This window comes from uncultured Pseudomonas sp. (assembly GCF_943846705.1).
Taxonomy (GTDB): domain Bacteria; phylum Pseudomonadota; class Gammaproteobacteria; order Pseudomonadales; family Pseudomonadaceae; genus Aquipseudomonas.
The window spans coordinates 2552036-2782721 of record NZ_OX044366.1 but is presented as its reverse complement, the minus strand read 5'-3'; the positions used below and the strand labels follow the sequence as shown (position 1 = coordinate 2782721).

Annotated in this window: 211 protein-coding genes and 1 pseudogene (1 of these 212 only partly in view); 59 read left to right on the top strand and 153 right to left on the bottom strand. The window is 58.3% G+C overall.

Going from position 1 to position 230686, the window contains the following annotated elements:
- Positions 1-192 carry the final stretch of an electron transfer flavoprotein-ubiquinone oxidoreductase gene (locus tag Q0V31_RS13080; protein WP_298188213.1) on the top strand. 1473 nt of this gene lie to the left of the window's left edge, so the window shows 192 of its 1665 coding nt (coding positions 1474-1665); its start codon lies off the left edge, out of view; the stop codon is at positions 190-192.
- Between the two features lie 58 nt (positions 193-250).
- On the opposite strand, the gene Q0V31_RS13075 is transcribed toward Q0V31_RS13080, so the two are convergent.
- From Q0V31_RS13075 to Q0V31_RS13055, 5 genes are all read right to left on the bottom strand, one after another.
- Positions 251-820, bottom strand: a complete 570-nt coding sequence (locus Q0V31_RS13075; RefSeq protein ID WP_298188212.1) for a DUF1285 domain-containing protein — start codon at positions 818-820, stop codon at positions 251-253.
- 9 nt (positions 821-829) lie between these two features.
- Positions 830-1432: a DUF4823 domain-containing protein gene (locus tag Q0V31_RS13070; RefSeq protein ID WP_298188211.1), complete on the bottom strand. Its 603-nt coding sequence runs from the start codon at positions 1430-1432 to the stop codon at positions 830-832.
- A 75-nt stretch (positions 1433-1507) separates the two neighbouring features.
- Positions 1508-2398: a radical SAM protein gene (locus Q0V31_RS13065; RefSeq protein ID WP_298188210.1), complete on the bottom strand. Its 891-nt coding sequence runs from the start codon at positions 2396-2398 to the stop codon at positions 1508-1510.
- Positions 2399-2425: 27 nt separating this feature from the next.
- On the bottom strand, positions 2426-3394 hold the full coding sequence (locus Q0V31_RS13060; protein ID WP_298188209.1) for a radical SAM protein: 969 nt from the start codon (positions 3392-3394) through the stop codon (positions 2426-2428).
- A 79-nt stretch (positions 3395-3473) separates the two neighbouring features.
- A complete protein-coding gene (locus Q0V31_RS13055) occupies positions 3474-4112 on the bottom strand; it encodes a TetR/AcrR family transcriptional regulator (protein WP_298188208.1) in 639 nt (212 codons plus the stop codon).
- Positions 4113-4188: 76 nt separating this feature from the next.
- Here Q0V31_RS13055 and Q0V31_RS13050 point away from each other — a divergent pair, with 76 nt between their 5' ends.
- On the top strand, positions 4189-5322 hold the full coding sequence (locus tag Q0V31_RS13050; protein ID WP_298188207.1) for an aminotransferase class V-fold PLP-dependent enzyme: 1134 nt from the start codon (positions 4189-4191) through the stop codon (positions 5320-5322).
- A 285-nt stretch (positions 5323-5607) separates the two neighbouring features.
- Here Q0V31_RS13050 and Q0V31_RS13045 read toward each other — a convergent pair whose 3' ends face one another.
- The 13 genes from Q0V31_RS13045 to Q0V31_RS12985 all read right to left on the bottom strand — a co-directional run bounded on the left by Q0V31_RS13045 (position 5608) and on the right by Q0V31_RS12985 (position 15658).
- Positions 5608-6390, bottom strand: coding sequence for a TatD family hydrolase (locus tag Q0V31_RS13045; protein ID WP_298188206.1), 783 nt, complete (start codon positions 6388-6390; stop codon positions 5608-5610).
- A gap of 62 nt (positions 6391-6452) precedes the next feature.
- A complete protein-coding gene (locus tag Q0V31_RS13040; RefSeq protein ID WP_090238100.1) occupies positions 6453-6809 on the bottom strand; it encodes a PilZ domain-containing protein in 357 nt (118 codons plus the stop codon).
- 36 nt (positions 6810-6845) lie between these two features.
- Positions 6846-7832 carry a DNA polymerase III subunit delta' gene (locus Q0V31_RS13035; protein WP_298188205.1) on the bottom strand — a complete coding sequence of 329 codons (987 nt, stop codon included), beginning with the start codon at positions 7830-7832 and terminating at the stop codon, positions 6846-6848.
- The gene (tmk, locus tag Q0V31_RS13030; RefSeq protein WP_298188204.1) at positions 7825-8457 is read right to left on the bottom strand and encodes a dTMP kinase; all 633 of its coding nucleotides are present in this window, start codon (positions 8455-8457) and stop codon (positions 7825-7827) included. The genes Q0V31_RS13035 and tmk overlap by 8 nt, the downstream gene beginning before the upstream one ends.
- Entirely contained in the window at positions 8454-9518 is a 1065-nt protein-coding gene (gene mltG / locus Q0V31_RS13025) for an endolytic transglycosylase MltG (protein ID WP_298188203.1), read from the bottom strand. Before mltG ends, tmk begins: the two co-directional genes overlap by 4 nt.
- A 3-nt stretch (positions 9519-9521) precedes the next feature.
- Positions 9522-10337 carry an aminodeoxychorismate lyase gene (pabC, locus tag Q0V31_RS13020; protein ID WP_298188202.1) on the bottom strand — a complete coding sequence of 272 codons (816 nt, stop codon included), beginning with the start codon at positions 10335-10337 and terminating at the stop codon, positions 9522-9524.
- Complete coding sequence (gene fabF / locus Q0V31_RS13015; RefSeq protein WP_298188201.1) at positions 10337-11581, bottom strand: beta-ketoacyl-ACP synthase II; 1245 nt, start codon at positions 11579-11581, stop codon at positions 10337-10339. The genes pabC and fabF overlap by 1 nt, the downstream gene beginning before the upstream one ends.
- Before the next feature lie 107 nt (positions 11582-11688).
- Entirely contained in the window at positions 11689-11922 is a 234-nt protein-coding gene (gene acpP / locus Q0V31_RS13010; RefSeq protein WP_058066290.1) for an acyl carrier protein, read from the bottom strand.
- Between the two features lie 196 nt (positions 11923-12118).
- On the bottom strand, positions 12119-12862 hold the full coding sequence (gene fabG / locus Q0V31_RS13005; RefSeq protein WP_298188200.1) for a 3-oxoacyl-ACP reductase FabG: 744 nt from the start codon (positions 12860-12862) through the stop codon (positions 12119-12121).
- A 15-nt stretch (positions 12863-12877) separates the two neighbouring features.
- Positions 12878-13816, bottom strand: coding sequence for an ACP S-malonyltransferase (gene fabD / locus Q0V31_RS13000; RefSeq protein ID WP_298188199.1), 939 nt, complete (start codon positions 13814-13816; stop codon positions 12878-12880).
- Between the two features lie 104 nt (positions 13817-13920).
- Complete coding sequence (gene plsX, locus Q0V31_RS12995) at positions 13921-14931, bottom strand: phosphate acyltransferase PlsX (RefSeq protein WP_298188198.1); 1011 nt, start codon at positions 14929-14931, stop codon at positions 13921-13923.
- A 3-nt stretch (positions 14932-14934) separates the two neighbouring features.
- Positions 14935-15117, bottom strand: a complete 183-nt coding sequence (gene rpmF, locus Q0V31_RS12990; protein WP_090238127.1) for a 50S ribosomal protein L32 — start codon at positions 15115-15117, stop codon at positions 14935-14937.
- A gap of 13 nt (positions 15118-15130) precedes the next feature.
- On the bottom strand, positions 15131-15658 hold the full coding sequence (locus Q0V31_RS12985) for a YceD family protein (protein ID WP_298188197.1): 528 nt from the start codon (positions 15656-15658) through the stop codon (positions 15131-15133).
- 117 nt (positions 15659-15775) lie between these two features.
- Here Q0V31_RS12985 and Q0V31_RS12980 point away from each other — a divergent pair, with 117 nt between their 5' ends.
- Positions 15776-16354, top strand: coding sequence for a nucleoside triphosphate pyrophosphatase (locus Q0V31_RS12980; protein ID WP_298188196.1), 579 nt, complete (start codon positions 15776-15778; stop codon positions 16352-16354).
- A 48-nt stretch (positions 16355-16402) separates the two neighbouring features.
- Here Q0V31_RS12980 and Q0V31_RS12975 read toward each other — a convergent pair whose 3' ends face one another.
- From Q0V31_RS12975 to rluC, 3 genes are read right to left on the bottom strand one after another with little or no spacing between them, the layout of a single operon-like run.
- Complete coding sequence (locus Q0V31_RS12975; protein ID WP_298188195.1) at positions 16403-17380, bottom strand: S49 family peptidase; 978 nt, start codon at positions 17378-17380, stop codon at positions 16403-16405.
- Positions 17370-18065 (bottom strand): HAD-IA family hydrolase, encoded by a 696-nt coding sequence (locus Q0V31_RS12970; RefSeq protein ID WP_298188194.1) that lies wholly within the window; start codon positions 18063-18065, stop codon positions 17370-17372. The genes Q0V31_RS12975 and Q0V31_RS12970 overlap by 11 nt, the downstream gene beginning before the upstream one ends.
- Positions 18058-19014, bottom strand: coding sequence for a 23S rRNA pseudouridine(955/2504/2580) synthase RluC (gene rluC / locus Q0V31_RS12965; protein ID WP_298188193.1), 957 nt, complete (start codon positions 19012-19014; stop codon positions 18058-18060). The genes Q0V31_RS12970 and rluC overlap by 8 nt, the downstream gene beginning before the upstream one ends.
- A gap of 580 nt (positions 19015-19594) precedes the next feature.
- On the opposite strand from rluC, the gene rne reads away from it, so the two are divergent.
- Positions 19595-22591 carry a ribonuclease E gene (rne, locus tag Q0V31_RS12960; RefSeq protein WP_298188192.1) on the top strand — a complete coding sequence of 999 codons (2997 nt, stop codon included), beginning with the start codon at positions 19595-19597 and terminating at the stop codon, positions 22589-22591.
- Between the two features lie 93 nt (positions 22592-22684).
- On the opposite strand, the gene murB is transcribed toward rne, so the two are convergent.
- The 8 genes from murB to Q0V31_RS12920 form a co-directional block, all read right to left on the bottom strand.
- Positions 22685-23704 carry a UDP-N-acetylmuramate dehydrogenase gene (gene murB, locus Q0V31_RS12955; protein WP_298188191.1) on the bottom strand — a complete coding sequence of 340 codons (1020 nt, stop codon included), beginning with the start codon at positions 23702-23704 and terminating at the stop codon, positions 22685-22687.
- Positions 23701-24165 (bottom strand): low molecular weight protein-tyrosine-phosphatase, encoded by a 465-nt coding sequence (locus tag Q0V31_RS12950; RefSeq protein ID WP_298188190.1) that lies wholly within the window; start codon positions 24163-24165, stop codon positions 23701-23703. The genes murB and Q0V31_RS12950 overlap by 4 nt, the downstream gene beginning before the upstream one ends.
- On the bottom strand, positions 24165-24929 hold the full coding sequence (gene kdsB, locus Q0V31_RS12945; protein WP_298188189.1) for a 3-deoxy-manno-octulosonate cytidylyltransferase: 765 nt from the start codon (positions 24927-24929) through the stop codon (positions 24165-24167). The genes Q0V31_RS12950 and kdsB overlap by 1 nt, the downstream gene beginning before the upstream one ends.
- On the bottom strand, positions 24930-25115 hold the full coding sequence (locus Q0V31_RS12940; protein ID WP_090238153.1) for a Trm112 family protein: 186 nt from the start codon (positions 25113-25115) through the stop codon (positions 24930-24932).
- Between the two features lie 61 nt (positions 25116-25176).
- The gene (gene lpxK / locus Q0V31_RS12935; protein ID WP_298188188.1) at positions 25177-26178 is read right to left on the bottom strand and encodes a tetraacyldisaccharide 4'-kinase; all 1002 of its coding nucleotides are present in this window, start codon (positions 26176-26178) and stop codon (positions 25177-25179) included.
- Between the two features lie 13 nt (positions 26179-26191).
- Complete coding sequence (locus Q0V31_RS12930) at positions 26192-26620, bottom strand: biopolymer transporter ExbD (protein WP_298188187.1); 429 nt, start codon at positions 26618-26620, stop codon at positions 26192-26194.
- Positions 26617-27249: a MotA/TolQ/ExbB proton channel family protein gene (locus Q0V31_RS12925; RefSeq protein WP_298188186.1), complete on the bottom strand. Its 633-nt coding sequence runs from the start codon at positions 27247-27249 to the stop codon at positions 26617-26619. The genes Q0V31_RS12930 and Q0V31_RS12925 overlap by 4 nt, the downstream gene beginning before the upstream one ends.
- A gap of 78 nt (positions 27250-27327) precedes the next feature.
- On the bottom strand, positions 27328-29544 hold the full coding sequence (locus tag Q0V31_RS12920) for a DNA internalization-related competence protein ComEC/Rec2 (RefSeq protein ID WP_298188185.1): 2217 nt from the start codon (positions 29542-29544) through the stop codon (positions 27328-27330).
- A 134-nt stretch (positions 29545-29678) separates the two neighbouring features.
- Here Q0V31_RS12920 and Q0V31_RS12915 point away from each other — a divergent pair, with 134 nt between their 5' ends.
- Positions 29679-30212, top strand: coding sequence for a DUF2062 domain-containing protein (locus tag Q0V31_RS12915; protein WP_298188184.1), 534 nt, complete (start codon positions 29679-29681; stop codon positions 30210-30212).
- A gap of 55 nt (positions 30213-30267) precedes the next feature.
- On the opposite strand, the gene Q0V31_RS12910 is transcribed toward Q0V31_RS12915, so the two are convergent.
- The 3 genes from Q0V31_RS12910 to Q0V31_RS12900 are packed head-to-tail and all read right to left on the bottom strand — an operon-like array spanning position 30268 to position 33453.
- Positions 30268-31512, bottom strand: coding sequence for a lipoprotein-releasing ABC transporter permease subunit (locus tag Q0V31_RS12910; RefSeq protein WP_298188183.1), 1245 nt, complete (start codon positions 31510-31512; stop codon positions 30268-30270).
- Positions 31512-32195, bottom strand: a complete 684-nt coding sequence (gene lolD / locus Q0V31_RS12905) for a lipoprotein-releasing ABC transporter ATP-binding protein LolD (RefSeq protein WP_298188182.1) — start codon at positions 32193-32195, stop codon at positions 31512-31514. Before lolD ends, Q0V31_RS12910 begins: the two co-directional genes overlap by 1 nt.
- Positions 32196-32202: 7 nt before the next feature.
- Positions 32203-33453, bottom strand: coding sequence for a lipoprotein-releasing ABC transporter permease subunit (locus tag Q0V31_RS12900; protein WP_298188181.1), 1251 nt, complete (start codon positions 33451-33453; stop codon positions 32203-32205).
- Positions 33454-33547: 94 nt separating this feature from the next.
- On the opposite strand from Q0V31_RS12900, the gene Q0V31_RS12895 reads away from it, so the two are divergent.
- The 3 genes from Q0V31_RS12895 to Q0V31_RS12885 are packed head-to-tail and all read left to right on the top strand — an operon-like array spanning position 33548 to position 35156.
- Positions 33548-34129: a PilZ domain-containing protein gene (locus Q0V31_RS12895; RefSeq protein WP_298188180.1), complete on the top strand. Its 582-nt coding sequence runs from the start codon at positions 33548-33550 to the stop codon at positions 34127-34129.
- 11 nt (positions 34130-34140) lie between these two features.
- Entirely contained in the window at positions 34141-34443 is a 303-nt protein-coding gene (locus tag Q0V31_RS12890) for a phosphodiesterase (RefSeq protein ID WP_298188179.1), read from the top strand.
- Positions 34440-35156 (top strand): glycerophosphodiester phosphodiesterase family protein, encoded by a 717-nt coding sequence (locus Q0V31_RS12885; protein WP_298188178.1) that lies wholly within the window; start codon positions 34440-34442, stop codon positions 35154-35156. The genes Q0V31_RS12890 and Q0V31_RS12885 overlap by 4 nt, the downstream gene beginning before the upstream one ends.
- Positions 35157-35300: 144 nt before the next feature.
- Here Q0V31_RS12885 and sthA read toward each other — a convergent pair whose 3' ends face one another.
- From sthA to Q0V31_RS12840, 9 genes are all read right to left on the bottom strand, one after another.
- Complete coding sequence (sthA, locus tag Q0V31_RS12880) at positions 35301-36695, bottom strand: Si-specific NAD(P)(+) transhydrogenase (protein ID WP_298188177.1); 1395 nt, start codon at positions 36693-36695, stop codon at positions 35301-35303.
- A 125-nt stretch (positions 36696-36820) separates the two neighbouring features.
- Positions 36821-37048, bottom strand: coding sequence for a (Na+)-NQR maturation NqrM (gene nqrM / locus Q0V31_RS12875; RefSeq protein WP_298188176.1), 228 nt, complete (start codon positions 37046-37048; stop codon positions 36821-36823).
- On the bottom strand, positions 37045-37968 hold the full coding sequence (locus Q0V31_RS12870; RefSeq protein ID WP_298188175.1) for an FAD:protein FMN transferase: 924 nt from the start codon (positions 37966-37968) through the stop codon (positions 37045-37047). Before Q0V31_RS12870 ends, nqrM begins: the two co-directional genes overlap by 4 nt.
- Before the next feature lie 104 nt (positions 37969-38072).
- Positions 38073-39299, bottom strand: a complete 1227-nt coding sequence (nqrF, locus tag Q0V31_RS12865) for an NADH:ubiquinone reductase (Na(+)-transporting) subunit F (protein ID WP_298188174.1) — start codon at positions 39297-39299, stop codon at positions 38073-38075.
- A gap of 15 nt (positions 39300-39314) precedes the next feature.
- Positions 39315-39923 (bottom strand): NADH:ubiquinone reductase (Na(+)-transporting) subunit E, encoded by a 609-nt coding sequence (nqrE, locus tag Q0V31_RS12860; RefSeq protein ID WP_298188173.1) that lies wholly within the window; start codon positions 39921-39923, stop codon positions 39315-39317.
- Positions 39923-40597: an NADH:ubiquinone reductase (Na(+)-transporting) subunit D gene (locus Q0V31_RS12855; protein WP_298188172.1), complete on the bottom strand. Its 675-nt coding sequence runs from the start codon at positions 40595-40597 to the stop codon at positions 39923-39925. Before Q0V31_RS12855 ends, nqrE begins: the two co-directional genes overlap by 1 nt.
- Complete coding sequence (locus tag Q0V31_RS12850; RefSeq protein WP_298188171.1) at positions 40594-41382, bottom strand: Na(+)-translocating NADH-quinone reductase subunit C; 789 nt, start codon at positions 41380-41382, stop codon at positions 40594-40596. The genes Q0V31_RS12855 and Q0V31_RS12850 overlap by 4 nt, the downstream gene beginning before the upstream one ends.
- A complete protein-coding gene (locus Q0V31_RS12845; RefSeq protein WP_298188170.1) occupies positions 41375-42586 on the bottom strand; it encodes an NADH:ubiquinone reductase (Na(+)-transporting) subunit B in 1212 nt (403 codons plus the stop codon). The genes Q0V31_RS12850 and Q0V31_RS12845 overlap by 8 nt, the downstream gene beginning before the upstream one ends.
- A gap of 3 nt (positions 42587-42589) precedes the next feature.
- Entirely contained in the window at positions 42590-43927 is a 1338-nt protein-coding gene (locus Q0V31_RS12840; RefSeq protein ID WP_298188169.1) for a Na(+)-translocating NADH-quinone reductase subunit A, read from the bottom strand.
- Between the two features lie 275 nt (positions 43928-44202).
- Here Q0V31_RS12840 and Q0V31_RS12835 point away from each other — a divergent pair, with 275 nt between their 5' ends.
- The gene (locus Q0V31_RS12835; protein ID WP_298191064.1) at positions 44203-44757 is read left to right on the top strand and encodes a chalcone isomerase family protein; all 555 of its coding nucleotides are present in this window, start codon (positions 44203-44205) and stop codon (positions 44755-44757) included.
- Positions 44758-44818: 61 nt separating this feature from the next.
- On the opposite strand, the gene Q0V31_RS12830 is transcribed toward Q0V31_RS12835, so the two are convergent.
- Positions 44819-46285, bottom strand: coding sequence for a glyceraldehyde-3-phosphate dehydrogenase (locus Q0V31_RS12830; RefSeq protein ID WP_298188168.1), 1467 nt, complete (start codon positions 46283-46285; stop codon positions 44819-44821).
- Between the two features lie 131 nt (positions 46286-46416).
- Between Q0V31_RS12830 and mfd the strand changes: the two genes are divergently transcribed.
- Positions 46417-49854 (top strand): transcription-repair coupling factor, encoded by a 3438-nt coding sequence (gene mfd / locus Q0V31_RS12825; RefSeq protein ID WP_298188167.1) that lies wholly within the window; start codon positions 46417-46419, stop codon positions 49852-49854.
- A 10-nt stretch (positions 49855-49864) separates the two neighbouring features.
- A complete protein-coding gene (locus tag Q0V31_RS12820; RefSeq protein WP_298188166.1) occupies positions 49865-50404 on the top strand; it encodes a CsiV family protein in 540 nt (179 codons plus the stop codon).
- Between the two features lie 61 nt (positions 50405-50465).
- Here the strand turns inward: Q0V31_RS12820 and Q0V31_RS12815 are convergent, their stop codons facing one another.
- The 4 genes from Q0V31_RS12815 to Q0V31_RS12800 are packed head-to-tail and all read right to left on the bottom strand — an operon-like array spanning position 50466 to position 53513.
- Complete coding sequence (locus Q0V31_RS12815) at positions 50466-51203, bottom strand: S-methyl-5'-thioinosine phosphorylase (protein ID WP_298188165.1); 738 nt, start codon at positions 51201-51203, stop codon at positions 50466-50468.
- A gap of 10 nt (positions 51204-51213) precedes the next feature.
- Positions 51214-52212: a beta-N-acetylhexosaminidase gene (gene nagZ / locus Q0V31_RS12810; protein WP_298188164.1), complete on the bottom strand. Its 999-nt coding sequence runs from the start codon at positions 52210-52212 to the stop codon at positions 51214-51216.
- A 21-nt stretch (positions 52213-52233) separates the two neighbouring features.
- Entirely contained in the window at positions 52234-52758 is a 525-nt protein-coding gene (locus tag Q0V31_RS12805) for a L,D-transpeptidase (RefSeq protein WP_298188163.1), read from the bottom strand.
- A gap of 47 nt (positions 52759-52805) precedes the next feature.
- Positions 52806-53513, bottom strand: coding sequence for a TetR/AcrR family transcriptional regulator (locus Q0V31_RS12800; protein WP_298191062.1), 708 nt, complete (start codon positions 53511-53513; stop codon positions 52806-52808).
- Positions 53514-53785: 272 nt separating this feature from the next.
- Here Q0V31_RS12800 and lexA point away from each other — a divergent pair, with 272 nt between their 5' ends.
- Positions 53786-54397, top strand: a complete 612-nt coding sequence (gene lexA, locus Q0V31_RS12795; protein ID WP_298188162.1) for a transcriptional repressor LexA — start codon at positions 53786-53788, stop codon at positions 54395-54397.
- Positions 54398-54407: 10 nt separating this feature from the next.
- Positions 54408-54881 (top strand): SOS-induced cell division inhibitor SulA, encoded by a 474-nt coding sequence (gene sulA, locus Q0V31_RS12790; RefSeq protein WP_298188161.1) that lies wholly within the window; start codon positions 54408-54410, stop codon positions 54879-54881.
- Between the two features lie 109 nt (positions 54882-54990).
- Here the strand turns inward: sulA and Q0V31_RS12785 are convergent, their stop codons facing one another.
- The 6 genes from Q0V31_RS12785 to fadB form a co-directional block, all read right to left on the bottom strand.
- Positions 54991-55224, bottom strand: coding sequence for a hypothetical protein (locus tag Q0V31_RS12785; RefSeq protein ID WP_298188160.1), 234 nt, complete (start codon positions 55222-55224; stop codon positions 54991-54993).
- Positions 55225-55301: 77 nt separating this feature from the next.
- A complete protein-coding gene (locus Q0V31_RS12780) occupies positions 55302-55820 on the bottom strand; it encodes a DUF6586 family protein (protein WP_298191060.1) in 519 nt (172 codons plus the stop codon).
- Between the two features lie 68 nt (positions 55821-55888).
- Entirely contained in the window at positions 55889-58504 is a 2616-nt protein-coding gene (topA, locus tag Q0V31_RS12775; RefSeq protein WP_298188159.1) for a type I DNA topoisomerase, read from the bottom strand.
- Between the two features lie 124 nt (positions 58505-58628).
- Complete coding sequence (locus Q0V31_RS12770) at positions 58629-58865, bottom strand: DUF1653 domain-containing protein (protein WP_298188158.1); 237 nt, start codon at positions 58863-58865, stop codon at positions 58629-58631.
- An 85-nt stretch (positions 58866-58950) separates the two neighbouring features.
- Positions 58951-60126: an acetyl-CoA C-acyltransferase FadA gene (fadA, locus tag Q0V31_RS12765; RefSeq protein ID WP_298188157.1), complete on the bottom strand. Its 1176-nt coding sequence runs from the start codon at positions 60124-60126 to the stop codon at positions 58951-58953.
- Positions 60127-60156: 30 nt separating this feature from the next.
- Positions 60157-62304 carry a fatty acid oxidation complex subunit alpha FadB gene (gene fadB, locus Q0V31_RS12760; protein ID WP_298188156.1) on the bottom strand — a complete coding sequence of 716 codons (2148 nt, stop codon included), beginning with the start codon at positions 62302-62304 and terminating at the stop codon, positions 60157-60159.
- A gap of 481 nt (positions 62305-62785) precedes the next feature.
- Here fadB and Q0V31_RS12755 point away from each other — a divergent pair, with 481 nt between their 5' ends.
- Positions 62786-63604, top strand: coding sequence for a hypothetical protein (locus Q0V31_RS12755; protein ID WP_298188155.1), 819 nt, complete (start codon positions 62786-62788; stop codon positions 63602-63604).
- An 83-nt stretch (positions 63605-63687) separates the two neighbouring features.
- Here Q0V31_RS12755 and Q0V31_RS12750 read toward each other — a convergent pair whose 3' ends face one another.
- Entirely contained in the window at positions 63688-64125 is a 438-nt protein-coding gene (locus Q0V31_RS12750; protein WP_298188154.1) for a hypothetical protein, read from the bottom strand.
- 84 nt (positions 64126-64209) lie between these two features.
- Here Q0V31_RS12750 and Q0V31_RS12745 point away from each other — a divergent pair, with 84 nt between their 5' ends.
- Positions 64210-64650 carry a universal stress protein gene (locus Q0V31_RS12745; protein ID WP_298188153.1) on the top strand — a complete coding sequence of 147 codons (441 nt, stop codon included), beginning with the start codon at positions 64210-64212 and terminating at the stop codon, positions 64648-64650.
- A gap of 39 nt (positions 64651-64689) precedes the next feature.
- Here the strand turns inward: Q0V31_RS12745 and Q0V31_RS12740 are convergent, their stop codons facing one another.
- Entirely contained in the window at positions 64690-65376 is a 687-nt protein-coding gene (locus Q0V31_RS12740) for a hypothetical protein (protein ID WP_298188152.1), read from the bottom strand.
- A gap of 64 nt (positions 65377-65440) precedes the next feature.
- The gene (locus Q0V31_RS12735; RefSeq protein WP_298188151.1) at positions 65441-67354 is read right to left on the bottom strand and encodes an ATP-binding cassette domain-containing protein; all 1914 of its coding nucleotides are present in this window, start codon (positions 67352-67354) and stop codon (positions 65441-65443) included.
- Between the two features lie 368 nt (positions 67355-67722).
- Here Q0V31_RS12735 and Q0V31_RS12730 point away from each other — a divergent pair, with 368 nt between their 5' ends.
- Positions 67723-69648, top strand: a complete 1926-nt coding sequence (locus tag Q0V31_RS12730; protein ID WP_298188150.1) for a transglycosylase SLT domain-containing protein — start codon at positions 67723-67725, stop codon at positions 69646-69648.
- A gap of 50 nt (positions 69649-69698) precedes the next feature.
- Here Q0V31_RS12730 and Q0V31_RS12725 read toward each other — a convergent pair whose 3' ends face one another.
- Positions 69699-70505: an MOSC domain-containing protein gene (locus tag Q0V31_RS12725; RefSeq protein ID WP_298188149.1), complete on the bottom strand. Its 807-nt coding sequence runs from the start codon at positions 70503-70505 to the stop codon at positions 69699-69701.
- Here Q0V31_RS12725 and Q0V31_RS12720 point away from each other — a divergent pair.
- Positions 70504-70983, top strand: coding sequence for a DUF1499 domain-containing protein (locus Q0V31_RS12720; protein WP_298188148.1), 480 nt, complete (start codon positions 70504-70506; stop codon positions 70981-70983). The genes Q0V31_RS12725 and Q0V31_RS12720 overlap by 2 nt on opposite strands.
- A gap of 37 nt (positions 70984-71020) precedes the next feature.
- On the opposite strand, the gene Q0V31_RS12715 is transcribed toward Q0V31_RS12720, so the two are convergent.
- Both Q0V31_RS12715 and yegS read right to left on the bottom strand, forming a co-directional pair.
- On the bottom strand, positions 71021-71956 hold the full coding sequence (locus Q0V31_RS12715) for a chemotaxis protein CheV (protein ID WP_298188147.1): 936 nt from the start codon (positions 71954-71956) through the stop codon (positions 71021-71023).
- Between the two features lie 141 nt (positions 71957-72097).
- Entirely contained in the window at positions 72098-73003 is a 906-nt protein-coding gene (gene yegS / locus Q0V31_RS12710) for a lipid kinase YegS (RefSeq protein WP_298188146.1), read from the bottom strand.
- A 221-nt stretch (positions 73004-73224) separates the two neighbouring features.
- Here yegS and Q0V31_RS12705 point away from each other — a divergent pair, with 221 nt between their 5' ends.
- Positions 73225-73923, top strand: coding sequence for a pirin family protein (locus Q0V31_RS12705; protein ID WP_298188145.1), 699 nt, complete (start codon positions 73225-73227; stop codon positions 73921-73923).
- 103 nt (positions 73924-74026) lie between these two features.
- Here the strand turns inward: Q0V31_RS12705 and Q0V31_RS12700 are convergent, their stop codons facing one another.
- The 3 genes from Q0V31_RS12700 to Q0V31_RS12690 form a co-directional block, all read right to left on the bottom strand.
- On the bottom strand, positions 74027-75586 hold the full coding sequence (locus tag Q0V31_RS12700; protein ID WP_298188144.1) for an FGGY-family carbohydrate kinase: 1560 nt from the start codon (positions 75584-75586) through the stop codon (positions 74027-74029).
- 101 nt (positions 75587-75687) lie between these two features.
- A complete protein-coding gene (locus Q0V31_RS12695) occupies positions 75688-77271 on the bottom strand; it encodes a glycerol-3-phosphate dehydrogenase/oxidase (RefSeq protein WP_298188143.1) in 1584 nt (527 codons plus the stop codon).
- Between the two features lie 2 nt (positions 77272-77273).
- Positions 77274-78869, bottom strand: coding sequence for an FAD-binding oxidoreductase (locus tag Q0V31_RS12690; protein WP_298188142.1), 1596 nt, complete (start codon positions 78867-78869; stop codon positions 77274-77276).
- Positions 78870-78989: 120 nt separating this feature from the next.
- Here Q0V31_RS12690 and Q0V31_RS12685 point away from each other — a divergent pair, with 120 nt between their 5' ends.
- A complete protein-coding gene (locus Q0V31_RS12685; RefSeq protein WP_298188141.1) occupies positions 78990-80015 on the top strand; it encodes an AraC family transcriptional regulator in 1026 nt (341 codons plus the stop codon).
- Between the two features lie 89 nt (positions 80016-80104).
- On the opposite strand, the gene glp is transcribed toward Q0V31_RS12685, so the two are convergent.
- Positions 80105-81319, bottom strand: a complete 1215-nt coding sequence (gene glp / locus Q0V31_RS12680) for a gephyrin-like molybdotransferase Glp (RefSeq protein WP_298188140.1) — start codon at positions 81317-81319, stop codon at positions 80105-80107.
- The gene (gene moaB / locus Q0V31_RS12675; RefSeq protein ID WP_298188139.1) at positions 81316-81855 is read right to left on the bottom strand and encodes a molybdenum cofactor biosynthesis protein B; all 540 of its coding nucleotides are present in this window, start codon (positions 81853-81855) and stop codon (positions 81316-81318) included. The genes glp and moaB overlap by 4 nt, the downstream gene beginning before the upstream one ends.
- Positions 81856-82102: 247 nt before the next feature.
- On the opposite strand from moaB, the gene Q0V31_RS12670 reads away from it, so the two are divergent.
- Entirely contained in the window at positions 82103-82324 is a 222-nt protein-coding gene (locus Q0V31_RS12670; protein WP_298188138.1) for a YgdI/YgdR family lipoprotein, read from the top strand.
- Positions 82325-82512: 188 nt separating this feature from the next.
- Here the strand turns inward: Q0V31_RS12670 and purU are convergent, their stop codons facing one another.
- From purU to glyA, 6 genes are all read right to left on the bottom strand, one after another.
- On the bottom strand, positions 82513-83370 hold the full coding sequence (purU, locus tag Q0V31_RS12665) for a formyltetrahydrofolate deformylase (RefSeq protein ID WP_298188137.1): 858 nt from the start codon (positions 83368-83370) through the stop codon (positions 82513-82515).
- 114 nt (positions 83371-83484) lie between these two features.
- Positions 83485-84126 (bottom strand): sarcosine oxidase subunit gamma family protein, encoded by a 642-nt coding sequence (gene soxG, locus Q0V31_RS12660; protein WP_298188136.1) that lies wholly within the window; start codon positions 84124-84126, stop codon positions 83485-83487.
- 75 nt (positions 84127-84201) lie between these two features.
- The gene (locus Q0V31_RS12655) at positions 84202-87219 is read right to left on the bottom strand and encodes a sarcosine oxidase subunit alpha (protein WP_298188135.1); all 3018 of its coding nucleotides are present in this window, start codon (positions 87217-87219) and stop codon (positions 84202-84204) included.
- Positions 87216-87545: a sarcosine oxidase subunit delta gene (locus tag Q0V31_RS12650; protein ID WP_298188134.1), complete on the bottom strand. Its 330-nt coding sequence runs from the start codon at positions 87543-87545 to the stop codon at positions 87216-87218. The genes Q0V31_RS12655 and Q0V31_RS12650 overlap by 4 nt, the downstream gene beginning before the upstream one ends.
- Positions 87546-87560: 15 nt before the next feature.
- Positions 87561-88811 carry a sarcosine oxidase subunit beta family protein gene (locus Q0V31_RS12645; RefSeq protein WP_298188133.1) on the bottom strand — a complete coding sequence of 417 codons (1251 nt, stop codon included), beginning with the start codon at positions 88809-88811 and terminating at the stop codon, positions 87561-87563.
- A gap of 121 nt (positions 88812-88932) precedes the next feature.
- Complete coding sequence (gene glyA / locus Q0V31_RS12640) at positions 88933-90186, bottom strand: serine hydroxymethyltransferase (protein WP_298188132.1); 1254 nt, start codon at positions 90184-90186, stop codon at positions 88933-88935.
- A 465-nt stretch (positions 90187-90651) separates the two neighbouring features.
- Here glyA and Q0V31_RS12635 point away from each other — a divergent pair, with 465 nt between their 5' ends.
- A complete protein-coding gene (locus tag Q0V31_RS12635; RefSeq protein ID WP_298188131.1) occupies positions 90652-91668 on the top strand; it encodes a GlxA family transcriptional regulator in 1017 nt (338 codons plus the stop codon).
- 158 nt (positions 91669-91826) lie between these two features.
- Here the strand turns inward: Q0V31_RS12635 and Q0V31_RS12630 are convergent, their stop codons facing one another.
- The 9 genes from Q0V31_RS12630 to Q0V31_RS12590 all read right to left on the bottom strand — a co-directional run bounded on the left by Q0V31_RS12630 (position 91827) and on the right by Q0V31_RS12590 (position 103125).
- Positions 91827-93284 carry a sodium:solute symporter gene (locus Q0V31_RS12630; RefSeq protein ID WP_298188130.1) on the bottom strand — a complete coding sequence of 486 codons (1458 nt, stop codon included), beginning with the start codon at positions 93282-93284 and terminating at the stop codon, positions 91827-91829.
- A gap of 206 nt (positions 93285-93490) precedes the next feature.
- The gene (locus tag Q0V31_RS12625; protein ID WP_298188129.1) at positions 93491-95083 is read right to left on the bottom strand and encodes a BCCT family transporter; all 1593 of its coding nucleotides are present in this window, start codon (positions 95081-95083) and stop codon (positions 93491-93493) included.
- 139 nt (positions 95084-95222) lie between these two features.
- Positions 95223-96008, bottom strand: a complete 786-nt coding sequence (locus Q0V31_RS12620) for a creatininase (protein WP_298188128.1) — start codon at positions 96006-96008, stop codon at positions 95223-95225.
- 328 nt (positions 96009-96336) lie between these two features.
- On the bottom strand, positions 96337-97548 hold the full coding sequence (locus Q0V31_RS12615) for a M24 family metallopeptidase (RefSeq protein WP_298188127.1): 1212 nt from the start codon (positions 97546-97548) through the stop codon (positions 96337-96339).
- Between the two features lie 363 nt (positions 97549-97911).
- Positions 97912-98919 (bottom strand): GlxA family transcriptional regulator, encoded by a 1008-nt coding sequence (locus Q0V31_RS12610; RefSeq protein WP_298188126.1) that lies wholly within the window; start codon positions 98917-98919, stop codon positions 97912-97914.
- A gap of 122 nt (positions 98920-99041) precedes the next feature.
- Positions 99042-100421, bottom strand: a complete 1380-nt coding sequence (locus Q0V31_RS12605) for an L-serine ammonia-lyase (protein WP_298188125.1) — start codon at positions 100419-100421, stop codon at positions 99042-99044.
- 324 nt (positions 100422-100745) lie between these two features.
- Complete coding sequence (locus Q0V31_RS12600; protein WP_298188124.1) at positions 100746-101630, bottom strand: chemotaxis protein; 885 nt, start codon at positions 101628-101630, stop codon at positions 100746-100748.
- Positions 101631-101677: 47 nt separating this feature from the next.
- Entirely contained in the window at positions 101678-101920 is a 243-nt protein-coding gene (locus Q0V31_RS12595) for a glutaredoxin family protein (RefSeq protein ID WP_298188123.1), read from the bottom strand.
- A 50-nt stretch (positions 101921-101970) separates the two neighbouring features.
- Positions 101971-103125 (bottom strand): DUF5610 domain-containing protein, encoded by a 1155-nt coding sequence (locus Q0V31_RS12590; protein ID WP_298188122.1) that lies wholly within the window; start codon positions 103123-103125, stop codon positions 101971-101973.
- A gap of 257 nt (positions 103126-103382) precedes the next feature.
- Between Q0V31_RS12590 and Q0V31_RS12585 the strand changes: the two genes are divergently transcribed.
- Positions 103383-104669 (top strand): OprD family porin, encoded by a 1287-nt coding sequence (locus Q0V31_RS12585; RefSeq protein WP_298188121.1) that lies wholly within the window; start codon positions 103383-103385, stop codon positions 104667-104669.
- A 72-nt stretch (positions 104670-104741) separates the two neighbouring features.
- Here Q0V31_RS12585 and Q0V31_RS12580 read toward each other — a convergent pair whose 3' ends face one another.
- Complete coding sequence (locus tag Q0V31_RS12580) at positions 104742-105950, bottom strand: ammonium transporter (RefSeq protein ID WP_298188120.1); 1209 nt, start codon at positions 105948-105950, stop codon at positions 104742-104744.
- 379 nt (positions 105951-106329) lie between these two features.
- Between Q0V31_RS12580 and Q0V31_RS12575 the strand changes: the two genes are divergently transcribed.
- The 4 genes from Q0V31_RS12575 (at position 106330) to Q0V31_RS12560 (ending at position 108446) form a co-directional block, all read left to right on the top strand.
- Positions 106330-106647, top strand: coding sequence for a DUF883 family protein (locus tag Q0V31_RS12575; protein ID WP_298188119.1), 318 nt, complete (start codon positions 106330-106332; stop codon positions 106645-106647).
- 11 nt (positions 106648-106658) lie between these two features.
- Entirely contained in the window at positions 106659-107042 is a 384-nt protein-coding gene (locus Q0V31_RS12570) for a phage holin family protein (protein ID WP_298188118.1), read from the top strand.
- Positions 107039-107383: a hypothetical protein gene (locus Q0V31_RS12565; protein ID WP_298188117.1), complete on the top strand. Its 345-nt coding sequence runs from the start codon at positions 107039-107041 to the stop codon at positions 107381-107383. The genes Q0V31_RS12570 and Q0V31_RS12565 overlap by 4 nt, the downstream gene beginning before the upstream one ends.
- 151 nt (positions 107384-107534) lie before the next feature.
- Positions 107535-108446, top strand: a complete 912-nt coding sequence (locus tag Q0V31_RS12560) for a c-type cytochrome domain-containing protein (RefSeq protein WP_298188116.1) — start codon at positions 107535-107537, stop codon at positions 108444-108446.
- 65 nt (positions 108447-108511) lie between these two features.
- Here the strand turns inward: Q0V31_RS12560 and Q0V31_RS12555 are convergent, their stop codons facing one another.
- Both Q0V31_RS12555 and Q0V31_RS12550 read right to left on the bottom strand, forming a co-directional pair.
- Positions 108512-109156, bottom strand: a complete 645-nt coding sequence (locus tag Q0V31_RS12555; protein WP_298188115.1) for an SCO family protein — start codon at positions 109154-109156, stop codon at positions 108512-108514.
- 43 nt (positions 109157-109199) lie between these two features.
- A complete protein-coding gene (locus Q0V31_RS12550) occupies positions 109200-110993 on the bottom strand; it encodes a multicopper oxidase domain-containing protein (protein WP_298188114.1) in 1794 nt (597 codons plus the stop codon).
- Between the two features lie 612 nt (positions 110994-111605).
- On the opposite strand from Q0V31_RS12550, the gene Q0V31_RS12545 reads away from it, so the two are divergent.
- Positions 111606-112937, top strand: a complete 1332-nt coding sequence (locus Q0V31_RS12545; RefSeq protein ID WP_298188113.1) for a deoxyguanosinetriphosphate triphosphohydrolase — start codon at positions 111606-111608, stop codon at positions 112935-112937.
- Positions 112938-112940: 3 nt separating this feature from the next.
- Positions 112941-113999 (top strand): FUSC family protein, encoded by a 1059-nt coding sequence (locus tag Q0V31_RS12540; RefSeq protein ID WP_298188112.1) that lies wholly within the window; start codon positions 112941-112943, stop codon positions 113997-113999.
- 193 nt (positions 114000-114192) lie between these two features.
- Here Q0V31_RS12540 and Q0V31_RS12535 read toward each other — a convergent pair whose 3' ends face one another.
- On the bottom strand, positions 114193-114534 hold the full coding sequence (locus Q0V31_RS12535) for a YggL family protein (RefSeq protein WP_298188111.1): 342 nt from the start codon (positions 114532-114534) through the stop codon (positions 114193-114195).
- 235 nt (positions 114535-114769) lie between these two features.
- Between Q0V31_RS12535 and dacB the strand changes: the two genes are divergently transcribed.
- Entirely contained in the window at positions 114770-116218 is a 1449-nt protein-coding gene (dacB, locus tag Q0V31_RS12530; RefSeq protein WP_298188110.1) for a D-alanyl-D-alanine carboxypeptidase/D-alanyl-D-alanine-endopeptidase, read from the top strand.
- A gap of 45 nt (positions 116219-116263) precedes the next feature.
- Here the strand turns inward: dacB and Q0V31_RS12525 are convergent, their stop codons facing one another.
- Complete coding sequence (locus Q0V31_RS12525) at positions 116264-116737, bottom strand: MarR family winged helix-turn-helix transcriptional regulator (RefSeq protein WP_298188109.1); 474 nt, start codon at positions 116735-116737, stop codon at positions 116264-116266.
- Positions 116738-116850: 113 nt separating this feature from the next.
- On the opposite strand from Q0V31_RS12525, the gene Q0V31_RS12520 reads away from it, so the two are divergent.
- The 5 genes from Q0V31_RS12520 to Q0V31_RS12500 all read left to right on the top strand — a co-directional run bounded on the left by Q0V31_RS12520 (position 116851) and on the right by Q0V31_RS12500 (position 124907).
- The gene (locus tag Q0V31_RS12520) at positions 116851-118620 is read left to right on the top strand and encodes an N-acetylglutaminylglutamine amidotransferase (protein WP_298188108.1); all 1770 of its coding nucleotides are present in this window, start codon (positions 116851-116853) and stop codon (positions 118618-118620) included.
- 72 nt (positions 118621-118692) lie between these two features.
- Positions 118693-120429, top strand: coding sequence for an N-acetylglutaminylglutamine synthetase (ngg, locus tag Q0V31_RS12515; protein ID WP_298188107.1), 1737 nt, complete (start codon positions 118693-118695; stop codon positions 120427-120429).
- Between the two features lie 156 nt (positions 120430-120585).
- On the top strand, positions 120586-121776 hold the full coding sequence (locus Q0V31_RS12510; RefSeq protein WP_298188106.1) for an osmoprotectant NAGGN system M42 family peptidase: 1191 nt from the start codon (positions 120586-120588) through the stop codon (positions 121774-121776).
- An 80-nt stretch (positions 121777-121856) separates the two neighbouring features.
- Positions 121857-124598, top strand: a complete 2742-nt coding sequence (locus Q0V31_RS12505; RefSeq protein ID WP_298188105.1) for a hybrid sensor histidine kinase/response regulator — start codon at positions 121857-121859, stop codon at positions 124596-124598.
- A 69-nt stretch (positions 124599-124667) separates the two neighbouring features.
- A complete protein-coding gene (locus Q0V31_RS12500; RefSeq protein WP_298188104.1) occupies positions 124668-124907 on the top strand; it encodes a YheU family protein in 240 nt (79 codons plus the stop codon).
- Positions 124908-124935: 28 nt separating this feature from the next.
- Here the strand turns inward: Q0V31_RS12500 and Q0V31_RS12495 are convergent, their stop codons facing one another.
- The 11 genes from Q0V31_RS12495 to Q0V31_RS12445 all read right to left on the bottom strand — a co-directional run bounded on the left by Q0V31_RS12495 (position 124936) and on the right by Q0V31_RS12445 (position 137055).
- Positions 124936-125364 (bottom strand): hypothetical protein, encoded by a 429-nt coding sequence (locus Q0V31_RS12495; protein ID WP_298188103.1) that lies wholly within the window; start codon positions 125362-125364, stop codon positions 124936-124938.
- A 108-nt stretch (positions 125365-125472) separates the two neighbouring features.
- Positions 125473-126636, bottom strand: a complete 1164-nt coding sequence (locus tag Q0V31_RS12490) for an MFS transporter (RefSeq protein WP_298188102.1) — start codon at positions 126634-126636, stop codon at positions 125473-125475.
- 115 nt (positions 126637-126751) lie between these two features.
- Complete coding sequence (locus Q0V31_RS12485) at positions 126752-127558, bottom strand: SDR family oxidoreductase (RefSeq protein WP_298188101.1); 807 nt, start codon at positions 127556-127558, stop codon at positions 126752-126754.
- A gap of 202 nt (positions 127559-127760) precedes the next feature.
- Complete coding sequence (locus Q0V31_RS12480; RefSeq protein ID WP_298188100.1) at positions 127761-128084, bottom strand: helix-hairpin-helix domain-containing protein; 324 nt, start codon at positions 128082-128084, stop codon at positions 127761-127763.
- Positions 128085-128372: 288 nt separating this feature from the next.
- Positions 128373-130379, bottom strand: coding sequence for a nucleoside-diphosphate sugar epimerase/dehydratase (locus Q0V31_RS12475; RefSeq protein WP_298188099.1), 2007 nt, complete (start codon positions 130377-130379; stop codon positions 128373-128375).
- A gap of 119 nt (positions 130380-130498) precedes the next feature.
- Positions 130499-131518, bottom strand: coding sequence for a glycosyltransferase family 4 protein (locus Q0V31_RS12470; protein WP_298188098.1), 1020 nt, complete (start codon positions 131516-131518; stop codon positions 130499-130501).
- Positions 131515-132480, bottom strand: coding sequence for an SDR family oxidoreductase (locus tag Q0V31_RS12465; protein ID WP_298188097.1), 966 nt, complete (start codon positions 132478-132480; stop codon positions 131515-131517). The genes Q0V31_RS12470 and Q0V31_RS12465 overlap by 4 nt, the downstream gene beginning before the upstream one ends.
- Positions 132474-133730 (bottom strand): glycosyltransferase family 4 protein, encoded by a 1257-nt coding sequence (locus Q0V31_RS12460; RefSeq protein WP_298188096.1) that lies wholly within the window; start codon positions 133728-133730, stop codon positions 132474-132476. Before Q0V31_RS12460 ends, Q0V31_RS12465 begins: the two co-directional genes overlap by 7 nt.
- An 8-nt stretch (positions 133731-133738) precedes the next feature.
- Complete coding sequence (wecB, locus tag Q0V31_RS12455; RefSeq protein ID WP_298188095.1) at positions 133739-134872, bottom strand: non-hydrolyzing UDP-N-acetylglucosamine 2-epimerase; 1134 nt, start codon at positions 134870-134872, stop codon at positions 133739-133741.
- 23 nt (positions 134873-134895) lie between these two features.
- Positions 134896-136014 carry a capsular polysaccharide biosynthesis protein CapF gene (locus Q0V31_RS12450; RefSeq protein WP_298188094.1) on the bottom strand — a complete coding sequence of 373 codons (1119 nt, stop codon included), beginning with the start codon at positions 136012-136014 and terminating at the stop codon, positions 134896-134898.
- A gap of 3 nt (positions 136015-136017) precedes the next feature.
- Positions 136018-137055: a polysaccharide biosynthesis protein gene (locus Q0V31_RS12445; protein ID WP_298188093.1), complete on the bottom strand. Its 1038-nt coding sequence runs from the start codon at positions 137053-137055 to the stop codon at positions 136018-136020.
- 140 nt (positions 137056-137195) lie between these two features.
- Here Q0V31_RS12445 and Q0V31_RS12440 point away from each other — a divergent pair, with 140 nt between their 5' ends.
- Positions 137196-137546 (top strand): hypothetical protein, encoded by a 351-nt coding sequence (locus tag Q0V31_RS12440; protein ID WP_298188092.1) that lies wholly within the window; start codon positions 137196-137198, stop codon positions 137544-137546.
- Positions 137547-137715: 169 nt separating this feature from the next.
- On the opposite strand, the gene Q0V31_RS12435 is transcribed toward Q0V31_RS12440, so the two are convergent.
- From Q0V31_RS12435 to mtnA, 20 genes are all read right to left on the bottom strand, one after another.
- Positions 137716-138897 (bottom strand): glycosyltransferase family 4 protein, encoded by a 1182-nt coding sequence (locus Q0V31_RS12435; RefSeq protein WP_298188091.1) that lies wholly within the window; start codon positions 138895-138897, stop codon positions 137716-137718.
- Between the two features lie 8 nt (positions 138898-138905).
- The gene (locus tag Q0V31_RS12430) at positions 138906-140378 is read right to left on the bottom strand and encodes a hypothetical protein (protein ID WP_298188090.1); all 1473 of its coding nucleotides are present in this window, start codon (positions 140376-140378) and stop codon (positions 138906-138908) included.
- A 78-nt stretch (positions 140379-140456) separates the two neighbouring features.
- On the bottom strand, positions 140457-141518 hold the full coding sequence (locus tag Q0V31_RS12425; RefSeq protein ID WP_298188089.1) for a glycosyltransferase: 1062 nt from the start codon (positions 141516-141518) through the stop codon (positions 140457-140459).
- Entirely contained in the window at positions 141508-142464 is a 957-nt protein-coding gene (locus tag Q0V31_RS12420; protein ID WP_298188088.1) for an NAD-dependent epimerase/dehydratase family protein, read from the bottom strand. The genes Q0V31_RS12425 and Q0V31_RS12420 overlap by 11 nt, the downstream gene beginning before the upstream one ends.
- The gene (locus Q0V31_RS12415; RefSeq protein ID WP_298188087.1) at positions 142461-143327 is read right to left on the bottom strand and encodes an alpha-1,2-fucosyltransferase; all 867 of its coding nucleotides are present in this window, start codon (positions 143325-143327) and stop codon (positions 142461-142463) included. The genes Q0V31_RS12420 and Q0V31_RS12415 overlap by 4 nt, the downstream gene beginning before the upstream one ends.
- A 1-nt stretch (position 143328) precedes the next feature.
- Positions 143329-144780 carry a hypothetical protein gene (locus Q0V31_RS12410; protein ID WP_298188086.1) on the bottom strand — a complete coding sequence of 484 codons (1452 nt, stop codon included), beginning with the start codon at positions 144778-144780 and terminating at the stop codon, positions 143329-143331.
- A 655-nt stretch (positions 144781-145435) separates the two neighbouring features.
- Positions 145436-146215: a glycosyltransferase gene (locus tag Q0V31_RS12405; RefSeq protein ID WP_298188085.1), complete on the bottom strand. Its 780-nt coding sequence runs from the start codon at positions 146213-146215 to the stop codon at positions 145436-145438.
- The gene (locus Q0V31_RS12400; RefSeq protein ID WP_298188084.1) at positions 146212-147378 is read right to left on the bottom strand and encodes a DegT/DnrJ/EryC1/StrS family aminotransferase; all 1167 of its coding nucleotides are present in this window, start codon (positions 147376-147378) and stop codon (positions 146212-146214) included. The genes Q0V31_RS12405 and Q0V31_RS12400 overlap by 4 nt, the downstream gene beginning before the upstream one ends.
- Positions 147375-148295, bottom strand: coding sequence for a GDP-L-fucose synthase (locus tag Q0V31_RS12395; protein ID WP_298188083.1), 921 nt, complete (start codon positions 148293-148295; stop codon positions 147375-147377). Before Q0V31_RS12395 ends, Q0V31_RS12400 begins: the two co-directional genes overlap by 4 nt.
- A 30-nt stretch (positions 148296-148325) precedes the next feature.
- A complete protein-coding gene (gene gmd, locus Q0V31_RS12390) occupies positions 148326-149411 on the bottom strand; it encodes a GDP-mannose 4,6-dehydratase (RefSeq protein ID WP_298188082.1) in 1086 nt (361 codons plus the stop codon).
- Positions 149404-150834: a mannose-1-phosphate guanylyltransferase/mannose-6-phosphate isomerase gene (locus Q0V31_RS12385; protein WP_298188081.1), complete on the bottom strand. Its 1431-nt coding sequence runs from the start codon at positions 150832-150834 to the stop codon at positions 149404-149406. The genes gmd and Q0V31_RS12385 overlap by 8 nt, the downstream gene beginning before the upstream one ends.
- A gap of 931 nt (positions 150835-151765) precedes the next feature.
- A complete protein-coding gene (gene ihfB, locus Q0V31_RS12380) occupies positions 151766-152050 on the bottom strand; it encodes an integration host factor subunit beta (RefSeq protein WP_090387490.1) in 285 nt (94 codons plus the stop codon).
- A gap of 153 nt (positions 152051-152203) precedes the next feature.
- Positions 152204-153898, bottom strand: a complete 1695-nt coding sequence (gene rpsA, locus Q0V31_RS12375; RefSeq protein WP_298188080.1) for a 30S ribosomal protein S1 — start codon at positions 153896-153898, stop codon at positions 152204-152206.
- Positions 153899-154050: 152 nt separating this feature from the next.
- Positions 154051-154737 carry a (d)CMP kinase gene (gene cmk, locus Q0V31_RS12370; RefSeq protein ID WP_298188079.1) on the bottom strand — a complete coding sequence of 229 codons (687 nt, stop codon included), beginning with the start codon at positions 154735-154737 and terminating at the stop codon, positions 154051-154053.
- The gene (locus Q0V31_RS12365; protein ID WP_298188078.1) at positions 154734-156989 is read right to left on the bottom strand and encodes a bifunctional prephenate dehydrogenase/3-phosphoshikimate 1-carboxyvinyltransferase; all 2256 of its coding nucleotides are present in this window, start codon (positions 156987-156989) and stop codon (positions 154734-154736) included. The genes cmk and Q0V31_RS12365 overlap by 4 nt, the downstream gene beginning before the upstream one ends.
- The gene (hisC, locus tag Q0V31_RS12360) at positions 156986-158092 is read right to left on the bottom strand and encodes a histidinol-phosphate transaminase (RefSeq protein WP_298188077.1); all 1107 of its coding nucleotides are present in this window, start codon (positions 158090-158092) and stop codon (positions 156986-156988) included. The genes Q0V31_RS12365 and hisC overlap by 4 nt, the downstream gene beginning before the upstream one ends.
- A 91-nt stretch (positions 158093-158183) precedes the next feature.
- On the bottom strand, positions 158184-159290 hold the full coding sequence (gene pheA / locus Q0V31_RS12355; protein ID WP_298188076.1) for a prephenate dehydratase: 1107 nt from the start codon (positions 159288-159290) through the stop codon (positions 158184-158186).
- Positions 159290-160375: a 3-phosphoserine/phosphohydroxythreonine transaminase gene (gene serC, locus Q0V31_RS12350; protein ID WP_298188075.1), complete on the bottom strand. Its 1086-nt coding sequence runs from the start codon at positions 160373-160375 to the stop codon at positions 159290-159292. Before serC ends, pheA begins: the two co-directional genes overlap by 1 nt.
- Positions 160376-160578: 203 nt before the next feature.
- Positions 160579-163347 (bottom strand): DNA gyrase subunit A, encoded by a 2769-nt coding sequence (gene gyrA / locus Q0V31_RS12345; RefSeq protein ID WP_298188074.1) that lies wholly within the window; start codon positions 163345-163347, stop codon positions 160579-160581.
- 246 nt (positions 163348-163593) lie between these two features.
- Positions 163594-164670 (bottom strand): S-methyl-5-thioribose-1-phosphate isomerase, encoded by a 1077-nt coding sequence (gene mtnA / locus Q0V31_RS12340; RefSeq protein ID WP_298188073.1) that lies wholly within the window; start codon positions 164668-164670, stop codon positions 163594-163596.
- 136 nt (positions 164671-164806) lie between these two features.
- Between mtnA and Q0V31_RS12335 the strand changes: the two genes are divergently transcribed.
- From Q0V31_RS12335 to Q0V31_RS12315, 5 genes are all read left to right on the top strand, one after another.
- Positions 164807-166126 carry a TRZ/ATZ family hydrolase gene (locus Q0V31_RS12335; RefSeq protein WP_298188072.1) on the top strand — a complete coding sequence of 440 codons (1320 nt, stop codon included), beginning with the start codon at positions 164807-164809 and terminating at the stop codon, positions 166124-166126.
- A gap of 135 nt (positions 166127-166261) precedes the next feature.
- Complete coding sequence (gene ubiG, locus Q0V31_RS12330; protein ID WP_298188071.1) at positions 166262-166960, top strand: bifunctional 2-polyprenyl-6-hydroxyphenol methylase/3-demethylubiquinol 3-O-methyltransferase UbiG; 699 nt, start codon at positions 166262-166264, stop codon at positions 166958-166960.
- A gap of 5 nt (positions 166961-166965) precedes the next feature.
- Positions 166966-167637: an N-acetylmuramic acid 6-phosphate phosphatase MupP gene (gene mupP / locus Q0V31_RS12325; RefSeq protein WP_298188070.1), complete on the top strand. Its 672-nt coding sequence runs from the start codon at positions 166966-166968 to the stop codon at positions 167635-167637.
- Between the two features lie 58 nt (positions 167638-167695).
- Positions 167696-168436, top strand: coding sequence for a YciK family oxidoreductase (locus tag Q0V31_RS12320; protein ID WP_298188069.1), 741 nt, complete (start codon positions 167696-167698; stop codon positions 168434-168436).
- 215 nt (positions 168437-168651) lie between these two features.
- Positions 168652-169578, top strand: coding sequence for a GGDEF domain-containing protein (locus Q0V31_RS12315; protein ID WP_298188068.1), 927 nt, complete (start codon positions 168652-168654; stop codon positions 169576-169578).
- Between the two features lie 132 nt (positions 169579-169710).
- Here Q0V31_RS12315 and rluB read toward each other — a convergent pair whose 3' ends face one another.
- The 6 genes and pseudogenes from rluB to Q0V31_RS12285 form a co-directional block, all read right to left on the bottom strand.
- Positions 169711-170907 (bottom strand): 23S rRNA pseudouridine(2605) synthase RluB, encoded by a 1197-nt coding sequence (rluB, locus tag Q0V31_RS12310; RefSeq protein WP_298188067.1) that lies wholly within the window; start codon positions 170905-170907, stop codon positions 169711-169713.
- A gap of 223 nt (positions 170908-171130) precedes the next feature.
- Positions 171131-171847: pseudogene (gene scpB / locus Q0V31_RS12305) on the bottom strand (SMC-Scp complex subunit ScpB); the annotation flags it as partial.
- Between the two features lie 2 nt (positions 171848-171849).
- Positions 171850-172548, bottom strand: coding sequence for a ScpA family protein (locus Q0V31_RS12300; RefSeq protein WP_298191058.1), 699 nt, complete (start codon positions 172546-172548; stop codon positions 171850-171852).
- Positions 172549-172697: 149 nt separating this feature from the next.
- Positions 172698-173912, bottom strand: coding sequence for a tryptophan--tRNA ligase (locus tag Q0V31_RS12295; protein ID WP_298188065.1), 1215 nt, complete (start codon positions 173910-173912; stop codon positions 172698-172700).
- Positions 173913-173960: 48 nt separating this feature from the next.
- Entirely contained in the window at positions 173961-174590 is a 630-nt protein-coding gene (locus Q0V31_RS12290) for an L-threonylcarbamoyladenylate synthase (protein WP_298188064.1), read from the bottom strand.
- A 13-nt stretch (positions 174591-174603) separates the two neighbouring features.
- Complete coding sequence (locus tag Q0V31_RS12285) at positions 174604-175467, bottom strand: PHP domain-containing protein (protein ID WP_298188063.1); 864 nt, start codon at positions 175465-175467, stop codon at positions 174604-174606.
- A gap of 152 nt (positions 175468-175619) precedes the next feature.
- Between Q0V31_RS12285 and Q0V31_RS12280 the strand changes: the two genes are divergently transcribed.
- The 5 genes from Q0V31_RS12280 to Q0V31_RS12260 all read left to right on the top strand — a co-directional run bounded on the left by Q0V31_RS12280 (position 175620) and on the right by Q0V31_RS12260 (position 179205).
- On the top strand, positions 175620-175919 hold the full coding sequence (locus tag Q0V31_RS12280) for a YciI family protein (RefSeq protein WP_298188062.1): 300 nt from the start codon (positions 175620-175622) through the stop codon (positions 175917-175919).
- 48 nt (positions 175920-175967) lie between these two features.
- Positions 175968-176366, top strand: a complete 399-nt coding sequence (locus tag Q0V31_RS12275) for a translation initiation factor 2 (RefSeq protein ID WP_298188061.1) — start codon at positions 175968-175970, stop codon at positions 176364-176366.
- A gap of 3 nt (positions 176367-176369) precedes the next feature.
- The gene (locus tag Q0V31_RS12270; RefSeq protein WP_298188060.1) at positions 176370-177047 is read left to right on the top strand and encodes a response regulator transcription factor; all 678 of its coding nucleotides are present in this window, start codon (positions 176370-176372) and stop codon (positions 177045-177047) included.
- 331 nt (positions 177048-177378) lie between these two features.
- Positions 177379-177786 (top strand): LTXXQ domain protein, encoded by a 408-nt coding sequence (locus tag Q0V31_RS12265; RefSeq protein ID WP_298188059.1) that lies wholly within the window; start codon positions 177379-177381, stop codon positions 177784-177786.
- A 75-nt stretch (positions 177787-177861) separates the two neighbouring features.
- Positions 177862-179205: a HAMP domain-containing sensor histidine kinase gene (locus Q0V31_RS12260; RefSeq protein ID WP_298188058.1), complete on the top strand. Its 1344-nt coding sequence runs from the start codon at positions 177862-177864 to the stop codon at positions 179203-179205.
- On the opposite strand, the gene Q0V31_RS12255 is transcribed toward Q0V31_RS12260, so the two are convergent.
- Positions 179171-179737, bottom strand: a complete 567-nt coding sequence (locus tag Q0V31_RS12255) for a nitroreductase family protein (protein WP_298188057.1) — start codon at positions 179735-179737, stop codon at positions 179171-179173. The genes Q0V31_RS12260 and Q0V31_RS12255 overlap by 35 nt on opposite strands.
- A gap of 76 nt (positions 179738-179813) precedes the next feature.
- Positions 179814-180185 (bottom strand): YkgJ family cysteine cluster protein, encoded by a 372-nt coding sequence (locus tag Q0V31_RS12250; protein ID WP_298188056.1) that lies wholly within the window; start codon positions 180183-180185, stop codon positions 179814-179816.
- 152 nt (positions 180186-180337) lie between these two features.
- Here Q0V31_RS12250 and Q0V31_RS12245 point away from each other — a divergent pair, with 152 nt between their 5' ends.
- Both Q0V31_RS12245 and Q0V31_RS12240 read left to right on the top strand, forming a co-directional pair.
- On the top strand, positions 180338-181792 hold the full coding sequence (locus Q0V31_RS12245) for a TrkH family potassium uptake protein (protein WP_298188055.1): 1455 nt from the start codon (positions 180338-180340) through the stop codon (positions 181790-181792).
- 82 nt (positions 181793-181874) lie between these two features.
- Positions 181875-183329, top strand: coding sequence for a TrkH family potassium uptake protein (locus Q0V31_RS12240; RefSeq protein WP_298188054.1), 1455 nt, complete (start codon positions 181875-181877; stop codon positions 183327-183329).
- A 16-nt stretch (positions 183330-183345) separates the two neighbouring features.
- Here the strand turns inward: Q0V31_RS12240 and Q0V31_RS12235 are convergent, their stop codons facing one another.
- Complete coding sequence (locus Q0V31_RS12235; RefSeq protein WP_298188053.1) at positions 183346-184347, bottom strand: AraC family transcriptional regulator; 1002 nt, start codon at positions 184345-184347, stop codon at positions 183346-183348.
- A 142-nt stretch (positions 184348-184489) separates the two neighbouring features.
- Here Q0V31_RS12235 and Q0V31_RS12230 point away from each other — a divergent pair, with 142 nt between their 5' ends.
- The 4 genes from Q0V31_RS12230 (at position 184490) to Q0V31_RS12215 (ending at position 187796) form a co-directional block, all read left to right on the top strand.
- Positions 184490-184807: an Mpo1-like protein gene (locus Q0V31_RS12230; protein ID WP_298188052.1), complete on the top strand. Its 318-nt coding sequence runs from the start codon at positions 184490-184492 to the stop codon at positions 184805-184807.
- Between the two features lie 246 nt (positions 184808-185053).
- On the top strand, positions 185054-186442 hold the full coding sequence (locus Q0V31_RS12225) for an adenylate/guanylate cyclase domain-containing protein (protein ID WP_298188051.1): 1389 nt from the start codon (positions 185054-185056) through the stop codon (positions 186440-186442).
- Between the two features lie 170 nt (positions 186443-186612).
- Positions 186613-186948 carry a tRNA-binding protein gene (locus tag Q0V31_RS12220; RefSeq protein ID WP_298188050.1) on the top strand — a complete coding sequence of 112 codons (336 nt, stop codon included), beginning with the start codon at positions 186613-186615 and terminating at the stop codon, positions 186946-186948.
- Entirely contained in the window at positions 186945-187796 is an 852-nt protein-coding gene (locus Q0V31_RS12215) for a DMT family transporter (RefSeq protein WP_298188049.1), read from the top strand. Before Q0V31_RS12220 ends, Q0V31_RS12215 begins: the two co-directional genes overlap by 4 nt.
- 22 nt (positions 187797-187818) lie before the next feature.
- Here the strand turns inward: Q0V31_RS12215 and Q0V31_RS12210 are convergent, their stop codons facing one another.
- From Q0V31_RS12210 to recQ, 6 genes are all read right to left on the bottom strand, one after another.
- Positions 187819-188100, bottom strand: coding sequence for a SelT/SelW/SelH family protein (locus tag Q0V31_RS12210; RefSeq protein ID WP_298188048.1), 282 nt, complete (start codon positions 188098-188100; stop codon positions 187819-187821).
- Positions 188101-188360: 260 nt separating this feature from the next.
- Complete coding sequence (locus Q0V31_RS12205) at positions 188361-190373, bottom strand: FimV/HubP family polar landmark protein (RefSeq protein WP_298188047.1); 2013 nt, start codon at positions 190371-190373, stop codon at positions 188361-188363.
- Positions 190374-190620: 247 nt separating this feature from the next.
- Complete coding sequence (locus Q0V31_RS12200) at positions 190621-192024, bottom strand: DHA2 family efflux MFS transporter permease subunit (RefSeq protein WP_298188046.1); 1404 nt, start codon at positions 192022-192024, stop codon at positions 190621-190623.
- The gene (locus Q0V31_RS12195; protein ID WP_298188045.1) at positions 192024-192458 is read right to left on the bottom strand and encodes a MarR family transcriptional regulator; all 435 of its coding nucleotides are present in this window, start codon (positions 192456-192458) and stop codon (positions 192024-192026) included. Before Q0V31_RS12195 ends, Q0V31_RS12200 begins: the two co-directional genes overlap by 1 nt.
- Positions 192459-192540: 82 nt before the next feature.
- Positions 192541-193557 (bottom strand): DUF2804 domain-containing protein, encoded by a 1017-nt coding sequence (locus Q0V31_RS12190; RefSeq protein ID WP_298188044.1) that lies wholly within the window; start codon positions 193555-193557, stop codon positions 192541-192543.
- A 133-nt stretch (positions 193558-193690) separates the two neighbouring features.
- Positions 193691-195817: a DNA helicase RecQ gene (gene recQ / locus Q0V31_RS12185; RefSeq protein WP_298188043.1), complete on the bottom strand. Its 2127-nt coding sequence runs from the start codon at positions 195815-195817 to the stop codon at positions 193691-193693.
- 166 nt (positions 195818-195983) lie between these two features.
- On the opposite strand from recQ, the gene Q0V31_RS12180 reads away from it, so the two are divergent.
- From Q0V31_RS12180 to lapD, 4 genes are all read left to right on the top strand, one after another.
- Positions 195984-196571, top strand: a complete 588-nt coding sequence (locus Q0V31_RS12180; protein ID WP_298188042.1) for a YecA family protein — start codon at positions 195984-195986, stop codon at positions 196569-196571.
- Positions 196572-196580: 9 nt separating this feature from the next.
- Entirely contained in the window at positions 196581-196979 is a 399-nt protein-coding gene (locus tag Q0V31_RS12175) for a YbaN family protein (RefSeq protein WP_298188041.1), read from the top strand.
- A gap of 95 nt (positions 196980-197074) precedes the next feature.
- Entirely contained in the window at positions 197075-197767 is a 693-nt protein-coding gene (gene lapG, locus Q0V31_RS12170; protein WP_298188040.1) for a cysteine protease LapG, read from the top strand.
- Positions 197768-197776: 9 nt separating this feature from the next.
- Complete coding sequence (gene lapD / locus Q0V31_RS12165) at positions 197777-199726, top strand: cyclic di-GMP receptor LapD (protein WP_298188039.1); 1950 nt, start codon at positions 197777-197779, stop codon at positions 199724-199726.
- Positions 199727-199901: 175 nt separating this feature from the next.
- Here the strand turns inward: lapD and Q0V31_RS12160 are convergent, their stop codons facing one another.
- From Q0V31_RS12160 to flgB, 19 genes are all read right to left on the bottom strand, one after another.
- A complete protein-coding gene (locus Q0V31_RS12160) occupies positions 199902-201308 on the bottom strand; it encodes a sigma-54 dependent transcriptional regulator (protein ID WP_298188038.1) in 1407 nt (468 codons plus the stop codon).
- A gap of 6 nt (positions 201309-201314) precedes the next feature.
- Positions 201315-202526 (bottom strand): ATP-binding protein, encoded by a 1212-nt coding sequence (locus Q0V31_RS12155; protein WP_298188037.1) that lies wholly within the window; start codon positions 202524-202526, stop codon positions 201315-201317.
- A 183-nt stretch (positions 202527-202709) separates the two neighbouring features.
- The gene (locus tag Q0V31_RS12150) at positions 202710-204182 is read right to left on the bottom strand and encodes a sigma-54 dependent transcriptional regulator (protein ID WP_298188036.1); all 1473 of its coding nucleotides are present in this window, start codon (positions 204180-204182) and stop codon (positions 202710-202712) included.
- Positions 204183-204415: 233 nt separating this feature from the next.
- A complete protein-coding gene (locus tag Q0V31_RS12145) occupies positions 204416-204712 on the bottom strand; it encodes a flagellar protein FliT (RefSeq protein WP_298188035.1) in 297 nt (98 codons plus the stop codon).
- Positions 204713-204744: 32 nt separating this feature from the next.
- On the bottom strand, positions 204745-205122 hold the full coding sequence (gene fliS / locus Q0V31_RS12140) for a flagellar export chaperone FliS (RefSeq protein ID WP_298188034.1): 378 nt from the start codon (positions 205120-205122) through the stop codon (positions 204745-204747).
- Between the two features lie 90 nt (positions 205123-205212).
- The gene (gene fliD, locus Q0V31_RS12135; protein WP_298188033.1) at positions 205213-206685 is read right to left on the bottom strand and encodes a flagellar filament capping protein FliD; all 1473 of its coding nucleotides are present in this window, start codon (positions 206683-206685) and stop codon (positions 205213-205215) included.
- A gap of 76 nt (positions 206686-206761) precedes the next feature.
- A complete protein-coding gene (locus Q0V31_RS12130) occupies positions 206762-207127 on the bottom strand; it encodes a flagellar protein FlaG (RefSeq protein ID WP_298188032.1) in 366 nt (121 codons plus the stop codon).
- Between the two features lie 69 nt (positions 207128-207196).
- Entirely contained in the window at positions 207197-209071 is a 1875-nt protein-coding gene (locus tag Q0V31_RS12125; protein ID WP_298188031.1) for a flagellin, read from the bottom strand.
- Positions 209072-209428: 357 nt separating this feature from the next.
- Positions 209429-210961: a flagellar hook-associated protein 3 gene (locus Q0V31_RS12120; RefSeq protein WP_298188028.1), complete on the bottom strand. Its 1533-nt coding sequence runs from the start codon at positions 210959-210961 to the stop codon at positions 209429-209431.
- Positions 210962-211067: 106 nt separating this feature from the next.
- Complete coding sequence (flgK, locus tag Q0V31_RS12115; RefSeq protein ID WP_298188026.1) at positions 211068-213164, bottom strand: flagellar hook-associated protein FlgK; 2097 nt, start codon at positions 213162-213164, stop codon at positions 211068-211070.
- Positions 213165-213170: 6 nt separating this feature from the next.
- A complete protein-coding gene (gene flgJ / locus Q0V31_RS12110) occupies positions 213171-214343 on the bottom strand; it encodes a flagellar assembly peptidoglycan hydrolase FlgJ (protein ID WP_298188024.1) in 1173 nt (390 codons plus the stop codon).
- A gap of 11 nt (positions 214344-214354) precedes the next feature.
- Positions 214355-215458, bottom strand: a complete 1104-nt coding sequence (locus Q0V31_RS12105; RefSeq protein ID WP_298188022.1) for a flagellar basal body P-ring protein FlgI — start codon at positions 215456-215458, stop codon at positions 214355-214357.
- 11 nt (positions 215459-215469) lie between these two features.
- Positions 215470-216189 carry a flagellar basal body L-ring protein FlgH gene (gene flgH, locus Q0V31_RS12100; RefSeq protein WP_298188020.1) on the bottom strand — a complete coding sequence of 240 codons (720 nt, stop codon included), beginning with the start codon at positions 216187-216189 and terminating at the stop codon, positions 215470-215472.
- Between the two features lie 82 nt (positions 216190-216271).
- Complete coding sequence (gene flgG / locus Q0V31_RS12095; protein ID WP_298188018.1) at positions 216272-217057, bottom strand: flagellar basal-body rod protein FlgG; 786 nt, start codon at positions 217055-217057, stop codon at positions 216272-216274.
- A 46-nt stretch (positions 217058-217103) separates the two neighbouring features.
- The gene (locus Q0V31_RS12090) at positions 217104-217844 is read right to left on the bottom strand and encodes a flagellar basal body rod protein FlgF (protein WP_298188017.1); all 741 of its coding nucleotides are present in this window, start codon (positions 217842-217844) and stop codon (positions 217104-217106) included.
- A gap of 203 nt (positions 217845-218047) precedes the next feature.
- Positions 218048-219568 carry a flagellar hook protein FlgE gene (locus Q0V31_RS12085; RefSeq protein WP_298188013.1) on the bottom strand — a complete coding sequence of 507 codons (1521 nt, stop codon included), beginning with the start codon at positions 219566-219568 and terminating at the stop codon, positions 218048-218050.
- A 42-nt stretch (positions 219569-219610) separates the two neighbouring features.
- A complete protein-coding gene (gene flgD, locus Q0V31_RS12080; protein ID WP_298188011.1) occupies positions 219611-220279 on the bottom strand; it encodes a flagellar hook assembly protein FlgD in 669 nt (222 codons plus the stop codon).
- Between the two features lie 25 nt (positions 220280-220304).
- Positions 220305-220748 (bottom strand): flagellar basal body rod protein FlgC, encoded by a 444-nt coding sequence (gene flgC, locus Q0V31_RS12075; protein WP_298188010.1) that lies wholly within the window; start codon positions 220746-220748, stop codon positions 220305-220307.
- Positions 220749-220763: 15 nt separating this feature from the next.
- Complete coding sequence (gene flgB, locus Q0V31_RS12070; protein WP_298188008.1) at positions 220764-221171, bottom strand: flagellar basal body rod protein FlgB; 408 nt, start codon at positions 221169-221171, stop codon at positions 220764-220766.
- A 442-nt stretch (positions 221172-221613) separates the two neighbouring features.
- Here flgB and Q0V31_RS12065 point away from each other — a divergent pair, with 442 nt between their 5' ends.
- On the top strand, positions 221614-221832 hold the full coding sequence (locus Q0V31_RS12065) for a bacterioferritin-associated ferredoxin (protein WP_298188006.1): 219 nt from the start codon (positions 221614-221616) through the stop codon (positions 221830-221832).
- A 196-nt stretch (positions 221833-222028) separates the two neighbouring features.
- Positions 222029-222499, top strand: coding sequence for a bacterioferritin (gene bfr / locus Q0V31_RS12060; protein ID WP_298188004.1), 471 nt, complete (start codon positions 222029-222031; stop codon positions 222497-222499).
- A gap of 63 nt (positions 222500-222562) precedes the next feature.
- Here bfr and grxD read toward each other — a convergent pair whose 3' ends face one another.
- Together grxD and Q0V31_RS12050 are read right to left on the bottom strand one after the other, a co-directional pair.
- Positions 222563-222889: a Grx4 family monothiol glutaredoxin gene (gene grxD / locus Q0V31_RS12055; protein ID WP_298188002.1), complete on the bottom strand. Its 327-nt coding sequence runs from the start codon at positions 222887-222889 to the stop codon at positions 222563-222565.
- 117 nt (positions 222890-223006) lie between these two features.
- On the bottom strand, positions 223007-225115 hold the full coding sequence (locus Q0V31_RS12050; protein ID WP_298188000.1) for a molybdopterin oxidoreductase family protein: 2109 nt from the start codon (positions 225113-225115) through the stop codon (positions 223007-223009).
- A 298-nt stretch (positions 225116-225413) separates the two neighbouring features.
- Here Q0V31_RS12050 and argF point away from each other — a divergent pair, with 298 nt between their 5' ends.
- Both argF and Q0V31_RS12040 read left to right on the top strand, forming a co-directional pair.
- Positions 225414-226334, top strand: a complete 921-nt coding sequence (gene argF / locus Q0V31_RS12045) for an ornithine carbamoyltransferase (RefSeq protein WP_298187998.1) — start codon at positions 225414-225416, stop codon at positions 226332-226334.
- Positions 226331-227437, top strand: a complete 1107-nt coding sequence (locus Q0V31_RS12040; protein ID WP_298187996.1) for an ABC transporter ATP-binding protein — start codon at positions 226331-226333, stop codon at positions 227435-227437. Before argF ends, Q0V31_RS12040 begins: the two co-directional genes overlap by 4 nt.
- Positions 227438-227442: 5 nt before the next feature.
- Here the strand turns inward: Q0V31_RS12040 and Q0V31_RS12035 are convergent, their stop codons facing one another.
- The 3 genes from Q0V31_RS12035 to glpK all read right to left on the bottom strand — a co-directional run bounded on the left by Q0V31_RS12035 (position 227443) and on the right by glpK (position 230667).
- Positions 227443-228243 carry a PhzF family phenazine biosynthesis protein gene (locus Q0V31_RS12035; RefSeq protein ID WP_298187994.1) on the bottom strand — a complete coding sequence of 267 codons (801 nt, stop codon included), beginning with the start codon at positions 228241-228243 and terminating at the stop codon, positions 227443-227445.
- A 113-nt stretch (positions 228244-228356) separates the two neighbouring features.
- Positions 228357-229133, bottom strand: coding sequence for a transporter substrate-binding domain-containing protein (locus tag Q0V31_RS12030; protein ID WP_298187992.1), 777 nt, complete (start codon positions 229131-229133; stop codon positions 228357-228359).
- A 46-nt stretch (positions 229134-229179) separates the two neighbouring features.
- Positions 229180-230667, bottom strand: a complete 1488-nt coding sequence (glpK, locus tag Q0V31_RS12025) for a glycerol kinase GlpK (protein ID WP_298187990.1) — start codon at positions 230665-230667, stop codon at positions 229180-229182.
- Positions 230668-230686: the final 19 nt, after the last annotated feature.

Sequence of the window (230686 nt, the reverse complement as noted above, 5' to 3'; positions counted from 1 at the left end):
GACGAACCGGCGCAGCGCTACTGCCCCGCCGGGGTTTATGAAATCGTCACCCAGGAAGACGGCGAGAAGAAATTCCAGATCAACGCGCAGAACTGCGTGCACTGCAAAACCTGTGACATCAAGGACCCTGCCCAGAACATCAACTGGGTGGCCCCTGAAGGCACAGGCGGGCCTAACTACCCCAATATGTAAGACACTAAAAAGGCTCCCTCGGGAGCCTTTTTTATTTGGGTCTAAATCACAGTAATGGTCAGTCTGGCTGTGGACCAATCGGGAAAAACTCACCGCTACTCCACACCCCCAGCCACGCTTTACCATCAATCTGTCGCACAACCGCCAGCTCGATCAACTGATAGAACACATTACGGTGGATCAGCGCCTCAAGGTTAGTCCGCACCAGCAAGTAGGGCGCAGGCTCTTCGGTCAGCGCATCCAGCTCAACCCGCAGCGGATGCTCGCTACCTGCCACCACCTCATCCTCGACATTGGTGACAAAGCGCAGCACCTGCGCCTCGCCCACGCCTTCCACGTGCAGACTGACTGCGACAAAAGGCGCGTCATCCACCTGAATGCCAACCATCTCGACCGGCGTCACCAACACATATTTATCGCCGTCGCGGCGAATAATGGTGGAGAACAATTTAACCATCGGCTTGCGGCCAATCGGCGTGCCCATGTAATACCAGGTGCCATCACGGGCGATACGCATGTCGATATCGCCGCAGAAATCCGGGTTCCACAGATGCACTGGCGGCAAACCTTTGCCCTCAGCTTTGGGTATCTGTGCCAGCAAATTGCCGGCCTTGTCTGTGTCAGTCATCAGCCTTCCTCAATGCCCCAAACCTAACAAGCGCCGCGCATAGTCCTGCAGCGCCGGCCCGATCATGTCCTCTGGCTTGGCATCATAAAGCGTCATGAAGCCACCGCGGCTGCGAATACGTGCAGTATCGACCATATAACGCGTATTGGTTTCAATCAGCATCAACTGGATCACCCCGCGATCGATGCCCAAACGGTCCAGCGCCTCCTGATCTTCCCACTCCTCAACAGTGCCGATGCGGTCATCGGCAAAGGCGAAGCGGCTATACAGCAGATAGTGGGCTCCAGCTGCACGCGCCTCAGCCAGCGACTCCTCAAGACCTAACGGCGACTTGGCACGACGGACCATGGGAAAATATTCAACGAACCCCTTATAGGCTTCTTCCGCCACCACATTGGGCCGTGGATAGGCGCCGCCTGGCGGTACGAAATGCCCTTGAGCGATATAAATGAAGGAGTCCGCCTGTAAGCGCCAGGGGCTGGCACGGCGGGTCTGGCTGTGGTCGAGCACACCGACATCGCGCAGTTGATAAATCGCGCTGTCGGCCATATCGCTGACTTTCATACAGCCGCCCAGCAGCAACACACCCACTAACAACAACAGGCTACGCATCACACTTCTCCTGCAGCCGGCGACGGAAAACCGGCAGATAGGGCCTAGATGCAGGTTTCACGCCAGCCACATCGTTTAAAGGCCGCGCTGCCACTCCTGACGCAAATGCGCTTGCTGCGGTTGCTCAATGGCCTGACGCACCTGCGCCAGCAAGCGCTGTTTATCGGCACCGAGCGTACCCTTGAGCACCAGGTAGTTGGACGCATGATCGCTACGAAACACCGTATCGCGCAGCTCTAACCCTTGCAGCAGACGCTCCACCTCAACAAATAATTGCTGCTGATTCAACGCCTGGAAATCGGCAAAGTTTTGCCGAAAGCGCACCTCGCCCTGGGGAAAGCTCACCACTAGGGTCGAAAGAAATTCAGGCTGAGACTCGTTCATCAGGCGCGCCGAATTATCCGCATGCTGCTCACTCAACACGGTGCCACCCAAACCATTAAGGATCATCACCGAACGGGTGATACCGGCCTGGCCGAGCTTGTCCAAGGCGCTCAGGCTGGATTCGAAGGTCTCCCCCTTGTTGACCCGCGCCAGCACTTCATCATCACCCGACTCACAGCCAACGTAAGCCATTCCCAGTCCGGCATCAGCCAGCTCCTTGAGCTCAGCCACAGATTTTTTGCGTAGGTTGCGCGGCAAGCAGTAGCTAGAGACGCGCGTGACTTCAGGCATGTGTTCACGAATTGCGGTAAGGATGGTCAGCAAACGTCGCGTGGGCATGACCAACGCATCACCGTCAGCCAGAAATACCCGCTGCACGATCATCCGCTCGCCCGTGCGGCGAATCTCTTCAAGCACCTGCGCCTCGTCACGGGCACGGAACTTCTTCTGCTCTTGGGTATACATTTCGCAGAAGGTGCAATTGTTCCAGGAGCAACCGTTGGTCACCGGCAGGATCAGCGAATGGGCTTCGCTAGGTGGACGGAATACCGGCTCGATGTAGCTGATGGGGAAATCTTGCATGCTCTTCACTCAAGGCAAACGGCGGATTTAGCCGCCAATAATCTTCATCACAGTCGCGCCGCCGGAGAACGCCACAGCCTGTTTGTCACCCAACGCCTTGACCAACAGACCCTGCAAGGCCGGCAATGCCTGATGGCGGGGCTTATCGAGCAGATCAGCGACATAGTGGCGATTGCTCGAGGACAGGCAGCCATGCAGCCAGCCGGTCGACGACAAGCGCAGACGCGAGCAGGTGCGGCAGAACGGCACGCTCTCATTGGCGATCACGCCAAAAAAACCCAACCCGGGAATCTCATAGCGCAGCGCCGTCGCATCCACGGGGGCTGCCGCCTGAATAAAGGCATAGCGCTCGGCAATCATTGCCAGCAACTCGGGCATCCCCACGAACTGACGCTGGAAGCCATTGCCGTCGCGCGCCAGATGGCCCATGCGCATCAACTCGATAAAGCGCAGCTCGAAGCCATTGGCCAGGCAATAATCGAGCAACGGCAGCACCTGATCGAGGTTCTGCCCACGCAACGGCACCATGTTGACCTTAATCTGCAGCCCCGCCGCTTTAGCCTGCTGCAGACCGTCGAGCACTGTCGCCAGGTCGCCGCCACGGGCAATCGTGCGAAATGCCGCAGCATCTAGGGTATCGAGGGAGACATTCAAACGGCGGATACCGCACTCCAGCAACAAGGGCAGCTTACGTGTCAGCAGTTGAGCATTGGTAGTCAGGCTGATATCGGCCAAACCGAGATGGCTGACGCCGCGCAAAAAGGCGTCCAGCTTCGGGCTGAGCAGTGGTTCGCCACCGGTGATGCGCAGCCGCTCGATACCGGCAGCTTCGATCAGATAAGCCACGCCACGCAGCATGGCATCGGCCGATAGCTCATCCTGCGCGGCCACCAGACGCTTGCCGTCGGGGACACAGTAAGTGCAGGCATAGTTACAGGCGGCGGTCAGGCTGACACGTAAATTGCGAAAGCGTCTGCCCTGGCGGTCAACGATCATGCACGACTCCAGCAAAGGTAGGCGTCGAGTATAGGGTCGCCGCCAGCGCAGCAGATCGGTTATCCACTCGCTGAATACCTCAGCTAGCCGGAGTGTCGCCCTCACGCTTGCGCTTGTTGCCCATGCGCACGCCGATGTCCATGAGGAACTGGAAAAAGCCTTCCTGATCTTCCAGCACATTACTCCAGAACGGCGAGTGATACAGCGCCACAGCGCCGTGCACCAGCGCCCAGGCCGCGCAGTAATGGAAATACGGCGGTACGTCTTCCAGCTTGCCTTCGGCGATACGGCCCTTGATCAACAGGGTCAGTCGCTCGAAGTTGGAGGCGCGAATTTTGTGCAGCTGCTCGACCATCTCCGGCACTTGATTGCCCTTGACCACCTTCTCTTCCAGGCGATCAAACAGGCGATAGCGCTGCGGGTCACGCATGCGGAACTCAAAGTAGGCACGCGACAAGGCTTCCTTATCGCGATCGACGTCAGCCGAGTGAAACAACTCGTTAAGGTCACGCTCGTAGTCGAGCATCAGGCGTAGATAGATCTCCGCCTTGGATTTGAAATGTTTGTAGATAGTGCCTTTGCCAATACCAACCGTGTCGGCAATCATCTCCACAGTGACGCTGTCTTCGCCCTGTTCGAGGAAAAGCTTCAGTGCTGTGTCGAGAATTTCCTGTTCGCGGCGGCGAAACTCACGGACCTTGCGGGGTTCTTTATGCATAAAAGGACTAGAGGGTCAAAAAAACGAAGGCGCGTATTATGCCTAACTAACGACAAATTGCACGGATCATCCGACCATGTACGCAGTTCATGACGAGTTCCCACAACTTCCCGGCCTGCGCTATCTGAACCACGCTGCCGTCTCCCCCTGGCCACAACGGGCCGTCGATGCGGTCAGCCGGTTCGCCAGCGAGAACGCTCGCACCGGTGCCCGCGACTATCCATCCTGGCTGCAGGTCGAACGCCGCCTGCGCGAGCGTTTGCAGCGCTTACTCAACGCACCGACCTGCGCCGATATCGCCCTAGTCAAGAACACCTCCGAGGCGCTGTCCTTTGTCGCTTTCGGCCTGGACTGGCGGGCGGGCGACCAGGTGGTAATCAGTGACGAGGAGTTCCCCTCTAATCGGATAGTCTGGGAGGCACTTGCGCCCCTTGGCGTCGAGGTGGTGCAAGTCAACCTGCACAACGGTGATGCAGAAGCCGCCTTATTGGCCGCCTGTGGCCCGCGCACCCGATTGCTGGCAATCAGCGCGGTGCAATACGCCAGCGGCTTGCGCCTGGATCTGCCGCGCCTGGGTCACGGCTGCCGAGCGCGTGGCGTACTGCTGTGTATCGATGCGATCCAGCAACTTGGCGCCCTGCCCCTCGATGTACAGGCCAGTCAGTGTGACTTTGCCATGGCCGACGGCCACAAGTGGCTGCTCGGCCCAGAAGGCCTCGGGGTGTTCTACTGCCGCAGCGACCTGCGCGCGCAACTAAAATTGCATGAATACGGCTGGCACATGCTCGAACATGCTGGCGACTACCAGCGCCGCGATTGGCAGCCAGCACGCAGCGCTCGACGCTTTGAATGCGGCAGCCCGAATATGCTCGGTGCCATGGCACTTGAGGCCAGCCTGTCGCTGCTCGAGGAAGTGGGTATGCCCCAAGTCGAGCAGGCGCTACAGGCGCGCATGCAATGGTTGATCGACGGTCTGCAAAAATGCGCGGGCATCCACTTTCACAGCCCACTGGCACAGCCGCTACGCGCTGGCATTCTGAACTTCAGTCTGGATGGCTGGGCACAGCCGGCTTTATTCGAGCGTTTGAAACAGCAACAGGTGATCTGCGCGCAGCGCGGCGCCGGCATCCGCCTGTCGCCGCATTTCTACACTACACCGCAAGTAATTGAGGACACGCTGCAGCTGTTACAGCAGCTGGCCACTAGTTGAGGACTCAGCAGCACGGTCTGTATTCCAAATCCGTTTAAGAATCAGCGCAATTGGCCTGGACGATCGCCAATCTTCACCAATACTCATGAGTACTGGTGTGCGGCGTACCCCCCAAGCGTCCCACCAGGCAAGGTACCGTGGACCGCGTATCTTGATTTACTCCTAATGGTCTTAGCCCGGTCTCCCCCCCAGAGCCCGGGTTTTTTTATGGCAACCATCCTTCGCGCAGTCGCTGGGCGACGTTAACAGCTTCCCTAGGCAATTTTTGTCCTGAACCTGCGGGGGCTAGCTCACACGCGCCAGAGGGAACAGGCGCTTGAAGTTAGCCGTGGTCTGCTCAGCCAGCTGCTCGAAGCTGACGCCGCGTAGCACCGCCAGGTATTCGGCCACATCACGCACATACTCGGGCAGGTTCGGCTTGCCGCGGTGCGGGATTGGTGCCAGGTAAGGTGCATCGGTTTCCACCAGCAAACGATCGGCAGGCACTTGTCGCGCCACCTCACGCAACGCCTCAGCATTGCGGAAGGTGACAATCCCCGACAACGAGATGTAGAAGCCGAGATCCAATGCCGCCTTGGCCATTTCCCAGTCTTCAGTAAAACAATGCAGCACACCGGCTTGCGCCAGTGCCGCCTCACGCAGCAGCGTCAGCGTGTCCGCTCGCGCCTCACGGGTATGCACAATTACCGGCTTACCGGTAATGCGCGCCGCATCCAGGTGCAGACGGAAGGAGGTTTGCTGCAGCGCAGCGGACTCCGGCTCATAGTGGTAATCCAGTCCGGTCTCACCAATGGCCACCACCTGGGGATGATTCAACTCAGCAAGCAGCCAGTCCAGCGCCGGCGTAACACCGGGCTCTAGATCCAGCGGATGCACACCGACCGAGCAATCAACATCGGCATAGCGCTCAGCCAGGCCTTTGACCGCGGCAGCATTGTCGGCACTGACGCCGATACACAGAAAATGACCAACGCCACGCGCGCGCGCAGCATCCAGCGCCGCATCGAGCGAACCGCCGTGGGCGGCCAAGTCGAGGCGATCAAGGTGACAGTGGGAATCAACGAGCATGGGAAGCAATCACTTGAGAGTCGGTGGCATAAAACAGTCACCGTTGTACGGAGGGAAAACGCTTACATGGTGTGGGTCGGACGATCCGAGGTCAGGGCACCCGCCAGGTAGGTTTCGATCTTGTTGCGCGCGGTGTTGTCGCCATCATTGAACTGCACACCCACACCAGCGGCGCGGTTACCTTGCGCACCTTTTGGGGTAATCCAGACCACCTTGCCGGCAACCGGAATTTTTTCCGGCTCATCCATCAAGTTGAGCAACATGAACACTTCGTCGCCGAGCTTGTAGCTCTTGTTCGTCGGAATAAACAGGCCGCCGTTCTTGATAAAGGGCATATAAGCGGCATAAAGCACGGATTTGTCTTTGATTGTCAGCGACAAAATTCCGTTACGCGGGCCCAAGTTAGGAGGCAGACTCATGCGGCATTCCTGATTTTATTCACTTAATGGCCGATTCTAGCCCGGCCCGGGCAAGCTTGCCCACTGCACCAGCAAGGCTTCGAGAAGCAAGACACGGTTAAGGTTAGCCTTGCCGATAACTTTCTGACGCTGCGCCAGCAGCCAGTCTTGCATGTTCAACACCTTCGGCTGCGGGGTTTTCTCTGCCAGGTACTGCACCACCTTGCGCATATCAGCTTGCCCCAGCCCGCTTTCATCCCGCGTCAGCTGGTAGCGCAGCATCAACTGTGACCACTGGCAGAACCAATCGAACAGCAATTGCAGGGATACCGTATTCCAACTCTCGGCAAGCTGGCTAGGCGAAATCTGCTGTTTGAGTAGCTTCTTGACGCCATCCACCACCTGAGCACGCTGCGCGATTACCCCTTGCTCATGCATCTTGGCCGCCACCAGCGGTGAGCCTGCCGCGAGGAACAGCAACTCCTGATGCTCTTCGGCAGTACAGTCGGGCAATGCCTGCTGCAACCACGCCAAACTCATCGCCTCACTCGGCAGCGGGCACGCCTGCTGCACGCAGCGGCTTTTCACCGTAGGTAAAAGACGACTGGGTTGATGGCTGATCAGCAGCAGCACTGTCTGGCCGGATGGCTCTTCCAGGCTTTTTAGCAGCGCGTTGGCCGCATTGATATTCATCGACTCGGTCGGCTCGACCAGCACCACTTTGCGCCCTGCCAGTTGCGCGGTCTGCACCACAAAACTGACCAGATCACGCACTTGGTCGACCTTGATCGCCTTGTCCGCTTCTTCCGGCTCGAGGATGTAGTTATCCGGATGAGTACCCGCCGCCAATAAATAACAGGACTTGCACTGACCGCAGGCATCCAGACCGGCGGGCTGCTGACAGAGCAAGCGCGCCATCAAGCGCTCAGCCAGGGCGCGCTTGCCAATACCCGCCGGGCCGTGCAGCAGATAAGCATGGGCGTGCTGCGTACGCCCAGCTAACTGCTGCCAGAGCGCATCCTGCCAAGGGTAGGCATCAGCCACGCTGCAGCTCCAGCAGCTGCGGCAACAGCTTATCCAACGCCAGCTGTACGTCACTCAAGGATTGCGCGGCATCGATAATGCGGTAGCGCTCTGGCTGCTCTGCGGCGCGGCGCAGGTAGGTATGGCGCACCGCATCAAAGAACTGCCGGCCTTCCTGCTCAAAGCGATCCAACCTGCCACGCGCGGCCGCGCGGGCCAGGCCGACCTCAATTGGCAAATCAAAAACCAGGGTCAAGTCCGGGCGTAACGTCCCTTGCACAAACTCTTCCAGCAAGGCGATACGCGCTTCAGACAGGCCGCGACCGCCGCCCTGGTATGCGTAGGTGGCATCGGTAAAGCGATCACAGAGCACCACACAGCCACGCGCCAACGCCGGACGAATCACCTGCGCCAGGTGCTGAGCACGCGCCGCAAACACCAATAGCAGCTCGGTATCAGCCGCCATCGACTCATCACTGGGCGCCAGCAACAGCTCGCGCACCCTCTCAGCGAGGGGCGTGCCACCCGGCTCACGGGTCAGCAACACATCAACACCCTGCTCACGCAAGTGCTCGGCCAGGTAGTCACGATTGGTGCTTTTACCGGCACCCTCTGGGCCTTCCAGGGTGATAAACAAACCGCTCACAGGCTGTCCTTACTGATATTGGGTGTGACTGGCGCAGGGCTCGAACGATAGTCCGCACGGCGTTTGAGCTGATACTCACGTACGGCTCGATTGTGCTGTTCAAGGCTGTTGGAAAACACATGGCTGCCGTCGCCCCGCGCCACAAAATACAAACTGCTTCCCGCCACCGGGTTCAGCGCGGCATGGATCGCCTCACGACCGACCAGTGCGATGGGCGTCGGCGGCATGCCGTCGATGGTGTAGGTGTTATAGGCCGTGGGCTGGCGCAGGTCATTGCGGGTAATTCGGCCGTTGTAACGCTCCCCCATGCCATAGATCACGGTCGGATCCGTCTGCAGGCGCATACCGATACGCAAACGACGGACAAATACGCCAGCAATCTCACCGCGCTCTTGCGGCACACCGGTTTCTTTTTCGATCATCGAGGCCATGATCAAGGCGTCATAAGGCTCTTTGTAAGGCAGGTCCTTGGCACGCTGCGCCCACTCTTCAGCCAACACCTGCTCTAGCCGCACATGCGCCTGCTTGAGCAATTCAAGGTCGCTCATGCCGCGAACAAAGCTGTAAGTATCCGGAAAGAAGCGCCCTTCCGGGTTCAAACCGGGTAAGCCAAGTGCCGTCATCAACTCGGCATCGCTCAGCTCACTCAAGGTCAGATCAAGCCGCGTTTCACGCGCCAATGCGGCGCGCACCTGGCGGAAATTCCACCCTTCAACCAGTGTCAGGCTGTATTGCAGCACTTCACCGCGTCGCCACATGCCGAGCAGGTCGACCGCCTTAGAGCCAGGCGTCAGACGGTATTCGCCGCTATGCAGCGGTTGATTACGCAAGTTGAAGCGCCAGTAAAGGCGCAGCCAGAAGGCCTGTTCGAGGACACCATCAGCCTCTAGACGATTGAGCACGCCACCTGGCGTCGCTCCAGCGGGCACGTCAACCAGGTATTCATCGGTAAGTTTCAAGGTCTGGTGCAACGCGGCATGTTGCTGCCAGGCAGCAAACGCAACCAGCAAGCCAGCCAGCACCACGCCGCCTTCCAGCAGCAGCAATAATTTGCGTATCACGAATCAGCAGTCCAGTAGATCGCGGGCAATGGCCTGCAGTTTACGGGTGAGCGGGCCGACCGGCCAGTCGTGCGTAAGCAAAGCGCGCACAGGCCAGACACCATAGACACTGTTGCACAGCATCACCTCGTCGGCAGCGAGCAACTCGGCCTGGCTGATATCACGCACCTGACATGTGATGCCCAGCGCCGCCGCCCGCGCTAACAACTCCGCACGCATCACACCGGCAACGCCACAACGCGTTAGATCGGCAGTAATCAGTACGCCCGCGCGGACCAGTAACAGGTTGCTGTAAACCCCTTCGATCACCCGACCACTGGTGTCGAGCATCAACCCTTCCGCATGCTCAGCGTCATGCCACTCGCTACGCGCCAGCACCTGTTCAAGTCGATTGAGGTGTTTCAAGCCCGCCAGCAAAGGCTGCTCGGCCAGGCGCGTGACACAGGGGAACAGTCGCACGCCCTGCTCGGCATAGGCGGACGGGTAAACGGGTTTAGCGCTGGCTTGTAAAATCAACCGCGGCTGAGCCGGTTGCGGCGCTGCGTAGCCCCGCAACCCCTCACCGCGGGTGATGATTAACTTGGCCACACCCTCGCCCAACTGCTGACTGAACGCCGCCAGCTGAGTACGCACTACGGGCAGATCAATCGGGATGTGTAGCCGCGCACAGCCTTCGCTCAAGCGCGCCAGATGACGCTCAAGCAAAGACGGCTCTCCGCCACTGATGGCGATGGTCTCAAACAGCCCATCGCCGTAAGCCAAGCCACGGTCCTTGACGGACAGCAGCTCGGCCGGCAGGCCATCCACCCAGCTCAGCATTAATCAACGAACCGGCGGAACACCAGCGAACCATTAGTGCCACCAAAGCCAAAGGAGTTGGACAGCACCACATCCAAGGCCATGGCCTTGGCCTGGTGAGGAACGAAGTCGAGGTCGCAAGCATCGTCCGGGTTATCCAGATTGATGGTCGGCGGCGCCACCTGATCACGCAGCGCGAGGATGCTGAAGATCGCTTCCACCGCACCGGCAGCGCCAAGCAAATGACCAGTCATGGATTTGGTCGAGCTGACTGCCAGCTTGTAAGCATGCTCGCCAAATACCGACTTCACTGCCGCCACTTCAGCCTTGTCACCCGCCGAGGTCGAGGTGCCGTGGGCATTGATGTACTGCACCTGCTCAGGGTTCAGGCCCGCATCGCGCAGCGCATTGGCCATGCAGCGCGCCGCACCGGCACCATCTTCCGGTGGCGAGGTCATGTGGTAAGCATCACCGCTCATACCAAAACCGATCAGCTCGGCATGGATGGTCGCCCCACGCGCCTTGGCATGTTCCAACTCCTCCAGCACCAAGGCACCGGCACCATCGGACAACACAAACCCGTCGCGGTCCTTATCCCACGGACGACTGGCCTTGGTCGGCTCGTCATTGCGGGTAGACAACGCACGCGCGGCACCAAAGCCGCCCATACCCAGGCCACAGGCAGCCATCTCAGCGCCGCCGGCAACCATTACATCAGCTTCACCATAGACAATATTGCGCGCTGCCATGCCGATACAGTGCGTGCCCGTGGTACAGGCCGTGGCAATGGCGTAGTTCGGCCCCTGTAAGCCCCAGTGGATCGACAGGAAGCCGGAAATCATATTGATGATCGAGCCCGGCACGAAGAACGGCGAAATGCGCCGCGGCCCCTGCTCGTGCAACGATTTACAGTTGTTCTCGATATTGGTCAGGCCGCCGATACCGGAACCCATGGCCACACCAATACGCTCACGGTTGGCATCGGTGACTTCCAGACCGCTGTTACGCATCGCCTGGAAACTGGCACCGAGACCGTACTGGATAAACAAATCGAGCTTGCGCGCCTCTTTGGCGGACAAGTACTCCTCGACATTAAAATTCTTTACCGCCCCACCAAAACGTGTGGAGTAAGCGGAAAGGTCCATATGCTCAAGCAGACCGATGCCACTGCGCCCGGCCAAAATGCCCTGCCAGCTACTCGGCACATCGTTACCCAATGGCGACAGCATGCCCATACCGGTAACCACGACGCGTCTACGCGACACAGCAATCTCCTTTTCTAGTTTTCAACGCTTGGAATGCGCTTAAAGAAAAGCCGCACACCTGATGAAGGGAGTGCGGCTTTTCCGAGTCGGGAACCGACGATTACGTTTTACGCGTGAGCGGTAACGTAGTCGATCGCTTCCTGAACGGTGGTGATCTTCTCGGCTTGCTCGTCCGGGATTTCGGTCTCGAATTCTTCTTCGAGAGCCATCACCAGCTCAACGGTGTCAAGAGAGTCGGCACCCAGGTCTTCAACAAAAGAAGCGCTGTTGGTTACTTCTTCTTCTTTAACGCCCAGCTGCTCGGCAACGATTTTCTTGACGCGCTCTTCGATGGTGCTCATACCTTGTTCTCACTCCTAATGGGACAAATCTTGGCCACTGTATCTGCGGCCAAGTGTATAGAAAGGGTTTTTAGCATTTCAAGCTGAATGCCGGGTGCTCCACGAACACTTCAACGATCTGTCTATAAACCTGTTGCAGCTTTATAACGGATTTTAGACAGCACCTATGACAGTTTTCTGAAGCTATCCGTCACATTCAGCTCATGTACATTCCGCCATTCACAGGGATAGTAGCGCCTGTGACGTAAGCTGCGCCATCAGAAGCGAGGAAAGCGACCACTTTTGCGATCTCTTCAGCCTGCCCCAAACGGCCCAACGGAATTTGAGTCAGCAGTGCATCACGCTGCGCATCAGGCAATTCACGGGTCATATCGGTGTCGATAAACCCAGGCGCCACCGCATTCACGGTAATCGCCCGCGAGCCCACTTCACGTGCCAATGCACGCCCAAAACCTTCAAGACCTGCCTTGGAAGCCGCATAGTTGACCTGCCCGCCATTGCCCATGGCACCCACCACCGAACCAATATTAATGATCCGCCCGTAGCGCGCCTTGGTCATCCCGCGCAACACAGCTTTGGTCAACCGATACAGGCTGCTCAAGTTGGTATTGATGACATCGAACCATTCGTCATCTTTCATCCGCAGCATCAGATTATCGCGGGTGATACCGGCGTTATTGACCAAGATCAACGGCTGACCAAGGTGTTGCTGAATATGTTCGAGGGTGCTGGCTACCGACTCGCTGTCACTGACATCCAGCACCAGACCTGCACCCTCAATACCGTTCGTCTTGAGAGTTTCAGCAATGCGCTCAGCACCTGAAGTCGACGTCGCAGTGCCAATCACTACCGCTCCCTGACGACCCAGCTCCAGGGCAATTGCCTGACCAATACCACGGCTCGCGCCAGTGACCAATGCAACCTTACCTTGCAGGCTCATAACGTTTCTCCTTAATCAGACCAGAGCCGCATTCGCCGCAGCGAAGGCGTCTGGGGTGTCCAAGTTGTGGGTATTGATGCCCTTGACGCAGCGCTTGTTCAAACCAGACAACACTTTGCCCGGCCCACATTCAACCAAATCAGTCACACCTTGCGACGACAGGCAAACGATTGACTCAACCCAACGCACCGGACTGTACAGCTGAGCCAGCAAATCACGCTTGAGCCCCTCCAGATCAGTCACCGCAGCAGCGCTGACGTTCTGCACCAAGGCGATTTTCGGCGTCTGCCAGTCAACCGCCGCCACTGCCTCGGCAAAGCGCTCAGCCGCTGGACGCATGAGCGCGCAGTGCGATGGTACGCTCACCGGCAATGACATCGCACGCTTGGCGCCGCGGACCTTACACGCCTCAATGGCGCGCTCAACGGCAGCTGCACCGCCGGCAATCACTACTTGACCCGGCGCATTGAAATTCACTGCACTGACCACTTCACCCTGCGCCGCTTCGGCGCAGGCGGCCAGTACATCAGCATCTTCCAGACCGAGAATAGCCGCCATACCGCCCTGCCCGGCCGGCACCGCTTGTTGCATCAATTGACCACGGTGCTCGACCAACTTGACTGCGGCGGCCAGCGACAAGCTACCGGCGGCAACCAGAGCCGAATACTCACCCAGGCTATGACCTGCAACGAAAGCCGGGCGCACTGCGCTCTCGGCTAGCCAGGCACGCCACAGCGCCACAGAGGCGGTAAGAATTGCCGGCTGGGTTTTGTCGGTTTGATTGAGTTGCTCTTCAGGACCTTGCTGGGTCAACGCCCAGAGGTCATAACCAAGGGCTTCGGAAGCCTCGGCGAACGCATCAAGGATCAGCGGCCGCTGCGCACCATGCTCGGCGAGCATGGTCAACGACTGGGAACCCTGACCCGGAAAGACGAATGCGAGAGATGCAGACATGGGAACCTGTTCCTAATGATCGTGATCGTCGGTAATACGCGCTCAACCTAGCCAAGCGCAAGAAACTGACAGTTGGATGACAGGCTGGCCGCTGCAGTCACATTCTAAGGCAGGTGCTCGCCTAAGCGCCCCTGCAATCGTTGCGGCAGATTTTCTTCGATCTCCCGCAACGCTCGGCGAATAGCACTTTTAAAGCCCTCATGACCGGCTGCGCCATGGCTCTTCACCACAATGCCTTGCAGCCCTACCAGACTGGCGCCATTGTGCTTAGCAGGGGCCAACTCACCCCGCAAGCGCCGCAACAGCGGCAACGCCAACACCCCAACCACTCGCGCCGCCAGGCTGGATTTGAACAGCGCCTCTAACCGTGCACCAATCATCAACGCCAGACCTTCGCTGGACTTGAGCAGCACATTACCGACAAAACCATCACACACCACCACATCGGCCTCGCCCCGATAAAGCCCATCACCCTCAACAAAGCCGATGTAATTCAAGCCATCCGCCTGCTGCAGTAAGCCAGCAGCCAACTTGACCTGCTGATTACCTTTAATCTCCTCTGTGCCGACATTCAGCAACGCCACACGCGGGCGAGCAGTACCCAGCACTTCAGCCGTTACCGAGCCCATCACCGCAAATTGATAGAGATGCTCGGCACTGCAGTCGACATTCGCCCCCAGATCGAGCAAATGACAGAAACCTGCCTGCGTCGGGACAGCCGCAACCATCGCCGGACGATCAATACCGGGCAGGGTTTTCAGCACATAACGCGACAACGCCATCAATGCCCCGGTATTGCCGGCACTGACGCAGGCTTGCGCCACACCATCGCGAACCAACTCAAGACTGATACGCATCGATGAGCCAGGCTTACCGCGCAGCGCCTGGGCAGGCTGCTCAGCCATACCAATGACTTCATCGGCGTGCTCAACACGCAGACGTGCACGATCGACACCGGAATGGCGGGCAATCAAGGATTCAATAAGGCTGGATTGGCCAACTAGGACCAGGTGTAACGAAGGGTTTTCAGCCAGACAAGAGATGCTAGCTGGAACAATGCAGTGGGGACCGAAGTCCCCACCCATTGCATCAATCGCGATGATCGGAGCGGACAAGATTTACTCGTCAGCGCCCTTGTCGATCACTTTACGACCACGGTAAACGCCTTCTGGCGATACGTGGTGACGCAGGTGCATTTCACCGGTGGTTTTCTCAACCGACAAGGTGCTTGCAGTGAGAGCATCGTGCGAACGACGCATGTCACGGGCGGAACGGGATTTTTTGTTCTGCTGAACAGCCATAACTAATTAACTCCTAAACGTTTGGGTCACGCTTTAACTGCGCCAATACACTGAACGGGTTGGACCGCGTTACCTCGTCCTCGCTCGACTCGGGCTCTTCGAGGCCGGCCGGCTGCTGGCAATCTTTAGGGTCATGAGCCGGGACAATGGGCAAGGCAAGCAGAAGCTCCTCCTCAACCAGCGCCAGCAGATCCAATGGGTCTTCATCCAACTCAATCACGTCATAGCCCTGCGGCACTGACTGGGTATTCCCACCTACTTTCACCACAGCGTAATCACACTCGCTGTAGATCGGTAAAGTGACCAGCTCTAAACAACGCTGGCAAACCATCTTGACTTCAACCTCGAGCTCGCTGTGAAAAACTACAGCGTTGCGCTCGTCGCGCTCGAAAGAGAACTTCGTACGCACCATGCCTTGGTTATCGGCAAGCGGGCCGCAGAGACGCTGCAAATCTGCAAGTTGCAGCTTACCTTCAAGGGTAGCGCTGCGATCGGCTAATTTGCGCGGATCAACGTGAGGTGGAATCGGGTCATTTGACATAGGCGGCGCATTCTAGGGATGCAACCCAGCCCTGTCAAAGGAAATTCGGCCTGTCCAGCATTTGAGGTGACGGATAGAATCACTACCCTCCAGACAACCCCTACAAAGGAAATCACCGTGCTGCCTTTGGTGCTTGCCTCAAGCTCGCCTTACCGCCGCGAACTCCTCACTCGCCTGCGCTTACCGTTCACTTGGAGCGCCCCGAGCATCGACGAAGCAAGACACACCGATGAGGACGCAGAAACCTTAGTACGCCGACTATCCCAGGAAAAAGCCCAAGCACTGAGCGCAACTCACCCACAACACCTGATCATCGGCTCGGACCAGGTCGCCGTGCTTGACACACGGATCCTCGGCAAGCCCCACACCCTGGAGCGCGCTCGCGAGCAGTTACTGGCCGCCAGCGGCAACAGCGTGACCTTCCTGACCGGACTCACACTCCTCAATAGCGCCAGCAGGCAACAGCAAACCGACTGCGTACCCTTCACCGTACATTTTCGCCCACTCAGTGAGGCGCAAATCATGCGCTACCTGACAACCGAACAACCCTTCGACTGCGCCGGCAGCTTCAAAGCAGAAGGCTTGGGCATCAGCCTGTTTCGCAGCACAGAAGGCAGCGACAGCAACAGCCTGATCGGCCTCCCCCTGATTCGTCTGGTGGACATGCTGCACGCCAGCGGCATCGAGATCCCGTAACGCAAAAGCCCGATCAAGTGACCGGGCTTTTTGCAACCACATCACACGCTAGCGCAGCGCTGGCCCCTGGAAACCCATCCACAGGGCAATACGCTCAGCAATGCTGGCCCCCAGGGTTTTCGTGAAGCGATCCAGAGGCGATTCCTGCACCGTGAAGTCGACGATCTCTTTCTCACCGATCACTTCACGCGCCACATAACTGGTATTACCCAGCGCATCAACCAAACCCAACTGCAGCGCCTGCTCGCCCGACCACACCAGGCCAGAGAACAATTCTGGATGCTCATCATCCTTCAAACGCTCGCCACGCCCCTGCTTAACACTGGCAATAAACTGACGATGGGTGGTTTCCAGCACACCCTGCCAAAACTTGGTTTCTTCAGCTTTCTGCGGCTGGAACGGGTCAAGAAAAGCCTTGTGCTCACCAGAGGTATACACCCGACGATCAACCCCCAGCTTCTCCATCACCCCAACAAAACCAAAGGTGGCCGCAGTCACACCGATAGAGCCCACCAAGCTGGCCTTATCGGCATAAATCTCATCGGCTGCACTGGCGATGTAATAAGCACCCGAAGCGCCGAGATCAGTGATTACTGCATACAACTTGATCGCCGGATACTCAGCCCGCAGACGGCGAATCTCGTCATAGATATAACCTGACTGCACCGGACTACCGCCCGGACTATTGATGCGCAGCACCACACCCCTGGTGTTGGCATCTTCAAACGCTGCACGCAGACTGCTGACAATATTGTCAGCACTGGCCGACTCCTGATCCGCAATCATCCCGCGCACCTCAACCATCGCGGTATGACTACCGGCAGCCGCACCCTTCTTCATCGCCAACATTGGCGAGAACAGCGCCAGCGCCGCAAAGATATAAATAAATGTCAGTAATTTGAAGAAAATCCCCCAACGCCGAGACCGGCGCTGCTCCTGCACGCCAGCCAGCAGGGTTTTCTCCAGAAGCTTCCAGCTTTTCCCGTCATCATCAGCCGCGGCCGACGCCTTCCATTCATCTGCCATGCAACACCACCTCAACTGACTGATTAGACGCACGCCGACCCAGCCAGGCGCGCAACTCGGTAAAACATTCTATTGCCAGGGTTGGCTGACACTCACGCAGCGCCAGCAAGGGCTGCGCACCATAGCCGACCGCCACACAATCCATGCCAGCATGCTGCGCCATCAACAGATCAAAAGACGAGTCCCCCACCATCAACGCTTGCCTGGCAGCCACACCGCTTTGCGCAAGGATTTCATGCAGCATCAATGGATCAGGCTTGCTCGCCGTCTCATCGGCGCAGCGGCTGTAGTCGAAATAATCCAACCAGCCACGATCAGCCAGCACTCGCTGCAAACCATGCCGACCTTTGCCGGTGGCCACCGCCAAGCGATAGCCTTGTGCACGAAACGCCTCCAACCCCTCCGCCACACCATGAAACAAGGGCGACGGCTCAGACTCCAAGGCCAGATAATTCTCGCTGTAGCTCTTGCGCAAGAGTTGCCCCAAGGCCGCACTTTGCATTTCAGGGTAGAGACAACGAATGGCCTCAGGCAACCCCAGCCCGATAATGCCCCGCACCTGATCATCCGTGCAGCGCGGCAACTCACACGCATCCGCCGCCAGGTGCATAGCCAAAACAATTCGACTGATGGAGTCAACCAACGTGCCATCCCAATCGAAGATTAGCAGCTGATAATCACTCACTCAGCAGCCGCTCCACAGTCCGCTCCCACATATCATCGACCGGAGCCTCCAACTTGAGCTTGCCACCCTCAGGCAAAGGCACAATTAGCTCATACGCATGCAAAAACAGACGCTTGCCACCCAAAGCACGAATTTCCTTGGTGAAATCATCATCGCCGTACTTGCCATCACCGGCAATGCAATGCCCGCCATGCTGCGCATGCACGCGAATCTGATGAGTACGCCCAGTGATCGGCCGCGCCTCGACCAGCGTGGCAAACTCACCAAAGCGGCGCAGCACACGGAACATAGTCAGCGCCTCCTTGCCCTCAGGATTCACTTCAACCATGCGCTCACCGGAGCGCAGGTTGCTTTTAAGTAGCGGCGCATTGACTTGCTTCTTCGCGGTCGCCCAATGGCCGCGCACCAACGCCATATAGCGCTTATCCACGCCATCGCCACGCAGGGCCTCATGCAAATGGCGCAACATGCTGCGCTTTTTGGCAATCATCAACAGGCCCGAAGTGTCGCGATCCAGGCGGTGAACCAACTCAATATCCTTGGCATCCGGGCGCAGCTGACGAAAAGCTTCGATCACACCGTAATTCAGCCCACTGCCGCCGTGCACAGCGATACCCGCCGGCTTGTTGAGTACGATAAGCGCCTTGTCTTCATAAACAATCGCCGCTTCAAGGCGCTGCAACAGCCCCTGCGCCAGCGGCTCAGGCTCATCACGCTCAGCCAAACGCAGTGGCGGCACGCGAATGATGTCGCCAGCCTGCAGCTTGTACTCGGGCTTGATCCGACCTTTATTCACGCGCACTTCGCCCTTACGCAAAATCCGGTAAATCAAAGTCTTGGGCACACCTTTCAACTGCGTGCGGAGGAAGTTATCAATGCGTTGGCCGGCAAGTTCCGGCGCAACCTCGAGCAGCTGGACGCCGGAGGTTGGAGGGGAAGGATTTGTCATCGCGCAATCATAACAATTTTTATGGAATTGAAGCACTTAATCATTGCTGCTATAGTCGGGGACGCCGCCAAAAGTGGCCTGGTTTGCGGATGCTCGTCAAAATTGCCATCCCCAACCAATGCAGCTCATTTGGGACGCAAGGCCGTCCAACGGGTTATTCGATTGAAAGACAGCCACTTAGGCTTTGAATAACTCGGAAACAAAGCCTTTAAGCCATGATGCGCAACCTGCCCCTTTGGACGGTTGCAATAATAGTTAACCCGCTGCGGATTTTCGCGAGCGGCACCCGAGTTTCAGCGATACGTGTAGGGTGGAGATGTACAACTGTTGGTCCGCGTAGCAGCTCGCTTTACCAAGACGCTTTATCTCGTCCGCTACCAACAGCTGATTCCTCCTCCTGACTTAGTGCTTTCTGTTAGTTACAGCGAGCAGGAGACGTCCGTCGCGGCCCAGCACAACAGGCTGATAGCCGCTAGACACTGGAACGTTTTACGACCGTTCCTGACGCACCTAACACCGACCCCTGAAGTCGTGTGTGCCGAACGCCGCTTCCGCCAGCACCGGAAACCGACGGTATTACATGAAAAGAATGCTGATTAACGCAACTCAACCTGAAGAGCTGCGTGTCGCCCTAGTAGATGGGCAAAAACTCTACGACCTGGACATCGAGTCCGGTGCCCGCGAGCAGAAAAAATCCAACATCTACAAAGGCAAAATCACCCGCGTAGAACCCAGCCTCGAAGCCGCTTTCGTTGACTTCGGCTCTGAGCGTCACGGCTTTCTCCCCCTCAAAGAAATCTCCCGCGAATACTTCAGCAAGGCCCCAGAAGGCCGCGTCAATATCAAAGACGTGCTCAAGGAAGGTCAGGAAGTCATCGTTCAGGTCGAGAAAGAAGAGCGTGGCAACAAGGGCGCAGCCCTGACCACCTTTATCAGCCTCGCCGGCCGTTACTTGGTACTGATGCCAAATAACCCGCGCGCCGGTGGTATCTCGCGCCGCATTGAAGGCGAAGAGCGTAACGAACTGCGTGAAGCGCTCAACGGCCTGGTTGCCCCAAGCGACATGGGCCTGATCGTGCGCACTGCCGGCCTGGGCCGTAGCAGTGAAGAAATGCAGTGGGACCTCGACTACCTGCTGCAACTCTGGACCGCCATCAAAGAAGCCTCACTGGATCGCGCTGCGCCTTTCCTGATTTATCAGGAAAGCAACGTGATCATCCGCGCCATCCGCGACTACTTGCGCCAGGACATCGGCGAAGTGCTGATCGACAGCATCGAAGCGCAGCAGGAAGCCCTGAGCTTCATCAATCAGGTGATGCCGCAGTACGCCAGCAAGATCAAGCTGTACGAAGACAGCGTGCCGCTGTTCAACCGCTTCCAGATCGAAAGCCAGATCGAAACCGCCTTCCAGCGCGAAGTGAAGCTGCCATCCGGCGGCTCCCTCGTCATCGACCCAACCGAAGCCCTGGTGTCCATTGACATCAACTCGGCGCGTGCGACCAAAGGCAGCGACATCGAAGAAACCGCCCTGCAGACCAACCTGGAAGCGGCCGAAGAAATCGCCCGCCAACTGCGTCTGCGTGACATCGGTGGCCTGATCGTTATCGACTTTATCGACATGACCCCGGCGAAGAACCAACGCGCCGTGGAAGAAAAAGTTCGTGAAAGCCTCGAAGCTGACCGCGCCCGCGTACAAGTCGGGCGCATCTCGCGCTTCGGCCTGCTGGAAATGTCGCGTCAGCGCCTGCGTCCATCGCTCGGCGAAAGCAGCGGCATCGTCTGCCCACGCTGCAACGGTCAAGGCATCATCCGCGACGTCGAATCGCTGTCGCTGGCGATTCTGCGCCTGATCGAAGAAGAAGCCCTGAAAGACCGCACCGCCGAAGTTCGTGCACAAGTGCCGATTACCGTCGCGGCCTTCCTGCTCAACGAGAAACGCAACTCGATCACCAAGACCGAACTGCGCACCCGTGCACGCATCGTGATCATCCCGAACGATCACCTGGAAACCCCACACTTCGAAGTCACGCGCATCCGCGACGACAGCCCAGAAGCTCAATCCACTCAATCCAGCTATGAAATGGCGACCATTGAAGTGGAAGAAGAGAAGCAGGCCGCTGCCACTCGCACCCTGGTTCGCCAGGAAGCAGCCATCAAGACCGCGCCACAGCGCACCGCGCCAACCCCGGTTGAAGCTGTTGCCGCCCAGCCTGTTGCAACCGCTGAGCCGAGCCTGTTCAAGGGCCTAGTCAAGTCGCTGGTCAGCCTGTTCGCCGGCAAGGAAGAAGAAAAGCCAGCTGTAGTTGAGAAAAAAACCAGCGAACGCCCACAGCGTAGCGATGAGCGTCGCAATGGTCGCCAGCAGAACCGCAACCGTGGCGGTCGTAACAACGAAGATCGCAAGCCACGCGAAGAGCGCGGCCCACGTGAGGAGCGCGCACCCCGCGAAGAACGCCAGCCACGTGCAGCCCGTGAAGAACGTGCCCCGCGCGAAGAGCGCGCCCCTCGCGAGGAGCGCAGCCCACGTGACGCCGTAGAAGTCCGCGAGCCACAGGAAGTCCGTCAGTCGCGTCCACCGCGCGAGGAGCGTCAAACACGTGAGCGCAAGCCACGTGAAGAGCGCCAGACGCGCGAACTGCGTGAACCACTGGATGCCGTACAAGGCGACAGTGCTGTCGCGAGCGAAGAAGTCCAGGCTGAGCGCCCACAACGTGAACCGCGCCAGCCGCGTCCACCACGTGAAGAACGTAAGCCGCGCGCCGAACAGGCTCCCGCTGCAGCTGTGGCCGATGAAGAAGTGCTGAATGCTGAAGAAGCACAGCAGGATGATGAGCAGGACGGTAGCGAAGGCGGTGATCGCCCACGTCGCCGCTCCCGTGGTCAGCGTCGCCGCAGCAATCGTCGCGAACGCCAGAGCGATGCCAACGGCAACCCGATCGAAGGCAGTGAAGAAACCACCGAAGCTGCAACCGATGCCGACAAAGCAGTGGTTGCAGCAGTCACCGCCGCCGTTATCACTGACGCGAACGAGGTAGCCCCAGTAGCAGCCGAAGCCGAGGCCGCACCGGTTGTTGCCGAGCCAGAACAGCCGCGCGAAGTCGTTGCCGATGAAGCGCCGCAAGCTGTTGTTGAAACAACTACTGTAGAAACAGCGGTTGTAGAAACGCCAAGCAGCCCGATTGCCGAAGCCAGCGAAGCACCGACACCAGCCGCCGAGGAAAGCGCAGCGACACCGACACCGACACCTGCTGAGGTTGAGGTTGAGGCGCCAGTTGAGGTTGTTGTTGAAGAGCCTGCCGCCGTCGCTGCACCAGAGCCGGCGGCCGAGGTTGTGACTCCTGAAGCCGAACCTGCGGTAGTCGTCAGCAGCGGCGGTCGCGCGCCTAACGATCCGCGTGAAGTGCGTCGTCGTAAGCGTGAAGCCGAGCGTCTGGCACGTGAAGCGGCCGAAGCTTCCGCCAGTACTCCAGTAGAACCTGCTGCTGAAGCCACTGCTGAAGCAGCGAGCGAAACGCCGGCAGAAACTGAAGTAGACGCTGATAAGCAGGATAAAGAAGCGGCCAAACCGCAGATCTAATCCGCTTAGGCAATAAAAAAGGGGATGCTTCGGCATCCCCTTTTGCGTTATTACGCGATCAAATCATCAGCCCTGACACCACTCAGCCATGCGTTACAGTACGTTTGGTTCGATCTCTAGCTCAACCGCAAAACGCAGGGCAATGTCTGCCTGAATACGCTGCGCCAGACTCAACAACTGCACACCCGTGGCGGCCCCGTAGTTAACCAGTACCAGCGCCTGCAAGCGATGCACACCGGCATCACCCTCGCGAAAACCCTTCCAGCCCGCACGCTCAATCAGCCAGCCAGCCGCTAGCTTGACCTGCCCGTCTGCCTGCGGATAAGCCACCAAATCGGCATGCTCAGCGCGCAAGCGCTGCGCCAACTCGGCAGAAATCAGAGGGTTCTTGAAGAAACTTCCGGCATTGCCCAGCTCAGCTGGGTCCGGCAGTTTTTCACTACGAATGGCACAGATTGCACGACTCACATCCTGTGCATTCGGCGCGGCAATCCCCTGCTCCACCAGGCGCTGACTCACCGGCCCGTAGCCCAAGTGCAGCGTCGCCGAGCGACTCAAGGCAAAGCGCACACGCAAAATCACCCAGCGCCCGCTTTCACGCTTAAATAGACTGTCGCGATAGGCAAAGCCGCACGCCTGCAGAGAAAACTCGCGCAGCTCGCCACTATGACGATCGAGCGCCGTTAGGCCGACAAACAAATCTTTCAGCTCGACGCCGTAAGCGCCAATGTTCTGCACGGGAGCCGCACCCACGGTGCCAGGAATCAGGCTGAGGTTTTCCAGCCCAGCAAAGCCCTGGGTCAGCGTCCACTGCACAAACGGATGCCAGGGCTCGCCTGCCTCCGCTTCAATCAATACGTGTTCGCCATCATCCTCAAGCACACGAATACCACGACTGGCCATGCGCAGCACCAATGCTTCGACATCCGCCGTGAGCAGCAGGTTGCTGCCGCCACCCAACAACAGCAGCGGCAACTGCTGTGCTTGCGCATAGCTCAGCGCCTCACGCACCTGCTGATCATTTTCAGCCTCGGCGAAATGGCTGGCGCAGGCCTCGACAGCAAAACTGTTATACGGCTTGAGCGATACCTGAGTACGCACCTGCAGGCTCATAAGCGCCCCTTGAGCTCAAGCACCAAGGCATCACAGGCCTGCTCGATCAAATCCAGCACCTGGGTAAACCCGGCTTCGCCGCCGTAATAAGGATCAGGCACCTCATCCAGTTCAAGCTGATAACGCCGAAGAAACAAATCCAGCTCGGCCGGCGCATTGCCCGGACGCAATTGCTGCAGGTTGCGCAGGTTGCTGTTGTCCATCGCCAGAATCAGGTCAAACGCGTGAAAATCTTCAGCCGTGGCCTGCCGCCCGCGTAGCGCCGACAAGTCATAGCCGCGCTGTTGCGCGGCCTGACGCGTGCGCATATCCGCAGCCTTGCCCACATGCCAGTCACTGGTACCGGCAGAATCAACCTCGATACGCCCTTCCAGCCCCGCCGCACGCAGCTTATGGCGCAACACGCCCTCAGCCGTGGGCGAGCGGCAGATATTCCCCAGGCAGACGAACAGAACGCGCATCAGGCCTCCAATAGGCGGCGAACCCGCTGCAGATCTTCTGCGGTATCAACGCCTGCTGGCGGCGCCTCCAGGGCATCGGCAACATGAATGCGTACGCCATGCCAGAGTGCGCGCAACTGCTCCAGGCACTCGGTGTCTTCAAGCCAGCACGGCCCCCAGCTGACGAAGTCATGCAGAAACTGCGCGCGGTAAGCGTAGATACCGATATGCCGGCGATACGGCACACCCGCTGGCAATTGGTCACGGCTCTTGGCAAACGCATCGCGAGCCCAGGCCAGCGGCGCACGACTGAAGGTCAAGGCCAAGCCCGACTTGTCGCTGACCACCTTGACTACATTGGGATTAAATAACGCCTGCACATCGTCAATCGGCTCAGCCAGGGTGGCAATCGCCGCTTGTGGGTTAGCTGCGAGATTGGCCGCTACCTGATCGATAATGGCCGGCGGAATCAGCGGCTCGTCGCCCTGCACATTAACCACGATGGCATCCGCGGCCAGGCCTAGGGCCGTCGCCACTTCAGCCAGGCGGTCGGTGCCGGAATTGTGGTCGACGCGGGTCAACAGCACCTGCGCACCAAAGCCACGGCACACCTCAACAATCCGTGCGTCATCAGTGGCCACCACCACTTGCTGAGCACTGCTGCGGCAGGCCTGCTCCCAGACATGCTGAATCATCGGTTTGCCGGCAATCTCCTGCAGCGGCTTGCCCGGCAGGCGACTGGAAGCGAAACGCGCCGGAATCACAACGGTAAAGGCAGTGCTCATTTACTTGTCCAAACGCTCGTCGACGTTGAGGGTGCGGGCTTCGGTCTCCAGCATCACTGGAATGCCGTCGCGGACCGGAAAGGCCAGCGCATCGGCCTTGCAGATCAGCTCGCTCTTGTCAGCCACCAGCTTCAACGGGCCCTTGCACAGCGGGCAGGCGAGAATATCGAGTAGTTTCGGGTCCATGGGAGATCCTTGATGTAGAGCAGCTGCGGGGGCGAGATCGCTCGCCAAATGATCGGGGCACTCAGGTGCGCGGCACAAGGCGCTGCAATTGCTGATCAAACCAGGCGACAAACGCAGCCGAGGGTTCGGCATCCACCGCCAGGTACCACCAATCGTCAGCCGCAAAGGCACGGCACTTAACCGCATCCTTTTCCGTCATCACCAGTGGCAGTGTCGGGCTGAAATTCAGCAACTCGGCGCTGTACGGTGCATGGTCGGCAAAGGCATGCGCGACAGGTCGCCAGTGTAGCCCTTCGAGGGTAGTGAAGAAACGCTGCGGGTTGCCAATACCGGCCACTGCATGCAAGGCCTGGCCAGGTGAGAAATGACTTAACGGGCGCTGCTCGCCACTGCGCAGGTTGACCAAGCTGCGCGGTCGCAAGGTAAAGCCGTAGCCGGCTGGCGGGTCACTGGCCGCGCCGTTATAGAGCAATGCATCGACGCTCTGCAAGCGCTCGACCGGCTCGCGCAATGGCCCAGCAGGCAGGCAATGCTGGTTGCCCAGGCCGCGAGCCGCATCGATCAACACCAATTCCAGATCACGGGCCAGTCGATAGTGCTGCAAACCATCATCACTGAGGATCAAGTCCAGCGGTTCCGCAGCCAGCAAGGCGGCCACGGCGCGACTGCGATCAGGGTCGATCATCAACGCTACACCACTGCGCTGCACAATCAGCAAGGGTTCATCGCCCGCGACACTGGCGTCCTGATCGGCTTGCACCCGCCAGGGCAACTGCGGCGGCTGCGCGCCGTAACCGCGACTGACCACACCGACGCGCAGGCCTTGGCGGCGGCAATGCTCGATCAACCAGAGAATCATCGGGGTCTTGCCGGTGCCACCCACGGTGATATTGCCCACCACCACAACCGGTACAGGTGCGCGGTAGATCGCCCCCTCACCGGCGAGAAAACGCGCACGCTTGCGCTGCACCACACTGCGATACAACCATTCCAGCGGGCGCAGCAGGCCTAGCGCCGGATGACCGGCATACCAGGCAGCCGTGAGGCGATCAGACAGGCTCATTGGCAGGCAGCCCTCAAGGCGCGGCTTGCGCCTCGACGGTGGTCATGCGCAGATGGGCAAAGCCAAGCTTGCCGGCGGCATCCATGGCGGTGATAACTGCCTGATGCTGCGCCTTGGCATCAGCACTGATGATCAGCGGCAGGCTGTTATCACCATCGGACTCTTTCTGCAATGCCGCCATCAGGCTTGGCAGGTCGCTTTTCAGCAGCTGCTTGGCATTCAGCGAATAGCTGCCGTCGGCGGCAATCAGGATTTCCAGCTGCTTCAATTCGGTCTGTTCCGGCGGCGTACCGCTGGCCGCTTCTGGCAGATCAACCTTGAGCTGGGTTTCCCGAGTGAAGGTCGTGGTGACCACAAAGAACAGCAGCAGGATAAATACCACGTCGATCAACGAGGCCAGGTTGATCTCGACGTTTTCCCGCGGTTTACGCCGGAATTTCACGCCTTGTCCTCGCCCAGATCGACATCACGGTCACCCTGCACCACTTCCACCAGGCGAATCGCTTCCTGCTCCATGCCGACCACCAACTCATCGACGCGGCGCTGCAGATAACGATGGAAGAACAGTGCCGGAATGGCCACCATCAGGCCAGCAGCCGTGGTGATCAGCGCCTTGGAAATACCGCCAGCGAGCAACGCCGCATTGGCCATACCCGAGCCCATAAAAGAGCTGAAGATTTCGATCATACCCAGCACCGTGCCAAGCAAACCCAGCAGCGGCGCGATGCCGGCGATGGTGCCTAGGGCATTGAGGTAGCGCTCCAGGTCATGAATCACCCGCGCGGCCGCCTCTTGAATGCACTCTTTCATGATCTCGCGACCATGCTTGGAGTTGGCCAAACCCGCCGCGAGAATCTGCCCCAACGGTGAGTTGGCGCGCAGCTCCTTGAGCTTCTGGTTATTGAGCTTTTTCTCTTTGATCCACTTCCACACCTGGCCGAGCAGGTTGGGTGGGGTGATGCGACTAGGCCGCAGCGTCCACAGGCGCTCGGCAACAATGCCGGCCGCAGCGATAGAACACAGAATGATCGGCAGCATCATCCAGCCGCCAGCTTTTACCAGTTCCCACACGGTGGCAGATCCCCTTCTCAAAAGTGGCGCCACTCTAGCATAGGGTCGCGGCCTCGCCGACCGTCGCCGTTCTCATTTTTACCGCCAAAACCGTGCATGTTCACGCAAACCCTGTGCAGGCTCGAATGCACCCAGGCGAATCCGTACCGCGCCGTGCAAAACGCTGTCATACAGCCGCATATCCTGCGCACGGTAGCGAGCCAGCACTGCAGCATGCGGGTGGCCAAAAGCGTTGTGCGCACCACGGGAGATCAGCACAGCCGCCGGCGCGACCTGTGCCAGCAGCGCAGCGGAAGACGAGCTGCGACTGCCATGGTGGGGGGCCAGCAACCACTGCGCTGGCATGTCCAGACCGCTGTTAAGCAAGGCGCGCTCGGCCTGGCTATCGATATCACCGGTCAGCCACAGGCGCTCGCCGTTAGCCTCGATGCGCAACACACAGGACGCCTGATTGCCATTGGCCGCCCCCGGCCATTGCCAGGTAGTGAAGTGCACGCCATCCCACTGCCAATGCTCACGCCCGCAAGCGTCAGCCCGCAACGAGCGTGGCAACTTGTCAGGCTCCCCACTGAGCACACGCCTAACCGGCAAACCACGCGCTATCGCCACGGCACCGCCGGCATGATCATTATCGGCATGGCTGAGCAACAGTAGATCTAGCCCGCGCACATCCAACGCGCGCAACGATGGCAGTACCACCCGCTCCCCCGTGTCGAACTCGCCAAAGCGTGGGCCGGCGTCATACAGCAGGTCGTGCCCCTGGGTACGCACCAGCACCGCAAGGCCCTGACCGACATCCAGCATCAACACCTCGGCCCGGCCATACTCAGGCCGCTGCTGCGGGCTGAACAACAAGGGCAGCAACAATACAGCACCCAGACTGCGCATCGGCAATGCAGCGGGTAATAGCAAGACCAACGCACCCAGCGCCACCAACAGCCAGGCCCAGAATGGCAACGCACTGGGCAACCAAGCAGGCAGCCACATGGCAAGCCGTGCAAGCAACTCGAATAGCAGGTCCAACACCCAGCCTGCGATCTCGAGCAGCGCAGGCCCCAAACCAGGCAAAGCCAGCAAGAGTGTGCCGAGCAGCGCCAACGGTACGACCAACAAGCCGACGACAGGCACGGCGATCACATTGGCCAACGGCCCGCTGGCGCTCACCGGCAAACCCAGCGCCAGCAATAACGGCAGCAAACCAATGGCCATCCCCCACTGCGCACGCAGCAGGGTGCGCCACCAAGACCAGGCACCTAAGCGGCCACTGAAGATCAGCACTAACAGCAACACCGCGCCAAAAGACAACCAGAACCCTGGCTGCAAACTGGCCAGCGGCTCCACTAGCAACACCACAAGCAATGCCAGCAAGACGGGCAACCGGACGCCCAGATGGCGGAAACGCCAACGCCATAACAACACCAGGCCGACCATCACGCAGGCACGCTGCACCGGCACCTCGAAACCTGCCAGTAAGCCGTACGCCAATGCACCGGTAAAAGCCAACGCACTGGCGCAGGGCAGCCAGGGCCAGCGCCGCGGCCACCATCCCAAGCGCGCCAACCCCGCAACCAGCCCATACAGCAGCGTTGCTAAAAGACCGATATGCTGGCCCGAGATGACCATCAGGTGCACCGTGCCGGTGTCCTGCAGCACCCGCCAGTCTGCCGTCGACAGCCCCGAGCCATCCCCCAGCACCAAGGCGGCCAGTGCACCCGCGCGGCCATGTGCCGGGGTTGCCAGCAGGTGCTGACGCAAGCGGTCACGCCAGGCACCGGTGCCACTGGCGGGATAAATCAGCTCACCGGCCTTCACCGTGCCGCTGGCTCCGACGCGTTGCGCCAGCAACCAGGCTTCATAATCAAATGCCTGTGGATTGACCAAGCCATGCGGGCGCTTGAGGCGAACGGCTAAGCGCCAGGTCTGCCCCGCCTGCAACACAGGCCCGCCGTACCAAGACAGACGCAACCGTTCGGGCAATGCCGCGCGGCGTGAAACCGGCCGCTGCAACTGAAAACGCACCACCCCCTCACTGACCTCTGGCAGGCCAACCACTTGCCCCTGCAGCCACAGGGTGCGCGCGTCCAATGCATGCGCCAGACGCTGATCCAGCGCCCACTGTGCACTCACGCAGGACCAGGTAAAACCAAATAGAAATAAGGCGATGGGATAACTGCGATACGGCAGCAGCATCAAGCCCACAACCGGCAGCAGCGCCAGCAGCCAGAACGGCGGCAAGGCTGGAAGAAAGCGCAGCGTCAACAGCCCGGCCACCAACGTTAATATCCCTAGGCGCATAGACTCGCTCCATGAGTCGGGTAGAGCAATTAACCTGCTGATCAGCTTTTGCATATTTGCTGTCACAAAGTGTGAAAGCAGGCGCTGATCAATGGGTGCATAATGTCGGCGCTTTTACCTGCCAGAGAGCCTTCATGCCGCGTCGTTTATTCAAGCGCTACATGCCCCACCCAGACCGCATCAGGGACAATAAGTCGCTGCGCTTTCTGGGGAGCCTCATTCATGACCCGAACCTCTGGCACCTGAACCGCCATTCTGTTTCACGCGCCATGGCCATCGGCCTGTTCTGGGCGATGATCCCCATGCCCATGCAGATGCTGGCCGCAGCGGCCGTGGCTATTCCTGCCCGGGGCAACCTGCCGATTTCGATTGGCCTGGTCTGGCTGACCAACCCGATCACCATGCCGCCGGTGTTCTACTGCAGCTATAAGTTCGGCGCCTGGCTGATGAATACGCCGACCCTGCAAATGCCTGATCACATCACCATTGGTTGGGTCGGCCATGTCCTGCAAACCCACTGGCAGCCACTTTATCTCGGCTCCCTGGCAATTGGCCTGATACTCGGCCTGATCGGCTATTTCGGCACCAACGCTTACTGGCGCTGGTGGGTGCAACATAACTGGCGCAAACGTCAGGAAAAACGTCAGCAGCACAACGCGCAACACTGAAACAAAAAAGCCGTTACTGACTCAGTAACGGCTTTTTTGTTTCTGCCAGCGTAGCTTATTCGTAACGCAGTGCATCGGCTGGCTGAATCTGCGCAGCCCGCCAGGATGGATAGACGGTGGCCAGAAAGCTCAGGGTGAACGCCGCCCCGCAAATCAGCAGAACATCCGACAGCAACAGTTCAGATGGCAGATTGCTGATGAAGTAGACATCCGAACTCATCACCTGCTGCCCGCTCAAGCGCTCGATCCAGCCCACCAGCTGGCTGACATTAAGCGCCGCTAGCACCCCCAGCACCGCGCCGATCACCGTACCAATCACGCCAATCACCGTACCCTGGACCATAAAGATGCCCATGATTTGTCCCGGCGTTGCACCCAGGGTGCGCAGGATGGCGATGTCTGCACCTTTGTCCGCCACCACCATAATCAGTGTGGCGATGATATTAAAAGCGGCCACCGCGACGATCAGCAGCAGCAACAGGCCGATCATGGTTTTTTCCATTTTCATCGCGCTGAACAGGCTGCCCTGGGTCAGGGTCCAGTCGCTGGCGATGTACCCGGCACCCAGACCGCTGACAATCTGCGCAGCCACCTGCGGGGCCTGATAAAGGTCCTGCAGTTTTAGCCGCACGCTTTGCACCTGCCCCGGTTGCATGCGCTGGATGTGCGCGGCATCAGCAACATGTATCAGCGCCAACGAGCTGTCCAACTCGGCGCCAACCTTGAAAATACCCACCACATTGAGGCGCTGCATGCGTGGGCTGATGCCGCCCGGCACGCTACTCAGTTCCGGCACAATCAACGCCAGCTTGTCGCCAACACCCAACTGGAAACGCCGCGCAGTGATCTCACCGAGCACCACACCAAACTCGCCTTCACGCAAGTCGCTCAGGCGGCCTTGCTGCATGTGTTGGTCGATGATCGACACCTGTGGCTCAAGCGCCGGATCAATACCGTGCAACTGCACCGGCTGCATCACCCCGCGGGCCGAGAGCATGCCCTCCAATTCGGCAAACGGCACCGCCGCCTGCACCTGCGGGTTCTGCCGGGCTACAGCGGCCACCGCCTGCCAATCATCCAGCGGCTTAACCCCGGCAATACTGGCGTGCGGCACCATGCCGAGGATGCGTGTGCTCATTTCCTTCTGAAAACCATTCATCACCGACAGCACCACAATCATCGCCAGCACGCCGAGAGCCAGGCCGATCATCGAGGTCATCGAGATAAAGGAAATAAAATGATTGCGCCGCTTGGCCCCGGTATAGCGGATACCGATAAAGATACTCAGCGGACGAAACATCAGGCGGCCACCAGCTTGCCATCTTCCAGGCGCAAGATACGGTCCATCTGCTGGGCCAGCGCCATGTCGTGAGTCACCACCAAGAAGGCCGTTTGCGAGGACGTGCTCAGTTCCTTCATCAGGTCCTGAATACCTTGCGCGGTGTGGTGATCGAGGTTGCCAGTAGGCTCATCAAGCAGCACCAGCCCAGGCTGGTTGACCAGCGCGCGGGCAATCGCCACCCGCTGCCGCTCACCGCCGGACAACTCCGACGGCTTGTGCGCCAATCGATGACCGAGACCCACCCGCTCCAGCAGCGCGGTGGCGCGCTGACGGGCTTCGCTGATCGACGTACGACCAATCAGCAAGGGCATGCAGACGTTTTCCAACGCGGTGAATTCCGGCAACAGGTGGTGGAACTGATAAACGAAGCCCAAGGCGCGGTTGCGCAGCAGGCCGCGCTGCTTTTCATTCAGCGCCGACAACTCTTCGCCTGCCAGCCAGACACTGCCGGTGCTCGGCGTATCCAGGCCGCCGAGCATATTCAGCAAGGTGCTCTTGCCCGAGCCAGAACTGCCGACAATCGCCACCCGCTCGCCGGGGTGCAGCTCCAGCTGCAAACCCTCCAGCACCACCACTGATTGCGGGCCCTCGTCGTAGCTTTTACCGAGGTTGCGACAACTCAACACTGCACGATCTTGCATAACCTGATCACTCATAACGCAGAGCCTCCGCGGGCTGGGTACGTGCCGCGCGCCAGGCCGGATAAAGGGTGGCGAAGAAACTTAGAACCAGCGCCGCGCCGCACACCAGCAGCACGTCTGCCAGCATGAGCTGCGAAGGCAGGTAGTCGATGAAGTACACATCGGCATTGAGAAACTTGATCCCCAGCAGCCCTTCCAACGCGGCAATCGCAGCGCTGATATTCAGCGCGGCCAGGCAACCCAGCACAGCGCCAATGACCGTGCCGAATACGCCAATCACCGTACCTTGAACCATAAAGATCGCCATGATCTGCCGCGGCGTCGCACCCAGGGTACGCAAAATGGCGATATCACCTTTCTTGTCGGTAACCACCATGACCAAGGTAGAAATGATGTTGAAGGCGGCGACCGCCACAATCAGCAACAGCAGCAAGCCAATCATCGCCTTCTCCATGCGAATTGCCTGATACAGGTTGCCGTGGGTGCGGGTCCAGTCGCGGGCATAGTAATCACCCTCACCGAGGGTTTGCGCCAGCGCCCAGGCAGTGCGCGGGGCTGCGAACAAGTCGGCGAACTTGAGGCGAATGCCCTGCACCTGATCAGGCTGCCAACGCTGCAAGCGCGCCAGATCCTGGACATGGGTCAGGGCCAAATGGCCATCGATCTCGCCCGCGCCGACATGGAAGATACCGACCACGGTAAAGCGCTTGAGCCGGGGGAACATGCCGGCCGGGGTGACCGTGACTTCCGGCGCGACGAAAGTGATTTTGTCACCCATAGCGACGCCGAGCTTAGCCGCGGCTTTATCGCCCAGCACCATGCCGAACTCACCCGGCTGCAAGGCATCTAGACGCCCCTGCTGAAAGAAATTGTCGATGATCGAGACCTTGCTTTCCTCAAGCGGGTCGACCGCATTGATCAAGACTTTCTGCACCTTGCCATCGTTGCTCAACAGGCCCTGCATCTGACTAAACGGGGCAACTGCCAAGACCTGCGGATTGCTTTGGGTTTTCTCGGCCAGGCTGCGCCAATCACTGATCGGCGTGGCACTTTCGACGGTAGCGTGCGGGACCATACCGAGCACGCGGGTGCGCATTTCATGGTCGAACCCATTCATCACCGACAACACCAGAATCATCACCAGCACGCCAAGCGCCAGCCCGATCATCGAGGTCAGGGAGATAAAGGAGACGAAGTGATTGCGACGCTTGGCCCGCGTGTAGCGCGTGCCGATAAATACGAACAAAGGTCTGAACATGTCGGGGCTGATTCGAGGGGAAAAGAAACGTCCTTGTGGCGGGGCTTGGCAAGCAGCCTTACACTCTGACCACTACTGCTGCCATGGGTTCGCTATGCCGACTCAAGATGAAGATGATCGCCGCGAATACTATCGTATCGACGATACGATCGCACTGGAATTCACCCTGCTCTCAGGCCCAGAAGCCCTGGCCAGTGATGAACTTCACGACAATTCACCGCTGTTCAACCTGCTCAGCGATCTGCATTTGATGGACTTCGAGTCGCAGCATTTGCTGCGGCATATTAGTGAGCGCGACCGCACGCTGGCCAATTACCTCAAGGTGATGAATAAGCGCATTGATCTGCTCGGCCAGGCGGTGGCGCAAAGCCTGCTGCGTGACATTGGCTCACCGCGCCGGGTTAGCCTGTCTGAGGGCGGTGTCAGCTTCAACAATCACCAAGCCGTTGCCGTCGACTCGCACTTGGCACTGAAAATGGTGCTGATGCCTCAGGCCCTTGGCCTGCTGTTAAGGGCTAAGGTGGTGCATTGCCAGGCATTGCCGTCGCAACAGTTCGAAATCGGCGCCGAGTTCGAAGCCCTCAGCGACGCCCAGCGCCAGTTACTCGCCCGGCATATCCTGCAACGCCAGGCCCTGGAGCGCCGCCAGGCCCGTGATCAGCCCCTGCAACCGTGATAGGAGCCACCATGCCACGCCTGCTTGCCCTTCTCGCCCTACTAATGTCTTTCAGTGTATTCGCCGAGACCCTGCACATTCCCGTCGGCCAACAAGGTTATGGGAATGTTGCACTGCCTCAGTTCGGCGAATCACAGCGCGCCGTACTGGAGCGCTTTGGTCTGGCCGATACAGAGCACCCCAGCGTCGGCAACCCGCCAATCACCCGCTGGGACTACCGTGAATTCAGCGTCTATTTCGAACACAGCCATGTCATTAACAGCGTGCGCCACCATCAACCCGGCGCAGCCAGGCCCAGTAAGGAGCAACAGTGACAGTCATCTACGGACATCGCGGTGCCAAAGGCGAGCTGCCAGAAAACACTCTGGTCAGCTTCCAGCAATGCCTGAAGCATGGTGTGAACCGCTGCGAGCTGGATTTGCATTTATCGCGCGATGGCGAGTTGATGGTGATTCATGACCCTACGCTCAAGCGCACCACCGGCCGCCGTGGCAAAGTGGTTGAGCATGACGCCGCCGAGCTGGTGACCTACGACGCACGCCTAGGCGGCCCTGGCGCGGTGATGCCCTGCCCGATTCCACGCCTGGAAGAATTGTTCCAACAGTGCGGCTTCGAGCACTGGCAACTGGAAGTTAAAAGCGCCTCAAAGGTTCGCTCAGCACGCATGGTCAAGGCGATTGCCGAACTGGCCGAACGCTACAAGCTGACTGACAAAGTCACCGTCACCTCTAGTTCACGCGAGGTGCTCAGGGCCTTACAGCGCCAGAGTCCGCACTTACAGCGCGGCCTGGTCGCCGAATACGCCTGGCTTGACCCGCTGAAAGTCGCCAAGCATTACGGTTGCCACCTACTCGCCCTGAACTGGACGCTGTGCACCCCGGAACGCCTGCTAAAAGCGCAGAAAGCCGGCTTGCACGTCTCCGTATGGACGGTCAACGAACCTGCCCTGATGCGGCGTCTGGCCGACTTCGGGGTGGACAGCATCATCACCGACTTCCCTGGCTTGGCCGTGGCCGCGCTGCAATAGCGCCCACTGCAAAAACGAAAAACCGGCCTAATGGGCCGGTTTTTCGTTAAGCCTGTCAGAAACTCTCGCGATTCGGCCAGCGCCAGTCGCAGGAGTCACTGAACGGGTCCTCCCCAGCCGGCTCAGGCCACCGGCCGGAGCCGCTCAAAAAAGCCGGTTGAGACCGTCAAACGCCGCCACGCGATAGGCTTCCGCCATGGTCGGGTAATTGAAGGTGGTGTTGACGAAGTACTTGATGCTGTTGGCTTCGCCCTTCTGGTTCATGATCGCCTGGCCGATATGCACGATCTCCGAGGCTTGGTAGCCGAAGCAATGCACGCCGAGTACTTCCAGGGTCTCGCGGTGGAACAGCAGCTTGAGCATGCCCACTGGCTCGTGGGAAATCTGCGCCCGCGCCATGCCCTTGAAGAACGCCTTGCCGACTTCGTAAGGAATCTTGGCCTGGGTCAGTTCGCGCTCGGTTTTACCAATCGAGCTGATCTCCGGAATGGTGTAGATACCGGTCGGCACGTCATCAACAAAGCGCCAGCTGCCATTATCGACAATGCTACCGGCAGCCGAACGGCCTTGGTCGGCGGCCGCACTGGCCAGGCTCGGCCAGCCAATGACATCACCCGCCGCGAAGACGCCCGGCACTTCTGTGCGGTACGCCTGGTCGACTTCGACTTGGCCACGGCTGTTGACCTTGATGCCGATATTCTCCAGACCCAGCTGGTCGGTGTTACCGGTACGACCGTTGCACCAGAGAAAGGCATCGGCCTTGATCTTCTTGCCAGACTTGAGGTGCAGAATCACCCCGTTCTCCACCCCTTCAACGTGCTCATACTCTTCGTTGTGACGAATAAGTACGTTGTTGTTGCGCAGGTGATAGCTCAACGCATCGGAGATTTCCGCATCGAGGAAGCTCAGCAACTGGTCACGGTTGTCGATCAGGTCGACCACCACCCCCAGACCACTGAAGATCGAGGCGTACTCGGAGCCGATTACCCCAGCGCCGTAAATGATGATCCGCCGTGGCGTATGTCCCAGGCTGAGAATCGTATCGCTGTCGTAGATCCGCGGATGATGAAAGTTTACGTCCAACGGGCGATAAGGCCGCGAGCCGGTCGCGATGACAATCTGCTTGGCTACCAGCTTCTCTACCACGCCGTTCGAGCAGACCACTTCGATGGTGTGCTCATCAGCGAAGCTGCCGGTGCCGAAAAACAAGTCGATGCGGTTGCGCGCGTAATAACCGGTGCGCGAAGTCACCTGCTTGGCGATCACCCGCTCGGCACTTTTCAGCACATCGGGAAAGGAGAACCAGCGCGGCTCGCCGATCTGGCGGAACATCGGGTTGGTGTTGAACTGCATGATCTGCCGCACCGAGTGGCGCAGCGCCTTGGACGGGATAGTGCCCAGATGGGTGCAGTTGCCGCCGACTTCACGGCGGCTGTCGACCACGGCCACCTTGCGCCCGGCCTTGGCCGCGTTCATTGCCGCGCCCTCACCCGCAGGGCCAGAACCCAGCACCACTACGTCGTAGTTGTAGACCGCCATGTTTACTCCTTTGGATCATACCGGAGCACTTATTCCGCGCTCTCGGCAGGGTCAGCACCGTGTTGCACACAGCCTGACAATCAATACATCAGCTGCGAACCGAGCGTTGGCCGGCCGCAGAACGATTAGCGTTTTGTCGCGTCGTAGGCCAGCGCTTGAGTATCGGCTGGCGCGTCACTGTTGATTTCTTCGCACTTCTCGCGGCTACCCCCACAGATCGAGCACTCCTTCTCGATACCCAGGTTGGCGATCCCCCCGCAAGAGCCGGCGATCGGCTTACGGCCCATAATCACGCCGACAGCCATCATGCCTACCACCAGCACCATAGCCAGAAACACCACTAAAAAAGTCATTGCTCGTCTCCTGCAGCAAATAGCTGCTCAAAAGCCTGAGTACCCTGTGTGACGAAGGCGTCACCTTCGCGGGTCACGAAAAACGCGGCGATAGCCATACGCTCAGCAAACTCCATACCACGCTCAGTGCCCATGACCATCAGTACGGTAGACAAGCCATCGGCGCGTAAGGTCGATTTATCGACCACCGTGACGGCCGCCAAGGAGTGGGTAATGGGTGCAGCGGTCAATGGGTCGAGGGTGTGCGAGTAACGCCGGCCATTCTCCTCGAAGTAATTTCGGTAATCACCTGAAGTAGAAACCCCGTAACCATCGAGTGCGAGTATGCGCTGGGCAACACGCTCACCCTCTTGCGGCGCTTCAAGGCCAATACGCCACGGCTGGCCATCGGGCTTTTTACCGGCAGCCTTCAGCTCACCGGTTATTTCCACCAGGTAGCTGCTGACGCCTAACTGCGTCAGGCGCTGCACCACACGGTCTACGGCATAACCGGCGGCAATGCTGTTGAAATCCACCTGAACATCAACGTCCTTGCACAACTGCTCACCGACACGCCGCAGATGCTGCATACCGATACGCGCACGCGCAGCTGAGAGCTGCTCAGGCGTTGGGACTTTCTCCACGCGCGCCTTGGGGCCAAAGCCCCAGAGGTTGAGCAAAGGTTCAAGGGTCAGATCGAAAGCACCCTGACTCTGCTCATTGAGCACACGCCCCGCTTCGACCAACTCCAACACTGGCCCCGGCATGCTCTGACAGCTGCCGGCCGGGGCCTGATTGAATTGCTCGATAACGGAATCGTCACGGTAGGTCGACATCTGCTGGTCGACCTCAGCCAGGATGGCGTCAGTCTCTCGCTTGAGAAGCTCCGCGCTCGGCGAGTCCTGGGTGCGCACGTACTTGATCGTGTACGTGCTGCCCATGGTCGGGCCAGTGAACTCTTCTACCCGATCTGAAACCAAGCAGCCCGTTAAGGCTGCCAGCAAGCTGACAGCAATAACGGGCCTTAGTAGCACTGAGCTCACGCTTAGCCGCCGAAGTCGTCGAGCAGGATGTTTTCCTCCTCCACACCCAGGTCAACCAGCATCTTGATCACCGCGGCGTTCATCATGGGCGGACCGCACATGTAGAACTCGCACTCCTCAGGTGCCTTGTGGTCCTTCAGGTAGTTTTCGTACAGCACGTTATGGATAAAGCCTTTGAGGCCCGTCCAGTTGTCTTCCGGTTGCGGGTCAGACAACGCCAAGTGCCAGGTGAAGTTGGGGTTCTCGGCCTGCAGCTGATCGTACTCTTCGTTGTAGAAGGCCTCGCGCATGGAGCGCGCGCCGTACCAGAAGCTGATCTTGCGGGTCGATTTCAAACGCTTGAGCTGGTCGAAGATGTGCGAACGCATCGGCGCCATACCGGCACCACCGCCGATAAACACCATCTCGGCTTCGGTTTCCTTGGCGAAGAACTCACCAAACGGACCGTATACCGTGACCTTGTCACCTGGCTTGAGGCTGAACACCCAGGAGCTCATCTGGCCCGGTGGCAAATCATCTTTGCCTGGTGGCGGCGAAGCAATACGGATATTGAACTTCACCAAGCCCACTTCTTCCGGATAGTTGGCCATGGAGTAAGCACGGATCACGGTCTCCTCGACCTTGGATACGTACTTCCACTGGTTGAACTTGTCCCAGTCGCCGCGATACTCAGGCTGAATATCGAAGTCTTTGTAATGCACTTCGTGCGGCGGGCATTCCAGCTGCACGTAGCCACCGGCGCGGAAGTCGACGTTCTCACCTTCCGGCAACTTCAACGTCAATTCCTTGATGAAGGTAGCCACGTTAGGGTTGGACTCAACGGTGCACTCCCACTTCTTCACACCGAAAACTTCTTCCGGCACCTCGATCTTCATGTCCTGCTTGACCGGGGTCTGGCAGGACAGGCGCCAGCCAGCCTTGGCCTCGCGACGGGTGAACGCCGCCTCTTCGGTCGGCAGCATTTCACCGCCGCCGTGCTCGACCACGCACTTGCACTGGGCGCAGGTACCGCCGCCGCCACAAGCCGACGACAGGAAGATATTGTTGGCGGCCAAGGTCTGCAGCAACTTGCCGCCGGCTGGCACCACAATGGTTTTTTCGCCGTTGATCTCGATGCTCACGTCACCGCTGGAAACCAGCTTGGCGCGCGCCGCGAGAATGATCAGCACCAACGCCAGCACAATGGCGGTGAACATGCCGATGGCGATGAAGATTTCTAAATTAATCATCTATTCATCCCTTCCTTACAACTGCACGCCGGAGAAGGACATGAAGCCCAGAGACATCAGACCGATGGTGATAAAGGTGATGCCCAGCCCCTGCAGACCCTCAGGCACATCGCTGTACTTGAGCTTCTCGCGAATACCGGCCAGTGCAGCAATCGCCAAGGCCCAAGAGACACCGGCACCCACACCGTACACGGTACTTTCCGCCAAGTTGTAGTCGCGCTCGACCATAAACAGCGAGCCACCCATGATGGCGCAGTTCACCGTGATCAACGGCAGGAACACGCCGAGGGCGTTGTATAGCGAGGGCACGTACTTATCCAGGGCCATCTCGAGGATCTGTACGATCGCCGCGATCACGCCGATAAAGGTCAGCAGGCCGAGGAAGCTCAGATCGACTTCGGGGTAACCGGCCCAGGCCAGCGCACCATCCTTGAGCAGGTTGGTGTAGATCAGGTTGTTCACCGGCATGGTGATGCCCAGCACCACCACTACAGCGATACCGAGACCAATCGCCGTTTCGACCTTTTTTGAGATGGCGATGAAGGTACACATGCCAAGGAAGAACGCCAACGCCATGTTCTCAACGAACACCGCACGGACGAACAGGCTGATGTAATGCTCCATTAGTAGGCCTCCTTGTTGGATACCTGAGGTGCCATCTTGAAGCTCTCTTTTTCAATCTGGTCGCGTTTCCACACACGAATGCCCCAAATAAACAGGCCAATCAGGAAGAACGCCGAAGGCGGCAGCAACAGCATGCCATTCGGCTGGTACCAGCCGCCGTCGTTGATCAGCGGGATGATTTCGTAGCCCATCAACTTACCCGCGCCAAACAGCTCACGAATGATGCCAAGGGCGATCAACATGGCGCTGTAGCCCAGACCATTACCAATACCGTCGAAGAACGACAGCACCGGTGGGTTCTGCATGGCGAATGCTTCGGCGCGGCCCATCACGATACAGTTGGTGATGATCAAGCCGACGAACACCGACAACTGCTTGGACAAGCTGAAGGCATAGGCCTTGAGCACCTGGTCCACCACAATTACCAGCGAGGCAATAATCACCATTTGTACGATCATGCGGATCGAACCTGGGATCTGGCTGCGAATCATCGAAATAAACAGGTTGGAGAACCCGGTTACCAACGTCAGCGCGGCGGACATCACCAGTGCAGTTTTCAGGTTAGAGGTCACCGCCAGAGCGGAACAGATACCGAGGATCTGTAGGCCGATGGGGTTGTTGTTGAAAATAGGGTCTAGCAGTACTTGTTTGATCGTGGGTTGCGACATGATCAAGCCTCCCCTGCGCGCAGGTTCGCAATAAACGGACCGAAGCCATTCTGGCCGAGCCAAAATTTCAGCAGATTGTCCACACCAACACTGGTCAGCGTGGCGCCTGCCAGGCCATCAACCTGATGCACTGCATTTGGGCTCTGTGCATCGACACCACCTTTGACGATTTGCACGGCCAGTTTGCCGTTCTCATCAAACAGGGTTTTGCCTGGCCATTGGCCTTTCCACTTCGGGTTGTCGACTTCGCCACCCAGGCCCGGCGTTTCGCCATGCTGGTAGAAGCCCATGCCCACCACGGTATTGAGGTCGCCCTTGATGGCGATAAAGCCATGCAGGGTCGACCACAGGCCATAGCCACGAACCGGCAGAATCAGGGTTTCAACTTGACCGTCTTTTTCAACCACATACACGGTGCTGAAATTTTCCTGACGCTTGATCCCGGCAATGTCATCACTGCCCTTGAGCACCGAGGACATTTTCGGGTCCTTGGAGGCTTTCAACGGGTCGAAGGTGACCGGGTCTTTAGCATCAGAGAACTTACCGGTTTCCAAGTCCACCAGCTTGGCGCTGATGGTGCCCTTGAACATGTCTTTGACCTGAGCGCTGGACATGCTGGCATCGCCCAAACCGGCAATTGCCAGAATGCTGCGCTGCTTATCCAGCAGACGGTTGTCCACTTGAGTTGGTTTCAGTGCAATGGCTGCACCGGCGACGAACACCGAGCACACCAGGCACACCAACAACGCCACCACCAGGGTACGGACGGTGGATTCTTTTTGACTAGACATTGCGCGCCAGCCTCCGCTTGATATTGGCCTGAACGACAAAGTGGTCGATCAACGGTGCAAACAGGTTGGCGAACAGAATCGCCAGCATCATGCCTTCAGGGAAGGCTGGGTTGACCACACGAATCAACACCACCATGACGCCGATCAGCGCACCAAAGATCCACTTACCGGTGTTAGTCATGGACGACGACACGGGGTCGGTGGCCATAAAGAACATACCGAAGGCAAAACCGCCGACGACCAGATGCCAGTGCCACGGCATGGCAAACATCGGATTGGTGTTGGAACCCAGTGCGTTAAGCAGCAAGCTCAAGCCGATCATCCCCAGCATGACGCCGGCAACGATGCGCCAACTGGCAATTTTGGTGATCAGCAGCACGCCGCCGCCAATCAGAATCGCCAGGGTGCTGGTTTCGCCCAGGGAACCGTGAATGGTGCCAACAAAGGCGTCCATCCAGGTGATGCCACTGCTCACCACGTTTTCAATGCCGCCAGCTGCCGCCAGACTCAACGACGTGGCACCGGCGAAACCATCAACCGCCGTCCATACCGCATCACCGGACATTTGCGCCGGGTAGGCGAAGAACAAAAAGGCACGCCCCGCCAACGCCGGGTTGAGGAAGTTCTTACCGGTACCGCCAAACACTTCCTTGCCGATCACTACGCCGAAGCTGATACCCAGCGCCACCTGCCATAGCGGAATGCTTGGCGGCAGAATCAGGGCAAACAACACCGAGGTAACGAAGAAGCCTTCATTGACTTCATGCTTGCGGATCGAAGCAAACAGCACTTCCCAGAAGCCGCCAACGATAAAGGCCGTGGCATAAACCGGCAGGAAATACGCGGCGCCCTGGATAAAGTTATCCCACAGGCTGTTCGGGTCAAACCCGGCCAGCGAGCCGATCAGCGCGAAGCGCCAGCCTTCTTGAGCAGCCAGCAGCTCAGGGCTGTTAGCGAAGATCAGGTTGGCCTGGTAACCGGTGTTCCACATGCCGAAAAACATCATCGGGAAGGTACACAACCACACGGTGATCATCATGCGCTTGAGGTCGATGCCGTCACGCACGTGAGCGGTGGTCTTGGTTACGCTACCGGGGCGGTAAAAGAACGTGTCGACAGCCTCATAGAGGGCATACCAGTTCTCGTACTTGCCGCCTTTTTCAAAGTTGTGCTCGATTTTATCGAGGAATGCACGGATACCCATGACTTAACCTTCCTTCTCGATGCGCGCGAGGTTGTCGCGCAGGATCGGGCCGTATTCATACTTGCCAGCACACACATAGGTGCACAGCGCCAGGTCTTCTTCGTCGAGTTCCAGGCAGCCCAGTTTCTGAGCCATCTCGGTGTCACCGACGATCAGGTAGCGCAGCAGTTGTGTCGGCAGAATATCCAGCGGCATCACGGCTTCGTAGTTGCCCACCGGCACCATGGCGCGCGGGCTGCCATTGGTAGAGGTGGAGAAGGCAAACTTCTTCGCTGCCATCAGCTTAGAAACGAAGATGTTCATCACCGAATGCTTGTTCACCCCTGCACGCAGGTAATGCATCAGCTCACGCTCGTTACCTTCAGTCAGGCAGGACACCTGCAAGTGATAGCGACCGAGGAAGGCAAAAGCGCCCTGCGCAGTACGGCCACCCAACACCGAACCGGAAATAACCCGGTTGAAGCCAGGCTGCAGTTCACCGGCCGTCAGTTCGCTGAGGCTTGCACCCAGGCGGGTACGCACCAGACGCGGTTTCTCGACCACCGGGCCGGCCAGCGCCACAACGCGCTCGGTCCACAGTTGGCCCGTGGTGAACAGCTTGCCGACGGCGATTACGTCCTGATAGTTGATCGACCAAACGCTCTTGGTGGCGTTGACCGGATCGAGGAAGTGAATATGCGTGCCTGGCAAGCCGGCAGGGTGAGGACCGGCAAAGGCTTGAGTTTGCACCTTGCTCAACTGCTCGCCGGGCAGCGCTGCGCCCTCGGCCTTGCACAGGAACACCTTGGCCAGATTGCTCAGTACCTGCAGACCGTTCTGGAAGTCGGCGGCGTACTCGGCAATCACCACAGCCGGATCGGCTGCCAACGGGTGCGTATCAATGGCCGTCACGAAAATCGAGCTGGGCTGCGCGTCTGCTGCCGGCACCTTGCTGAACGGACGGGCGCGCAGCGCAGTCCAGAGACCCGACTGCAACAAGAGCTCACGCACTTTCGCGTCGCCGACTGTCGCCAGCTGCTCTGCTGCGATCTGATCAAAGGTAACTTGCTCATCGCCTTCGACATCGATCACCACCGACTGCAGCACACGCTTTTCGCCACGGTGGATCGCGCTGATCACCCCTGCGGCAGGTGCGGTGTACTGCACGCCTGGCGACTTCTTGTCCGAGAACAGCACCTGGCCAAGCTTGACCCGATCACCGACCTGAACCTCCATCGAAGGTTTCATACCGTGATAATCGAAGCCTATGACAGCGACGCTACGCACAGGCCTTGCAGCCTCAATACGCTGCGTCGGCACGCCAGTTATGGGCAAATCAAGCCCATTTTTAATCTTGATCATAGGTTTGCCTAACCACTGATTTATAAGCTTTTTTAGAATACGGACGACATCACCGCAGAAAAATACGGCGCAACGCCAAAATAGATAAGGCGCTGTGCAAGATGTCGGTCGCGAGAAAAAATCTGGCCGATTATAAGTCGCACCTTCGGCCACTGGCCACCCAAGCGCTTGCTTTTATCTGGTTTAACGTAACAGAAGGCAACAGATGACGGCTTGACGCTGAATGCCAGCAGACCACATAACGATCAGTCACCTAACGAGACGCCACTATGCGCCTGCCACTGATTCTCATCTGCCTACTAGCCCTAAGTGGCGAGTTGTTCGCCAGCAACCGCGAGCGACTGCAAGAGGCTAACTTCCCGGCAACCCACGAGCTTGAGCAGAGCAGCCTTGAGCGCAAAAACCAGAGCGTCCTGACCTACCTGTGGATCGACGTGTACGCCGCCGCGCTCTATGCCCCGCAAAACGCCAGCGCCAACCAGGCGATCAGCCAGTCATTGACGCAACGCCTGGAGCTTTACTACTTGCGTGCCATCGACAGCCAAGACGTGATTAAAGCAGCCTGGGTCACGCTCGAGCGCCAGCACGACGCTGCCACACTGCAGCGCCTGCGTGCAGATATCGATGCGCTGCACGCGACCTTTTGTGACATTCGCCCTGGCGACCGCTACGCCCTGAACTTCAACACGGAGCGCGGCCTGACGCTAGAAGTAAATGGCCAAGTCGCCTATACCAGCCAGAATCCAGAACTGGCCAAGGCGTACCTGGGTATCTGGCTGGCACCCAATGGCCTGTCAGATAAATTACGCCGCCGCCTGCTCGCCGACTGACTCACGAGACGCATAAAAAAACGGGAGCCGAGGCTCCCGTTTTTTTATGGCTTACTCACGCTTAGCGCGGGAAAGCTGGCGGGTTGACCCCAGCCATGTCTTCCATCACACGAATCACCTGGCAGCTGTAACCGAACTCGTTGTCGTACCACACGTACAGCACAACGCGGTTGTCATTACAGATGGTCGCTTCAGCATCGACGACACCGGCGTGGCGCGAACCGACGAAGTCAGTCGACACCACTTCCTGCGACTGGACGAAGTCGATCTGCTTCTGCAAGTCCGAGTGCATGGCCATCTGGCGCAGGTACTCGTTGACTTCTTCGCGGGTGGCAGCCTTCTCAAGGTTGAGGTTGAGAATCGCCATCGACACGTTCGGCGTCGGTACGCGAATGGCGTTACCGGTCAGCTTGCCCTTCAACACTGGCAACGCTTTAGCAGCAGCTGTGGCGGCACCGGTCTCGGTGATCACCATGTTCAGCGGCGCGCTGCGACCACGGCGATCGCCCTTGTGGAAGTTGTCGATCAGGTTCTGGTCGTTGGTGTACGAGTGAACGGTTTCAACGTGGCCGTTGACGATGCCGTACTGATCATTGATCGCCTTGAGCACCGGCACGATGGCGTTGGTGGTGCAGGAAGCAGCCGATATGATCTTGTCGTCAGCGGTGATTTCACCGTGATTGATGCCGTGCACGATGTTCTTCAGCGCGCCTTTACCCGGCGCGGTCAGCACCACGCGATCAACACCCGGGCACGCCAGATGCTGGCCCAGGCCGTCAGCGTCACGCCATACACCGGTATTATCCACCAGCAGCGCGTTTTTGATGCCGTACTGGGTGTAATCGACTTCAGTCGGCGACTTGGCGTAGATCACCTGAATCAGGTTGCCGTTGGCCGTCAGGGTGCTGTTCTCTTCATCGATGGTGATGGTGCCATCGAACTTGCCGTGCACCGAGTCGCGGCGCAGCAGGCTGGCGCGCTTGACCAGGTCATTGCTCGCGCCTTTGCGCACAACGATGGCGCGCAGACGCAGGCCGTCGCCACCACCGGTTTTCTCGATCAGGATGCGCGCCAGCAAACGGCCGATACGGCCGAAACCGTACAGCACCACATCAGTGCCTTCACGGGCTTCGCCATTTTGCTTACCCACCACTTCAACCAGCTCGTCTTTGACGAACTGCTCGACGCTGCGGCCTTGGCCTTCAGCTTTGAACTTGGTGGCCATTTTGCCCAGGTCCACGGAAGCGGCGCCCAGCTTGAGCTCGCTCATGGCCTTGATGATGGGGAAGGTATCGTGCACCGACAGTTCGCTGCCATTAGCCAGGCGATGGCGGGCGAAGCGGTGAGCTTTGAGAATGTCGATCACCGAACGGTTAATCAAACCGCGGCCGTAGATCGAGGAGACCACGTTGTTGTTACGGTAGAGTTGGCCAATCATCGGAATCATCGCTTCCGCAAGGGCTTCTCGATCGATCCACTCACCGAGACACTGGTCGGGCTTCTGAGTCACGGGCAGTACCTTCCACATGTAGGGGCTAAAAAAAGGGGCTACATTATGACGGCGCAAGCACGCATGAGCAATGCACGACTGTCGTAACTGACACCACGCATATTCGCCCGTTACAATCGGCGACCTTGTGATTTGACCGTGAGCCGCCTGTGTCCGTACTGCGCCTACCGTCCCTACCGGCCACGGCCGGAAAACAACACTGGGGCAACCTGCCCGGTGCCGCGCTGAGCTTGGCGATTGCCGAAGCCGCCAGCAATGCCAAACGTTTCACCCTGCTACTGACCGCCGACAGCCAGAGCGCTGAGCGCCTGCAGGAGGAGCTGAGTTTCTTCGCCCCCGATCTGCCGGTCTTGCATTTCCCCGACTGGGAAACCCTGCCCTACGATGTCTTTTCGCCGCATCAGGACATCATTTCGCAGCGTATCGCCGCCTTGTATCGCTTGCCGGAGTTGAAGCACGGCGTCTTGGTAGTCCCGATCACCACCGCCCTACACCGCCTGGCACCCAAGCGCTTTCTGCTGGGCAGCAGCCTGGTATTGCAGGTGGGCCAGCAGCTTGACGTCAATCAGGTGCGCAGCAACCTGGAAGCCGCTGGTTACCGCTGCGTCGACACCGTCTACGAGCATGGCGAATTTGCCGTGCGCGGCGCGCTGATCGACCTGTTCCCAATGGGCAGCAGCCAGCCCTATCGCATCGATTTGTTCGATGACGAGATCGAAACCCTGCGCACCTTCGACCCGGAGACCCAGCGCTCCATCGACAAAGTCGAGTCGATCAAACTGCTGCCGGCCCGTGAGTTTCCGCTGGAGAAAAAAGCCGTCACTGATTTTCGCGGCCGTTTCCGTGAGCGATTTGACGTGGATTTCCGCCGTTGCCCGATTTATCAGGACCTCAGCACCGGCATCACCCCTGCGGGTATCGAGTACTACCTGCCACTGTTTTTCGAAGAAACCGCCACCCTCTTCGATTACCTGCCCAGCGATACCCAAGTGTTTTCCCTGCCGGGTATCGAAAAGGCCGCCGAGCAATTCTGGGTGGATGCGCGCAGCCGCTATGAAGACCGCCGCGTCGACCCGGAACGCCCGCTGCTGCCACCTGCCGATATCTTCCTACCGGTAGAAGACTGCTTCGCCAGGCTGAAGAATTGGCCACGTGTGGTGGTCAGCCAAGACGATATCGAAACCGGTGTCGGGCGCACCCGCTTCGACGCCAAACCGCTGCCGGACCTGGCCATTCAAGCCAAAGCCGGTGAGCCACTGGCGGCGCTACGGCGCTTTATCGAGGAGTATCCAGGGCGCGTACTGTTCTGCGCAGAATCCGCAGGCCGCCGTGAGGTGCTGCTGGAACTACTCGCCCGCCTCAAGCTCAAGCCCAAGGAATTCGACAGCTGGCCCGCTTTCACCGCCAGCAAACAACGCATCGGCATCTGTATCGCGCCATTGGATGACGGCCTGCAGCTGGAAGACCTGGCATTGGTGGCCGAAAGCCCGCTATTTGGCCAGCGCGTCATGCAACGCCGTCGCCGCGAGAAAGCCCGCGACGGTGGCGACAACGTCATCAAGAACCTCACCGAGCTGCGTGAAGGCGCGCCGGTGGTGCACATCGACCACGGCGTGGGCCGCTATCTGGGCCTGGTGACCATGGAGTTCGACGGTCAGGCCGCCGAGTTCCTCGCCCTGATGTACGCCGAGGAAGCCAAGCTGTATGTCCCGGTAGCCAGCTTGCACCTGATCGCCCGCTATACCGGCAGCGACGACGCCTTGGCTCCACTGCACCGTCTTGGCTCGGAGATTTGGCAAAAAGCCAAACGCAAGGCCGCCGAACAGGTGCGCGATGTCGCCGCCGAACTGCTCGACGTCTACGCCCGCCGCGCCGCTCGCGAAGGCTATGCCTTTGCCGACCCAAAGGCCGACTACAGCACCTTCAGCGCCGGCTTCCCCTTCGAAGAAACCCCGGACCAACAAACAGCCATCGAAGCGGTGTACAGCGACATGCTCTCCGCCAAGCCGATGGACCGCCTGGTGTGCGGCGACGTGGGGTTCGGCAAGACCGAAGTGGCCATGCGCGCGGCCTTTATCGCCGTGCATGGCGGCAAGCAGGTGGCGGTACTGGTGCCCACTACCCTGCTCGCCCAGCAGCACTACAACAGCTTCCGCGACCGCTTCGCCGATTGGCCGGTCAAGGTCGAGGTGATGAGCCGTTTCAAGAGTGCCAAGGAAGTCAGCGAGGCCATGACGCAGCTGGCCGAAGGCAAGGTCGATATTGTCATCGGCACCCACAAGCTGCTGCAGGACGACGTCAAGTTCAACAATCTGGGCCTGGTGATCATCGATGAAGAGCACCGTTTCGGTGTACGCCAGAAAGAACAGCTGAAAACCCTGCGCAGCGAGGTCGATATCCTCACGCTCACGGCCACGCCGATTCCGCGCACCCTGAACATGGCTGTTGCGGGCATGCGCGATCTGTCGATCATCGCTACGCCGCCGGCACGCCGCCTGTCGGTGCGCACCTTTGTGATGGAGCAGAACAACCCGACCATCAAGGAAGCACTGCTACGTGAATTGCTGCGCGGCGGCCAGGTGTATTACCTGCACAACGATGTGAAAACCATCGAGAAGTGCGCCACCGACCTGGCCGAACTGGTGCCGGAAGCACGCATCGGCATCGGTCACGGGCAGATGCGCGAGCGCGAGCTGGAACAGGTGATGGGCGACTTCTATCACAAGCGTTTCAACGTACTGATCGCCTCGACCATCATCGAGACCGGCATCGACGTGCCGAGCGCCAACACCATAATCATCGAGCGTGCCGACAAATTCGGCCTGGCCCAACTGCACCAACTGCGTGGCCGTGTCGGCCGCAGCCACCACCAGGCCTACGCCTACCTGCTGACGCCGCCACGCAAGCAGATGACCGACGACGCGCAGAAGCGCCTAGAAGCCATCTCCGGCGCGCAGGACCTCGGCGCAGGCTTTTTGCTGGCCACCCACGACCTGGAAATTCGCGGCGCTGGCGAATTGCTCGGCGACGGCCAAAGCGGGCAGATCCAGGCGGTGGGCTTCACCCTGTATATGGAAATGCTTGAACGTGCGGTGAAATCGATCCGCAAGGGCGAGCAACCCAACCTCGACCAGCCGCTCGGCGGCGGCCCTGAAATCAACCTGCGTGTGCCAGCACTGATCCCCGACGACTACCTGCCGGACGTGCACGCCCGCCTGATCATGTACAAGCGCATTGCCAACGCCGCCGACGAAGACAGCTTAAAAGAACTGCAAGTGGAGATGATTGATCGCTTCGGCCTGCTACCGGAGCCGAGCAAGCACCTGATACGCATCACCCTGCTGAAATTGCAGGCGGAACAGCTCGGCATCAAAAAAGTCGACGCTGGCCCGCAAGGTGGGCGCATTGAGTTTGCCGCCGACACCTGTGTCGACCCACTCACCCTGATCAAGCTGATCCAGGGCGCACCGAACCGTTACAAGTTCGAAGGCGCAACGCTGTTTAAATTCCAGGTACCAATGGAGCGCCCAGAAGAGCGCTTCAATACCCTGGAAGCGCTGTTTGAACGCCTGACTCCGGCCACTTAAAGGAATAACCATGCACGCACTCCGCACCCTGGCTCTGCTGCCGCTTGTGCTGCTATGCATGCTCAGCAGCACGCCCGCACTGGCCGAAAGCCTGTACCAAGTTGAAGTGATTGTATTCCGCCAGTCGGCGGAACCGGTCTCGGCCGGTCAGCTGGCGCCCGACAACTGGGCGCAGAACGCGCTGGTGGTGAATGACAGCAACAGCCGCAGCACGGCACTGAATGCCGAAGCAGGGACACTCAACGCCGCCAGTGACTACCAGGTCTTACTGCACAAAGCCTGGTCACAGAGCCTGGGTGAGTCGAGCAGTCGCGCCGCCATCAGCAGCGGCAAGCAACAGTTCGGCCATTACCCAGTAGAAGGCACCATCAATCTCAAAGCAGGCCGCGTGATCGAGCTGGACAGCGACATCTGGGTCAACCAGTTTGACGCCAACGGCAACATCACCGACAGCGAGCGCATCAAGCAAAGCAGTCGCCTGAACAGCGGTGAACTGACCTTTATCGATAACGGCAGCTTGGGCCTGCTGATTCGCGTCAGCCCTCTGTAAATACCCCAGATACACAAAGGGCCGCATCGCACGGCCCTTTATTGTTTGCATCAAAACCAGCTCAACTGCTTAACACCCGCGCCAATACGGCCTTAACCGTATCCATCCCATCGTCCAGCGCACGCTCAATTTCCGCCATGGTAATCAAGGCGCGGGACTTGCCAGCAGCCGGGTTCACGACCAGCGCCAAGCAGGCATAAGGCAATGCCAACTCACGCGCCAGCACGGCTTCCGGCATGCCGGTCATACCGACAATATCGCAGCCATCGCGCTCCATCCGGGCGATTTCAGCAACGGTTTCCAGGCGCGGCCCTTGGGTGCAGCCATAAATGCCATGGCTGCTGAACGCACAGCCCTCGGCAGCCAGCGCATTGCTCAGTTTGCTGCGCAGCCCGGCATCATAAGGGTGACTGAAATCCACATGGGTGACATGCTCCAGCTCACCCTCGAAATAGGTGTGCTCACGCCCGCAGGTGTAGTCGATGATTTGATGCGGCAGGCAAAAGTGCCCGGTCCCCATGGCGGAGTGAATGCCGCCCACCGCATTCACCGCAATAATCCCCTTGGCCCCTGCCTCGCGCAGTGCCCAAAGATTGGCGCGGTAATTGACCTGATGCGGCGGGATCCGATGCGGGTGTCCGTGGCGCGCCAGGAACAGCACTTCCCGGCCGGCGTAGTCACCTTTGAGCACCGCAGCTGAAGGCGCACCATAAGGCGTATCGATATGCAGCGCGGCTTTGATGGTCAACCCGTCCAGCTTGGTCAGGCCAGTACCACCGATAATCGCGTAAACCGTCATCCATTACTCCTCAATCGATCAATTGCGCGTCGCGCAGGCTGCCAAGTGCAGCCAACCAACGTGGGTTTTGCCGGTACTCAACCCCGGGGAAAGCTTGCCGGCGCATACGCGCCAAGCCTTGCGGCGGGGTTACCTTGAGCCGCTGCAAAGCGCTGAGGGCGAGTTCTGCGGCGGCCCGGTCATTGCACACCAAGCCCATATCACAACCCGCAGCCAGCGCCGCCTCGATACGGCAGGCCGCATCACCGACCACATGAGCACCCGCCATAGACAGGTCGTCACTGAAGATCACGCCAGCAAACCCCAGCTCGCCACGCAAAATGTCCTGCAGCCAGCGCCGGGAAAATCCAGCCGGGCCGGCATCCACTTGCGGATAGATGACATGTGCGGGCATCACCGCCGCCAACTGTTGACTCAACTGACGGAATGGCAGCAGATCCTTGGCACGTATTTCGTCCAGGCTGCGCTCGTCTACCGGAATGGCCACATGGGAATCAGCCTCGGCCCAACCATGCCCAGGGAAATGCTTACCGCACGCGGCCATGCCGGCCGCGTTCATCCCACGAATAAAAGCACCGGCCAGCCACGTCGCACGCTGCGCATCGCCTTCAAAAGAACGACTGCCAACCACCGCGCTGCGCTGGTGATCGAGATCCAGCACCGGGGCAAAGCTCAGGTCCAGGCCGGCAGCCAGCACTTCAGTGGCCATAACCCAGCCACACTGCTCGGCCAAGTGCTCGGCATTGGCGTTATCGGCCAGCGCGCGCATGGCCGGCAAGCGTACAAAGCCCTGACGCAGGCGTTGCACGCGGCCACCCTCCTGATCCACCGCCAGCAGTAAATCCGGGCGTAGCGCACGAATCGCTGCAGACAGCTCGCGTACCTGACGCGGATCCTCAATATTGCGGGCAAACAGAATCAACCCGGCGACCTGCGGCTGACGCAGAAGCTGTCGATCCTCAGCTGTCAGCCAAGTGCCGGCAATATCGAGCATCAATGAACCTTGCATGGGTGAACTCACAACGGATCCTTAAATAAGAGGCGCAGCCGCCCAAACGGGGCAAGCAGCCTCGTCAATCTGAACGACACAATGGGCCGGCACCCGCGCAAACAGCGCCAACAAATCACTGTTACGCATGCGCACACAGCCATGCGACAACGCTACGCCCATGGGCTCGCTGTCCGGCGTACCGTGTATATAGATATAGCGGCGAAAGGTATCGACATTACCCAACCGATTGCGCCCCGGCTCACAACCGCTAAGCCAGAGAATGCGCGTGAGGATCCAGTCGCGCCCTGGGAATTGTGCATGTAACTGCGGCGACCAGACCTCGCCCGTCCAGCGCCGCCCGCGCAGCACGGCAGCTTCTGGCAGGCCATCACCAATTTTTGCCCGCACCTGGTGCAGGCCGCGCGGCGTGCAGCCGGAGCCATTGCGCTCACCGGCGCCATTGAGTGCGGTGGAAACAGCCAACCGCAGTTGCAGCTGCCCATTGGCAAAGCCATACAGGCACTGATCGGCGAGGGAAATATGCAGGAAATCGAGAGCAGCCATGGGCGGCTAGCTTAGCGGATCACACCCATCAAGCCCACCCGCCGCACTCAAACTTTGCTGGCAATCACTGGAGTTTTACTGCGCGGCTTAAGCTGCGCGCTGGCTTGGGCAGCATCGGTCAAGCCGGTTTCAGAGCGCATCCCGGCAGCCAAGAACGGCACCATCAAGCGCATTACCTGCTCAATCGACGTACTGACCCCGAAATCAGTTTCCGACATAGCGCGCAAGGCCTTGATCCCGGACATGCTAAACGCCGCAGCACCCAGCATAAAGTGCACACGCCAGAACAGCTCCAACGGAGGAACGCGCGGAGCCGCTTCATGCACCAGCTGCATGTAGCGGCGAAAAACCTTGCCGTAGACCTCTTCCAGATACTTACGCAAATGCCCCTGGCTCTGACTGAACGCCAAGCCGAGCAAGCGCATAAAAATTGAAAGGTCATTACCGCTACGGGGTTTGACTGCCAGTGCCTGCTCGACCAGTAGCTCAAGCAACTCTTCCAGATTGACCTTAACCTCTGGCTTGGCCTGACGACGGTCCAGCTCACGCTCCAAACTGACACAGAACGGCCCGAGGAAGCGCGAGAAAACGGCCTGTATCAGGGCTTTTTTCGAACCGAAATGGTAGTTCACCGCGGCCAGGTTCACGCCGGCTTTGCTGGTGATCAAACGCAGAGAGGTTTCTGCGAAACCTTTCTCCGCAAAAAGCTGCTCTGCCGCATCGAGAATGCGTTCAACGGTTTCCGACTGGGCCATGACTTTTTTCATCTGAACAAACACTTGTTTGAAACATACGTTTCAGCTGCCCGCCTTGTCAAGCCTGGCCAACCATCTTGTGGCCGGCTGGTCACACATCGTTGGCAAATCTACGTAGTAGCCCTTAGTAGACGTCAAGCGAGCAACCCGAGTAACAGGGCAATACAACAGCAAGTACGCGACTGTAATGAGTACAGATCGAAACGTAAGGATTGCCAACCCTCGATCACTGTATATAATCCCAGTCACTGTACAAAAGAACAGAGTCGATCATGCTAAAACTGACGCCGCGCCAAGCTGAAATTCTCGCTTTTATCAAGCAGTGCCTTGAAGACAACGGCTACCCGCCCACCCGCGCGGAAATCGCCTTGAAACTGGGGTTCAAATCACCCAACGCAGCGGAAGAACACCTCAAGGCCCTGGCCCGTAAAGGTGCCATCGAGATGACCCCGGGCGCCTCCCGCGGCATTCGCATCCCGGGTTTCGAGCCTAATACCGAGGAAGAACCAGGTTTGCCGGTAATCGGTCGGGTCGCCGCTGGTGCACCGATCCTGGCGCAGCAACATATTGAAGAGTCGTGCCGCATTAGCCCAGAATTTTTTCACCCCAAGGCCGACTACCTGCTGCGTGTACGCGGCATGAGCATGAAAGACATCGGTATCTTCGATGGCGACCTGCTGGCCGTACACACCACCCGCGAAGCGCGTAATGGTCAGGTGGTAGTGGCACGCCTTGATGATGAAGTCACCGTCAAACGCTTCAAGCGCGACGGCAACAAGGTCTGGCTGATTGCCGAAAACCCCGAGTTCGCGCCCATCGAAGTGAACCTGGAAGAACAGGACTTGATTATTGAAGGTTTGAGCGTCGGCGTTATCCGCCGCTAGTGGAGGATTTATGCAGTTCCCGCAATCACTTAACCGTACACAACTGCCGCTGTTCGATGCGTTTTTGCTATCGCCAGTGAGCCCGCTGCTTGCCGATGATGCTGAGCGGCCGTGGCAGGATGAGGCAGAAGCTTTTAGTGAAATGTCGTTACGTGGTGCAGCCGGGCACTGCTTGAATCTACTCGCGCCGATTCTGCGTGAACTCAGTGACAACCACGATGAGCGCTGGCTGACCCTGATAGCCCCGCCATCGAGCCTGACCCAGGCCTGGTTACGCGACGCCGGGCTGAATCGCGAACGCATCCTACTGTTGCATCCACGTGGCGAACAGAGCGCACTGCAGCTGGCCCAACAGGCCTTGTTGCTGGGCCGCAGCCACACCGTCGTTAGTTGGTTGCACCCACTGCAACGGCAAGCGCGCCTAAAGCTGGAACACGCCGCACGGCAAGGCAAGGCGCAGAGCCTGAATATCAGTTTGGGATAGTGGCTAGAGAACGCGCACGAGAGATGTGCGCATCAGCCCGTAGCAGCTTGAGGCAAGAACAATCTGCCCCAGAACACGCTCTAGATCAAAACCAGACGGAACTCTGCAATCAGTGCAGCACCCGCGGCCCTTCTTCATCCTGAAAATTATTTTCAGCCAAGCGTCCGGCCATTTGCACACCGACATTGAGCATGGCTTTGGCCACTTCAACATGCTGCCCCTGCAAAAAGGCTTTGGCGTCAGCAGAAAAATCCAGCACGACCAACGATTCTTCATCCTCTGCGCGGCGCAGGGCGATGCGCCCATCAGGCAGTTCGACAATTTCCAGGAAGGATGTAGGCATTGGTTGGCTCTCCAGGTAAGACCGGCATTGTACCAGCCAGCCCCGGCTGACCCTAGCCCAGCGGTCGAATCAGCGTGTTACCACTCGCTCAAGGTTTCGCGAAAACGCTGCGCCAGAACCTTCAAATGCTGCCGCCACACCTCAAGAGCCTGATGCGTCAAGGGTTCAATATCGTCATCCAGGCTGACTGCGGTGATCAGCGGCGTAGCAGGATCAACCTTACTCTTCTTACCTGCTTGCGGCGGCTGAAACAGCGCAGCATAGGCATTAATGAGTTGAGCAACCCAACTATCTGGTGACTGCGCCAGCTCAACCAGCTCGCCCAACTCCTGACTCGGCGCTGCAGCCAGCACGCTGGCGGTAAGAAAGCTTTCAGCGCGCGGAGCCGCACTGTCGGGCAAACGATAATAACCGGCAATCTCATGGCACAGCCCTAACAGGGCACCATAAAGATGAAACAGTGCCGCTTCACGCTCAGCCTGGATCAACGCCAGCGCGTTCATGTTTTGCGCTTGCTCAGCCTTACGCCAAGACTCTAGCGCCAAGCCTGCATAGAAGATTTTCTGATTGGTACGGGTATAGAGCTCATTGGCCATCGCGGCATCCTCGATAACGGATCGATTAAGCATACGCGCGCCTAGCAACAGGCGCGCGCTCAGCCAGATCAGCTGCTGCTCTTATCTTCGACCTTCCACTTACCGCCATCAAAGAACGCGCGCCAGCCTGTCGGCTTACCATCGACCTCAGTCTGCACGTACTGTTCCTTGGTCTTACGGCTGTAGCGAATCACCGCCGCGCGACCTTGAGGATCCTTCTTCGGCGCATCACAGAGGAAGTGATACTTAGGATCGATCTCCTCGCGATGAGGAATTATTTCCAATACCAGCGGAGCGCGCGTTTCACGGTTCTTCGGGAACTGGCTAGCAGCCAGGAACAGGCCCGATGCGCCGTCACGCAAAATGTAGGTGTCGTTGACCTTCTCGCACTTGAGCTCCGGCATTTTCACCGGATCCATCTTCGGCGGTGCAGCCTCACCGCTTTTCAGCAGCTTGCGAGTGTTCTTACATTCGCTGTTGGTGCAACCGAAGAACTTACCGAAGCGCCCGGTCTTGAGCTGCATCTGGCTGCCACACTTGTCGCAATCCAGGCTCGGCCCTTCATAGCCCTTGATGCGGTACTGACCCTGCTCCACTTCGTAGCCTGCGCAATCCGGGTTATTACCGCAGATGTGCAGCTTGCGTGTTTCGTCCAGCAGATAGGCATCCATGGCGGTCGAGCAGATCGGGCAGCGATGCTTGCCAAGCAACACGCGGGACTCGGACTCACCCTCGTCATCTGCGGCGATTTCATCGCCCGGCACCAGGTTGACGGTCGCCTTACAACGCTCTTTTGGCGGCAGCGCGTACCCCGAGCAACCGAGGAACACGCCGGTGGAAGCCGTACGAATGGTCATCGGCCGCGCGCAATCACGGCAGGCAATATCCGTCAGCGTTGGGGTATTGGCGCGCATGCCGCTATCGCTATCGCCTGCTACTTCAAGCTTCTTCTTGAAATCACCGTAGAACTCGTCAAGTACGTGCTTCCACTCGCGCTCGCCCTGAGCCACATCGTCGAGATTTTCTTCCATGCCGGCGGTAAAGCCGTAATCCATCAGATTGGAGAAACTCTCGGACAGGCGTTCAGTAACGATGTCACCCATCTTCTCGGAATAAAAACGCCGGTTGTGCAATGCCACATAACCGCGGTCCTGGATGGTGCCGATGATCGCTGCGTAGGTTGACGGGCGGCCGATACCACGCTTTTCCATCTCTTTAACCAGGCTGGCTTCCGAGTAACGCGCCGGTGGCTTGGTGAAGTGCTGGCTAGGGTCAAGCTTGACCAACTTGAGCACTTCGCCTTGATTCATTTCCGGCAAGACATCGTCATCGCCTGGCTTACTCAGCTGCGGCAGAGCACGGGTGTAACCGTCAAACTTGAGAATGCGACCCTTGGCACGTAGCTCGAACTGCGCAGCGGTCACCGTCACGGTGGTCGACAGGTATTCAGCCGGCGGCATTTGGCAGGCCACGAACTGACGCCAGATCAACTCATACAGACGCTCTGCATCGCGCTCCATGCCCGACAGCTGAGTCGGCTTGAGGTTGACGTCGGAAGGACGAATCGCTTCGTGCGCCTCCTGAGCGCCCTCTTTGCTGCTGTAGGCAATCGGGTTAGCGGGCAGGTACTTCTTGCCGAACTCACCTTCAATAAAGTCGCGCACCATGCTCACAGCATCAGCAGAGAGGTTGGTCGAATCCGTACGCATATAAGTGATGTAACCCGCCTCATAAAGACGCTGGGCCATCATCATGGTCTTCTTCACCCCAAAGCCCAGGCGGTTACTGGCGGCCTGCTGCAGGGTGGAGGTAATAAAGGGCGCAGACGGCTTGCTGCTGGTCGGTTTGTCTTCACGCTTACTGATGCTGTAACTGGACGCTTTGAGCGTCGCCAGAGCGGCCATGGCCTGGGCTTCATTCAGAGGCTTGAAGGCGCTGCCATTCTCGCGGGCCACTTCAAAACGCACATTGGCGCCTTTGGCGGTACCGAGGTCGGCGTGCACTTCCCAGTATTCTTCGGGGACGAAAGCGCGAATCTCTTTCTCACGCTCGACCACCAGCTTCACCGCTACCGACTGCACTCGACCGGCAGACAGACCGCGGGCAATCTTAGCCCACAGCAGCGGCGAGACCATGTAGCCGACCACGCGATCAAGGAAACGACGCGCCTGCTGAGCGTTGACCCGGTTGATGTCCAACTCGCCAGGCTTGGAAAACGCCTCTTGAATGGCTTTTTTGGTGATCTCGTTGAACACCACACGCTTATAACGGCTGTCATCACCACCAATGGATTCGCGCAGGTGCCAGGCAATGGCTTCCCCCTCGCGATCCAAGTCGGTTGCGAGATAGATGGTGTCAGCATCCTTGGCCAAACGGCGCAACTCTTCGACCACCTTCTCTTTACCGGGAAGGATCTCGTACTTGGCTTTCCAGCCGTGCTCGGGATCAATCCCCATGCGCGCGAACAGCTGACGCTTGGCTTTCTCCTTGGGCGACAGCGCCGGCACTTCTCCGGCAGCGGCTTTACCACGCTTGACGGGCTCTTTGGCGGTGCTTGCCGAGCCACTGGTGGGTAGGTCACGGATGTGGCCGATGCTCGACTTCACCACGTACTCGTTGCCCAAGTACTTGTTGATGGTCTTGGCCTTGGCCGGGGATTCCACGATGACCAGCGATTTGCCCATGGATTGGAAAATTCCTGAATTCGGTAAATAAATGCGGGAGGCGCTGTACTGCCTGCTAGCGCGGCACCGCTATATATAGTGGCGGTCCGGCCGAGGTCAAGCGCAGCAATGGCCCGATGTCAGCTCAAGGCCGATTGAACAGTGTGCTTTCGGCCTGAATCAAAGCAAAGCGTGGAACGTTCTCGCCGTCCACTTCGACGCTCTCGCAGAACATCTGCAACGGCCTCACCCACAGGCCAAACTCGCCGTACAGCGCTTGATAGACGACCATCTGCTGTTCCGTTTCGGAATGCTGGGCCACGCCAAATACCCGGTATTCAGGGCCTTTGTAGTGACGATAGAGGCCTGGCTGTACTTGCATGGATGAATTCCTTGAAGATTTTTCCGCTAAAAACAAAAACCGGGGCACTTGGCCCCGGTTTTCCACCTTCTACATCGACTAAAACTTAGATGCGTTCGAAGACGGTGGTGATGCCTTGGCCGAGACCTACGCACATGGTCGACACACCGAAGGTGCCACCATTCTGCTTCATCACGTTGAGCAGGGTACCGGAGATACGCGCACCGGAACAACCGAAGGGGTGACCCAGAGCGATTGCGCCGCCGTGCAGGTTGACCTTCTCTTCCATCTTATCGAGCACTTTCAGGTCCTTCAGCACAGGCAGAGCCTGGGCAGCGAAGGCTTCGTTGAGTTCGAAGAAGTCGATGTCGTTGATGGTCAGGCCAGCACGCTTGAGGGCTTTCTGAGTCGACGGTACTGGACCGTAACCCATGATCGCCGGGTCAACACCCGCCACCGCCATGGCACGCACCACAGCCATCGGCTGAATGCCGAGGTCTTGGGCACGCTGGGCGCTCATCACGATCATGCAGGAAGCGCCGTCAGTGATCTGCGAGGACGTACCAGCAGTCACGGTGCCGCCTTTCGGGTTGAACGCAGGCTTCAGCGCCGCCAGGCTTTCCAGGGTGGTTTCCGGACGAATGGTTTCGTCGTAGTCGAAAACCTTCAGGAAGCCATTCTCGTCGTAGCCTTGCATCGGGATGATTTCATCCTTGAACTTGCCTTCGAGCGTGGCTTTGTGGGCCAGGCGGTGCGAACGCTCACCGAACGCATCCTGCTGCTCGCGGCTGATGCCGTGCATCTTGCCAAGCATTTCAGCAGTCAGGCCCATCATGCCCGAAGCTTTGGCCGCATACAGCGACATGTGCGGGTTTGGATCAACGCCGTGCATCATGCCAACGTGGCCCATGTGCTCCACACCACCGACAACGAATACATCGCCGTTACCGGTCTGAATGGCCTGCACAGCAGTGTGCAGAGCGCTCATGGACGAGCCGCACAGACGGCTCACAGTCTGGCCAGCAGCGGTGTGCGGAATCTGGGTCATCAACGACGCCATGCGCGCGATGTTCCAGCCCTGCTCCAGGGTCTGGTTAACGCAGCCCCAGATCACGTCTTCCACTTCAGCCGGATCGAGCTTGGTGTTACGTGTCAGCACGCCACTGATCAGGTTGGCCGACATGGTCTCGGCGCGGGTATTGCGATGCATGCCGCCCTTGGAACGACCCATCGGGGTACGACCGAAGTCGACGATGACTGCATCTCTAGGATTCAGGCTCATAAATTTACTCTCGCTCTAGTCTGTCCGCGATTAACCGAAAAACTTCTGGCCGTTAGCGGCCATTTCGCGAAGCTTGGCAGTCGGGGTGTACAGCGCGCCCAGCTCGGCATATTTGTCGGCCAGGGCAACGAACTCAGCCACACCGATGGAGTCGATGTAACGCAGCGCACCACCGCGGAAGGGCGGGAAGCCAATACCGTAGACCAAGCCCATATCGGCTTCAGCAGCGGTATCAACAATGCCGTCTTCCAGGCAACGAACAGTTTCCATGCACAGCGGGATCATCATCCAGTTGATGATGTCTTCGTCGGTGACTTCACGCTGCTCAAAGACGATTGGCTTAAGCACGTCGAGAACAGCCGGGTCGGCAACTTTCTTCTGCTTGCCGCGCTTGTCCAGCTCGTAGGAGTAGAAGCCCTTACCGTTCTTCTGACCCAGGCGATCAGCTTCGTACAGTGCATCGACTGCCGAACGACGATCGTCTTTCATACGATCCGGGAAGCCTTCAGCCATTACGTCGCGACCGTGGTGACCGGTGTCGATGCCGACTACGTCCATCAGGTACGCCGGGCCCATTGGCCAGCCGAATTTTTCCATCACTTTGTCGATACGCACAAAGTCGACGCCAGCGCTGACCAGCTTGGCGAAACCGCCGAAGTACGGGAACAGCACGCGGTTGACCAGGAAGCCTGGGCAGTCGTTAACCACGACCGGGGTCTTACCCATCTTCTTGGCGTAAGCAACAGTGGTCGCAACAGCCACTTCACTGGACTTCTCGCCGCGAATCACTTCAACCAACGGCATCATGTGCACGGGGTTGAAGAAGTGCATGCCAACGAAGTTTTCCGGACGCTTGAGGGCTTTAGCCAGCAAGTTGATGGAAATGGTTGAGGTGTTCGACGCCAGGATTGCATCCTCGCGCACCACGCCTTCCACTTCAGCCAGCACGATCTGCTTGACCTTAGGATTCTCGACAACCGCTTCGACAACAATATCGACAGCGCCGAAATCGCCGTAAGACATGGTTGGGCGAATGGCGGTGAGGGCTTCTGCCATCTTCGCCGGGGACATACGCCCCTTGGCAACACGACCGCCCAGCAGCTTGGAAGCCTCCGCCAGACCCATCTGGATACCCTCTTCACGGATATCCTTCATCAGGATCGGGGTGCCCTTGGACGCGGACTGGTAGGCGATACCGCCACCCATGATGCCAGCACCGAGAACGGCAGCCAGTTTCACGTCTTTGGCGACTGCGTCGTACTGCTTGGCTTTTTTCTTCAGGTCTTGGTCATTCAGGAACAGACCAATCAGGCTTGCCGCAACCGACGTTTTAGCCAGTTTGACGAAGCCGGCAGCTTCAACTTCCAGAGCCTTGTCGCGCCCCATGTTGGCCGCTTTCTGGATAGTCTTGATCGCTTCAACGGGCGCCGGGTAGTTCGGGCCAGCCTGACCTGCAACGAAACCTTTGGCAGTTTCAAAGCACATCATTTGCTCAATAGCGTTGAGCTTGAGCTTTTCCAGCTTCGGCTGACGCTTGGCCTTGTAATCCAACTCACCAGAAATAGCGCGCTGCATCAGGTCCAGTGCAGCAGCTTGCAGCTTGTCAGCGGCAACCACGGCATCCACTGCACCCATTTTCAGGGCGTCAGCAGCTTTATTTTCTTTACCACTGGCAATCCACTCAACCGCATTATCGGTACCGATGACACGTGGCAGACGCACAGTACCGCCGAAGCCTGGGTAGATGCCCAGCTTGACTTCTGGCAGGCCCACTTTGGCGCTTTCGGCCATGACGCGGTAATCCGCTGCCAGGCACATTTCAAAACCACCGCCCAGAGCGATGCCATTGATCGCGACAACAGTCGGAACATTGAGGTCTTCAAAATCACTGAAGATCTTGTTGGCTTCGAGGTTACCAGCCACCAGTTCTGCGTCAGGCAACTTGAAGTTGTCGACGAACTCGGTGATGTCGGCGCCGACGATAAACACGTCCTTGCCACTGGTGACAATCACGCCCTTGATCGAACCATCAGCCTTAATCGCATCAACGGATTGACGCAGCTCATTGAGGGTAAGACGGTTGAATTTGTTGACGGATTCACCCTTGAGGTCGAATTTCAATTCGACGATGCCGCTCTCAAGAGCCTTAACCGTGATGGCTTTACCTTCGTAAATCATCAACTGATCTCCACGGTATGGAAGCTGAACAGTACACATCGGAGCCAACCAGCAAGTTACTCCACGGCACAGCCGTTAAAGAGTAACCCCAATCAGCCTGGCACACCCACCGACGCGATATTCGGGCTGTAAAGGCGCTGCATTAAGTAAGCAAACGCTCAATTCATACGCCCGTTTGATTTGGGTGTGCACACCTTCAAGGAAAAGCCATGACTTGTCAATTAGCCTGTCACAGCGCTTTGCACATACAAAAAATTACGCGTTTACCGGCCCTCACGCGCAATAAATTCTGCCGCGATCAAGCGTCCATCCACCACGAAATGTAGCGAATTAACAACAGCCCAGCTACAACCGAGCGTTCTCGCGCATGCCTAGCAAAATAATTTAGCTACAGGTACAGTCGTCTCAATACAGCCGTTTACAGGCCGTAATTAATAACAAAAACAATTACAGCCCGACCCAGGGCGCACGGAGTTTCGCCATGCCGAGCCGCATGCTTGCTATTGCCTTGAGCACCCTGCTCGCGACCACCCTCCCCCTCTTCAGCGCCGCCGCCCTAGCCGCAGACACAGCCACCAGCCTGCTTAAGCTGCACCAGCTGCGCCTAGCCGCACAAAAAACCCTCGGCGATTTTTATATGTTTAATGGCATGGAAGGTGATCAACGCTATGCGCGGATGATCAATGAGTCGCAGAGCGAGGTGAACACCCACCTGAGTGCGCTCACAGAGATGCCCGGCGAGGGCGCGAAAGCCCTGCGCTCGCAACTGGATCAACATTGGCAGGGCTATCAAGCCAATCTCAGCAACCTAACCAGCGCACTGAAAACCCAGGGCTATACCGACCTGCAACCAGTGGCAGATCTGGCCGTACGCAACCAGCAATTAATGGCTCTGAGCCAGGCGCTGTACAGCAAGATCCAGCAAGAAGGCAGCTACAGCGTGCCCGCGCTGACCCAGCATAGCCGCGAGCAAAGCCTGCTGATGCAAGGTATCGCCGTGGATTACGCTTCGCGCAGCGCCTCGGTGGGAGCCACCTTTATGGGCGGCGGCGATGCACGCCCGATTGAGGACATGGTCAGCGAGTTCGCCAGCACGTTGGCGACACTGGAGAATGATTCGAGCAACACCCCACAACTCAAACAATCCTGGGGCGAGGTAGCCACCAAATGGCGCTATATCGAAAATTCGTTGATTAACTACAACGAAAACAGCGTGCCATTTTTGGTTAACAAGTATTCCAACACCATCATTGAGGGCATCGAACAGATTGCCACCCAGTACGCAGCGACCAGCCTCTGAGCATGCGCACCGCCCTCTGCATTCGCGGCATCGGCCGACTTAGCCGTAGCCCGGCCCAGCGCTTGCACTGGGCCGGGCTTTATTCAGGCGTTAGCCTTAAGAAAGCCGACAATTTTCTCCAATGCCGCGCTCGCCCCGCGCTCGCCCCAGCATATCGACAGCATCTGATCGGTCGCCTCGACCTTGAACGCATCCGCCGGCAATGCCTGCAATTGGCCCAACAACGGCTGATCGGCGCAGGGCTCACGCCACTTATTGACCCATTGCCCCGGTTCCAGCTGCCAATAGCACCAACTATCGACCCGACCTCGACGGCGCGCGTGATGATATTGCGGACACGACTCTGGCGGCTGCCGCAGCAACCAATGCGGCCATGCCTGCGGCGACAGTTGCATAGCCACACCCATACGCCGAGCCTGCAGACGCACATCCATTTGCCCGCGCTGACGTCGTGACGGGGCCAGCCAGGCCAACGGACTTAACATTACAGCCAGGAGCAAAACCACAAACCAAGGACTCATATCGTTATCTCGCAGGCAAAAGCCTGTTATATGCACTCAAGAAGGCCATACTAAAGCCATCGATCCCCTTGTAAGGAGCTACCCATGCCCTACCTGCACATTCTGGTCGCTGTCGACCTTACCGAGGAATGCGACCCGGTCATGCACCGCGCGCAGAAACTAGCTACCAGCAGCGGTGCCAAGTTATCCGTGGTGCATATCGTCGAGCCCATGGCCATGGCCTTTGGCGGTGACGTACCGATGGATTTGTCGATGCTGCAACAACAGCAGTTCGATCAAGCCCGCGAGCGCCTGGACAAATTTGCCGACAAGCATCCTGACCTAGGCGCCGAGCAGCGCCACCTGGCTTATGGCCAGCCGCGCCAGGAAATCCATCGCCTCGCCGAAGAACAACAGTGCGACCTGATCATCGTCGGCAGCCACGGCCGCCATGGCCTTGCCCTGCTACTCGGCTCGACCGCTAACGACGTACTTCACGGCGCCCCGTGCGATGTTTTGGCCGTGCGACTGAAGAAAGCCGAGTAACGCGCGCAAGCAAATAACGCCAGTGCTACTGCACTCGCGTTATTTGCTGTTATCGCCTGAGCCCATGACCAACGGGCGGATTTTTTGCAGCTGGGTCTCCAGCGAATAGGTCATGCTCGAGGCCATGGAGAAGAAGGTCAGGAATGCCTTGAGGTTAGAGTCACCCTCACAGGTCGCATGAATGCGCTGCCAGAACGCCTGATTAACCAGCTGCAACTGCTGGAACATCCGCACCAAACCCTTCAGCTCCCAATCAGCCGCATGCCCTTCACGCAGATTGAAGTATTGCTGAGTGAGGTACAGCGACACTGCCCGCAGAGTGAACTCCTGACTGTTGGCGAATGGCAGATGGTGCTGCGCCATGGGCTTAAGCTTGCCCAGCACCGGACAGGCACTGGTCGCCATGATCACCCCAAGCAAGGCCCGCAAGCCTTCCTCCAGGCCAACCTGCTTGTTGTACTCACGCTCCGGCGTGCGCACCCACACAGCCGCCTTCTTGAACGCCGGGAGCCCCTGGAAATCCTCCACCACCCGGTGCAAGTCAACAGCCGCCGGGCAATGGCTGAAGTTGCCTTTACTCAGCGGGCAATTACTGCACTGCTGATATTCAAGACGCGTCCAGGCCGGAGCGCTTTGTGCAGCCTCTACCGCATACACCCGATCCAGCTCGATTCTGTAGCTGAACTGGTGATCGTCGTCGAGAGTAATGCTGTACTCGATGGCCATGACTGTCTCCGCCAGAAGCCTGAAGTCCTACTTGAGCATGCTGGCTATTTATTAGCCCGCGAGATTAGCCTTCCAGCTCAGCCCAACGCTCAACCAACTGCTCCAGCTGATGCTGCACTGCCTGCAATTGCGCCAACACCTCAGCGGTCTTTTCCGCAGGCTGCTGATAAAAGCTCGGTGAGCCGATCTGCTCTTGCAAGCTGGCAACCTGCGCCTCCAGCACATCGATCTGCCCAGGAATGGCTTCAAGCTCGCGCTGTAATTTATAACTGAGCTTTTTCTTGCTCGCTTCGGCAGCCACAGGCTCCGCAGCAACCGGCGCAGGCACCACGGCGGAAGCCAACTCCGGCTTACCCGTCTTGCTTTCGCCAACACCGAGCAAACGCGGCGAACCGCCTTGGCGCAGCCAGTCCTGATAGCCACCGACGTACTCACGCACCTTGCCCTCGCCTTCGAAGACCAGGGTGCTGGTCACTACGTTGTCGAGGAAGGCCCGGTCGTGGCTGACCATCAGCACTGTGCCGGGGAAGACCGACAACACCTCCTCAAGCAGCTCCAGGGTTTCTACGTCGAGGTCGTTGGTCGGTTCGTCCAGCACCAGCAGGTTGGCCGGCTTGCTGAATAGCTTGGCCAGCAACAGGCGTGCCCGCTCACCACCGGACAGCGCCTTGACCGGGGTGCGCGCACGCTGCGGGCTAAACAGGAAGTCACCCAGGTAGCTCAGCACATGACGGTTCTGCCCGTCGATCTCGATAAAGTCACGACCTTCGGCGACGTTATCGATCACGGTCTTTTCCAGATCGAGCTGGTGACGCAACTGGTCGAAATAGGCCACATCGATGCGCGTGCCCTCGGCCACTTCACCGCTGGTAGGCTGCAAGCCGCCGAGCATCAACTTGAGCAAAGTGGTTTTGCCAGTACCGTTAGCCCCGAGCAGGCCAATACGGTCGCCGCGCTGCAGCACCATAGAGAAGTCTTTGATCAGGAACGGGCCGCCCGGATGGGCAAAGCTGACGTTTTCCAAGACCATCACCTGCTTGCCGGATTTCTCCGCAGTTTCCAGCTGGATGTTGGCTTTACCCGTGCGCTCACGGCGCTCGCTGCGTTCAACACGCAGGGCCTTCAAGGCACGCACACGGCCTTCGTTACGGGTGCGACGGGCTTTAATGCCCTGACGAATCCACACTTCTTCCTGGGCCAGACGCTTATCGAACAGCGCATTGGCGGTTTCTTCGGCCGCCAGCGTGGCTTCCTTGTGCACCAGGAAGCTGGCGTAGTCACCGTTCCAGTCGATCAGGCCACCACGGTCCAGCTCGAGGATGCGCGTGGCCAGGTTCTGCAAGAAGGAACGGTCGTGGGTGATAAACAGCACCGCGCCCTGGAAATCACTCAAGGCCTCTTCCAACCAGGCAATCGCACCGATATCCAGGTGGTTAGTCGGCTCATCGAGCAGCAGCAAATCCGGCTCAGAGACCAGCGCTTGCGCCAGCAGCACGCGACGACGCCAGCCGCCCGAGAGCTCAGCCAGGGTTTTGTCGGCCGGCAACTGCAAGCGGCTCAGGGTGCTGTCGACCAGCTGCTGCAAGCGCCAGCCGTCGCGGGCCTCAAGGTCCTGCTGGACGTGCATCAGCTTATTCAGGTCATCTTCGGTGACACAGTTCTGCGCTAAGTGGTGGTACTGCGCGAGCAGCTCACCGACACCGTCCAGGCCCTGGGCAACCACGTCGAACACCGTACGCTCGTCGGCCAGCGGCAACTCCTGCGGCAGTTCACCGATTTTCAACCCAGGCGCGCGCCAAACCGCGCCGTCATCGGCTTTTTGGTCACCCTTGACCAGCTTCATCATGCTCGACTTGCCGGTGCCGTTGCGGCCGATGATGCACACCCTCTCACCCCGGGCAATCTGCCAAGACACCTTGTCCAACAGCGGCATTGCGCCGTAGGCCAGGGAAATATCAGTGAACTTGAGCAGGGTCATGGCACGCCTCAACAAAAAACGACGGGTGAAAGCCGGTATATCCGCAGCTGAACAACGAGCTTCGTTGTATCTAGCGCACAGCGGTAACCTGAAACACCCAGAAAATCATCTGCGGCCGCCCGAGGCACCCGCAAAACAGGGCGCGTATTCTAACCGAGAAGCGCGCGGGCCGAGCAGGCAATTTCGCTGGCACGCCGGGTAAATCCTGACTTTGCTGCCCAGCACTCAGGCACCAAGCGCTCTAGCACGCCCGCAGTGGTTTGGCGGCGATCATTGCCAACAATTGTCCGCAGCCACGTATTGATCCTTCACCCCACATAGGCAAACGACTAAGCTAGGGCTTTACGCACTATTTGCCTGGAAGTGTCATGCGCGGTCCCCTGTTCAGCCTATTGTCATGTCTATTGGTGTCCTCACTGGGGCTCTCTACGGCCCACGCCGCGACTCTGACGCAACAGCGTCTGTATTACGACCAAGCCAAAGCCGCACTGGCCAAAGGCGACCAAGGCCCTTACCAGCGCTACGCCAGCGCCCTGCGCGACTACCCGCTGGAGCCTTACCTGGCCTATGACGAGCTGACGGCGCGGCTGAAATGGGCGAGCAACGACGAGATTGAAAAATTCCTCGCCGAACACGGCGACCTGCCGCAGATCAGCTGGATGAAACTGCGCTGGTTGCGCTGGCTGGCCGAACGCGGTGAATGGCAAACCTTTATCAACTACTACGATCCGGCGCTGAACTTTACCGAGCTCGACTGCCTGTACGGCCAATATCAACTGAGCCATGGCATGCGCGCCGAAGGTAACGCCAGCGCCGAAAAACTCTGGCTGGTGGGCAAATCGCAACCCAATGCCTGCGACCCGCTCTTTGAGCGCTGGGCCGCCGAAGGTCAACTCACCGAACAGAAGCGCTGGCAACGCGCCAAACTGGCCGCCGAGGCGCGTAACTATGGCCTGGTCACCTACCTGGGCAAGACCATGCCGACCCTGGGCAACCAAGGCAAAGATCTGCTTGAGGTCGCACAAAAGCCCGAGCTGCTGAAACAGACCGGCCGCTTCACCCGCACCGACCCAGCCACGGCGGACGTCGTTGGCCTTGGCCTGCGTCGCCTGGCGCGCCAGGACCCGGAAAGCGCCCTCAAACTGCTCGATCACTATGCCCAGCGCATGAAGTTTTCCAGCGATGAGCAGGTCGCTATCGCCCGTGAAATAGGCCTGACCCTGGCCAAGCGTTTCGATGCTCGCGCCCTGCAGGTCATGGCTAAATACGATCCAGAACTGCGCGACAACACGGTCAGCGAATGGCGTGCACGCCTGCTGCTGCGCCTGGGCCGCTGGGAGGAAGCCAACCAGCTGACCCGCAAGATGCCGGCCGAGTTGGGCAACACCAACCGCTGGCGTTACTGGCAGGCACGCAGCCTGCAACTGGCGCAACCCAACAGCCAAGAGCCGAAAGCACTCTATCAAGCGCTCTCCAAAGAGCGTGATTTCTATGGCTTTATGGCCGCCGATCAAGTCCAGGCGCCCTATCAGCTGAATAACAAACCGCTGGCTCTGAGCCCGCAAACCATTCAAAAAGTGCGTAATTCGGCAGCCATTCGCCGCGCACTGGAATTCCACGCCCGCGGCCAGATCGCCGATGGCCGGCGCGAGTGGTACAACGTCACGCGCCTGTTCAGCCGCGATGAAATGGTCGCCCAGGCCCGCCTAGCCTATGAGATGGGCTGGTACTTCCCGGCCATCCGCACCATCAGCCAGGCGCAGTACTGGGATGATCTGGATGTGCGCTTCCCGATGGCCCACCGTGATCAACTGGTGCGTGAAGCGCGTAACCGCGACATTCATGCCAGCTGGGTATTTGCCGTCACTCGCCAGGAAAGCGGCTTTATGACCGACGCCAAGTCCGGGGTCGGGGCCATGGGCCTGATGCAGTTGATGCCCGCTACAGCCAAGGAAACCGCCAAACGCTTCGGCATTCCGTTGTCATCACCGCAGCTGGCCTATCGACCGGAGGTCAATATCCAGCTGGGCGCCGCCTACCTGAGCCAGATTTACGGCCAGTTCAACGGTAACCGCGTGCTCGCCTCCGCCGCTTATAACGCCGGCCCAGGCCGCGTACGCCAGTGGCTGCGTGGGGCGGATCACCTGTCGTATGACGTGTGGATCGAGAACATCCCGTTTGATGAAACCCGCCAGTACGTGCAAAACGTGCTGTCCTACTCGGTGATCTACGGCGACAAGCTCAATGCGCCGCAGCCGCTGGTGGCCTGGCACGAGCGTTACTTCGACCAATAGTCGTTCACCCTGCACGCGCAACCGCAGCGGTTGAGCGTGCATTAGCCGCCCTACGCCAGTACCTCAACCGGCATATCCAAGCGTAAATGGCCTGCGCCACACGCGATCAGGTTCTGCCCGAAATACACCTGGCCTTCGCGCTCACGGTAGGTTTTTAGGGTGGTCAGCGGCTCACGGTCTGCACTGCGCTCGCCAGTTTGTGGGTCGAGGGTGGTCATGATGCAGCGTGAACAGCCCTTGACCACGCGAAACTCCAGCTCGCCAATACGAATCCGCTTCCAGCTGTCTTCGGCATAAGGCTGGCCGCCACTGACCACCAGGTTCGGACGGAAACGCAGCATCGACAACGCCTGCCCGACGCGGGCAGAGAGGTCATCCAACGACGCCTGGCCAATTAGCAACAAGGGGAAGCCATCGGCAAACGCCACCTTATCGCCGACATTGGCATAGCCCGGATCGACCTGCCGCGCACGCGCGTGCGGCACTTGCACCAGGCGACAGGCGCGGCCGAGCCACTGACTCAACCACTGTGCCGCTTGATCCCCTGCATCCGGCACCTGCAGGCTGTCGCTCCAGATCGTCACAGCACGCAGCGGCGCATGCTCACCCGGTACCGCCACCGTTACGTCGGCCATGCCGGGCGCACTCAACTGCAGGTGTGTGCTGCCCAGCCAGCGCGCCTGCAACTGCGTCAGTTGCGCCAGCAAGCGCTGTGTAAGGAAGCGCCCCGTTTGCGTATCGACTACCATCCAGCGGCGATCGCCCTTTACCCCCAGAGCATCCAGCGCCGTTTCGCGCAAAGCCTCGCCCGCTGCTGACTTCAGTGGATAACGGTACAACCCGGAGAGATGCAACATGAACCCAGCTTCCCTTTGGCAAACCACATTTATACGAGTAACCCGCCGCACCCACAAGCCTGCACTCGCCCTGCCTTTGGTTCTATTGTTGAGCGCTTGCAGCGGCAGCCCGCCCGACAACCTGGGCATTCATGACGGCCGCCTGGCCGCCTGCCCGGACTCACCAAATTGCGTGAATAGCCAGGCCAGCGATACTCGGCACGCCATCGAGCCGCTGCCGCTCAAGGGGTCTGCCGAACAAACCCAGGCGCGCCTCAAGGCGCTGCTCAGTGAAGAACCACGGGTGAAGCTGGTGGCGGAAGCGCCAGGGTATTTGCGCGCAGAATTCAGCAGCAAGCTGATGCGCTTTGTTGATGATGTGGAGTTTATGGTCGGCGAGGCCGCGGTGGATGTACGCTCGGCGTCACGCCTGGGTCATGCGGACTTCGAGGTCAACCGCGAGCGCATCGAGCACTTACGCAAGCGTTTGAGCGAGTAACCCGGCAGCGCCAGTTGGCCTGACGCTGCCCTCTGGCCTATTCGGTTGGATGCAGCAGAGCCAGGCGCTCGCACACCACATCCACCAGTTTGTCCGGCTGGAATTTAGAGAGGAAGTTGTCGCAACCGACCTTCTTCACCATGGCTTCGTTGAAGCTGCCGGACAATGAGGTGTGTAGCGCTATGTACAAGTCCTTGAGGCGCGGATCGTTGCGGATCTCGGTGGTCAGACGGTAGCCATCCATCTCCGGCATTTCCGCATCGGTAATCACCATCAGCAGTTTTTCAGGCACATCTACCCCGGCATCCGCCCAGCCTTTCAGCAGGTTCAAGGCGCGTAGGCCATCACTGGCACAATGGCAACGGATATCCAGCTGCGCCATGGTGCCCTTGAGCTGACTCATGGCCACAGTGGAGTCATCCACCAGCAGCACTTCGCGCCCCCTGGCGTATTCCAGCAGCGGCTCGGCCAGCTTTTCCGGAGAAACCTTGGTACTCATCGGGGTGATTTCCGCCAGCACCTTTTCCACGTCGATGACTTCGACAATCTGCTCGTCAACCTTGGTAATTGCCGTCAGGTAATGCTGCCGACCGGCCCCACCCGGTGGCGGCAGGATGGATTCCCAGTTGAGGTTAAGAATGCGCTCAACCCCACCGACCAGAAATGCCTGCACCGAGCGATTGTATTCAGTGACGATAATGGTACTGCGCTCATCCGGCACAATTGGGCGCATGCCAATCGCCTGTGACAGATCGATCACCGGCAGGGTTTTCCCGCGCAGGTTAACCACCCCGCAGACAAACCGGTGGCGCTGCGGCATCAGCGTCAACTTGGGCATATGCAGCACTTCCTGCACCTTGAACACGTTGATCGCAAACAACTGCCGGCCGGCCAGACGGAACATCAGAATTTCCAGGCGGTTCTCGCCCACCAACTGGGTGCGTTGATTCACTGCGTCGAGAATACCGGCCATCATGCGCTCCTGTTCACTGATCGATTTAACCTAGCTCAAATAGCCATGGCCTAGTGTATCGGCCATGTGCCTCGCATCTGAAGGTAAATAAGCAATGCCTGAGCTGCACACCCGCGTGGTGCAGAACTTACCAGGCCTGACTTAACTCACCAGCAGTGGCGAGTTTTCCGGCAAATGCACGCGCAGGGCGGCGGGCATTGCAGCAAAGCGCAGTTTTCGACTCTCCATCGGCTCGCCATCCAGGTTGAGGTCCAGGCCTTGCGGTGCGTCGACTTCCAGCCAAGCCAGTCGCGCGCTAATGGCCACGCTCTGCAAGCCATTAATCCCGCCAGACAAGAACGTGCCCAGGGTGCCGACCACATCAGTCGCGGCCGGAACAATGCACACATCCAGCAAGCCATCATTAACCCACGCCTGCGGGCACAGCACATGGCCGCCACCGGCTTGGCGACCGTTGCCAATGCCAAGAGCCAGAAACTCGCCTTCCCAGTGAAAATCCGGGCCGCTAAAACGGCCAAACGAGGACTGCACCTCAGCAAACCGGGTGAGCCCCGTCAGGAAGTAAGCCGCGCCGCCGAGGACCCGTTTGAGATCTTCCGAGGTATTGGCGGTGACGTTGGAACCAAACCCGCCAGTGGCCATATTAAGGAACACCAGGCCGTCGGCTTCGCCCAGGTCAATCGGCTGCGCCGGCACATCCAGCAAAGCCAGAGCCGCCCAAGGCTCAATTGGCACACCTGCAGCACAGGCAAAATCATTGGCGGTGCCCAGTGGCAACAGCACCAGGCTGGCGTTGGTTTTGGCCTGGGCCATGGCTTCGGCCACATCACGCAGGGTGCCATCGCCGCCGCCAGCGATCAGCGTCGGGTAACCCGCCTGTAACGCTTCACTCACCAGGCGCTGGGCGTCACCGGCCTCCCAAGTGACGCGCACATCCAGCTGCCAACCGTCTTTGCGGCGCGCCTCCACCGCCGCCCTCACCTCAGCATTAAGGGCTTGTTTGCCGTGCAGGATTAGCAGCGCTTTACGTTCGTGGACTTCAAGCATCCTTTTCTCCAAGACCCGATGAGCCAACACATGAAAGATGCAGACCACAGCGGCCGCGCATTGGTTGCTGAGTAAACCGCCAGACCGATAAAGATCTAATAATTAGATTATTTACAGCAGAAAACACGCATTTTAAATCATCATATTTTATCTGATTATCCTCACACGACAACCGAACGCTGTAACTGACCCGTCCAGCGTTGATTTATGAGGATACGCAGATGATCGAAGTACGTCCCTTTGCCGAGCTCGGCGCTGCCGACCATGGTTGGCTGAATGCCCGTCACCATTTTTCCTTCGCCGAATATTATGAGCCGACACGCATGAGTTGGGGCCCGCTGCGGGTCTGGAACGATGATGAGATTGCCCCGCAAACGGGTTTCCCAACTCACCCGCACCGCGACATGGAAATCATCACCTATGTGCGCCAAGGAGCCATCACCCACAAGGACAACCTGGGTAACCAAGGCCGTACCGAAGCGGGCGATGTGCAGGTGATGAGCGCCGGTACCGGAATTGCCCACAGTGAATACAACCTGGAAGACAGCACCACAAAAATCTTCCAAATCTGGATTCAACCCAACCAAGCCGGTTTGCCTCCTTCCTGGGGCGCCAAGCCGTTCCCCAAAGGCGAACGCGCCGGGGCCTTCGTCACTCTGGCCAGCGGCTTTGCCGATGACCAGGACGCGCTGCCTATTCGCGCCCACGCCCGGATGGCCGCCGCCACCTTGCAGGCGGGGCAAAGCGCCGAATATCCGCTTGGCGCGGCGCGCAGGGCTTACCTAGTCGCCGCCAGCGGTAACATCGAGGTTAACGGCGTTGCGGCCCAGGCCCGTGATGGTGTCGCGGTAAGCGATGTCGAGGTGATCCGCGTAACCGCCATTGCGGACAGTGAGGTCATCTTGGTGGATGTGGCCTAATCGCCCCCATACATCTGGGCAAAGGCTCGCGAGTCGTAGGATCGGTTAGCCGAAAGCGTAACCCTTCGATATGCCCGATGGGCAGCACTACGCTCAAGCCATCCTACGCCGGATAGCCGGTGATCTTGCGAATGCTCTGGTACAACGGCTTAAGCTGCTTGTACATGCGCTGATAAACCTGGGTGTACAGCTGCTGATAGGTGCGCTGCGCCTCGGGGTTGGGCGTAAACACCCGGCCAACCCGGGTCATGGCTTTGATTGCAGTCGGGTAATCCGGATGCAGGCCCAGGCCCACGGCGCAGTTGATCGCCGCGCCCAGCCCACTGGTTTCATACAGGTGCGGGCGCTCGGCCGGCAGACCAAAAATATCCGCGGTGAGCTGCATGGCGGCATCGCTCTGCGAACCGCCACCGGACACCCGCAGCCGGGTGATTTTAGTGCCCGAACGCTTCTCGATCTTCTCCTTACCCTGACGCAGGGCATAGGCCAAGCCTTCCAGAATCGCCCGATAGATATGCGCACGCGTGTGCACATCGCCAAAGCCGATGATTGAGCCCTTAGCCTCCAGGCCTGGCTCACGAATACCCGGCGACCAATACGGCTGCAACATCAGCCCCATGGACCCGGCCGGCACGCTGTTGACCAGTTCATCGAACAGCGCTTCGGGCTCAACATCCAGCGTTTTCGCGCGTTGCATTTCGCGCAGACCAAACTCCTGCTTGAACCAGCTGACCATCCAAAAACCGCGATAGATCATCACCTCGGTATTGAAATGATCAGGGATCGCCGAGGGATAAGGCGGGATCAGCGGCACGGTTTCCAGGTAACGACTGCGCGTAGTATTGATGGTCGCCGTGGTGCCATAAGACAGGCAGGCCGTGGAAGGCTCGACACCACCCGCGCCAAGCACCTCGCAGGCTTTATCCGCACCGGCGGCGATCAGCGGCAAACCCTCGGGAATCCCGGTGTGTTGGCTGGCCATGGCGCTGATATGGCCAAGCACTTCACCAGGTTTGTACAACTGCGGCAGCTGCTCACGGCGTACGGGCATGGCCTGCCATTTCCAGTCACCGGCTTTGGCCCACTGCAGGCGCTTATAGTCGAATGGCAAATAGGCCACGCAACTGGTTAACGAGTCAACAAAACGCCCGCACAGACGGTGAGTGAGGAAACCCGAAAGCAGCAGCACTTTATCGGTCTTCGCCCAGATGTCCGGCTGGTTCTGCGCGACCCAGTTGATCTCGGCCTGGGCGCGAAAGTGGTCCACCGTGGCCTGCAGCCTCAACAGTTTGAACAGCCAGCCCCACGGACCTTTGATCGGTTCACGCACCTCGGCTTGGCGTTGATCCAGCCAGAGCATCGCCGGACGCAGTGGCGTTCCCTGCTCGTCGACATTGATCAGCGTGCCGCGCTGGGTAGTCAGCGAGACGCCTTTGATCAGTCTGCGATCGATGTCGATCTGCTGCCAAAGCTGCTCGCAGGCCTGGCCCAGACTGGCCCAGTAATACTCCGGATCCTGCTCGGCCCAGCCGGGCTGCGTGGAGTAATAGGCCTCAAGCTCGACCTTGCCCTTGGCGAGCAGGTTGCCCTGGAGATCGAACAACAACGCCCGGATACTTTGGGTGCCATTATCGATGGCCAGCAGGTAGCTTTTCTCGCTCAAGACGCAATCCTTCTTATTATTTCAGGTGTATATCGCTGCGCTTAGGCCCGTCCTAGGGTCGAACCATGCTTTGTAGGATGGGTGGAGCAAGGCGATACCCATCATTTCTCTGCCGGCAGGCTGTAGCACTGCTGCCACAACGCCAGATAGCGCTGCTCTTCCTGCTGCCAGCGTGCGTCATCCCAGCCTAGGCGGGTTTGGCACAGCGCGCGGATACGCGGCAGTTCAGCAGCGGCACCGTGGGCCAACAGCAAGCCAAGCCGGGTACGCCGTAGCAGTAGGTCATCCAGATGCAGCACCAGCTCCTGCTCGGCGGCCCAAGCCAGCTCGGCCCAGAGCGTGTCCGTGCCTACAATCGCCTGATTACCCAGCTGCTCGAGCAACGCCAGCAGCTGCGGCAGCGCCCGGCCATATCGGCCTGCTAGACGCCGCTGTTGAGCGGCGCTAAGCGTGGCCATCGGTGGACTCACCACGGCTGCGAAAGTGGCTGCGCCATGGTCCGCCACCGTCCGCCCAACCATCGGTGCGCAGGCTTGCAGCACCTCCAACGCCAGCAAACGGAAGGTGGTCAGCTTGCCGCCGGCCAGCGTCACGCAACCGGGCTCGACCCACAGTGCATGCTCACGTTTTTCATCAGAGGGTTTGCGCCCTGTCTCGCCATCGCTGACCACCGGGCGTACCCCTGCCCAAGTCGACAAGACATCGGCAGCCGCAATCGCGGCGGCGGGAAACTGCTGCGCGCAGGCAGCGAGCAGATAGTCCACTTCATCCGCACTGATCCGCGCCTCTTCACTCAGTGGAGCAGGATGATCGAGGTCGGTGGTGCCGATCACGGTCGCGCCTTCCCAGGGGAAGACAAACACCGGGCGTTTGTCAGCTGCGTGCATAAAGCTGAAGGCATGCGCCACCGGCAAACGCCAGGCGGGCAATAACAGATGGCTGCCACGCAGCGGACGGATATGCTCCAGGCCGGTTTTCTGCCGCAGCTGATCAGCCCAAGCGCCAGTGGCCTGGGCGACGGCGCGGGTACTGAAACCATGCCGCTGAGCGGTTTCCACATCTTCAGCGATCAGGCCAGTCACCCGACCACCCTCACGCAGCAGCTCGACTACGCGCATGCCGTTGAGCGCCTCGCCACCTTCGGCGCGCGCCTCGCCGAGCACTCGCTGCACTAAGCGTGCGTCATCAGTTACCGCGTCATAAAACTGGGTGCCGCCCAGCAGCTGGTCTTCTCTCAGGCCTGGGGCCAGGTAACGCAGTTGCTGCAGCGGGTAATACAGATGGTTGCGCTTGCCGGCCAAGGCGTCATACACCGCCAACAGGCCACCGAATACCCGCGGGCCGGGGAAGCTGCCCTGGTAATGCGCCATGATAAAGCTCAAGGGGTCGACCAGCCCCGGCGCTTCCTGCAGCAGGCGCTGGCGCTCGCGCACCGAGTCACGGGTCAGGCCGAACTGGCCCTTGGCGATATAGCGCAGACCGCCATGGATCATTTTCGACGAGCGGCTGGAGGTGCCCCAGGCGAAATCGCGCTGTTCCAACAGCAGGCACTTCCAGCCGCGCCGCGCCGCCTCACGCAAAATACCGGCACCGCTGATGCCGCCACCGACGACGATCAGGTCCCAGTCACGGACGGCCAGTTCGGGGATTGCCTGTGCGCGCCAGGCGGCGTTCCAGTGAGTCATGATCAATCCTGCAACAACACGCCGGGTGCCAGGCGCTGCTCGGGGTCGAAGTGCCCGGCCAGGCTCTTGAGTGCTGCCATGCCCAGCTCACCCTTCTCCACGGCCAAATACGGCGCGTGATCACGGCCGACGCCATGTTGATGGCTGATGGTGCCGCGATTCTCGGCGATGGTCAGGCAGGCGGCGTGCTTGAGCTTCTGCCAGCGCGCCATGGCCTCGCTATAGTCGCTGCCGGGGCGAAACACGTAGGTGGTGTAGATGCTCGAGCCTTCGTTATAAACATGCGACAGGTGAGTAAACACATGCACCTGCTCGCCCTCTTCACTCAGGCCATTGCGCAGGCTGGTTTCGAGCTTATTGAGCAGGTTGTCGACATTGCTCCAGTCGGTGGCGGTTTCCAGAGTATCCACCGCATAACCTGCGGCCCACAGGCCATGGCGCAGGTAAGGAAAACGGAAGCGGTTCTCTGCCCATTTTTTACCCAGCAAGGTGCCGGTGAAAATGCCGCCGAATCCCTTGAGCAACTTTTTCGCCTGCCTCAGTGAGGCGGCGTTCTGCGTGCGGCTGCCGGTGACGCCGAAGGTCAGCATGCACTTGCCCTCGCGGGCACCGCGCAGGGCCAGGTATTTTTCCAGCCAGGCAATCTGTTGCGGATGGCCGGCCAGCGCCAGCTGGGTTTTGGTTTCAATCGCGTTGGACAGGCGCAGCATCGACAGCGGCACCCGCGCCTGGGCCAGGCTACGAATCGCTTCCAGCGCCTGTTGCCAACTAGGCAGGAACACCGCGTAGAAATTTTCCTGCTCGGCCAGGCGGGTGATGCGCACCTTGACCTCGGAGATGATGCCGAAACGCCCTTCCGAGCCCATCAGCACTTCACGCAGGTCCGGGCCGGCGGCGGAGGCCGGGAAGGTCGGAATCTCTAAGGTGCCGGCAAAGGTCTCGACCTTGCCGCCGGCGAACAGCTGCTCAATCCTTCCATAACGCAGCGACTGCTGGCCGCTGGAACGACTGGCGACCCAACCACCCAAGGTCGACAGCTCCCAGGATTGCGGGAAGTGGCCCAGGGTATAGCCCTGCGCGCGCAACTGGCTTTCCACTTGCGGGCCATTGGCGCCGGGTTCGAAGGTGGCGATCAGGCTGGCGTGATCAATCTCGACCAGCTTGATCATGCGCTCCAGCGACAGGGTCAGCACCGGCTTATCCCCCGCCTGCGGGTTGATATGCCCGGCCACCGAAGTGCCGCCGCCATAGGGGATCACGATGAGGTCCTGGGTGCTGGCCCAGGCCAGCAACTCGGCAATCTGCGACGCACTTTCCGGGTAGGCCACGCCGTCAGGGAACACGCCAAAATCACCGGAGCGCATCGCCAGCCAGTCCGGCAGGCTTTGCCCGCGGGCATGCCGTACGCGGTCTTGTGCCTCCAGGCTGATCAGCCGGTGCGACTGCAGGCGTGAAGCCGGCACCTGAGCCAGCACCTGCTCCAGGCTGGCATCGGCAAGCACCTGGCCCGGCCCGACCAAATCAGCGAGAAATGCCTCGCCATGGGCCGGCAGTTCCACCACTGTTGCTTCATCACCCCAGCCATTCCAACGTCGCATCTGCTTCTCCCGGATATTTCAGTCACTCTCAATGGCTGCCTATACTAGCCGGCCGCTTCGATGCGTCACTGTCGAATCGGGCCAGGCGCTATCGCTAATCAAGACATTCAGAATAAGACGATGACCGACAACCTCGGCTACACCTCAGTCCCTGCCCTGCTCAAGTATTTACGCCACGCCGAACAGCTGGGGTTGGATATCGACCAGGCCTTGAGCGCGGCCGGACTCAAGACTGAAGACCTGGCCGACAATAGCAAGCGCATCCCCAGCGAAACCCATGAGCGCCTGCTCGCGCATTTGCTCAAGGTGTCTGATGACCCGCTATTTGGCCTGAACTGCGCGCGTTTTGTGCAGCCCGGCTCATGGAGCGTGCTGGGTTACATCGCCATGAATTGCGCCACATTGGGCGAGGCCATGAGCCGCATCGTGCCCTATGAAAAACTGGTCGGCGACATGGGCGTGAGCCGGATTGAAGCCTCTAATGCTCAGGTCAAACTGATTTGGAGTTGCCGCCATCAGGCCGAACCGATTCGCCGGCATATGGTGGAAAACGTGTTGGCGTCCTGGCTGCTGTATGCCCGCTGGATCGCCGACATGCAGCGCTCACCAGCTGAAGTCTGGTTTGAGCATGCGCAACCGCAAGGCACCAAACTGGCGGACTACCAGGCGATTTTCGGCTGCCCGATTCGCTTCGAGCAAAGCTGCAATGCCTTGGTCGTGCCGCAGGAATACCTCGCGCTGCCACTGCGTCAGGCCGACGCCAACCTGCTGCGCACCTTGGAAGAACATGCACTGACCCTGATGGCCGGACTGGACGGCAACGAGCCGCTGCCGCAACGGGTAAAGAACGCCCTGCGCCTGCTGCTCAAGGACGGTTTACCGCGTAAGGAACGGGTCGCCGAGAAATTCAACATGACCGTGCGCACCCTGCAGCGCCACCTGCAACTGGCCGGCACCAGCTACCAACAGATTCTCGATGAGCTGCGTCAGGAGCTGGCTGAGCACTACCTGCTGCGCAGCGAACTGGCGATTCAGGATATCGCCTGCTACCTGGGCTTTAGCGAGTCGCGCTCATTCCACCGCAGCTTCAAAAGCTGGACCGGGCAAACGCCCGGCGAATTTCGCGAAAGCCAACGCAATCCGTAGGATGGGTTAGCCGCGCAGCGGCGTAACCCATCATTGATCAGCGAATCAACAGCATGGGTATCGCTCTGTTCAACCCATCCTACGCCGCCTTATCCGAGGATTTCGCTCAGTGGAATAAAGCGCAGGCTGTCACCTTCGGCCAGTGTCGTGTCTTCCAACACCTCGGCAAAACCCTCGGCCCAGGCGGCGCTGCGCAGCACCCCGGAACTCTGATTGGGGTAAGGCACCACCCGGCCATTTTCTACACGCGCACGCAGGTACTCACGCCGTTTGCCCGGTTTGTGCCAGGTGAAGCCCGCCGGCAGCGGAAAGCCCAGCGGCTCGACCCGCTGCACACCCAAACGGCGCAGTAGATAAGGCCGTGCCAGCAAGCCAAAAGTCACCAGCGTCGACGCCGGATTGCCCGGCAGGCCGATCACCGGTACGCCACGAAACTGTCCGCAGGTCAGCGGCTTGCCCGGTTTGATCGCCAGCTTCCACAACGCCAGTTCGCCTTCTTCACGCAGGGCTATGCCGAGAAAATCTGCCTCACCCACCGACACGCCGCCGGTGGAGAGGATCAGGTCAACGTCGCTCAGTGCGCCGAGCGCCGCGCGGGTCAGCTCAAGGTCATCGACCAGGATGCCGGCGTCCACCACCGCGCAGCCCAAGCGCTGCAACCAGGCCATCAGCAGCCGCCGATTGCTGTTGTAAATCTGCCCCGGGCCGAGGGGCAGCCCTGGCTCGACCAGCTCATCGCCAGTCGACAATACCGCCACCCGTGGCCGCCGGCGCACCGTCAACGCTGCCACACCGAGGGAGGCAGCCAGGCCCAACTCAATCGGCCCTAAACGTGTGCCAACAGGCAGTACGCTGTCGCCAATGCGGGTTTCCTGGCCCTGCGCGCGCACGTTCTGCGCCAGCTTCAGCGGTTCACTAAAAGCGACGCGACCGTCATCACCGAGCACGGCGTTTTCCTGCATTTCCACGGTATCCGCGCCCGCGGGTAGTGGCGCGCCGGTGAAGATGCGCGCACAGGTACCCGGCTGCAGCGGCATGGGTGCACTGCCAGCCTGAATGCGCTGACTGACCAGCAGCGGCTCCCCCGTCCAGTCGGCCAAGCGCAGGGCGTAACCGTCCATCGCACTGTTGTCCCAGGGCGGCAGATCCAGTTCGGCAAGTAACGGCTCAGCCAGCACCCGGCCATCGGCTTCGCTCAAGCTAACGCGTTCAGTCTCAACAATTTCCGAGGCCTCTGCCTGCGCCAGCAATCGCGCCAATGCCACCTCAACGGGCATCAGCCCTGGCTTGTCAGCGCTGCTCATCCACGGCTCTCGCAGGCCGCCACTGGCTTCAAATGCGCGACGAAATTGCACGGGCGATGACGGTTATCCAGTTGTTCGGCAAGGATGCCATCCCAGGCCGTGCGGCAGGCGTTGGTCGAGCCCGGCAGGCAGCACACCAGGGTGCCATTGGCCATCCCGGCCAAAGCACGGGATTGCACAGTTGAGGTGCCAATATCTGCCACGGAAATCTGCCGGAACAGCTCACCAAAACCATCCACCTGCTTATCCAGCAAGCAGCTCACCGCTTCTGGCGTGCTGTCGCGACCGGTGAAGCCAGTGCCACCGGTGATCAACACCACCTGCACCTGATCCTCAGCAATCCAGGTGGCCACCTGGGCGCGAATTTTGTACAGATCATCCTTCAGCAAGGCCCGTGCAGCGAGCTGGTGGCCGGCGGCCTGCAGACGGTCAACAAACAGCTGGCCGGAGGTGTCGGTTTCCAGGCTGCGGGTGTCGCTAACGGTCAAAACCGCGATATTCAGGGGCACGAAATGTGCCTCGGCCTTGTGGCTCATGGCAGGCTTCCAGTTATGGAGATAATGCCCGCCGTTATATCACAGGGGCGCTTTCGCAGGCTCTGCATGCCCGCTCTTAGCCCCTTCCAACAGGCTCGATGCTACTAGTCGGTGGCGGCTGACGTCCTGAGCAACGTGAATACGCCGACGTTACTAGCGCAGCGCTCATAACCATCGAACAGGGAACTTGCCCGGCGAAACTTCGTCTCACGCAGGGTAAAAACCTCTATCAATCAAGGAGAACCCCATGACTCAGCGGATTATTCCAGCATTGCTGCTTACCTTGGGCCTGGTCGCGCTGACCGGTTGCGCATCGCCAACGGTAATCACGCTCAACGATGGCCGCGAAATTCAGACCATCGACGAGCCAGTATTTGACGAAGAGTCGGGCTTCTACGAGTTTGAGCAACTCGATGGTAAACGCGCCAAGGTCAACAAGGACCAAGTGCGTACCGTCAAAGAGCTGTAACCGATAGCCCAGGTATCGTCGCTGCTTGGCCCGCTACCTGGGTGCAGACATCCCGCTCTAAAGCCAAAACCCCAGGTCGGTGACTATGCACCAGCCTGGGGTTGCTGATTACCGCCTGCATCCTCAGTGGGCATAGCCCACCTACGGAGCGCTTGCTCTGGCATCTCGGCGGCCCATCGCTGCCGCGCTTACAAAATCACCGTGCGATTGGCGTTGAGAAAGACCCGCCGCTCAAGGTGGTAACCGATCGCCTTGGCCAGCGTCAGGCATTCGATATCACGGCCCTTGGCAATCAAGTCTTCCGGATAATGGGCATGGTCCACCGGCTCCACGTCTTGGGCGATGATCGGCCCTTCGTCCAGATCGTTATTGATGTAGTGAGCCGTGGCACCGACCAGCTTGACGCCCTTCTGGTACGCCTGATGGTAGGGCTTGGCGCCCTTGAAGCCTGGCAATAGCGAGTGGTGAATATTGATCGCCCAGCCGTCCAGCTTGCGGCATATCTCCGGCGACAGCACCTGCATATAGCGGGCGAGCACCACCAGTTCGGCGCCGGTGTCCTCGATCACCTGCCAAACCTTGCGCTCCTGCGCCGGCTTGTCGTTGGGATCCAGGGGGAAGTGGTAATAGGGTATGTCGTGCCAGCGCGCCAACGGCTCCAGATCCGGGTGGTTAGACACCACCGCGACCACGTCCATGGCCAACTGGCCGATACGCTGGCGGTAGAGCAGATCGTTCAGGCAATGGTCCGCCTTGGACACCATCAGCACCACCTTGGCCCGATAGCCAGCTGGGGTCAGCTCGGCGTGCATATCGAAGGGCGTCAGGCGCTCATCGATACCGGCACGGAAGGCTTGCTCATCAAACCCCGCGGGCACGCGAAACTCCACGCGAATGAAGAAGCGAGAAGACAAGCGATCATCGAACGAATGGTGCTCAGTTACATAGCATTGCTGCTCAAAGAGAAAGCGCGTCACAGCATCCACGGTGCCGAGTACGCTCGGACAGTGGGCGGTGAGAATCCAGGTATCGGGGGTGCGGCTCATGGCATTCTCCATTCAAGGCGTAGGGTGGATCGAGGCGTGCCACTGGCAATGCCTCCATCCACCTGTGCTCTCTTGCGGTGGGCAAACAACGCGGCGCCCACCGTGTGGCTCGGCTCAGGCATTGACCGCCAGGCCGTACTCGGCGCTGGCGTCTTGCAGCCACAGCCAGACATAGTCGGCGAAGCTGCGCCGCACCAGCAATTCCCAAGTTTCCTCACCGGTACGGCGGATCACCAGTTGCGACTTGGCGAACACCGTGCCGACGGCCTTGCCCACCGGAAAATTGCGCGGATGGACGTCGTAGCTGCTCGACTTCATCAGCAGTTCGCGGACTTTCGGCCCGCTCAGCTCGACGATGGTCTGCCCACCGCTGACGTTGACCACCTGGTAGTGCTGCCCGACCAGTGCCTCACGCAGCTTCTGCTCGATAGCGAACTCCGTGCCGCCGGGCACGATCAGCAACCACTCATCCGGGCCCAGCCACTGCAACGAGGTGTCGTCACGGCTGACCAGGGCCAGTGCGCCCGGCAGCTCCAGGCCGGTGACCTTGTGCACGGCACCGGCGAAAGCGGCATCGCTGGCTTCGCCGCGCAGGGTCAGGTGACCCAGTAGTTTTTTCTCGCGCAAGGTCACCCCGGCGCTGCCGCTCTTGTTCAGTGGGCCCTTGCGCGACAGCTCATTGAGGCTGGCGTGGAACAGCGGCGACTCGGCGTGGCCACTGTCGGGGCGTTGCTTATAGACGTTGATCGCGGTCATGTTGTTAACCTGTCGTGTTGTCTGGTTGGCCTGGCGGAGCCACTAAGCGGGCTCCGCCGGTTAAGTACTGAATGGTCAGATGTTCTGCCGCTCGCCTTTCGGATCGAGGAACACCGCACTGACGATTTCGGCCTCGATCATGCTGCCATCCGCCAGCGGTGCGAAAACCCGCTCGCCCATGCGTGTAAGGCCGCCCTTGACCAGGGCCATGGCAAAGCTGTGGCCCATACAGGTGCTGAAGTAGCTGGAGGTGACGTGACCAACCATGCTCATCGGCACCGGTTGTTTCGCATCGAAGACCAGCTGCGCACCTTCCGGCAACACCTTGTCCGGGTTCAGCGGTTTGAGGCCGACCAGTTGCTTGCGATCCTCACGCACGCAGTCCTGGCGGTTCATCCCGCGCCAGCCGATCCAAGAGAATGGCTTGGTCCGCCCCACACACCAACCCATATTCAGGTCATCCGGGGTCACCGAGCCGTCAGTGTCCTGACCGATGATGATGAAGCCCTTCTCAGCCCGCAGCACGTGCATGGTCTCGGTGCCGTAAGGGGTCAGGTTGTACTTCTTGCCAGCCTCGACGATCTTCTCCATTACGCCCATGGCGTAGTCGGCCTGGACGTTAACCTCGTAGCTCAACTCGCCGGTGAAGGAGATGCGGAACACCCGCGCCGGCACGCCGCCAACCAGACCCTCCTTCCAAGCCATGAACGGGAAGGCTTCCTTGCTCAGGTCGATGTCAGTCACTTCCGCCAGCAGCTTGCGGCTGTTGGGGCCGGACAGGGTCATGGTCGCCCAGTGATCGGTGACCGAGGTGAAGTACACCTTCAGCTCTGGCCACTCGGTCTGGTGGTAAATCTCCAGCCATTGCATAACGCGCGCGGCGCCACCGGTGGTGGTGGTCATGACGAAGTGGTTGTCGGCCAGGCAGGCCGTCACACCGTCGTCGAAGACCATGCCGTCTTCTTTGCACATCAGGCCGTAACGGGCTTTGCCCACGTCCAGCTTGGTCCAGGCATTGGTGTACACGCGGTTAAGAAACTCGCGGGCATCCGCGCCCTGGATGTCGATCTTGCCCAGGGTCGACGCATCAAGGATGCCGACGCTGTCGCGTACCGCCTTGCATTCGCGGCCGACCGCGGCATGCATGTCCTCCCCGCGCTTAGGGAAGTACCAAGGGCGCTTCCACTGGCCAACGTCCTCAAACTCGGCGCCGTTCTTCAGGTGCCAGCTGTGCAGCGCGGTGTAGCGCACCGGGTCAAACAGCGCGCCGCAGTTACGCCCAGCCACCGCACCGAACGTAACCGGGGTGTAGTTCGGGCGGAACATGGTGGTGCCCATCTGCGTGATGCTGATGCCCATGGAACGGGCCGCGATGGCCAGGCCGTTGATGTTACCCAGCTTGCCCTGGTCGGTGCCGAAACCCAGCGCGGTGTAGCGCTTGACGTGCTCGACCGACTCAAAACCCTCACGGGTGGCCAACTCGATGCCGGCCGCGGTGACGTCGTTCTGCAGGTCAACGAATTGCTTCGGTGCGCGCGCCGTGGACTTGTCATGGGGTACCTGGAACAGCGCGATGCTCGGCTCTTCGTGGCGACCGAAGACTTTCGGCAACTCGCCGCTGACCGGCTTGAAGCCCGCCTCGGTGGCAGCCTTGGCGCCGGCTTCGAAACCATCGGCAAGGACATCGCCGATGGCAAACACACCATTCACCGCACCGGCACAGACTCGCTGCTGGAAACCTTCACCGGGTACGAAGGCGAGAATGTCCTCACGCCACACCGGCCGACCACCCAGGTGCGAAGCCAGGTGTACCACCGGGCTGTAGCCACCGGAACTGGCCACCAGATCGCACTCCAGCCAGTCAACGGCGCCAATAACCTTGTGTGCCTGCGCATCAATCCGCGCCACACCTGCCGCGCTGACGCGCTTGCTGCCACGCACTTCGATCACCGCACTGCCGGTCATCACACGCAGGCCCTTGGCCCGCGCTTCTTCGACCCAAGCGCCCTTCGGGTTAGGCCGTGCATCGGCGATCGCCACCACCTGCAGGCCGGCTTCCAGCCAGTCCAGGGCGACACGGTAGGCATAGTCGTTGGTGGTCGAGAGCAGCAAGCGCTTGCCCGGTGCCACGCCATAACGGCGCACGTAGGTGGACACTGCGCCGGCAAGCATATTGCCCGGCACGTCGTTGTTCGCATACACCAGCGGCCGCTCGTGAGCGCCGGTGGCCAGCACCACACGCTTGGCGCGTACCCGGTGCAGGCGTTGACGCACCTGTCCCAGCGGCGCGGTCTCGCCGAGGTGGTCGGTAAGACGCTCGTGAATGGTCAGAAAGTTATGGTCGTGGTAGCCGTGCACGGTGGCCCGTGGCAACAACGTCACCTCAGGCATGCTAGCCAATTCGGCGAGCACCTTGGCGACCCATTCACAAGCCGGTTTACCGTCAAGGGTTTCGCGGCTGTCGAGCAAGTGCCCGCCAAACTCTTCCTGTTCGTCAGCCAGAATCACCCGTGCCCCACTGCGCCCGGCAGCCAGGGCGGCGGCCAGACCAGCGGCGCCGCCACCGACCACCAGCACGTCGCAGTGCTGGTTTAGGTAGTCGTAGCTGTCGGGATCATTTTCCTTCGGTGCGCGGCCAAGACCTGCAGCCTTACGAATGTACTTCTCGTAGGTCAGCCAGAGGTTTTGCGGGTACATGAAAGTCTTGTAGTAGAAGCCCGGCGGCATCATCTTCCCGCCAACCTTGCCGAGAATGCCCATCAGATCAGTGTTGACGCTCGGCCAGCCGTTTACGCTGGTGGCCGTGAGGCCGGGGTACAGCGCCTGCTGGGTGGCCCGCACGTTAGGGATGGTGACTGCTTCGTTCGAGCCGATCTGCAGCACGGCGTTGGGCTCTTCGGCACCGGCAGCGACGATGCCGCGTGGACGCGAATACTTGAAGCTACGGCCGACCACATCAACACCATTGGCCAGCAGAGCAGCGGCCAGGGTGTCGCCGGCATAACCCTGGTAGGTCTCGCCGTTGAAGTTGAAGGTCAGCGGCTGGCTGCGGTCGATGCGCCCGCCCCGGGAAAGACGATTGATCTGGCTCATGCCTTTGCTCCTGCCGTGCGGCGGGTCTGCGGAGCGCTCTCGGCCTTGGCGGTCACGCTCGGCTTTTCACCGATTTTGTAGGTTTCGAAAATTTCATAGCTGATGGTGTCGCGGGTGGCGTTGAAGTACTGCCGGCAGCCCGCCGCATGGATCCACAACTCGTGGTGGATACCGCGCGGGTTGTCGCGGAAGAACAGGTACTCGCCCCACTCCTCATCGGTGCAGGTGCTTGGGTCCAGTGGACGCGGGATGTGCGCCTGACCGGCCGAGTGGAACTCTTCTTCGGCGCGCAGCTCGCCACAATGGGGACAGAAGATATTGAGCATTTCGGATTTCTCCTGTTAGTGGGCGACGCCGGCAGCGCCGTGCTCGTCGATCAAGGCACCGTTATAGAAACGGTCCATGGCGAAGGGTTTGGCCAGCTCATGCATTTCGCCTTTGGCCAGACTGGCGGCGAATACGTGACCGGAACCGGGGGTGGCCTTGAAGCCGCCAGTGCCCCAGCCGCAGTTGAAGAACAGGTTCTTCACCGGGGTCTTGCTGATGATTGGGCAGGCGTCCGGGGTGGTGTCGACGATGCCGCCCCACTGGCGGTTCATGCGCACGCGCGAGAGCACCGGGAACAGCTCAACAATGGCTTGCAGGGTGTGTTCGATGGTCGGGTAGGAACCGCGCTGACCGTAACCGTTATAGCCGTCGATACCGGCGCCGATAACCAGGTCGCCCTTGTCCGACTGGCTGATATAGCCGTGCACCGCGTTGGACATGATCACGCTGTCGATGATCGGCTTGATCGGCTCGGACACCAGTGCCTGCAACGGGTGCGATTCCAGTGGCATGCGGAAGCCCGCCAGCTTGGCCATGTGTCCCGAGTTACCCGCAGTGACCACGCCGACGCGCTTGCCGCCGATAAAGCCCTTGTTGGTCTCCACGCCGATGCACACGCCGTTTTCCTTGCGGAAGCCGGTCACTTCAGTCTGCTGAATCAGGTCAACGCCCAGGGCGTCAGCGGCGCGGGCATAACCCCAGGCCACAGCATCGTGACGGGCAACGCCGCCACGCCGTTGCAGCGAAGCACCCATTACCGGGTAACGGGTGTTCTTGCTGCAATCCATGTACGGAATCAGTTCCTCGACCTGCTTGGCATTGAGCACCTCGCCGTCGATACCGTTGAGGCGGTTGGCGCTGACTCGACGCTCGATGTCGCGCATGTCCTGCAGCGAGTGGCCGAGGTTGAACACCCCGCGCTGGGAAAACATGACGTTGTAGTTGATGTCCTGGGACAGGCCTTCCCACAGCTTCATGGCGTGCTCGTAGAGCTGCGCCGACTCGTCCCACAGGTAGTTGGAACGCACGATCGTGGTGTTGCGCGCGGTATTACCGCCGCCCAACCAGCCCTTCTCGATCACCGCGACGTTCTTCACGCCAAATTCTTTGGCCAGGTAATAGGCGGTGGCCAGACCATGGCCGCCACCGCCGACGATGATCACGTCATAGACCTTCTTGGGGGTCGGGTTGCGCCACATGCGCTGCCAGTTTTCATGGTGGCTGAACGAGTGTTTGAACAGGCCGAAGCCGGAATAACGTTGCATGGGATACTCCTGAAATCTGTTCCCCTGTCCTTCTGGGATGGGGGCTAAGGGTGAGGGCTGGGCATACGCGCCTCACCCGCCCGTCGGCAGCCTCGCCCAGACTCGGGCGAGGGGAAACGGCTCAGCGATACACCGGGTAATCCGCACACAGTCCGGCCGCCAGCTTGGCCACCTGGGCCTCGACGTCGGCATCACCAAGGTGATCGAGGATGTCGCAAATCCAGCCGGCCAAGGCGATGCTCTGCGCTTCCTTGAGACCGCGTGTGGTGATCGCCGGCGTACCGATGCGCAGCCCGGAGGTGACAAAGGGCGACTGTGGGTCATTCGGTACGGCGTTCTTGTTCACCGTGATACCCGCCCGGCCGAGCGCCGCGTCGGCGTCTTTGCCGGTGAGGCCCTGACGGATCAGGCTGACCAAAAACAGGTGGTTGTCGGTGCCACCGGAAACCACGTCGAAACCGCGCTCGATAAACACCTTGGCCATGGCCTGGGCGTTATCGATCACCTGCTGCTGGTAAGTCTTGAACCCCGGCTCCATGGCCTCTTTAAAGCACACCGCCTTGGCGGCGATCACGTGCATCAGCGGGCCGCCTTGCGCGCCAGGGAACACCGCTGAGTTGAGCTTCTTCTCGATGTCAGGATTGGCCTTGGCCAGAATCAGGCCGCCACGCGGGCCGCGCAGGGTTTTGTGCGTGGTGGTAGTGACCACATCGGCGAAGGGAATCGGGTTGGGATACAGACCGGCAGCGACCAGACCAGCAACGTGGGCCATGTCGACGAACAACAGCGCTCCGACCTTATCGGCGATGGCGCGAAAACGCGGGAAATCCAGGGTCTTCGAGTAGGCGCTGAAGCCGGCCACGATCATCTTCGGCTGGCACTCGACGGCCAGACGCTCAACCTCGTCGTAATCGATCAAGCCGGTGGCCGTGTCGATGCCGTACTGCACCGCGTTGTACAGCTTGCCCGAAGACGACACCTTGGCACCGTGGGTCAGGTGACCGCCGTGGGCCAGGCTCATACCGAGGATGGTGTCGCCAGCATTGATCAGCGCCAGGTACACCGCGCTGTTGGCGGATGAGCCGGAGTGCGGCTGGACGTTGGCGTAATCGGCACCGAACAGTTGCTTGGCGCGGTCGATGGCCAGCTGCTCGACCACGTCAACATGCTCACAACCGCCGTAATAACGCTTGCCCGGATAGCCTTCGGCGTATTTGTTGGTCAGGCCGCTGCCCTGAGCTTCCATCACCCGCTGGCTGGTGTAGTTTTCCGAGGCGATCAGTTCAATGTGATGCTCTTGACGCGCCTCTTCGGCGTTAATCGCGTTAAGCAGTTCGTCGTCGTAGCCCTGGATTTGATCTTGTTTACTGAACATCTCGAATCTCCTGCGGCAGTCTTGGGTCGCTTGTTGTTATTGGTCAGGACGTGCCTGCAGCCTTCTCCCTCCTGGGAATCAGCGCCTGGCGCAGCATTGGCTGCCCTTGGCTGAAGGCTTAATGGATAACGCCTGTTGCAACCGATTGTGCGAAATGCACCTAGGCACCGTTTGCTCATTTCCGACATAAAAGTGCTCAAACTGGTCCGGGCTTGCGGCGGCGACTAAAGCCACGCTCAGCAGCACGCCATCCAAGAATTGTCGATAGAGCGCGTCACGCGCTGCCTGGCGGCGCTGCAACAGCGGTCAGTGCCCAGGCGGCTCAACGCGTCCGGCAATCGGTGTAAGATGTGTGACTGGCGGGTCTAACCTGCTGCCCAACAACAATAAAACGCAAAACAGCCCTGCTCGCGGCCCATGCCCGGCAAGCACTCAGCAGCGGCTGCAGTAGAGGAGTAGCACCCAATGGCACAAGCCTTTTCCGCCTTGGCGCCGGCTGATAACGCACCTGGAACGGTGCCAGCCCCACAGGTGAAAACCTTTGGCTTCCTGCTGAGTGAAAACTTCACCACGATCGGCTTTGCCTGTGCGATCGAGACACTGCGCATGGCCAACCTGGCCGCCAAAAAGCCCCTCTACCGCACGCTGTTGATCGCCGCCGAACGCGAGCCGGTATGTGCCAGTAACGGCATGTGGGTGGTACCGGATCACTCGATCAGCGATGCCCCCGCGCTGGACACCCTGTTCGTAGTCGGTAGCAACCCAATCCCGGCCAAGCACAATCGCAACCTGCTCAACTGGCTGCGTAAGCTGTCCCAGCAGCATGTACCGCTGGCCGGCATCTGTACCGGCAGCCACCTGCTGGCCAGCGCGGATCTGCTCAAGGGTTACCGCTGCACCATCCACTGGGAAGACATCGAACAGCTCAAGGAAAAATTCCCCGGCATCATCATCTCCAATCAGCTGTTCGAGCTGGATCGAGACCGCTACACCTGCTCCGGCGGCACCGCGTCCATGGACATGACCCTACAGCTGGTCGCCCGCGAACCAGACGGCGTGGAGATCGCCACGCGCGCCGCCGAACTGCTGCTCTGCGACCGCATGCGCGGCTCGCGCGAACAACAACGCGTGCCCTTGCGGCAGAAACTCGGCAATGCCCAGCCAAAGCTGAGCCAGATAGTCGCGATTATGGAAGCCAACCTGGAAGAGCCGCTGGAGCTGGAAGAGCTGGCCCAACTCAACGAGATGTCGGTGCGCCAACTGGAGCGACTGTTCCACAAATACCTGGAACGCAAGCCCAGCCAGTACTACCTGGAACTGCGCCTGAACCGCGCCCGTGACCTGCTGTTGCGCAGTGAGTCTCAGGTGCGCGACATCGCCCTGCTCTGTGGTTTCGCTTCGCCGGCGCATTTCTCCAAGTGTTACAGCCGTCTCTTCGGCCACTCACCACGCGGCGAACGCAAACAGAACGCCTTGAGCTGACGACCACGGCCCTCAGGCCAACCAGCTGTCACGCCCCACAACAGATCCTGCCGGGCCACCTGCTGCCATTAAGGCTGAGTGCCAGCATTTTCTGGACTACAGACAGCAAAAAGCCACGAACTCGGCTGAGTCCATGGCTTTGCTTGATCCGCTAAGGCTTAGTGCCCGTTCTGCAGCACCGGCACTCGCGTGCGGGTCATGATAGAGACCAGCACGTAACATAAGGACGAGGCCACACAGCCGACCAGCGGCCCCTCGACCCAGCCAATATCTGTGGTCAACAGCAGCCCACCGCTGGTGAAGAAGCCCACCAGCATGGCGGTCAGCGCGCCCGCCACATTGCCCTGCCAGAAGGTGGAAATGAACACCGGACCGATCATTGCCGCCAGCAGGGTGCCGGACCCAAGAATACCCAACCAGGACAACATGAACGGCGGCGCGTACATCATCATCAACAGACCCAACAGGCCCAGCGCAACGACCGCCACACGGTTGATGACCAGCGCTTGTGCCGAGTCCACTTTGGCGTTTTTATTGAAGGCCAGACGCAGGTCATGCGAGGTGGCCGAGGCCACGGTGTGCAGCATCGAGTTGGCGGTGGACTTCATGGCGAAGATGATGAACAGGGTGATGATCCCCTGCAGCGCCGGGTGCATGAAGGTCTGCAGGTACATCGGCATCGTATTATCCGGGTCGGCCAGTTCCGGGCCGAAGGCGCGCATATACAGGCCAACCAGCGGGATCAGACTGAGCAACAAGCCGAGAATCGCTACATAAATGCCGACCTTGTGCATCTTCACCTTGGGCTTGAAGGCCAAAAAGCGAATCGCCATGTACGGCAGTACCGCGGCGAACAGGAAGGCATAGGGCAGCACCAAAAACACCGAAGCCTTGCTGTCGCCATAGGGCGCCGCCGTGCTCGGATTGAGCAGGTTCGGGTCGATGGCATTAAGGTTGCTCTGCCACAGGCCCAAATCGACGCTGGTGAACATCTGGATCATGATCACAATCGCCGCCACCGCCATGCCGCAGACCATCACGGTGTCGGTCCAGGCCACTGCAGCCAGGCCGCCGAGCATGGTGTAGAGGATGATGACCGAGATCATCAGCCAAGCGCTGCTGGTCATCTCGATATTCAGCCAGGAGGCACCGAGCATGCCGACCGCCTTGATCTGGCTGACCAGGAACACCATCAGCAGGATGATGGTCATCAGCGCCGCCACGCCCTGCAACAGACGCCCACCGTTACCACTGCCGTGAATCTGCGCGATGTACTCGGGAATAGTGTTGCTGCCCATGGTCAGCGCGCGTTTCTGCATGTGATTGGCGAAGAACAACACCGCAATCATCATCGCCGGGGCGAAGAAGAAGTTACCCAACAACTCGATGGCACCAAACTTGTAGGTCACTGCCGGGGAGCCCATAAAGCCCCAGCCACTGAAGCCGGTGGCAACAATGGTACTGGCGCCGACAAAGGCACCGAGGCTACGACCAGCAAGCAAGAAGCCACCTTCGTCGCTGTCTTTGACTTTGCGTGAGGAGAGAAAACCGATACCGATCATGACCGCGAAGGTCACGATCAGCAGGCACCAATTGAAAATCTCATAAAAGTCCATGCGCTTAGCCCCTCTGCCCGGATTTTTCTTTGGCGTTGCGGCACAGATAGGTTCCACCTGCGATCATGAGCATGGCGATGTTTAGCGCGATGAAGAGCGTGAGTACCCAGGAGGTCATGATTTAAGCCTCTGTAATTGTTCTTGTAGGAGTTTTTTGACTGGTGACGGAGGGTGTGCCGGCCGCCAAACTGGCGGCCGGCGATGCCTTAACCGGCAGCCGAGGTTTCTGCCCGAACCGGGACCAGCGCCACCGGCGCCTCTTCATGCAGCGCCTTGATCAGGCTGAAGCACATCAGCAGCATGATGAAAGAGAATGGCAAGGCACTGGCGATGGCCGCCGTCTGCAGGGTGGCCAAGGAAGCTGCGCCACCGACAACCAGCAGCACGCCGGCGACTACGCCCTGCATCCCGCCCCAAAACACCCGGTGACGCTTGGCTGGGTGGATAGCACCATGGGACATGATGGTGGTCAGTACTAACGTCGCGGAGTCGGCCGATGTGATGAAGTAGGTGGCCACCAACAGGGTGCCCAGCCACAGCGCCAAGGTGCCAATGCCGCCGAGGTTCATGGAGTCAACCGTCACGAAGAACGCGCTGGCGACATCCTTGGTCACAGCCACCGAGATGCCTGCCTCGCCGAACAACTCATTACTCACGGCGGTACCACCAAAGGCGGCGATCCAGATGAAGGTCAACAGTGTCGGGACCAGGATCACGCCCAGAATGAACTCACGGATGGTGCGACCACGGGAGACTCGTGCGATAAACACGCCGACAAAGGGCGCCCACGACAACCACCAGCCCCAATAGAACACTGTCCACCAGCCCTGCCAGCTTGATTTCCAACCTTCCCAGGCGGATGGATCCTGCTTGCTGGCGTCGGTCCAGAAGCTCATTTCGATGACGTTCGCGAGATAATCACCCGTGGCATCGACCAGCGACATGATGATGTAGCGGCTCGGACCCCAGATGAAGAAGAACAGGATCAGGGCGATGGTCAGGATAATGTTCAGCTCGCTGAGCTTCTTCACTCCGCGATTGACCCCGGACACCGCAGAGAACACGGCGACCGCCGTAATCACTGCGATCAAGCCCAGCTGCACCAGCACCGAGCTTTCCAAGCCGAGCAGGCGATTCAGACCGGCATTGATCTGCTGCGCACCCAATCCCAGCGAAGTGGCCACGCCAAAGATGGTCGCCATGATCGCCAAAATATCTACTGCATGCCCCCATGGGCCATCCATGGCGCGACCGAACAGAGGACGCAAAGTAGAGCGGATGGTTAGCGGCAGCCCCTTGCGAAAGGCGGCATAAGCCAACGCCAGGGCGACGATGCAGTAGATCGACCAGGCATGCAGGCCCCAGTGGAAGAACGTAATGCGCATCGCGGACTCCGCCGCTTCAGCGCTCATGGTTGAGGTGCTGAAGGGGTTTCCCTGCATATGGAACATCGGCTCAGCGATACTCCAGAAAATCAGGCCGATGCCCTGGCCTGCGGAAAACACCATGGCAAACCAGGAGAAGTAGCCGAACTCGGGTCGTTCGTCATCGCCCCCTAGGCGGATGCGACCGAAACGGCTACAGGCCAGCCAGCCGTTGAAGAATAGAAACAGCGCGGCGATCAGTACGTAATACCAGCTGAACGCATAGGTGATACCACTGCGCACCCGGTCGAAAAACGCTGCCGCTTGCTCCTGAAACATCAGCAGACCAATGACCACACCGGCGATCACCAGAAGCGATCCCAGCGTAACCATCGGATTCAGGCCCTTCAGCCAAGTACTCTGGGAAATAGCCACTCGCGGTTCATATGGCTCCTCCCTGTGAAAGGACGCAGCCGCAGCCGCGCTTTGTTCAGTATTCATGCTGTTAGCCTCTCGATCATTCTTATATTTGTCAGAATCATTGGGCAAAACACTTCATGTCGCTGGCAGGTGCTCAGGAGGGAGCGTTGAAGACTTCCTCGACGGCACTAGCAATACCCTCTACGCAGACACGCAAAATCAACTCGCCCTTCTCGCGGCTGGCGCCGACAGCGGAAGACAGTGTGCCGGCAGCCGGCGTGCGCTCAGGAATAATGGGGAAGACGTCATAGGGCGGGAAGCTTGCCGGCGGGTGGTCAACCACTCGATCCATGTCGACTCGCTCAGGGTAGAGCGCCAACATCAGCGAGGTTTCGAATACCCCACCATGCTCGATATCCCAGCCGAGAAAACCATCCGGGTAGAGCTGTGCGATCACTTCTGGATCTTTGATGAAGTCCCAATAGGACAGCACTACTACGCGAAAGTCGTTGATCCCCGCGTAACGCAGTTCCCGCAACGCCAGATCGATACCCTCGACGATGAACATCGAGTTCTCGTAATGCCCGTTCATCAGCACCAGGCGGCGTACGCCGTGGCGTGCTAATTCACGAATGATGTCCTGAACGCTATGGGTCAGAGTGGCCCCGTCCAGGCTGGTAGTACCGGGGAAGTGGTTGCCGCCGCCGGACTTTTGCTGCGACTTGTAGCCGTAATGCAACGCCGGCAACACCAGCGCATCAATACGTTGCGCCACCCGCTGACTAACCGCAGTGGGCAGTAACACATCGACATCCATGCACATGTGATGACCGTGCTGCTCAAGCGCGCCGACCGGCAGAAACAGTACTCGCTCACCACCGGCAATCGAAGCTTCGTACTCCTTCCAAGTGAGCTCGCCTACAAAAACACTTTTATTCATTGCCTCTGCCCTCTAACGAATCCGCCAGTATGCAGGAACACTGCTCAGCCAGCTGCCCTCCGAATAGATCAGGCCTCTGACCAAGGTGCGGAGGAAACTGCAAGAGCGCGATAGCTTCATCCGGCAGTACCACCTGCCCAGTAGCAACGAACCACGAGCAAAGCTGCCTGTATACGCAAGCCCCTGCCTGCCATGGACTGAAGATGAAGTTCCGGAGAAGTCGATTGCTACGTGTGTTCACGCTGTTGCCTCCCGGCCTGAAGGCCTAGGTTAGAAACAATGACAACAGCGCAGTAGAGGCTTGCCCCGACTGCGCCATCGCCTAGCATTACTTGCGGATAATGTTGTGCTCAGGGCCGTACGGGAACTTGGTGATGTTCTCGGCACCTTGCTCATTAACGATCAGGATGTCGTGCTCGCGGTAACCGCCAGCACCTGGGCGCCCTTCAGGCAGCATGATCATCGGCTCGATGGACACCACCATGCCTGGTTCCAGCACTGTATCGATGTCTTCACGCAGCTCCAGACCGGCCTCGCGCCCGTAGTAGTGGCTGAGGGTGCCGAACGAGTGACCGTAACCGAAGGTGCGGTACTGCAGCAGGTCGTGTTGCATGAAGATTTCGTTCAGCTCGTGGGCGATATCGCTGCAACGCATGCCTGGCTTGATCAACTTCAGACCCGCTTCGTGAACTGCAACGTTCACTTCCCACAGACGCAGGTGCTCGTCTGAGCAATGGTCGAGGAACAGGGTGCGTTCCAGCGCGGTGTAGTAACCGGCGATCATCGGGAAGCAGTTCAGGCTGAGGATGTCGCCCTTGTTGACCTTGCGGCTGGTCACTGGGTTGTGTGCGCCGTCGGTGTTGATGCCGGACTGGAACCAGGTCCAGGTGTCCATCAGCTCACCGTCAGGGAAGGTGCGGGCGATTTCGCGGACCATTGCCTGGGTAGCGTGCAAGGCAACTTCGTACTCGGGCACCTGATCACGCAGGGCTTCGATGACTGCGGCACCACCGATGTCGGCAATGCGCGCGCCGTGACGGATGATGGTGTGCTCTTCGGCGGACTTGACCAGGCGCATCTTCATGCACGGCGCAGCGACGTCAACCAGCTCGGCGGACGGATAACGCGCGGCCAGCTTGTCGCGGTTCTGCAGGTTCAGGTGATCGTACTCGATGCCGATGCGGCCGGCCTTCGGCAGTGCCTGCTGAATGGCGACGAAGAAGTTATCGCGCTGCCAGTCGGAGTAGACGATGTTGTCGGTGCCGACGGTACGACGCCATGGCTGGCCACCGTCGATGTTGGCGGTGATGGTCACTGCTGCGTCTTGGGTGATCACCACGGCATAGGGACGACCGAAGGAGCAGTAAACGAAATCGGTGTAATAGTTGACGTTGTGGTACGAGGTGAAGATCGCCGCATCGATGTTTTCTGCCGCCATATGGGCGCGCAGCTTGGCCTGGCGAGTAGCGTATTCCTGCGCCGAGAAGGTCGATTTTACTTTCTGGCCGTTTTGAATTCGAAGCGTCTGGGGCATTTGCATGACGGGAACCCTTATTATTTTCCAGTGACTCGGCACTGCCCACTTGGTAGCGCCGTTGGAAAGCATTGCAACAGATACAAACGCAGCCTTTTTGTACGATTCCGACCTGAAGTTGGTCAGATCCGCTTCAGACGGATGGCCACTCACGACGCCTGACAATCTTGCTCAAGCCGCCAGCCGCCGAGTACGGCGCAGGGCTTGCGCACGTTAGGCGAAGGTCAGGCTTTTTCAGTTGCTCGCACAGGCCATCACAGACAGTCGCCCGCGTAGCCACTAGAGAGAGTGCACGGCACGCGTAAGGACAGACGCAAAGGCGGGGATAAAGCCGAATCGACTATAGGAGGGAGGGCAGACAAAGCCGGGTCAGTGCATGGCCTGACGGCTGCGCTGGGGCTTACCCTGGCGCTCGTTGCTCGGCGCAATGCCGAAGTGATCGCGATAACAGGTCGAGAAGTGTTGCGGCGAAAGGAAGCCGCAATGGCTGGCCACCGCCTGTATCGGCAACGCCGTCTGCTTGAGCATCTGCCGCGCCCGCAATAAGCGCAGCTTCAGGTAGTAGCGCGACGGCGAACAATGCAGGTATTGGCAAAATAACCGCTCAAGCTGGCGCCTCGACAGCTCGACAGAGCCAGCCAGCTTGTTGAGTTCGATGGGCGCCTCGAGATTACCCTCCATCAGCGCGATCACTTCCTGCAACTTCGGCTGAGCACTGCCGAGTGTTTGACGGAATGGCATGTGCGCCTCGCCAAGCTCGCTCAGCACCTGCTCGCGCACCAGCGCTTCGCTGATCGCACCCAGCAGTACCGCACCATGGCTGCGCCCGATCAACTGCAGCATCATCTCCAGCCCAGCGGTGCCCTGCGCAGCGGTGTAACGCTCACGGTCGAGCACAAAGCGCTGTGGGCACAGTGAGACGCTGGGGAACGTCTCGCGAATATCCGCCTGATAATCCCCACTTACACAACATTGGTAGCCCTGCAACAGGCCGGCATTGGCCAAGACCCAGCTGCCACTGCCCAGCGCGCCCAGGTGCACGCCTCGGTCCGCCTGATTCTGCAGCAGGCGGATCTGTTCGTGATCGCAGTCGCGCGGCACACCTTCAGCACCACACACAATCAAGGCATCTAACGCCGGCTCCATATGGGCCGGGCCATCGGGCGTTACCAGCAGGCCATTGCTGGCACGCACGGCACGGCCGTCCGTGGTCAGGGTGCGCCAGCGATAGAGGGGGCGTCCCGAGAGTTGATTGGCCCGACGCAAAGGCTCCAGCACCGCCGCCAGACTGACCAGACTGAAATTCTCAGCGAGCAGAAAACCTATTGCCGACAGCACCTTCTCGGCGGGCTGCGGCAACGCCTGGTAATTGGACATGCTGACCTCTCTTCGGCAATGGCCTACCAGCCAACTTTCAAGCAATTAGGCTGGCGGCCTGACGCCGCGCCCTCCGGCAAACACGCTCAAGCCCGATAAATGGCCAGGGCAGATGACGCCACTCAACACTCAACAGCACTGACCGCCAGGCCACCGCGCGAGGTTTCCTTGTACTTGTCGTGCATGTCGGCACCGGTGTCGCGCATGGTGCGGATGACTCGATCCAGCGAGATAAAGTGCTGACCGTCGCCACGCAAGGCCAACTGCGCGGCGTTGATCGCCTTCACAGCAGCAATCGCGTTGCGCTCGATGCACGGCACCTGCACCAGCCCGCCGACCGGGTCACAGGTCAGCCCGAGGTTATGCTCCAGGCCGATCTCGGCGGCATTTGCCAGTTGCTCCGGGGTGGCACCGAGGATCTCCGCCAGCCCGGCCGCCGCCATCGCGCAGGCCGAACCGACTTCGCCCTGGCAGCCGACTTCGGCGCCGGAGATCGAGGCGTTCTTCTTGCACAGAATGCCCACCGCCGCCGCTGCCAGCAGGTAGTCGACCACATCAGCCTCGCTCACCGCCGGGCTGAAACGCACGTAGTAATGCAGCACCGCCGGAATGATCCCCGCCGCGCCATTGGTTGGCGCGGTGACCATGCGCCCACCGGCGGCGTTTTCTTCGTTGACCGCCAGGGCGAACAGGTTGACCCACTCCATACCGCTGAGGGTCGAGCCGATCACGTTGGGTTTGCTCATTTCCTGCAGGCTGCGGTGCAACTTGGCCGCGCGGCGCTTGACGTTGAGCCCGCCGGGCAGGATGCCTTCATGCTTGAGCCCTTGCTCGACGCAATCGCGCATGGCCTGCCACAGGCGCATCAGGCCGCTGCGAATTTCTGCTTCGCTGCGCCAGACCTTTTCGTTGGCCATCATCAGTTCGGACACCCGCAGGCCATGCGCCTTGCACAAGCGCAGCAACTCGTCGCCGCTGGCGAAGTTGTAAGGCAACTGGCTGCGATCCTGATCCAGCTGGCCACTGGCCGCCTGCTCGGCGTCGACCACAAAGCCGCCACCGACCGAATAATAGGTGCCGCTGCTCAACTCGTGGCCGTCGACCGCGTAGGCCGTCAGGGTCATGGCATTGGGGTGATAAGGCAGGTTTTCGTCGAGCAGCAGCATGTCGCGCTGCCAGTCGAAGGCAACCGGCAAGCGTCCATCGAGCTGCAGGGTGCCACTGCTGCGCAAGGCTTCGATGCGCGGGGCAATGGTCGCGGGGTCGATCTGGTCGGGCCACTCGCCCATCAACCCCATGATCACTGCGGTATCACTACCGTGACCGATGCCGGTGGCGGACAGCGAACCGTACAGGCGCACTTCCACACGCTGTACCCGCTCGAGTAAGTGACGTTCGCGCAGGCCGCCGGTGAACAGCGCAGCGGCGCGCATGGGGCCGACTGTATGGGAGCTAGATGGGCCAATACCGATCTTAAACAGGTCAAACACACTTATTGCCATAGCCGACTCCTCAACCATTGTCGCGCCATAGGCGCCTAGTTTTGAGGATTGTCTGTCGCTACAAGGCTATAAAGCTGTCTAACTTCGACCCAAAATTGTTCGCAGAGCACAATTTTTGACAGACACAAAAATCACCCGCGCACGCGCTACCGGCGGACACATCAAGGCGTACAGAGTCTGCAGGCGGCTAGCCGCACGGCCCGCTGTGATCACCTATTACGCAGGTCATCCCAGCCGTTCAGGCCGTTACGGCCTCGCCCTGTTTCCAGCAACCAAAACCGCTCTTGCTGATTTAGCTTTCGGCCATTTGCGTCACGCTATACGCTACTGCAGGCTTTCAAACGCCCGCACTAGGGCCTTGCTCAGGTCGACGATGGAGAATTTAGTCAGCACGTCGTTGGCACCGACTGCCTTGGCTTTTTCGGTGTTCATGGTGCTGTCGAGCGAGGTGTGCAGCAGCACATAAGTCTGTCCAATATCAGACATCTTGCGCACGGTGCGGACCAAGTCGTAGCCGTCCATTTCCGGCATTTCGATATCCGACACCAGCACCTCGATCGGTTGCCCGGCAACATATTGCGCTTGCAGCAACTCAAGGGCCGCTGCGGCGCTGCGCACCATCTGGCAATCCAGCTGCAACTTGCGCAGGGTAATTGTGGTTTGCTGCAGCGCCACATGGGAGTCATCCACGACCAAGACGCGACGGCCTTTTAGCAGCGCACGCTGACGCTCGGACAACAAGTGCTCGTCGAGTTCTTCGATAACCACCGGCGCGAGTTCGTGCAGCACTTTCTCGATATCGAGAATCTGCACAATCTTGCCGTCAATTTGCGTGACCCCAGTAATAAAAGCTTTGCTGCCAGAGCCGGCCGGCGGTGGACGCACATCGCGGGTGGAGCACTGCACGATGCGCTCTACGCTTTGCACATGCAGGCCCTGACGTGAGCGACTGAGCTCAGTGACAATCAGGCAGCCATCATTGCTGCCGGGAACACCATGCTCGCCGATGGCCTTGCCCAGGTCGATTACCGTCAACGCCGAGCCCCGCAGCGTGGTCACGCCACGCACATGCGGATGCCGACTGGGCAGCTTGGTCAGCGTCGGGCATGGAATGATTTCCTGAACCTTGAGCAGGTTGATCCCCAGTAAACGGCCGCTGTGCAAACGGAACAGCAGCAACGACAAGGCGTCTCCATGCACCATGCTCATCAATCTTTATCCTTCAATAAATCATTGGCCCGCGCGCACCATGGACATCAGGCGCTACGCAGAAATTCGACAATCTCATCGGCCTCAAATGGCCAGTTCAACTCAGCCCCGGTATCGCAGCGGCGCAGCACTGGGATACGCAGCGCGTATGCCTCGACGATTTGCTCATGCTCAGCAATATCGATCAATTCGACCAGCAGGCCATTCTCGACAAACGGCATCAGCAACGCTTCCGCCACCTCGCAGAGGTGGCAGCCAAGCGTACCGAACAGTTGGCATTCCGGGAGCATTTGCACACCTCCATAAACGACTGGACGGGCAGTTTAGCACCGCCCTAGGTTCAGGCACCCGTGGACTTACTACTGTCTAGCGCGGGGTTACCCAGGTTTTGCAGGCCTTCAAGCAAGCGACTATTGAGCTGCTCGGCCTTGTCCAGGCGAGCACTGTCAAAACGCTCATCCAGCGAGAAACCGCCTTTAAGCAGATCCAGCAGGCTGGTCTTGCCGGTGCCTGCTTCAACCACCTGGTTGACGTTGCGCAGGGCGTCGAGCAGACCCTGGGCGTAATCAATTAGCGAATTATTAACCGCGCTGGCGGCCTGCCCGCCTTCTTGCGCCACCGAACTGTAGGCATCGGTGGCCTGACGCACAGTGGTCTGCGTGAGCCGCAGGGACATGGACGCCAACTGCTCACCATCCATTTCCAGCGCCATGGCTCGGTCAAAGGCCCCGGACAGGTCGCCGGCATAGAACTTATTGGACAACGCCTGCACCTGGCCGAAGAGCTGCTCCAGCGCGCCGCGCTCCTCGTCATCCAACTCACCGTCAACGCTGACCTGCCACGCGCCGATCTGCAGGTTGCCGGACTGGTTGCTGGCAACCATCGAACTGCCGTTGCCATTACTGCTCGCCACTACGCTACTTTGCGACCAGTTGGCCGAAGCCTGGGCGATGGAGATACGTAGGCGATCACCGTCGCGGGTGGTGACCGACATCTCGAAGGTTTGCGCTTGAGCGGCAAAGCGTTCGCTATAAGCCGCAACGCTGGCTGAGCCCTCAACCGCAGCAGCATCGGGATTAAAGCGCTGGTTCAGGCCACTGAAGCCGTCCTGAATGTTCTGGTAGGTGCTGTCGATATCGGCTGCCACTTTGCCTTGCAGCACGCCCATGCCATCAAGGATCTTGCGCGCCTCGGCAAAGCCCTTTTCAACCCCATCACGGGCCTGATCGAGGAGCTTTTGCAGTTTGCCGCTATCGGCGCCGGCAGCTTGCTCGCTTTGCAGGCGCTGCTCGATAAACCCGAGAATGCGCCCGGCGACTTTCTCCGGGCTGAAGTCGTTGGCCTTACCGGCCAGCGCGCCGGGCTCAAGACCCAGACGTTCGGCCAGACGATTAGCTAGCGTTGCTTGAGCATCAGGCACATTGCGGATAACCGGCTGAGCAGTGACGGAAGACGGGCGCGAGGCTGACGATAAGTTAGCGGCCAGAGGGTTCATGGCAAAATACCTAGGCGGTGTATTAATAGGTTGGCGGCCCGACGCAGTGAAACTTTAACCGCGCCACGGCTAATCCGATCAACGGCGCGCCACGCAGGCTAGAGCGCCTGCAAAGGCCGCAAGCGGCTCACCAAACCCTACCCAGCCACCCGCACCGACCAAAGTCTAAAGGCCAAGCACCAACGCCCATGCTTTATTTCGCCTCGCTGGAACAGATCGGGCACACGTCGACCCGAACACACGAGGAGCTAACAATAATGACCCACACTCCACTTGCTCGCGCTGTGGCACTCGCCGCACTGGGCACCTGCCTCACCCTGCCATCGCTGGCTCAGGCAGAATTTATCAAAGACAGCAAAGCGACCCTTGAGGCACGTAACTTCTACTTCAACCGCGACTTCCGCGAAGGCGCTGGTGCGGCCAAAAGTGAAGAGTGGGCGCAGGGTTTTATTCTTCGGGCTGATTCTGGCTACACCGAAGGCACCGTCGGTTTTGGTCTCGATGCCATTGGCATGCTTGGTTTCAAACTTGACTCTGGCGACGGCACCGCAGGCAGCGGCCTGCTGACTCCTGACATCTCCTCAAAAGGCTCTCAGGATTATTCCTCGGACTTGGCCGTTGCCGCTAAGGCCAAAGTGTCCAATAGCACCCTGCGCGTCGGCAGTATGCAGTTCAAGAACATGGCCATCGGCTCCAGCGACAGTCGCTTGACCCCGCAAGTATTTAGCGGCGGCCAACTGATCTCTCAGGAAATCGACGGCCTGACACTGGATGCCGGACGTATCCGGGAAGTGAACGACCGTAACTCGGGTGATTTCCAAGACCTGTCCATGACCACCAGCATCAATGCCAACACTGGTGCGCTTGGAACGCGCGGGATCCGCGTGACGGGCGGGAACAAGACAGATGCGTTCACGTTCCTCGGCGGCACTTACAAGCTCACCCCCAACCTGACCGGCGCTTATTACTACTCCAACCTGGAGGACATGTATAAGCAGAACTCCTTCAACTTGGTTCATGTCCTGCCATTGGCAGACAAGCAGACCCTGAAGACAGATCTGCGCTACGCGCGCTCCACCGATGACGGGCGCAGCAATATCGATAACAAAGCGCTGGGCGCCATGATCACCTACGGTATCGAGGGGCACAGCTTCGGCCTGGGTTACCAGAAGATGAGCGGCGACACCGGCTTTGCCTATATCAATGGCACTGACCCGTTCTTGGTCAACTATGTACAAATTGGTGATTTTTCCAACAAAGATGAGCAGTCCTGGCAAGCACGCTACGACTTCAACTTTGCCAGCATAGGCATTCCCGGCCTGACCTTTATGACTCGTTTCTTGAGCGGCGATAACATCGACCGTGGTAGCAACGTTTCTGAGGGTAAGGAGCGTGAGCGCAACACCGAGTTGATGTATGTATTCCAAGAAGGTGCGCTAAAGAATCTGGGTGTGCGCTGGCGCAACGCGACAATGCGTAACAACTTCGGTCGCGATATTGACGAAAACCGTCTGATCGTCAGCTACACCCTGCCGCTGCTCTAAGCCTCATTTATTTGCGGCCGCACTAAAAAGGCCCGGACATTTGTGCGGGCCTTTTGTATTACTCCGTAGCCATCAGTCCTGGCTGGTCGAACCGATCTTGTGCACCGAGAGGTCGGCGCCGTAGTACTCCTGCTCCTGGCTCAAGCGGATACCAACGCTGTGTTTCAGCACACCGTACACCAGCAGGCCGCCAATCAAGGCCACCAGCACGCCCAGCGCGGTGCCGATAAACTGGCTGATCATGCTAACGCCACCGAGGCCGCCCAATGCCTGCTGACCAAAAATGCCGCACGCAATGCCGCCCCAGACGCCGCACAGACCATGCAGCGGCCACACGCCAAGCACGTCGTCGATCTTCCACTTCACCTGAGTTGCGGTAAATGCCCAGACAAACAGCGCACCAGCAATAGCGCCGGTGGCCAGAGCGCCGACTGGGTGCATCAAATCAGAACCGGCACACACCGCCACCAGACCGGCCAGCGGGCCGTTGTGCAGAAAGCCTGGGTCATTGCGCCCGACCAACAACGCCGCCACGGTGCCACCGACCATCGCCATCAACGTGTTGACGGCTACCAGACCGCTGACGCTGCCGAGGGTCTGCGCACTCATCACGTTAAAGCCAAACCAGCCGATGATCAGAATCCACGAACCGAGGGCGAGAAACGGGATGTTCGACGGCGCAAACGCCACCAGACGACCGTCGCGATAACGCCCATCACGCTGGCCCAACAGAATCACCGCGCCAAACGCCAGCCAGCCACCCATCGCATGCACCACCACCGAGCCGGCGAAGTCATGGAAGGCGGCACCAAACTGCGCTTCCAGCCAAGCCTGCACGCCGTAATTGCCATTCCAGATCATCCCCTCGAAGAACGGGTAGATAACGGCCACGACCAGCACCGTCGCACACAGCTGCGGGCCGAATTTGGCGCGTTCGGCGATGCCACCGGAAATAATCGCCGGGATGGCCGCCGCGAAGGTCAGCAGAAAGAAGAACTTCACCAGGCCGTAGCCATTTCCCTCAGTCAGCACACTGGCCGGCTCAAGGAACGTCACGCCGTAAGCGACCCAATAACCAACAAAGAAATACGCCAGGGCCGACACCGCAAAATCGGAGATGATCTTCGACAAAGCATTGACCTGGTTCTTCTGCCGCACGGTGCCGACTTCAAGAAAGGCAAAGCCGGCATGCATGGCCAACACCATCACCGCGCCGAGCAGAATAAACAGGGTATTGGAGCCGTGAATCAGGGTTTCTACAGCACTGTTAATGTTTTCCATCTGCGAAGAGAACTCCGTAGCGGGGAAAAAGCACCAAAGCGGATCACCAAGCGATAAATGCGCACCAGATAGCAGCATTAATCCTCATCCACTCTGCCAACGCCGGGCCTACACAGCACCACATGAGTGCTACCTAGACCTGACCTCGATGTACTTATTCCATAGTTATTAATAAGTTAGTGGTGCACCACGGCGTCCCGGCCAAAACCCTTGCAGCGCTATAAAAGAGCATATAAACAAGAGTGCGCACCAAGGTAATGCAAGTGCTATACCAGTCGTTACTGAAACCGCAGCTGCCGCACGCTGAAGAAAAAAGGAACCACTGCTCTACAAGGTACTCGAACCCCCTACACTGCTCTGTAAGAAAAGGAGAGACACCATGGCCCGTAAGACACCCGCCTCGTCAAGCCAAGATCAGTTACTCGAAGAATTCCAGGCACTGGTACGCGACACCGAAAGTTTGCTCCAGCATTCCGCCAGCCTCGCAGGTGAGCAAGCCGAGGAATTACGCGAGCAGATCCGCAGCAGCTTAGGCCGTGCACGCGGCACCCTGCATAATGCCGAAGACGCCCTGCATGCACGCGGTAAAGCCGCCCTTGAAGCCACCGAGGGCTATGTGCAGACTCACCCTTGGCAAACCCTCGGCGTTGCTGCCGCTATCGGCTTACTGCTGGGCATGCTGATCTCCCGACGCTAAAGAGAACCTCAATGGATGCAGCCCCACCTACCCCGTCAAGTCGCGGCAGTTCGCCACGGCGCTTTGCCAGCGCCTTGCTGGGGTTACTACAAGGTCATATCGCGCTGTTTGCTGAGGAACTCAAAGAGCAGCAAAGCCACACCCTCAGCCTGCTGGTGTTAACCAGTTTAGCCCTGCTGTTTGGCCTACTGCTGATCATCGGCCTGTCAGCGGCGCTGTTGATTGCCTTCTGGGAAAGCCATCGCCTGTTGGTTATCAGCGGTCTGTGCGCCTTCTATGCACTGGGCCTGTTAAGCGCCTCGATTGCACTGCTGCAGCGTATACGCAACGCGCCAGCACCTTTCAGCGCCAGCCTTGAAGAGCTGGCCCGCGACCGTGAGCAACTGCTGCCATGAATACCCACGAGCTACCCGCCAAAGCTTCGCGCCGCGAGCTGCGCAAAACCTTGCTGCGTATGCGCCTGGAAATGCATCGCCAGGAACTGCGCCACGAAACCCTGGTGATGCTGCAACCGCTGCGCCAAGCGCAGCATTTACGCAAGCACTGGCGCGAAGAACTGGGCAACAGCAATGCACCGTTTTGGGTCGCAGGCAGTGCGCTGTTGATGGCCACCGTGGGCATTCGCCGTGGCCATTGGCGACGCTGGCTGCGTATCGCGCTGATCGCCTTCCCGCTGCTCAGACGCAACCCGCCACGTCATGCAGATGCCCCTCAAGGTCCAGATACTGAGCGTTGATCTAGCCACTGCGATAACGACGCACGGCCGCTATTCAAGAGTGCTGCGGCGGGCTCTCTGCACGTAATCTGCTCGACTCACACAGCCTACTCACAGGCTCACGCATAACAGCTAGGCTGAATACACAGACCTCTAATGGGAGGTGGGTCGTATGCCCGCTGCAGTGTTGCCACGTTGGCCGCTCTATTGGCTGGTATTGCTGGTGGCTAATCAGAGCCAAGGGCAAACGCCAGTGACTTACGGCGATCTCGCACCGATTTTGCACAGCCGCTGCGTACTGTGCCATGCCGGCCCACAACCACCGCTGGATCTGGCCCTGGATAGCTTGGAACACTTGCTGAGCGGCAGCCGCCGCGGGCCTATCGTCAAGCCGGGTGATGCAGAGGGCAGTGAGCTGATCCAACGCCTAAAAGGCAGCAGCCTGCCGCGCATGCCCATGACCGGCCCGCCGTACCTTGGCGATGAACAAATCGAGCTATTCGAGCGCTGGATCAACGACGGCCTGCAACCAGGCCCAACAATCTCGCCAGCCACCACGCCAGCTCGCCCTGCTGCCGGTGAGCCGGTTAACTACAGCCATGTTGAGCCTCTGTTCACCTTACGTTGCGCCAAGTGCCATTCGGCCTCCGGGCTGCTCGGCTCTGCGCCGGAAGGTTACATACTGGCGTCTTACGCCGAGGTTATCCGCAGTGACGAACGCGCCCGCGTGGTTCCGGGTGCACCGGAGGCCAGCGAACTGGTGCGACGCATACGCGGTCAAGCACGGCCGCGCATGCCGCATGACGGCCCGCCGTTTTTCGATGACGAAGACATCGCGTTGATCGTGGCCTGGGTTCAACAAGGTGCCAGGGACGCACAGGGCATTCCCGCCGTATTGCCCGCCGGCAGCAAAGTGCGCCTGCATGGCACACTCGAGCCGAACTGGACACTGGATGGACTGCCGCTACAGCTCAGCCCCGCCACACGCATTGATAACGCCCCGCAGCCTGGCGACTACGTGCAAGTACGCGGCCGTACCCAGCGTGACGGCACGCTTAGCGTTGAGCGTATCCGGCCACGCTGACAGCTGCGCCCAAGCGGCTTGAGCACTCACTGTGCGCCGCAGCCGCAAGCGTGGCGAGCCTTACTCTAAACAACCACTGATTGGCGAAATGCCGTGTGCACCATGGCCATGTCCACATGGTTGATGGTACTCAGAATCTGCTCGGGCGTGGTCAAGGTCGGTGCCATCGTCCAGCGATCAAAGGCATCATTACCCACCCGCAGCATGCCGGTGTGGTTGGCATCGTTGAAGTCCACCAACGGATCCGGATCGTAAAAACCCAGACGATAGCGCACGAGGTCAATATCCTCGCGGGCGCCGGTGAGGAACACCCAACCCGGCTCGATATGATGCCGCGCCACGTACTCGCGCAAACGCTCCGGAGTATCCAGCTCAGGCTGCAGCGAAATCGAGTACATAAACACATCACGCCCCACCCGCTCGCCGAGCATTTTCTGCACCAGGCGCAAATTCGCCGTACTCGCCGGGCAGCTGCGTTCACACTGGGAGTACATCATATTGAAGGTCACCACCTTGCCGCGAATCAGGTCGTCATAGAACTTCACGGGCTGACCTTCGTGGGTGTACAGCGTGACATTGGGGAAATTTTTAGTCCCTGCCGAACTGCGCACGATTGCTTGTGGTGCATCACTGCCACGGTGCCATGCCGCCACACCCAGCGCGGCCACACCCAGGCCCATGCCTGCCAGTAATTTTCTTCGCGTACTCATCGAACACCCTCCTGCATTTCTTCAACCGCCTGCGCAGCGTCCATCAGACAATGTCCCAGCGCAGCATCATCGAGTGATCCTCATGGATGAGGTTGTGGCAGTGCATCACGTACTTGCCCTTGTAATCACGAAACCGCAGCAACACCCGGATGGTCGTGCGCCCGTTGACCACAAACACATCCTTACGGCCGCGCTCATGCGCAGGAATCACCACGTTTCGGCCATCGGTGGTCTTGCTTAAAATCCGGCCCTCCTCGAAGTGGATGTGAATCGGGTGATCCCAACCATTATCGACGCTCGACAACTCCCAAATTTCCATACTGCCGAGGGGGATTTGCGCGCGCGGCACGTTGACATCGACGAACTGACCATTGATCGCCCACATGTTTTGCCGGCGATCAAAGTTAAAGCGCCGTACCGGCAACGCCGCCAATTGCGCGGTCGTCGGCAAGGGACGCAGTGGACGCAGAAAGCTCGGCACCTGGCTCAGGTCCTGCTCGGGCGGCTCGCGATTGACCACGATTTTAAGCACGCGCTCACCCGGAGCGACCACCCGATCAGGACGCCGAGTGTCATCTGCAACGTGTGTCAGGCGGTTAACCACGTAAAGCTCGGTGCCCACCGGATAACGGGAAAAATCCACCACAATATCGCCCCGTTCAGCCACGCCTAAACGCACGGAGGTCTGGTTGAGTAGCGGTCTTTCCAGCAGGTTGCCGTCATTGGCGATGTAGGTGAACGGCTGAATCACATTGTTCGGCCGCACCAAATAAAATTGGTAGAAGCGACTCGGACCTTCGTTAAGCAGACGCAAACGGTACTTACGCCGCGCCACGCGCAGTATTGGTTCAATCTTGCCGTTGACCACGACTTTGTCGCCGAGCACACCGTCCGGGTTGACTTGGTCGTAATAGAGTATGCCGTTCGCATCAAAACGCCGATCGGCAAAACCCAACGGATAATCGTAAGGATGGCTGGGTAAGCGCAGCGCACTGGGGCTAGGATCGCGCTCATCACCTGAATCCAGCTCATCAAACAGGCAGTAGAAACCGACCAGCCCGCGGACAATATTCGGCGCAGTGAAGTCGGTGGTGTGGTCATGGTAAAACAGCGTACCCAAGGCCTCACGGTAGTCACCAATGCCATTTTGCATTTCGTCATAGCCGGCATAGATGTTCGAGTAGAGATGGTCTTTGAAGCCTCCGGGTGCTGTCAGCGTGGGGCCAGCCTTGGTGGCGCTGTAATAGTCACCGGGGAAGCCGTCACTTTCCGAACCGCAGTGCAGGTTATGCAGGTGGGTGGAAATTTCCGGGCTACCAAAGCCAACATGATTGGCCGGTAAATCGTTGTATATCCGGCACAGAACCGGATGACCGTAATGGGCAAACACCACAGGGCTAAGAATGCTCAAGTCCGGCTCTTTAGCCTGATAGGTCCACACAGATTGCGCCGGGTAGGACGGACTGAACACCCAGTTTTCACGCTGCGCGGCGTGCAGCTCGTAGGGCTCGGCCCTGGCGGCGAATTCACTCCAACGCTGATGTGGCAAACGCCCAGCTTCACCACCGGCGAGGTTCGCGATCCCGGTGGGTGGTGGATCTAAGGGGCTGGCGTCCAGCACGCTAATAACATCAGGCAGAAACTCCTGCCAAGGCACAGTCGGCGGGCTGGCCGGCACTGCCGCAACACTTTTCCCGGGCGTTAGCAGTAATGGCGCAGCTATCAGGGCGGCGCTGCCCTTAAGAAAATTACGCCGCGACTGCTGCTCCGCTGCATCGCTATCGGTCGACGCCTCCGGCCGCTGCTCTGCGGGTGTCACCAAGAATGAAGTCTTCATAAATATCCACCTCCCCGGCTCCCGGCTCGCCACCCTTCTGCGGTATTACTTCGACAGATTCACGGGTAACAAACGTGCGCCGTATGCTGAGCACAACATCAATAGCGAACGCTCAAGACAGACTTCACAGCCAGGCCTCAAAGCGAGAGCGCCGCGCGCAGTTTCAGCGGATAGGTGGTCCATGCGAGTGCAACAACGCACCAAGCAGAGGAAACAACAGGGATGCTCGGCGTCTCATCGAGTCAGTAGACATAATGTTCTCCCTAGCGATACCACTTAAACCGAACTCAGAGCGCTCCCCCACACACTGAGCCCATCAGCTTTCAAGCTCCTACTGTTGTAACTAAAGTACCAAGTACGAAGAATGTCAATTAACCGTCAAATAGCCTGATAAACGGAATTTAATGTTTTAGGTTACTGATTTTAATGAACATTATTTAAACGAAATCGATAAAACCCGAAGCCTATCGACATGCGCTACTCGCGCCAGCGCACTGAGCTGCACGCCACCCCATCGCTGTCACCGCCAGGCTTCTAGCACAAGGCTTGCAGCCAGCCGCATGAACACCGAAGCTAGACCCCTATTCAGTGATGCCATGGTGAGGATTAGCTTTGGATTGGCCAACCCTGCTCAACCGCGAACGACTCGGCAAACCAACGCACAGTGCCGATGAATTGGGCCGCACGCCCTTCCACAAAGACCATGACCGCATCATCTTCTCGGGTGCCTTCCGCCGCCTGGGGCGTAAGACCCAGGTGCACCCGGTGTCCAGCAATGACCACATCCACACCCGCCTGACCCATTCTCTGGAAGTCAGCTGCGTAGGCCGCTCCCTCGGCATGCGCGTCGGTGAAATGATCCGTGGCGCGTTGCCCGGCTGGTGCGAGCCAAGCGACCTGGGCATGGTCGTGCAATCGGCCTGCCTGGCCCACGACATCGGCAACCCGCCGTTTGGTCATTCCGGCGAAGACGCCATTCGCCACTGGTTTCAGCAGGCCGCCGGGCGCGGCTGGCTGGACGACATGAGCGCAACCGAACGCGGGGACTTTCTCAGCTTCGAGGGCAATGCCCAAGGCTTTCGCGTGCTCACCCAGCTGGAATACCACCAATTCGACGGCGGTACTCGGTTGACTTACGCGACGCTGGGCACCTACCTGAAATACCCCTGGACCGCACGCCACGCCGAAGCATTGGGCTACAAAAAGCACAAATTCGGCTGCTACCAAAGCGAGCTGCCACTGCTTGAGCAAATCGCCAGCAAGCTGGGCCTGCCGCAGCTGGAAGAACAGCGCTGGGCGCGCCATCCACTGGTGTACCTGATGGAGGCCGCGGACGACATCTGCTACGGCCTGATCGACCTGGAAGACGGCCTGGAAATGGAGCTGCTGGAGTACCGCGAAGTTGAAGCGCTGCTGCTCGATCTGGTCGGCGATGACCTACCGGAAACCTACCGCCAGCTCGGCCCCGATGACTCCAAGCGGCGCAAGCTGGCGATCCTGCGCGGCAAAGCCATCGAACACCTGACCAATGCCGCCGCCGAAGCCTTTGTCGAGCAGCAGGACGCCCTGCTTGCCGGCACCTTGCACGGTGACCTGGTCGAGCACATGCACGGCACCGCCAAGCACTGCGTGCAGAGCGCCAAGGACATGGCCCGGCAGAAAATCTTCCAGGACAAGCGCAAAACGCTGCACGAAATCGGCGCCTACACCACCCTGGAAATTCTGCTTAACGCCTTCTGTGGCGCGGCTCTTGAGCAACATGGTGGGCGCACGCCGTCCTTCAAAAACCGGCGCATCCTCGACCTGCTGGGCAATAACGCCCCCGATCCACACTGGCCGTTGTACAGGTCATTTTTGCGCATGATCGACTTTATCGCTGGCATGACTGACAGCTACGCTACTGAAATGGCCCGCGAGATGACGGGCCGTTCAAGCCCGGTATAAGCCATGAGCAGCCTATTGCGACAAACCTTTAACTGGCATGCAGGCCCGCCCGCCTGGGGGCCAGCGGTGGTTGCGGGCCTGGGTTGCGCACTGCCCTTGCTGCTCGGGCTGTTTAGCGCGCACCCAGGCTTTCTCTGGGCTTCGGCGGGGGCTTTTCAGGCTGCGCAGGCCAACCCACTGCATCGCCTTGGCATGCTGCGCATGCTCATGCTCTGCGGCCTGGGCGCCTGCAGCGCGGGCCTGGGCTTTTGGTCGGCCAGCCACCCACATGCCAGCTTTCTGATCTTCGCGCTGTTCGGTTTTCTCCTGGCCTGGTTGCAACGCTTTGGCAGTGAGGCCGGCAAGCTGGGCATCGGCCTGGCCATCTGCTTGTGTCTGGGTCAAGGCCAGCAAGGCCTCGGCACCCTGAACAACCCCTACGCCATCGCCATGCTGTTTATCCTCGGCGGCCTCTGGGTCATGCTCCTGGCCTTCGGCCTACGCGGCATGCATGGCCTGCGTATGTGGCCGTACATGCCGCGCTTTATCAGCATCTTCAAGGTACTCAGGCGTCACGCCAAACGCCTGCCACAACAGAAATGGCGCCTGCATGCGCTGGGCTGCACCTTGGCATTCGCCCTTTCCGGGCTGATCGTCAACCTGGCAGAACTGCACCGCGGCTACTGGCTGACGATCACCGTGGTCACCACCTTGCAACTGGAGTTTCAAGGCAGTCTGGTGCGTGCCGTACAATCAATCCTCGCCAGCCTGGGAGCCGCAGCATTGTTGATCCTGCTAGGCCACAGCTTGCAGGACCCAGGGCTGATGGTGCTGACCCTGTTGCCGCTGATCGCCCTCAGCCGCGCCCTGCAGGCCAATCACTACGGACTGTTTGTGCTGCAGACCAGCGTATGTTTTGTGTTGCTGGCAGAAAGCCTGGCACATGACTGGCAGCTGCCGCAGGTGCGGTTGTTCAACAGTCTGATCGGCGTGGTGCTGGCCTTACTGGTGGCACTGATGGTGTATGGCCTGGAGCGCTGGCTGGAGCACCGACAGCTGCTGAAAAAGCTCAGCACCCGCTGACCCTAGCAGAACCACCTGACGCCACAGATACAACAGTCACCACTACGCCGAGGGCTTTGTGCGCCGAGAGCAAATTGAGCAGATCGATGAGGCCGCGCTGCTGGCCAAGGCGAGCTTGGGTGGCTAACGGGAATATTGCGAGGGGAGAGGAAACAGCAGCGGGACATGCGCGATGCATGCCCCGCTTAGAGCATCAAGCCTGATTAAGCTGATTGTCTGGGTACCAGACATCAAGCAGCGGGCTGGCGGTGAACTCCACCAACTCGTCACGGCCTTTGAGCCAGGCTTCAACGGCAGCGCGCTGCTCTTCGTTGACCGAGCCACGCTTGGCCAGGCAGACCAGGCCGAAGTCATCGCCGCCAACATAGCCAAGACCGTTAGCGGTCATGGCGTCACGCAGGAACTCCTCAAGGAAAGTATCGATGGCTGCATCAGCCAGATCTTCCTTGAAGGTCAGGTTCAGCTCAAAACCCAGCTCCTGGAATTCATCCACGCAGAGTTTTTTGCGCAGGCGGCGGGAACGGTTAGTAGCCATGGAACAATCCTCAAAAGTGATAACGCGCGGCACTCTAGCAGTTTCGCCGCTTGTACGCCCGCCTCAAAGACGGCAGGTCATCAAACGGCCTGTAAAAAAGCCCTGCTACTGGCAATAACGGCCACTGCGCCAGCCCGCTCTTCGGGCATAATTGCCAACTTTATCCCAACCCGCGATGGGAGCCCTTTACTTGTCTCGCGTCATCTTTTTTCCCTCAGCTGGAGGGTAGCCACCCATGATCAAAACCCTGCGCCGCCTGGCCATCGCCGGCCTGCTCCTGCCTGTTTGCCTACCGCTGGCAGCGGCCAACAACGGCTTGTCGAACAAGGTTCAACAAGCGTTGAAAGTTAACAAGATCAGCAGCCAGTCACTGTCAGTGGTGACCATCCCACTCAACGGCCCGGGCAGCAGCACCTTTTTCAATGCCGATATTTCCGTCAACCCAGCCTCGACCATGAAGCTGGTGACCACCTATGCGGCGCTCGAACTGCTCGGCCCAACTCACCAGTGGAAGACCGAGTTCTTCACCGACGGCCAACTGAAAAACGGCGTGCTTAACGGCAACCTGTACCTCAAGGGCGGCGGCGACCCCAAGCTGAACATGGAAAAGCTCTGGCTGCTGATGCGCGACTTGCGCGCCAATGGTGTGCTGCAGGTCAACGGTGACCTGGTGCTCGACCGTAGCCACTTTGTGCAACCACAACTGCCGAGTTTCAATGACGACGGCGGCGACGCCAATAAGCCTTACCTGGTGACGCCCGACTCGCTGCTGGTCAACCTCAAGGCCTTACGCTTTATTGCCCGCACCGAGGGCGGCAAAGTCCTCATTGCCGCTGAACCGCCGATTGCCAATATCCGCATCGATAACCGCGTCAAAGCCCTGCCCGCAGCCAAGTGCCCGGGCTGGCCGGATGTGCGCTACAACCCAGTGACCGAGTTCGACGGCACCACGGTGATTGTCAGCGGCCAACTGGCCGAAGGCTGCAGCTCGCAAACCTACCTGTCGCTGCTCGACCATCCGAGCTACGCCGCTGGCGCGATCCGCGCCATCTGGCAAGAACTGGGTGGCAGCATCATAGGCAAGGACCGCCTCGCCCCGGTGCCGGAGAAAGCCCGCCTGTTGGCTCGCACTTTCTCCCCGGACCTGACCGAGATCATCCGCGACATCAACAAGTACAGTAACAACACCATGGCCCGGCAGCTGTTTCTCAGCATCGGCGCGAAGTTTCGCAACAGCGCCGACCAAGACGACAGCAAAGCGGCGCAACGGGTGATTCGCAGCTGGTTGGCGCGCAAAGGACTGACCGCGCCGCACTTGGTGATGGAGAACGGCTCCGGGCTGTCGCGCGCCGAGCGGGTCAGCGCGCGGGAAATGGCAGCGCTATTACAGGCCGCCTGGAAGAGCCCCTACGCCGCCGAATTCATGGCCTCGCTGCCGCTGGTGGCAATGGACGGCACCATGCGTAAACGCCTGCACCGCACACCACTGGTGGGTGAGGCGCGGATCAAGACCGGTACGTTGAACAACGTGCGCGCCATTGCAGGCTTCAGCCGCGACAGCAACGGCAAAAGTTGGGCGGTGGTGGCGATTCTCAACGACCCACGCCCGTGGGGCGCCTCGTCGATCCTCGACCAGGTGCTGCTGGATTTGTATAAGCAGCCCAAGCTCAGCGCGCAGCGCTGAGCCACCCTACGCCGCACCACCTACAGCTGTTGCGGCGCGCCACCGCTACTCCATCTCCCCACACAGCTGCGCCGCGCGTAACAGCGCGGCCGTCAGGCTGTGGCGCTCCCACTCCTCCAGCCCGGCAAAGCGTGCGACGAACTCGGGTGGCAGCAAGCTCGGTGCCTGCTGCACCAGCGCCAGACCTGGCTCGCTGAGCAGCAACCACTGCTTGCGACGATCCTGGTCATCACGTTGACGCTGTAGCAGCCCGCGCTCCTCCAGACGGTCGAGCATGCCGGACAAGGTCGCCGCCGTCAGGCTGACGCGGCCACTCAGGTCACTGGCCGTCAGCCGCTTCTCCCCTGCCAGCACCTGCAAAATCAGCAGGTGCATAGGCGTCAGCCCGCCAAACTTGCTGACACGCTTGGCATGCACCTCACCGGCTTGCTGCAAGCGCCGCAGCGCCTGAAACAGCGGCAACTCAAAAGCAGAAACAGATGACAAATCTATTTCAATAGAAACCTTTTTACCTGGCATATAGGCCTTCATAAGCATCTTTAAACTTTGACATCAAAGCATTTTTTTGTTCTCCTGTAAAAGGTTCGGCAGCCCCGAACCACTCCCCAACGGCAATACCGGTAAGGAAAATTATGTGCGGAATAGCTGGAGAACTACGCTTTGATCAACGACCGGCCGACCTGGCCGCAGTCGAGCGGATCACCCATCACCTAGCCCCGCGCGGTCCCGATGCGCACGGCTTCCACAGTCAAGGGCCGATTGCCCTTGGCCATCGTCGGCTGAAGATCATGGATCTCGCCGAGGCCTCAGGCCAACCGATGATCGACAGTGATCTGGGCCTGTCCATGGTGTTCAACGGCGCCATCTACAACTACCCGGAACTGCGTGACGAGCTGAAAGCCCTGGGTTATCGCTTTTTCTCCGGTGGTGACACCGAAGTGCTGCTCAAGGGCTATCACGCCTGGGGCAAGGACCTGCTGCCCAAGCTCAATGGCATGTTCGCTTTTGCGATCTGGGAACGTGACACCCAGCAGCTGTTTATTGCCCGCGACCGCCTCGGGGTAAAGCCGCTGTACCTGTCACGCACCGGCCAGCGTGTACGTTTTGCTTCCAGCCTGCCGGCGCTGATGGCCGGTGGCGATATTGGCAAGACGCTCGACCCCATCGCGCTCAATCATTACCTCAACTTCCATGCCGTGGTGCCCGCGCCGCGCACCCTGCTGGCAGGCGTGGAGAAGCTGCCACCGGCCACCTGGATGCGCATCGACGCCCAGGGCAACTGCGAGCAGCAAACCTGGTGGAACCTGGAGTTCGGCCCGCAGCGCGATGAAATCAGCTTTGGTCTGGATGAGTGGAAAGAGCGAGTGCTCGACGGCATGCGTGAGGCGGTGTCGATCCGTCAGCGCGCCGCGGTGGATGTCGGCGTGCTGCTGTCCGGCGGGGTCGATTCGAGCATGCTGGTCGGCCTGCTGCGTGAAGCCGGGGTGGAAAACCTCTCGACCTTCTCCATCGGTTTCCAGGATGCCGGCGGCGAGCGCGGCGACGAGTTTCAGTACTCCGACCTGATCGCCGAACGCTTCAATACCCAGCATCACCAGCTGCGCATCGGTGAGCACGAGATTCTCGAACAGCTGCCTGCGGCCTTCCGGGCGATGAGCGAGCCGATGGTCAGCCACGACTGCATCGCCTTCTACCTGCTGTCGCGCGAAGTGGCCAAGCACTGCAAGGTGGTGCAAAGCGGCCAGGGTGCCGATGAACTGTTCGCCGGCTATCACTGGTACCCGCAGGTGGATCAAGCTGATGATGCGTTTGCCGCCTACCGCGCCGCGTTCTTTGACCGTGACTACGACGAATACACCGCCTGCGTACAGCCGGCCTGGCTCACCGGTGATGCCGCCGGGGACTTCGTCCGTGAGCACTTCGCTCAACCTGGCGCCATTGCGGCAGTCGACAAGGCACTACGCCTCGACAGCACGGTGATGCTGGTCGATGACCCGGTCAAGCGAGTCGACAACATGACCATGGCCTGGGGCCTGGAGGCGCGCACGCCGTTCCTCGACTACCGCCTGGCCGAGCTTTCTGCACGGATTCCAGGGCGCTTCAAGCTGCCCGATGGCGGCAAGCATGTGCTCAAGGAAGCCGCGCGCCAGGTTATCCCCAGCGAAGTGATTGATCGGCCCAAAGGCTACTTCCCGGTGCCCGGCCTCAAGCATCTGGAAGGTGCCACCCTCGGTTGGGTACGTGACCTGCTGCTGGACCCCAGCCAGGATCGCGGCCTCTTCAACCCGGCCATGCTCGACCGCCTGCTGACGGACCCGCATGGCCAGCTGACACCGCTGCGCGGCTCCAAGTTGTGGCAGATGGCCGCGCTCAATCTGTGGCTGAACGAACACGGCCTGTAAGGCTGCTCGTTCGCCCGTTTCTCTGAACACCCTGGCCTGTCCGGGGTACGCAGACAGCAAAGGATGCCTCCAATGCGTGCCACTGCCTTTAACCAACGCCTGCTACGCGGTCAGACACCGTCTTACGAACGCCTGCAGGCGCGCTTCGCCGAAGAACCCGACAGCGAAATGGGCCAGCCCAGAGCGCTGCACTGTGGCTGGGGGCGCCTGCTGATCGGTCACACCTACCCGGACCCCGCAGCCCTGGCCGGCGACCTGCTGACCGAAAAGCCTGGCGAACGCGACATTGCACTGTATGTCGCTGCCCCCCACCAGGTACTGGCACAGGCTCCGCAGCAGCTATTTCTCGATCCCTCCGACACCCTGCGCCTGTGGTTTAGCGACTATCGCCAGGCACGCCGTAGCTTTCGTGGCTTCCGCATACGCCGCGCGCACAATGCTGACGATTGGCAGGCAATCAACACCCTGTACCAGTTGCGCGGCATGCTGCCGATCGACCCCAGCAAACTCACCCCACGCCACTTGGGTGGCCCGGTGTATTGGCTGGCCGAGGATGAAGACAGCGGCGCGGTGATCGGCAGCGTGATGGGCCTCAACCACCATAAAGCCTACAAAGACCCGGATAACGGCAGCAGCCTGTGGTGCCTGGCAGTCGACCCGCGCTGCAGCCGGCCCGGGGTCGGTGAGGTGCTGGTACGCCACCTGATCGAGCACTTTATGAGCCGTGGTTTGAGCAGCCTGGATTTGTCCGTGTTGCATGACAACGAGCAGGCTAAAGGCTTGTACGCCAAGCTCGGCTTTCGCGAGTTGCAAACCTTCAGCATCAAGCGCAAGAACGGCATCAACGAAGCGCTGTTTATCGGCCCCGGCCCACACACGCCGATGAATCCCTACGCGCGGATCATCGTTGATGAAGCCCTGCGCCGGGGGATCGAGGTGCAGGTGGACGACGCCGACGCGGGCTTGTTTACCCTCAACCACGGCGGCCGACGCATCCGCTGCCGCGAGTCACTGACCGATCTCACCAGCGCCGTGAGCATGACCCTCTGTCAGGACAAACGCCTGACCCACCGCGTCCTGGCCCAAGCTGGCCTGCGTCTGCCAGCCCAGCGTTTGGCCGGGAACGCCGAAGAGAACGCGGCATTCCTTGCCGAACATGCCAGCGTGGTGGTCAAGCCGGTGGACGGTGAGCAGGGTCAAGGCGTGGCGGTAGACCTGCGCACGTCACTCGACGTGCAGGACGCCATCGAACGCGCCAGCACCTTCGACAGCCGCGTGCTGCTGGAGAGCTTTCATCAAGGCTGCGACTTGCGCATTCTGGTGATCGGCTTTGCCGTGGTGGCCGCCGCCATCCGCCGTCCCGCGGAAGTAGTCGGCGATGGCCAGCACAGCATCGGTGAGCTGATTGATGCCCAAAGCCGCCGCCGACAAGCTGCCACCGAAGGTGAAAGCCGCATCCCCAAGGACGCCGAGACCCTGCGCACCCTGCATGCGGCCGGGGTTGATTACGACAGCGTACTGCCAGCTGGCCAGCGCCTGGCGGTGCGCAAGACCGCCAACCTGCACACCGGCGGCAGCCTTGAGGATGTCACCGACATCCTCCATCCGGTGCTGGCCGATGCAGCGGTAAAAGCCGCGCGCGCCCTGGACATCCCGGTGGTTGGTCTCGACCTGCTGGTGCCGGCTGCCGATCAACCCGACTACGTGTTTATCGAAGCCAACGAGCGTGCCGGGCTGGCCAATCATCAGCCACAACCCACCGCAGAACGCTTTATCGACCTGCTGTTTCCACTTAGCCAGGTGGATTGAAGCCTCATCAGCACCGCGATAGGCGGCGTACTCCGGGTCACTCCGGTTTGCGCCAAGGCTTATCGGCGGCCAGCAGCACTGTGCAGGGTGGATAACCCGTCATCCACCCCTATGAGAGCACTGGCCGCCCAGACAATTTTCGCAAGGAGACTTTGTATGCAGCAACTTCCCGAACCCGACCTCGCCTACCTGCAGAAGGTTCTGTTGGAAATGCTCGCCATTCCCAGCCCCACCGGCTTTACCGACACCATCGTGCGCTACGTAGCCGAGCGCCTGGAAGAGATCGGCATCCCTTTCGAGATGACCCGCCGCGGCACCATTCGCGGCACCCTCAAGGGCAAGCAGAGCAGCCCTGACCGCGCCGTATCGGCACACCTCGACACCATTGGCGCAATCGTCCGCGAACTGCAGGACAACGGGCGCCTGGGCCTGGCCGCCGTCGGCTGCTGGTCCAGCCGCTTTGCCGAGGGCAGCCGCGTCAGCGTATTTACCGATAACGGCGTAATTCGCGGCAGTGTGCTACCGCTGATGGCCTCTGGACACGCCTTCAACACCGCCGTGGATCAACTGCCAATCAGTTGGGACCATGTCGAACTGCGCCTGGACGCCTACTGCAGCACCCGCGCCGACTGCGAGTCGCTGGGTATCTCGGTGGGTGACTTCGTCGCCTTCGACCCCCTGCCAGAATTTACCGAAAGCGGTCACATAAGCTCTCGCCACCTGGACGACAAAGCCGGTGTCGCCGCCCTGCTCGCTGCACTAAAAGCCATTAAAGAAAGTGGCATTGAGCCGGAAATCGACTGCCATCCACTGTTCACCATCACCGAGGAAGTCGGCTCTGGAGCCGCAGCCGCCCTGCCCTGGGATGTCAGCGAGTTCGTCGGTATCGATATCGCCCCGGTCGCGCCGGGCCAACAGTCCAGCGAACACACCGTCAGCGTGGCCATGCAGGATTCCGGCGGGCCGTACGACTATCACCTGTCGCGACAACTGCTGCGCCTGGCCGAGGAAAACGAGGTGCCGGTACGCCGCGACCTGTTCCGCTACTACCACAGCGACGCGCAATCAGCGGTTACCGCCGGGCACGATATCCGCACCGCCCTGCTGGCCTTCGGCTGCGACGCGACCCATGGCTATGAACGCACGCACATCGACAGCCTCAAGGCGCTCAGCCGTCTGCTCGCCGCCTACCTGCTCAGCCCACCGGTATTTGCCAGTGATGCCCAACCGGCGCAAGGCTCGCTAGATCGCTTTAGCCACCAACTGGAGCACGATGCACAGATGGAAAGTGATACCCGTTTGCCAACTGTCGACAGCCTGTGGCGAGCACGCGACAAGGACGCTTGAAGGGCCACGCGCATCCGGGCAAAGTGACGGCATGATGCGGGGCCGGATCAGGCCTCAGATAATAATAATGAGGTCGATGAATGCCGCGGATATGGCTAGCGGTGCTGCTCCTCTGGCTCTGTGGGCCGGCGTGGGCGCTGCTGCCTGCAACGCTGGACAGCACCGACCTGCGCTTGCCCTTGGGGCCTTCGATGGCCTACCTGGAAGACCCCCGAGGGCAACTGAGCATCCAGCAGGTCGGCGCCTTGGCCGACGCGCGCTTTACCCCGGTAGAGGGGCCACACGCCAACCTCGGCAAGAATGATTCAGTCTGGTGGTTCAAAGTACAGCTGCACAACCGCCTGACGCAAAACCTGCCTGGCTACCTAGAAGTCAACTACCCGCTGCTCGATCACCTGCAGGTGTTTGTAGGCACAGGCGACAACCAATGGCAGATGCAGGAAAGCGGCGACCGCTACGCCTTCTCCCAACGGCCGGTGCAAGTGCGCAACTTCTGGTTCCCGCTAGAGCTGGCACCCGGCGCAAGCACCGTACTGATCCGCGTCGAAAGCACCAGCACAATTTTTATTCCACTGTTCTTCAGCACTTACCAAGCCAGTGCCGCCGCCCAGGAAAACCTCATGGGCATCAACGGTGCGTTCTACGGTGTGCTGTTTGCGATGTTCTGCTACAACCTGTTTCTGTTTATCTCGCTGCGCGAATCGGCCTATTTTTGGTACCTGGTATACAACCTGAATATTGGCCTGTTTGCCGCTAGCTTCGACGGCATGCTGTTCAAACTCTTGCCCGAACACGTCGGCCTGCAGTCGGTGAGCATCTACATCCTGATGTACATCCACTGCCTGACGGCGACCCAGTTCAGCCGCCACTTCCTGCACACCGCGCAATACTTCCCACGCTTGGATCTTGCTCTACGGCTATTCATGTTGTTGGTGGGCGGCTGCCTGGTGTCAGCGCCGTTAGTGGGCTTTCAGGCCTGGAACATCCTGGCCAGCCTGACCGTACTGGCGGTGTCGTTGGTGCTGCTGCTGTGCGGGGCCTATGTGTGGCGCCAGGGGCTGCGCTACGGTTCTTATTACATCCTGGCCTGGGGCATCCTGCTGGCCTCGTTCATCATCGCCACCTCAGGCTCGCTAGGTATCGAACTGTTTGGTTTGTATGGCGCCACGGTGGTGAAAATCGGCGTAACCGTTGAGCTGATCACCCTGTCCATCGGCTTGGCCGACCGCATCAATATGCTCAAGGAGGAAGGCTTCCAGTCGCGCCGCGCCGCCGAGCAGGCAGAAATCGAAAACCAGGCCAAGAGCCGCTTCCTGGCCAAGATGAGCCACGAGATCCGCACCCCATTAAATGGCGTACTGGGCATGCTGCAACTGCTTAAGGAAACCTCACTGGACCGCAGCCAGAGCTTTTATGTCGACACCATTTCCAGCTCCGGTAGCTCGTTGATGGCGGTGATCAACGACATTCTCGACTACGCGCGTATCGAGTCCGGCAAGCTCAGCCTGGAGCACATCGAGTTCGACCTGGAAGAGTTGATTTCCGACACCCTTAGCTTATTCACCGGGCAAGCACTGGATAAACGCCTGCGCCTCTACGTCAGCCTGGAAAACGGCGTACCACGGCGTATGCAAGGCGACCCTACCCGGCTCAAACAGGTGCTGATGAACTTGTTGAGCAATGCCCTTAAGTTCACCGCCGAAGGCCATGTGGCGCTGAATGTGTGCCTGCGTAATGACTCCCAAGGCAACCCGCATCTGGTGTTCGCCATCAGCGACAGCGGCATCGGCATCAGCGACCAGGTGCTGACTCGCTTGTTCGAGTCCTTTGCCCAGGGCGACTCCAGCACCACCCGCCGCTACGGTGGCAGCGGCCTGGGCCTGTCGATTAGCAAAGAGCTGGTGGAAATGATGGGCGGCCGTATCGAGGTGCAGAGCACGCCAGGGCAAGGCACGCGCTTCGCCTTCGATATTCCGCAAGTCGACGAGCCGCTGCCAGCCGACCCGCTGTACGAACTGCTCAAGGGCCGCACGGCCCTGCTCGCCTCCCTCGACGGCCTCGGCCTGGATGCAGTGAGTCGCCTGCTCGGCCGCTGGGGCATGCGCACCGAGCGCTGCCAGAACCCTGAGAAGCTGCTCGGCTATCTGGCGGACTTCAGCGCAGCGCCGTTATTGGTCGTGATGACGCCCTGGCCGGGAAGCACTCAGCACTGGCTGGAATCGCTGCGCCCGCAGCTGCAGCCGGGACAACGCGTGCTCTTGCTTTGCGCCCCAGAGCAATGCCAGCAACTGCCCAGCGCCGCCGGCTTGCGCCTACTGGGGCTGCCGCAGCCGCTGGCGCTCAATGCACTGCGCAGTGCGCTGCAGGAGCTCTATGAAGAACCGCCCATTGCCGAGTTTCAACCGCCAGCCAAACCCCACTGCAACGGCGCTGTCGCGCCATGCATTCTGGTGGCCGAAGACAATCCAGTGAACCAGCTGGTGGTGCAGGGCTTTCTGAAGAAGCGCGGCTACAACATCCGTCTGGTGCCCAACGGCCTGGCTGCGCTCAACGAATACCAGCGCGACCCGAGCGCCACACAGTTGATCCTGATGGACTGCGAAATGCCGGAGATGGATGGCTTTGAAGCCACCCGACAAATCCGCCGCTTGGAGCGCCAATACAACCTGCCCGAAGTGCCGATCATCGCCCTTACCGCGCACATTCTTGATGAGCACCGCCAGCACGGGGTCGAATCCGGCATGAATGACTTCCTCGGCAAACCACTGGACAGCAGCACGCTCTACCACACCTTGGAAATCTACCTGCAGCCAGTCGGCTAAACGCACCCCAAACATGGCCAGCCAGACCTGCGCACGTTAGCATCGCCGCTGCGCTCTGGAGACCATACCGTGCTGATCCCTTATCACCTGCTCGAAGCTGACACCCTGACTCACCTGATCGAAGATTTCGTCACCCGCGACGGCACCGACAACGGCGACGAAACCCCACTGCACACGCGTATCGAGCGCGTGCGCCACGCCTTAAGCAAAGGTCAGGCGGTGATTGTTTTCGATGCAGAAAGCCAGCAATGCCAGCTGGCACTGAAACGCGATGTACCCAAGGAGTGGCTGGAAGCGTTGGAGCAATAGCCGGGCTGACAACTCAGATAATCCTGCGCTAGCCGCGCAGGCCGCCCTCACGTTCCCACGCACAGCGCACGCGCAACTCACCTTCTTGCGGGCTATGAAAGCCGTTATCTGACTCCCAACGAAAGGTGTGCGTGCCGTTCAGTTCGGTCTCTAGATGCACCACTGCACTGGCCCAATACAGACGCTTAAGCAGCGCTTCGAACTGTTGAATCCACAGGCTCCACTCATACTCCACAGTACGGTAGCTGGCTCCGAAGTGGATCACCTGGGTCTGGTACAAGCCATCGCCCGGCTGTTCGCAACAGGCGAACATCTCTCGTCCAAGCAAGCTCCAGGCATCGCCCGCCGGCAGGTCGGCAAGCACCTGCTGATTGATTTCACGGCGCAAACGGCTTTCTGCCGGACTGTCCGACGGCCAGTCACGGATACAACCATAAACGATGGACTCGGACTCCACGCGGGCACTCCAGCAAATCAAGGCTGCCTTCTATCACAGCCGCAAAGGCCAAGGAAGGAACGCGGGCTAATTAAGCGTCATCGCACCAAAAACAACGCTCAGCTGACCTTAGCTAGAGGCACGTACTGAGCCGCGCCCAAGCACCCAGGCCAGCAGCGTCATAACCAGTGCAAGGGCCGTCAGCACCATAAACGGTAGTTGATAATTACCCGCCAGATCCCGCGCCAAACCCGTCAACACGGGCGTTAAACAAGCCAGGCTGTAGCCCATGCACAGCATCATCGCGGTCCAACGACTGACTGCCAGAGGCGATGCAGCCTCATACAGCGGCAACACCAATGACAAGGCAAAGGAGCCGCCCAGACCGAAACCGATAGTCACCGCCCACAACTCAGGCAGCACGGTGGGCTGAAAGGTGATCATCATCAAACTGATCGACGCCAACAGCCCGCAGCCCATCAGCAGCGCGTAGCGGTTCTGAAAGCGCTGCGCCAACCAAGGCAACAGGAACGAGCTGGGCAAACCCATCAGCATCGACACACTGAACAGGCTGTTACTGTGGATCAGACTCAAGCCCGCCTCGTGATAACGCGCAACCGCCCAGGTAGCGAGGGCATAGAACAACCCGGCCTGAAGGGCAAAGAATCCACTGATCAGCCAGGCGCGCGGTTGCCGCCAGGGTAAGCCGCCTGCCACTTCAGTGTCGGCCTCAATCCGATTGGGCAGGCACAGCCACAACATCAAGCCCACTAAGGCCGGCACCGCCCAAACGGCCAAGCCCCAAGTCCAGTCGCCACCCAACACCTGCGTAGCCGGCACTGTCAGCACCGCACCAGCGGCGCCGCCAATCGCCATACTCAGTGAGTACCAGCCGACGACACTGCCCATGCGCCCGGCAAAATAGCGTTTGATAAAACCTGAAAGTAACGGCCCAGCGACCGCAATCCCGGCCCCCAAGAGCACCGCACTGCCAATCAGAATCACACTGCTGTGAGCCATTACACGCAGCACTAGCGCCAGCACAATCAGCGCCATGCAGAAGGCGATCGTGCGTTCAAGGCCCAGGCGTATCGCCAAGCGTGGCGCGAAAGGTGCCAACAGGCCCATGCACAACACCGGTAGCGCAGTGGTAAGGCTGATCAGGCTGCGGCTGAGGGCCAGCTCTGTGGCAATTCGCTCGATCAGTGGAGCCAGAGAGGTGATGCCGGGCCGCAAGTTAATTGCCGCCAGAACAAGGGCCAGCAACAGCAAGGCCCGGGGGAAAGGTTTCACAGAAAATCCATCAGTTTCGCGGCCATGCCGACATGACCGCAAACCTTAGAGCGCCAGCCCAACGCAAACAAGCCCGAACGGCAATAAAGCTGACCGTTAAATCAGCAATGCATGATCACTTACTGCGCGGCGCGCGCATTTTATCGGCCATAGTGCTCATTTCGTTGTACAGCAACTGCGGGTTCTTCTGCTTCAACGCCCAAGCCATGCGGCCCTGCTCATGGGGCAGAATCATAAACTCACCTTTAGCGATCTCTTGGTAAATGTAATCGGCAATATCCGCAGCACTGATCGGCGAACTTTCCAGTAATTTCCCGACCTGCGCCTTCATCGCCGGCGTCGGGCCGCGGAAGGAGTCCAGCAGGTTGGTCTGGAAGAACGAGGGGCACACCACATGCACGCCAACCTCGTGCATCTTCAACTCGATCAACAGGCTTTCCGAAAGCGCCACCACACCCGCCTTGGCCACGTTGTAGTTGCTCATCGCCGGGCCCTGCATCAAGGCCGCCATGGAAGCGATGTTGACGATTTTGCCTTTGCTTTTTTCCAGCAGTGGTAAGAAGGCCTTACAGCCCTTAACCACGCCCATCAGGTTGATCGCGATCTGCCAGTCCCAATCTTCCAGCGACAGCTCACTGAAAAAACCGCCCGAGGCAACACCGGCGTTATTAACGATCACATCAATACCGCCGAGCTTCTCCTCACAGGCCTGAGCAAACGCAGTCAATTGGCTGTAATCACGTACATCACAACGCTGGGTGAAACCATCACCGCCAGCCTCACGCACCATCTGCAGCGTTTCTGCCAGGCCCGGTTCATTGACATCAGAAAGCGCCAACTGCCAGCCCTCGCGCGCCCAGCGCAGGGCAATCTCACGCCCCAAACCCGAACCTGCGCCGGTGATCATTATGCGATTTTGCATAGAAAAGCTGCCTTTGCTGCTGTGATTGATGGGCCGAGTGTAGCTGGGGAAATTGTCCAGCCCGCATACCATCAGCAATCTGAATAAGGCAGCCTAAGCTCAACTCACGGACGTCACCCCGAAGCAAAACAAAAAGCAAAAAGCTGCGCGCATAAAAAAGCCGGTAGTTCACCGGCTTTCTTGCTCATGACAACTTAGCGCGTTAGTTGGTACTTAACTTAGCGCGATTCTTTGCCAAGGTTGCTTCGCCTATCCCTTTAACTTCCAGCAACTCATCCACCGAAGCAAAGTCACCGTGTTCCTCACGATAAGCCACAATGGCCTGCGCCTTAACCGCACCAATACCCAACAACTCACGCTGTAAAGTGGCAGCATCGGCAGTATTGAGATTAATCTTGCTGACAGTGGCGACTTCAAAGCTCTGTGCTTCAGCGCCAGCGGGGCTGGACACCTCCGCAGCCGAGACCGTGAGCGAGAAAGAAGCCAGCAAAGCAAACAGCAGAGAAGCTATTTTAGCGTTCAGCATGTGCGCGTCCTTCCGTAGTTTTATAGAAACGCGTGGGACATCCCGCTCCACGCTTTCTCAAAACTAGACGCTGTTACACAACTGTCAAACCACTCAGACAGAAATTTTTTACTTTGCGACTCATGACGCTTTCAAACAGCATCCACGTGCTGCATGAGCAGGAGCATAACTCGATTGCAGCCCGCGAATTCGGGGAAGCCTCCATCGCCAACAGCAACTATGAACCGTCATTGAACGTTGTCACGGCCGATCTTGCAAATTGAACACAAGGTATCTGTGAGTATTTCGTTATGGCTCTATTCGGCGCTGCTGATGAATCCAGTCGACAATTTCGCCTTCGGGCTTGTAGCCACTCACCGTCTCGCGCAATAGCTGACGCACGCGATCATAATCATCGCGCTCAACGGCATCCAGCAACTCAGTCAAGCGGACCTTGAACACGTCCCAAGGCAGGTGCTCTTCATTGGCCCGCATGATCATCGGATGCTCAGTCGGGCTGACGTTGTCACCAATCAGCAACTCTTCATAGAGTTTCTCGCCTGGACGCAGACCACTAAACTCGATGGCAATATCACCGTGAGGCGCTCTATCAGAACGCACGCTCAAGCCACTGAGATGGATCATCTTTTCCGCCAGCTCAGCAATTTTGACCGGCTCGCCCATATCCAGCACGAACACATCACCACCTTCCCCCATGGCACCCGCCTGGATCACCAACTGCGCCGCTTCCGGGATAGTCATAAAGTAACGGGTGATATTGGGATGGGTGACCGTAACCGGCCCACCTTTACGAATCTGCTCGTGGAACAGCGGGATTACCGAGCCGGATGAGCCCAACACATTGCCAAAACGCACCATGGTGAAGCGCGTCTTGTTTAACTGGCGTAGCGCCTTGTCATCATCGAACAATACGGGCGCAGCCTCGCGGCTAAGCGCCTGCAGCACCATCTCGGCTAAACGCTTAGTGCTGCCCATAACATTGGTGGGCCGCACGGCTTTGTCAGTGGAGATCAGGACAAAATTGCTCACCCCTGCCCTGATCGCCGCCTGCGCGGTGTTCAGCGTACCCACTAGGTTATTCAGCACGCCTTCGGCAATGTTGTGCTCGACCATCGGCACATGCTTATAGGCGGCAGCGTGATAGACGGTATCCACCTTCCAGGTTTGCATCACGTCCAGTAACCGACCGGCATTGCGAATCGAGCCAAGAATCGGCACCAAGCGAAGCGGCAACGACTCACGCTTGATACGCGCCTGCAGCTCACTGTGAATACTGTAAAGGTTGAATTCACTGTGCTCGAACAACAGCAGCGTTGCGGGCTCGTTAAGCATTATCTGCCGGCACAACTCCGCGCCAATCGAGCCGCCAGCGCCAGTGACCGCCACCACCTGTCCACGAATACACCGCTCAAACAATACCTGCTCCGGCGGCACCGCATCGCGCCCGAGCAAGTCGGCGATATCGACTTCCTGCACATCCTCGACCTTAACTCGGCCGCTGGCTAAATCCATAAAGCCGGGAATGCTGCGCACATGCAGGGGATATTTTTCTAGGGCTTCAAGAATTTCACGCCTGCGCGAGCGTGATGCGGAAGGCAGCGCCAACAAAATTTCATTGGCACCGGTTTCGTTGATCATCTGCTGGATGTGTTTAGAGGTGTAAACCCGTAGCCCGGCAATGCTGCGATTGGCGATACCTGAGTCATCATCAATAAAGGCCACCGGGCGCATAGCACGCCCAAGCCGCAAGGCCGCAATAAGTTGGTTACCCGCAGCGCCTGCGCCATAAATAGCCACTTTCGGCAAACCGCGCTCACTTCCTTGCAGCCTGCTCGGTTGCTCGGCGGAAAACCAATCTCCCATAAAATACTGGCGCATCAACAAGCGCAGCCCACCGAGCAACACCAGGCTCAGCCACCAATAGTTGAGCACCATCGAGCGCGGCACGAGCTTGGGTGCTCCCTGATACCAATACACTGCCAGCGCCAGTATTAACGCCGACAGCGTAACGGCCTTGCCAATGGCCAGCAGTGCATCGTTACCGAAATAGCGCATCACGGCGCGGTACATGCCGAAGCGGACAAACAGCGGTATAGCGATGACCGGTGCCAACGCAAATAACCAAGCATGCCCAGCCAAGGGCTCGACAGCCTTGCTATCACCCAGACGCACCACAAAGGCCAACCAAAGCGCACTCCAGACAAGCACCACATCCATGGCGACCTGAATCAGCCGCTTCTGACGTCGTGGCAAACTCACCAGACGACTGCGCAACTTTTCAGCAAGTCTTAACACAACACGCCCTCAACTTCTCAAACTGGACAAGAACCAATGACTACATCCTATGCTGCGATGAATGGCCAAGCGCAGCTATATAACCAATCAGAGTCGATAAACAGCCAAAGAAAGAGCACTTAACGCGACTCCAACTCGCCCGCCTTGTACTTCACCGCCAAGCCAATCAGCGGAGCATAGGCGATGACCAGACCAACTAAACCATCCAGCCCACCCCAACCAACCCAAAGCGCAATGGGCAGCAGCCAGAACAGATTAAGCGCTGCAACCGCCAGCGTCACCGGCAAGTGCCGGCCAAACCGCCGCGACGCATACTGATATGCATGACTTCGATGAGCCTCATAGACCTTATCGCCACGCATCAAACGGCGCAGCAAGGTGAAGGTGGCATCGACGATAAACACCCCAAGCAGGATCAACCAACTCCATAAAAACTGCGGCGCGACCCAAGCCGCCTGCAACGACAGCACGCCCAGGGTGATACCTAGAAAGCCACTACCCGCATCGCCCATAAAAATCCGCGCCGGTGGAAAGTTCCAAAAAAGAAACCCCGCAACAGCTGCAGCCAAAAGCAAAGGCGCAACGAACTCCGTAGGTTGGCTTGAGCCGGCGATACCCAACAAGGCTCCACCCAAACAAACACAAATCGCCTCGACACTGGCAATCCCGTCGATGCCGTCCATAAAGTTGTACAGATTGAGCAGCCAAACCAGATACACCGCAGCCAGCACATGACCTACCCAACCCAGAACAAGGCTGAAACCCAAAGCATCAATTGGTGGTAGACCGTTCAGCCAGAACAATGCCCAGATAGCCGCCGCAAAATGCCCGAGCAAACGCCAGCGGGCGGCAATATGACCATGGTCATCGAGAAAACCCAGTACCGCAATACTGCCACCTGAGCCCAACAATGCCCATGCCAGAGGCCAAGCAATCAAGCCCATAGCAGCCAGTAAGGGCAGAGCCAACAGAAAGCTCACAACTATCGCCACGCCACCACCACGCGGAGTAGGCACCGTGTGCGAGCTACGGGCATTAGGTATATCGATCAAGCTGCGAACTAAGGCATACCGACGCAAGGCGCCAGTCATAAAAAGCGCAACGCCGACCACTGCCGGCAATAACCACCAGATACTCATTTGCTTTGCTGTTCCAGAAAATGCTTGGCCGTCTTACGCAACGCCTCATCGACGCTGACAGGCGGTGTCCAGTTGAGTAGCTCACGGGTTTTACTGATATCGACTTGCAGGGAGCCGCACAGCCTTTGGGCAAGCGCTTGCTTACCCAACATTGCCGCACCCACCTCAATCAGCCGACTAGGCACCGGCAATAATCGGGCTGGCTTGCCCAAGGCAGTACCCATTCTGCGCAACAACTCGGTAGTCGAAAGATCCTCACCATCACTGATCAGAAAGGTCTGATTCGCGGCGGCTGGATGATCAATGCAGGTCACGATCAGATCGACCAAATTATCCAGGGCAACCAGGCTGCGCCGGTTATCTATCGCCCCAAAAGGCAACGGCACACCCTTGTTCAACCAACACATCATGCTCAGAAAGTTAGCTTTCACCCCCGGCCCATAAACCAGCACAGGCCGGATAATCACTACTTCCATCCCAGTTTCATCTGCCAATGCGCGCAAACCCTGTTCGGCTTCCATCTTGGAAATACCGTACGGGTCCACCGGCAGCGGTTGAGTATCGGCGCAATAGGGAACCCCTAGCGGCGCGCCCTCACCGTTGACCTTAATTGAGCTGATAAAGATAAAACGGCGCACACCCGAATCTGCAGCCTGGCGAGCAAGGTTCAACGTGCCCTCAACGTTTACCTTGCGAAACTCGGCAAATGGGTCGAACGACTCATCGTGCATGACATGGACGCGAGCAGCACTGTGAATAACCGCCTCAACCCCGTCGAGTGCAAGTTCCCAGCCTGTATTGGAGTCGAGTCCAGCCACGAACAGGTGCCTAACGCCGCGTGGAACACTCATCGTCTCAGCTCTCGAACAGACGAGTACCTGCATACCATCCCTGCAAAGACGGTTAAGTACGGATCGTCCGACAAACCCAGTACCACCAGTCAATAGCACTTTCTTCAGCATGGTTTGCCGTCCCTGCGAGTGGCCTGACGAAACAAACTCACCAGAATCGAGAAGAGTTTTCCCTTGGAGAAATGCTCTTCATAGTAATGTTTACCTAACGCCCCCATCGCTTCGCGCTGCGGCGAGTTCATGAGCGCCATCTGCTCGACAATACTTGCGAACGCCTGACGATCACCTGAAGAGCAGGCAAGACCGGCACCAGCCTCCTCAATGACACGGGCCGCTTCTCCATCGATCATTCCCAGGATCGGCTTACCGGAAGCCAAGTAGGCCTGTACCTTGCCGGGGATGGTTTTTTCGAATACTTCGTTAGTTTTCAGTGAGACCAACAATGCATCTGCCGTCGCAAAAAGAGGAGGCATGGTGTCGAGAGGATGGCGTCCCAACAGAAACACATTGTCCAATCCCCGTTTGGCGACCTGCTGCTCTAGCCACTCACTCATTCTGCCGTCGCCCACGATCACCCAACGTATGGTCAACTTACCGCGCAAAGCCTCGGCAACATCGAGAATGGCGGGAAAATCCTGCGCCTCACCCAAGTTGCCGGCAAACAGAATGGTAAAAGACTGCGGATCACGTTTGATCAGAGGCGATCCTTTTGCCGGAAAACTAGAAAAGCCATCTTCGGCCCAGCTTGGGAAATACACGAGGCGCTCGGGAGGCATCTCCCGCGTACAGTACTTCGTCACACTGGAGCTAAAAGCTTTCGATTGGAGGAGCAAATAGTCGGCCCTGTTATAGATCCAGGACACCCCTTTACCCACTAGAGCGAGCAGGCGTGCATTGCTCAATACTCCAACCGCCTTTAATGTCTCGGGCCACAGATCCAAAATCCAGATAAACACAGGCACCCGCTTAAACTTGCCGATCACCAACGCGGGAATAGCCGACATGATCGGCGATACCGCATAGACAAAAATCGCGTCGAATTCTTCTCCGCGCAACTTCCAACAGCCCAACACAGAACCGCTAACGAAGAACGACACGTAGTTCAGGATGAGAGTGAGGCTGCGTTTACCACGCGCAATGAACGGCACTCGTACAACCTTTGCACCACAATACTCGGCGTACTGATCAGGCGACCGGCGGTAATCCTCAAATACGCGCCCTTCCGGATAATTGGGCAAGCCAGTCAATACCGTGACTTCGTGGCCACGCTGAACCAATCCCTCAGCAAGATCATTGACTCGCATGTTCTCTGGCCAGAAATACTGGCTAACGATCAGAACCTTCAACTTTTGCTCAGGCATATAAAGGCTCAGTTACTCTGTTTCCATACAGTACGCATCACATAATCACGATAACTGTGCACGATGCGCACTACCTTGTCGGCCACGTTGGGCATGCTGTAGTCGCCAACCAGGCGCAGACTTCGCTCTTCACCACGGGCTTGGCTTTCCAGAATCTGCAGCGCCTGCATAACACGCTCGACCTCTAGGCCGACCATCATTACCGCGGCCTCTTCCATACCTTCCGGGCGCTCATGAGCCTCACGGATATTCAATGCCGGAAAGTTGAGGATCGAGGACTCCTCGTTAATGGTGCCACTGTCCGACAGCACCGCTTTAGCAGTGAGTTGCAGCTTGTTGTAGTCCTTAAACCCTAGCGGTTTGAGCAGGCGAACGTTTTCATGAAACTGCACACCCATAGCATCCACGCGCTTTTGTGTACGTGGATGGGTGGAGATAATCACCGGATAGCCGTAATGCGCAGCCACGGTATTGAGTACATCGACCAACTTGAGGAAGTTCTGGTCGGAATCGATATTTTCTTCGCGGTGGGCACTGACTACAAAGAACTTCCCTGCTTCCAGCCCCAAGCGCGCGAGTACATCCGAGGCCTCGATGCCATCACGATAGTGGTTCAGCACCTCAAACATCGGGCTACCGGTCTTGATCACCATCTCTGGTGGCAGACCCTCACGCAGTAGATAATCACGCGCAATAGTGCTGTAGGTCAGATTAATATCAGCGGTGTGATCGACGATCCGGCGGTTAACTTCTTCTGGCACGCGCATATCGAAGCAGCGGTTGCCAGCTTCCATATGAAAAATCGGGATCTTGCGACGCTTGGCTGGAATTACCGCCATACAACTGTTGGTATCGCCCAACACCAACAAGGCCTCGGGTTGCACCTCAGCCAGCACACGATCCACAGAAATGATTACATTACCGATAGTCTCGGCACCTGATGCGCCAGCAGAATTAAGAAAGTGATCCGGTTTACGAATACCCAGATCATCAAAAAAAATCTGGTTCAGTTCATAGTCGTAATTCTGACCGGTATGCACCAGCACATGCTCACAATGCTCATCCAGCTTGGCCATGACCCGCGACAAGCGAATAATTTCCGGGCGAGTGCCGACCACGGTGACAATTTTAAGCTTTTTCATTGCAAATCCTTGTTCAAAGCGACTTAGGCTTCGGTGCCGACCGGACGAGTGAAGGTGTCTGGATGCTCACGGTCGAAAATCTCGTTAGCCCAGAGCATCACAATCATTTCTTCATCGCCAACATTGGTGATGTCATGGGTCCAGCCGGGTACTGTTTCGACGATTTCCGGTTGCTCACCATCGGTGAACAATTCATAAAACTCGCCCGATACAATTTGGCGAAAACGAAAACAGGCCTTGCCTTTGATGACCAGAAACTTTTCGGTCTTGGAGTGATGGTAATGTCCACCACGGGTGATACCAGGATGAGCGGTAAAGTATGAGAACTGCCCGGAGTCTTTAGTCTTAAGCATTTCCACGAACACGCCACGCTGATCGCCGTACTTTGGCACTTCATAGGTGAAGCGCTCGGGTGGCAGATAACTAAGGTAAGTGGAATACAAAGCCCTCACCAACCCAGTACCAACTGGCTCGGTGATCATCGACGCACGACTGTCGCGGAAGGTGTGAAGTTGCTTAGCCAGTTCGCCAACGGTAATGCTGTACTCAGGCGAGACATTTAAGAGGGATTGACCAATCTGCTTACCCTCCATTAGGGCAATGAAACACTCAATTACATCGTCAATGTACACAAGGCTAATGCGGGCCTGCGGATCATTGATCTGTAACGGCAAATCACGCGCAACGTTGTAGCAAAAAGTCGCAACCACCGAGTTGTAGTTGGGGCGCGCCCATTTGCCAAATACATTCGGCAGCCGAAATAGATGGACCGGCGAACCCTGCTGGGTAGCCAGCGCTTGAAGGGCTTCTTCAGCACCACGCTTGCTAATCCCATAGGGATTGTTGCGTTCCGCCTGAATGGATGAGGTATACAGCAACGGAGTCTGGCGACCACTGGACACAATCGCATCACAGAGCGCATGAGTCAGATCTGTATTTCCGCGCTTGAATTCATCAGGATCCTCAGGGCGATTGACCCCTGCCAAGTGGAAAACGAAATCTGCTTCAGCCACCAATGCCGGTAACATAGACATTGAGTCATCGCGAGTGAAGCGCAGCACCTCAACGTCGTTGCGCTCGCCAAGGTGAGCCTGCAGGTTTTTTCCGACAAAACCATCAGCCCCCGTGATTAGCACTTTCATCGCTTATTCCTCAGCAGCAGCGTGTTCGCCACGCTGAATGGCGCGTATAAAATCCAACTTAAGGAGCAAGCGCTGCATACCCTCAACATCCAAACGCTCAGTGTTATGGGAGTTGTAATCTTCTGTGCGGGAAATCTTCTCCTCGCCCTGCTCCACAAACTTAGAGTAATTCAGGTCTCGTAGGTCTGGTGGCACACGGAAGTACTCACCCCGGTCCTCGGCACAGGCCATTTCTTCGCGACTAAGCAATGCCTCGTAGAGCTTCTCACCATGCCGAGTACCAATCACTTGAATTGGATGTTCAGGCTTACCAACCAGTGCAGTCAGCGCCTTGGCCAAAACTTCCACTGTAGCGGCCGGGGCCTTCTGTACGAACATATCGCCATTATTGCCATGCTCGAAGGCGTACTGCACCAAATCTACAGCATCGGCCAGCGTCATCATAAAACGGGTCATGTTAGGGTCGGTCAGGGTCAACGGTGTTCCCGCACGAATCTGCTCGACAAACAGTGGGATCACCGATCCACGAGACGCCATGACATTACCGTAACGAGTACCGCAGATAACCGTTTTACTGTCATCGACGTTACGCGACTTTGCCACCATAACTTTCTCCATCATCGCCTTGGAAATACCCATCGCATTGATTGGGTAAACGGCCTTGTCCGTACTTAGGCAGACGACTCGCTTAACTTCGTTCTGAATCGCAGCCTCGAGCACATTTTCAGTCCCAAGCACGTTAGTCTTGACCGCCTCCATAGGATGGAACTCACAAGACGGCACTTGCTTGAGCGCAGCTGCATGAAAGATGTAATCAACACCACGAGTGGCATTCAAAATGCTCTGATAATCGCGAACATCGCCGATGTAAAATTTAAGCTTCGTACTGGCATAGCGCTTACGCATGTCATCTTGTTTTTTCTCGTCACGGCTAAAAATACGGACTTCGCCAATATCAGCACCTAGGAAACGGTTAAGAACAGCATTACCAAATGAACCAGTACCGCCGGTAATTAAAAGCACCTTACCTTTAAAGCTCATACACCCTCACAAACACTTATATTTTTCTTGACAGCACAATAGTATTTAATTTTACGCCGAGAATACTTACGAAAACATACTAATTAAAATAAAAAACATCAATACAAGAACCTCAAAGCAGACTGCACAAGTGGGCACCCTTGCAAAAAATGACCCTCTCGAAAAGCACCCGCCCCAGAGTCGATAGCCATAAAAAATTTTTGACAAGCCATGCAATTGTGGCCATCAGCGCTATTAACATCAAGCAGATCAACGCAATAAATATACTCAGCACTCCATACAAGACCAAACACAACGCTAAACCAGGGCTTTCCAGCTATTTCAACTGGATCGGAGTTCAGTTCTTCAATGGTCTGGCGGCCTTGGTTGATCTGGATATCAAGGTCGCAGTGTACGACCCAGCATGTGCATCTTATTCATCGCGCGGGCAGCCAAGCTGCTCCGGCTGCCCGCGCCCAACGTTAAAGCCTGACTTCAACTGTCAAGACTAATAACCAAAAGCTGCACGCTTAACTGCGTCACATCCTCGAACGCCTGACTAAAACCAACAGCGTAGAAAATTACGAAGCGTTGCCGACATGGAAGTGCAGAAAAACACTGCCAGTGTAAAACGCAAAACTTCACCTGCCGGAGGTAATAACTATGGAACGCGCACCTGGGTTATTGCTTTCGGTTTTCCGCCAAGGCGATAAAGAGATCACGACTCTTACTTACCGATTCAGGATCGCAAAGTTTCGATTTAGCGTATTCAAGTATATGGCGACGCTTAGCATGACGACGCTGAATAGACAAACCTGAAAAAAAGTCAATCTTTTCTGCGAAGGATTGGGGAGTTTCCAACGGCAATACCCACCCCAGATCATCCTCTTCAAGCGTCCGCCAAGGAGTACGATCACTTAACAAAACTGGAGTGCCCGCACTGATACTCTCAGCGATGACATGTCCATAGTTTTCACCACGAGTAGGGAATAAAAACAGATCATACTTAGAGAATATATTCTTTACATCATGCGGCAGTACATTCCCACAGTAGTTGTATGTAACATGCTCAGGAAGTTGATTAAGTAACTTTTCACACAGAACCCAATAAGAATCATCCTCTTTAGGCCCATATATATCAAAATCAACCCGAGAAGTAACGGACATTAATGCCCTAATAGCAAAGTCAAGATTTTTCATGGGCGATATTCTTGACAGAAAGATCACGCGCAATGTTTCTCTCTCCGTAAGATCAAATGCGGATAATCCCAAAGACACATTACTGTGGTGGCTTGGCAGATCTGGGGCAATCATTATCGAGGTTATGTTGACACCCAATGCGCGCTGGATGTCGCTTTGCTCATATTCGCTGGATGCCTGAAACACCACATTTTTTGTCAGGCACAGCAACCGGCTTGCAATGAGATAGCACGTTTTTTTGAATTTTTTCAGGGTGAGCGCTGCAATCGCGAACTCTCCCCGCGGAGCAAGTAAAAATGGTTTTTTTTTCAATTTTCCAAAAAAACGATGCAACAGTGGGTAAATTGTAAATACAGGGTCAAAGAAACTATTCAGGTAAACAATGTCGTGGGGCGTGTTATTTATTAAATCACCTACCGCCGTGAAGTTTACAGCTTCAGCGGGAAGGTAATAAACGTATGCGCCTCCTACCTTTTGCCATATACCTCGTTTGATAGCCGGGTAGGGGACTGTGTCACCCAAGTCACGATCACGGGTGACAATCCAGAACTCGATTTCCTGATCAAGGTGCGACACCATGTTCTCAATGGTTCTTACCGGGCCACCGCCTTTGTATCCGGGCAGGTAGTAGACAGAAAATGTAAGTATCTTTACCTTGTCCAATTGGGCACCTACTGTAATTTCTTAAATTTTCCGGCAAATAGCGTAGTTACGAAAAAAGAACATTGAATTAAATACAAAGTCAAAAAACCTATAAAGCAGAGAAACAAGAAAAATATAAGCCCAGGAACATTTATACCCATTTGCGCGAAAGAAGTTGCAAGTATGCTACCCCATAGCGCAGCCAATAATGGGTTTAGCAAGAGCCTATAGATTAAAATCTCGCTGGCTAATACTAACAATGTCAATACACCCATACCTATAAACACGAACCACAAACTGTTTGAGAAATAGAAAAATGAAATCGGTCCGGGCAGGCTTGCAAATACAAATTTGCTAAGGTCCATAAATCTGTAATGCGATAGCGCAACATCTTGAAATATAGATGCCTTACCTATTACAGCTTTTTCCGTGGCCGCAGATATAAAAAGAGAAATATTTTTGTCTGGGTATGCTGATGTAGCCATTAACCCTTCCAGACCAACCCAGCGGTCTACGGAAAACATTGCAAATTTCGTGAACCCCTTCACTAACATGGATTCATCATCGGACCATGACTCGGCATTATTCAAAGGCATGGTTAAAGGAACTCCAGAATAATGGTAATCACGTATCGAATTTACGAGAGGGTAGCATACCAAAAACGTCAAGAGGAAAGAAGCAAGCAATATACCAGTCCACTTGATGTCCACACCGCTTAAGCGCTTTCGATTTAATAACAAGGCAAAAAACAACGGTACGAAATGGAAGATATATAAGCCTCTACTGAGAAGCGAGACAGAAGCAGCCACCCCCTCAAGAAGTAGAAAATAAATAGTGTTTATATTGTTGTTATTTGAGCAGAACTCCCACCATAAAAGCGTAGCTACAACCATTGCAAAACCGGTAGACAGCAACCAATAAAATAGAGCATTGAGAGGCCATATTATTGTTTTAGGGACCAAGCCAATTTGCTGGAATGAAAAAAATAAATTTAGCGCAGCGAAAATAATGATGCATGAAGCCAGAGCACACCACAGATAAACCCTATAGCGGCTGTACCAGCCTGGAGGTAGAATCGGCGTATCGCTTCTCATTGTTGACTGTTTGCCGAAAACGCAGCCATATATTAATCGAGCGATAATGACACCTAGCGCACCTAAGCTCGCCACAATGAACACATGATCCCATTCCGGTCCGCTACCGTTAAACAGCCCAGTCGGCTCGACAAAAGGATAGTCAAAAATCAGATGGACTACTGTTTTTAACCAGAAACCAAGCCAAAGAATTATCGTTAAAAAAGTATACCCATATGTTACTTTTATAAAAACCCCAGACACCAACAAAGCCAGATAAATGAAAGAAAAAGAACTGTAGACATACCAAGAGCCTTGATACAAAAAAGCCCCGACAACAAAAATAATGGACCAGCAAGATAAAGACAAAATGAGTGCTATCTGTTTTAGTTGCGGGTTGAGCGTTGTGGTTCTACTTAATGCGTCCATTCTTATACCAAAAATAAAATTGAGGACTGGGCCTCATTATTTGTGAGTGTTAAACCGGGAGCAATCCAGTGCAACCGCTTACCGAGCCTGAAAAAAGACTAACGCGGCTCTGATGCCAATAAAAAAATTGCTTTCCGGCCTAATTCTAAATAAGCGTAACCCTCCTAGCATTATTTTAGTTTTCAGCCGGGGCGGGGTTGAGAACTTGCTACTCAGCCTGGTCCATTTCGAAACAATGCTAGGGCAATCTGCTGCGACTCTAAAGTATATTTTCAGAGCATGGCTAATAACAACCTCTCGAGCCTCCCCCTGACAATGCAGAAGCACCTCGGACAACGCTGATTCTATTTCTTCAATATTGACTTTGACAGCAACTGCTCGGGCATTCAATACAGAATCGATACACGATTTATCTTTCCCCCATAAGCCAAAAACATAATTCCAATATGTTTTTCTGATGCCTTGAGATAGTTGCATTTGTCTGTTCGATGCAGCTGTGGATATCTGTGCTCCATGCACTCGATATTGAAGTAAAACTTCCGGAACGTTTGCCATTTTCCAACCGGCAATAGCCGCCCGAACCCAAAGGTCGTAATCCTCGGCTTTGTCCCAGCGGGGTTGATAGCGTAGCTCTTTTACCAGCGCGGCGCGCATCATGACGGCTGGGTGCGCAAAAGGAGATCCAAACAGTAATGCCATTTTGATTGCATTGTCAGATTCAGGTAGTTTAACAATTCGCCTGTCTCCAGCGCCGAAGCGTTTAACCCAGCTCCCGACCATATCAGCCCCGGAGGATTTCAAGTAGGCCAGCTGCTTTTCAAATCGGTGTGGATGCGCTATGTCGTCTTGATCCATTCGTGCAATCCACTCGCCTGTCGCGAGGGTAAGAGCCTCGTTGAGCGTATTGGCCAACCCCTTGTTCGCACGAGTGACAACTTTGATGCGAGAATCCTTTTTTTCGTACTGCTGAAGAACAGATAAAGAACTGTCTGTCGATCCATCATCAACCGCTATCACCTCAAAGTCGTTAACCGTTTGATTGAGGATGGAGTCAAGCGCTTCCGAAAGGTATGCGCCAGCGTTGTAAATAGGCAAAACTACCGAAATGAGCGGCGTGCTAATGAAGGTGTTAGAAGTCACGCTTGTTGCTCCAGAGCCAGTCCCGTGTTGCCGACAAACCGTCGTTGAAACTTACCAGGGGGTACCACCCTGTATCTTTTTTAAGTTTTGACGCGTCCAGAACGTTAGCCCTTACATCGAATGCACGTTCAGGAAGATGCTCAGAACTAACACTGCACCCGATATCGTGCATCAACGGAGTAATCGCATTAATCACGTCAAGGTTGCTCAGGCCGACCGATGAACCGAGGTTGTATGTTTCGGAAAACCTTCCATATTTCAAAGCATGAACAATGCCGGAAGCAACGTCACTGATATTAAGGTAATCACGGATTGAGCCTGTTTCCCCAAATATTTTGATCGGTATTTTTTTGATTGAAGAGGCTATTGCGGTTGCGATGAAACCTTGCCCAATAAACGGGCGCTGGCCCACGCCATAGGCATTGGCTGGGCGGACGCAAATAAATTGTAGTCCATGCGTCTTTGCGTAAAGATACGCGTAGCACTCCAGTGTGAGCTTAGTAACACCGTAAGGAGATATCGGTTTAGTCGGATGTGTTTCGTCTATGGGTAATGTGAATGCTTCGCCATAAACTGTGCCACCTGATGAGATCAACACCAATTTCCGATTGCGTAGTGCGACCTCGGTAAATAGTTGTACTGCCGCAGGCAGGTTCTGCTGCAAGTCAGCAAGCGGGTTCTCGAATGATGTGTTCGGCACTGTTGCGTAGGCGAGTTGAATCACCTCCTGATGAGTATCCAGCAAGCTGCAAATCAGCTCTTGTTGTGCAAAATCGCCGCTCATATATTTCGCTTCAACCGGGAGGGGGAACCGCGGTTGTGGACTCCGCCCCAAGACAGTGACCCGCCTGCCGGACGCGATTAGCTGAGGTACGAGAAAAGCTCCAATATATCCACCTCCGCCGATGACCAGCGTGCCGATTTTTGAGGGGGTCTGGACATTCATAGCGTCACCCATGCAGAGGGGAACAAATCGTTCACATTTGTATTATTAATAAACCATTTTTTTGGTGCGACAACGACTTTATCCGCGCTAGGGTTGAGCCATGCGCCCCACCAGCTAAACGAACTATTTGCGATAATATTATGCTGGCACATACTCATGAGGCGCATATCGTTATAGCTTTCACTGCCCTTGTTATGGTTCACATAGTGAAGCGGGAAGTCTATATCCAGGTTGTTTTTTACCCAGTCGATATCATCAGAAAAAACAAAGAATGTGGGGGCGTTGACGTGTTTCGACAGGTGCAGGATAGCGGTTCGATAATAGTCCCGCGTGCAAGTTGCATAGACTGAGTTATTAACATAGTCCCCCCGCCTCACATGCAGGCTAACTGCATTGGTATTTCGTATTTTATCTGCAGTTTCAATATTCTGTGGGCTCATGTCGAGCTTGAAAGTAAAATCCTTTCGAACCTCTTCCGCCACGTCAAAAAAATAACGTTCACTCTGCCAGTAGCCCATCAAGTAACAATCGTCTGGAGCTCTTTGCAGGCCACTCCAATAATGAAAAGATGGTTCTATGATTAAGCTGGCTTTGCGCAGCCAGGCGAGCTTAGGGCGATGTAAGTAGTTTCGAATCCGGGGAGCTGTTTGCCAACCGAGAACATGTTTAACATCTGTGTCGCGGGCAATACATATTTCGCCGGCAAATAGCTTGCTCAGTTCGAATCCCTGATGCAGGGTGTATGATGCGAAGGACGAAGTATCGAGCAGCAGTGTCTCTTTTTTTGCGGAGGAAAGGGCCCGGGCAGCGGCATATTGAAACATTTGATTGCCTAAACCGCCAATAAGGTGTGCGATAACCATCTTAACTGTTCCTTAGTTGCACATTGAGCAGTCTGACAGTGGCAGGGTTATTCCATAGCATAAGGAAGAGAATCACTGCGACTAAGGTTGATAGTATAAAAAGATAACAGATGGCCATTAACCAATCCGTTGCTGGAGGTAAGTACATAACGAGACTTGCCATGCCTATCATAAGTACCAATGCACTTGAACAGCGCAGGCTGTCTAGTTTAAACCTTACTTGTTTGTACATATTTATCGACATAGCTGTAAGCATTGTCACCGCGCCTGAAATCAACGCAAGACCGGCGTAACTGATGTCTGCTTTTAACTCACCGGCAGACACAATAAACAGCAAAATTACAGTGGCGCCTGTCGCGTAAGGTAACGCCAATGAAGTGGTTTTTCTTTTGATGTGTGCGGCATTGCTCAGCACATTGCCCAGCGCGCGACACAGCTCAACCACAGCACCCATAACTATAAATCCCCATGCATTGCTGTACTCGGGGGCAACCAGTATTTTAAGCAGATAAGGCGCTGCCAGAATTGTCAGTCCAGCTAGAAGTAAATAGACCGGCACCAGCGTATTTAAAAGATCAGAAACAGCGAGTTCGACCTCAGTATTGTTCGACTTTTCGCTCACACGGCGAAAGAAGAAAGGATACAAGAACTGCATAGCAAGCGACTCTGCCAAAGCCCAAATCTGCCCTGCCAATTGCAACCCCACCACAAAAAAACCGAGTTGGGCTAGTCCCCAATAATGCTCAATTGCGAAACGGTAGCCGCTGAGTTGTATCCACATCAGACCTGTAGCCAATGACAATGGCAAGCAGTATGCAAGGACCGTCTTTTTGTCGAGCAACGGTAGACGCGATTGGCTGTAAATAGGCGAGGAAATGCGGAATTTGAAGTAATATCGAGCACTAACGGCTCCGACCAGCATTCCCAAGGCCTGGCCTGCGAACCAGGCAATCGCCGAGCCCCACAGCGTAACAAACAGTATCGAAGCAATCAGAGCAGCTATCGATGAGACTACGGAGCAACTTACGGACGACGCACGAAAACCGAGCATATTCAACGCTGGAATAAACGTGGAATTCCATGTGCTGGCTGCAACCATTACAAAGACAACGACCATGATGGAAATAGCGCCCATAGTTGATGCCGGATTCGTTACGCCTAAGGCTACAAAAGCTCCTAACGCAGAGACTAGAATGATGTAACCGCTGTAGGATTTCAGCCTGCGAATCAGCGTTCCATCATCCCACCAAACATGTATATGCAGGCTTATATGCTGGCCGACAGGATTGATGAGGATAAGACCGCAAAACATTTGCACGGTTATCAGAATCGCCAGCTCCCCATACTTCTCGGGGGTGAGAAAGGACGTCACTGCACGGATCGATACGAGCGCTATCACGGTTGTTGCGATGCGCCCGAAGCTTATGACCAATAAATCACGCTTAAATGTCAAGGTCTTCAACTATCGTTTTAACGATAGCCTCCATAAAAACAGCCCTGAGTTCCAAATACTCTTTTCATTATAGGGAAGCGCTTTTGGCTTTCCAGTTCCCCAAAAAATTTCGTAGTTCCATGTCTCAAAATGTGTGCACTGAAGTAAGCATCTTAGTTCGTTTCTTTTTTCAATGGCGTCATCAACAAAATCATGAAACTGAACTTTAAGGCTTTCAATTCTTTTTATGAGGCCGAAAAGTGATGAGAGTTGGTAGCATATCGCCCCCGCTCTCAATATTATCTTCATTAAATCTTTTTTAACACCAAGGTGCTAATACTCGACACTATAGAAAATACTTCTACGCGTCCTGCATTTCTCTTCGCATGGGGCGATTCAAAGCTGGAAGCATTGTCAGCCAGGCCATTATCTAGCCGCCCATCAACAGCTGCAAGTCCGTAATTCAAGCAGATGGTTCTTGGCTTGCTTGAAAAACGACTGTCGCATTTAATGCTTCTTGCCTGAGTCCACATTACGCGCATGTATCTATACACCATTAAATAAAAATAAATCTCTCAGCGAACCTAACCTACCAGACCATCATCTACATTATACTTACCGGAAAAATTAAATACTTGATCATTGGACATACCTTTTATAACGACACTACCAAGACTTATAATTTCACCAACCAACTCTTTAATTGAGCTATTTTCAGCAGAAGGAGTCTATACAAGAGTCGCGGGCGATATCCAACCTGCTCAGCAGCAGCCTTTATAGCCTCAAACGAGCCTTCCAACATGAATGCGGTAGAGACATTTTGGTCCATAATATTAATCGTTGACGGTTTGGGTAGATGACAAAAACTACTCACCCCTCCTCTTGTCAACCTAATATAGTACTCATAATCCATTGAATACTTCAAATGAACGGCAAATTTATTATTCACAACATGCTCAGACCTGATATAGATATTTTGCAGCCCAACAATAGTCCCGAATTTCAAAAGATTATCCAGTGAAAGCGTTGAAGTTGGACACTTTCTATACGACAATCTATTCCCCCCTACACTATAACTAACTGAGTCAAAGTAAAATCCATCTATTTTGGGCGCTACAGAAGCCAAATTAGCAACCTCATCCAAAACACCAGGCATTAATATATCGTCACACCCCAAATAGCCGAAAATTTCTTGCTTGTTTAGGTGCCGAATACCTATATTAATTGCATCTGATATCCCCATATCCGGTGTTTTATCCCACACCAGTGGAAAACCCTCGGCGATGTACTCGGAGAGTATTTCATGTGAGCAGTCAGAGCTTTTACTATCTACCACTATTATTTTCTTACGCGGGTAGCTTTGAGAAAAAAAAGCGTCTAATGCCCCCCTGAGGTATTTCCCACCATTGTAACAAGGCATAATTATAGTGATAAAAGGAGCCACGGTAGTTTTCATAGCAATCGTAAAACCTCTATCGCTTTAGTAACTGGGTAGTGATGATTACCCACAAATAGACCAAACTTATCGATGTACTCTGCATTCTTCAACGTACCATGAACTTCAGAGTCGAAATACTTGACCACTTCGTTTTTGGCAAAGTTGCCTGCCACAATCGGGCGGCATTCAAAACCTAGTTCATCTAGTTTGAAAACCAACTCTTTACGCGTTAATTTGCTTCCTGGGCGAATGACCAGACTGAAACCGAACCAACTGGAGTTACCGATTTCATGTTGAATAATGATGTCCGGGTGGCCACTCATGGCCGCTTGTAGAAGCGCGCCGTTTTTGCGCCGTTCTTCAACCATTTTTGGGAGGCGCTTGACCTGTTCTACACCGAGAGCTCCTTCCAGTTCCAGAGGGCGGACGTTGTATCCCGGCAAAACAAATCGGAAGGACTCTTCGAACGGGTCGTCGCTTTTTTCGCTGCACACCAGGTTTTGCTTCGGAAGGTTGCGTGTCCAGCCATGAGCCCGTAGCGAAAGCAGAATCTGATACAACTCCTCATCGTCGGTCACAATCAAGCCGCCTTCCATAGTCGAAATATGATGACTGAAGAAGGAGCTGAAGCTGCCCATGACACCAAAGGTTCCCGCCTGTTTGCCATTGTAAGTGGCACCCATGGATTCACAGTTATCTTCAATCAAGACAATATTACGATCACCAACAATTTCCTGGATGCGACCGAAATCGTTAGGATTCCCCAAGAGGTTCACGGCCATGATGGCCCGGGTTTCATCAGTGACGGCAAGTGCAAGTTGCTCAAGGTCGTAGTTAAGCGTTTGAAGGTCGATATCGACGAACTTGATCTTGAGACCGTATTGATATAACGGGTAGTAAGTAGTGCTCCAGGAAACAGCAGGTACGATAATTTCATCGCCACGCTTAAGCTTTAATGAAGAATTCTGAGTGTAGAACAATGCTGCAACAATCAATAAGTTTGCGGAAGAACCGGAGTTCACCATTATGCAATGTTTACTGCCTACGTACTGCGCAAAGTCCCGCTCAAATGCTTTAACCTGTTCGCCCATGGTGAACATGCCGGTGGCGATAACACGTTGCATGGCGTCGAGCTCTTCTTTCTCCCAAGAAGAGGCTGCCAGCGGAAATTTTATACTCATTGCTGATGCTCCAGATAATAGCTATAGGTCTTTTCGACGCCTTCTTGCAGGGTGTGGCGCGGGCTCCATCCCCATAATGTCTGACGCTCGATGCTCACTAATTTGCGCGCCATTCCTACAGGTCTTTCGAGGTTGTGCTCGAACCGTCCGTCATACCCCATCACTGCGGCTACAGCTTGATAATACTGATTGATAGAGAAGTCGTGCCCTAGCCCAATATTCAGATAGGGTGGCATTGAATCAAACCCCTTTATCGCTTGCACGATAGCGTCTGCCAAGTCGCCGCCATACATGAATTCACGCCTGGCGTTGCCGTCGCCCCAAATCTCCACCGAATGCTCGCCATTCTTTTTCGCCAGGTGGATCTTGTGAATGATCGCCGGCAAGAGATGTGAGTGAATGGGGTCGAATTTGTCATAGCGACCGTAGATGTTGCATGGTATCAGTGTCTTATATTGAAAGCGGGCGTCTTCGCGCATGATGTATTCGCACAGGCGCGCGGTCGCAACCTTGGCTAAAGCGTAACCTTCGTTCGTCGGCTCCAGTTCTCCTTTGAGAACCATGTCTTCGCTCAATGGCTCGGAATGATTGCGCGGGTACATGCAGGAACTGCCAAGGTTAATCAGGCGTGTTATGCCTGCCTTGTAGGCCGCCCACGCGATATTGCGGCCCATATCCAGATTGTCCAGCAAAAAGCTTACTGGCTCCTTGATGTTGGCCTGAATACCACCCACTTTACCCGCGGCGTGAATCACTAGATCAGGTTTATGCTGCTCCAGATAAGCCTGAACCGCGTTGTAGTCACGCAGATCCAGTTCGTTGCTGCGCGGTGCCAGCACTTCAAAGCTGCTGATCTCTGGATGGTCAAGCACGTTGCGCCCGACCATCCCCCCTCCCCCAGTCAACAATATTCGCATTTTGCTCATCTAATGGCTTGCCAAGTAATGTTATTCATTGCCACTGAAAGTGGTGTAGCCGTGTTTGCGAGTCAATTCATCGCGCTCGGCGGTTTTCAGGTCTTCACGAACCATTTCGCTAACGAGCTCAGCAAAGGTGATTTTTGGTGTCCAGCCGAGCTTGGTTTTAGCTTTGGAAGCGTCACCCAGCAAGGTTTCAACCTCGGTTGGGCGGAAGTAGCGAGGATCGACTGCCACAATGCATTTACCGGTTTCGTCGATGCCTTTTTCTTCTTCATCTTTGCCCTGCCAGGTAATTTTAATACCCAGTTCCTGAGCAGCAGCATTGACGAAGTCGCGCACGCTGTACTGCACGCCAGTTGCTATCACGAAGTCTTCAGGATTTTCCTGTTGAAGCATGAGCCATTGCATCTCGACGTAGTCTTTGGCGTGGCCCCAGTCGCGCAGCGAGTCCATGTTGCCAAGATACAGGCAGTCTTGCAGTCCCAGCTTGATGCGCGCGAGTGCACGCGTAATTTTACGCGTCACAAATGTTTCACCACGGATAGGGCTTTCGTGGTTAAACAAAATGCCGTTGCAGGCGTAGATGCCATAGGCTTCACGGTAGTTGACGGTGATCCAGTACGCATACAGTTTTGCTACGGCATAAGGGCTACGCGGATAGAACGGTGTTGTTTCTTTTTGCGGGGTTTCTTGAACCAAGCCGTAAAGTTCGGAAGTTGAGGCTTGATAGAAACGGGTCTTTTTCTCGAGGCCCAGAATTCGAATAGCTTCGAGAATACGCAAGGCGCCCAGAGCATCGGAGTTTGCAGTGTATTCCGGCTCTTCGAATGAAACAGCAACGTGACTTTGTGCCGCCAGGTTATAGATTTCATCTGGCTGCACTTTTTGAATGATTCGAGTCAGACTGGAAGAGTCTGTCATATCACCATGATGCAAGAAGAATGGCAGGCCTTCATCGTGGACGTCATGGAACAAATGATCAATGCGAGCGGTGTTGAACGACGAACTGCGGCGTTTTATGCCGTGCACTTCGTAGCCTTTGCTCAGCAGCAGTTCAGCAAGATAGGCGCCATCTTGTCCGGTAACGCCGGTTATAAGTGCTTTCTTAGTCATTTGCTCTTCCATAATTATCTTCAAATCTAACTATATCGTTTTCGCCCAAATAACTACCTGATTGAACTTCTATTATTTCGAGTTCAACCATCCCAGGGTTTTTCAGGCGATGGAGTTCCCCAATGGGAATGTAAGTGGATTGATTCTCTGTCAAAAGAAAGGTTTCGCTTCCTCGCGTCACCTCAGCCGTGCCTTTTACCACAATCCAATGTTCAGCTCGGTGGTGATGCTTTTGCAAGGATAAGGATGCACCCGGTTTGACACCGATTCGTTTTACCTGGAAGCGATCTCCCATATCAATACTGTCGTACCACCCCCAAGGACGTGAAACCTTCCGATGAGAAATGGCTTGACTACACTTTTCATTTTCAAGTTGCACAACGATGTCTTTGACATGTTCTGCATGGTCCTTGTGTGTAATTAGCACAGCATCCAGTGTGTCTATAATCAGCAGATTCTCGATACCTAGAGCGACAACCGGCCGATGAGGGGCATGAATAAATGTATTGCTTGACCGGCTGACAGTTCCTTGTCCGTGGATTCTGTTTCCGGCATCGTCCGCCTTCGTCAACTCGGCCAGAGCGTTCCAGCTACCCACGTCGCTCCACTGACCATTGAAAGGTACTACCACCACATTCTCGTGATGCTCCATAACGGAGTAATCAATACTTTGTGATCTGCAAGTTGCAAAAATGGTGGCGTCCGGCCGAGTAAAGATCGTATCTCTTGAGAGCTCCTCGCATTCGGCTGCTTCAAGAGATGCGCGACATACAGCTAGAATATCGGAAGCATATTGTTCAAGGGCATCGATCAAAACAGTAGCTTTGCACATAAAGATGCCCGCATTCCAAAAGACATTTCCAGCTAGTAGTAGCTTTTGTGCTGTGGCTGCATCAGGCTTCTCTACGAATTTCTCGACACATCGACCACCGTTTTCTTCAATGCCGCCTTGCTGAATGTACCCATATGCCGTGGAAGGAAAGCTTGGCACAATACCAAACGTCACTATGGCCCCAGCTTTGGCCTGGTCGATACCTTCCCAAACGGTTTTCGCAAAACTCTCACTGTCAGGTATATGGTGATCCGCCGGACAGAAAAGAAGAAGATCACGCCCCTCTTTTCCACAGGTCAGCGCTGCCAGCGCCATAGCCGCTGTGGTATTGCGAGCACAAGGCTCTAGTATTGCGCACCCTTTTAGCTGTGCGAGATTAAGATTGTCAGATACTAAAAAACGGTGCTCTTCGGAAGCAACCAGCAGCACATTATCTGCGAGACAAGAAACTCGCTCAAGCGTCAACTGCAATAGACTTTTACCGCCTATCAGCGGCACAAACTGCTTTGGAAAACTCCTGCGTGACAACGGCCACAATCGAGAGCCAGAACCACCACAAAGAACAATAGGGGTAATTGAATTAAATGTCATTACTCTTCTACTTACATAGCAATATATCCTGAACAAGGTGAATGTAATTTATTTTCCACCCACATCATATTCATTTAGACATATCAAATAATTATTAAGAGCGGTCACTACAAGTACACAACCGTCAAATCAAGTATTGAATTTTGGCTACTGCAACAATTACATAATACCCCTACCCACCCTAACCTCTTCCGAGACATTTGTTTTAATATATAGATAGACCCAAACCACTTTCAAAGTTTCATAATATATCAAAAAGCTTTCCCGGTAAATAACTTCTTCATGTATTAGAAAGTGAGGTATGCGCGATACGGCTATTGAGTTGGGTCGGCACATAATGCCTCATAGGCAGACTGCATAAACTCCTAACACTACGATCTGATACTCGAAGTCAAAGCACTACACGTATTCAGTTGCAGAGCAAGAGCACACAAACCTTCTTAGGGATGGCCTGAAGCATGAATCATTCATGGATTTTCACCCCCCCCCCCGGAATTGAATAGCTTTGATCTAGAACCAAGCCGGCCGCTTCAAGTTTGAGGCCTAGACCGAATGACCTTCTGATCACGTAAACACCTCATTACTGGGCGAAGCTTAGCACCATATCGGGGCGTCCTGAATCACTGAGCCTCAACAGCTTGAGCGAGGAGATAGTACGTAACGTATTTTCAGATGAGGGATATGCGCGCCAGACGCTACAGCAAACCGCATATATCGATGGGATGCTGCACAAACGACCAAAGCATAAAGAGCAAATCGTGCTCAGGCCCCCGCCTCGTGACACGGTAACTTGGGCCAGCCATACCGGCATCAGAGACTTACAAGATGGTCGACTCCTTACACCTTAGACACTTCATTTTCTGGAAGATCTAGGACCTAGATATCGCTACCGACTTAGCCGCCTGTTAATGATTGAGTAAACCAAAACACCTTACTCATCCTCATTCACCCGATCCCGCAACTCCTTGCCCGGCTTGAAATGCGGTACAAATTTCCCATCCAAGCGAACAGAATCCCCCGTCTTGGGGTTACGCCCTACCCGTGGCGCGCGGTAGTGCAGCGAGAAACTGCCAAAGCCGCGAATCTCGATGCGATCGCCTGTCGACAGGGCCTGAGACATTTGCTCCAGCATGGTCTTGATCGCTAACTCGACATCCTTTGACGAGAGCTGCCCCTGATGGGTGACAATGCGCTCGATCAACTCCGACTTGGTCATGTTTTTCCCTTCTTTTTCAAGCGGCTAGATCACTAGATAGAACGGTTTTAGCATGCCTGGTTGGATTTGAACAGCCTATAAAACAATACCTTAGCGATTTTCAGGCACAAAAAAGGGCGACCGAAGTCGCCCTTTTTTGTGGATTAGCTGAACTTAGTTCTGCTTTTCCATTTGCGCGCGGAGCAGATCACCAAGAGTGGTCGGGCCCGCAGCAATGTCAGAGGCAGCTGGCTTGTCGCGCAGGCTCTGGATTGCTTCTTTTTCGTCTTCAACGTCTTTCGACTTGACCGACAAGCTGATTACGCGGCTCTTACGGTCAACGCTGATGATCTTGGCTTCTACTTCTTCGCCTTCTTTCAGCACGTTACGCGCGTCTTCAACGCGGTCACGGCTGATTTCGGAAGCTTTTAGTGTAGCTTCGATGCCTTCGGCCAGGGTGATGATTGCGCCCTTAGCGTCAACTTCTTTAACGATACCGCGCACGATGGTGCCTTTATCGTTAACAGCAACGTAGTCGGAGAACGGATCTTCTTCCAACTGCTTGATGCCGAGGGAAATACGCTCACGCTCCGGGTCAACGGAGAGGATCACAGTTTCCAGCTCATCGCCCTTCTTGAAGCGGCGTACAGCTTCTTCGCCTACTTCATTCCAGGAAATGTCGGACAGGTGAACGAGGCCGTCGATGCCGCCATCCAGACCAATGAAGATACCGAAATCGGTGATCGACTTGATGGTGCCGGAGATCTTGTCGCCCTTGTTGAACTGACCGGAGAAATCTTCCCACGGGTTAGTTTTGCACTGCTTGATACCCAAGGAGATACGACGACGCTCTTCGTCGATATCGAGAACCATAACTTCCACTTCGTCGCCGACGTTAACGACCTTCGAAGGATGGATGTTTTTGTTGGTCCAATCCATTTCGGATACGTGCACCAGGCCTTCCACGCCTTCTTCCAGCTCTGCGAAGCAGCCGTAGTCGGTCAGGTTGGTTACGCGCGCAGTAACACGGGTGTCCTGCGGGTAACGCGCCTTGATGGCAACCCATGGATCTTCGCCCAGCTGCTTAAGGCCGAGGGAAACACGGTTGCGCTCACGATCGTACTTGAGGATCTTGACGTCGATCTCGTCACCAACGTTGACGATTTCGGACGGATGCTTGATACGCTTCCACGCCATGTCGGTGATGTGCAGCAGGCCATCGACGCCACCCAGATCGACGAATGCGCCGTAATCCGTGAGGTTCTTAACGATACCTTTAACTTGCTGACCTTCCTGCAAGGATTCCAGCAGCGCTTCGCGCTCTGCGGAGTTCTCGGCTTCGAGGACGCTGCGACGGGAAACAACAACGTTGTTGCGCTTCTGGTCCAGCTTGATGACTTTGAATTCGAGCTCTTTGCCTTCCAGGTGAGTGGTATCACGCACTGGACGGACATCGACCAAGGAACCTGGCAGGAACGCACGGATGCCGTTAACGTCGACTGTGAAGCCGCCCTTAACCTTACCGTTGATAACGCCCGTAACCACTTCCTCAGCGGCGAAAGCTGCTTCCAGAACGATCCAGCACTCAGCACGCTTGGCTTTTTCACGGGACAGCTTGGTTTCACCAAAGCCATCTTCAACCGCGTCCAGCGCTACGTGAACTTCGTCACCGACCTTGATAGTCAACTCGCCAGCGTCGTTGTGGAACTGTTCCAGCGGGATGAGGCCTTCAGACTTCAAACCAGCGTGAACGGTTACCCAACCAGCTTGGTAATCGATGTCAACGATGATGGCGGTGATGATTGAGCCTGCCTGAAGGTTCAGGGTTTTTAGGCTTTCTTCAAACAGTTCAGCAAAGCTTTCGCTCATTTTAATTCCTGTTGATTCAGGGCAGGGAATCCGCCCAAACCACACTCCAGACAATGTGGGTACGTTTATGTAAAAAGAAGCAGACGGGTCTAGGACTGGGTTCCCGAAAGTTTCCTTGGCGAGCCGGTCAGCTTAAGCAGCTGTGGCTCTGGTCATCCAGCAAGGTCGCGATCGGCGACCTCACTGAGAATTCGTTCAAGCACTTGTTCAATCGAGAGTTCAGTGGAATCCAGCTGGATTGCATCGGCCGCTGGCTTGAGCGGGGCCACTGCACGCTGAGTATCGCGCTCATCGCGCGCCTGAATCTCATCAAGAAGACTCGCGAGATTAACATCATCGCCTTTTTCCTTCAACTGCAAGTAGCGTCGACGGGCACGCTCCTCGGCGCTGGCGGTGAGGAAAACCTTCAGTGGCGCATCGGGAAACACTACGGTGCCCATGTCGCGACCATCGGCAATCAGCCCCGGCATTTCCTGAAATGCTTGCTGGCGTTGCAGCAGCGCATCACGCACCGCCGGCAAGGATGCGACGAGCGAAGCACCGGCACCGACCTGCTCATTACGAATCAGATCAGTGACCTCTTCACCTTCGAGAATAATGCGCTGACCATGACCCTCACCGGCAGCAATAAATTGCACATCCAGATGAGCGGCAAGCAGCTTCATCGCCTCTTCGTTGGTCAGGTCGACACCATGATTGCCCGCAGCAAACGCCAGCAGACGATAGAGCGCACCCGAGTCCAGGAGATTCCAGCCCAGCTGCTTGGCTAGCAAGCCGGCAACCGTACCCTTGCCCGAACCACTCGGACCGTCGATGGTGATAACCGGAGCGACGATCATAGCTTGCCCTCTTCAGCGACACGGATGCCGACCTGAGCCGACAGCGCCAGAAAGTTGGGGAACGAGGTGGCGACGTTAGCGCAGTCGTGGATGCGAATCGGCGCAGTCGCACGCAAGGAGGCGATGCTAAACGACATAGCGATGCGGTGATCACCATGCGCCCAGACCTCACCACCACCGATGCTGCCACCGTCGATGATGATGCCATCCGAGGTAGGCTCAGCCTTAACGCCCAGCGCAGTCAGACCATCTACCATGACCTGAATACGGTCGGACTCCTTGACCCGCAATTCTTCGGCACCACGCAGCACCGTGCGCCCTTTGGCCACCGAAGCGGCGACGAACAGTACCGGGAACTCATCGATAGCCAGCGGCACCAAGTCCTCAGGGATATCAATACCTTTGAGCTTAGCACTGCGCACGCGGATATCCGCCACCGGCTCGCCACCTACCTCACGCTGGTTTTCCAGGGCGATATCGCCACCCATCAGGCGGAGAATATCGATCACCCCGGTGCGGGTCGGGTTGATCCCAACATGCTCAAGAACCAGCTCAGAGTCTTCAGCGATGCTGGCAGCAACCAGGAAGAAGGCGGCCGAAGAAATATCCGCCGGTACCTCAATATGAGTGGCGACCAGCTTATGACCCGACTCCACGGTAGCGCTATTGCCCTCGACAGTAACCGGATAGCCGAAGCCACGCAGCATACGCTCGGTATGATCACGGGTCGGTGCAGGCTCAATCACTGTGGTCGTACCGGCCGCATACAACCCCGCTAACAACATGCAGGATTTGACCTGAGCGCTGGCCATCGGCATTTCATAAGTCATACCGCCCAGACGACCGCCGGCACGAATGGTCAGCGGCGGATGCCCTTCCGGCCCGGTTTCAATAATTGCACCCATGGCCCGCAATGGCTTGGCCACGCGATTCATCGGCCGCTTGGACAGCGAAGCATCACCGGTCAAGGTGGTATCGAAGGACTGCGCCGCCAGCAGGCCCGCCAGCAGGCGCATCGAGGTACCCGAGTTACCCAGGTAGATCGGCCCAGGCGGCGCCTTGAGACCACGCATACCGACACCATGCACAGTGACGCGACCATGGTGCGGGCCTTCGATGACCACACCCATGTCGCGGAACGCTTGAATGGTCGCCAGAGCATCCTCACCTTCAAGGAAGCCCTCAACCTCAGTCACACCCTCGGCTATCGAGCCGAGCATGATCGAGCGGTGCGAGATGGATTTATCACCTGGCACGCGAATTCGCCCAGAGAGTTTGCCGCCAGGGTTAGCCAGAAAAATCAGATCGTTCGAGTGCATAGCGTCCACATAGGCCCTACGGGCGAGAATTTTGCCGAAATGCTCACGGGCCACGCGGGCGCGGGTAAATACGCCCAGCAATTGATGCCCGTCCCCAGCGTCAACCGCGTCGCGCAAGGCGTCGAGGTCGTCGCGAAATACGTCCAGCGTGCGCAGTACTGCCTCGCGATTGGCGAGAAAGATGTCATGCCACATGACTGGATCACTGCCAGCGATGCGCGTGAAATCACGAAAGCCGCCGGCAGCGTAACGAAATATCTCCAGGTTCTCACTGCGCTTGGCCAGCGAGTCCACCAGCGTGAAGGCCAGTAGGTGCGGCAGGTGGCTGGTTGCGGCCAGCACCTGATCGTGATGCTCGACCTCCATGTGCTCGACATCCGCCCCCAGCTCGCGCCACAGGTTATCGACCAGCGCCAACGCCGCCGCATCACTCTGCTCGCTCGGCGTCAGGATCACTTTATGCCGGCGAAACAGCTCGACATTGGCCGCCTCGACGCCACTTTGCTCGGAACCGGCAATTGGATGCCCCGGCACAAAACGCACCTGTCGATCAGTAAAGGCCAGGCGCGCAGCGCGCAGCACATTACCCTTGGCGCTGCCGACATCGGTCAGCACCGCTGCGCCGAGATCAAGCTTAGCCAGTTCCGCTAGGAGCTTCTCCATGGCCAGGATCGGCACCGCCAATTGAATCACCGCTGCACCCTGGCAGGCCGTTGCCAGGTCGGTTTCACAGCGATCAACCACGCCCAAGGCAACGGCCAGGCGCTGGGACTCGGGGTCCAAATCGACCCCCACCACTTCACTGAACAGGCCGCGCTCACGCAGCCCCTTGGCAAAGGAGCCGCCAATCAGCCCCAGGCCAATAACCACCAGGCGCCCGAGTTTAGGCGCGGCAGATGGCAACGGAGTGGCAGCCGCGTTGAAATCACTCACGCGCTCAACACCCCGGTCAACACTTCAAGGAAGCGGGCATTTTCAGCCGGCAAACCAATCGATACCCGTAAAAAAGTTGGCATGCCATAGCCGCCTACCGGCCGCACGATAACCCCGGCGCGCAGCAGCGCCTGATTAATCGCAGCGGTATCACGGGCAAAATCCACGGCAATAAAGTTGCCCTTGGACGCAATCCAGCTTAACCCCAATGCACTCAACCCCGCCTCAAGCTGGGCCATGCCGGCATCATTGAGCTGACGGCTTTTGGCTAGGTAATCGGCATCATCCAGCGCCGCACAAGCCGCCGCCAACGCCAGGCTGTTGACATTGAACGGCTGACGCACACGGTTAAGCACATCGGCAATCTGCGCCGAGCTCAGCGCATAACCAACGCGCAGTGCCGCCAGGCCATAGGCCTTGGAAAAGGTGCGCGAGACCAGCAGGTTGTCGTAACGCGAAAGGTATTTAAGGCCATCGGGCAGCTCATCACCTTCGGCATACTCGATATACGCTTCATCCAGCACCACCAGTACATTGCCTGGCACCTGCGACAGGAAGCGCTCTAGCGCCTCAGGGCCGAACCAGGTGCCCGTCGGATTGTTCGGATTGGCGATAAACACCACGCGAGTATTTTCATCGATGGCGGCGAGCATGGCCTCAAGGTCATGACCATAGCCCTGAGCCGGCACCACCTTGCCCTGCGCGCCGACGGCCTGAGTGGCAATCGGGTAGACGGCAAAGGCGTACTGACTAAACACCGCATTCAGCCCTGGAGCCAGGTAGGCACGTGCGACCAGGTCGAGAATGTCGTTGGATCCATTGCCCAGGGTGACCTGATTAACCTGCACAGCGCAGCGCGCAGCCAGGCGGCTTTTCAGCTCAAAACCATTGCCGTCGGGGTAACGCGTCAGCTCGACCAGCTCGGCACGAATCGCCTCCAGGGCTTTAGGGCTGGGGCCGAGTGGGTTTTCGTTACTCGCCAGCTTGACGATGCTGGCCGGATCCAGGTCCAGCTCACGGGCCAGCTCATCCACCGGCTTGCCTGGCACATAGGGCGACAACTGCTGTACGCCTGGCTGGGCCAAGGCGAGGAAATCGGTCATAACAAAGCCTCACGCTTAAAGCCGCAAGCCCCAAGTACAGCCCGGCGTCGATGCGCGTGTAGCTTGAAACCCGAGGCGTGCCGCAGCAGTTTTAAAGTACCGCTTTGGGGTAGGAGCCCAGCACCTTGAGCGCCACAGCTTCCTGATTGATCTTTTCCAGCACGTCCTTGATCAGCGGGTCGCGGTGGTGGCCAACGAAGTCGATAAAGAACACATAGGTCCATTTACCGCTGCGCGACGGGCGGGTTTCGATGCGAGTCAGGTCGATGCCGTTATGGTGGAACGGCACCAGCAACTCATGCAACGCGCCCGGCTTGTTGCTCATGGAAATGATCACAGAGGTCTTATCGTCACCGGTCGGTGGTACTTCCTGGCTGCCAATAATCAGGAAGCGCGTGGAGTTGTCCGGGCGATCCTCAATCTTTTCGGCAATTTTGCTTAGGCCGTACAAGCTGGCCGCCATGTCACCGGCAATCGCCGCGCTGTTCCACTCGCTTTTTACCCGCCTGGCGGCGTCGGCGTTGCTCGAAACAGCCACACGCTCGACGTTGGGGTAATGTGCATCCAGCCACTTGCGGCACTGCGCCAACGACTGGGCGTGGGAATAGATGCGGGTAATCTTGTCGGTCTTGGTGGTTTCGCCGACCAGCAGGTGGTGGTGAATACGCAGCTCGACTTCGCCACAGATGACCATGTCGTGCTCAAGGAAGCTGTCGAGGGTATGGTTGATGGCACCTTCGGTGGAGTTCTCCACCGGCACCACGCCGAAGTTCACCGCACCGGCTGCCACTTCGCGGAACACTTCATCGATAGCCGCCATCGGCACGCTGATCACCGCGTGACCGAAATGCTTCATTGCCGCCGCTTGTGAGAAGGTGCCTTCCGGGCCGAGGTAAGCAACCTTCAGCGGATTTTCCAGGGCCAGGCAGGAGGACATGATTTCACGGAACAACCGCGCCATTTCCTCGTTGCCCAACGGCCCCTTATTGCGCTCCATGATGCGTTTGAGCACCTGAGCTTCACGCTCGGGACGGTAGAACACCGGCTTCTCGCCTTCCGGCAGGGCCTTCATCTTCACTCGTGCGACTTCTTCGGCGCAGCTTGCACGATCACTGATCAGCGCAAGAATCTTTTCATCGAGGCTATCGATGCGCAGACGCAGGGCCTGCAACTCCTGCTCGGAAACTACGTCGCTCATCAGCCGTGCTCCTTTTCGAACTCTGCCATATAGGCAACCAGCGCCTCAACAGCCTCCAGGCCCACCGCGTTATAGATCGAGGCACGCATGCCGCCGACCGAGCGATGCCCCTTGAGGTTAAGCAGGCCACGCGCGTCGGCACCGGCGAGGAAGGCCTTGTCGAGCTTCTCGTCAGCCAGACGGAACGGCACGTTCATCCAGGAACGGGCATTCACGGCAATCGGGTTGCTGTAGAAATCACTGGTATCGATGGCTTTGTACAGCAGGTCTTTCTTGGCGCGGTTAATCCGCTCCATCGCCGCGACACCGCCCTGCTCTTTCAGCCATTCGAACACCAGGCCGGAGAGGTACCAGGAGAACGTCGCCGGCGTGTTGTACATCGAGCCGTTATCGGCGGCGATTTTGTAGTTGAGCATGGTCGGGCAGACGCTGCGGGCACGGCCGAGCAGGTCTTCGCGAACAATAGTCACCACCAGGCCGCTGGGGCCGATGTTCTTCTGCGCGCCGGCGTAAATCAGGCCGAACTTCGACACATCAATCGGCCGCGAGAGGATGTCGGAGGACATGTCCGCGACCAACGGCACATCACCTAGCTCAGGGACCCAATCGAACTGCAGACCACCGATGGTTTCGTTGCTGGCGTAGTGCAGGTAGGCGGCGTCTTTCGACAGCTGCCAGTCGTTCTGCCCCGGAATGGCGAAGTAGTCATAGGCTTTGGCACTGGCGGCGACATTGATGTTGCCGTAGCGGCTGGCTTCTTCGATGCTTTTCTTCGACCAGATACCGGTGTCGATATAGTCGGCGACACCGTCTTCGGGCAGCAGGTTAAGTGGGATTTCAGCGAACTGCTGGCTGGCGCCGCCTTGCAGAAACAGCACTTTATAATCCGATGGAATGTCCATCAGGTCACGCAGGTCTTGTTCGGCTTTTTCCGCGATGGAGGTGTACTCCTCGCTGCGGTGGCTCATTTCCATGACCGACAGGCCTTTGCCTTGCCAATCGAGGAGCTCCGCCTGGGCGCGTTGCAGAACAGCTTCAGGAAGCGCGGCCGGGCCGGCGCAGAAGTTAAAGGCTCGCTTGCTCACATCCACTCTCTCTCAGATTCACCGAGCGTCAACGCACCTCGCATTGACGCATCCACTGCCTTAATCACCGCCCGTAGGATGGGTTAGACGCGCAGCGACGTAACCCATCATTGCTGCCGACTGGCGGGTTACGCCTTCGGCTAATCCGCCCTACGCACGCGGTGGGTATCGCTGAGCTCAACCCACCCTACGACTCACATCAATCACTCTTCGCTGATTGGGCTTTCGTCAGCTGCGGCCTCGGGTGCATCACCTGCATCCGCCATCGCGCCATCAACAACCTCTTCGCCTTCCAGCAGCTCTTCGTCATCGTCCGCCGACGGCTCCTGCACACGCTCAAGACCGACCAGGGTTTCATCCTTGGCCAGCTTAATCAGGGTCACGCCCTGGGTGTTACGGCCGAGGCTGGAAATCTCACTGACGCGGGTACGCACCAGGGTGCCTTGGTCGGAAATCAGCATGATTTCTTCGCCTTCAAGCACCTGCACCGCACCCACCAGCTTGCCGTTGCGCTCGTTGCTGACCATGGCGATTACGCCCTGACCACCACGACCACGACGCGGGAACTCGTCCATCGCAGTGCGTTTGCCATAACCACGCTCGGAGGCGGTGAGAATCTGCGCACCGCTTTCAGGAATCAGCATGGAGATAATCTCCTGCCCTTCCGGCAGGCGCATGCCGCGCACACCGCGTGCGGTACGGCCCATGGTGCGTACTTTGCTTTCTTTGAAGCGGATGACCTTGCCGCCGTCAGAGAACATCATCACTTCGCAGGCACCATCGGTGATGGCGGCGGAGATCAGGGTGTCATCTTCGTCCAGCTTGAGGGCAATCAGGCCCGAGCTGCGCGGACGGCTGAACTGCACCAGCGGGGTCTTCTTCACAGTGCCTTTGGCCGTAGCCATAAAGATGTAGGCACCGGTTGGCTCATCTGGGGTTTCGTCGTCGGCGTCATCGCCTTCGGCCAGCTCTTCGACTTCGTCCTGCTCGACCAGTACACCCTCGATGTCGTCTTGCTCATCGCCTTCTGGCGCTTGCTGACGCAGCGCCTCCAGATCGATCTGCAGCATGGCGGTGATGTGCTCACCTTCATCCAGCGGCAACAAGTTAACCAGCGGACGACCACGAGCCGCGCGCGAAGCCTCGGGAATTTCGTAAGTCTTCAGCCAGTACACCTTACCCTTGCTGGAGAACAGCAACAGGGTGGCGTGGCTATTGGCGACCAGCAGGTGGGCGATATAGTCCTCATCCTTGATCCCGGTGGCCGACTTGCCTTTGCCACCACGCCGCTGCGCCTGGTAGGCATGCAGCGGCTGGCTCTTGGCATAACCGGTGTGGGAGATGGTGACCACACGCTCTTCTTCGGTGATCAAGTCCGCCAGGGTCAGATCCAGGCGATTATCAAGAATCTCGGTACGACGCGCATCACCGAACTCGGCTTTAACCGCTTCCAGCTCTTCGCGGATCACTTCCATCAGGCGCACAGAGCTGGTGAGGATGCGGATCAGCTCGCCGATCTGGGTAAGAATTTCCTGATACTCGGCCAGCAGTTTTTCATGCTCAAGCCCGGTCAAACGGTGCAGACGCAACTCAAGAATGGCCTGGGCTTGCTCTGGCGACAGGTAGTACTTGCCGTCGCGCAGACCGTACTGCGGATCAAGATCGTCCGGGCGGCAGGAGTCGGCACCAGCACGCTCAACCATCGCCTCAACTGCGCTGGACTCCCAGGCATTGGCAATCAGCGCCAGCTTGGCTTCGGCAGGGGTCGGCGAGGCTTTGATCAGGGCGATGACCGGATCGATGTTGGACAGAGCAACCGCCTGACCTTCAAGGATGTGGCCGCGCTCACGCGCCTTGCGCAGCTCGAACACCGTGCGGCGGGTGACCACCTCACGGCGGTGCAGAATAAAGGCTTCGAGCATGTCCTTGAGATTCAGGACTTTCGGCTGGCCGTCGATCAACGCCACCACGTTGATGCCGAATACGCTCTGCATCTGGGTCTGGGCGTAGAGGTTATTCAGTACCACTTCCGGCACTTCACCACGGCGCAGCTCGATGACGATGCGCATGCCGTCTTTGTCAGACTCATCGCGCAGCTCGGTAATACCTTCGAGCTTCTTCTCTTTCACCAGCTCGGCGATCTTTTCGATCAAACGGGCTTTGTTCAGCTGGTACGGCAGTTCGCTGACGATGATCTGCTGGCGGCCACCGACCTTGTCGATGTCTTCGATAATCGCGCGGGCACGCATGTAGATGCGGCCACGACCGGTGCGGTAGGCCTCGATGATGCCGGCGCGACCGTTGATGATCGCCGCCGTGGGGAAGTCCGGGCCCGGGATGTACTGCATCAGTTCATCGACCGTCAGCTCGGCGTTGTCGATCAAGGCCAGGCAGCCGTTGATCACTTCCGTGAGGTTGTGCGGTGGAATGTTGGTGGCCATGCCCACGGCGATACCGCTGGAGCCGTTGACCAACAGGTTGGGCACCTTGGTCGGCATCACCGCCGGGATCATTTCCGTGCCGTCGTAGTTCGGCACCCAGTCCACGGTTTCTTTGTGCAGGTCAGCCAGCAGCTCATGGGCCAGCTTGGTCATGCGCACTTCGGTGTAGCGCATGGCCGCGGCGTTATCGCCGTCCACCGAACCGAAGTTACCCTGACCATCAACCAGCAGATAACGCAGGGAGAATGGCTGCGCCATCCGTACGATGGTGTCGTACACCGCCGTATCACCGTGTGGGTGATACTTACCGATAACGTCACCGACCACACGGGCGGACTTCTTGTATGCCTTGTTCCAGTCGTTACCCAACTCACTCATGGCAAACAGCACACGGCGGTGCACGGGCTTCAAGCCATCGCGTGCATCCGGTAGTGCGCGCCCGACAATTACGCTCATCGCGTAGTCGAGGTAGGACTGCTTGAGTTCGTCTTCAATATTGACCGGGAGGATTTCTTTGGCCAGTTCGCCCATGAGTAGCCTTGTTCCTTTTTCTGGTGAAACTCCGCGCCATTCGTCCTGAACGGTGCAGAGCCTGTCGCCGTGCCTTGCGGCTCATAGCGACTCACGACAAATCAATAAGTTATGCCATGTATCTGCGCAGGTAGGAGCCCCCTAACGGGCACCCCCGAAAACCGCCGGAGCTTACCACAATCGCCGCGCCGCACCTATCCCCAGCGCCCGTCCAGCGACTGGATGCGTGCGTTCAATAGACAACACTCAATGCAGACGCTTGCGGCACATCAATTGCGCCATTTTCTCGGCATCCGGACGATCCACCACGCCCTTCTCGGTGACGATAAAGTCAATCAGGTCAGCGGGAGTCACATCGAACACCGGATTCAGCGCATCCACTTCGCCGGCGATACGCTTTCCACCCAGCTCAAGCAACTCGCTGGCATCGCGCTCTTCCAGCACGATGTCGTCACCATGCTCGGTGGCCATATCAATAGTCGAACTGGGCGCCACCACCATAAAACGCACACCGTGGTGCATGGCATTCACCGCTAATTGATAGGTTCCGATTTTGTTAGCCACATCGCCATTGGCGGCAATGCGGTCCGCTCCAACGATTACCCAGGTGATAGCGCGGGTTTTCATCAGGTGCGCGGCGGCCGAGTCGGCGCTTACCGTCACCGGAATACCATCCTCCGCCAATTCCCAAGCAGTCAGCCGCGAGCCCTGTAACCAGGGGCGGGTTTCATCGGCATACACACGCTCAAGCAAGCCATCGTGGAAGGCTGCACGAATAACCCCCAAAGCGGTGCCAAAGCCGCCCGTGGCCAGCGCTCCGGCATTGCAGTGGGTCAGCAGGTTTTGCTGATTACCTTGATGACGGCGAATCAAGTCGACTCCCAACTCAGCCATGGTCAGGTTGGCTTCGCGATCGCCCTGATGGATGCCGATGGCGGTAGCCTCAAGCAGCGCCAGCGGGTCATCGCTGCTTTTCAGCCGATCAAGCCGATCACGCATGCACTTGAGCGCCCAGAACAGATTGACTGCTGTCGGCCGCGAATCGGCCAATAGCTGAAAGTCCGCCTCCAGCGCAGCGCGCCAGTCTCCGCCGGCCTGCAAGCGCGCACGCAGCGCCAGAACAATCGCATAGGCCGCACTGATGCCGATGGCCGGCGCGCCGCGCACCACCATGTTGCGAATCGCCTCTGCGACATCCGCGGCCGAGTGGTAGCTGAGCCAGGTTTGCTCAAAGGGCAACGCGCGCTGATCGAGCAGATGCAGAACGCCGTCACGCCACTCGATGGCCTTGACCTTCTCTGCCGCTAGCAATTGCTCGCGCATCACACACCTCCACCGAAAAAAGCCGGCCATTATACGCACAGCACCTCACCTGGCGCGTCAGATCAGCCGCAGCCGCTTCAAGCCCAGGGCGTTCCCCTATAAACTCGCGGTCCTGATGACTGCCGGAAGCGCCCTCATGCCCCAAGCCCCGCTCGACCTCCTGCTCCTGCCCACCTGGCTGGTACCGGTCGAACCTGCTGGTGTGGTGCTACTGAACCACGGCCTGGGCATCCGCGACGGCCGCATCGCACTAATTGCGCCCCGCGCCGAAGCCCTTAAACACAGCGCCCTGCAGGTACTTGAACTGCCAGACCGACTGCTCACCCCGGGCCTGGTCAACGCCCACGGGCACGCGGCCATGACCCTGTTTCGCGGCCTGGCCGATGACTTGCCGCTGATGACCTGGCTGGAACAGCACATCTGGCCGGCCGAAGCCAAATGGGTCAATGAGCAGTTTGTTGAGGACGGCACCGAGCTGGCCATTGCCGAGCAGATCAAAGGCGGTATCAGCTGCTTCTCGGACATGTACTTCTTTCCGGAGGTCGCCAGCCAGCTGGTGCACAAGAGCGGAATTCGCGCGCAAATCACCATCCCCGTGCTGGACTTCCCCATCCCCGGCGCGCGCGATGCTGACGAGGCGCTACGCAAGGGCCTTAGTCTGTTCAGCGACCTCAAGCACCACCCGCGCCTGAAAGTCGCCTTCGGCCCCCACGCGCCTTACACGGTTAGCGACGACAAGCTGGAAAACATCCGCATGCTGGCCGCCGAGCTGGACGCCGGCATTCACATGCATGTACACGAAAGCGCTTTTGAAGTGCAGCAGAGCCTGGAGCAACGCGGCGAACGACCACTGGCCCGCCTGGCACGCCTGGAACTGCTCGGCCCGCGCTTTCAGGCGGTGCACATGACCCAGGTTGATGACGAAGACCTGGCCTTGCTGGTGGCAAGCAACACCAGCGTGATCCATTGCCCGGAATCCAACCTCAAGCTGGCCAGCGGTTTCTGCCCGGTGGAGAAGCTCTGGCAGGCAGGCGTCAATGTCGCCATCGGCACCGACGGCGCGGCGAGCAATAACGACCTGGACCTGCTCGGCGAAACCCGCACTGCAGCGCTACTGGCCAAGGCCGTCGCCGGCTCGGCCACCGCCCTGGATGCCCATCGCGCCCTGCGCATGACCACCCTCAACGGCGCGCGCGCCCTCGGCCTGGATGAGCACATCGGCTCGCTGGAGCTGGGCAAGGCCGCCGACATTGCCGCGTTCGACCTCTCCGGCCTGGGCCAGCAACCGGTTTACGATCCTGTCTCGCAGCTGTTGTATGCCGGCGGACGCGCCTGCGTCGAACACCTGTGGGTCGGTGGCAAGCAATTACTCGATGGCGGCAGCCTGACACGCCTGGACGAACAGCGGATCATCGCCAACGCCCGCGCCTGGGGGGCGAAGATCGCCGGCAAATAAGCGCACCCGCACAATGCGCACTGCGACAAACTGACATACATTGGCCGACCAACTGGCGGCCACTCCACCCGGCGAAACTGGCACCATGAGCACCTTGCGCTCCCACTCTCGCCGCAGCCTGATTCAGGGATTTATATGAGCAACGTCGACCACGCCGAAATCGCCAAATTCGAAGCCCTTGCCCACCGCTGGTGGGACCGCGAAAGCGAATTCAAACCCCTGCACGACATCAACCCGCTGCGCGTCAATTGGATTGACGAGCGTGTCGGCCTGGCCGGCAAGAAGGTCCTTGATGTCGGCTGCGGCGGCGGCATCCTCAGCGAATCCATGGCCCAGCGCGGCGCGACCGTCACCGGCATCGACATGGGCGAAGCGCCGCTGGCCGTAGCCCAACTGCATCAGCTGGAGTCCGGCGTCAGCGTCGAGTACAGGCAGATCACCGCCGAAGCACTGGCTGAAGAAATGCCCGAGCAATTCGATGTGGTCACCTGCCTGGAAATGCTCGAACACGTGCCGGACCCAGCCTCGGTAATCCGCGCCTGCTACCGCATGGTCAAGCCTGGCGGCCAGGTGTTTTTCTCCACCATCAACCGCAACCCCAAGGCCTACTTGTTCGCCATCATCGGCGCCGAGTACCTGATGCGTTTGCTACCGCGCGGCACCCACGACTTCAAGAAATTCATCCGCCCCTCCGAACTGGGCGCTTGGAGCCGTGACGCCGGCCTGCAGGTCAAAGACATCATCGGCCTGACCTACAACCCGCTGAGCAAACGCTACAAGCTGGAAGCCGATGTTGACGTTAACTACATGATCCAGACCCTGCGCGAGGAGTGAGAGGCATGCGTTTACGCGCAGTTCTATTTGATATGGACGGTACCCTGCTCGACAGCGCCCCGGACTTTATCGCCATCTGCCAGGCCATGCGCGCCGAGCGCGGTTTACCACCGATAGCCGACAAGCTGATCCGCGACCAGGTGTCCGGCGGCGCACGCGCGATGGTCGAGGCCACCTTCGCCCTGACAGCCGACGCCGAAGGCTTTGAGGCGCTGCGCCTGGAGTTTCTTGAGCGCTATCAGGCGCATTGCGCAGTACTGACCAAGCCCTTCGATGGCATGGCTGAGCTGCTCAATGAGATCGAACAGGCCAAGCTGATCTGGGGCGTGGCGACCAATAAGCCGGTGCGCTACGCCGAGCCAATCATGCAGCAGCTTGGCCTGGCAACCCGCTCGGCGGTACTGATCTGCCCGGACCACGTCAGCCGCAGTAAACCTGACCCCGAGATGATCGTGCTGGCCTGCGCCAAAATGGGCATAGAACCGGCCGCCACCCTGTTTGTCGGTGACGATGAGCGTGACATCGAGGCCGGCCGCGCCGCCGGCTGCAAAACCGCCGCCGTGACCTATGGCTACATCCACCCACAGGACAACCCACGCAACTGGGGCGCCGACGTGGTGGTCGACCACCCACTGGAATTGCGCGCCGTGCTCGACCGAGCCCTGTGCGGCTGCTGAGAATGCTTGCCGGGGGCGCACAAACGCTGCCCGCACCTACAGAAATGAGGCTTTATTGATGTTTGACTACTCCGCTCGCCCCGACCTGCTCAAGGGCCGGGTAATTCTGGTGACCGGTGCCGGCCGTGGCATTGGCGCAACCGCCGCCAAGACCTTTGCCGCCCACGGCGCCACAGTGCTGCTGCTGGGTAAAACCGAGGAAAACCTCAGCCAGGTGTACGACGCCATCGAAGCCGCCGGCCACCCTCAGGCCGCGGTTATCCCGTTTAACCTGGAAACCGCCCTACCGCACCAATACGACGAATTGGCGGCGATGATTGAAAGCGAATTTGGCAAGCTCGACGGCCTGCTGCACAACGCCTCAATCATCGGCCCGCGCACCCCGCTGGAGCAGCTCTCCGGGGATAACTTCATGCGCGTCATGCAGATCAACGTCAACGCCATGTTTATGCTCACCAGCACCCTGCTGCCGCTGCTGAAGCTCTCGACGGACGCCTCGGTGGCCTTCACCTCCAGCAGCGTTGGCCGCAAGGGCCGCGCTTACTGGGGCGCTTACGCAGTGTCGAAGTTCGCCACCGAAGGCCTGATGCAGGTACTGGCCGATGAGGTCGATGGCATCAGTAACGTACGCGCCAACAGCATCAACCCAGGTGCCACTCGCACCGACATGCGCGCCCAGGCCTACCCAGGCGAAGACCCGGCGAACAACCCGCTGCCCGAAGCAATCATGCCGATCTACCTGTACTTGATGGGACCGGACAGCACGGGCGTCAATGGCCAGGCATTTGACGCACAATAACCTCAGCGCTTGCCGCCGGTAAACCGGCGGCAAGCGCTGAGACTGGCAGCCAATTGCCATCAGCCCCGCCACTTAACCGGCAAAAGCTTGCCGGCCGCCCTATTAAAAATACACAAGCACATGAAATATAAGCACTTTTAATACCACCAATAGATTGGCACGATATTCGCTCTACCTCTACTAGACGTCGCGAACAGCGCTAGAGGTAGAGCTTCATGGCACCGCACAACCCGTCCAACACCATCGATTTCGATGCTGCCAAGCTGCAGCGTCTTGGCTATGCCAGCCGCCTGCAAAAAAATCTGAAACCGGTCAGCCTGGCGCAACTGCGCCAACAGCTAAGCCTGCGCCTGCAAACCTCTCTAGAAGTCGAACGCATTCTCGAGCTGTTCTTCAGCGAAGTGCAGCGCCTGGTGCCCCTTGGCGCGCTGAGCTACCAACTGGCGTCCTGCGACCTGCGCCTGGATTTGGGTGAACGCTCCAGTCACTCGGCCGGCTACCGCCTGAACCATCAAGGCGAGTACCTCGGCGAGTTGACGTTCCGCCGCAACCAGCGCTTCAGTGAGGATGAGCTTGGCCAGCTGGAATCGTTGCTGGCCAGCCTGCTGTTTCCGTTACGCAACGCCTTGCTCTACCGCGCCGCCCTGCAAAGTGCATTGCGCGACCCGCTGACTGAAACCGGCAACCGTATCGCCCTGGAACAGGCACTCAAGCGCGAAGTGGATATTGCCCGCCGCACCCTGCAGCCCTTGTCGATACTGATGGTCGATATTGATCACTTCAAACGGGTTAACGATAACCACGGGCACATGGTCGGCGACCAGGCACTCAAAGCCGTTGCCAACGCACTGAAAGACAGCTTGCGCAATATCGACATGGTGTTCCGCTACGGCGGTGAAGAATTTATGGCGCTGCTCTCCAGCACCAACTGCGAAGCGGCGTCGATGGTCGGCGAACGCCTGCGCACAGCGGTACTCGGCATCCAGTGCCTGATAGAGAACCAAGCCATCGAACTGTCGGTCAGCCTCGGCTGCGCCACCCTACTGCCGGGCGAATCAATGGACAGCCTGATGCGTCGCGCCGACAACGCGCTGTTTGTCGCCAAGCGCGATGGCCGCAACCGCCTGTCGATGGCCGGTTAAACGCACAGCCGGATAATTCACCGGAAGGGATTTTTAACGTCACGCAGCGACGACCGCAGAGCGACCGCCATTGAAGGCAGATCATAAAAAAGGCGACCCAAAGGTCGCCTTTTTCGTATCCACTCGAGCCAATTACTCTGGTTTAGGACCGCGGCCGAAGCCAGGACGCTGACCATCGCGGGCCGGCTGGCTACGACGCTTGGCGGGCGCACCGGCCGGCTTGCCCGACGGGCGATCGCTTAAGCCAACACCTGGACGCTGTGCACCCGGTTTGGCCGGACGCTTCTTGTTGACGTCACGCGGACGCTCGGCAACCGGGGTACCCTTGCTTTGATCGTCACGCGGCGCACGCGGGGTGCGCACTGGCCGCTCGCCGCGCTCAGCGGCTTCATCACGCACAGGACGCGCACGACCCTGATCACCCGCCGCGGCACCGCCGCCATGGGCAGGGCGCAAGGTGCGCTCCGGACGCGCTGCACGACCCACCGGCTTGGCCGATTTGCGCTGCAGGCGGTCGATCTTGTCGCGGGCTTTCTCTTTCATATCCGGCAAAGCCACTGGCTTGAGGCCGACTTCTTCGCTGAGGATGTCGACTTCGCGCTGGCTCATTTCGCGCCAGCGGCCCATGGTCAGGTCTGAAGTGATAAATACCGGACCAAAACGCACGCGTTTCAGACGGCTGACCACCAGGCCCTGGGATTCCCACAGACGACGCACTTCACGGTTACGGCCTTCCATCACCACGCAGTGGTACCAATGGTTGAAGCCCACACCGCCCGGCGCGACCTTGATGTCGGTGAACTTGGCCGGGCCGTCTTCGAGCATCACGCCCGCCTTCAGGCGCTCGATCATCTCTTCGTCGACTTCGCCACGTACGCGCACCGCGTACTCGCGGTCCATCTGGAAGGACGGGTGCATCAAACGGTTGGCCAACTCACCGTCGGTGGTGAACATCAGCAGACCGGTGGTATTGATGTCGAGGCGACCGATATTGATCCAGCGGCCATCTTTCGGCCGGGGCAGACGATCAAATACAGTCGGACGGCCTTCTGGGTCGTCACGGGTGCAGATCTCGCCTTCAGGCTTGTTGTAGATGATGACGCGACGCACGCTTTCGGCAGCTTCTTCGCGGCGGATCACCTTGCCATCGACAGCAATCGCATCGTGCAGGTCAACGCGTACACCGAGGCTGGCGACAGCGCCGTTGACCTTGACGCGGCCAGCGGTAATCCAAGCTTCGATTTCACGGCGTGAAGCCAGACCCATACGAGCCATGACTTTCTGCAGTTTTTCGCCTGCGGGGCTGTATTCTTCGATTTCTTCACTCATCTGGGCACCTCCCGGTGTTTTCTTTAGTGATTGGACGACTCGAGTCGTCGAAGGGTCGCGGAGCATACGCGAAACGCGGCGCTCACGCACGGGTTGCGACCAGCTAGCAGACGAACAACCGTCAGCCCTACCCCGACCGATGTCAGCCAGGACCAGGCCGCTACTCTTTATTCAGGGTTTCGTAGGGCTCGTCGGCATCTGCATGCTCATCGTCCTGCTCTGGCAGGTCCTCGAAATCGGTTTTCAGCCCCTGCTCCATCGAGTCGAGTTCAGCCAGCAGGCTGCTGAAACTGGTCTCCTCGCCCGCGGGCTCTGCGGGCTCATCGGCCAATGCTAGATCAGCACGTGCCTGCAGGCTTGGCGGTGCCTCCATCTCATCGTCGAACGCCAGCGCGGGTTCAGGCTCCAACTCACGCAAGGCGGCCAACGGCGGCAACTCATCGAGGCTTTTCAGGTTGAAGTGATCGAGAAAAGCCTTGGTGGTGGCGAACATCGCCGGCTTACCCGGCACATCGCGGTAGCCGACCACACGAATCCACTCGCGCTCCAGCAGGGTTTTGACGATATGGCTGTTGACCGCCACGCCACGCACATCTTCAATCTCGCCCCGAGTAATCGGTTGCCGATAGGCAATTAACGCCAGCGTTTCGAGCATGGCGCGCGAGTAGCGCTGCGGGCGCTCTTCCCACAACCGGCCGACCCAGGGCGCGTACTTCTCACGCACTTGCAGGCGGTAGCCGGAGGCGACTTCGATCAACTCAAAAGCCCGGCCCTCACAGGATTTACCCAAGTGCACCAGGGCCTTCTTGAAGACCGCCGGTTGCGGCCGCTCGGCCTCCTCAAAGAGCTCGAACAAACGCTCCAGCGACTGTGGCTTGCCGGAGGCCAGCAGAAAGGCTTCAAGCAGGCTGGCCAGCTCACGAGGTTCATTAAGGTTCATGCTTATTCAGCCCGCGCACGCACATGGATGGGCCCGAAAGCCTCGTTTTGCACCAGCTCGACCAAGGATTCCTTGATCAACTCCAGCACCGCCATAAAGGTCACCACCACCCCGAGCTTGCCTTCTTCAGCGCTAAACAGGCTGACAAAGGGTACGAAAGCGCCGCCTTTGAGGCGCTCAAGCACCTCACTCATGCGCTCGCGGGTCGACAGGGCCTCACGCGTCACCTGGTGGTTCTCAAACATGTCGGCGCGGCGCAAGACCTCGGCCATCGACAACAGCACCTCTTCCAGGCTGACATCCGGCAACAGCTTGCGGGCCCGCGCTTCCGGGGCATCCAGACGCGGCACGGTGAGGTCTCGACCGACCCGGCTGAGCCCGTCGATACCTTCCGCCGCCGCTTTGTAACGCTCGTACTCTTGCAAGCGACGGATCAGCTCGGCACGCGGGTCGTCTTCTTCGGTCTCAACCTCGCTGGAGCGCGGCAACAGCATGCGTGACTTGATCTCGGCGAGCATGGCGGCCATCACCAAGTACTCGGCAGCCAACTCCAGGCGTACCGACTGCATCAGCTCGACATAGCCCATGTACTGGCGGGTAATTTCCGCCACCGGGATGTCCAGCACATCGATATTCTGCTTACGAATCAGGTACAGCAGCAGATCCAGCGGGCCTTCGAAGGCTTCGAGAAACACTTCCAAGGCATCCGGCGGGATATACAGGTCCAGCGGCATTTCGGTGACCGCCTGGCCATACACCAAGGCAAATGGCAGCTCCTGCTGGGCATTGGCCTGGCTATCGGGGTGTTCCTCGGGCGGCGCGCTGGACATGGTCACTCTCGACAGTAGGTTCAGCGGTAATTCAGGCCAAGGGCAAGACGCACTTCGCTAAGGGTTTCACGTGCTTCGGAACGTGCGCGCTCGGCGCCATCGGCGAGAATCTGCCGGACCAAATCAGGGCTGTCCTGATAATCGCCAGCACGCGTCTGCAAAGGCTGCAGTTCTAGCTGCACAGCCTCGATCAGCGGCCCCTTGCACTCCAGGCAGCCAATGCCGGCGCTGCGGCAGCCTTGCTGCACCCACTCGCAGGTCTGGCTGCTGGAATACGCTTGATGCAACGACCACACCGGACAATTGGCCGGGTTGCCCGGGTCATCCCGGTGCACCCGCGCCGGATCCGTGGGCATACGGCGGATCTTTTCTTCAATCGCCGGCGCGCTGTCGCGCAGGAAGATCGCGTTGTTGTTGGACTTGGACATTTTGCCGCCATCAAGCCCGAGCAACTTGGGCGACTCACCCAACAGGGCTTGCGGTTCTATCAGGAGAATTTTGCCGCCCCCCTCCAGGTAGCCATACAGGCGCTCTTTATCACCCAGGGTGATGCTTTGCTGCTCTTTGAGCAGGGCGCGGGCGGTTTCCAGCGCCTCGCCATCACCTTGCTCCTGGTAGGCCTTGCGCAAGCTGTTGTAGAGCTTGGCGGTCTTTTTACCCAGTTTGATAATCGCCGCTTCGGCCTTTTCTTCAAAGCCTGGCTCGCGGCCATACAAATGGTTGAAGCGCCTTGCTACATCACGGGCGAACTCGATATGCGCCAGCTGATCACTGCCCACCGGCACGATGCCGGCGCGGTACAAGAGAATGTCGGCCGCCTGCAGTAAGGGGTAACCAAGAAAACCGAAGGTGCTGAGGTCCTTGCCGTGCAGCTGCTCCTGCTGCTCTTTATAGGACGGCACCCGCTCCAGCCAGCTGAGCGGGCAGATCATCGACAGCAGCAGGTTTAATTCGGCGTGCTCAGGGACTTGTGACTGCACAAACAGCGTCGCCGAACTGGGGCTGACACCTGCAGCCAACCAGTCCACCGCCATGTCCATGACCCGCTGAGACAAGGGGCCGACATCATCGTAGTCAGTCGTCAGCGCGTGCAGATCAACAATGCAGAAGAAGCACTCATAGGTGTGCTGCAGCTTCACCCAATTCTTCAGCACCCCCTGGTAATGCCCCAGGTGCAACAGACCACTCGGGCGCATGCCCGAGAACACACGGCGTTCGGCGTCAGCAAGACTCAAAACGGGTTACCTGTAATGACAAAGGAGCTCGATTATATAGAGCCAGACTCAAAGATCATCCGTAAAAGGCGACGGATCACCGCAGCCTACGCGAAACACTTCCGGCTCGTCCTCGAGCAGGCTGACCACGGTGGAAGCCTCCAGCCCACCGAAACCGCCATCAATGATCAAATCAACTTGATGCTCAAGGATTTGCCGCATTTCGTATGGGTCGCTCATCGGCAATGTTTCACCCGGCATGATCAAGCTGACGCTCATCAGTGGCTCGTTGAGCTCTTCCAGCAGGGCCATGGCGATGGGATGGCTGGGCACGCGCAGGCCAATGGTGCGGCGCTTGGCGTGCAGCAACATGCGCGGCACTTCGCGGGTGGCGTTGAGAATAAAGGTGTAAGGCCCAGGGGTATGGGCCTTGAGCAGACGGAACGCGGCGGTATCCACCTTGGCAAAGGTGCTGAGCTCGGACAGATCACGGCATACCAAGGTGAAGTTGTGCTTGTCGTCTAATTGGCGCATGCGGCGGATGCGCTCAATCGCCGTCTTGTCACCAATATGGCAACCCACCGCATAAGAAGAGTCGGTTGGATAGATGACAACCCCGCCGCTGCGGATAATTTCCACCGCCTGCTTGATCAGGCGCGCTTGTGGGTTTTCCGGATGAATCTGGAAGAATTGGCTCACAGTCGAATCCTGATCATATTGCAGCTGGCTGCTGGACATGTTTAAACCGTGCCCACAGGGGCGGTAGATCCTCGGGAACTGGGCGATAAACACCCAACTCAGACCACTGGCCTGGCGCATGGAAATCACTGCCGGCAGTGACAAACATGCCGAACTCTCGCGCCAGAATCGCCAGGCTGCCCACCTGATCGGCCGGTTGCATACCGTTGACCACCTCCAACGAATGCCCGCCGGCACCGACAAAGTCGGCGATCAACTTGCGGCGCTTACTGCGAGTAAAGTCGTACTGCCACGGATGCGCCAGGCTGACCCAGGCGCCAGCGCGGCGCAAGGTATCGACTGTTTGGGCCAGCTCCGGCCAATGCTGCTTGACGTCCCCAAGCTTGCCCGACCCCAGCCACTTACGGAACGCTTCGGCACGATCCTTCACATAACCGCCACGCACCAGAAAATCGGCGAAATGCGGGCGCGCCGGGGCATTACCGCTATCGCCCAACTCCTGCTGAATAGCCCGCGCCCCTTCCAGCGCACCCGGCATGCCTTTGGCATCCAAGCGCTTGGCGATTTCAGCGGCACGCAACCAGCGGCCCTCATGCAACTCGGCAATCGCCTGCAGCAAAACCGGCTCCTCACGGTTAAAGGCATAGCCCAACACATGAATGGTCGCACCGCCCCAGAGACAGGAAAGCTCGATACCATTGACCAACTGCATGCCCAGCGCCTGCGCAGCCGCGCCAGCTTCATCGAGGCCATCAAGGGTGTCGTGATCGGTCAGTGCCAGCATCCGCACCCCGCGCTCAAACGCCCGCGCCACCACTACAGCCGGCGCAAGCGCGCCGTCTGATGCGGTGCTATGGCAATGTAAATCAACTTCCATAAGGGGCGCTTTCCGAGTCATTTATGTTTGTTATTATGCCGGCAGATGTGGATTCTTGCTGGCTTGCGCCACTATTTCCTCGACTTTGTCTAAACAGGCTGCTCTTCTCCAACCGCTGCAGCCACCGCTAACGACTCATATTAAGGATCAAGATGCTCTACGCCATCATTGCCACCGATGTGGAAAACTCCCTGGAAAACCGCCTGAATGCACGCCCAGCGCATCTGGCGCGCCTGGAGCAATTGAAGACTGAAGGCCGCTTGATCCTCGCTGGCCCACACCCTGCGGTCGACAGCAATGACCCAGGCCCAGCAGGGTTTACCGGCAGCCTGGTCGTCGCGGAGTTCGAATCGCTGAGCGCCGCGCAACAATGGGCCGAAGCCGACCCCTACCGCGCTGCTGGGGTGTATGCCTCGGTGCTGGTAAAACCTTTCAAGCTGGTCTTGCCTTAATCCGAACCCTTCATTAAGCAAACAATAATTACAACGATAGGAGTTCCAATGCGCTCAGGCCCGCTGTTGCTGCTCTTGACTCTGTGCTTGCCGGCCGTCGTCCACGCCGAAGAAAGCCCACCACCCTTGGCAGAAGCCGCCTCGCCGCAGGCGCAAATCGACGACCTTGAGCAGCGCCTGGCGCTCAGTGAAGAACAGCGCGAGGCGCTCGGCGCGCAACTGCAACACGCCAGCAACGAGCGCGAAACAGCGCAACTGCAGCGCCTGCGCCAGGACAACCAACGCCTCAAGCTGGCGCTGAAAAAAGCCCAAACCAGCACCCCACATCCACTGATCAGCGAACAGCAGATGTGGTTCGCCACAGGCGCCGGGGCTGGCTTGCTCGGCGTGCTGATCGGCGCCTTACTGCGCCGTGGTCGTGGCTCACGCCGTGAATGGCTCAACTGAGCCATGAATGATCTGCTGTTAATCGACGACGATGTCGAACTCTGCGAACTGCTGACCAGCTGGCTGACCCAGGAAGGCTTTCGGGTCAGTGCCTGCCATGACGGCAGCAGCGCCCGTAACGCCCTCGCCACGCACAGCCCGGATGCGGTGGTGCTGGATGTGATGCTGCCCGACGGCAGTGGTCTGGAGCTGCTCAAGCAGTTGCGCAGCGACCACCCGGAACTGCCGGTGCTGATGCTCTCGGCCCGTGGCGAACCGCTGGACCGGATCCTCGGTCTGGAATTGGGCGCGGACGATTACCTGGCCAAGCCCTGCGATCCGCGCGAGCTCACCGCACGCTTGCGCGCGGTATTGCGGCGCAGCCTACCGGCCACGCCCAACAGCCCGCTCGACCTTGGTGATTTGCACTACAGTCAGGCCCGCGGCAGCGTAACCCTGGGCGAACAGGAGGTCACGCTGACACTCTCGGAAAGCCGCATCCTCGAAGCCCTGCTGCAACAGCCAGGCGAACCGGTGGATAAGCAAGAACTGGCGCAACTGGCCCTCGGCCGCAAACTGACCCTGTATGACCGCAGCCTGGACATGCACGTCAGCAACCTGCGCAAAAAACTCGGCCCGCATGCCGATGGCCGCCAGCGCATCCTGGCTCTGCGGAGTCGCGGCTACTACTACAGCGTTTAAACCTACTGCGCGTCGGCCCTGCTGCGTTAAAAGCCGGCTCGGCAAGCGGCTTGCGGCTAACACGCCTTAGCGCGATCCAAAGGGCGAGTGAAACGAGCAATGCTCATTTACAACCGTTAACTCCGCTTCCTCGCCGTTTTGACCAGCCGAAGGCTGTTACTAACGTAGCGCCTTGTACAACTCCGGCTCGCAAGGTTTTACACAGGCTCTAAGTCAATCCATTCAGCCGCGCCCTTTACCTAAGCTTTACCTTGCCCTGACCGCCCCTGACCTTGCTCGCCCTAGACTGAGCTCATCCGGTATCGACCGGTTTCAGACAAGGAGACACACCATGCGCAAGACCCTGACCGCAGTACTGCTCGCCATGACCCTGCCAACCCTGGCCATGGCCATGCCCGAAGACGGCCCACGGCATGGCGGCGAGCACGGCTCCCGCATGTTCAAAGAACTCGACCTGAGCAAACAGCAGCACCGCGAAGTCCGTAAACTCATGGGCGAGCAGATGAAAAGCCGCCATGCGATCACCCAGCGCTACCTGGAGAAACTTCCAGCCGCTGAACAGAAAGCCATGCGGGACGAATTAAAAGCGGCCAAGGACAAACAACACAGCGCCATCCGCGCCTTGTTAAACCCTGAGCAACAGCAAGCCTTCGACGAGCACCAGAAAAAAATGCAGGAACGTCGCGCCGAGCACATGCAATTCAAAGCCTGGCAGGCCGAGCAGGCCAAGAAGAACTAAGGCAACCTAAGCGTTATACGCCCGTCACGCTGCTAGGCCTGACGGGCGTAGCCATCCCCATTAGAAGGAATCACCGTGCGGTCACTGTTTTGGCGCATCTTTGCCAGCTTCTGGCTGGCTATCGCGCTGGTTGCCGGGCTGTCCATACTGCTTGGGCGCATGCTCAACCAGGACGCCTGGCTGCTCAGCCAGCACCCCGGCATGGGTGACCTCGCCGAAACATGGACGCAACGCTACGAAACACAAGGCCCGCAAGCGGCCCAAGCACTGCTGGAGCAACGCAAACGCAGGTTCCGCATTGACGTGCAGGTGCTGGATAACAGTGGCCAGCCGGTGATCAAAGGCACCTTCCCGCCCCGCGCGGCAGCTTTTGAAGCTCGCCACCGCAATCAAAAGCACCTACCTTGGCGCCGCTTAAGCGTCGACTACACCAGCCCGAACAGCGGCGAAGCCTACCTGTTTATCTACCGCATCCCGAACCCCGAAGTCGCCGCCTGGCATCGCGACAGCTTGCTCTGGCCACTCAGTGCGCTGGCGATTGCCATGCTGGTACTGACGCTGTTTAGCCTGTGGCTAACCCTCTCCATCACCCGCCCGCTGAATCGCCTGCGCGGCGCCGTGCACGACCTGGGACAAACGGCTTATCAACAGAACAGCCTGGCCAAACTGGCCGAGCGACGGGATGAGCTCGGCGTACTGGCCGCTGACTTCAACCGTATGGGTGAGCGCGTGCAAGGCTTGATCAGCAGTCAACGCCAACTGCTGCGCGACGTCTCCCACGAGCTGCGCTCACCACTGGCGCGGCTGCGTATCGCGTTGGCGCTGACCGAACGTGCGGATGATCTTGAGCAAGAAAAGTATTGGCCGCGCCTGAGCCAAGAGTGCGACCGCCTGGAAGCGCTGATCAGTGAAATCCTCGCCCTCGCCCGCCTCGACGCCGAACCGGGTGCGGCGCAGCCAATCGACCTCAGCCAGTTGCTAAACAAACTGCAGGAAGATGCGCGCCTCGACGCGCCGCAGCAACTGCTCAGCATTCAGCTGGAGCCTGGCCTGCAGTTCAACGGTTGGGCGGACATGCTGCAACGGGCGCTGGATAACCTGCTGCGCAATGCGCGGCGCTTCAATCCAGCCGGCCAAGCCATCGAGTTGACGGCCCGCATAAACGCCGAGCAGCTATGCCTGAGCGTACGTGACCATGGTCCGGGCGTGCCCCCTGAGCAGTTGGCGCGGCTTGGTGAGCCCTTCTACCGCGCTCCCGGCCAAACCAGCAGCGGCCATGGACTGGGGCTGGCCATCGCCCGCCGTGCGGCCGAGCGGCATGGCGGGCAGCTGGAGCTGAGCAACCATGCACAAGGCGGCTTTATCGCCACCCTGCGCTTGCCGCTCACTCAGCCGAATCAGACGCCGGCCAGGCTCTGACGAAATCACTCACCTGCATCTGCGGTACCGCGCGCAATTCGCGCGCTGGTGTACCCAGGTAGAGGAAGGCAATCAGCTGCTCATCTGCATCCAGGCCCAAGCCAGCCGCGACGTGCGCGCTGTAGGCCATGTCCCCGGTGCGCCAGACCGCACCAACCCCCTGCGCATGCGCCGCCAACAGAATACTGTGCGCCGCGCAACCGGCGGCCAGCACCTGCTCCTGCGCGGGCACTTTCGCGCTGGCCTGCACACGGGCAATCACCAACACCAGCAAGGGTGCACGCAGCGGCATGGCGCGGGCTTTGTTCAGCGCCTCCGGGTCGGCATCGGCGGGTAATGCACTGGCAAACAATTCCCCCAGCTGGATCAGCCCCTCACCCTCAACCGTGAGAAAACGCCAGGGCCGCAATTGACCATGATCTGGCGCACGCAAAGCAGCGCGAAACAACAGCTCGCGCTGCGCAGCATCAGGTGCCGGCGCAATCAAGCGCGGCGCGGAAACACGGTTTAGCAACGCATCAAGAGCGTCCATCAGTCACCTCGGCAATTCAATCAATTGGCCATTCTAGTGCCTGTGCAGCATGGACGGGCAATCCAATAAGCAGGGCTCAGGCCACCCGCTCAGGTGAAATGCTTGGCGACACCGGTGGCGTCAACGGCGGAAGGCCATGTGCGCTGCGCGCCGCATCACATCGCGGGTTGTGCTCACCATTGGCCCAAGAGGCCTCGAACTCACGGCAGGCGCTGGAGCGTTCGTTATAGAGCGTGCAGCGCACGCCCTGGCCTACATCACCCAGTAGGGCAGTACAGCGCGTCGGTTTACTATCCGTACCCCGCATGGCGACACGGTGTGGAGAAATCAACACCACCTGATCATCCGGCATCAGACCACCGGCCGATTGGCACTCACCCCAGAAAAAAGACACACGAAAATACGCGCAGCACGCGCCGCAGCTCAGACAAGGATTGCTATCAGACATGATTTGGGAGGCTCAGAAACCAGCAATGGCCGGCATGCGACGGCTATTCTATGCTGCGCCAAGCGCTTGTAAAGCGCCCATTTCGGCCGCTGTACAGTGGCTGCGGCGCGCGTAGAATAGCGCCCCTTTGCCCCAGCTTCCGAGCCGCCCCCATGTCATTGCCGACACTGCGCATCATTGCTTTTATCCTCGGCATATTTCTGATTACCCTGGCTGCCAGCATGCTGATCCCGATGCTGACGTTGCTGCTGCATGCCCGCTCGGATGATCTCGACGCCTTTCTCTGGTCCAGCCTGGCCACGGCCACGGCGGGCATTGCCATGGTCATCCCCGGCCGCCCCAAGGATGCCCAGTTGCGGCCACGCGACATGTACCTGCTAACCACCGGCAGCTGGCTGGTGGTGTGCATCTTTGCCGCCCTGCCGATGGTGCTGATTCAACACATCAGCTACACCGACGCCTTCTTCGAGACCATGTCTGGGATCACCACCACCGGCTCAACCATACTGGTCGGCCTCGACAAAGCCTCACCAGGGCTGCTGATCTGGCGTTCAATGCTGCAATGGCTGGGCGGGATCGGCTTTATCGGCATGGCCGTGGCCATCCTGCCGCTGTTGCGGGTCGGTGGTATGCGCCTGTTCCAGACCGAATCATCAGACTGGGGCGAGAAGGTCATGCCGCGCTCGCACATGGCGGCCAAATACATTCTGTTTATCTACCTTGGCCTGACCCTGGGCGGCTTTTACGGCTTCTGGCTGGCCGGCATGACGCCTTTCGATGCGATCAACCATGCGATGGCCGCGATCTCCACCGGCGGCTACTCGACCTCAGACGCCTCGCTGGCCAACTGGAGCCAACCGGCCGTGCATTGGGTGGCAGTGCTGCTGATGATCTGCGGCAGCCTGCCATTTACCCTGTATGTCGCCACGCTGCGCGGCAACCGTAAAGCGCTGTTCAAGGACCATCAAGTACATGGCTTTCTCGGTTTTCTGCTGATCACCTGGCTGGTTTTCGGCACCTGGCTGTGGCTGCATTCGGACAACAGCTGGTGGGATGCCTTTCGGATTGTCGCGGTGAATGTCACCTCGGTGGTCACCACCACCGGCTTCGCACTGGGCGATTACACCACCTGGGGCAGCTTCGCCGTGCTGCTGTTCTTCTACCTGACCTTTGTTGGTGGCTGCTCGGGGTCCACCTCCGGCGGGCTGAAAATCTTCCGTTTCCAGGTGGCCTACGTGCTGCTCAGGGCCAACTTGCAACAACTGATTCATCCGCGCGCCGTGATCAAGCAGCAGTACAACAACCACAACCTTGATGAAGAGATTGTCCGCTCGCTGATCACCTTTTCATTTTTCTTCACCATCACCATCGGCGTGATTGCCCTGAGCCTGACGCTGATTGGCCTCGATTGGGTCACGGCCTTGACCGGGGCCGCCACGGCGGTGTGTAACGTGGGCCCCGGCTTGGGCCCGATCATTGGCCCGGCCGGCAATTTCTCCAGCCTGCCGGATGCGGCAAAATGGCTGCTAACCCTTGGCATGCTGCTGGGGCGCTTGGAAATTCTTACCGTACTGGTGCTGGTAACTAAGGCATTCTGGCGGCACTAAATGAGCATCCGCGGACTATTAAGTGACCGACCCCGGCCACAGTCTCTAGAATGCCGCTATTAATGGAATGGAACCTGCTTAGATGGCTTGGCCGACCTTACGGATCATCGCGTTTATCAATGGCATCTTTCTCCTAACCCTGGCAATCGGCATGGCCGCACCCATGCTGACGCTGGTGCTGTTTGCCCGACCTGCAGAACTCAATGCCTTTCTCTGGTCGAGCCTGATCACCTTTGTCGCGGGCATCGCGATGATCGCCCAGGGCCGACCCAAGGATGTGCAACTGCGCCCGCGCGACATGTACCTGTTGACGGTATCCAGCTGGGTGCTGGTGGGCCTGTTCGCTTCCCTGCCCTTTATGTTTTCCCTAAAGCTGGGCATCACCGATGCGGTGTTTGAAAGCATGTCGGGCATCACCGCGACAGGGGCCACCGTCCTGAGCGGACTGGACAGCATGTCGCCGGGAATCCTGATCTGGCGCTCACTGCTGCACTGGCTCGGCGGCATCGGCTTTATCGCCATGGCCGTGGCGATTTTACCGATGCTGCGTATCGGTGGTATGCGGCTGTTCCAGACCGAGTCATCGGACCGCTCTGAAAAGATCATGCCGCGCTCGCACATGGTCGCCAAATACATGGTCGCCGCCTACGTCGGCATCAGCTTGCTCGGCTGCCTGGCACTCTGGGCTGCCGGCATGGGCGTGTTCGATGCGATCAACCACACCATGTCCGCCATCGCCACCGGCGGATTTTCCACCTCAGACCAATCGCTGGGTAAATGGACCGAACCGGCCGTGCACTGGGTCACCATCGTGCTGATGATTCTCGGCAGCTTGCCCTTCGTACTGTTTGCCTCGATGCTGCGCGGCAACTACAAGGCCTTGATCAGGGACCAGCAGGTGCGTGGCTTCCTGGCGATTTTGCTCAGCACCTGGCTACTGCTCGGCACTTGGTACTACCTGAGCACCGAGCTGCACTGGCTCGAAGCCATTCGCCACGTAGCGTTCAACACCACCTCGATCATGACCACCACTGGCTTTGCCCTCGGTGATTACACCCTCTGGGGCGGCTTTGCCGGCATGCTGTTCTTCTACCTGGGGTTTATCGGCGGCTGCTCGGGCTCGACCGCCGGCGGCCTGAAGATCTTCCGTTTTCAGGTGGCCTACGTGCTGCTCAGGGCTAACCTGCTGCAACTGATCCACCCGCGCGCGGTGATCAAGCAACAGTACAACCGCCATCACCTGGATGAGGACATTGTCCGTTCAATCCTGACCTTTTCATTCTTCTTCACCATCACCATTGCCGTGCTGGCCCTGGGCTTGACGCTCTGCGGCCTGGACTGGATCACCGCGCTCAGCGGTGCGGCCAGTACGGTCTCCGGTGTCGGCCCTGGCATGGGCCCGATCATCGGCCCGGCGGGCAACTTCTCTAGCCTGCCGGACATGGCCAAATGGCTGCTGACCTTCGGCATGCTGCTCGGCCGCCTGGAAATCCTCACGGTATTAGTGCTGATGCTGCCAGCCTTCTGGCGGCACTGAGAACGACTGCGCGCGGCTATAGGCGCGCGCGGTACTCGCCCGGGGTGGTATCAAACCAGCGGCGGAACGCCCGAAAGAAGTTGCTCGGGTCAGAGAACCCCAGCAGGTAGGCAATTTCCAGCAGGGTCAGGTTAGCCTGACCTAGGTACTGGCCGGCCAGCTCGCGGCGCGTGTCATCGAGCAGGTGCTGATAGCTGGTGCCTTCATCCTGCAAACGCCGCTGCAGGGTACGCTCGGACAACAGCAGCGCCTGCGCCACCGTTTCTCGTTTGGGCTCGCCTTGCGGCAACAGGCGGCACAGCACCTGGCGCACTTGATGGGTCACCCGTGAACCGGAAAACCGCGCCAGATAATCCCCGGCGAAACGATCATGCAACTGCGCCAATGCCTCATTGGCCGACGGCAACGGCTCATCTAGGTCGACGCGTTCAAACAGCAGCGCATAGTGCGCAGCGTTGAATTTCAACGGGCACTGGAACACCGCTTGATAGGGCTGCAAATTCTCCGGCGCAGCCCCCATCAGGCTGACGAGTCGCGGGCGCACCATCTTCCCCGTCAGCCAACGGCAGAAGGCCAGCGAGTGCGCCAAGGAGGCTTCGGCACTCTGCCTAGCCGAGGGCAGACGATCACCGTGGATCGCCAGCACCAGCTCATAGCCGTCGGCGGTCGGTCGGAAGCTAAGGTCGGCACCCTCGGCGATAATCCGCTGATAACGCACCAGGCGAGCAAAGCCTTCCTGCAGATTGCGACTACTCATGACCGCGTAGCCCACCACATTGAACGCTGATGGCCGCTGGATTTTCGCCATATTCAAACCAATGGCTGGGTTGCCTGAGGCCTGCACGGCCAGGTGCCAGAGGCGGGTCATGGCATCCTGGGCAAAGCGCGCATCGGCATCATTCAACGCCGCATAGTCGAGGCCCAGTTGGGCAAACAGACTGCGGCAATCAACCCCGTCAAGCTCCAGGGCCGCGACAATCCCCGCGGCCCAGCTGGATGAAGTGGTACGTTCACTCATGGCGTGGTCTGTTCTTATTCGGTGTTTGAGGGCAACGCAAGGATACTAAACTGGCACTGAATGTCAGTGGCCCAGTGCGTCAGCCGGCCTAGACTGCTAATTAGCGGTCCAGGCGGCAGTAGAACCATAACAGGAGACCCTCATGACCAGTGATACCGACAGCCGCTTCAGCAGCTTCGCCGAGTTCTACCCCTATTACCTGCAGGAACACAGCAACAGCACCTGCAGAAGGCTGCACTTTGTAGGCACAGCGCTGGTCCTGAGCATTCTTGCCTATGTGTTTGCCACAGGTTCTCTAAACCTGCTCATCGCGCTGCCATTTGTAGGCTATGGATTTGCCTGGGTCGGGCACTTCTTTTTTGAACACAACAAACCCGCCACCTTTCGTTACCCACGCTGGTCGCTAATGGGCGACTTTGTCATGTTCAAAGACATGCTTATCGGACGGGTTGCCTTTTAAACCACTGAGCCGGCCTCTGACCTGGCAAACGCTGAGCGACCGGGCAATGCTCAAGACAGCGGCTTGCCGGCGCATTTAAGCTCTAACAGGCCAACGGCTGTCACAACGCGCGCAGCCTTTCGGGCGGTGCGCTTGGCGGTTACGACATGCTTGGTTATGATCCCTGCCTATTTTGCGCAGCCAACTCGGTGCGCTCCCAGGTGCCCAGCAGAGGCGCCAGACGAGCAGCAGGGATTGTTTCATCGGATGAATGTCAAAAGCGCCCCACGACTTTCCACCTTGCCAGCACCGCCGCTGCGTGAGTATTACTCCCGCACCCTGGCCTATATCGCCATTGCCGCCAGTATTGCCGCCGGCACCTATGCCCAGCATTTCAGCTACAACATTCTCTGGATGGTGCCCTACGCCCTGCTCTACCCGCATTTGGCGCACCATCTGAGCCTGCGTTTCAAGCGCCATCATCCGCAGCCCACCAACCTCAGCCTGTTGTTTGTCGATGCGCTGCACTGTGGCGCGGTGCTCACACTGCTGGGCTTTTCGATTGTGCCGTCCTTGATGGCGCTGCTGATCATGAACTTCAGCGCCCTGGTCATCGGCGGCCTGCGCTACCTCGGCGTGGCCTCACTAATCGCCGTTAGCAGCGCAGCCTGTACCTATGCCCTGACTGACGTCACAGCCAACTTCCATTCCCCGGCCCTGGTTGCGCTGGTCAGCATTGCCTTTACCACCTTGTATATCTGCATCACCGCCTACTTCGTGCACCAGCAGGGCTTACGCCTGGCCCAGGTACGCAGCGACATCAGCCGCGAGCAAGAGAAAGCCGCTCGCCTGGCACGCAACTTGGCCAAATACCTCTCGCCGCAGGTGTGGGAGTCGATCTTCACCGGCAAAAAGAGCGTGCGCCTGGAAACCCAGCGCAAGAAGCTCACGGTGTTCTTCTCCGACATCAAAGGCTTTACCGAACTGGCCGAAGAGCTGGAAGCCGAAGCCTTGACCGACCTGCTCAACACCTACCTCAACGAAATGTCGAAGATCTGTCTGAAATACGGCGGCACCATCGACAAGTTCGTCGGTGACTGCGTGATGGTGTTCTTCGGCGACCCGAGCAGCAAAGGTGCGAAGAAAGATGCAGTGAATGCCGTGTCCATGGCCATCGCCATGCGCAAGCACATGAAGGTGCTGCGCCAGCAGTGGCGTGCCCAAGGCATTACCAAGCCGCTAGAAATCCGCATGGGGCTAAACACCGGCTACTGCACCGTGGGTAACTTTGGTGCCGATACGCGCATGGATTACACCATCATCGGCCGCGACGTAAACCTTGCCAGCCGCCTGGAAAGCGCCGCCGAGTCGGGTGAAATTCTGATTTCTCACGAGACCTATTCACTGGTCAAGGACGTGATCATGTGCCGCGACAAGGGCCAGATCAGCGTAAAAGGCTTTACCCGTCCGGTGCAGATTTATCAGGTGGTGGATTTCCGCCGCGACCTGGGCGCAACGTCCAGCTACGTCGAACATGAGTTGCCGGGGTTCTCCATGTACCTGGACACCAACGGCATCCAGAACTTCGACAAAGAAAAAGTCATCCAGGCCCTTGGTCAAGCGGCCGACAAGCTGCGCGACAAAGTCATTATGTAACGCCGGGCCGCCATACACCGCTCGCCGATCAGTGCCTGCAGGCTGCTGAGCGCGCCATTTAGCTGCAGCGCGCAGTAGCCGAAGCCAACGCGACAAGAGCCGCAAGTTCTGCGACAGACGCCCACCCGGCAGCGCCCTACACTGCCGCCATCAGCCTGGGGAGCAGCGGTATGCAACAGATCGAGTGGCAAGACTTTCAACAGGTGGAATTACGCGTCGGCACCGTGCTGTCCGCCGTGATCAACGAAAAGGCCCTGAAACCAGCCTATGTCTTGCAGATCGACCTCGGTGAACTCGGCATGAAACAATCCAGCGCGCAGCTCACTGCGCATTACCAATGCGCGCAATTGATCGGCCGCCAAGTGCTCTGCGTGTGCAACTTTGCCGCGAAACGAGTTGCTGGCGTGCGCTCCGAGGTGCTGGTGACTGGTGTGCATGACGCCGACAATAAGGTCGTACTGGCCAGTTTCGACAAACCACTGCCCAATGGCGCTCGCCTGGCATGAGCCCACGTAACGCACTTTGGGCTATTCATCTGGGGGCGCTGTTGTTCGGCCTTTCGGGTATTTTCGGCAAACTGGCGAATACCACCCCGCAGATGATTTCCGCCGGACGCGCACTCTTTGCCGTGGTCGCCTTGCTGCTATTCGCCCAGTTGATCGGCAACACACGCCTGGTACGCCTCGACTTACGCCAAATCAGCCTACTGGGTTTAGGCGGCCTGTTACTTGGTGGGCACTGGTGGAGCTTCTTCGAGGCGGTGCAGGTCTCCGGCGTGGCCATTGCCACCCTTGGCTTTGCCAGCTTCCCGGCTTTTACCGTGCTGTTGGAAGGCGTGTTTTTTCGTGAACGCACCCGCCCACTTGAGTACGCCATGGTGGCGCTGGTGTGCCTGGGGCTGGTGCTGGTCACACCGGAGTTCGACCTGAGCAGCCAAGGCACTAGCGGCCTGCTCTGGGCAGTTCTGTCGGGTTTGCTGTTTGCCTTGTTGTCTCTGCTCAACCGCGCCAGCACCCGCGGCGTTGAACCGGTGCAAGCGGCGCTGTACCAAAACCTGGCCGTACTGCTGGTGTTTTCCCCACTGGCCTGGCCAACCCTGCCCAGCGTGCAGGCACAGGACTGGCTGTGGATGGCCATGCTCGGGATCTTCTGCACCGGCCTGGCACATAGCCTTTTTGTCGCCAGCCTGCGCGTGCTCAAGGCACGCACCACTGCGGTGATTTTCGCCCTAGAGCCAATCTACGGGATTGCCTTCGCCTGGTTGCTGTTCAACGAGGCTCCCACGCTGCACATGCTCGCTGGCGGCCTGCTAATTGTCAGCGCGATCTTCCTCTCAGCGCGCATGGCCAAGTGATCTAGCGCCACACCGGCTGCGCTCAACGGTCGTTATGCCCCAGATCCCGAGCGGGGTCGATTTGGTCACGCAAACGCTGTTTAAGCACCTTGGCCTCGGGGAAACCACCATCGGCCTTACGCTCCCATAGCTGCACGCCATTACAGGTAATCCGAAACACACCGCCCGTAGCTGGCTCCAAGCTGACCCGGGACAGATCATCGCTAAAGCTCGACAGCAACTCTTGAGCCAGCCACGCGGCGCGCAGCAGCCACTGGCATTGAGTGCAATAGGTGATGACCACTTCGGCTTTGCAACTGGACATGGGCAAGCTCACGACAAATTAAACACCGATGATAACGCCCACCGGCCTTGGTTTGGCATAACAAAAGGGCATGTCCAACCAAAGCGCGAAGCCGGGCGAAGGAACGCTGGGAACAGCCTTGCTGCGATGTTCTTTATTGCGTTCAAATCGCCAGCACCCGCTCTTGCAGGGTTAGAGATGTCGCCAGTAGCCAGCGAGAGACTGCCTAATAAAAACGCCCGCGTACCAGAGGCACGCGGGCGTTTTTATTAGGTCTTGAATCAGGCGATTTTTTCCAGCAGCTGCCGCGCCTCCTGCTTCTGCTCTTCGTCGCCCTCTCTGATCACTTCATTGAGGATCTGGCAAGCGCTGTCCAGGCTGCCCTGCTCGATATAGCTCAGCGCCACGTCCAACTTGGAAAGATTATCGTCGTTTTCGGCAAGTTCATTGAATTCATCCAGAAAGTCTATATCCAGCTCATGACCTTCCCACCCCTCAGAAGAGGCTTCCTCCACCAGCATGGTTTCAGCAAACGGACTGCGGACATCACGACCGCTTGATATCTCGGAAATATCCGGAGCAGAACTGCTCTCAGCTCTTTTCGGCACCTTAGGGGCGAAGGGGCTAACCAGATCCCAGTCCGCATCGAGGGACATTTCATCCAGATTGAGCTGATCCTCATTGTCAGCCTGCGCCAACGGTTGCGCTTCCACCTCATCAAGATGCAGCACCAGCTCTTCAAGACTGCTGACTCGCGGCGCATTAAGTCGATCGGCATGCCGCGCTTTCAGCTCAGCGATATCTGCCGGATCAAAGCCGGAATCAAGCAGCCGCGCTTCGTGAGCACTAAAGCCCTCAGCATCACCCAGCAAGGCCAGTACTTCCAATAACCGTAAAGCGATGTCACTGCGCTGCGGCTGGGCCTCCCACGCCTCACCCAAGGTGCTGGCGGCCTCATTCAAGCGACCATAGGCGATATACACATTAGCGCTTTGCAGGGCATCTTCGCCCGCAGCCGCCGGCCAGACCGGCCCGGCACGTGGTACTTCGCGCTTGTTGAGGGCAAGCGTTGCAGCCGGCTCAACGAGCATCTCGCTCTGCTCCTCAGCCGCGCTGGACGGATGCAACGGCGTATCCGGTAAAGGCTCAGGCTCTGCCTCGACTGACTTTCTGCTGCGCCAGAGCAGACCGGCCACACCCGCTATGAGCAACACCAGTAGACCCGCGATGACCGCCAACCAGTTTCTGCCTGACTCAACCGCCACCGCTGGACTTGCCGCCACCGGTGCCGGTGCAGCAGTGACTTCGGCACTCGCCCGACGGGTAGCCAACTCAGCCTGCAGAGCGGCAATCTGCTGATCACGCGCACTCATCTGCTCCTGCATCTGCTGCACCTGCAGACTCAGCTGCGCCAGACTCTGCTGCAACTGCGAGGTTTCCGCGATCTGGCTGGCCAATTCCTGCTCGACGCGAGCCTGCTCCTGTACCGCTTCCTCAGCCGACAGTTCAACGCGGGGCGCAGGTGCTGCCTCTGAGTCATCAACTACTTGTAAAAACCCTGCCGCATCAGCGGGCTCCACAGGTGTTGGCGGCACACTGGCGATGTTGTCAGGCAATAACAACTGCGTACCGACACGCAGGCGATTGATATCACCATTGATAAAGGCTTGGGGGTTGAGCGCGAAGATGTCATTCATCAGCGCCTGGGCACTCAGCCCGGTATCGACAGTCAGTTGCTCTGCAATCTTCCACAAGATGTCGCCACTGACCACGCGGTAAGTGTTGCCCTGCTGCGCGGCCGGCAATGGTGCTGAGCGGGCCGGCTCGGTAACCACAGCAGACGGCGTAGCTATCCTAGGCGCCGCAGAAGGCGCGGCAAGGCTGCGATAGGCGGCAGAGCCTGGAGGGTCGAGTAGCACGGTGTAATCGCGGTAAAAAATCCCATTGGGCCTTGCCAGCTCAACGACAAAGTTCAGGTAAGGCTCACGCACCGCCTGATTTGACACCACGCGGATCACACTTTTATCACCGCGCAGCAGCGGGATGAAGCGCAGGTCATTGAGGAAATACACACGATCGATGCCGGAACGACTAAACACTTCTGGCGGCGCCAGGCGCACACGCATATCGGCGTCACCCAGGTCACCCACATCAAGTAATTCGATTTCGGCATTCAGCGGCTGACTGAGTGCCGAATGCAGGGTGATCTCACCGAGTACAAGTGCTGGAGCCAGACTTGAATACAGGGCCGAGCTGGATGCCAGACCGATCAATAATTGACGAACCTTTGCCATAAAAAACGCTCCCGGTGAATCCGCCCCTGGGCCCTTAGCACTGCACCTCGGGGGCCTGCGCTTCCAGCACTTGCGAAAGTAAAGGAGTCGGCAAATGCAACCTAGGGAAGTACATCCATATAACCCGGCTGGTGCATGGCATTAATAACGACAAGCTAACTGCTAAAAAACCAACGGTCGTTTGGCAAAAAGCCAGCACAGGCGCAAGCATAGGCTAGCAGTCAATATAATGACAACTTCTTGACTGTCAGTGTTTGCTCGACTTGACGCCCCAGGCCGCCAGCACCGTGACCACGAACACCGCCGCCACCAACCAAAAACTCTGTTTGAAGGCCAGCATCTCGGCCCATGGATCGCCCCCTTCGGCGCTGTGCCGCCACTCAAGGAAAAAGGTAAGCAGATTCACCCCAAACGCGCCACCCAGCTGGCGAACGAAGGTGATGGCTCCCGCCCCTTGGGCCAACTCCTCAGAGCTGAGGATATCCAGCGAGCCTGTACTCAACGCCGGCAGCAATATCCCCAGGCCGATGCGCCCCACACTGGCCCAGAAACACAGCACAAGAAATGATGCGCCCTGCTCGACCCAGGCCAATCCTGCTGTCGACAGTGCAAAAATAAGCAGACCAGCACTCAGCAAAACCGCCGCAGTCAGCCGGTCGCTGAGCCAGCCACCGAGAAAAGACGCCATGCCCATTAACAGCCCGGCTGGCAACAGCAACATGCCGGCATGTCCGGCGCTGAAACCTTCGACAGTTTGTAGATACAGCGGTATCAGGTAGGTCGAACCATACAGCCCCAAGCCCAGACTCAAGGCCACCCAACTGGCGCTGCGAAAACCGGCATGCCGCCACAGCGTCAGTGGCAGCAAAGGCTGAGCGGCACGCCGGCTGCGCTGGATAAACGCCATGCCCGCCAGCAGCGCTAAAGCGCCAGGTAACCAGACGCTGGGCGCACTCAAGGCAAAACGCTGCGCTTCCGCCAGAAAACCCAACGCGGCAAATATCGCCACACTCAACCAGGCAAAGGCCTGAATATCCAGGCGCGGCGTGCTGCGCTCACGCACATTCGGCAGTAACCATTGGCCCGCCAACATGGCCAGCAGGCACATCGGCAGTGGCATCCAGAAAATCGCCGCCCAGCCGAAATGATCGACCAGATACCCCCCCACAGCCGGCCCTAACGAAGGTGCCAGCATCACCCCCAAGCCATAGATACCCAGCGCCGTACCGCGGCCACCGTCGGCAAACACGCGAAAGATCAGCACCATGGCCAACGGCTGCACAATCCCGGCGCACAGCCCCTGAATGATGCGCAAGGCGATCAACTGCCAGGCGGCGTGGACCACCAACGCCAACAGCGAACTGATGATAAATAGCAGCAGACCGAACTGCGCCGTGCGCCGCGCGCCAAAGCGCGCCTGAGCCCAGGCGGCCAATAACAACCCAGCCGTCATGGCGGCGAGAAAGCCGGTGGACAACCACTGCGCCAGCGGCCGGCCGATGGCGAAATCGGCCATGATCGCCGGCAAGGCGACGTTGATACTGGTGGAGGCCAATATCATGGCCATGCTGCCGACCATCAACACAGCCAGCAGCCACTGCGGGTAACGTGGACCGAAACGTTGCTGCAGGGCCTGCAGATCATCGTGCATCAGTGTTTTTCCAGATTACTCAACACTTGGGCGTGGACCTTCTGGCAACGGCGCAATTCGTCTTCATCGATGCCCGCGAAGACTTCCTGACGCAACTGTGCGGAGATCGCTTCGATTTTTTCAATCAGCGGCCGGGCTTCTGGCCTCAGGGCAATCTTCTTCGCGCGGCGGTCTTCGGGTACTGCCTGACGACTGACCAGCCCCTGAGCCTCCAGGCTATCGAGCAGGCGCGCCAGGGTCGGCCCTTCGACGCCGACGCTCTGTGCCAACTCGCGTTGAGTGGGTAATTCGGCAAAGCGCCCCAGGTGCAGCAGCACCAGCCAGCGGGCCTGGGAAAGGCCAAGACCGACTAAGCGACGGTCCAGTTCGGCGCGCCAGGCGCGGGAGAGCTGGGCAACTTGCATGGCAAAGCGGTGTTGATCAGTTTGTGACATGGACACAGGCTCTTAACTATAAAAAACTAATTATTAGCCAGCTAACCATAACCCCTTGACCCAGGCAAGCCTGCGCAGGCGTTCACCACTTTACATACTGATCTTCAACAAAGCCCCAGAGGTTATCGATACGCACCTCGGGTCGGCCAACCGGCCGTAATACTCCGCTGAACTGGCCGAAAATCTGTTTAAAGTTGCTCGCCAGCAGCCCTAGGTTCAGCCGTTCCTTAAGCAAGCCACGGCCGTCAAAGTGCAACGCTACTTGACCGTCATGGGAGTTAATCAACCAGGGCCGTAACGGTTGATCGCGATCAAAAGCAAACCGCACCGTGTCAACCTTGAGCAGTTCGCCATCGAGCCAGAAGCAGTTCTCGGTAAAGCTGGTTTCATTAACCCCACAGGACAGGTTCAAACCCACCCGCTGCTCACCCGCCTGCCCGGACAAACAGGCCCAGTTCCAGTGAGTCTCGGGCCGCATATAACCGGCTGACCAGTCGTGATGGGCAAATGCGCCGACCTGCGCTAGGTCGAAATCCCCCAGTGCGCTGCGCACCTGTCCGCTGCAGCGTACGCCCGCGACCTTTTGTGCATAGACCCAGCCATTGACGCCCGTCGGCGTATTGATACACAGCGGCTGAAACGCCGGCACGGCCTCGGAAAAGCGCGCATCGATGCGGGTGCCGTCATCCAACTCGACCAGCAAGCGCTTTTCCTTAGGTGTCGCGCTATTTTCCAGGCGCAGCAGGTTGCCGCCACTGCGCAACTCACACACACCCCGATCGGGCGCCTGCGAAAACTGGCTGCCAAAGCCCAGCGGCAATTTGAATTGGCGCTCGATCATCCGCCCACTGGCGGGATGAAACAGATAGACAAAGCCCACGCCCAGCAGACTGAGATTGGCCAACGCACAGCCGCCAATCAGCTCATCACTGATCAGGCCGAAATACTGAAATTGATGAAAGCGCCGCCACTTGGCCAGGGCACCCAGTTTGCGCCCCATGGGCGAGCGAAAGTCGAAATCACGGTAATTGACCAGCCCCGGCGCGGCGGGAAACAGGCCGTAGTGCGGCTGGCCGTTGGCTTGAATCAGTCGGTCCATGGGGCGGTTCACTCAAGAGAAAGCTTGAGGATGCTAGCACCGGGGCCAGGCTCGGGCATTCACCGGGCGTGCCAAGCACAGCGCAAAATCGGCCACTGGCCAACGTGCAGGCCTGCAGGGTTGTAGCCGTTGTTTAGGCCTCGAACTCGGCCTGCAAGGCGGCGCGCACGCAATGCAAGATGCCCAACTCAACGCGCCCGGCAAACTGCTCGCTGATCGTGGCCACCGGTGGTAACTCACCCTCGCCATCGAGAAAAGCATCCTGAATCTCGCCAAGCAATGCCTCGGGCACGTCCAGCGCCTGCTCCAGCGACAACTGCTGGCGGCCAATGGCTTCAGCCAACAAGCCGTAGACATTCTTTTCACTGCAACTCAACTGGCTGGCGATCTGCGCCGGGGTCATGCCGGCACGGGCCAGGCTGACCAGCTCATGGCGCAGGTCGACCACCGCACGCGGCGCGTCATCATCGGCCCCCAGCACCGCGAGAAAGGCCTCGCCATAACGCTCCAGCTTGCGCGCGCCAACACCACTGACCCGAGCCATCTCGGCCAAGGTGCTGGGCTTGCTCCGCAGCATCTCCAGCAAGGTGGCATCCGGGAAAATCACATACGGCGGCACGCCATGCTCTTCCGCCAGCTTACGGCGCAAAGCGCGCAGCGCTTCCCACTGGCCGCGTTCCTCACCGCGCACCAATTGGCTGGCGGCACTGCTGGAGGCCTTGGCGCTCTGCTGCGGCTTGAGGTCGCGGCGCAATTGCAGACTGACCTCGCCCTTGAGCAAGGGCCGGCAACTGTCAGCAAGGCGCAGGCCACCGAAGCCTTCGAGGTCGACATCCGCTAACCCGCGCGCCACCAGCTGGCGGAACAACGAACGCCATTCACCTTCGGCAAACGCCTTGCCAATCCCAAACACCGCGAGGTGCTGATGGCCGACCGTGCGAATTTTGTCGTTGTCGCGACCGAGCAGCACGTCGACCAGATGCCCCACGCCATAGCGCTGGCCGGTGCGGTAAATCGCCGACAGCGCCTGACGCGCCGGCTCGGTGGCATCCCAGGTCTGCACGCCGTCCATGCAGTTATCGCAGTGCCCACAGGGTTGCGGCATGTCCTCATCGAAGTAGGCCAGCAGCGACTGACGCCGGCAGCGGGTTTCCTCGCACAGCGCCAGCATGGCATCGAGCTTGTGCTGCTCGACGCGCTTATGCCGCTCGTCGCCTTCGGAGTTATTGAGCATCTGCTTGAGGAAGATCACATCCTGCAGCCCGTAGGCCATCCAGGCATCCGCCGGCAGACCATCACGGCCGGCACGACCGGTTTCCTGGTAATAGGCTTCCAGGGACTTCGGCAGGTCGAGGTGGGCAACAAAACGCACGTTGGGCTTATCGATGCCCATGCCGAAGGCGATGGTCGCGACCATGATCAGCCCTTCCTCGTTGAGAAAGCGCTTCTGATGATAGGCGCGTAGCTCATTGGCCAGACCGGCGTGATACGGCAGCGCCGGAAAGCCCTGCTCAGACAGAAACGCGGCCACTTCCTCGACCTTCTTGCGCGACAGGCAATAGACGATGCCGGCATCACCCTTGCGCGCGGCGAGGAAGTTCAGCAACTGCTTGCGCGGCTGCTCTTTGGGCACGATGCGGTAAAAAATATTCGGCCGGTCGAAACTCGATAGAAAACGCTCGGCATTCTGCAGGTGCAGACGTTGGACGATTTCCTCACGGGTGCGCATATCCGCCGTTGCAGTCAGCGCAATGCGCGGCACATTGGGGAACAGCTCGGCCAGCTGGCCCAGTTGCAGGTATTCCGGGCGGAAGTCATGCCCCCACTGCGACACGCAATGCGCCTCGTCGATGGCGAACAAGGCGATCTCAAGGTTCTGCAGAAAGCCCAACATGCGCGGCTGCACCAACCGCTCGGGCGCCAGGTACAGCATCTTGATCTCACCGCGCTTGATTCGCTCGGCAATCTCACGCTGCTCGTCGTTGCTCAGGGTGGAGTTCAGCGCGACGGCGGCCACGCCCAACTCATCAAGGGTGGCGACCTGATCGTCCATCAGCGCAATCAGCGGCGATACCACCACCGCCAAGCCTTCACGCAGCAGGGCCGGGACCTGGAAGCACAGCGACTTGCCGCCCCCGGTGGGCATCAGCACCAGGGCATCGCCACCACTGGCCACACGCTCGATAATCTCACCCTGCCGACCACGGAAGCTGTCGTAACCGAATACGTCTTTAAGGATGCGTTGCGCGTGGTCAAGCATGAAGGGCCTCCAGAACAAGCCGGGCATTATACGCAAGTGCAGGATGGCCACGCGTCAGGCAATTGGACTTTGCCTGGAATCCATCACGCATTGCCCTGTGGCTATGGCCGCCCAAGCCGCTCTAGACTAGAATCCAGCCTCGTTTACTCCTTCAAGGTAGCCCCCGATGTCCTTCGCCGAGCAACTCACCCGCCTGCAAGCCTTCCTCGATGCTGATGAGCTGCATGATGAGGCCCTGGACTATATCGCCGCCCACGGCTACCTGACCGCGCTGTCGATTTGCCCGGAAAAAGTCCCGGAGCGCGAGTGGATTGACGCATTGTTCTCCGAGCCGCCGCATTACCGCAGTGACGCCGAGCGCGAAGAGATCGAAGCCACGCTGATCCAGCTGCAAAGCCATATCGCTCGCCAACTGGCCAGCGACGACGAGCCGGACGTGCCGTGCGACCTCGACCTCGGCGACGAGCCGGACGACTCCGACCTGCGCGGCTGGTGCATTGGCTTTATGGAAGGGGTTTTCCTGCGCGAAGCCGTATGGTTCGACGACGCCGAAGATGAAGTCAGCGAACTGCTGCTGCCGATCATGGTCGCTTCCGGCCTGTTCGACGAACAGCCCGAATTCGCCGAAATCGCCGGTGATCGCGACTTGGTTGACAGCATGGTCGATCAAATCCCAGAACTGCTGACTGCTTTGTTTCTGCTGTGCAATGCCCCAGAAGAAAAGCCCGCATTGCTGAAGCCGCGCCAGCACTAAGCACGCGCCATGGCGCGTGAGATTCAGCTGCAGCGTAATCCCGCCATCCGCTACGTTCTGCTGGCCATCGGCTGGCTGAGCGTGGTGCTCGGGGTGATCGGGATCTTTCTCCCGGTTCTGCCCACCACGCCGTTTCTGCTGCTGGCGGCCGCCTGTTTTATGCGCAGCTCCAAGCGCTTCTACCTGTGGCTGGTCAACCACCGTCAACTCGGCCCGTGGATTGTCGACTACCTCGAAGGTCAGGGTATTCCGCTTAAAGGCAAGGTTTACGCCATCAGCCTGATGTGGCTGAGCATCGTCCTGTCGTGCTACCTGGTGCCGCTGCTCTGGGCCAGGGCCTTTATGCTGACCAGTGCAGTGCTGGTCAGCCTGTATATCCTCAGGCAGAAAACCCTGATCAAGCGCTAGCAAGAAGCGTCCAAACCAGGCGAGATTGGGTATATTCAGGGCGGCAGGCATCAGCAGCACCTAGACTCCCCCAATCCCCGGCCAAGGCGCGGTACATGCCCCACCGTCAGCTTACTTATGGATGGTTCAAGCGCCTCAACCGAGCGTTGCTGGGCGCCTGCATCCTACTGATCGGTCTGACCAGCGCCTTGGCCAACTGGGACTTCGGCGTGATCCTGGAAAAAGCCGAAAGCCGCTACGGCAGTCTCGGTCCGGCCAAGCAGCGCATTCTGGCCTGGGAAGCGCAAATCCAAGCCAGCAGCGCCAGTAGCGAAATAGACAAGCTCACCGAGGTCAATCGCTTCTTCAATCGGCAGATCCGCTTTTCCGATGACATCAATATCTGGAGACAAAACGACTACTGGGCCACCCCCGTCGAGATGCTGGTCAAGGGCGCTGGCGACTGCGAAGACTATTCCCTCGCCAAGTACTTCACCCTGCGCCGCCTCGGCATCCCCAGCGAAAAACTGCGCATCACCTACGTTAAGGCACTCAATTACAACCAGGCGCACATGGTGCTGACGTACTACGCCAGCCCCGGCGCCGAGCCACTGGTACTGGACAATCTGATCAACGTGATCAAGCCGGCGTCGCAGCGCCGCGACCTGTTGCCAGTCTATGCATTCAACGCCGAAGGGCTCTATCTCCCCGGTTCCAACAGCAAGAAGGGTGATTCAAAAAAGCTCTCGCGCTGGCAGGACCTGTTGAACAAAATGCGCACGGAGGGCTTCGCCATCGGCGAAGGCTAGGAGGAACCTATGTCTTTACTCAAACAGCTGTTTTTGGCCATCTGCCTGTTTCTGGTCGTGGCCTTTACTGGCAGTTTTATCGTCGGGGTGGAAAGCTCGCGTGAGCAACAGCTCAGCCAGCTGCGCTCACATGCCCAAGACGCCGCGACCGCGCTGGGCCTGTCGATGACGCCGCATGCGGACGACCCAGCGATGATCGAGCTGATGGTCAGCTCAATCTTCGACAGCGGCTATTTCAACAGCATTCGCGTGGTGCGCATCCCTGGTGATGAGGTGATTGTCGAGCGCCGCAGTGGCGACGCCAGCGCTGACAGCGTGCCTGCCTGGTTCAGCGAGCTGGTGGACCTGCAACCACAAAGCGGCGATGCCCTGATCATGCGTGGCTGGGAGCAGGCCGCACGGGTCGAAGTACTCAGCAACCCGCAATTTGCCCTAGCCAAGCTCTGGGACAGCGCCATCGGCAGCCTGGTTTGGCTGCTGCTCTGCGGCCTGGTCAGCGCCGTGCTCGGCGGCTGGCTGCTGCGCACTCAACTGCGCCCACTGGACAACATGGTGCAGCAAGCCCAAGCCATCACGCGTCGGGAATTTCTCACTTCGCCCACAGTGCCGCGCACGCCAGAACTCAAGCGCGTAGTCACCGCCATGAACCAGATGGTGGAAAAGCTAAAAACCCTGTTCACCGAAGAAGCCGCACGCAGCGAAAAACTGCGTGAACATGCCTACCAAGACAGCATCACCGGCCTGGCCAACCGCCGCCTGTTCGACATCCAACTGAGCCAGCAATTGGCAATTCATGAACAAAATGCCGAAGGCTATCTGTTCCTGTTGCGAGTCAACGACCTGGCAGGGCTAAACCAGCGCTTAGGCGGCCAAAAGACCGATGCGCTGATTACCGCCATCGGCGAGCTGCTCAAGCGCCTGCTTAACCAGAACACTCGTACCGAGTGGCTGGCTTCACGTAGCCGAGGTGGCGAATTCAGCCTGCTGGTCCCAGGGATTGGCAGTGAGGACGCCGAGCTACTGGCCGGCGAACTGCACAGCAACCTGGAAAGCCTGCGCCAGACTGGCGCCAGTGACTGCACACCAGTAGCCCATATAGGCATTGGCGCATTTCGCCCTGGCGAAGAACCCAGCCAAGTCATCAGCCGGGCCGACCAGGCCCTGGCGCAAACGCAAAATGACCCAAGCCGCCACTGGGTGCGCCTGGATGATTACCAAGCGCAAGCGACCCAGGGTCTGCACGACTGGCGCACCTGGATCGACGATGCGCTGAACCAGCGCAAGCTGCAGCTGTATTTTCAACCGGTCATGCAGTGCACTGACCGCAACCAACTGCTGCATCACAAGGTGCTGGCGCGCCTGCTTGACCCACAGGGTGAAGCCATTGCTGCCGGACGTTTTCTGCCGTGGATTGAGCGCCTCGGCTGGACCGCCCGCTTTGACCTGGCCATGCTCGAACACAGCCTGGCGCACCTCAGTCAGCATGCCGCGCCACTGGCGCTGAGCCTGTCAGCAGCCACCCTGCACGACAGCGCAACACTCAAGCGCATCGTTGAAATTCTCAAACAGCATCCGCAGCAGGCCAGCCTGCTGACCTTTGAAGTGGACGAACGCCACCTACCGCCGGCCGCCGAGCTGGAAGCTCTTAGCCAGGCTATCCGCGACAGTGGGTTCAGCTTGGGTCTGCAGCACTTCGGTGGACGCTTCAGCCTGATCGGCAACCTCACCCACCTCGGCCTGGCCTACCTGAAACTCGATGGCACCTACATCCGCGCCATCGATCAGGAAAGCGACAAACGCATGTTTATCGAGGCGGTATTCCGCGCCACCAACAGCATCGATCTGCCGCTGATTGCAGAAATGGTGGAGAGCGAAGGCGAACTTGCGGTACTCAAGGAGTTGGGGCTTTACGGTGCGATGGGCCGCCTGCTGGGTGCGCCAGAGCCGTGGAAGGAATAAAAGAGCGATCAGGGCCTAGGGTGGATGACGCTTTACCCAGCCACCAACAGCGACTTCATGGTGGATGACAAGAGCGTCATCCACCCGACGGTTCCGGCATTTCAGCCTATGGCCGAATGCAATCCTGGCTACAGGTTGTCGCCGGGCTACTCATCCAGATAAGGTTTCAGCTGCATCAGCTGGCAAACAAATAGCCTTCCACATCCATACCCGCGTCACGCATCTGCGCCAGCTTGTAGCGCAACGTACGCGGGCTGATGCCCAGACGCTCGGCCGCTTCCTTACGCCGACCGCGCTCGGCACGCAGGGTATCGATGATCATCTGAAACTCATGACGGCGCAGGTCATCGCCTAACGCACCGGCTTCTGCGGTTGCGCTGCCTGGCGCTGTCGGCATGCTATTGGCCACCACCGGCTGTTGCGCGGGCACGGGCGATACAGGCTCGGAACCGATGGGCGCTACCAGGCAGAGGTCTTGCGGCTGAATCAAACCGCCCTGCTGCAGAATCAAAGCGCGCTGAATGGCGTTATCCAACTCACGCACATTACCCGGCCAGCTGTGGCTGACCAGGCTCATCTGCGCCTGAGAGGAAAGACGAATCGGCGCGTGGTTCATCTTCTTCACGTACTTGGCCAGCAATCGTTCGGCCAGCGGCACGATGTCTGCCGGGCGCTCACGCAACGGTTGCCAGGCCAGCGGGAACACCGACAAACGATAGTAGAGGTCTTCACGGAAGCGCCCCGCCGCCACTTCGGCGGCCAGATCACGGTTACTGGTGGCTAGCACACGGATATCCAGGGTAATCGGCTTACGCGCGCCCACCCGCTCGACCTCGCGCTCCTGCAGCACCCGCAGCAGCTTGGCCTGCAAGCCCATTGGCATTTCCGAGATTTCGTCGAGCAAAATGCTGCCGCCCTCGGCCAACTCGAACTTACCCGGCGCACTGGCAATCGCCCCGGTAAACGCGCCCTTTTCATGGCCGAACAGCGTGGCTTCGAGCATGTTGTCCGGGATCGCCGCACAGTTGATGGCAATAAAGGGTTTGCTGGCGCGGGGTGACTGCTGGTGAATAAAGCGCGCCAACACCTCTTTACCGGTACCCGACTCACCGGTGATCAATACCGTGGAATCGCTCTGCGCCACGCGCGTGGCCAGGGCCAGCAGTTGCACGCTGGCCGGCTCTTCCGCAACCGGGCCATCCTGCTCGCTGGCCGCGACACGGCCCAAGGCATGTCGATCGACCAGGCTCAGCAAGGCCTTGGGTTCAAAGGGTTTCACCAAGTAATCCACCGCGCCCTGGCGCATGGCATCCACCGCGCGCTCGACCGCACCAAACGCGGTCATCAACAGCACCGGCAATTGCGGTTGTTGCTGTCGAATCTGCGCCAGCAACTGGTGGCCATCCATTCCCGGCATGTTCACGTCACTGACCACCAAGCCAAATGACTCTTCGGCAATCGCCAGCAGCGCTGCTTCGGCACAATCCACCGCACGGTAATCATGCCCACCCAACACCAGGGTGTCGGCCAATGCCTCACGCAATGCGCGGTCATCTTCGACCAACAGAATTTTGCTCGCCATGGCGGGTTACTCCTGAATCAACGGGTGCACGGCACCGAGTAGCGGCAAGGTAATAATGGCGCAGGTGCCACGTCCCAGCCGCGAACGCAGTTGCACATCGCCCTGATGGGCGCGCGCCACTGCCTTGACCACGGCCAGGCCAAGCCCGGTGCCGGTGGTTTTAGTGGTGAAGAAGGGTTCGCCCAGCCGAGCCAACGTGACGCTGTCGATGCCGGGACCGTTGTCACTTACGCACAGGCGCAGGTTATCGCCGCGCTGATACAGATGAATTTTCAATTGCGCTTCACGGCCGCCCGCCTGAATCGCGTTCTCGATAAGGTTGAGTACCGTGCCAACTAAGGTGTCGCGGTTGCACAGCAGCTCACCGACACGGCTGTCGCACTGCCAGCGCACCTGCATGCCCAGCACGTGCGGTTCCGCGGCACTGCGCAGCGCCGCGAACAGCGCGTTGGGGGCCAGGCGATCCGGTAACGGCAAATCGCCACGGGCGAAGATCAGCATGTCACGCACCTGATGCTCCAGCTCGTGCAGGCGCTCTTTCAGGCGACCGGCAAAGCGTTGCTGTTGTTCAGCCGGCAGCACTTGCTCGGTCAGGTGGCTGGCGTATAGCAGCGCAGCGGACAGCGGCGTACGAATCTGATGCGCCAGCGACGCGACCATGCGCCCCAAAGCCGACAAGCGCTCGTGGCGCGACAGTTGATCCTGCAAGCGCCGGGTTTCTGTCAGGTCGGTGAGCAATACCAGCTGGCCCGGCTCGGCATGCAGTGAGCGGGTAGCAATTGACAGGCGCCGGCCATCTTTCAGGGAAATTTCATGGCCATCGTCTTCACGCGGGGCAAAGTTGCGGGCGATGACTTCGCGCCACAACATACCGACCAAAGGCCGACCCAACAGACTGCGCGCCACCGGGTTGGCTTCACGCACCACGCCCTGGCCGTCGATAACGATCACGCCGCCGGGCAACAGATCCAACAGGCTTTGCAAGCGGTTAGCCAGACGCTCTTTCTCTGCCAACTCCTGCATACGCTGAGCGCTGACCAACGCCAGCTGGCCTTTAAGCTCGGTTACCCGCGCCTCCAACATGCTGTAGGAGGCGTTGAGCTGGGTCGACATCTGGTTGAATAAGGCAAACGTCTGTTCAAGCCCTGCACGGCTGGCCTGCTCTGCAGGGATTGCTGGCACGTCGGAATCATTGGGGCGTTGCAGGTTGGCGTTCATGCTTCTCTCTCGCGCGGCGAGCCGTCATAAGACAGTCAGTTGCAAGAGAGATAGCAATACCCGTGCCGGAAAAAATATCCTTTAGAATCAACACCCTAAAAAACAAAGCCGAAGGCGGCGTCAAACCTTCGGCTTTATTAGTTGGGCAAACGCCAAGTCGCTGACGAGTGCAGACAGACGACCTCAGTCGTCCTGTCCCTCGTCATCACGCCGGCTCATGCCGTATTTGCGCATTTTCTCCACCAGCGTGGTGCGACGAATACGCAAACGCTCGGCAGCACGCGCCACCACGCCATTGGCGTCATCCAAGGCTTGCTGGATCAGGCCTTGCTCAAGGTTGCCCAAGTAGTCCTTCAGGTCCAACCCTTCTGGCGGCAACATGGCTGTTGCGCCAATAACCGGCAAACCCGCAACGAGGGTGGCGCGCTCATCGATGTCATCACGCAGGCTGGCGACCATGTGTTCATCTTCATCATCTACATGGCGAAATTTCTTCGGCAACTCGCCGACACCAATCACGCCATAGGGATGCATGATCGCCATACGCTCGACCAGGTTGGCCAGCTCGCGCACGTTACCCGCCCAGTCATGCTGACACAGCGACATGATGGCCGCCGAGTTGAAGCGAATGGAGCCGCGTTTCTCGAACTCCATGCGTGAAATCAGTTCATTCATCAGCAGCGGAATGTCCTCGATGCGCTCACGCAACGGGGCCATCTCGATCGGGAATACATTCAGGCGGTAATACAGGTCTTCACGGAAGCTACCCTCCTCGATCATCTGCTCAAGGTTCTTGTGCGTGGCGGCAATAATCCGCACATCGGCATGCTGGGTTTTGTTGCTGCCCACTCGCTCAAAAGTGCGCTCCTGCAATACCCGCAGCAGCTTTACCTGCATGGGCAGCGGCATGTCGCCGATTTCGTCGAGAAACAGCGTACCGCCGCTGGCCAACTCGAAACGCCCGGCACGGCTGGTGATAGCCCCGGTAAACGCGCCCTTCTCGTGACCGAACAACTCGCTCTCCAGCAACTCAGCAGGAATCGCCCCGCAGTTGACTGGCACAAAGGGCCCTTCACGGCGCTTGGAGTGGTAATGCAGGTTGCGCGCGACCACTTCCTTACCGGTGCCCGACTCACCAAGGATCAGCACGCTGGCCTCGGTATCGGCGACCTGCTGCATCATCTTTCGCACATGCTGAATGGCCCGACTGGTGCCAACCAGACTGCGGAACAAATTGGTCTCGCGCTGACGGCCGCGCTCGCGGGCCTGGTCATACATTTCGCGGTACACCTGGGCACGGTGCAGCGAGTCGAGCAGCTTGTTGTAACTCAGCGGCATTTCCAGGCTGGCCAACACACTGCGGCGCTTATCTTCCGGCCACTCGGCAGCCACCTGCTCGTCAAGCAAGAGCGCCGGCAGGAACTCATCCCACTCGGCCAACTGCTTGAGCATGCCCAGCACACCGCCCTTGGCAGAGACGTCCCCCAGCAACACGCTGAGCACCTCACGGCTCGACTCTAGGCCTGCCACGGCCTGCTGCCAGCCCTGGCTGTCACTGGCCAGATGGTCTTCACCCAGAAAATTCAGAATGACCGCCAAATCACGACGGCGCTCGCTGTTATCGTCAATCAGGAGAATTTTGGTTTCACGCCACATAATTTATTTTCTGATCCTGGAGTGAATAACGCACCCGCCGCCCAATACAACGCAACCCTGCGACGGCAATTGGTCGGTAGTAAAGTCAATTTTTTGTTCTATGTCAATTTTATGGCGTGGCTAGCCCAACTTCTGAACGATTCGCCTTGAACCGCTCAAAAAGCATACAAATATATGGGGAAGATTTGTGGAGGGTCATGCGAACGCGCGCATCAGCGCGCTCGGGGGAAGGGTCAACCAAACAGCTGATACACCTTGGCGCCTTGTTGCGACTGGTTCAGCTGAACCAACTCTTGAGCCAAACGCTGCTGCTCGGCCTGGCAGACGCTGACCAGCTCACGATACAGGTCGAGCAGCTCCTGCATCCGCGCACGCAGGGCGTCTTCGTCACTGGCAGACTCAAGCATGGCCTCGTCCACCGCCTGGCGGCACTGCAAATCCAGCTCGCCAATAGCCGCCCAGTCATGATTCGCCAAGGCGCTACGCAGCGCACTGCCGGTTGTTTCGAGACGCTGGACTGTCGAAGTCATGGGTACGTTCCTTTAAGCATCAAACTGGATGACTAACCAATTGCGTCCCAACCGGATTTAACTTCACGCAGCAGGCCAGAAACCTCATCCAGAATCGCCATGTCATTACCACGGTTGGCTTCCAGCAAACGGCTGATCATGTACTCGTAGAGGCTGTCGAGGTTTTTCGAAAGCTCACCACCAACCTCATGGTCTAGTGGCTCGCGCAGGCCGCCAATAATCGAAATAGACTTGCCGATTAGCTCACCTTTCTCAGCCAATTTCTCGCGCTGAATAGCAACACGGGCCTGGGCGATACGCTGAAGAGCACCGTCCATCAACATCTGGATCAAACGATGTGGGCTGGCCTCGAACACTTCACTGTGCACGCTTACACGCTGGTACTGCTTCATGGCGGTCATGGCATTCATGGGGAGCTCTCCTCGTTAATCGCTACTGATCTATGTATCGGCAACGAAGGGCTGAGCTTTACAGGTAGATTTAAGTTTTAGTGAAAAACGTTATTTATTATTGCTAACAACACCGGGCATGTTTTCAAACAACGACGTCAGGCTATCGCTGGTGGTCTTTAACTGACCGACCAGAGCATCCATGGCGTTGTATTGCGAATACAGACGCTCAGTAAGGGCGGTCATTCGCGTTGCCAAATCAGTTTTCTGTTTGTCGACCTTGTTCAAGGTGGCCTGCAACGAATCTGTGCGCTGCTCAAGGATACCGCCGCCTTCGGTGTAGCCCGCCAGCTTGCTCGATAGCCGCGCAGCCAAACCGGTGTCACCGGTGAAATACCCAGCGATACCGTCAAAGTCAGCGCTAACGGCCTTACCCAAAATAGTCGAATCGACCTTCAAGGTACCGTCTTTCTGCGTGGTCACGCCAAGATCAGCTAGCACCCGAAAAGCGCCATCGCCCTGCACTGCGGTGAGCTCACCGCGCACCATATTGACCAATGAGCGCACCGAGCTATCGCCCAGCAATGCACCGGTCACGGGGGCTGAGGTGTCATTAACCACGGTCACCTTAGTGGCCGAGTTAATAAAGCCAATCATGGTGTTGTAAGCATCGGCAAATTTTTGCACGTTGGCCTTAACGCCAGCCTGATCCTGGGCAACCGTCAGCGTGCTGGTGCCTAGGGTTTTTAGGTTCAAGCTCACGCCATCAATCACTTTGTCGATGGTGTTGGAATCACGGGTAATGCTCAGGCCATCGACCGTCATCTTCGAGCTTTGCGCCGCCGTAATGACCTTGCCAGACGCATTAAAGGTCTGCATGTCAGCGATATAGTTAGCGTCGCTGGTACCGTCCGGGTAGGCCGTAGAATCTGTCGCATCCGGGGCGACAGCATTACCAGAAAAAGCCAGTTTACTCAGCGCAGTTTGACCCGCTTCGGCGGCGCCACCGACAACGCTGACAGTGATGTCATTACCGTCGCCCGATTTGCTGCCACTGAGCACCAACCGTGAACCTTGATCATCGGTAACAATACTGGCGCTCACGCCGCTGCCCGCCTTGTTGATCGCATCACGCACCCCGGCCAGGGTGTTGTTGCTCGAGTCCACCACCACATCCAGCACATCGCCAGCACCGACCTTGATGGTCAAGGTGCCGCTAGACAGCTTCGTACCCTCAACACTTGGCACGGCGGCCAACGCCACCTTGCTGCTGTTGGCGAGCTGGGTCACTTCTAGCTTATAGCTGCCGGCGGGTGCGCTTTGGCTCGCTGTAGCGGCCAGCACTTTACTGTCGCTGGAGGACGCCGTGCGGGCCATAAACTGCGATGGGCTGTTGAGCGCAGCCAGGGCAGTTTGAAAGCTGCTGATGGCCCCCTTGAGCTGACCCAAGTTGGTCAGCTGTGTGGTGGTCTTGCTTTCCAATTTGGCCAACTGGCCTTGTTTGGGGGCTTGCTCGGCGTTGACCATGGCCTTGACGATACTGTCGATATCAATACCCGAACCGATACCTGTAATGCCTGCCATGTCAAACCTCCGTCAAAAAAGTGTCTGCAGTGGGTGATTTACCCGCCTACAGACGAAACAACCAAGAAGCATGCCATCAGGCACGTGCTTCAAACATCAAGCTGCGCAGCGATTCAAGCTGTTCCGATAGGCGCAGGGCCTCTTCGGATGGCAGCTGACGAATTACCTCACCGGAGTCGCGGTCCGTCACTTTGACGACCACCTCACCGCTGCTGTCATCCACACTGAAATCCAGGCTGCGTTGTACGCTTTGCACAAACGAAGAAATGCTTGCCACGGCAGAGTCTAGGCTCTGCCGCGCAAGCGTTGGGTCTTCTGGCTGGTTCGCCGCTAGGGCTGCAACCGCTTCAAGTGCAGAGGCTTCGATACTTTTGCTGCTACCTAGCGGCTCACGCGCACTGGTGGCTGGCTGCGGCATCGTTGCAAGTTTGGCAATATCCATACACTAACCTCCCATGGAGGAAAGGGAGGACGGGTCACCCCGCCCTCCCTGCGTTATTGCAACCCCAGCTTACTGCAGCAGGGAAAGGACAGCCTGCGGCAACTGCTTGGCCTGGGCCAGAATCGCCGTACCGGCCTGTTGCAGCACCTGGTTTTTCGACAGGTTAGCGGTTTCTGCGGCGTAGTCGGTGTCTTTGATCCGGCTGCGGGCGGCCGAGGCATTCTCCGAAATATTCTGCAAGTTGTTGATGGTATTGTCGAAACGGTTCTGTACCGCACCGAGATCAGCACGCTGAGAATCGATAGAAGCCAAAGCGTTATCAATCACAGCCAAAGCACGTTGAGCACCGTCTGCCGAAGAGATGTCTACCTTGTCAACAGCCGCCAGTGTAGCTTTGGCGCTGCCGAAAAGCTGATTCGCGTTAGCTGTAGTGGCTGTACTAGCTGTTACGACTCCGTCAGCAATGTTGGCCTCAGTGCCATATGCTGTTTGGCCAGCGTTCAATACAGACTGCTGAGGGGCACCACCAGCAACACCACTAAAAGTTAACCCGCTCGTTGAGTCAATTCTGACGCTGTCACCGGCAGGGTCTTTAATTAGTGAGACGTTTTTAAACCCAGCGCTTACAAGACCATCAAAGACAGTTTTAGCGTTGGCAGTTTCATTCGCGGCAGTGTTTCCATCAACAAAATCTCCTACGTTAAATGTAGCAGTGCTCGTACCATCAGTTATGGAAAAGGTTGTGTCAGTTGCCAGTGCGCTTGCAAAGTTCAAGATTGTACTGGTTGTCGCTACGGTATCGGCTTTATTGGCGACGGCAAAAGCAGTCGGCGAGTTAAGCTGCAGCGCACCTACGACAGTGCCACCGCCAGAGGACAGGTTAGAGGCACTAGTAGCAAATGCACCTGTAGAGTCTTGAACATTTACCTTGATACTGCCCGTCGCAGCAGCTGCACCAGCCTGATTAGTAATAGCGCCAAAGGTAACGTTTTCACCCGAACCAGACTCGATCGTAAGCGCGCCTTTGTCGTCGACATTGGCCTTGATACCCAGTTTTGCGGCATTGGAATTGAGCTGATCGGCCAAATCTTGGGTAGATGTGACGCCGATCAGCTGTACATTTTGCGAGCCTACAGTCACAGTGAAATTTAAGTTTTGATCAGCAGAACTTACAGCCACATCCGCAGTGAATACTGTTCTTGCCGTAGCACTAAGCCCAGGGATCGCGCCATCAAACTTAGCGGCCAACGACTTGGCACTCTCGGTGCTACCAACCGAAATGTCTGCAGTTTGACCACCACCAACCACAGAAAGCGTACCTGCGGCAAACAAGCTTGCAGGTGTTGTAGCAGTACCAAAGGCACCGGGTATACCTAAGTTATCAACAACTTTAGCAGTATTAGTTGTGCCTGTTGCACTATTGGTCTGGAACGAGCCAACTGCGCTGGCCGAGCCATTTTTCAAGGTTACGTCGATAGTTTCAAACGCGTTTGAGCCTACTTGAAAACTTGAGGTACCGAACGAACCATCAAGCAACTTACGACCACCAAACGTGGTGGTATCGGCGATTCGGGTCAATTCACTCTGCAGCGCAGACACTTCTTTCTGCAGCGAGGCGCGATCTGAGTCGCTGTTAGAGCCGTTGGCGGACTGAATGGACAGGTCACGCATGCGCTGCAGCAGGTTAGTGGACTGCTGCAGGGCACCTTCAGCAGTTTGCGACAGAGAGATACCGTCGTTGGCGTTACGCACCGCCACGTTAAGGCCGCTGATCTGGCTGGTCAGACGATTGGAGATTTGCAGGCCGGCGGCGTCGTCTTTGGCGCTGTTGATGCGCGAACCGGTGGACAGGCGCTCCAGCGAGGTGTTCAGGGCATTCGACGAGCTGGTCAGGTTGCGCTGAGTATTGAGCGACGCAATGTTGGTGTTAACTGTTAAGGCCATGATGGTGTCCTCCAAGGACTAACGTGTTTGCCTGAGCGTGCGAGCTTGGGCGGGCTTTGCCCAGGCACCCATAAAGTTCGCATTCGTACTTTGTATCGGCGCTTGCTGCGGGAGCTTTAGGAGTTTTTTAAAAAACTCTTGCAGTTTTTTTGGTGTTTAAAAACAGCTTGTTGCCGCGCTTGATCACCGTAAACCCAAGGGCTGCCAAGGAGCCGTCGCACGTCTTGACCTTATGTAGGGTGGGTTAGCGGCGCTGGGCCGCGTATTTACAGACACCGATGAGCCTGTGCACCGCGTAACCCACCAACAATGGCTAACGCCAAAAACGCGGTGGGTTACGCCGCTGCGCGGCCCACCCTACAGCTTGTTAAACAAGTTGAGGCTGCTGATCTTGACGTAGCTCTGCTGGGCCGCCTCAAGAATGATGGTCTGGAATGACAGCCGCGACAGCGCCTCGGCGTAATCCAGCTCACGCAGGTTGGCCTGCACACCTTTGTTGACCAAGGTGACATCGTCATTGTCGACTTGGGTGGTGTCGATAATGTTCATGCGCGCGCCGATTTCACCGCGCACGCTGTCCACGGTGCTCATGCCCAAGTCGATATTGCTCAATGCCGCCGCTACCGCATCACGGGTCGCGCGATTGCCGGCCGGGCTATCGATAGAGCTCTCTAAGGCCATGCGTAAATTGGCGATGGTGTCGAGAATGCCCTGCTTTTCTTCTGCCTGGCGGCCAAGGGTGAAGGTGTCTCCGGCCACTGGGGGAGTGGCCAGGGTGATCGACAAACCATTGCTTTGCAGGGTCAGCGGATAAGCCGTAGCCACACTGGAAAACCCAGGGGTCAAGGCGTAGGGCGCAGCAAAGTTGAAGTCAGTCGAGGGTAAGGGTTCAGCCTCAATTGTAAAGCTCAGCTGGCTGGCAGGAGTAAACGCGGCATAAGTCGCGGCGGGGTCTGTAACGGCTACGCTCAGACTCTGCGCCGGATTGCTCGAAGCCGCGACACTGATAGCCGACTTGGCACCGACCACGACAGTTTCACCGCCAACGGGCACGCCATCAAATTGCAGGGTCACGCCACGGAAAACCAGTTTATCGCTCTGATCTGGGTTGCTATCCAGCTTGCCGGTGGCCAAGGCTGGGGTAGCAGTACCGTACTTGAACACTTCATAACTGGCCGCGTCGGGATTACCGAACACCACGCTGATACCCGCCTCGGGAAATGCCGGGGTGGCGGCAAATGCGACTTCATCCTGCACCAAGGCATTGGAGACGCTAAGGGTCGAGCCGGCAGGGCTGACGGTCAGGCTGCTGGATACCCGCTCAGCATTGGTGATGTTCTGGAAGATCTTCTTGCCGTTATCGCTGATGGCTAAGTTCAGTGAGCTGGCAATCTGCAATTTGCGCTGGCCTTCGTCACCCTGGTAGCTATAGCTGCCGTCACTTTCGCGGACGAAGGGCTGGCTTTTACCTTGAAAGCCGGAGAACAGGTATTCGCCCCGCGCATTGCGGGTGTTCATCAGGCCCAACAACTCGTCTTCACGCTGGCCTAACTCAGCAGCGATGGATTTGCGGTCGGCGGCGCTGATGGCACCGTTACCGGCCTGACCGGCAAGCTCGCGCACACGCTGAAGGATGGTGTTTACCGAGTTGAGGGTGGTTTCCTCCTGGCTCAGGCTGTTGCCAGCTGCGGTGAGGTTTTCCTTGTACTGGGCCAGCACGTTTTGTTGTTGCTCCAACTGCAGCAGGCGCACCGAGGCGACCGGGTCATCCGCTGGGGTAAGGATGCGGTTGCCGGTGCTGATTTGCTCTTGGGTGCGGGTGGCATTGGCATAATTGCGCTGGATGCCGGCAACTCCGTTGTTGAACGCCTGAATAGTGGAGATGCGCATGAAAACTTACCTCTTGGGTAGCCTGGCAATTACCTGGCTGCCGAATCTGGATCACCAGCACGCTGGCGCCTAGTTGCTGTGAGGTGCGCCCGGCGCACCCGAAGATTTAGCGGAACGTATTAATCAGGGTATCGAACAAAGAGCGGGCAACTTGAATGACCTGCGCTGATGCATTGTAGTACTGCTCGAATTTGATCAGGTTGGCGGCCTCTTCGTCGAGGTTGACCGCCGACAGTGAGTCGCGGTTGTTAGTTGCCTGCTTAAGGATGGCACCAGTGGCTTCGCTGTCCTGTCGGGACTGGGCGGTTAGGGTGCCGACGCGCTCGACCAAATCACCGTAACCATCGGTGAAACTGACGCCGGTGCCGATGCTGGTGATAGTCGGGTCTACGCCCACGGTCTGTTTGTTCTGCAGATCAACCAACTTCAGGGCATTGCGGTTATCGGAAACGCCGCTGCTGTTGAAGCCAAGGGTGAACTTATCACCGTTCTCTGGGCGGCCACTGAAGCTCTGACTAATCGTATAGGACTGCACCATTACGCCGTCATCGACTTCGACGACATAACTGAGCTGATTATTTTGCCCGGACGTGACGCCGATAGTCTGCACTTGAGGCGCTGGGGGAGCTGGCATGGCCGGTGAGGTGATGGTCACACCGGCCGGCAATGGGCTAGTGAATTGCAAGCGGCCATTAACTGAGTCAAACGTCAGCCCAATCGAATCAATGGCCTTGAGGTTACTCAACCTCATGGGCTCAAGGGTATTGGTTATTTGCGGCTGGCCTATCACCGCATTTCCGCGGTTTTGTAAATCAGCCGCGGAGCGCAATGGTGCGGCAAAAGCCAGCTGATCAGGCTGATCCAACTGAGCATTAATAGTCGTGGCGCCGCGCCGGGTTGGTTGCAGCAGGAATTTGTCACCCACACCCGGCTCAGAGTCTAACGCTAGCTCGAAGCCTTGATCCCTGCCTGCCTTATCCGTGAACGTCAGTGTGGCCGGGTAAGAGTCCGGTACGCTTGAGGGAGGCGTCGTTGGGCTTGCGATTACTGTCATCGCCTCGCCATCGCTCAGGCGCCTGGCCGTGTAGGTGGTGCCGTCGTATTCAAGGCGATAATCACTGGTGGTAAGCACGCTGGTATCGGTGATGTTCAACGCCGGCTGAACGCTGCCGGTATTCGTCGAAAAAGCGCGCGCGCGCAAGCTGGCCAAGGCTGGGTCATTAAAATCACCGAACAGCGCCGAACCCACTTGCCCCTTCAAGTCCAAGCCCTGACCAAGCTGGGTGTTGACTTGATCACTGACCGCCAGCGCCAGACGACCCAGCGAGTTGAGGGTCGGGTCGAGTGTCTCGGCACGGTAGCGAATCAACCCGCCCAATTCCCCCCCGGTGATTAGCGACGTAATCCCCTGACTTGAACCGCCGTTGACCAGATTGACTTCGAAACGCAACGGATCGCCCTGCCCCGGAACGACTTCCAGGCGACTGGTGCTGTTACCCACCACCAACGGCTGGCCAGTACCGACGAATAAATTCAGTGAGTTGTCATCTTGCGCCACCACTGTCACACCCACGAAGGTGGACAGCTGACGAACGGCCTCCTCTCGGGCATCGAGCAGGTCATTGGGCTGCTGACCATTTGCGGCGGCTTTGGCGATTGCATCGTTGTAGCTGGCAATTGAGGTGGCCAGGCGATTGACCTGATCACTGACGGCTGACATTTGTTTGTTGATGAAGCTGTTCTGCTCGGTGATCCGATCGGCAACCGTATTGAAACGGCGCGCTAAACCTTGAGCCTCAGACAACACCAACTGCCGCGCGGGAATATTGGCCGGGTCTTCGGCGGCCGTCTGCAAAGAAGAAAACAGTTTCTGCAACGAGGGCGTGATACCGGTAGTAGTGCCGGCCAACAGCGAGTCGAGCTGCTCGATTTGGCCTCTATAGGCCTCAACATCGGAACTAAGGGCGGTACTGCTGCGCACCTGGGCACTCAAAAACTCACTGTAACTACGACGCACATCGGTCAGCGTGGTGCCTGAGCCGATATAGCCAGCACCACTAAACTGAGGGTTACGCGTGGCCTGCACGGCATCTTGCCGCGAGAAGCCGGGGGTGTTGACGTTGGTGATGTTATGGCCGGTGACCGACAGCGCCGTTTTGTTCGCCGTGAGCCCGGACAGGCCAATACTGAGGAGGTCAGCCATGCTTCATCACCCGCTGGTGGACGGCGAATTAACGGCCGCGACTGTTTGATAGGTCTGCATCTGGCGGGCGATCTGGGCGATTTTGCGCGCGTACTGCGGGTCTGTGGCGTAGCCGGCTTTCTGCAATTCGCGGGCGAACTGCTCGGGCTTGTCGGTGGTCGCCAGGGCTTTTTCGTAACGCCCGTTGCCCTGCAGGAAGCTCACGTAATCGTCAAAGCTATGGGCGTAGGAGTCATAGCTGCGAAACGATGCCGCCTCCTTGACGGCCTTACCGCCCTTGAACTCGGTGGTCAGCACGCGCGCCGAGTCACCTTCCCAGGTGTTGTGGGTTTTGATGCCAAACAGGTTGTGGCTGCTGCTGCCGTCTTGCTGACGAATAATCGACTTGCCCCAACCGGTTTCCAGCGCGGCCTGAGCCACTAAGTAACGTGGGTCGACGCCGATCTTGTCGGCGGCTTTTTCAGCCATTGGCAACATGGCGGCAATAAATTCATCCTTCGAGCCGAACGCGGCTTTGCCCGGTGCCAGCGGCGGCTGGGCAATGCGCCGCCCGGTGATGGCGTCCGTACCGCTCAAGCCCAGCGCAGTATCAGCGGGCGCGGCGAAGGCCTTGGCGGGAATCCAGTTGTTCTGCGCCAACGGCTGGCTATCGGCCGCCGCTGACGGCACGATGCCCGCGAGCAAACGGTCGGTGAGTTTGCCCGGCAGGGACAAGCGCCGCTGGTTGAGCAACGAGCTGTCATCACGGCTGCTCTCGACATTAGCCAATGGCTTGCTTGGCGCGCTTGGCACCGGATCATTGACCGGAGCAAACGGATTGGGCCGAGTATCGGCTGCCTTGATTTTCGACATCTGCCGTACCAGTACGTCAGCCAGGCCAATACCGTTCTGGTGATTGGACAGGGTCACCGACAGCTGCTGGTCGTGCATGTCCTGGTAGGTTTTGCTCTCGTTGCTGTTCATGAAGTTGCCTTCACCGAACGCTTCGTTGGCCGAACGCATGGCTTTGAGCATTTCATTGAGAAACAGCGATTCAAATTCTTGCGCGACTTTCTTGATGTTCTTTTCGCTGTCGCCGCCGACCTTGATCTGCTGCAAGCGGCCGAGGTCGCTGTAGGCACCGCTGTCTATGGTGCTGGGGGCGCCGCCGAGCAAACCGGCTGAGAGTTTAGAGTCCATCGTCTACCCCCTTAAATAACAATCAGGTCGGCCTGCAGCGCGCCGGCTTGCTTGAGCGCCTCCAGGATGGCCATAAGGTCGGAAGGTGAAGCGCCCACCTGATTCACTGCGCGGACGATTTCATCCAGCGTGGTGCCCGGACCGAACTTGAACATGGGCTTGGCTTCTTGGTCGGCATTCACTCGCGAACGCGGCACCACAGCAGTCTGGCCGCCGGACAAGGCTTCCGGCTGGCTGACAATCGGGTCTTCGGTAATGGTCACGGTGAGGCTGCCGTGGGTCACGGCAGCTGGCTGTACGCGGACGTTCTGGCCAATCACGATGGTGCCGGTGCGCGAGTTGATGATGACCTTGGCCACCGCCTGGCCGATCTCGACTTCGAGGTTTTCCAGAATCGACAGGTAGTCGACGCGCTGACCTGGATCGAGCGGCGCACTGACACGAATCGAGCCGCCATCCACAGCCTGGGCGACACCTGGGCCGAGCAGCTCGTTGATGTGATCGACGATATTTTTCGCGGTGGTGAAGTCCGGACGATTGAGGTTAAGAGTCAGGGTATTGCCCTGATCAAAACCACTCGGCACCGGCCGCTCGACCATTGCACCGCCGGGAATACGGCCGGCCGACGGCACGTTGACAGTAATGCGCGAGCCGTCGCCACCTTCGGCGTCAAAACCACCAACCACCAAGTTGCCCTGGGCGATGGCGTAGACGTTACCGTCGATACCTTTAAGCGGGGTCATCAGCAGGCTGCCACCGCGCAGGCTCTTGGCGTTACCGATGGAGGACACGGTGATATCGATGGTCTGTCCGGGCTTGGCGAACGCCGGCAGGTCGGCATGAATCGACACCGCCGCGACGTTCTTCAGCTGCACGTTGCCACCGGCCGGCACCTTGATGCCGAACTGCGCCATCATGTTGTTAAAGGTCTGCACGGTGAAAGGCGTCTGCGTGGTTTGGTCACCACTGCCATTCAGCCCGACAACCAGGCCATAGCCGATCAACTGGTTACTGCGCACACCTTGAATGCTGGCCAGGTCTTTAAGCCGTTCGGCCTGAGCCAGTGAGGCCAGCAACAGTGCGGCGGCAGCGATGAGGTATTTGCTAAGCGTCATGTTGACCATCCTTAGAACGGCCACATAGGGCTAAGAAAGAAACGGCTCATCCAACCCGGCTGCGAGGCATCAGCAAAGGCACCCGTACCCGAGTAGGTGATGCGAGCGTCAGCGATGCGGGTCGAAGACACGGTGTTGTCGGTGGCAATGTCATCGGCGCGCACCAGACCGGCAATGCGCACCAGCTCGTCGCCGGTATTGAGGGTCATCCACTTCTCGCCGCGCACCAGCAAAATACCGTTGGGCATCACTTCGGCCACCGAGACGGTAATCGAACCGGTGAGGCTGTTGCTCTGCCCAGCGGCTCCCGAACCGTCAGCCGAACGCGAGGCATCGAAGCTGGCATCCAGGCCCAGGGTGTCATTGGTCATGCCCAGCGCACCGATGGAAGCCAGCGGGTTTTTCGGCGACACGGCCATGCCAAATAGATTCGGCACGCCGAGGTTGGCCGAGCTGTCTTTGCTGACTTTACTGGTGCTGTTCTTGCTGGCCTGGGTGCGCTCATTCAGGGTGATGGTGATGATGTCGCCCACCCGATAAGCCTTGCGATCACTGAACAGGCCATTCTCAAAACCGGCCTGGTAAATCGAGCCATTATTTTGCGCGGCTGGCAAAGGCGTGCGCGGCATGACCGGGGCGTAATAGGGATCGTCCGGCTTAGGCGCGGGCGCCATGCAGCCGCTCAAAGCCAGGGGGCCAAGCAGTGCACTTAGGATGATCAGCCGGTTCATATCGATTACCTCAGATGTTGCATTCTGCGGGGTGAATACCTTGGTGGGTTACGCCGCTTCGCGTCTAACCCACCCTACGCCATTAAAGATTCTGCGAAATAAAGCCGAGCATCTGGTCCGCGGTGGAAATGACCTTGGAGTTCATTTCGTAGGCGCGCTGGGTGGTGATCATGTTCACCAATTCCTCGACCACGCTGACGTTGGAGTTTTCCAGGGTGTTTTGCAGGGTGGTGCCCAGGCCGTTCAAACCGGGCGTGCCGACTTGCGGCGCGCCACTGGAAGCGGTCTCCAGGAACAGGTTATTGCCGATGGCTTCCAGCCCCGCCGGATTAATGAAGTCAGCGGTTTGCAGGTTGCCGACGATCTGCGGCTGCGGGCTGCCGGCCGTGGTCACCGACACCGTGCCGTCTTCACCCACGGTAAAGGTGCGCACTTCATTGGGCAGGACAATGGCTGGCTCCAAGGCATAACCGTTAGAGGTCACCACCTGGCCATCGGAGTTCAGATGAAAGCTACCGTCGCGGCTGTATGACACCGTGCCGTCCGGCAGCAACACCTGGAAGAAGCCGCGGCCGTTAATCGCCATATCCAGCGGCTGCTCGGTGGTTTGCAGGCTGCCGGCGGTGAAGATTTTCTGCGTGCCGACCACGCGCACACCGGTACCCAATTGCAGGCCGGTTGGCAGTTGGCTGTCCTGGCTGGTTTGACCGCCGGGTTGACGGCGGATCTGGTACAGCAGGTCTTCAAACTCGGCGCGATCACGCTTAAAGCCGGTGGTCGAGACGTTGGCCAGGTTGTTGGAAATGGTGGTCAGGTTCATGTCCTGAGCGGACAAACCCGTCTTGCTGACCCACAGTGCCGGAAGCATATCGATTCTCCTCGGGCGTCGCGTTACCGACGCCGCGTGCTGGTAATTAGGTCATCTGCAAGACGCGCGCCATGGCCGCCGAATTGTCTTCGGCGGTGCGCATCATCTTCACTTGTAATTCGAACTGGCGGGACAGCGAGAGGATCGCGGTCATCTCTTCCACGGCGTTGACGTTGCTGGACTCAAGAAAGCCCGAGGTAATTTCCGTCGTGGCATCCGCCAGTACCGGGCCCTGGCCCTTGAAGCGAACCAAGCCGTCTTCACCCTTCTCCATCTGCTTGAGATCGGGATTGACCAGCTTCAAGCGGTCAACCTCAGCCAATACGTTTGGCGCCTCACCGAGGGCACGAATGCTGATGGTGCCGTCTTTGCCGATTTCGATTTTCTGCTCGGGCGGCACTGCAATCGGCCCGGCGTTGCCCATCACCGGCAAGCCGTTGCCGGTGCGCAGCACACCGAGGGAATCGACGTTCAAGCTGGCGGTGCGCACGTAGGCTTCAGTGCCGTCGGGAGCCTGCACGGCCAACCAGCCTTTGCCACCCACCGCCACATCCAGATCGCGGCCGGTTTCCTGTAGCGAGCCAGGGGTGAAATCCGTACCGGGGCGCTCACTCATGGCAAAAACCCGCGACGGTAAACCGTCACCAAAAACCGGCATCGAGCGCGCCTGTTCAAAATCCCGGCGAAAGCCATTGGTGCTGATGTTGGCCAGGTTGTTGGCGTGTGCACGCTGGGCCAGGGTGGTGTTGTGGGCCCCAGTCATCGAAACGTACAGCATCTTATCCATGGTTATTCTCCGAGATGGGCGTGTCGCCGTTGCTCTATGCAAGCTACAAAGCAAGGGCTATGCCAGCATTCGAAAAACAATCACAAGCCATTGATAAGTATGAATTTAAAAATAAAAAAGACTCCTTCAAGGAGCCTTTTAAAAAATGCAGTGGCGTATTTTTGCCGCCTGCGACAGACACTCGCCTGCCGCAAGCGAGCGTATTAACGCAGGTTGATAATGGTCTGGGTAATCGCACTCTCGGTTTCGATGGTTTTGGCGTTGGCCTGGTAGTTGCGCTGAGCAACGATCAGGTTGACCAGCTGATCGGACAGCTCGACGTTGGAGTCTTCCAGGGCGCCAGATTGCAGAGCCCCCAGGGTCCCGCTGCGCGGCGTACCAACAACCGGTTCGCCGGAAGCAAAGGACTGCACCCAGGCCGTTTTACCCACGGGCGTCAGCCCTTGCGTGTTGGCAAAGTTAGCCAGAATTACCTGCCCCTGCACTTTGGATTGACCATTGGTGTAACGGGCAAAGATCACCCCGGTGTCGTCAATTTCCAGGCCTGCCAGCTGGCCGGTGGTGTAGCCATCCTGGCTGACGCTGTTGACCGCGAAGGTGCTGGAGAACTGAGTGGAGCTACGCATATCAACCAAAATCCCAGCGGGATCGGCATTTGCACCATTACCCGACCAAACGGGCGGAACAGAGTTGTCTGGGGCGGCAGGTCTCCAGCCATTGACAGTGAACCGCCCAGTGGGGTCAATAGTGAAATCTGCTGCGCTAGGGCCGGCGGCACCATCATAGTCACCAGAGACTAATTTGGTCGGGTCTAACTGGCCACTAGGGGTAAAACCCACGCCCATTGAGTACGGCACAGTTGAGCCTGGTTCAGCCGGATTTCGACCGTCAATCAACACATTCATCTGCCATTCGTTGGCACCGGTCTTAACGAAATACTGGCTGAGCACATGGGCATTGCCCTGGGTGTCGTAGACATTGGTAGACGTGGACGAGTTGTAAGTGGTCGGGTCAGCTGGATTGAAGGTGTTATTGGCGGCCAACCGAGCGTTCGAAATGGTTGTAGGGTTAGAAGCAGCTGCTTGACCAGCTCCTTCAGCAGCAGCTATTTCTGCAGGAGTTGGGTTAGCGGGATCAGCAGCTGAAAGAATAGAGGTACTGTAAGCAGTGTCATAAGCAGTCTGAATCGTATTGTCATAAGCCCCCTGCCAGGCTGTAGGCACCTTATTGGTCGAGTTCAGATTGTAGGTTTGATCCAACGTCGTGGTCGCCTTCGGCGATTGGCTCGCAGTCTCAATGCGCAGGTCGTTGATCACGCCATTCTGCAGGTTGCCATTACCATCGACGGCATAGCCCTGCAGCTTGTAGCCAAAGTTATTGACCATAAAACCATCACGGTCAGTGCCGAAGTAGCCGGCTCGGGTATAACTAACGTCACCGTTGTTGCTGGTCTGGAAGAAACCGTTACCGTTGATCGCCAGATCCAGAGCATTTTGTGTGTTGTTGATATTGCCCTGATTGAACAACTGCGAAACGCTGCTCAACATTACGCCGCTGCCAATCGCGTTTTTACCCATACCGTTCACCGAAGCCGAGTACACATCGGCAAACTCTGCACGCGACTGCTTAAAGCCTGCCGTACCGGCGTTGGCGATGTTGTTACCGGTCACGTTGAGGTCGCTGGTTGCGGAACGCAGACCGCTAAGCCCTATGTTGAAACTCATGGAAGACTCCTTTGCCGGACAGCCGGCGGCTAAAACCGTTAGTTACTGACCGATAACCTGTACTTGCGACATAGGCACGCTGCCAAGCCCTGCCAGGTTCAACATCAACTCGCTGCCGCCTAGGGTGACGCTGTCGACGTTAGCCGGCAGCATGGTGTAAAGCCCCTTGGTGCCTTCAGCATAAGTAGCTTGTGCCTCGAACTTATAGGTGCCGGGCGGCAACAGATTGCCGCTGGAGTCCTTACCATCCCAGATAAAGCTGACGTTACCGGCGGCCTGATCGCCCAAGTTGACTCGGCTTACTGCCGAACCTGACTTGTCGTAAATATTGACGTAGACGTTGCTGCTGCTAGCCGGCAAAACCAGACTGGCTTTAAAGCTCTCGCTGGTGTCGACCACCGCCTTGTCCGTCGGCACGATGACCTTACGCCCGACCAGCGAAGACGCCTGCAGCGCTTGGGAAGACTGATAGCCACTGACCAAGGAGCCCATGCTGGTGTTGAGTTTCTCGATGCCTTCAACCTGGCTGAACTGCGCCAGCTGAGCGATAAACTCACCATTGCCCTGCGGCTCAAGCGGGTTCTGGTTATTCAACTGGGCCACCAGCAAATTAAGAAACTCGTTTTTGCCGAGTTCCTTGTTCTGACTGCTGCCCTGCTTGATCTGGTATTGGTCCAGCGCCGTACCGCTGACATCGCCAATCGTGCTCATAACCCTGCGCTCCTTATCCGACGGCTTACTGACCTAGGGTCAATACGCGCTGCATCATTTGCTTGGCGGTGTTCATCATTTCGGTGTTGGTCTGGAAAGCCCGACTGGCGGAAATCATGTCGGCCATTTCCTCCACCACATTGACGTTGGGGTAGTAGACATAACCGCCCTCATCGGCCGCTGGGTGGTTGGGCTCATAGCGTGGCACCAGGCTGCTTTGATCTTCGACCACTCCCAGCACCTGGACGCCGGCACCGGCATTGTCCTGATCGGCGAACAACGAGCCACGACCACCGTCTTGCGCTGACTGGTACACGGTGGCGAACACCGGATGACGCGCGCGGTAAGTCTGATCAATGCTCGAGGAAACCGTCTCGGCGTTGGCGATGTTGCTGGAGATGGTGTTCAGGCGAGTGCTCTGGGCGCTCATACCCATTCCGGCGATGTTGAAAACACTGGTAAGTGACATGGCTTCAGGCTCCTATTAATCGCCGCGCAGGGCGCTGACCAGCCCTTTGAATTTGCTGTTGAGCAGAGTGAAACTGGCTTGGAACTGCACCGAGTTCTCTGCGTAGTTGGATTGTTCGATTTGCAGGTCGACGGTGTTCTGATCAATCGAGGCCTGCATCGGCGTGCGATACGCCAGGCTGGCATCGCTGAGCGTCACGCCATCAGCAGGAATATGCTGACTATTGGTTCGATTCAGGCTGGCCGCGCCGCGCTGGCCCTGAGCGCTTTGCTCGGCTAATACACTGGCGAACTGCAGGTCACGCGCTTTGAAATTAGGCGTGTCTGCGTTGGCAATGTTGTTGGCCAGCACCTCGGCACGCTGGGTGCGAAAGCCGAGAGCTTTTTCATGAATGCCGAGTGCCCGATCGAAACTGATGCTCATGGTCAGAAACCTTTGCCAGTTGGCGTTGCTGTTTTCCGTGCAAGACCACAAGCAAAGCCTGTGCCATTTTATTTTTTATCTATTTATCAATAACTTAACTAACAATAAAGGCGCGGAACGCGGCAAAGCGGCAAGCGCTTTCCGCCTGCGGACAGGCAAGCGGCAATCATGCGCGGGCGTTTGCCGCCCAGCCCGGCAACAGACACGCCAGCGTAACGATTGTGTTGTGACGCTAGGTTGCGACTCTTCCTCTGCAACCAGGCTCTGACGCTGCTCTGCGGCAAGTTCGAAACACCCGCCGGGGCACGCCCCCGTAAGCAGCAGCCCGAACTGACAGGCCAGCGACCACCGCCTGTCAGTCAACGACAGTCATCTTTGACAAGCATTCTCATTAGCATTAGTATCCTTCGCATCAACCACTGCCCTGCCACGAGCCTTAATCATGTACGTCTGTCTCTGCGAAGGTGTTACTGACGGTCAGATCCGCGAAGCCATTTATGAAGGCTGCTGCAGCTACCGTGATGTCCGCGCGACCCTCGGGGTTGCCAGCCAATGCGGCAAATGCGCCTGCCTGGCCAAGCAAGTGGTACGCGAAACCTTGAGCGACGTGCAAAGCAGCCAGGCCGCCATGGCCTACCCGGCAAACTTTGTTGCCGCCTGATTGAACGTGCAGTGAAGAACCGGACCTAGCGTCCGGTTTTTTTATGTTCGCAATTCAACGCGTTAGCACCCAGATGCAGAACGAAAGCGTTCTTACTCAGATTAATTTCAACTTTTAATTCAGGCACTTAGGTTTGACAGTAAAAAACCTGCAGCCCAGAATCAGGTGCTAACTCCCCTGCAAGGCAGACGCAGACATGAAAGGCGACAAGAAAGTCATTCAGCATCTGAACAAGATCCTCGGTAACGAGCTGGTCGCGATCAACCAGTACTTCCTGCATGCGCGCATGTATGAGGACTGGGGCCTGAAGAAACTCGGTGAGCACGAGTACCACGAGTCCATCGACGAGATGAAGCATGCGGACAAGCTAATCAAGCGCATCCTGTTCCTTGAGGGCCTGCCGAACCTGCAAGACCTCGGCAAGATCCTGATCGGTGAAAACACTCAGGAAATGCTTGAGTGCGACCTGAAGATCGAACACAAGGCGCTGATTGATCTGAAAGCGGCAATTGCCTACTGCGAAAGCGTCGGCGATTACGCCAGCCGCGAAATGCTGGAAGACATCCTCTGCTCCGAGGAGGAGCACATCGACTGGCTGGAAACTCAGCTCAGCTTGATCAACTCGGTCGGCCTGCAGAACTACCTGCAGTCGCAGATGGACGAATAAACGCCCACGCCATAAACAACAAACCCCGCACTTGGCGGGGTTTGTTGTTTATGCAGCGTCGGCTTACGCGTCGGCTTTCTGCACAGCCTCTTTGATCAGGGTCTGCAGCTCACCCTTGTCGAACATTTCCGCCATGATATCGCTACCGCCGACCAGCTCACCGCCAACCCACAGTTGCGGGAAAGTTGGCCAGTTGGCGTACTTCGGCAGATTGGCGCGGATTTCCGGGTTCTGCAGGATGTCGACGTAGGCGAACTTCTCGCCACAAGCCATCACAGCCTGCGCAGCCTTGGAAGAAAAGCCGCACTGCGGAGCGTTCGGCGAGCCTTTCATGTACAGCAGAACGGTGTTAGCGGCGATCTGCTCTTTGATGGTTTCGATGATATCCATTGGGCACCTCAGGACTTAACTTTCCGACTCACGGGTCGGCGCGGTGGCGCATTGTAGCGAAAAGCCGAGCGTAATGCTCGGCCTTCCCTGTCGCGTGCGTAACCTAAACGGTGCGCGTCAGGCCGCCTCCACCTGCACCGGCACACCATTCAGCGCGGCATTACCGGACAGGCTGTCGAGTTGCCGTTCATCGGTCAGGTCATTGGCGCTGGCACCCGGTTGCGCGCTGGCAATGCTCATCTGTACGCCAGGCCGCGCATGGCCCCAGCCATGCGGCAGGCTGACCACGCCGGCCATCATCTCGTCGCTGGCGGCGACCTCGACCTCAATCACCCCAACCCGCGAACGCACGCGCACTCGTTGACCATCTATCAGCCCACGCAGGCTCAGGTCTGCCGGGTGCATCAACAGCTGATGGCGCGGTTTGCCTTTAACCAGGCGATGGTAGTTATGCATCCAGGAGTTATTGCTGCGCACATGGCGGCGGCCAATCAGCAGTAGCTCGTCGGCCTTGACCGCTGGTTGTTCGGCAAAGCGTTGCAGGTCGGCCATGATCACCGCCGGCGCAGCCTGCACCTGCTGATTGATGGTTTTCAGGCGCCCGACCAGGTTCGGCTTGAGTGCGCCCAGGTCGAGACCGTGCGGGTGTTCGCGCAGCGTAGCCAGAGACAGTTTATGTTCCGATTTATCGCCATAGGCACCGGCACGCAGACCCATGTCGATCATCTGTTCAGGCGCCATGGTCGGCTTGAGCTCCAGGCCATTCTTGCCGGCAAAAGCCTTGGCCAGGCCGACGAAAATTTCCCAATCATGCAGCGCGCCCACTGGCTTGGCCAAAACCGCTTCGTTAAAGCGGGTGACATTGCGCACGGCGAACATATTAAAGGTGGTGTCGTAGTGATCATGCTCCAGCGGCCCGGTTGGCGGCAGGATCAGGTCGGCATAACGGGTGGTTTCATTGATATAGAAGTCGATGCTGAGCATAAACTCCAGGCCATCTAGCGCCTGCTCCAACTGACGCCCATTGGGTGTCGACAGCACCGGGTTGCCGGCCACCGTCACCAGGGCGCGCACCTGCCCTTCGCCCTCAGTGAGCATTTCCTCAGCCAGGGCGGATACCGGCAACTCACCGCCGTACTCCGGCAAGCCGGATACGCGACTCTGCCAGCGGTTGAAGTTGCCGCCAGAGGTCGACGCCACCATGTCCACAGCCGGCTCAGTACAAAGCACACCGCCCACCCGGTCGACGTTGCCTGTGACCAGGTTGATCAGTTGCACCAGCCACTGACACAAGGTGCCGAACGCCTGGGTCGAAACGCCCATACGGCCGTAGCACACCGCCGATTCGGCAGCGGCAAAGTCCCGCGCCAACTGACGGATCACCTGCGCCGGCACCCCGCAGCGGGTGCTCATGGTTTCAGCAGTAAAGCCGGCGATGGCCTGACGCACCTGATCCAGCCCATCTATCGCCAAATGGCTGCTACGGCCGAGGTCTTCCTCAAACAGGGTGTTAAGCAGGCCGAACAACAGCGCGGCATCCTGCCCCGGCCGCACGAACACGTGCTGGTCGGCAATCGCGGCGGTTTCACTGCGGCGCGGGTCAACTACTACCAGCTTGCCGCCGCGTTTCTGAATGGCTTTAAGGCGTTTCTCCACATCCGGCACAGTCATGATGCTGCCGTTGGAAGCCAGCGGATTGCCGCCCAAAATCAGCATAAAGTCAGTGTGATCGATATCCGGAATCGGAATCAGCAAACCGTGGCCATACATCAAGTGACTGGTCAGGTGATGCGGTAACTGATCAACCGAGGTGGCGGAATAGCGGTTGCGGGTTTTCAACAGGCCGAGAAAGTAATTGCTGTGGGTCATCAGGCCGTAGTTATGCACGCTGGGATTGCCCTGATACACCGCCACAGCGTTTTTGCCGTGTGCCGCCTGAATCGCGCTGAAGCGCTCGGCTACCAGCGCGAAGGCCTCGCCCCAATCAATCGCCTGCCACTCGCTACCCACGCGGCGCATCGGCTGGCGCAGACGGTCGGGATCACTCTGAATATCTTGCAGGGCCACCGCTTTGGGGCAGATATGGCCGCGGCTGAAGGTATCCTGGGCATCGCCCTTGATCGAGCGGATCTGCGTGGAACCATCGCTTTGTACTTCTGTTTCGATGGTCAGGCCACAGATGGCCTCGCAGAGATGACACGCACGGTGATGGAGGGACTTGGTCATGGCCTGGCCTCTTGTTTTAAGTCGACGCACAGCGCATCGCAAAAGCATGACTATGGCGTCAGGTGGCAGCCTGCGCCAGCAGGGTTCGCTGCGTGAATTGAGTTGCATCAGGTCAGCCGATAGCGCTTAGACAGGCGCTGAGCCGAGTCGGCTATTTGCGCCTGATCGACATTTGCTTATAAGATCACTCACTTCCCCGTTTCGTCGCATAGTGCGGCCCTCCAGCCGTAGGTTCTGCCGTTTCTTCTATTCAACTAGGCCATTGAACCTGCGCCCTGCTGTCAAAAGGTAGTTAACGATGAGCGCAAGACACTTTCTCTCGCTGATGGATTGCACACCCGATGAACTGGTGAGCCTGATCCGCCGCGGTATGGAGCTGAAGGACTTGCGTAACCGCGGCGTATTGTTCGAGCCGCTGAAGAACCGCGTCCTGGGTATGATTTTCGAGAAAGCCTCGACGCGTACCCGCCTGTCATTCGAAGCCGGCATGATCCAGCTTGGCGGCCAGGCGATCTTCCTGTCGCCGCGTGATACTCAGCTGGGCCGCGGCGAGCCGATCGGCGACGCGGCCATCGTCATGTCGCGCATGCTCGATGCGGTGATGATCCGCACCTTCGCCCACAGCACCCTGACCGAATTCGCGGCCAACTCGCGTGTGCCAGTGATCAACGGCCTGTCCGATGACCTGCACCCCTGCCAGTTGCTGGCCGACATGCAGACGTATCAGGAGCATCGCGGCAGCATCAAAGGCAAGACCGTGGTGTGGATCGGCGATGGCAACAACATGTGCAACTCCTATATAGAAGCGGCCATTCAGTTCGATTTCCAGCTGCGTGTGGCCTGCCCTGAAGGCTATGAGCCGAGCGCCAGCCTGCTGGCACTGGCCGGTGAGCGCGTACAGGTCATGCGCGACCCACTGCAGGCCGTAGCAGGCGCGCACGTGGTCAGTACCGACGTCTGGGCCTCCATGGGCCAGGAAGAAGAAGCCGCCGAACGCATGCGTCAGTTCAAACCCTATCAAGTGACCCGCGTCCTGCTCGATGCAGCGGCTGAGGACGTGCTGTTCCTGCACTGCCTGCCGGCGCACCGCGGTGAGGAAATCAGCTTCGACCTGCTCGACGACCCTCGCTCAGCAGCCTGGGATCAGGCGGAAAATCGCCTGCACGCGCAGAAAGCATTGCTCGAATTTCTGGTTGACCCGGCGTACCACCACGCATGAGCCAAGCCCTGCTGAACCTACGCGAACTAAGCTGCGGCTACCCTGAACACAAAGTGGTGCAGCACCTTAACCTGCACCTGAATGCCGGCGATATCGGCTGCCTGCTCGGCCCGTCAGGCTGCGGCAAGACCACCACGCTGCGCGCCATCGCTGGTTTCGAGCCGGTGCTGGAGGGGGAAATCCAGCTGGCCGATCAGCTCATCTCCAAAGCGGGTTACACCCTGGCTCCGGAAAAACGCCGGATCGGCATGGTGTTTCAGGATTACGCCCTGTTCCCGCACCTCAGCGTGGCGGAGAACATTGCCTTCGGGATTCGCAAGCAAGCCAATTGCGAGCGCATCACCGGGGAGCTGTTGGAGTTGGTCAAGCTCAGCCATCTGGGCAAGCGCTACCCGCATGAGCTGTCCGGCGGCCAGCAACAGCGTGTCGCCCTGGCCCGTGCCTTGGCTCCGGAACCGCAACTGCTGCTGCTCGACGAGCCCTTCTCCAACCTAGACGGTGAGTTGCGCCGCCGCTTAAGCCATGAAGTGCGCGTCATTCTTAAAGCCCGCGGTACCAGCGCGATTCTGGTCACCCATGACCAAGAAGAAGCCTTTGCCGTGAGCGATCAGGTCGGCGTGTTCAAGGAAGGCAAACTGGAGCAGTGGGACACCCCGTTCAACCTCTACCACGAGCCGCTAACGCCCTTCGTCGCCAGTTTTATCGGCCAGGGCTATTTCATTCGCGGCCAGATGCTCAGCCCTGACACCGTGCAAACCGAACTGGGGTTAATTCGTGGCAACCGCGCTTACACCTGGCCGGTCGGCAGCGCAGTGGACGTACTGCTCCGCCCGGACGACATCATTTATGACCCAGACAGTACGCAAAAGGCGTTAATTGTCGGCAAAACCTTTCTCGGCGCGGCGACCCTGTATCGCCTGCAACTGCCAACGGGCAGCCAGTTGGAAGCGATCTTCCCCAGCCACGCCGATCACCACCCCGGCCAGCAGGTTGGCATTCGCGTAGAAGCCGATCACCTGGTGGCGTTTGCGGTGCCCGGCAGCATTGCCACGCAGGCCAGCCTCAGCGAATCAGGTGTGCGCCGCTACAGCAGCGACAGCTAAGCCACTCACGGCAGGAGTAACCGGCCACTGGCGACCAACAACGCTTGGCCGACAATTTTCACCCGCTCACCCACCAGCTCACAATGCAGTTCGCCGCCGCGTGGCGAACACTGGAAAGCACTCAGGGCGTTCTTGCCGAGTTGCTCGACCCAATAAGGCGTGAGGATGCAGTGGGTCGAGCCGGTGACGGGGTCTTCATTGATGCCAATGGCCGGGGCAAAGTAGCGCGAGACGAAATCATGCTGCTCACCGGCTGCGCTGATCAGCAGCCCCAGCCCCGGCAATGTTGCCAGCGCAACTAAATCGGGCTGACAAGCCCGTACAGCCGCCTCGCTCGGCAGTATCGCCAGTAACTCCTGAATACCCGGCCCCTCATGCAAGGCCAATACGCATTGCACCGACATACCCAGTACCTGCTCAACCTCTGCGCGCAGCTCGCAAGGCCGTGCTCGACGCACCGGGAAATCCAGTACCAGCTGGTTGCCAGCGCGACTGACCCGTAGCGCGCCAGACAAACAGATAAAGTCGATTGCCTCGCCGGTTTCACCGTACTGTTCAAACAGCACATGGGCGGCCGCCAGGGTGGCATGGCCGCACAGCGGTACTTCAGCGGACGGGGTAAACCAGCGGATATGCCAGACCGCGCCCTCCTTCACCACAAAGGCGGTTTCCGCCAGATTATGTTCGGCAGCAATCTGCTGCATCAAGGCCTCATCCAGCCAGCTGTCGAGGCGATAGACCATGGCCGGATTGCCGCTGAAGGCTTGTTGCGCGAAGGCGTCAACCTGATGAAAGTCGAGCTGCATAGGGCGTACTCATGATGGCTGATGCAGCAGAGCATGCCGCACAGCAGATTCTGGTGCCTACTACAGCCGCCTGTGATTTCAGCCGTACAGTGCAGAACGCAGAACACCGCGACTCAAGGCACCACCACCCCATAGGCGCGCAGCAGCGCCTGTAGGCGTCCATTGGCTATATAGCGCTGCAAGCCTTGCTCAAAGAGTTCGACATAACGCGGGCTGGACGCCAAGGCCGGCGAAAAGGCCAGATAGATCGGCACATCTGGAGCACGACAACCGGCTTCACGCAGCTCATTGGTTAACCTCTGCTCGCGCAACATAGCCTGCACCACCCAGGTATTTTCCAACACGGCATCGACGCGCTTACGCCTGAGTTTTTCCAGCAGTAATGGCAACGCCAGATCCCCCGCCGCCACCTGAATACGCTGACTGTCATGGTAGTGGGCCGCGATATAGGCATTCAGCTCATCGCCGTAGCTGTAGTCGTTGATGATGCCCAGGCGCTGCTCGGCCAGAGAGGCGATACCGGTAAAGCGCCAGGTGGAGTCCTGCCGCGTAAAGAAGCAGTTACGGGCCAACGCCACAGGCGTAGCACCCAGAAGAAAATCCGGGGCGTCCTCAACACCCGCGCCAATTGCCGCGTTCACCTGTCCGCGCCGCACCTGATGCAAGGTGCGTGACCAATTCAGCGCCTGATACTGCACCTCGATACCCGACTCGGCAAAGATCTCCCGCGCCAGCTCAACGAAGATCCCCGGACGCTCGGAGCCCGGCTGGCAGTTGATCGGACACCAGACATCACCGGCAATCAGCACCGTCTCGGCCCTTACCAGCCCGGCATAACCGAGCAGCGCGCCAAACAACCCGGCAATAACCAGCGGATGACGCAGCGGCATGCTGATCTCCACGTTGAGAAAGAAGGCAACCCGCGCTTCATCACCCTTATGCTTCGCTGCGTACCCTGCTCACTGCATCCAGCCAGCCTTTATAGAGGGTACTGCGATGGCTATCGGCCATGCGCGGGTTGAAACGCTGCTGGCGATGCCAGTGCCGGGCGATACTTTCCAAGTCCTGATAAATCCCGGCTTGCAGCCCCGCCAGATAGGCGACGCCCAGCGCTGTGGTTTCGGTCACTTCAGGTCGCTCCACCGGCACACCCAAGATGTCGGCGAGAAACTGCATGACCCAGTTGTTTTCCACCATACCACCATCCACACGCAACGCACTGGGTTCGGCGGCACCGTCCTGACGCATGGCTTCGAGCAAGTCACGGGTCTGGTAGCACACCGCCTGCAGGCCAGCAGTGACGATTTCCTTGATCCCGGTATCACGGGTCAGACCAAAAATCGCGCCACGGGCTTTCGGGTCCCAGTACGGCGCACCGAGCCCGGTAAACGCAGGCACCAGGTACACACCACAGGCATCGCCGGTCTGCTCGGCCAGCGCTTCAGTGTCGCGGGCATGGCTGATCAGCTTGATGCCGTCGCGCAGCCACTGCACGGCGGCACCGGCGACAAAGATACTGCCCTCTACAGCATAGGTGACCTTGCCGTTAAGCCGATAACCGACGGTGGTGAGCAGCCGATTTTGTGAAGCAACCGGCGTGTCACCGGTGTTCTGGATCATGAAGCAGCCGGTGCCATAGGTGCTTTTCACCATGCCCGGCTCAAAGCAAGCCTGGCCGATCAACGCCGCCTGCTGGTCACCGGCCATGCCCAGTACCGGAATCGCCGCGCCGAGCAGGCTGGCCTCGGTAGCACCAAAGTCGGCCGCACAATCGAGTACCTCAGGCATCAGGCTGGCCGGTATCTCAAATAACTTGAGCAGGTCTTCATCCCACTGCTGGGTATGGATGTTGAACAGCAAGGTCCGTGAGGCATTGCTGGCATCGGTCTTGTGCGATTGGCCGCCGGTCAGGCGCCACAGCAAGAACGAGTCCACGGTGCCGAAACGCAACTCGCCGCGCTCGGCACGCTCACGCGCACCGGGTACTGTGTGCAGAATCCAGCGCAGCTTGGTCGCCGAGAAATACGGGTCAATCAACAGGCCAGTTTTTGCTGCCACCGCAGCCTCATGCCCTGCGGCCTTAAGCTCGGCGCAGTAATCGGCGGTACGGCGATCCTGCCAGACGATGGCCGGATGGATCGGCGTACCGCTGACAGCGTCCCACACCAGGGTGGTTTCACGCTGATTGGTGATGCCGATGGCCGCGATATCGCTGGCCTGCAAGCCGCCCTGCTGCAACGCCTCGCGGCAAACCTTGAGGGTGCTCAGCCACAGCTCTTCACCGTCATGCTCGACCCAACCGTCCTGCGGGAAATACTGCTTGAACTCCTGCTGCGCGCGCGCCACCGGCAACCCTTGGGCGCTGAACACAATGGCACGGCTGCTGGTGGTGCCCTGGTCGATGGCAAGCAGGTAATGGGACATGCAGATTTCCTTGTTGTTA

Excerpts from the sequence above, each read along its gene's own strand:
- Q0V31_RS13075 (WP_298188212.1), bottom strand. The coding sequence starts at position 820 with ATGACTGACACAGACAAGGCCGGCAATTTGCTGGCACAGATACCCAAA.
- Q0V31_RS13070 (WP_298188211.1), bottom strand. The coding sequence starts at position 1,432 with ATGCGTAGCCTGTTGTTGTTAGTGGGTGTGTTGCTGCTGGGCGGCTGT.
- Q0V31_RS13065 (WP_298188210.1), bottom strand. The coding sequence starts at position 2,398 with ATGCAAGATTTCCCCATCAGCTACATCGAGCCGGTATTCCGTCCACCT.
- Q0V31_RS13060 (WP_298188209.1), bottom strand. The coding sequence starts at position 3,394 with ATGATCGTTGACCGCCAGGGCAGACGCTTTCGCAATTTACGTGTCAGC.
- Q0V31_RS13055 (WP_298188208.1), bottom strand. The coding sequence starts at position 4,112 with ATGCATAAAGAACCCCGCAAGGTCCGTGAGTTTCGCCGCCGCGAACAG.
- Q0V31_RS13050 (WP_298188207.1), top strand. The coding sequence starts at position 4,189 with ATGTACGCAGTTCATGACGAGTTCCCACAACTTCCCGGCCTGCGCTAT.
- Q0V31_RS13045 (WP_298188206.1), bottom strand. The coding sequence starts at position 6,390 with ATGCTCGTTGATTCCCACTGTCACCTTGATCGCCTCGACTTGGCCGCC.
- Q0V31_RS13040 (WP_090238100.1), bottom strand. The coding sequence starts at position 6,809 with ATGAGTCTGCCTCCTAACTTGGGCCCGCGTAACGGAATTTTGTCGCTG.
- pabC (WP_298188202.1), bottom strand. The coding sequence starts at position 10,337 with ATGCTGAGCTGGGTGGATGGCCTGCCGGCCGAGCTGCTGTCCGTCAAG.
- acpP (WP_058066290.1), bottom strand. The coding sequence starts at position 11,922 with ATGAGCACCATCGAAGAGCGCGTCAAGAAAATCGTTGCCGAGCAGCTG.
- fabG (WP_298188200.1), bottom strand. The coding sequence starts at position 12,862 with ATGAGCCTGCAAGGTAAGGTTGCATTGGTCACTGGCGCGAGCCGTGGT.
- fabD (WP_298188199.1), bottom strand. The coding sequence starts at position 13,816 with ATGTCTGCATCTCTCGCATTCGTCTTTCCGGGTCAGGGTTCCCAGTCG.
- rpmF (WP_090238127.1), bottom strand. The coding sequence starts at position 15,117 with ATGGCTGTTCAGCAGAACAAAAAATCCCGTTCCGCCCGTGACATGCGT.
- Q0V31_RS12985 (WP_298188197.1), bottom strand. The coding sequence starts at position 15,658 with ATGTCAAATGACCCGATTCCACCTCACGTTGATCCGCGCAAATTAGCC.
- Q0V31_RS12975 (WP_298188195.1), bottom strand. The coding sequence starts at position 17,380 with ATGGCAGATGAATGGAAGGCGTCGGCCGCGGCTGATGATGACGGGAAA.
- rluC (WP_298188193.1), bottom strand. The coding sequence starts at position 19,014 with ATGACAAATCCTTCCCCTCCAACCTCCGGCGTCCAGCTGCTCGAGGTT.
- rne (WP_298188192.1), top strand. The coding sequence starts at position 19,595 with ATGAAAAGAATGCTGATTAACGCAACTCAACCTGAAGAGCTGCGTGTC.
- murB (WP_298188191.1), bottom strand. The coding sequence starts at position 23,704 with ATGAGCCTGCAGGTGCGTACTCAGGTATCGCTCAAGCCGTATAACAGT.
- Q0V31_RS12950 (WP_298188190.1), bottom strand. The coding sequence starts at position 24,165 with ATGCGCGTTCTGTTCGTCTGCCTGGGGAATATCTGCCGCTCGCCCACG.
- kdsB (WP_298188189.1), bottom strand. The coding sequence starts at position 24,929 with ATGAGCACTGCCTTTACCGTTGTGATTCCGGCGCGTTTCGCTTCCAGT.
- Q0V31_RS12940 (WP_090238153.1), bottom strand. The coding sequence starts at position 25,115 with ATGGACCCGAAACTACTCGATATTCTCGCCTGCCCGCTGTGCAAGGGC.
- lpxK (WP_298188188.1), bottom strand. The coding sequence starts at position 26,178 with ATGAGCCTGTCTGATCGCCTCACGGCTGCCTGGTATGCCGGTCATCCG.
- Q0V31_RS12920 (WP_298188185.1), bottom strand. The coding sequence starts at position 29,544 with ATGCGCCTAGGGATATTAACGTTGGTGGCCGGGCTGTTGACGCTGCGC.
- Q0V31_RS12915 (WP_298188184.1), top strand. The coding sequence starts at position 29,679 with ATGCCGCGTCGTTTATTCAAGCGCTACATGCCCCACCCAGACCGCATC.
- Q0V31_RS12910 (WP_298188183.1), bottom strand. The coding sequence starts at position 31,512 with ATGTTTCGTCCGCTGAGTATCTTTATCGGTATCCGCTATACCGGGGCC.
- lolD (WP_298188182.1), bottom strand. The coding sequence starts at position 32,195 with ATGCAAGATCGTGCAGTGTTGAGTTGTCGCAACCTCGGTAAAAGCTAC.
- Q0V31_RS12900 (WP_298188181.1), bottom strand. The coding sequence starts at position 33,453 with ATGTTCAGACCTTTGTTCGTATTTATCGGCACGCGCTACACGCGGGCC.
- Q0V31_RS12895 (WP_298188180.1), top strand. The coding sequence starts at position 33,548 with ATGCCGACTCAAGATGAAGATGATCGCCGCGAATACTATCGTATCGAC.
- Q0V31_RS12890 (WP_298188179.1), top strand. The coding sequence starts at position 34,141 with ATGCCACGCCTGCTTGCCCTTCTCGCCCTACTAATGTCTTTCAGTGTA.
- sthA (WP_298188177.1), bottom strand. The coding sequence starts at position 36,695 with ATGGCGGTCTACAACTACGACGTAGTGGTGCTGGGTTCTGGCCCTGCG.
- nqrM (WP_298188176.1), bottom strand. The coding sequence starts at position 37,048 with ATGACTTTTTTAGTGGTGTTTCTGGCTATGGTGCTGGTGGTAGGCATG.
- Q0V31_RS12870 (WP_298188175.1), bottom strand. The coding sequence starts at position 37,968 with ATGGGCAGCACGTACACGATCAAGTACGTGCGCACCCAGGACTCGCCG.
- nqrF (WP_298188174.1), bottom strand. The coding sequence starts at position 39,299 with ATGATTAATTTAGAAATCTTCATCGCCATCGGCATGTTCACCGCCATT.
- nqrE (WP_298188173.1), bottom strand. The coding sequence starts at position 39,923 with ATGGAGCATTACATCAGCCTGTTCGTCCGTGCGGTGTTCGTTGAGAAC.
- Q0V31_RS12850 (WP_298188171.1), bottom strand. The coding sequence starts at position 41,382 with ATGTCTAGTCAAAAAGAATCCACCGTCCGTACCCTGGTGGTGGCGTTG.
- Q0V31_RS12845 (WP_298188170.1), bottom strand. The coding sequence starts at position 42,586 with ATGGGTATCCGTGCATTCCTCGATAAAATCGAGCACAACTTTGAAAAA.
- Q0V31_RS12840 (WP_298188169.1), bottom strand. The coding sequence starts at position 43,927 with ATGATCAAGATTAAAAATGGGCTTGATTTGCCCATAACTGGCGTGCCG.
- Q0V31_RS12830 (WP_298188168.1), bottom strand. The coding sequence starts at position 46,285 with ATGTGGAAGGTACTGCCCGTGACTCAGAAGCCCGACCAGTGTCTCGGT.
- Q0V31_RS12820 (WP_298188166.1), top strand. The coding sequence starts at position 49,865 with ATGCACGCACTCCGCACCCTGGCTCTGCTGCCGCTTGTGCTGCTATGC.
- Q0V31_RS12815 (WP_298188165.1), bottom strand. The coding sequence starts at position 51,203 with ATGACGGTTTACGCGATTATCGGTGGTACTGGCCTGACCAAGCTGGAC.
- nagZ (WP_298188164.1), bottom strand. The coding sequence starts at position 52,212 with ATGCAAGGTTCATTGATGCTCGATATTGCCGGCACTTGGCTGACAGCT.
- Q0V31_RS12805 (WP_298188163.1), bottom strand. The coding sequence starts at position 52,758 with ATGGCTGCTCTCGATTTCCTGCATATTTCCCTCGCCGATCAGTGCCTG.
- Q0V31_RS12800 (WP_298191062.1), bottom strand. The coding sequence starts at position 53,513 with ATGGCCCAGTCGGAAACCGTTGAACGCATTCTCGATGCGGCAGAGCAG.
- lexA (WP_298188162.1), top strand. The coding sequence starts at position 53,786 with ATGCTAAAACTGACGCCGCGCCAAGCTGAAATTCTCGCTTTTATCAAG.
- sulA (WP_298188161.1), top strand. The coding sequence starts at position 54,408 with ATGCAGTTCCCGCAATCACTTAACCGTACACAACTGCCGCTGTTCGAT.
- Q0V31_RS12785 (WP_298188160.1), bottom strand. The coding sequence starts at position 55,224 with ATGCCTACATCCTTCCTGGAAATTGTCGAACTGCCTGATGGGCGCATC.
- Q0V31_RS12780 (WP_298191060.1), bottom strand. The coding sequence starts at position 55,820 with ATGGCCAATGAGCTCTATACCCGTACCAATCAGAAAATCTTCTATGCA.
- topA (WP_298188159.1), bottom strand. The coding sequence starts at position 58,504 with ATGGGCAAATCGCTGGTCATCGTGGAATCCCCGGCCAAGGCCAAGACC.
- Q0V31_RS12770 (WP_298188158.1), bottom strand. The coding sequence starts at position 58,865 with ATGCAAGTACAGCCAGGCCTCTATCGTCACTACAAAGGCCCTGAATAC.
- fadA (WP_298188157.1), bottom strand. The coding sequence starts at position 60,126 with ATGAGCCTGAATCCTAGAGATGCAGTCATCGTCGACTTCGGTCGTACC.
- fadB (WP_298188156.1), bottom strand. The coding sequence starts at position 62,304 with ATGATTTACGAAGGTAAAGCCATCACGGTTAAGGCTCTTGAGAGCGGC.
- Q0V31_RS12755 (WP_298188155.1), top strand. The coding sequence starts at position 62,786 with ATGCCGAGCCGCATGCTTGCTATTGCCTTGAGCACCCTGCTCGCGACC.
- Q0V31_RS12750 (WP_298188154.1), bottom strand. The coding sequence starts at position 64,125 with ATGAGTCCTTGGTTTGTGGTTTTGCTCCTGGCTGTAATGTTAAGTCCG.
- Q0V31_RS12745 (WP_298188153.1), top strand. The coding sequence starts at position 64,210 with ATGCCCTACCTGCACATTCTGGTCGCTGTCGACCTTACCGAGGAATGC.
- Q0V31_RS12740 (WP_298188152.1), bottom strand. The coding sequence starts at position 65,376 with ATGGCCATCGAGTACAGCATTACTCTCGACGACGATCACCAGTTCAGC.
- Q0V31_RS12735 (WP_298188151.1), bottom strand. The coding sequence starts at position 67,354 with ATGACCCTGCTCAAGTTCACTGATATTTCCCTGGCCTACGGCGCAATG.
- Q0V31_RS12730 (WP_298188150.1), top strand. The coding sequence starts at position 67,723 with ATGCGCGGTCCCCTGTTCAGCCTATTGTCATGTCTATTGGTGTCCTCA.
- Q0V31_RS12720 (WP_298188148.1), top strand. The coding sequence starts at position 70,504 with ATGAACCCAGCTTCCCTTTGGCAAACCACATTTATACGAGTAACCCGC.
- Q0V31_RS12725 (WP_298188149.1), bottom strand. The coding sequence starts at position 70,505 with ATGTTGCATCTCTCCGGGTTGTACCGTTATCCACTGAAGTCAGCAGCG.
- Q0V31_RS12715 (WP_298188147.1), bottom strand. The coding sequence starts at position 71,956 with ATGGCCGGTATTCTCGACGCAGTGAATCAACGCACCCAGTTGGTGGGC.
- yegS (WP_298188146.1), bottom strand. The coding sequence starts at position 73,003 with ATGCTTGAAGTCCACGAACGTAAAGCGCTGCTAATCCTGCACGGCAAA.
- Q0V31_RS12705 (WP_298188145.1), top strand. The coding sequence starts at position 73,225 with ATGATCGAAGTACGTCCCTTTGCCGAGCTCGGCGCTGCCGACCATGGT.
- Q0V31_RS12695 (WP_298188143.1), bottom strand. The coding sequence starts at position 77,271 with ATGACTCACTGGAACGCCGCCTGGCGCGCACAGGCAATCCCCGAACTG.
- Q0V31_RS12690 (WP_298188142.1), bottom strand. The coding sequence starts at position 78,869 with ATGCGACGTTGGAATGGCTGGGGTGATGAAGCAACAGTGGTGGAACTG.
- Q0V31_RS12685 (WP_298188141.1), top strand. The coding sequence starts at position 78,990 with ATGACCGACAACCTCGGCTACACCTCAGTCCCTGCCCTGCTCAAGTAT.
- glp (WP_298188140.1), bottom strand. The coding sequence starts at position 81,319 with ATGAGCAGCGCTGACAAGCCAGGGCTGATGCCCGTTGAGGTGGCATTG.
- moaB (WP_298188139.1), bottom strand. The coding sequence starts at position 81,855 with ATGAGCCACAAGGCCGAGGCACATTTCGTGCCCCTGAATATCGCGGTT.
- Q0V31_RS12670 (WP_298188138.1), top strand. The coding sequence starts at position 82,103 with ATGACTCAGCGGATTATTCCAGCATTGCTGCTTACCTTGGGCCTGGTC.
- purU (WP_298188137.1), bottom strand. The coding sequence starts at position 83,370 with ATGAGCCGCACCCCCGATACCTGGATTCTCACCGCCCACTGTCCGAGC.
- soxG (WP_298188136.1), bottom strand. The coding sequence starts at position 84,126 with ATGACCGCGATCAACGTCTATAAGCAACGCCCCGACAGTGGCCACGCC.
- Q0V31_RS12655 (WP_298188135.1), bottom strand. The coding sequence starts at position 87,219 with ATGAGCCAGATCAATCGTCTTTCCCGGGGCGGGCGCATCGACCGCAGC.
- Q0V31_RS12650 (WP_298188134.1), bottom strand. The coding sequence starts at position 87,545 with ATGCTCAATATCTTCTGTCCCCATTGTGGCGAGCTGCGCGCCGAAGAA.
- Q0V31_RS12645 (WP_298188133.1), bottom strand. The coding sequence starts at position 88,811 with ATGCAACGTTATTCCGGCTTCGGCCTGTTCAAACACTCGTTCAGCCAC.
- glyA (WP_298188132.1), bottom strand. The coding sequence starts at position 90,186 with ATGTTCAGTAAACAAGATCAAATCCAGGGCTACGACGACGAACTGCTT.
- Q0V31_RS12635 (WP_298188131.1), top strand. The coding sequence starts at position 90,652 with ATGGCACAAGCCTTTTCCGCCTTGGCGCCGGCTGATAACGCACCTGGA.
- Q0V31_RS12630 (WP_298188130.1), bottom strand. The coding sequence starts at position 93,284 with ATGGACTTTTATGAGATTTTCAATTGGTGCCTGCTGATCGTGACCTTC.
- Q0V31_RS12620 (WP_298188128.1), bottom strand. The coding sequence starts at position 96,008 with ATGAATAAAAGTGTTTTTGTAGGCGAGCTCACTTGGAAGGAGTACGAA.
- Q0V31_RS12615 (WP_298188127.1), bottom strand. The coding sequence starts at position 97,548 with ATGCAAATGCCCCAGACGCTTCGAATTCAAAACGGCCAGAAAGTAAAA.
- Q0V31_RS12610 (WP_298188126.1), bottom strand. The coding sequence starts at position 98,919 with ATGTCCAATTACCAGGCGTTGCCGCAGCCCGCCGAGAAGGTGCTGTCG.
- Q0V31_RS12605 (WP_298188125.1), bottom strand. The coding sequence starts at position 100,421 with ATGGCAATAAGTGTGTTTGACCTGTTTAAGATCGGTATTGGCCCATCT.
- Q0V31_RS12600 (WP_298188124.1), bottom strand. The coding sequence starts at position 101,630 with ATGAGCATGGTGCATGGAGACGCCTTGTCGTTGCTGCTGTTCCGTTTG.
- Q0V31_RS12595 (WP_298188123.1), bottom strand. The coding sequence starts at position 101,920 with ATGCTCCCGGAATGCCAACTGTTCGGTACGCTTGGCTGCCACCTCTGC.
- Q0V31_RS12590 (WP_298188122.1), bottom strand. The coding sequence starts at position 103,125 with ATGAACCCTCTGGCCGCTAACTTATCGTCAGCCTCGCGCCCGTCTTCC.
- Q0V31_RS12585 (WP_298188121.1), top strand. The coding sequence starts at position 103,383 with ATGACCCACACTCCACTTGCTCGCGCTGTGGCACTCGCCGCACTGGGC.
- Q0V31_RS12580 (WP_298188120.1), bottom strand. The coding sequence starts at position 105,950 with ATGGAAAACATTAACAGTGCTGTAGAAACCCTGATTCACGGCTCCAAT.
- Q0V31_RS12575 (WP_298188119.1), top strand. The coding sequence starts at position 106,330 with ATGGCCCGTAAGACACCCGCCTCGTCAAGCCAAGATCAGTTACTCGAA.
- Q0V31_RS12570 (WP_298188118.1), top strand. The coding sequence starts at position 106,659 with ATGGATGCAGCCCCACCTACCCCGTCAAGTCGCGGCAGTTCGCCACGG.
- Q0V31_RS12565 (WP_298188117.1), top strand. The coding sequence starts at position 107,039 with ATGAATACCCACGAGCTACCCGCCAAAGCTTCGCGCCGCGAGCTGCGC.
- Q0V31_RS12560 (WP_298188116.1), top strand. The coding sequence starts at position 107,535 with ATGCCCGCTGCAGTGTTGCCACGTTGGCCGCTCTATTGGCTGGTATTG.
- Q0V31_RS12555 (WP_298188115.1), bottom strand. The coding sequence starts at position 109,156 with ATGAGTACGCGAAGAAAATTACTGGCAGGCATGGGCCTGGGTGTGGCC.
- Q0V31_RS12550 (WP_298188114.1), bottom strand. The coding sequence starts at position 110,993 with ATGAAGACTTCATTCTTGGTGACACCCGCAGAGCAGCGGCCGGAGGCG.
- Q0V31_RS12540 (WP_298188112.1), top strand. The coding sequence starts at position 112,941 with ATGAGCAGCCTATTGCGACAAACCTTTAACTGGCATGCAGGCCCGCCC.
- Q0V31_RS12535 (WP_298188111.1), bottom strand. The coding sequence starts at position 114,534 with ATGGCTACTAACCGTTCCCGCCGCCTGCGCAAAAAACTCTGCGTGGAT.
- dacB (WP_298188110.1), top strand. The coding sequence starts at position 114,770 with ATGATCAAAACCCTGCGCCGCCTGGCCATCGCCGGCCTGCTCCTGCCT.
- Q0V31_RS12525 (WP_298188109.1), bottom strand. The coding sequence starts at position 116,737 with ATGCCAGGTAAAAAGGTTTCTATTGAAATAGATTTGTCATCTGTTTCT.
- Q0V31_RS12520 (WP_298188108.1), top strand. The coding sequence starts at position 116,851 with ATGTGCGGAATAGCTGGAGAACTACGCTTTGATCAACGACCGGCCGAC.
- ngg (WP_298188107.1), top strand. The coding sequence starts at position 118,693 with ATGCGTGCCACTGCCTTTAACCAACGCCTGCTACGCGGTCAGACACCG.
- Q0V31_RS12510 (WP_298188106.1), top strand. The coding sequence starts at position 120,586 with ATGCAGCAACTTCCCGAACCCGACCTCGCCTACCTGCAGAAGGTTCTG.
- Q0V31_RS12505 (WP_298188105.1), top strand. The coding sequence starts at position 121,857 with ATGCCGCGGATATGGCTAGCGGTGCTGCTCCTCTGGCTCTGTGGGCCG.
- Q0V31_RS12485 (WP_298188101.1), bottom strand. The coding sequence starts at position 127,558 with ATGCAAAATCGCATAATGATCACCGGCGCAGGTTCGGGTTTGGGGCGT.
- Q0V31_RS12480 (WP_298188100.1), bottom strand. The coding sequence starts at position 128,084 with ATGCTGAACGCTAAAATAGCTTCTCTGCTGTTTGCTTTGCTGGCTTCT.
- Q0V31_RS12470 (WP_298188098.1), bottom strand. The coding sequence starts at position 131,518 with ATGAGTATCTGGTGGTTATTGCCGGCAGTGGTCGGCGTTGCGCTTTTT.
- Q0V31_RS12465 (WP_298188097.1), bottom strand. The coding sequence starts at position 132,480 with ATGCTGAAGAAAGTGCTATTGACTGGTGGTACTGGGTTTGTCGGACGA.
- Q0V31_RS12460 (WP_298188096.1), bottom strand. The coding sequence starts at position 133,730 with ATGCCTGAGCAAAAGTTGAAGGTTCTGATCGTTAGCCAGTATTTCTGG.
- wecB (WP_298188095.1), bottom strand. The coding sequence starts at position 134,872 with ATGAAAAAGCTTAAAATTGTCACCGTGGTCGGCACTCGCCCGGAAATT.
- Q0V31_RS12450 (WP_298188094.1), bottom strand. The coding sequence starts at position 136,014 with ATGAAAGTGCTAATCACGGGGGCTGATGGTTTTGTCGGAAAAAACCTG.
- Q0V31_RS12445 (WP_298188093.1), bottom strand. The coding sequence starts at position 137,055 with ATGAGCTTTAAAGGTAAGGTGCTTTTAATTACCGGCGGTACTGGTTCA.
- Q0V31_RS12430 (WP_298188090.1), bottom strand. The coding sequence starts at position 140,378 with ATGGACGCATTAAGTAGAACCACAACGCTCAACCCGCAACTAAAACAG.
- Q0V31_RS12420 (WP_298188088.1), bottom strand. The coding sequence starts at position 142,464 with ATGAATGTCCAGACCCCCTCAAAAATCGGCACGCTGGTCATCGGCGGA.
- Q0V31_RS12415 (WP_298188087.1), bottom strand. The coding sequence starts at position 143,327 with ATGGTTATCGCACACCTTATTGGCGGTTTAGGCAATCAAATGTTTCAA.
- Q0V31_RS12405 (WP_298188085.1), bottom strand. The coding sequence starts at position 146,215 with ATGAAAACTACCGTGGCTCCTTTTATCACTATAATTATGCCTTGTTAC.
- Q0V31_RS12400 (WP_298188084.1), bottom strand. The coding sequence starts at position 147,378 with ATGAGTATAAAATTTCCGCTGGCAGCCTCTTCTTGGGAGAAAGAAGAG.
- Q0V31_RS12395 (WP_298188083.1), bottom strand. The coding sequence starts at position 148,295 with ATGCGAATATTGTTGACTGGGGGAGGGGGGATGGTCGGGCGCAACGTG.
- gmd (WP_298188082.1), bottom strand. The coding sequence starts at position 149,411 with ATGACTAAGAAAGCACTTATAACCGGCGTTACCGGACAAGATGGCGCC.
- Q0V31_RS12385 (WP_298188081.1), bottom strand. The coding sequence starts at position 150,834 with ATGACATTTAATTCAATTACCCCTATTGTTCTTTGTGGTGGTTCTGGC.
- ihfB (WP_090387490.1), bottom strand. The coding sequence starts at position 152,050 with ATGACCAAGTCGGAGTTGATCGAGCGCATTGTCACCCATCAGGGGCAG.
- rpsA (WP_298188080.1), bottom strand. The coding sequence starts at position 153,898 with ATGAGCGAAAGCTTTGCTGAACTGTTTGAAGAAAGCCTAAAAACCCTG.
- cmk (WP_298188079.1), bottom strand. The coding sequence starts at position 154,737 with ATGATCGTCGCTCCGGTTATCACCATCGACGGTCCGAGTGGTTCGGGC.
- hisC (WP_298188077.1), bottom strand. The coding sequence starts at position 158,092 with ATGACCGATTTCCTCGCCTTGGCCCAGCCAGGCGTACAGCAGTTGTCG.
- pheA (WP_298188076.1), bottom strand. The coding sequence starts at position 159,290 with ATGAGCGACGTAGTTTCCGAGCAGGAGTTGCAGGCCCTGCGTCTGCGC.
- gyrA (WP_298188074.1), bottom strand. The coding sequence starts at position 163,347 with ATGGGCGAACTGGCCAAAGAAATCCTCCCGGTCAATATTGAAGACGAA.
- mtnA (WP_298188073.1), bottom strand. The coding sequence starts at position 164,670 with ATGCGCGAGCAATTGCTAGCGGCAGAGAAGGTCAAGGCCATCGAGTGG.
- Q0V31_RS12335 (WP_298188072.1), top strand. The coding sequence starts at position 164,807 with ATGCCCCAAGCCCCGCTCGACCTCCTGCTCCTGCCCACCTGGCTGGTA.
- ubiG (WP_298188071.1), top strand. The coding sequence starts at position 166,262 with ATGAGCAACGTCGACCACGCCGAAATCGCCAAATTCGAAGCCCTTGCC.
- mupP (WP_298188070.1), top strand. The coding sequence starts at position 166,966 with ATGCGTTTACGCGCAGTTCTATTTGATATGGACGGTACCCTGCTCGAC.
- Q0V31_RS12320 (WP_298188069.1), top strand. The coding sequence starts at position 167,696 with ATGTTTGACTACTCCGCTCGCCCCGACCTGCTCAAGGGCCGGGTAATT.
- Q0V31_RS12315 (WP_298188068.1), top strand. The coding sequence starts at position 168,652 with ATGGCACCGCACAACCCGTCCAACACCATCGATTTCGATGCTGCCAAG.
- rluB (WP_298188067.1), bottom strand. The coding sequence starts at position 170,907 with ATGAGTGAAGAAATCGAAGAATACAGCCCCGCAGGCGAAAAACTGCAG.
- Q0V31_RS12285 (WP_298188063.1), bottom strand. The coding sequence starts at position 175,467 with ATGGAAGTTGATTTACATTGCCATAGCACCGCATCAGACGGCGCGCTT.
- Q0V31_RS12280 (WP_298188062.1), top strand. The coding sequence starts at position 175,620 with ATGCTCTACGCCATCATTGCCACCGATGTGGAAAACTCCCTGGAAAAC.
- Q0V31_RS12275 (WP_298188061.1), top strand. The coding sequence starts at position 175,968 with ATGCGCTCAGGCCCGCTGTTGCTGCTCTTGACTCTGTGCTTGCCGGCC.
- Q0V31_RS12270 (WP_298188060.1), top strand. The coding sequence starts at position 176,370 with ATGAATGATCTGCTGTTAATCGACGACGATGTCGAACTCTGCGAACTG.
- Q0V31_RS12265 (WP_298188059.1), top strand. The coding sequence starts at position 177,379 with ATGCGCAAGACCCTGACCGCAGTACTGCTCGCCATGACCCTGCCAACC.
- Q0V31_RS12255 (WP_298188057.1), bottom strand. The coding sequence starts at position 179,737 with ATGGACGCTCTTGATGCGTTGCTAAACCGTGTTTCCGCGCCGCGCTTG.
- Q0V31_RS12250 (WP_298188056.1), bottom strand. The coding sequence starts at position 180,185 with ATGTCTGATAGCAATCCTTGTCTGAGCTGCGGCGCGTGCTGCGCGTAT.
- Q0V31_RS12245 (WP_298188055.1), top strand. The coding sequence starts at position 180,338 with ATGTCATTGCCGACACTGCGCATCATTGCTTTTATCCTCGGCATATTT.
- Q0V31_RS12240 (WP_298188054.1), top strand. The coding sequence starts at position 181,875 with ATGGCTTGGCCGACCTTACGGATCATCGCGTTTATCAATGGCATCTTT.
- Q0V31_RS12235 (WP_298188053.1), bottom strand. The coding sequence starts at position 184,347 with ATGAGTGAACGTACCACTTCATCCAGCTGGGCCGCGGGGATTGTCGCG.
- Q0V31_RS12230 (WP_298188052.1), top strand. The coding sequence starts at position 184,490 with ATGACCAGTGATACCGACAGCCGCTTCAGCAGCTTCGCCGAGTTCTAC.
- Q0V31_RS12225 (WP_298188051.1), top strand. The coding sequence starts at position 185,054 with ATGAATGTCAAAAGCGCCCCACGACTTTCCACCTTGCCAGCACCGCCG.
- Q0V31_RS12220 (WP_298188050.1), top strand. The coding sequence starts at position 186,613 with ATGCAACAGATCGAGTGGCAAGACTTTCAACAGGTGGAATTACGCGTC.
- Q0V31_RS12215 (WP_298188049.1), top strand. The coding sequence starts at position 186,945 with ATGAGCCCACGTAACGCACTTTGGGCTATTCATCTGGGGGCGCTGTTG.
- Q0V31_RS12210 (WP_298188048.1), bottom strand. The coding sequence starts at position 188,100 with ATGTCCAGTTGCAAAGCCGAAGTGGTCATCACCTATTGCACTCAATGC.
- Q0V31_RS12205 (WP_298188047.1), bottom strand. The coding sequence starts at position 190,373 with ATGGCAAAGGTTCGTCAATTATTGATCGGTCTGGCATCCAGCTCGGCC.
- Q0V31_RS12200 (WP_298188046.1), bottom strand. The coding sequence starts at position 192,024 with ATGCACGATGATCTGCAGGCCCTGCAGCAACGTTTCGGTCCACGTTAC.
- Q0V31_RS12195 (WP_298188045.1), bottom strand. The coding sequence starts at position 192,458 with ATGTCACAAACTGATCAACACCGCTTTGCCATGCAAGTTGCCCAGCTC.
- Q0V31_RS12190 (WP_298188044.1), bottom strand. The coding sequence starts at position 193,557 with ATGGACCGACTGATTCAAGCCAACGGCCAGCCGCACTACGGCCTGTTT.
- recQ (WP_298188043.1), bottom strand. The coding sequence starts at position 195,817 with ATGCTTGACCACGCGCAACGCATCCTTAAAGACGTATTCGGTTACGAC.
- Q0V31_RS12180 (WP_298188042.1), top strand. The coding sequence starts at position 195,984 with ATGTCCTTCGCCGAGCAACTCACCCGCCTGCAAGCCTTCCTCGATGCT.
- Q0V31_RS12175 (WP_298188041.1), top strand. The coding sequence starts at position 196,581 with ATGGCGCGTGAGATTCAGCTGCAGCGTAATCCCGCCATCCGCTACGTT.
- lapG (WP_298188040.1), top strand. The coding sequence starts at position 197,075 with ATGCCCCACCGTCAGCTTACTTATGGATGGTTCAAGCGCCTCAACCGA.
- lapD (WP_298188039.1), top strand. The coding sequence starts at position 197,777 with ATGTCTTTACTCAAACAGCTGTTTTTGGCCATCTGCCTGTTTCTGGTC.
- Q0V31_RS12160 (WP_298188038.1), bottom strand. The coding sequence starts at position 201,308 with ATGGCGAGCAAAATTCTGTTGGTCGAAGATGACCGCGCATTGCGTGAG.
- Q0V31_RS12155 (WP_298188037.1), bottom strand. The coding sequence starts at position 202,526 with ATGAACGCCAACCTGCAACGCCCCAATGATTCCGACGTGCCAGCAATC.
- Q0V31_RS12150 (WP_298188036.1), bottom strand. The coding sequence starts at position 204,182 with ATGTGGCGTGAAACCAAAATTCTCCTGATTGACGATAACAGCGAGCGC.
- Q0V31_RS12145 (WP_298188035.1), bottom strand. The coding sequence starts at position 204,712 with ATGACTTCGACAGTCCAGCGTCTCGAAACAACCGGCAGTGCGCTGCGT.
- fliS (WP_298188034.1), bottom strand. The coding sequence starts at position 205,122 with ATGAATGCCATGACCGCCATGAAGCAGTACCAGCGTGTAAGCGTGCAC.
- fliD (WP_298188033.1), bottom strand. The coding sequence starts at position 206,685 with ATGGCAGGCATTACAGGTATCGGTTCGGGTATTGATATCGACAGTATC.
- Q0V31_RS12130 (WP_298188032.1), bottom strand. The coding sequence starts at position 207,127 with ATGGATATTGCCAAACTTGCAACGATGCCGCAGCCAGCCACCAGTGCG.
- Q0V31_RS12125 (WP_298188031.1), bottom strand. The coding sequence starts at position 209,071 with ATGGCCTTAACAGTTAACACCAACATTGCGTCGCTCAATACTCAGCGC.
- Q0V31_RS12120 (WP_298188028.1), bottom strand. The coding sequence starts at position 210,961 with ATGCGCATCTCCACTATTCAGGCGTTCAACAACGGAGTTGCCGGCATC.
- flgK (WP_298188026.1), bottom strand. The coding sequence starts at position 213,164 with ATGGCTGACCTCCTCAGTATTGGCCTGTCCGGGCTCACGGCGAACAAA.
- flgJ (WP_298188024.1), bottom strand. The coding sequence starts at position 214,343 with ATGGACTCTAAACTCTCAGCCGGTTTGCTCGGCGGCGCCCCCAGCACC.
- Q0V31_RS12105 (WP_298188022.1), bottom strand. The coding sequence starts at position 215,458 with ATGACGCTTAGCAAATACCTCATCGCTGCCGCCGCACTGTTGCTGGCC.
- flgH (WP_298188020.1), bottom strand. The coding sequence starts at position 216,189 with ATGAACCGGCTGATCATCCTAAGTGCACTGCTTGGCCCCCTGGCTTTG.
- flgG (WP_298188018.1), bottom strand. The coding sequence starts at position 217,057 with ATGCTTCCGGCACTGTGGGTCAGCAAGACGGGTTTGTCCGCTCAGGAC.
- Q0V31_RS12090 (WP_298188017.1), bottom strand. The coding sequence starts at position 217,844 with ATGGATAAGATGCTGTACGTTTCGATGACTGGGGCCCACAACACCACC.
- Q0V31_RS12085 (WP_298188013.1), bottom strand. The coding sequence starts at position 219,568 with ATGAGTTTCAACATAGGGCTTAGCGGTCTGCGTTCCGCAACCAGCGAC.
- flgD (WP_298188011.1), bottom strand. The coding sequence starts at position 220,279 with ATGAGCACGATTGGCGATGTCAGCGGTACGGCGCTGGACCAATACCAG.
- flgC (WP_298188010.1), bottom strand. The coding sequence starts at position 220,748 with ATGTCACTTACCAGTGTTTTCAACATCGCCGGAATGGGTATGAGCGCC.
- flgB (WP_298188008.1), bottom strand. The coding sequence starts at position 221,171 with ATGAGCATCAGTTTCGATCGGGCACTCGGCATTCATGAAAAAGCTCTC.
- Q0V31_RS12065 (WP_298188006.1), top strand. The coding sequence starts at position 221,614 with ATGTACGTCTGTCTCTGCGAAGGTGTTACTGACGGTCAGATCCGCGAA.
- bfr (WP_298188004.1), top strand. The coding sequence starts at position 222,029 with ATGAAAGGCGACAAGAAAGTCATTCAGCATCTGAACAAGATCCTCGGT.
- grxD (WP_298188002.1), bottom strand. The coding sequence starts at position 222,889 with ATGGATATCATCGAAACCATCAAAGAGCAGATCGCCGCTAACACCGTT.
- Q0V31_RS12050 (WP_298188000.1), bottom strand. The coding sequence starts at position 225,115 with ATGACCAAGTCCCTCCATCACCGTGCGTGTCATCTCTGCGAGGCCATC.
- argF (WP_298187998.1), top strand. The coding sequence starts at position 225,414 with ATGAGCGCAAGACACTTTCTCTCGCTGATGGATTGCACACCCGATGAA.
- Q0V31_RS12040 (WP_298187996.1), top strand. The coding sequence starts at position 226,331 with ATGAGCCAAGCCCTGCTGAACCTACGCGAACTAAGCTGCGGCTACCCT.
- Q0V31_RS12035 (WP_298187994.1), bottom strand. The coding sequence starts at position 228,243 with ATGCAGCTCGACTTTCATCAGGTTGACGCCTTCGCGCAACAAGCCTTC.
- Q0V31_RS12030 (WP_298187992.1), bottom strand. The coding sequence starts at position 229,133 with ATGCCGCTGCGTCATCCGCTGGTTATTGCCGGGTTGTTTGGCGCGCTG.
- glpK (WP_298187990.1), bottom strand. The coding sequence starts at position 230,667 with ATGTCCCATTACCTGCTTGCCATCGACCAGGGCACCACCAGCAGCCGT.